Raw genomic sequence first — 196,748 nt, forward strand, 5'->3', positions numbered from 1 at the left:
CAGCCCGTGTGGCGGCCCATCACCTCCACGATCAGCACCCGCTGGTGGGACTCGGCGGTCGTCTTCAGCCGGTCCAGGGCCTCCGTGGCCACGCCCACGGCCGTGTCGAAGCCGAAGGTGACGTCGGTCGAGGCGATGTCGTTGTCGATGGTCTTGGGGACGCCGACGATCGGCAGCCCCGCGTCCGACAGGAGGCGGGCCGCCTTGAGGGTGCCCTCGCCGCCGATGGGGATGACGGCGTCCAGGCCGAGCGCGGCCACGTGCTCGCGGGCGCGCTCCACGCCACCGCGCAGATCCTCGGGCCGCACCCGGGAGGAGCCGAGGACGGTGCCGCCGGTGGCGAGGATGCCGGCCACGGACTCCAGGTCCAGCGGCCGGTGGTCGCCCTCCAGCAGACCGCGCCAGCCGTCGTGGAAACCGATGACGTCGTCGCCGTGGTCGACGACCGCGCGGTGGACGACGGAACGGATGACGGCGTTGAGCCCGGGGCAGTCGCCGCCGGAGGTGAGCACACCGATGCGCATGACAGGGGGACCTTTTGGATCGGGGCCCCGCGGGGCCGCTGAAGGACCGGACCCCGTCGTCCGGTGGGAATCCCCGCCACCCTAAACCGTCCGGGCGGCGGGGATCACGACCGTCCGCTATGCGGGCTGTGTCGCCGCGGCGATCCGCTCGGCGCGCAGCGCCTCGTACCAGCGGTCGTCGACCGGCGGCAGGGCGTTGACGTCCAGCGCCAGCTTGATCAGCATGTCCGCGATGTGCGGGTTGCGGGCCATGACCGGCCCGTGCATGTAGGTACCGAAGACGGTCTCGTTGAACGCGCCCTCGGTGCCGTCGCCGGTGCCGTTGCCGTTGCCGAACCGGACCCGGGCGAACGGGCGGGCCGTCGGGCCCAGGTGGGTGACGCCCTGGTGGTTCTCGAACCCGGTCAGCGGGGGCAGGCCCAGCTGGGGGTCGATGTCGGCGAGGACGTCGCCGACGCAGCGCTCGCCCTCGCCCCGGGTGCTGATGACGTCCAGCAGGCCCAGGCCCTGCTCGCGCCGGCCCAGGTCGTTGATGAACTCGTGGCCCAGGATCTGGTAACCGGCGCAGACCGAGAAGACGATCGCGCCGTTGGCGACGGCCCGGTTGAGACCGCCGTCGCGGCGCAGCCGCTCGGCGGCCAGCCGCTGCGGCCGGTCCTCGCCGCCGCCGATCAGGTAGATGTCACCGGAGGTGGGGATCTGCTGGTCGGAGCGGACGTCCACGCGCTGGACGTCCAGGCGGCGCTGGTGGGCGCGGCGCTCCAGGACCAGGACGTTGCCCTGGTCGCCGTAGGTGCTGAGCAGGTCGGGGTAGACCCACACCACACGCAGACTGTTCTGGCTCATGCTCACAATCCTTTGAGTGCTGCCCGTGGGTCAGTTGCCGACGACGCGGCGGATGTCCTGGAAGGCGGTGTAGTTCGCGATGACCTCGATCTTGCCGGGCGGGGCCATCTGCACCGCCTCGTCGAACGTCTCGCAGACCCGGAAGTCCACGCCCGCGACCTCCAGCCGCACGGCCAGGTCCAGCTTGCGGTCGCCGATGACCATGATCGGGTGCCCGGCGAGCCGGCTGTAGTCCACGTCCCACAGCCAGGAGGTGTCGGTGCCGTCCGCGCCGCGGGCGTTCACCGAGAGGATCACCGGCGCCGGCGGGCCGTCGATGAGCGAGAACGTCTCCAGCCAGCCGGCCGGGTTCTTCGCCAGCAGCAGCCGCACCTCACGGCCGGTGTAGTTCACCACGTCGTACCGGCCGGCCACCGCCTGCACCTGGTACATCCGCTCCAGCGCCACCTGCGGCGGCACGCCGAAGGTCGCGGCCACGGCGGCCGAGGTGGTGGCGTTGGCCTTGTTGGCCCGGCCCGGCAGCTGGAGGTGGATGGGCCACGCGGAGCCGTGGGGGTCGAGGACGTAGTCCCCCGACAGCGCCCAGCTCGGCGTCGGCCGGCGGAAGCCGCACTCGCCGCAGAACCAGTCGTCGCCCGGGCGCTGCATCACACCACCGCAGGAGGGGCACGACCAGGCGTCGTCCTTCCACTCCTGGCCGGCCGCGACCCACACCACGTTCTGCGACGAGGACGCCGCCCACACGATCAGCGGGTCGTCCGCGTTGGCGATCACCACGGCCTTGGTGCCGGCCAGGCCCTCACGCCACTTCTCCGCCAGCATGCGGGTCTCCGCGGCGCGGTCCAGCTGGTCGCGCGAGAGGTTCAGCAGCGCTATGGCCTTGGGCGAGGTGTCGCGGGCCACACCCGCCAGGTACTTCTCGTCCACCTCGATCACGCCGTAGCGCGCGTCCGAGCCGCCCGCCAGGGCGGAGGTGATGCCCGCGGGCATGTTCGCGCCCAGCGCGTTGGACACCACCGGACCGCTGGCCCGCAGCGCCTCGGCGATCAGCCGGGTCGTGGTCGTCTTGCCGTTGGTGGCCGACACCAGGACCACGTCCAGGTGCGTTGCCAGCCGGGCCAGCAGGTCGGGGTCGAGCTTGAGCGCGACCTTGCCGCCGATCACCGACCCGCTGCCGCGGCCCGCTGCGCGCGAAACCGCCGCAGCCGCCTTGCCCGCCGTCACGGCGAGCTTGGCCCGCGGCGACAGCGGCCCCGAGTTGCCTGCCATCGTCCTAGTCCTCCTTGTTCGGCGCCGGGCCGTAAATTCCTGGTCAGCCGGTGGAACGCCCCCTCAGTGCCGAGGGCCGGCCAGGAGACTCCGGTCGGGGATCAGCCTATCGAGATCCGGCCGCGGGCCCGAACCCGCGGCCCGGGGAACGTACGCTTGGGCCCATGCGACGAGGCACCATTCCCGGCAGTTCAGGACGTGTGCGGCCCATGAGGCTGCTCGGAGACCGGGGTCTCGCGGCACCCTGCGAGGAGGTCACGGCCTTTGACACGGACCTCGCCCGGCTCGTCGAGGACATGTTCGCCACCATGTACGCGGCGAGCGGCGTCGGCCTCGCCGCCAACCAGATAGGCGTGCCGCTGCGCGTCTTCGTCTACGACTGTCCCGACGACGAGGACCGCCGCCATCTGGGCCACATCGTCAACCCCCGGCTCGTCGCCACCGACGGCCCCGTGATCCGCGGCCCCGAGGGCTGTCTGTCCGTGCCGGGTATCGAGGCGGGCACCCCGCGCTTCGACGAGGCCGTCGTCGAGGGCGTGCGCCTGGACGGCTCCCCGGTCACGGTGCGGGGCACCGGCTTCTTCGCGCGGTGCCTCCAGCACGAGTGCGACCACCTGGACGGCGGCCTCTACCTCGACCACCTCACGGGGGCCCGGCGGTGGCGCGCCCTGCGGGCGGCACGGCGGGCCGGGCTGTCCCCGGCCCCGGCCGCCGCTTCGCCGGGCGAGGCCCCGACGGCCGGGGCCGCGGCCCTCGACCGCGTGGGCTGACGCCCGTCAGAACCCCGGGCCGTCCGCCCGGTCGCCCGACGTGGCCAGGCGGCCCCACAGCAGGTCCGCGAGGTGGCGGACGAGCAGGCCGCGCGGGAACGGGCGCTCCCGCAGCCACCAGTCGCCGGCGGCGTGCATCATGCCGACGATGCCGTGGCCCCAGGCCCGCGCCAGCTCCTCCCCGTCCGGGCCGAGGTCCACGCGCTCGACGATGACCTGCGCCAGCTCCTCGCCCATGCGCCGCAGCAGCGGCGCCGAGTGCCGGCCGACGTCGAAGCCCTGGTCGGAGGGGAGGCCCTCGTCGGCCGGGTGCATCAGGAAGCGGTAGACCTGGGGCCGCGCCTCTATCGCCGCCAGATAGCTGTCCAGCGTCGTCTCCACCCGCTCGCGCCGGTTGGTGGGCGCGTCGAGTGCCGCCCGCAGCCCGGCGAGCAGGGCGTCGGTGTGGCGCACGGCCAGCGCCCGGTACAGGCCCCCCTTGTCGCCGAAGTGGCGGTAGAGGATGGGCTTGGTGATCCCCGCCTCCGCCGCGATGGCGTTCATCGACGCGCCCGGTCCCTCCCGCAGCACCACCCGGTCGGCGGCCTCCAACAGCTCCTTCCGTCGCTGCTCGGCCGCCTTGTGCTGCTCTTCTCGCTGACTGGTCTCCATCAGACGTTTCTCCCCGCCCCAGTGATTCGAAATGCCTGCGCAAAGTAACACCCGATCCACACAGCGGATTCGGGTGGCGGTCCGTTGACAGGCTTTACCCGTGGGTAACATACTGCCGCTACCGCGAGTAGCGCATGCCGGGAGGGGACATGGCCGCCTTCGAGCCGGAGCTGAGCGACGAGCAGCAGACCGTCCGGGACTGGATCCACGGCTTCGCCGCCGACGTGATGCGACCCGCGGCCGCGGAGTGGGACGAACGCGAGGAATTCCCCTGGCCGGTGGTCCGGGAGGCCGCCAGGATCGGGCTGTACTCCCTCGATTTCTACGCCCGCCAGTTCTTCGACCCCACGGGCCTGGGCATCCCCATGGCCATGGAGGAGCTCTTCTGGGGCGACGCGGGCCTGGGTCTCGCGATCACCGGCACGGGGCTCGCGGCGGTCAGCGTCTTCACCAACGGCACGGACGAGCAGATCGGCACGTGGGTGCCGCAGATGTACGGCGACGCGAACGATGTGAAGATCGCCGCGTTCTGCTCCTCCGAACCCGACGCGGGCTCCGACGTCTCGGCCATGCGCACCCGCGCCCGCTACGACGAGGCCAAGGACGAGTGGGTGATCGACGGCGTCAAGGCGTGGGCCACCAACGGCGGCATCGCCGACGTCCACGTCGTCGTCGCCGTGGTCGACCCGGAGCTCGGGGCCAGGGGCCACGCCTCGTTCGTCGTCCCGCCCGGCACCCCCGGCCTCACACAGGGCCAGAAGTTCCGCAAGCACGGCATCCGCGCCTCCCACACCGCCGAGGTCGTCCTCCAAGGCGTCCGGGTCCCGGGCCACTGCCTCCTCGGCGGCAAGGACCGGCTGGACGAGCGCCTCGCCCGCGCCCACGAGCGCGCGAACGGCGGCGGGCGGAGCGGGAACGCCGCGATGGCCACCTTCGAGGCGTCCCGCCCGGCCGTCGGCGCCCAAGCCGTCGGCATCGCCCGCGCCGCCTACGAGGTGGCCCTCGACTACGCCCGCACCCGCGTCCAGTTCGGCCGCCCGATCATCGACAACCAGGGCGTCGCCTTCCAGCTCGCCGACATGCGCACCCGCGTCGACGCGGCCCGCCTGCTGGTCTGGCGCGCCTCCTGGATGGCGACGGCCGGCCGCCCCTTCACGGCGGCGGAGGGCTCGATGTCCAAACTCTTCGCCGGCGAGACCGCCAAACAGGTCACCGCCCAGGCCATGCAGATCCTCGGCGGCAACGGCTACACCCGCGACTACCCGGTGGAACGCATGCACCGGGACGCCGCGATCTACTCCGTCTTCGAGGGCACGAGCGAGATCCAGCGCCTGGTGATCGCCCGCGCCATCTCGGGCGTGCCGATCCGTTAGCCCCCATTGGTCCCCGGTCGCGGTGGATGCACCGCCACGGTTTGATCACCTGAATGTCACAGGAAGCCCACAGGCCCCCTGATTGGCGAAAACGGCTCTGACCTGCGGGTAAGAATGTGCACGTCAAAAACCGAACCACCACGGGGGATACACCAATGCGTCGTCAGCTCTCCACCGCCGCGATCGTCATCGCACTCGCCGCCACCGCCACCGCCTGCAACAGCGACGGTGTCGACGCCAAGCCCGACAACAGCGCCAGCCAGGGTGCCGTCGCTCCCGACCCGGGCAAGGGCGGCGCCGACAAGGGTGCCGACAAGGGTGGCGCCGGTCAGGACGGCGGTCAGGTCGTCGGCAACACCGTCACCATCAAGGCCAAGAACGGCGCCCAGCTCGCCGTCACGCTGAAGAACTTCGCCGACCCGGCCCAGAGCGACAACAAGTTCATGAAGCCCTCGGCGGGCAAGCGCTGGGTCGCCGCGCAGCTGGAGATCGTCAACACCGGCAAGGAGGTGTACGACGACAGCCCGGCCAACGGCGTGAAGGTCACGGACGAGGCGGGCCAGGCCTACACCCACTCCATCGGCTCCACCACCGCCGGTGCCAATATGCCCGCCACGGTCAAGCTCAGCGGCGGCCAGAAGGCCCTCGGCTACGTCGTCGTCTCGATGCCCGAGAACGCCAAGGTCAAGACCATCAGCTTCACCCCGGACTCCGGCTTCGCCAAGGAGACCGCCGAGTGGACCATCAAGAAGTAGCAGCAGGCGATCAGGAGTAGCGGCGGCGGCCCCGCCGTGTCGCGCCCGCGCGGTCAAGTCGCGGGCGCGGCACGGTAGTCGGTCGCCGACGCGCGGTTCGCGGACGTCAGGCGGCGAGGCCCTCGGGGCTGAGCCGCCTGACGTCGTAGCGGACCGTGAGTTCGCCGCGCACCGCCGCGGCCGCCGAGGACGGGCCGGCCGGTACGTCGACGATCGTCCAGCCGGTGGGCCACGGGGGCGTGTCCGGGCCGCCGTTGCCCACGTAGTCGAGGGCGGGGGAGCGGCCCAGGCCCGCACCCAGGCCCTTGAGGTAGGCGCGCTTGCGGACCCGCAGCCGGGAGTGGACCGCCGGGCGGCGCACCACCGGCGCGGCCATCACCTCGTGGTGCTCGGCGGGGTGGAGGGAGCGGGCGGCCTCGGTCACCGTGTGCACGGTCGGGAGCCGCTCGGCGGCCACGCCCACGGGGGCGGCGGCGACGCCGATCAGCACCAGCCCGTCGCCGCGCGCCAGGGAGAACGAGGGCCCGCCGGGCGCGGCCGGCCTGCCGTGCGGCCCGCCGCAGCAGGGGCACGCCTCGCGGGTGAGCTCCACCGCGCCGGGGGCGACGCCCAGATACGCCCCCAGGATCCGACGCAGCGTCAAGTGCGCCGCCACATAGCCCGCGCGGTCGAAGGGATGGGTGAACGAGTCCGCCCGTGCGCGCTCCTCGCCGTCGAGCGGCGCCTCGTCGAGCGCGGCCGCGCCGAGCCACGGTCCGGGGAGCCGGAGCAGCCAGAGGTCGAGCGCTCCGGCGGGCGGGGCGGCGAGGGCCGTCGGCCAGGAGGCGTCGGGGGCGTGGAGGGCGTCGGGGACGTGGCCCGGGCGGAGGGCGGTGGCGGGGTCCAGTGGTAACTGCACGGGGCGCTCCGGAAGGTCGGTGACGGCCGGGAGCGTACAGGAGTCATATGTCCCACACATATCGGCTTCGGGGGAGAGCAACGCTTCTGAACGTTTTCTATGAAGAAGTGCAAGTTCCTTGTCGAAGTCTGGTCATTCTTCTAGGACTTTCCTGAGCGGAACCGAGGGCAGACTGGCTGAGCACCGGATTCATCAGCGGTTTCACCAGCCTCCGAAAGGTCAGGTCCACGTGGGAGTCAACCAGCACCTGTCGCGCCGCCGTCTGCTCGGCATGGCGGCCCTCAGCGCCGCCGCCCTCAGCGGAGCCACGACGATCTCCACGGCACCCCGCGCGCAGGCCGCCGGCCGGGCCGGGGACGGCGGCGCGTACGTGCCCGCCGTGGTGATCGGCACCGGCTACGGCGCCGCCGTCGCGGCACTGCGGCTCGGCGAGGCCGGGGTGGAGACCCTGATGCTGGAGATGGGGCAGCAGTGGGACAAGCCGGGCGCGGACGGCAAGATCTTCAGCGGCATGCTCAAGCCCGACGAGCGCTCCAGCTGGTTCAAGAAGCGCACCGAGGCCCCGCTCGGCTCGTTCCTCTGGCTCGACGTCGTCAACCGTGACATCACCCCGTACGCCGGCGTGCTGGACCGGGTCAACTACGACCAGATGTCCGTCTACGTGGGCCGCGGCGTCGGCGGCGGCTCGCTGGTCAACGGCGGCATGGCCGTGACGCCCAAGCGCTCGTACTTCGAGGAGGTGCTGCCCCAGGTCGACGCCGCCGAGATGTACGACCGGTACTTCCCGCGCGCCAACTCCACCCTGCGCGTCAACCACATCGACACGAAGTGGTTCGAGGACACCGAGTGGTACAAGTTCGCGCGCGTCTCCCGCGACCAGGCCGGCAAGGCGGGCCTGGGCACCACCTTCGTGCCCAACGTCTACGACTGGGACTACATGCGCCGCGAGGCCGCCGGGGAGGTACCGAAGTCCGCGCTCGCCACCGAGGTCATCTACGGCAACAACCACGGCAAGATGAGCCTGGACAAGACCTATCTCGCCGCCGCCCTCGGCACCGGCAAGGTCACCATCCGGACCCTCCACAAGGTCAAGGCCATCCGGCGGCAGAACGACGGCTCGTACGTCCTGAGCGTCGAGGAGACGGACGCCTACGGCAAGACGCTGGCGGCCAAGGAGATCTCCTGCGGCCATCTGTTCCTCGGCGCCGGCAGCCTCGGCACCACGGAACTGCTGCTGCGCGCCCGGGAGACCGGCGCCCTGCCCGACCTCAGCTCCGAGATCGGCAAGGGCTGGGGCCCCAACGGCAACATCATGACGGCCCGCGCCAACCACATGTGGAACCCCACGGGCGCCAAGCAGTCGTCCATCCCCGCCCTGGGCATCGACGACTGGAACAACCCGGCGGCCCCCGTCTTCGCGGAGATCGCCCCGATGCCCGCCGGCCTGGAGACCTGGGTCAGCCTCTACCTGGCGATCACCAAGAACCCCGAGCGCGGCACCTTCGTCTACGACGCCGCCGCCGACCGCGCGAACCTGCGCTGGACCCGCGACCAGAACGCCCCCGCCGTAGCCGCCGCCAAGTCGCTCTTCGACCGCGTCAACAAGGCCAACGGGACGATCTACCGCTACGACCTCTTCGGCACCCGGCTCAAGGCCTTCGCCGACGACTTCTGCTACCACCCCCTCGGCGGCACCGTCCTGGGCAAGGCCACCGACCTCTACGGCCGCGTCTCCGGCTACGAGAACCTCTACGTCACGGACGGCTCGCTGATCCCGGGCTCCATCGGCGTCAACCCCTTCGTGACCATCACCGCGCTCGCGGAGCGCAACGTCGAGCGCGTCATCCAGCAGGACATCAAGAAGAAGTGACGGAGCGCCCCGCCGGACGCCGGTGGGGGCTCGTCGAGCAGTTCTCCGCGCCCCTCTCGGGGCGCGGTTCGCTCAGGACATCAGCAGGTCGTCCACGACCTTGCCGTCGTGGGTGACCCAGTCGGCGACGGCGGCGCTTCCCGTGCCGCTGACCCGGGCGCTGCCGAGCCGTCCGTCCGGGCCCAGCACGACCGCGACCACGCGCCCCCGGGAGTCCCGGGTGAGCGCGGCCATGCCCCGGTGGGGGACGCCCCCGCCGAGCCAGGGGCCCGGACGGCCGGAGCCGGCGGACAGCCGCACCAGCCCGGCGTCGTCACGGGCCGCGAGCACGGTGACCGTGCCCTCCCGCGCCAGCGCCACCCGGCCGTAGCCGCCGATGGGCGCGCACTGGGCGGTGACCCGCCAGCCCGCGCCGCCCGGCCGCAGATCCGCGACGACCACCCGGGAGGTGACGGGTTCGCGCAGGGCCAGGCGCATGCCGCCACCGGGGAGCGCGACCAGGCTCAACGGGCCGGTCGCGGCCGGGAGCAGGGTCGGCCCGGCCGGGCGCGGCGGCCCGCCCGGCTCCCCGGACCGCCAGTGGTGGACGGTCCGGAGGCCGGCCGCGACGACGTGGACGCGTCCCGCGTCGTCGACGGCGGCGTCCAGGCCGTCCTGGACGGCCACGGGCCGCCCGGGGCCCGGCGGCAGGGACCGCCACGCCGCCCACTCGCCGGAGCCGTCGGTGGAGCGGAAGCTCACCCCGCCCGACCGGTTCCGCACGAAGACGAACACCCTGCCGTCCCGGCCCGTCACCGCGACCGGATAGCCCATCTCCAGCGACCCCGAGGGGTCCTTGCCCGGCGCGCCGAGGGACAGCCACGGGCCGAAGGACGGGGCTCCGGCGGACACCGTGCCGGTCTGGGCCGCCGTCACCACCTCGCGCCGGTGGGGGACACCGGGCGCCGGCAGCACGGTGCGCACGGAGAACAGCCCCAGCGTGCCGTCCGCGCGCCGCAGCGCCTCCACCTGGCCCTCCAGCAGCGAGCCGCCGAGGGGCACCGGCCCGGACCAGACGCCGCTGCCCGCCCCGGTCTCCGTCCAGCAGTGCGCCTGGCCGCCGAGGACCGCGAAGGCCGCGAGCCGCCCGCCCGGCAGCGGCGCCACCCAGGACCGGGTGCCGGGGGCGCGATGGCGGAGGTTGCTCGTCCAGCGGGAGTCCTTCGAGCGCGCGCCGACCTTGCGGTCGCCGCACCCCGCCGGATCCCCGCAGTTCCGGCCGCCGACCCAGCCGTAGACGTCGAGAACGGTGGTCTTGCGGGCGGTGGTGGCGGCGTCGAGACTGTCCGGCAGGAGGGCCACCTCGTAGCCGAGGTAGCTGTCCACGGCCGTGAGCCGGGCGGGCCCCCGCCCCCAGTACCGGGCCAGGGCCGCCTGCGCGAAGTGGGCGGAGGCCGTGTGGTCCTGGTGGTCGTAGGTGGCGATGCCCTGGAGCACGGGAGGGACGCCGGCGTAGTGCGGCTGGCGCGGCAGGCGCGTGGGGTTGGGGTCGAGGGTCCGGACGACGGTGGGCCGGTGGCGCTCCAGCACGGCGGCGAGCGAGTCGATCACCTGCTCCCGGGTGTAACGGAAGACCCGGCCCACCGGGCTCGCGGTCGGGACGAGCGTGGGAAGGTCACGCGTCGCGCCCAGCCACAGGCCCCGCAGACTGTCCCGGCGCGGCACCCGCAGGGCCCGGGCCTCGACCAGCTCCATGAAGATCAGCTGGACCCGGGGCGCGGCGACGAGCGTCTGCGACTCGACCCGGAAGCCCGGCAGCAGCGTCAGCGGTTCGACGTGCCAGGGGCTGAGCCAGTCACCGGTGACCATGTAAGCGGTCGCCTCCCGCAGCCCGTTGATCCGCGCGCGGGCGAAGTCGGGCCGCCGTTCCGGGAGTCCGGCGTAGCCGGGGCTGAGGCTCAGCGCGTTGCGGCCGTCGGACTCGCCGCCGGTCATGCAGACCGTCACCACCGGAGCCCCGCCGCGCAGGCACTGTTCCAGCTCCGGGTTCATGAAGTACAGCGAGTCGTCGGCGTGCGCCATGATGTGGACGAACGCCTCCGCCGGGCCGTCCTTCGCGGGCTGCGCGGCGAAGCGCCCCCGCCGCGCGCCCTGTTGCGCCCCCGGCGCCGACCACTGGAGGGCCCCCGCCACGCCCGCCCCGGCGACCAGGCCGCATCCGGCGACGCGGAGGAGCCGGCGACGCGCTATTCGCCCTGACACGACGGATCCCCCCTCGACGTCGGTGTGGGGTGTGCCGCGGGAATGGCCCGCGAAAGAAGGATCCGATCGTATGATCCGCGCCCGCCGGTTTTCCCGCTGTTGTGTAACAGCCGCGCCACGGCCAGTCGCGGTCGCAATCGAAAGCTGTGGCAATGTCCGGGGATTCGATGATCCGCGGCCGTTCTCCGGATAACCGTTTGTCATCGATCTCCGCGGCCCCCCGAAACGGATTTGTATGATCGGTGGCGTCTCCTATTGGATCAGTTGTGTGAGTCATTACCAGCAGCCTCCGGCCGGGCAGAACCCGTACGGCCAGCAGGCCCCGTACGGTCAGCAGCCCCCTTACGGCTACGGCCAGCCGCAATCCCCTTACTACCCGCCGCCGATGCCCCCGATGGGCGCGGGCGGCCCGCCGCCGCAGGCCCTCGCCGGCCAGGGCGCGCGCCTGGGCGCGCGCATCCTCGACGGCATCTTCGTGGTCATTCTCATGATCGTCCCGTTGCTGATCAGTGGCGCGATCAGGGCGACCGCCGACGGCGCGGCCCCCCTCGCGTCTCTTGTGATGATCGTCGGCATGATCGCGGTGTTCCTGCTCTACGAGCCGCTGATGCTCTCGAAGTCGGGGTCCACCTTCGGCAAGCGCATCTGCGGCATCCGCGTCGCACGCCTCTCCGACGGCCAGAACCTGTCCTACGGCGGCGCTCTGTGGCGCATGTTCAGCAGCTACCTCATGGGCTTCGTGCCGCTCCTGGGCCTGCTGAACATCCTCTGGTGCCTGTGGGACAGCCCCTACCGCCAGTGCCTCCACGACAAGGCCGCCAGCAGCGTCGTCGTCCTGCGCAACGCCTGAGCGCGGGCCGCGGGCGCGGCCCGCGCCCCGTCACAGCCGCCGGTCCACCAGGAACCCGGTGAGCGCGACGAGTTCGTCCACCGTACGGGGTGCCAGCGGCACCCCGTACAGGCATTCCCGGGCCGCCGCCACCCGGCTCCGCGCCTCCGCGAGCGCGGCGTCCCGGCCCCCGGCCGCCTCGACCAGCCGGGCCGCGCGACGGGCGGAGCCCGCGTCCAGCGGGACGCCGGGGGAGAGGAGCGCGGCGAGCTCGCGGGCGGCCGGGCCGTCCGCCGCCAGCGCGGCCAGCACCGGAAAGGTCTTCTTCCCCCGGGCCAGATCGCCGTGGACCGGCTTGCCCGTGGTGCCCGGATCGCCCCAGATGCCCAGCAGATCGTCCACCGCCTGGAAGGCCGCCCCCAGCTGCCGGCCCGCCTCCCCGAGCGCCTCCACCACCGGCGGCGGGGCGTCCGCCAGCACCGGGCCCAGCGTCAGGGCGCAGGCCAGCAGGGAACCGGTCTTGCCCGCCGCCATCGCCTCGTACTCCGCCGGGCGCACCGCCCCCGCACCCGTCCAGGGCCGCTCCTCGAACAGCAGGTCGTCGGCCTGACCCCGCACGAGCTCGCGCAGCGACCCGGCCAGCCGCGCCACCGCCGCCCCGGAGTGCCCGCCCCGGTGCCGGGCGAGCGTCTCGACGGCGAGCGCGAACAGCGCGTCCCCGGCCAGCACGGCCGGCCCGGTGCCGTACGCCCGCCACGCGCTCTCCCGGTGACGCCGCCGTTCGTCACCGTCCATGACGTCGTCGTGCGTCAGCGAGAACGTGTGCACCAGCTCGACCGCCACCGCCGCCACGACGCCCTCGTCCCCGGCCGCGCCCACCGCCTCGGCGCCCAGCACCGCGAGCGCCTGACGGACGCCCTTGCCACCGCCGCCCGCGACCGGGGAGCCGTCGGCCTCGCACCAGCCGAGCGCGAAAGAGGCCATCCGGCGCGGCCACGGGTGAAGGGTGCCCACCGCCTCCCGCAGCGCCGGTTCGACGAGCTCCCGGCAGCGGCCGAGCACCCCGGCCGGCGACACCGGGGGCAGGGGGGTGTGGACGGACGCCACGTCAGCTCTCCGATCCGGCCGGGCCGGGGACGACCCCGAGCTCCGCGCACGCCTTGTCGACCATGTCCCGGGCGTGCAGCAGCCCCAGCCCGCCCAGCCTGCCCCGCAGCTCCTCCAGCTCGGCCGCCGTCTCCGCCAGGTCGCGCCCCAGCCGGGCCCGGGCCTTGACCAGGCCGAGCGCCGCCAGCGCCGCGCCGCGCGGCTCGGACATGGCCCGGAACTCCTCCAGGGCACCGGCGTAGACGTCCCGCGCCTCCTCGTACCGGCCCGCCCGGAAGAGCACGTTGCCGCGCATCTTGTGGTTGTAGGCCAGCGCGCCGGCCAGCTTCATCTCCCGGCAGGTGGTCTCCGCCCGGGACAGCAGCGCCAGCGCCCGTTCCGTACCGCCCCGCAGGGACAGCACGTCGGCCATTCCGCGCAACGCCCAGGCGTGCCCCCGCGCGTCGTCGGCGCCCTCCGCTATCCGCGCCGCCTCCTCGAACATCTCCAGGGCCTTGTCGTGGTCGCCGGTGTTGCGGTGCATCTGCGCGATGCCCTCCAGCGCCCACACCGTGTGCCGGGCCTCGCCCCGCTTCCGGGCCTCCGCCAGGAGCCGCTCGTGGAGTTCGGCGACGGCCCGGTAGTCGCCCTGTATCCGGCCGGTCTCGGCCAGTCCGGCGAGCGAGTAGCCCCGGGCCACGACGTCCCCGCCGCGCTCGGCGAGCCCGGCGGCCAGGGCCAGCAGCCGCCGGGCGAGAGGGAGCTCGCCACGCTGCCGGGCCAGGGTGCCGCCGCTCCACACCGCCCACGCCATGGCGCCCTCGTCACCGGCCCGCCGCGCCGCCCGGTAGCTCGCCTTCCATGCCTCCTCGGCCTCGGTGACCCGGCCCAGCCGCCGGGCGGACTCCGCGACGGCCAGCCCCGCGTGCGCCGACTCCAGCGCGGATCCGGCCAGTTCCGCTCGCCTGCGCTGCTCCACCGCCCTGGCCAGCACCTCCTCCAGGGAGGAGTTGACCGACAGCTCGCCGAGCGCGCCCCGGTACTCGGGCGCGAATGCCTTGCCGTACATGTCTGCCTCTCTTCGTGACACCAGTGATCACGAAGCTATGGCCGGGGGAGCACGGGGCGAATCCATCCGGGAGGCGGTCCCGTGTACCTCTGAGGACGGGTGGCCGAAGTGCGCGTCATACGTGAGATGTACGCGTCCGGAGAGCTGATAGTTTCTGCGCGTTGATCTTCCGTTGGCCATCTGTTGGCCTTCCGTTCACGGAATCATTACTTGTTGAAGGACGCACCAATGCTTCGCCACCGGCTCCGCCGTTTACACCGTCTCGCCTCCTGCGCGGCGGTCTCGGCCGTCGCCCTCGCCGCCCTGCCGGCGGCCCCCGCCTTCGCGGCCTCCTCCGCCACCCCGCACCTCGACGCCGTGGAGAAGGCGCTGCGCGAGGTCTCGCCCGGTCTCGAGGGCGACGTCTGGGAGCGCACCGAGGGCAACAGGCTCGACGCCTCCGCCGATGACCCGGCGGGCTGGCTGCTGCAGACCCCCGGCTGCTGGGGCGACGACAAGTGCGCCGACCGCCCGGGCACCAAGCGGCTGCTGGCGAAGATCACGGAGAACATCTCGCAGGCCAAGCGCACGGTGGACATCTCCACCCTCGCGCCCTTCCCCGACGGCGCGTTCCAGGACGCGATAGCCGCCGGCCTCAAGGCGGCCGTCGCCTCCGGGAACAAGCTGAAGGTCCGGGTGCTGGTCGGCGCCGCGCCGGTCTACCACATCAACGTCCTGCCGTCGAAGTACCGCGACGACCTCAAGGCCCGGCTCGGCAAGGCGGCCGACAGTGTCACGCTGAACGTCGCCTCGATGACCACCTCCAAGACCAGCTTCTCGTGGAACCACTCCAAGCTGCTCGTCGTGGACGGCGCCTCGGCCGTCGCCGGCGGCATCAACAGCTGGCAGGGCGACTACGTCGGCACGGAACACCCGGTGACCGACGTGGACATGGCCCTCACCGGCCCGGCCGCCACCTCGGCGGGCCGCTACCTGGACACGCTGTGGACGTGGACCTGCCGGAACAAGAGCAACGTCGCCAACGTCTGGTTCACCTCCTCGGGCGGCGACTGCATGCCGACGATGGAGAAGGACGCCAACCCGGCCCCCGCCGCGCGCACCGGGAACGTCCCCGTGATCGCGGTCGGCGGTCTGGGCGTCGGCATCAAGGACTCCGACCCGTCCTCGGCGTTCCGGCCCCAGCTGCCGACCGCCCCGGACACCAAGTGCGTCGTCGGCCTGCCGGACAAGACCAACGCCGACCGCGACTACGACACGGTCAACCCCGAGGAGAGCGCCCTGCGCGCCCTGGTGGCCAGCGCCGAGCGCAGCGTGGTCATCTCCCAGCAGGACCTCAACGCCACCTGCCCGCCCATCGCCCGCTACGACATCCGGCTCTACGACCAGCTCGCCGCCAAGCTCGCGGCCGGTGTGAAGGTCCGCATCGTCGTCAGCGACCCGGCCAACCGCGGCGCGGTCGGCAGCGGCGGCTACTCGCAGATCAAGTCCCTGGCCGAGATCAGCGACACCCTCCGCGGCCGCCTCGCCCTGGTGACGGGTGATCAGGGCAAGGCCCGGGCCGCCATGTGCGCCAACCTCCAGCTGGCCACCTTCCGCAGCTCGGACAGCGCCAAGTGGGCCGAGGGCCACCCCTACGCCCTCCACCACAAGCTGGTGTCCGTGGACAGCTCCGCCTTCTACATCGGCTCGAAGAACCTCTACCCGTCCTGGCTCCAGGACTTCGGCTACATCGTCGAGAATCCCGAGGCGGCGAAGCAGCTGGAGAACAAGCTGCTGGACCCCGAGTGGACCTATTCGCAGGCGACCGCGACGGTCGACCACGCGAAGGGCCTCTGCTCGATCTGATCGGGTTTTCCGTTCGACTATCGGCTGATCATCCGACCGTATTCACTGAAGAGTGAAAGGGATTTCCTCCGGCGCGGCACCGGGTGCGAGCATGCGCACGCCCCGATCCGATCGTCCGAGGAAATCTGGAGACTCTATGCAGCGATATGGGAGACGCGAGGCACGGCCGCGCCGCTGGGGAGCGGCCGTGACCGCGTCGGTCGCGGCCGTCGCGCTCGCCCTGCCGGCGGCCACCGCCGAAGCGGCGGGCGGACCGGCGGGAATCGGCGCCAAGGGCGCCTATCTGCTCGACGGCGGCACGGGCCGCCCGCTGTGGAGCAAGGAGGGCGACACCCGGCGGCAGATGGCCAGCACCACCAAGATCATGACGGCCGTGGTCGTCCTCGACGAACACGCCGGGGAACTGGGCCGCGAGGTCCCCGTCAAGCAGGCCTACCGCGACTACGTGGCCCGGACCGGCGCCAGCACCGCCGACCTGCGCACCGGCGACGAACTGACCGTACGCCAGCTGCTCTACGCCCTGATGCTGCCCTCCGGCTGCGACGCCGCCTACGCCCTCGCCGACACCTTCGGCAGCGGGGACACGGAGGAGGAGCGCACCCGCTCCTTCGTCGCCGCCATGAACGCCAAGGCTCGCGAACTGGGCATGCGCGACACCCGCTACGACTCGTTCGACGGCATCTCCGGCACCGGCGCGAACTACGGCACCCCGCACGACATCGCCCTGCTCACCCGGCACGCGCTGCGGAACGCGGCGCTCGGCTCGGTGGTCCGGTCGCTGAACACCCAGCAGAAGGCGACGAACGTCAATCGCCTCTACACCTGGTACAACACCAACAAACTCCTCGGTTCCTACCGGGGCGTCGTCGGAGTGAAGACCGGAACGACACAGGCGGCCGGGCCCTGCCTGGTATTCGCCGCCACGCAAAAGGGCCGCACCGTCGTCGGCGTCATTCTCAACGACGCCGCGGCCCGTTATCCGGACGCCGCGAAAATGCTGGACTACGCCTTCGGGGAGAAGACCAGGATGACGCTCCGGAAGCTCCCCAAGGGCGCCCACGAGGACTGATTCCGACCGGTTCCGGCCGAAGGGTTTCTCACGTCTCCTTGGGCGGGCGCGGCGCGGGCACCGAACCCCGCGCCGCGCCCCGCGCCGGACGCCGCAGATATTCGACCGGGTGGCAGTAGTCCAGCCCGTCCAGGGAGTCGCCGGAGAAGAAGCGCAGCACCAGGTCGACGAGTGCGGCCGGGCACTCGAGATGGACCAGGTGGTCCGCGTCCCGGAGCATGGTGAACCGGGCGTCGGGCAGCCGGGCCGCCGCCTCCCGGCCCAGCGCGGGGGTACTCAGGGGGTCGTGCTCACCCGTGACGACCAGCGCCGGGGCCCGTACCGCGCCGCCGCCGGGCAGCCGGGCGTGCGTCAGCAGGCGCCGGGAGTTGTCGCGGTACTTGACGAGGTCGTCGGGGGTCATATCGCGCAGGGCCCGGGTCAGGCATCTGACGACGGTGGCCCGGCGCGAGATCGTCACCCGCGGGGAGAGGCACGCCATGCCCTCCAGTACGGACTCCACGAACTCCGCGTGCCGCTCCTCCGCCAGCAGGCGCAGGGTGCGCTCGACCGTGCTCCGGGTCCCCGCCGTGAGGTGGGACATCGTGCCGACGAGCGCCAGGTGCGCGACCCGCCCGGGGTGCCGCCGGGCCCATTCACAGGCCACGGCCGTGCCGTAGGACGTCGCCAGGACGTTGACGGGCGCCGGGGCCACCTTGGACACCAACTGGTCCAGCGCCTCGGCCAGGAAGTCGAAGCCGAAGCGGGCGGGCAGCCGGTCCGCGCCGCCCCAGCCGGGGAGGTCCACCGTGATGACGCTGGCCGCCTCCAGACAACCCTGCTCCAGCCGCCCCCAGGCGTTCTGGTACTGGAACGCCCCGCCCACGAAGACGATGGGCGCGATTCTGGCGTCCGGCTGGTGGACGACCCGGCCGCTGTACGCGTAACCGTCGAGAGTGAGCGGGATGACCTCTTCCAAGAGGGCGGTACGCGTCGGCACGGCCGGTCTCCGTTCGTGGGGGGCCTTCACCAGAGGAACGACGGCCAATGGGGGGACGTTACTGCCCATATGCCGTACAGGGCTTGATAACGGAGGGTCGGCCGTACGGGTCACGATCCACCGCTCAGGGCCGCATCGCGTGGATCTCCTCGCGGATGAGCGACGGCAGCCGCGCGGCCAGCGCCTGATGGCCGTGGTCGGTGACCACGGCCACCACCGCGTGCGCGTCGTGGAGGAACATGGTCACCGCCAGCGCCCGCTCCGGCCCCAGCGGCGGCAGCCCGCCGACGCCGACGAGCCGGGACGGGCCGAGGCCCAGAGCGCCGGCGTGGGTCGCCACACTGCTGCACAGCAGCGAGGAGTACAGGGACGAGTTCGCGTAACGGCCGAGGGCGTCGCCCAGCGGCCCGTGCTTCCGGGGCCGCGACGCCACCAGGAGCGCCTGGGCCCGCGCCCGGCGCTTGAACTCCGCCCGCCGGGTGAAACCGTCGACGGCCGCCAGCCGCCGCCGGGGGTCCTCGTGCGCCGGCAGCGGCACGCGGACCGTGGCGTAGTGATTGCCGAGGACCACCGGACCGTCGCCGTCCCGCACGTCCACGGGAACCATCGCGCAGACCCCCGGCAGCCACGGCAGCCGCCCGGTGGCGCCCGCCGCGCGCAGCGCCCCGGCCGTCGCGGCGAGGAAGACCGCGTTGGCCGACGCGCGTCCCGAGGGCAGGGCGTCCCGGGCCGTGCTCACCTCGGCGAGCGGCACCCGGCTCCAGCCCACCGCCCGCCGGGAGTCCACCGGACCGTGGAACGGCAGCGGCCGGGCCCGGGGCAGCAGGTCCGCCAGCGCGCGGACCGGCCCGAAGCGGGGAGGATCCGTCCGGCCGGGCGCCGGACGGGCGCGCGGGCCGGGCACGGTCGGCTCCGGCGCCGGCGCGTCGAGCAGGGCGCGCAGCAGCGTGATGCCCGACACCCCGTCCAGCAGCGCGTGGTGGGTGCGCAGCAGCAGGGCGAAGCCCTCGTCCGTGGGCAGCAGATGGAGCTGCCACGGCGGCCGGGCCGGGCCCAGGGGCTGGGCGAGCAGCTGGGCCGCCCGGGCCTCCAGCCCGTCGGGCGCGGTGGACGCGACGACGTGGTGCCCGGGGTCGAAGTCCGGCCCCGGCGTCCACTGCGGCCACGCGTCCGGCGCGGCACCGGGCGTACAGGGCGTCAGGGACAGCCGCTCGTGGTGCCCCCACCGGCGCTGGACCCGCCCGCGCAGCTCCGGAAGGGACGGCGGCGAGCCCTGGAACCAGGCGACCAGGCACCAGGTCAGGCAGATCGTCCCGCTGTTCTGGTCCCGGTACATCCAGGCGTCCAGCGGGGGCATGGGACGGGCGGCCGGGCGCTCGGCGCCCGGGGCCGGGGCCTCGGGGGCGAGGCCGGCGGGACGGGGTTGCGGGGTCACGGGTCTCCTCGTCGCGTGGGGGCCTTCGGGGGCGTCGGTGCCGGCGGGCCCGTCACCGGCCGCGCTCCCCGACCGCGCGGGCCACGGCCCCCGCCCCGTCCTCCAGCCCCAGCCGGGCCGCCAGTTCGGTGGCGCGCCGGGCGAACCGGGGCTCGCCCGTGGCCCGGCGCAGGGCGGCGGCCAGCCGGTCGGCGGTCAGCCGGGCGAACGGCAGCGCCCCCGGGCTCACGCCCAGCCGCGTCAGCCGCTCGGCCCACCACGGCTGGTCGGTGAGGACCGGCACCGGCACCGCCGGCACCCCGGCGCGCAGCCCGGCCGCCGTCGTCCCGGCGCCCGCGTGGTGCACCACGGCCGCCGTGCGCGGCATCAGCCAGCCGTGGGGCATCGGGCCGACGGTGATGACGTCGTCGTTCAGCACGGACAGCCCGGCCCAGCCGGACTGCACCACCCCCCGCAGCCCCGCCCGGCGCAGCGCCTCGGCCGTCAGCCCGGCCAGCCGCCCCGGGTCGCCGGGCATCATGCTGCCGAAACCCACGAACACCGGCGGCGGGCCGGCTGCGAGGAAGTCCGTGACCAGCGCCGGAGGCTGCCAGTCCGCGCACTCGTGCGGCCACCAGTAGCCCGCCACGCCCAGCCCGGGCCGCCAGTCGGCCGGGCGGGGCACCACCGAGGGGCTGAAGCCGTGCCAGATCGGCCAGCCGGCGCGCTCCCGCGCCACGCGCAGCCGGTGGGTGCCGCGGTGGGCCAGGCCGAGCCGGAGGTGCAGCTCCCGGTTCGCGGCGGAGTAGACCGCGTCCAGCAGGGCGTTCGCCACGTGGCCGCGCAGCCGGTTGGCGTGCCCCGGCGGCCGCCAGGCCGTCGTGCACGGGGAGAACGCGGAGGTGGGGGTGTCGGGCTGGAGGAAGACGCCCATGCTCGGCAGCGCGTGGTAGTCCGCCACCACCCGGCCCAGCGGTGCCGTGAGGGCCGACAGCAGGACCAGGTCGGCCTTGAGGTCGATCCCGGTGAGGATGCCGTCGACGAGGGAGAGTGCCGCCCGCTCGGTGGCCCGGACGAACCGCACACCGGCCAGCGGCGACCGCGGGCCGCGCCGCATCCTGGCGTGGGCGTCCAGCAGGTCTTCGAACGGGTCCGCCGCCAGGGCGCGCATCCGCAGCCCGCAGCAGGCCACCACGTCCGCGAACTTCGCGTGGGTGACGATCTCCACGTCATGGCCCTCGGCGAACAGCCGGTGACCGAGACCGGTGTAGGGGGCGACCGAGCCCATCGTGCCCGCTGTGATGATCTGGATGCGCATCTCCCGGCCTTCCTGCCGCCGCCCTGCCGACTCAACGAGGGGGCACCCGGACCGGATACGGCACGGCGGCTATCCGGCCGCGCCGGCCGGCACGGGCAGCGGCTTGGCGGCGCAGGTGGTGTCCCGGGCGGGCAGCTTCCCGTCGAGGAGATAGGCGTCGACGGTGGCGTCCACGCAGGCGTTGCCGTTCTGGTACTGGCCGTGGTCACCGTCGCCGGTGACGGTGACCAGCCGCGAGCCGCGCAGCGCGCGGTGGGCCCGCAGCGCTCCCTCGTAGTAGGTGGCCGGGTCGTGCGTCGAATTGACCATGAGCGTGGCCGGCAGGCCGGCGCCGGTCACCTTCACCTCGGGCGCGCCCGACCTCGGCCAGAACGCGCAGACGGAAGCGTAGGCGAGCTCGCGGGCACCGAGCAGCGGCAGGTTCACGGTGTCCTTGGCGCTCCGCGCGATCCAGCGGTCGAGGTCACGGTTCCACGGGGTGTCGTTGCAGGTGACCGAGAAGTACTCGGCGAAGAAGCCCGGATCGGGGGACTGGCCGAAGAGCTGCCCGACGAGGCCCTTCTCCTGCGGCGTCGCGGTGTCCCAGTGGTCGAGGGCCGCGAGCGCACCCGCCAGCGCGGGGAAGCCCCGCGACGCCTTGTAGATCGCCGAGCTCGTCCCGGCGTCGAACATATTGGGGTCGAGGACGGCCGAGCCGACGGTCAGCGGGCGGTCGTGGAGAGCCGCGCGCCGCCGCTCCCAGTTCGCCTTCGCCTCGGCGGCCGTGCGCCCGTAGTGGTACACGCCGTCGTTCTTGGCCAGCCACGGCAGGAAGTCCTCGTCGAAGCGGCGCTGGAAGCTCTTCGGCTGGCCCGTCATCCACCGCTCCATCGAGCTGCCGAAGTCGATATTGCTGTCCAGCACGGCGCGCTCGACGCGCCGGGGGAAGAGCGTGGCGTAGTAGGCGCCGACCGTCGTGGCGTACGAGGCACCGTAGTACGAGATCTTCGGCGCGCCCAGCAGCGCGCGGTAGAGGTCCATGTCACGGGCCGTCTGCTCGGTGGTCAGATAGGGCAGCAGCCCGCCGCTGCGCTCCTGGCAGTCGTTCACGAGCTTCCGCGCGCGGTCCAGCACCCCCTGGATCGCGGCGGGGGAGCGGTCCCGGTAGTCACCGGCCATGAAGGCCGGGAACTCCTCCTTGGTCTGGCACGTGGCGTGGGTGCTGCGCCCCACGCCGCGCTGGTCGAAGCTGACCACGTCGTACACGGCGGCCACCGAGGGCGAGGACTTCGCGAAGCCCCCGGGCCTGAGCAGCCCCTGGCCGCCGGGCCCGCCCGCCGCCATCATCAGCACCCCGCGCCGCTTCGCCGGGTCGCCCGCCTTGTGCCGGGAGACGGCGATGGTGATGTCGGGGCCGGCGTCCGGGTGGTGCCAGTCGCGCGGAACGGTCATCGTCGCGCACTCCAGCGACGGGTCGCCCTCGCACGGCCGCCAGTCGAGCTTCTGGTCCGCGTAGCGGGACGGCACGGACGGCGCGGCCGCCGTCGCGGCCGGCCGCGGGTGGGCCTCGGCGGCCTGGGCGGTGACCGCCGGAAGGGCGGCGACGGCCAGGGCGGCCGCTATGGCGCCCGAGACGGCGGACGCGGTACGACGACGGGGCTTACCGGATGCGGACATCGAATCCTCCTGCGCGATGTGCGGTGACATCAGCAATGCTCGCGTTCGGCAGGTACATGATCGATCCCGCTGCCATCCGTTCTCGGGGTGGTACTGGTGCCACCCCCGGTTCCGTGCTGAAGTCGACCGGTCGGACGACCCTTCTCCCTCAGGAGGACCGCACGTCATGGACATCGCCGCACTGCGCGCCGGCACCCCCGGCTGCGCCCACCGCGCCCATCTGAACAACGCGGGCGCCGGACTGCTCTCCCGCCGGACCCTGGAGACCGTGACCGCCCACCTCGAACTCGAGGCCCGCATCGGCGGCTACGAGGCCGCGACCGAGCGGCTGGAGGCCATCGAGGCGGTCCCCGCCGCCGTCGCCGAGCTCATCGGCGGGCGCGCCGGGGAGGTGGCGCTCTTCGACAACGCGACCCACGCCTGGCAGGCCGCCTGCTACGCGATCCCCTTCCGCCCCGGCGACCGGATCCTGACCGGGCACGCCGAGTACGGCAGCAACATGCTGGCCTATCTCCACCTCGCCCGGCGCACCGGCGCCGAGGTCGTCGTGGTCCCGGACGACGAGCACGGGCGGCTGGACACCGCCGCCCTCGAGGAGCTCATCGACGAGCGGGTCCGGCTGGTCGGCGTCACCCACGTCCCTACCGGCGGCGGCCTGGTGAACCCGGTCGCCGCCATCGGCCGGATCACCCGCCGGGCCGGGGTGCCGTTCCTGCTGGACGCCACCCAGTCGGTCGGTCAGTTCCCCGTCGACGTCCACGAGATCGGCTGCGACATGCTCGCCGCCACCGGCCGGAAGTTCCTGCGCGGACCGCGCGGCACCGGATTCCTGTGGGTGCGCACCGAGGCGCTGGAGCGCCTCGAACCCCACGTCAGCGAGGTCTCCGCGGGCGTCTGGGACGACAAGGACGGCTTCGTCTGGCAGTCGGGGAGCCGGCGGTTCACCACGTTCGAGATGAACTACGCCGCCGTCCTCGGCCTGGGCAGCGCCGTCCGCCAGGCCCTGGAACTCGGCCCGGCCGTGACCGGCGAACGGACCCTGGCCCTGGGCGCCGCGCTGCGGGAGCGGCTCGACGCGCTGCCGGGCGTCACCACCCACGACCTGGGCCGCGAGCGGTGCGCCATCGTCACCGCCCGGGTGGCCGGGGTGCCCGCCGCCGAGGTCAAGGACGCCCTGGCCCGGCAGGGGATCAATGTGAGCCTGACCTCGCCCGATCAGGCGCGGACCGAGGGCCGGGACGTCCACCCGCTGGTGCGGCTCTCCCCCCACTACTACAACACCGAGGAGGAACTCGACCGGGCCGCCGACGTACTGGCCGGGCTGGCCCGGGCGGGTCAGCCCAGATAGTCGATCTGATAGATGTGTAGGGTCTTCGTCTGGTGCCCCAGATAGATGACGACGAGGACCTCGTCCAGCACCAGCATCCGCATGATCCCGTCGTCCTCGCCGTACGGGACGGTCACCGTGAACGGGTCCGTGCAGGCCGAGGCGAGGACGTCGCTGAGCCGTGCGCTCACCGACGGCGGGAGGGAGTCCCAGACGGCGGCTATCGTGGCGTCGTACTTGAGCGCGTACACCGCTCCAGGTTCTCAGCCGCAGGGGGTCCTGTGGGAGCGAACGAGGGCGGCGTCCTCCTGGACCTTCTGGGTGATGTCGATCCACTCGCCGGGGACCTCGCCGCCCGCCGCCTCGGCGGCCGCCGCCTGCCGGCCACGCTCGACGGCGGCGAGCGTACGCTCGGCGATGCCCTGCCACTTCGCGAAGACGGTCAGCATCTCGTGCGCCGGGGCCCGGCCGATCTCGCCGATGAAGCGTTGGGAGAGGTCGGGGCTGCCGAGAGCGTCGCGAATGCGCTCGATGCTCCACGGTCCGGTGGTCATGGGTCCTCCCCGCGTCGGCGGCTCGACCGCCCAGAGTAGCGAAATTGTCCTCTCCGTATGGCGGGAACCCGATGCGGCCGCGAACTGACGACCGCCTACCGCAGGAGGACCACGCCCGGCGATCCCCGCGCGTAGCCGGGGTCACCCGGTCGTGGCCGGGTGTCCGTCGGCGGTTTCCAGGCCGTACACGCGCCGGGCGTTGCCCGCGGCGATCAGGGCCGCGACCCGCTCCGCGTCCCCGGCCGGCCAGGCGCCCTCCCGCACCCACTCCGTCACCAGCCGGACCAGCCCCCGCCGGAAGAGCTCCGCCCCCACGACGTAGAGCTCCGCCAGCCCGTAGGCGTCCGTCGAGAACAGCAGCTTGCCGAACGGCGTCAGCTCCAGCATCTCCGCCAGCACGGCCCCGGCCCGCGCCCCGGTGTGGGTGAGGGCCAGCCCCACGTCGGCGTAGACGTGCGGGAAGACGGCCGCGAGATAGGCGGCGCCGCGGTGGTACGGATAGCAGTGCAGCAGGACCACCGTGCAGCCGGTGGGGCGCACCGCCCGGACGAAGTCGGTGAGCAGCAGCGGGTCGCTGCGGCGCAGCCGCAGGTCGGGGTCGCCGAAGCCGGTGTGGATCTGCAGCGGCAGCCCGGTGCCGGCGGCCGACCACAGCAGGTGCCGCAGCAGCACGGGGTCGGTCAGCCGCTCGCCGGGGGACCGGGTGACCAGCCACCGGTCGGCGGCCACGCGCACCTCGGCCGGCCGGGGCCGTTCGGGCGGGAGGTCCAGCCCGTGCCGGTAGGCGGCCAGCGACTTGAAGCCCACGGCCGTGCGGGCCGCGTCCGCCACCGCCCCGTCCAGGGCGTCCAGGAAGGCGGCCGTGCCGTCGGCGCGGTCGGCGAGCCCCTCCGTCAGCGACTCCAGGCGGACGATCTCATGGCACGGGACGCCCCCGCCGGCCGCCGCCAGCTCCTGGGGCGTCGTCAGGTCGCCCGGCAGCCCGGTGTCCACCACATAGGCGCCGATGCCGGTCGCCCCCAGCAGCCGCCGGGTGGCCTCGGCCGCGCCCAGCTCGCGGCGGCGGTCGAGATAGCGGCGGGGCGGGGCGTGCGGCTCCAGGTCCAGCAGGGGAGGGCACCAGCGGCGCACGGCGAAGCCGAGCTGGGTGTCGAAGAAACTGGTGCCGGGCGCGGCGGCCGCGTCCGACTCGGTGAGCCACGCCTCGAAGGCGGCGTCCGTGAGGTCGCCGCGCACCACGCCGTGGCAGTGCTGGTCGACCAGCGGGGGCAGCGACGGGGAGGGCATCTCAGTACCGCCCCCGGGTGGCCGCCGCGATCTCCTCGGGCGGAACGCCGTCGAACAGCCGTACCTCTCCCTTGCGGACGGCCACGAGGGCCTCGAACAGGGCGTCGCCGAGCGCGTCGCGCAGCAGCCCCGAGCGCTCGAAGTGCTCCACCGCCTCGCCGAGCGAGGCGGGCAGGCGCGGTGCGACGCCCGTGGCCGCCGGGTCGCCGCTCACCGGCGGCGGCAGGGCGAGCCCGGCGTCCAGCCCGGCCAGCCCGGCGGTGAGGACCGCGCCGACGACGAGATAGGGGTTGGCGGCCGGGTCGAAGCACTTGACCTCGGCGTTGGCCGCCCCGGGGGCGTCCGGGGCACCGGTGATGAAGCGCAGCGCGGCCTCCCGGTTCTCCAGGCCCCAGCACTGGAACGCGCCCGCCCACCGCGAGGGCGCGAGCCGCAGATAGCTCGCGGGCGTCGGCGCGCCCAGGGCCAGCAGCGCCGGGAGCTCCGCGAGGATCCCGGCGAGGAACGCCTCGCACTCCCGCGTCATGCCGTACGGGCCGTCCCCGCCTGAGAAGAGGGGACGGTCGTCCTCCCAGAGGCTGAGGTGGAGGTGGGCGCCGTTGCCCACGCCGCCGGGCACGACGACGGGCCCGAAGAACGCGTCGAGGCCGTGGTCCAGGGACACGGCCCGGATTGTCTCCCGGACGAGCACGGCGAGATCGGCCGCTCCCACCGGGTCCGTCGGGGCGACCGACACCTCGAACTGCCCCGGCGAGTACTCGGGGTGGAGCTGGAGGACGTCGACGCGCTGGGCGGCGAGGGCTTCGAGGATGTCGCCGAGATAGCCGGACAGTTCGGTCACCCGCGCCATCCCGTAGGCGGGCCCGGCGCAGGCGTAGGCCGGCTCGGGGCCCTCCGCGCCCGCCCGCGCCACGACCCACTCGGTCTCGAACCCCATGCGCGGCCGCAGCCCCCGGGCGGCCGCAGCCTCGGTCGCCCGGCGCGCGAACCGCCGCTGGCAGGCGGTGTACGGGCCGCCGTGCTGCTCGTAGCGGTCGACGGGCGCCCAGGCCCAGCCCGGCCGGGGGGCCAGCACGGTCAGCCGGTCGAGGTCGGGGAAGAGCCGGAGGTCCCCGTCGGGGCCGCCGATGTGGGGGCTGGTGACGCTGGAGTCGTCGACGAGGTAGACGTCGAAGCAGGGCGACATGCCCACGCCCCAGCGGGCGGCGTGCGCGAGTCGGCTCGTGGGGACGGTCTTGACGCGGGAGACGCCCGCGTTGTCCACCCAGGCGAGGGCGACGCCGTGGACGCCCTGCGCGGTGAGCTGCGCGGCCGCCTGACGGGCCGCCGACTCCTCCCGCTCCCGGTCCGGTCGTTCCACGGCCGCTCCTTCCGTCGAGAGAGCGGACCGGGCCCGGGAACCGGGCACGGTCCGCTCGTATTACACCTCACCGGCCCCGGCCCGCGCCGGAGATCCGGAGTACGCGTCAGCGCGGTGCGGTGAGCTTGTCCAGGGTGTCGCGCGCGGCACCGGTGGGCTTGGCGGGGCCGCAGTACTCGGCCTGTACCAGGGAGACCAGGTCGGCGTGCCAGTCGCCGTTGTAGTTGAACGCGGCGGTGTGGCCGCCCTTCTCGTCGGAGACCACCAGGGAGGTGGAGCCGTGGATGCCGCCGCTGTGGCTCCAGACGGTCACCCCGCACGACAGGGTGGCCGACATGATGCCGAGCCCGTAGCGGGCCTGCGAGTCCTTCCCCATGGGGATGGTGGTGAGCAGCTCCCGCTGCTGTTTCTCGGGCAGGAGCCTGCCGCCGAGCAGCACGTTGTAGAAGCGGTTGAGGTCGCCGGTGGTGGAGATGATGGCGCCGGCCGCCCCGCCCCAGGACGGGTTGAGCTCGGTGACGTCGTAGACCTTCGCGTCCGGTTCTGTTTTGAGGAGCTTGCTGTAGGCGCGCCCATGGGGGTTGGGCATCGCGGGCGAGGTGCCGGGGAAGGTGGTGGCGCGCAGCCCGGCGCGGCGGATGACGCGCTGGGTGATCTCGGTGGCGTAGGGGCGCCCGGTGACCTTCTCGACGATCATCCCGGCGAGGATGTAGTTGGTGTTGGAGTAGTGGAAGTCCGTGCCGGGCGCGAAGTAGGGCTCGTGCCGCAGGGCCACGTCCACGAGTTCGCGCGGGGTGCGCGTCTCGAAGCGGCGCTGCATGTACTCGGTGGAGAGGTACTTCTTGAAGCCTTCGTCCTCCGTGTAGTTGTAGATCCCGCTGCTGTGGTTGAGCAGCTGGCGGATGGTGACGTTGCGGCCGTCGTGACCGCCGTTGCCGCGCAGGACGCCCGGCAGCCGGCTCTCCACGGTGTCGTCGAGGCTCAGCCTGCCCTCGGCCTCCAGCTGGAGGAGGACGACCGAGGCGAAGACCTTGCTGATGCTGCCGACCCGGAACCGGTCCTCGGGGAGCCGGGGCCGGCCGGTGTTCAGGTCGGCGACGCCGGAGGACCCGTTCCAGGTGACGGTCCTGTCCTGAAGTCTCTCCCGGGCCTGCCCGAGGACGCCGGGCACGCCCGCCGCGACCTCGGCGTCCATCACCTCCTGGGTCGCGCGGTGGTCGCGCCCTCCGGCGGGCGCGGCGGACGCGGCGGGGGCCGTGGCGGTGAGGGTGCCGGCGGCCGTCGCGGCCATCACGAACCCGGTCAGTGCTCTGCGTAAGGACCGTGCGGTCATCTTCCTCGCCTCTCGTACGGGAACGCGGACATCTCCCAGGACTCCTGCGATGCCCTGTGAGTTGAGCGGCAGTTGAGAGGCGGTCGGGGGAGGGGAGGGTTTCCAGCCAGGCCGCGTCCGGGCATTCGGTCGTCTTATCGGTCCGGAGATATCCGGGAATTCCCTACTCAGCCGCGTAATCTCACCCGATCGACGGAATGCACCCGGGGTGGCCCGGAATCTACGCTTGGTGTATGTCGATGTGGGGTCGCACAGCGGTACCGCAGTCCGCGCTGCGGGCGGCGGTCGCCGTGCTGGCCTCCCTGCTGCTGGTGCTGACCGGGTCGGCGTCCGCCGGGATGGAGCGCGTCTCCGTCCGTGAGGAGACCCTCGCCTCCGCCTCACTGTCCGACGACTCGTCCGACGAGTGCGTCGCCTGCGCGCCCGAGCAGCGTGTGCCACGTCCGGGGAGGGTCGGGCGGCCGGCGGGCAGGATCGTCTGCCCGCCGGCCTTCGCGTCGTCCGCCGGGGGGACCGGGGGGCTCCCCGGCGGCCGGGTCACGTCGCCCGGCGACACCGTCGCCGCGGGCCACGCGCAGCATTCCGTTCTGCGCTGCTGAGCACAGCCACGCCCTGCCCACCCTCGCCGCTGACGCGCGCGCCGGGCGGGGCGTCGCTGACACCCGGGCTCGTCCCGGCAGGCCGGCAGTTCAGACACAGGAGTGACGCCATGCGCATCGATGCCGCGCGTGCTCTCGGCGCCTATGTGCGCGCCGAGGCCTATCGCGCCCACCGCCCCGCTCCCGAGCCGGAGCCCGCCCCCGTCGTCGTCGAGGAGCGCCCGGACGTGCCCCAGGGCGCGGAGGACGGGGTCCAGCCGGAATCGCGCCGGGCGGGGGTGCTCGCCCGGCTGCTGTTCCTCCGTCAGGAATAGCCTCCCGGCACCGGACGGATACCGCGGCCCGCCGTTCCCGGCGGGCCGCTTCGCTGTGCGATTGCGGCGCGGGCGGGAAGACGGGCGGTGAAGGGGGGCCGGAAGGGGGCCCGCCCCGCGAGGTGACTTTAAGGTAAGGCTAACCTAATATCCAGGTTGTCCGGCGGGAGTGATCCCGGACGGCGCCCTCTTCTCGTATCCCAACGCCCGGAGCATCTGATGACCTCGCCCAACCGCCTCCTCCAGTCCGCCCCGCGCCGCGCGGCGCAGGCTCTCGCCGCTGTGGGTGCGGCCGCGCTGCTGCTGACCGGCTGCGGCTCCGACTCGGACTCGGGTTCGGGCTCGGACAAGACGAAGAGCGAGGCGGCGTCCGGCGGCGAGACGCGCACCATCAAGGACGCGACCGGCACCGCCGTCAAGGTGCCCGCCCACCCCAAGCGCGTCGTCACCCTCACCCAGGAGGACCTGGACGCGGTGCTGGCGCTCGGCGTCAAGCCGGTGGGCATCACCAACGGCCAGGGCCTGAACAAGCCCCCGGCCTACCTGGAGGACAAGGTCAAGGGCATCAGCGTCGTCGGCAATCTGCTCCAGCCGGTGATGGACAAGGTCCTCGCCGCCAAGCCCGACCTGATCCTCGCCGGTGACCTGCAGGACGAGAACGTCCTCAAGCAGCTCCGCGAGATCACCCCGGCCACCCTGGTCACCATGGCGCCGACCGACGACTGGAAGCTGTCCTTCCGGGGCGTCGCCAACGCCGTCAACAGCCTGGACAAGGCCAACAAGGTCATCGCCGACTACGAGGCCAAGGCCAAGAAGGCCGGCGAGGAGCTCGGCGAGAACAAGGGCGCCGAGGTCTCCATCGTCCGCTGGAACCCGGACGGCCCCAGCTGGATGGAGAAGAAGCAGTTCGCCAGCGGCGTCGCCCTGGACATGGGTCTCAAGCGCCCCAAGACGCAGGACAAGGACGGCAACGCCCACACCCCGGCGCTCAGCCTCGAGAAGATCAGCGAGATCGACGGCGACTGGCTGTTCCTCTCCACGCTGACCTCGGACGGCGAGAAGGCCCTGAAGGACGTCCAGGAGAAGCCCGCGTACAAGGACCTGAACGCGGTGAAGAAGAACCACGCCGTGACCGTGAACGGTTCGGTCTGGTCCACCCGCGGCGGTCCGCTCGCCAGCGACGTCGTCATCGACGACATCACCAAGGCGCTCAAGAAGTAGCCACCACCCCGGACGGGCCGGCGAAAGCCGGCCCGTCCGGGGTTCGAGGACGCGCCGCGCTACGCGCGGCGCGCCGCCGCGAAGTCGGCGGCCGTCCACGCCATTCCGATCGCGCCGTCGAGGATCGCCCGCTCCGCCTCCGGCGAGACCGCCGCCTCGGCGAACTCCGGCTCGTGCGGGCCGCACGAGCCGCCCGTGATGTCCAGCACCGGGTGGATCGACGGCACCACGTGCGAGACGTTGCCCATGTCCGTGCAGGCGAACGCGTCCTTCGACAGCGGCTCGGGCCGTCCCAGCGCCCGGGCGTTGGCCGTCCACAGGGCGATCAGGCCGGGGTCGGTGCGGAAGTCCAGGTAGTCCGGCTCGGGACGGGTCAGCGACACCTCGCAGCCGGTGGCCAGCGCCCCGGCGCGGAAGCACGCCTCGACGCGCTCGCGCAGTGACCTCAGGTCCTCGGCGGCCGACGCGCGGATCTCGTACTCGGCGGTCGCCCGGTCGGGGATCAGATTGGGCGCCGTCCCCGCCCCCGTGGTCACCCCGTGCACCTTCCACTGCGGCGGCAACTGCTGGCGCAGCAGCCCCAGCGCGACCTGCGCCACCGTCAGGGCGTCGGCGGCGTTGCGGCCCTCGTGGGCGTTGAGGCTGGGATGGGCGGCCTTCCCCCGGTACTCGACCGAGAGCGTGCCCAGCGCGAACGAGCGGAACTCGGCCACCTCGAACGGGCAGGGGTGCACCATCATCGCGGCGTCCACCCCTTCGAAGGCCCCCGCCTCCAGCAGCAGCGCCTTGCCCGCGCCGCGCTCCTCGGCCGGGGTGCCCAGCACCCGGACGGTCAGGCCCAGTTCGTCCGCGAAGGGGGCCAGTCCCAGCGCCGCGCCGACACCCGCCGCAGCGATCAGATTGTGGCCGCAGGCGTGCCCGAGGCCGGGCAGGGCGTCGTACTCGCAGGCGATGGCCACGGTGACCGGGCCGGAGCCGACGGTCGCCGTGAACGCCGTCTCCAGGCCGTGGGCGGGGGCGGTGACGGCGAAGCCGTGCTCCCGCAGCTCCTCCGCGCACCACGCGGCCGCCCGGTGCTCGGCGAAGGCCGTCTCGGGGTGCGCGTGAATGCGCCGGCTGAGCGCCAGAAGCCCCTCGCGGCGTTCCAGAACGCGCTCGCGTATGGCTGATTTGAGGCCCTCGGCCACGGTCATGTCCGCTCCAGTGTCGTCGTCTTCGCGCGGTGTCCTCGGCAGCCGGACCCACGCTCACAAGCGATCAGAAAATAGCTTAGGCTTACCTAAGCTGACGCACCGGGGGTTACCGGTGCGACCAGGAACGTTCGCCAGAAACCGGGAGTCCCCACGCGATGCGTCACCACCAGGACGAGAACTCCGCCGAACTGCCGCTCCTCGCCGCGCAGTCAGGAATCCTCTACGCCCAGGCTCTCGACCCCGCGAACCCGGTTCTCAACACCGGCGACCGGGTGGAGATCACCGGACCCCTGGACGAGGAGCTCTTCGAGCGCGCCCTGAAGCGGACCACCGCCGAGGCCGAGACTCTCGCCCTGCTGGCCACCGCCGGGGACGGCACCACCCCCGCCCAGCGCCTCGCCGCCCCCGCGCCCGCCCTCCACCGGCTCGACCTGCGCACCGCCGCCGACCCCGAGGCCGAGGCGACGGCCTGGACCGCCGCCGACCTCGCCCGCCCCGTCGACCTCACCGAGGGCCCCCTCGTCACCCACGCCCTCATCCGCCTCGCCGACGAGCGCTACTGGTGGTACCAGCGCGTCCACCACTTCGCCGTCGACGCCTACGCCCTGAACCTCATCGGCCGCCGCCTCGCCGAGGTCTACACGGCGCTGGCCACCGGCGCGGAGCCCACTTCCAACCCCTTCGGCACGCTGCGCGAACTCCTCGACGACGAGGCCGCCTACCTGGCGGGCGAACGCCACGCCGCCGACCGCGCCCACTGGCGCGAGCGCCTCGCCGACCGGCCCGAGCCCGTCTCGCTCTCCGACCGCCCCGCCGCCCCCGCCGGTACCGTCCTGCGCCACACCGCCGAACTCCCCGCCGGCTCCCTCGCCCGGCTGACGGCCGCCGCCGGCACGGTGAAGGCCACCTGGGCCGAACTGCTCGTCGCCGCCACCGCCGGCTACCTCCACCGCGTCACCGGCGCCGAGGACATCGTGCTCGGCCTGCCGCTGAAGAGCCGCACCAACAGCACCGCCCTGCGCACCCCCGCCATGATGGTCAACGTCATGCCGCTGCGCGTCGCCGTCCGCCCCCAGGACACCGGCGCCGGATTCCTCCGCCGCGTCGTCCTGGAGATGCGGGCCGCCAACCGTCACCAGCGCTACCGCCAGGAGGACCTCCGCCGCGACCTCGGGCTCACCTCCCCCCAACAGCCGCTGTTCGGGGCGATGATCAACATCAAGCCCTTCGAGAACGAGGACCTGGACTTCGCCGGTCTGCCCGGCGTGGTGCGCAACCTCGCCGCGGGCCCCGTCGACGACCTGGCCGTCGGCGTCACCCCGGGCCCCGACGGCACCCTGCGCCTCGGCCTGGACGCCAACCCCGCGCGCTACGACGCCGACTCCCTCGTCGCGCACGAGCGCGGACTGCGCCGCTACCTCGACGCCCTCGCCGACCTGCTGCTGGAGGACGCCCAGCGGCCCGTCGGCACCATCGACCTCCTCGACGCCGACGAGATCCACCGGGCCACCGCCGGCCGCGCCGAGCCGCCCGTGGACCGCACCCTGCCCGAGCTGTTCGCCGCCCAGGCCGCCCGCACCCCCGACGCGATCGCCGTCCGCAGCGGTGCCACCGCCCTCACCTTCGCCGAACTCGACGCGGCCGCCAACCGCCTGGCCCACGAACTGGCCGACGCGGGCGTCCGCCCCGGCGTCGCCGTGGCCCTGGCCCTGCCCCGCAGCGCCGACACCGTCGTCGCCCTCTTCGCCGTCCTCAAGGCGGGCGGCGTCTGCCAGCCCCTCGACCTCGGCCACCCCGCGCAGCGCCTCACCGCCGTCCTCGACGACACCCGCCCCGCCCGGATCGTCGGCACCGCCGACGCCGTGCGCGGACTGCCCGAGCACACCGTCCCCGTCCTCCTCCTCGACGACGAGGCCACCCGCGCCCGGATCGCCGCCCGGCCCACCACGGCACCCGCCGCCCCCGCGCTCCACCAGCCCGCCTACGTCATCCACACCTCGGGCTCCACCGGCCGCCCCAAGGGCGTCCTCGTCACCCACGCCTCCCTCGCCAACCTCCACGCCGGGCACGGCACCGACCACATCGCCCCCGCCCGGATACGCACCGGACGGGACCGGCTGCGGATCGCGCACAGCGCCTCCTTCGCCTTCGACGCCTCCTGGGACCCGGTCATCTGGATGGTCCACGGCCACGAGCTCCACCTCCTGGACGACACCGCCTACCGCGACCCCGCCACCCTCACCGCCTACGTCCACCAGCACCGCGTCGACTACCTCGACGCCACCCCCTCCTACGTCGAGGCACTCATCGCCGAGGGCCTGCTGGACGAGGGCCGCCACCACCCCGCCCTCGTCGTCGTCGGCGGCGAGACCGTGCCCGACCCGCTGTGGCGCCGCCTCGCCGCCACCGAGGGCCTGAGCCCCATCAACCTCTACGGCCCCACCGAGACCACCGTCGACGCCTACTACTGGCTGGCCGACGACGACGGCACCCCCGTCGGCCGGCCCGTGCGCGGCTCGCGCGCCTACGTCCTCGACAACTCCCTGCGCCCGGCCCCCGTCGGCGTCACCGGCGAGCTGTACCTCGCCGGCGCCTGCCTCGCCGCCGGCTACCTCGGCCGCCCCGACCTCACCGCCGAACGCTTCACCGCCGACCCCTTCGGCGCCCTCCACGGCGAGCCCGGCGCCCGGATGTACCGCACCGGCGACCTGGTGCGCCGCCGCCCCGACGGCACCCTGGAATTCCTCGGCCGCGCCGACGGCCAGATCAAGATCCGCGGCTTCCGCGTCGAACTCGGCGAGATCCAGAGCGTCCTGGCCGGTCACCCCGCCGTGGACCGCGCCGCCGTGATCGCCCGCGACACCCCCACCGGCAAGCGCCTCCTCGGCTACGCCGTGCCCACCGAGGGCGCCGCGCCCGACCCCGAGGAGCTCCGCGCCCACCTCGCCGAGCGGCTGCCCGACCACATGGTGCCCCCCGCGATCCTGATCCTGGACGCCCTGCCCCGCACCGCCAACGACAAGCTCGACGTGGCGGCCCTGCCCGACCCCGAGCCCACCACCACCGGCCACCGCGCCCCCCGCACCCCCCAGGAGGAGATCGTCGCCGGTCTCTTCCAGGACGTCCTGGGCCTGCCCGAACCCCCGTCCCCCGACGCCGACTTCTTCGCCCTCGGCGGCCACTCGCTGCTCGCCGGCCGGATCGCCGCCCGTGTCCGCGACGCCCTCGGCGACGACACCATCGGCCTCGCCGACGTCTTCCGCAACCCCACCCCCGCCGCCCTTGCCGCCCTCGTCCGCGACCGCGACACCGACCCCGACCGGCCGGCGCTCGTACCCGTACCGCGCACCGACCGGATGCCGCTCTCCCCGGCCCAGAAGCGGCTGTGGTTCATGTACCGCCTCGAAGGCCCCAGCCCCACCTACAACATCCCGCTGCTGCTCGACCTCACCGGCCCCGTCGACCAGGACGCGCTGCGCCTCGCCCTCGCCGACCTCGCCGAGCGCCACGAGACGCTGCGCACGATCTACCCGGCCCTCGACAACGAGCCCCACCAACTGATCCTCACCCCCGAGCGGGCCCGCCCCGAGCTCCACGTCGCCCCGCTCGACGCCGACCTCACCGAGGCCGTGCGCCACTCCTTCGACCTGGCGGAAGAACTCCCGCTGCGCGTCACCCTCTTCACCGACGGCGGCGACCGGCACACCCTGCTGCTCCTGCTCCACCACATCGCCGGCGACGGCGCCTCCACCACCCCCCTCGCCCGCGACCTCGCCGCCGCCTACACCGCCCGCGCGGCCGGCCGGGCCCCCGGCGCGGCCCCCCTGACCGTCCAGTACACCGACCACACGGCCTGGCAGCAGCGCCTCCTCGGCACCGCCGACGCGCCCACCCCCGCCGCCGTCCGCATGCTCGACCACTGGAAGACGGCCCTCGCCGGCCTGCCCGACCAGCTCGAACTCCCCACCGACCGGCCGCGCCCCGCCATCGCCTCCACCGCGGGCGACACCGTCCCCTTCGAGCTCGGCCCCGAGGCCCACGCCGCGCTCGCCGCGCTCACCCGCGCGAGCGGCACCAGCGTCTTCATGGCCGTCCAGGCCGCCCTCGCCGCCCTGCTCACCCGCTACGGCTGCGGCACCGACATCCCGCTGGGCACCCCCGTCGCCGGACGCGACGACGACACCACCGCCGAGCTCGTCGGCTTCTTCGTCAACACCCTCGTCCTGCGCACCGACACCTCCGGCGACCCCACCTTCCGCGCCCTCCTGGAGCGCGTCCGCACCACCACCCTGGCCGCCCACGAGCACGCCGGCCTGCCCTTCGACCGGCTCGTCGAGGAGCTCAACCCGCCCCGCTCACTGGCCCGGCACCCCCTCTTCCAGGTCATGCTCGCCTGGCAGTCGATGCCCGACACCGCGTTCGCCATGGGCCCGGACCTCGCCGCGCGGATGACCGCCGTGCCCACCGGCACCGCGAAGTTCGACCTCACCCTCAACGCCGGCGAGCGGCCCGGCGGCGGGATATCCGGCTTCCTGGAGTTCCGCACCGACCTCTTCGACACCACCACGGCGGAACGTCTCTCCACCCACCTCACCAGGCTCCTCACCGCCGCCGCGACCGACCCCGACACCCCCGTCGGCCGCCTCCCGCTCCTCGACAGGGCGGAGCTCCACCGCTCCCTCGTCGAGTGGAACGCCGCCCCGGAGGCGCCCGCCGCCCGCGAGCGCCGCACCCTCGTCGAGCTGTACGAGGACGCCGCCCGCCGCCACCCCGACCGCACGGCCGTGACGTGCGACGGCGCGTCCCTCACCCACGCCGAGCTGTCCGCCCGCGCCAACCGCCTGGCCCGGCTCCTCGCCGGACGCGGCATCGGCCCCGGCGCCATCGTCGCCCTCGCCCTGCCGCGCTCGCTCGAACTCGTCACCGGCCTGCTGGCCGTCGCCAAGTGCGGCGCCGCCTACCTCCCCATGGACCCGGACTACCCGGCCGACCGGCTCGCCTACATGCTCGCCGACGCCGCCCCCGCCGCCGTCGTCACCGACACCGCGACCGTCGCCCGGATCCCGGCGCACGACCTGCCGGTCGTCCTCGTCGACGGCACCGAAGCCGACGCGTACGCGGCCGACGACCTCACCGACGCGGACCGCACCCGGGCCCAGCGCCCCGGCGACGCCGCCTACGTCATCTACACCTCGGGTTCCACCGGCCGCCCCAAGGGCGTGCCCGTCACCCACCACAACGTCACCCGGCTATTCTCCGCCACCGACCACTGGTTCGGCTTCGACGAGAACGACGTGTGGACCCTCTTCCACTCCTACGCCTTCGACTTCTCGGTGTGGGAGATGTGGGGCGCGCTGCTGTACGGCGGCCGGCTCGTCGTCGTCCCCCACCTCGTCAGCCGCGACCCGGCGGCCTTCCTCGGCCTCCTCGCCGACGAGGGCGTGACCGTCCTCAACCAGACGCCGTCCGCCTTCTACCAGCTCATGGCCGCCGACAAGGAGAACCCGGGACACGATCTCGCCCTGCGCTACGTCGTCTTCGGCGGCGAGGCCCTCGAACTCGGCCGCCTCGACGACTGGTACGACCGGACCGCCGCAGGTGAAAAGGGGGCCGACGCGCCGACGCTCGTCAACATGTACGGCATCACCGAGACCACCGTCCACGTCTCGTACATCGCCCTCGACCGGGCGAGCGCCGCCGCCGGCACCTCCAGCACCATCGGCGTCAACATCCCCGACCTGCGCGTCTACGTCCTCGACCCGTACCTGACGCCCGTGCCGCCCGGCGTCACCGGCGAGATGTACGTCGCGGGCGAGGGCCTGGCCCGCGGCTACCTCGGCCGGCACGCCCTCACGGCGGAACGATTCGTCGCCGACCCCTTCGCCCACCTCTTCGGCGAGTCCGGCAGCCGGATGTACCGCTCCGGCGACCTCGCCCGCCGCCGTCCCGACGGCACCCTCGAGTACTTCGGCCGCGCCGACCACCAGGTGAAGATCCGCGGCTTCCGCATCGAGCTCGGCGAGATCGAGGCCGTCCTCGCCGACCACCCCGACGTCGCCGACGCGGCCGTCGTCGTCCGCGAGGACACCCCCGGCGACAAGCGCCTCGTCGCCTACGCCGTCCCGGCCCACGACACCACCCCGGCCCTCCTCCGCGAGCACACCCGGGGCGAACTCCCCGGCCACATGGTCCCCTCCGCCGTCGTCCTGCTGGACCGGCTGCCGCTGACCGCCAACGGCAAGCTCGACCGCAAGGCCCTCCCGGCCCCCGACCTCGCCGCCGCCGTCACCGAGGGACGCGCCCCGCGCGGCCCCCGCGAGGAACAGCTCTGCGCGATCTTCGCCGACGTCCTGGGCCTGCCCCGCGTCGGCGTGGACGACAACTTCTTCGACCTGGGCGGCCATTCGCTGCTCGCCGTGCGCCTCGCCGGACGCGTCAAGGAGGCCCTCGGCGCGGACACCGGCATCGGCACGGTCTTCCAGGCCCCGACCCCGGCCGCGCTGGCCACCGCCCTCGACGCACAGGCGGCGACCACCGACGCCCTGGACGTACTGCTCCCCCTGCGCCCCGCCAAGGACGGCGACAAGGCGCCGCTCCACTGCGTCCACCCCGCCGGCGGCCTCAGCTGGTGCTACGCCGGACTCATCCGCCACCTCCCCGCCGACGTGCCGATCTACGGCCTCCAGGCCCAGGGCGTCGGCCCCGCCACGGCCGCCGAACCCCTGCCCGCCACCCTGGAGGAGCTCGCCGCCCACTACGTCGACCGGCTCCGCGAGGTCCAGCCCGACGGCCCGTACCGGCTGATGGGCTGGTCCACCGGCGGCATCATCGCCCAGGCCATGGCCACCCGGCTCCAGGACCTCGGCGCCGAGGTCGAGCTGCTCGCCATCCTCGACGCCTACCCCGCCGAGGGCTTCCGCGAGCTGCCCGTACCCGACCAGGCCGAGGCCCTGGAGGCGCTGCTCACCATGGGCGGCCACGGCCCGGACAGCCTGGCGGGCAGACCCCTGGAGCTGGCGAACGTCATCGAGGTGCTGCGCCGCGAGGGCTCCCCGCTGGCCAGCCTCGACGACGCCACCTTCGACGCCCTCAACCGCACCTACCTCAACACCAACCACCTGGTGCGCGCCTTCGATCACCGCGTCTTCAAGGGCGACGTGCTCTTCTTCCGGGCCACCGTCGACACCATCGACGACACCCTCACCCCCGACACCTGGACCCCCTATGTGACCGGGCGGATCGACAACACGAACGTCGCCTGCTCGCACAAGGACATGACCCTGCCCGAACCGATCGCGCACATCGCGAGCGTCATCGCCGACCGACTGCGGAAACTGGAGAACTGACCCCATGAGCGACGCACCCGCCAACCCCTTCGACGGCGACGGGGAGTTCCTGGTCCTCGTCAACGCCGAAGGGCAGCACAGCCTCTGGCCGGGCTTCGCCGCCGTGCCCGAGGGCTGGACGACCGTCCACGGGCCCTGCGCCCGGCAGTCGGCCACCGACTGGATCACCGAGAACTGGACCGACCTGACCCCGGTCTCCGCCCGGTGAGGGGCCTCTCCCCGCGCATCGCCGTCGTGGTTGTCTACACGGCGGCGATGTGCATGAACGGGCTCGACTCCACCATCGTCAACCCGGCGCTGCTCACCATCGCCCGGGACTTCGGCGAACCGGTGTCGGCCGCCAACACCGTCGAGGTGGCCTTCCTCGTCGCGCTCGCCGTCGCCCTGCCCGTCGCGGGCTGGCTCGGCGACCGCTTCGGCACCAAGAAGGTCTTCCTGAGCGCCCTCGCCGTCTTCACGGCGGCCTCCGCCGTCTGCGGCCTCGCCCAGGACCTGCCGACGCTGGTCCTCGCGCGCGTCGTCCAGGGCGTCGCGGGCGGGCTGTTGACGCCCGTCGGCATGACCCTGCTCTTCCGGGCCTTCCCGCCGCACGAGCGGATGAAGCTGTCCAAGGTGCTCATCGTGCCGACCGCGCTGATGCCGGCGCTCGGCCCGCCGCTCGGCGGCTTCCTGACCGAGCACCTGTCCTGGCACTGGCTGTTCTTCGTGAACGTGCCGATCGGCGCGGCGGCCGTGCTGCTCGGGCTGTTCGGCGTCCGGGAGCACGTGGAGGGCACCGAGGGCCCCTTCGACCTGACGGGGTTCCTGCTGGCCACCCCGGCGCTGGGCCTGCTCACCTACGCGCTGGGCTTCGGCCCCGCGCACGGCTGGACCACGCCCTCCGTCCTGGTCTCCGGCACGCTCGGGCTCGTCCTGCTGGCCTGGGGCTGTGTCCACCTGCTGAGGGCGCGCACGCCCCTGCTGGAAGTGCGGCTGCTCGCCGACAAGGTGTTCGCGTCCGCCACGGTCCTCGCGCTGGTCACCTCGGCCGGGCTGATGGGCGTGCTCTTCGCGTTCCCGCTGCTCTACCAGGCGGCGCTCGGCGCCTCGGCCCTGGACGCCGGGCTGAGTGTCTTCCCGGAGGCGCTCGGCCTGATGCTGGCCTCCCAGATCGCCGACCGGCTGCTGCCCCGGCTCGGGCCCCGGTGGCTCGCCGTGCCCGCCCTGGTCCTGGCCACGGCCGTCTTCGGCGCGCTGGCCGTGCCGGGCGTGGCCGAGAACGCGTGGGCCGTACGGGCGCTGATGTTCTGCGTGGGCCTGGTGCTGGGGACGGCCGTACTGACCGTCCAGATCGCCGGGTTCGCGGACGTACCGCCGCCGGCCATGGGTCAGGCGATGGCGCTCTTCACCATCGTGCGGACGCTGGGCGGCGCGCTCGGCATCGCCGCCGTCGCCGCAGTGATCTCCGCGTGGGGCGGCTCCGGTACGCACGAGACGGACCCGGCCCCGTACCGGGCCGCCATCGCGGTCACCGCCGGCCTCGTCGCCCTCGGCACGCTGGGCGCGCTGCGGATGCCGAGGGAGGCGCCGTCGCCGCCGCCCTTCGACGACGAGCCGGAGCCGGTGGCAGTGTGACGACGAAAGCCCCCACGCGCGACGCGTGGGGGCTTTCCCATGTTCAGCTTCCCAGCAACCCCACGAGCCCGTCGGCGAGCCCGCCGCGCCAGCAGGCGTAGTCGTGGCCGCCGTTGAACTCGCGGTAGTCCACGTCGTAGCCGCGCGCTTCGAGCACGTTGCGCAGGTGGCGGTTCTGCGGCAGGAGCATCCACTCCTGGAGGCCCACCTCCAGATGGAAACGGACGGGCAGCTTTTCGCACGTCGCGAACTGGCGGGTCAGCCACTCGCTGCCGCCGTCGAACTCGGTCCCGTCCGGCCACCAGAAGGAGCCCGACTGCGACAGCGCGTTCCCGAACCGTGCCGGCCTGCGGAAGGCGGCGAACGCTGCCGTGAGGCCGCCCGCGCTCTGCCCCGCCACGACGGTGCGGGCCGGGTCGTCCGTCACGCCGTACTCGCGCGCCGCCCAGGGCAGCAGCGTGTCCGCCAGCCAGTCGACGAACTCCTCGCTGCAGCTGAGGTCGGCCATCCGCCGGTCGCGGCCCATGGTCTCCACCATTAGGGTCACGGTCGGCGGGATCCGGCCGTCGTGGTGGAGGTTGTCCAGCGTCGCCCCGAAGTCCAGCACCGGGCCCCACATCTCGCCGTCCAGCAGCACGGCGACGGAGTACGGTCCGTCGCCCGCCGCGTGCCCGGCGGGGAGGTGCACGCCGACGCGCCGCCCGTCGATTTCCGCCGCGATGCGCGTGCCGCGCGCTGTGGCGTCGCGGGGGGCGGCCCAGGGCTGCGCCGGCGCGTCGGGGAGTTCCATGACGGAGGACGGGTTGCGGCCGTCACGGGCCGCGAGCGAGGGCCCGGCGGCGAGCGGGTCGGGCAGCGCCTCGTCCAGCACCCGCAGCCAGCTGCGCCGGTCGGTGCGCAGGGCGTCCTCGCGGGTGCCGCGGTGCACGGAGAACTGGTACGACGCCCGGTGATCGGCCCGCAGCCGGTGGCTGATGGCCCACACGTCGGTGCCGGGCACGTTGGTCATGAGGTGCGGGGTCAGGTCGTGGGCGTGGCGGTCCTTGTCCGTGACGGTGTGGAGCAGGGCGAGGACATGGGAGGCCGAGTCGTCGCGCCAGAGGAAGGTCACGAGGCGCCAGGCCGGATCCCCGGCGGGGTCCGGTTCGACGAGCGGGGTGCCGGTGGCTGTGACGCGTTTCCAGAACGCCTCGGCGGTGCCGGGGTCGTCGGCCAGCTCGCGCAGTATCGGGCTCTGCGTTTCCACGTGTCTTCCTTTCGGTGGCAGGTTGCCGGGGGGAGGAGGAGGCCCCGGTCCCGCCCTTTCACCGTTTCCTGGGGCTCCGCCCCAGACCCCGCGCCTCAAACGCCGGCGGGGCTGGATTCAGCCCGTCCGGCGTTTGAGGGCCGGGGTCCCGGGGCGGAGCCCCGGTTACGGGAAGAGGCGGGACTGGGGCAAGAACCGCCGGAGGCCTACACCCGCGCCGCCGCCGACCGCCCCAGCAGCACCCACAGCAGGAACGGTCCGCCGAGAACGGTCGTGACGATGCCCACCGGCACCTCGACCCCGTCGAAGACGATCCGCCCGATCGTGTCGGCGGCGACGATGAGCGTGGCTCCCGTCAGCATCGACCCCACCACCGGCACCCGCACCGGCCCCGCCAGCCGTCCCGCGATCACCGGTGAGGCGAGCGCCACGAAGCCGACCGGACCGCAGATGCCCACCGCCAGCCCGGCCAGGGCCACGGCCAGCAGCAGGCAGAACAGCCGCACCCGGGCCGGGGCCACGCCCAAGGACGACGCCGTGGAGTCGTCGAAGCGCAGCACGTTGAGCTGCCGGGCGACGACGAGGGCGAGCGGTACGAGGACGGCCAGGCCGATGAGGACGGGGGTGGCCACCGAGTAGCCGCGCCCGTTGAGGCTGCCGGAGGTCCAGACGTACAGGGAGCTCGCCGAGTTCAGCGAGCGGCGGGTGAGGACGACCTGGGTGACGGCGGAGGCGAGGGCGGACATGGCCAGGCCCACCACCAGGACGCGGTAGCCGCGCTGCCCGAGGCCGCCGGAGACGGTGGTGACGACGAGGACGGCCACCAGCGCGCCGAGGGGGCCGGCCCACCAGGCGCCGAAGGTGCCGGTGAGGGTGGTGGAGATGAGGACGGCCGCCGTCGCGCCGTCGTTGACGCCCAGGAGTTCGGGGGTGGCGAGGCGGTTGCGGGCGAGGGTCTGGGTGAGGCAGCCGGCCAGGCCCAGGGCGGCGCCCGCGGTGAGCCCGGCGACGATCCGGCCGAGCCGGAACTTCTGGACGAGGAGCACGTCGAAGCGGTCGCCCGAGCCGAGGACGGCGTTGAACGTCCGGGCCAGGCCCATCTCGCTCTGGCCCGCGTACGCGGACAGGACGACGGCGGCGACGAGGAGCGCCGCCAGGGCGAGCGCGGCGAGCGCGGCCCGGCGCGGCAGCAGTACGGAGAGCGCGCCGCCGCGCAGGACGAGGCTGTCCTCCCGCTCGTCGCGGCGCGTCGGCCGCAGGGCCGCGAACCGCCGCTTGGGCGGCGGCGCGGCCTCCTGTGCGGCGGGGTCGGTCATGCCCATCGCCCCCAGCCGCCGGGAGCGGACGATGCCGATGAGGACGGGGGCGCCGATGAGGGCGACGATGACGGAGACCGGCGCCTCGAAGGGCCGGGAGACCACCCGGGCCAGGACGTCGGCGCCGGTGAGGACGCCCGCGCCGATGAGCCCGGCGAAGGCGATCTGGGCGGTGAGCCGGGGCCCGGTGAGGGTGCGGGCGAGGAAGCCCGCGAGGAGGCCGAGGAAGGAGATGGGGCCGACGAGCGCCACGGCGGAGGCGGTGAGCAGGGTGACGGCCACCGCGACGATCACCCGGATGGTGGAGGGCCGGTGGCCGAGCCCCTTGGCGAGGTCGTCGCCGAGCGCCAGGGCGGACAGCGGGCGGGCGACGAGCAGGGCGATCACGAAGCCGACGGCGAGGACCGGCAGCAGACCGGTGAGCTTGCCGAAGCCCTCGACGCCCGCGAGCGAGCCGAGGACCCAGAAGCGGAAGCGGTCGTAGGTCTCGGCCGAGTTGACGACGATGACGCTGGTGAGCCCGCCGAAGGTGGCGCCCAGCGCGGAGCCGGCCAGGACCAGCCGCATCGGTGAACCGCCGCCGCGCCGCCCCGCGATGAGCAGGACCAGCGCGCTGGCGGCGATGGCGCCGCCGAACGCCCACAGCAGGTGGCCGAGGCCGCTCTGCACCCCGAGGAAGGCGATGCCGGCCACGACGCCGAGCGAGGCGCCGGCGTTCACGCCGAGCAGGCCCGTCTCGGCGAGGGGGTTGCGGGTGACGGCCTGGAGGAGGCTGCCGGAGGTGCCGAGGGCGGCGCCGACGAGGAGCGCGGTGAGGGTGCGGGGGATCCGCAGGTCGCCCACGACCAGGGAGAGGCGCGCGTTGTCGCGCGCGCCGTGCCGGCCGAGGAGGTAGTCCAGGACGCCACCCGGGCCGACCTCGCCCGCGCCGACGGACAGGGAGAGGGCGGCGAGCACGAGGACGGCGAACAACAGTCCGACGGCGATGGCCGCCAGTCGCCGACGGCCGTGGGACGGTCTGGGAACTGCCTGGTCGGCGGCGGGTTTCGCCTCGGTGTCCACGTGCGCCAAAGTCATAAGGTAAGGCTAGCCTAATGCCCTTCGTCGTCCGGAAGCTCCGGGCTCGTACCGCCGGACACCGGCATGCGAAGCGGTATGTACCGCCATAAAGTGGTCATGCTTTGTCGTCAGCCCCCGCCGAGGAGGGCCGCATGCCCAGCCGTACGCTCAAGGACAAGGTCGTCGTCATCGGGGGAGCGTCGAAGAACCTCGGCGGCCTCATCGCCAGGGAGGTCGCCGCGGACGGCGCGAAGGTCGTCGTCCACTTCAACAGCCCGTCCTCCAAGGAGGGCGCCCAGCAGACCGCCGAGGCCGTGAAGGCGGCGGGCGGCGAGGCGATCGTGCACGAGGCCGACCTGACCCGGGTCAGCGAGGTCGAGGGGCTGTTCGAGGTGGCCGTCGGCGCCTTCGACAAGGTCGACTGCGTGGTGAACACCGCCGGCATGGTCCTCAAGAAGCCGCTGACCGAGGTCACCGAGGACGAGTACGACAAGATGTTCGCGGTGAACTCCAAGGCGGCGTTCTTCATGATGCAGGAGGCCGCGAAACGGGTGGAGGACGGCGGGAAGATCGTCACCATCGTGACCTCGCTGCTCGCCGCCTACACCGGCCTGTACTCCGTCTACGCGGGCAGCAAGGCCCCCGTCGAGCACTTCACCCGCGCCCTGTCCAAGGAACTGTTCGGGCGCAACATCTCCGTCAACAACATCGCCCCCGGGCCCATGGACACCGGGTTCTTCTACCCCGCCGAGACCGAGGACTCCATCGCGTACCACAAGTCCTCCGCCATGAACGGCGAGCTGACGAAGATCGAGGACATCGTGCCGTATGTGAAGTTCCTGCTCACCGACGGCTGGTGGCTCAACGGGCAGACCCTCTTCATCAACGGCGGCTACACCACCCGCTGACCGCCCGGTCCCGCCCCGCCCCGGAACGGCTACGACCGCGCCGGCCCGCTCCGGACGAGCGGCACGGTCCCGGTGGCGGCCGCCTCCGCCCCCTCCAGCGCGAACAGCCGTATCACCGGCGGGACGACATACGACGGCTCCGCCGCCCGCCGCCCGTCGTGGGCCTCCAGCAGATGGCCGTCCAGCAGGTCGCCGAGGATCCGGTGGGTCCGCGCGGTCCCGCACCCCAGCAGCGTCGCCGCGCCCCGCAGGCCGAACCCCGGCGCCCGGGCCGCCGCCAGCCGGCGCAGGGCCCACCGCGTCTGGTCGTCCAGCACCCCGAACGCCGCCGCGACGGCGGCGCGCACCGTGAGGTCGCCCGAGCTCAGCTCCCGCAGCCGGGTGCGCGGATCGTGGAGGACCTCGTCGACGAGCGTCCGCATCGTCCAGTGCGGCCGCGCCAGCAGCCGGCAGCCCACCACGCGCAGGGCCAGCGGGATCCGGCCGCACAACTCCGCCACCAGCGCCGCCTCCGCGCGCTCCCGGCGCACCCGCTCCTCGCCCACCATCCGTGCCAGGAAGGCCAGCGACTCCTCCGTGTCGAACGCCCCCACGTCGACACGCCCGGCGCCCGGCAGCGCGGAGAGCCGGCGCCGGCACGTCGCGAGCACCGCCGAACCGCCCACCCCCGGGCAGGCGCAGCGCACCTGCCCCTCCGCGACCGCGTCGTCGAGGACGATCAGCACCCGCTTGCGGGCCAGCGCGGCGCGCAACCGCGCGCCCGCCTCCTCCGCCGGGCCCGCCCCGCCCGCCGGGTCGCCCAGGGAGCGCAGCAGGTGGCGCACCACGTCGTCCGGGCCGAGGGCGGGGTGCCCGGCGGGGGAGAGCTGGACGAAGAGCTGGCCGTCCGGGAACCGGGAGCGCAGCCGGTGCGCGGCGCGCACCGCCAGCGCCGTCTTGCCCGCGCCCGGATGCCCGGCGACGAGCGTCAGCCGCTGCCCGCACCGGACCCCCTCGGGCGCCAGCGCCCCCTCGATCCCCAGCAGTTCGCGCCGCCTGGCCGTGAAATCGGGGATGTCCGGAGGCAGTTCGCAGACGGGTGCGCCGGGGGCGCGCGTCCCAGGCCCCCGGCCTCCGTCCGTCCGCGCGGCGTGCGTCGCCGCGTCGCCGTCGGGCCGCTCCTCCGGCGCGCCGTCGGGCTCCGGCGCGAGCCGCGCGGCCCTCGCCGCCTCCACGAGCCGCCGCGCGGCCTCGTCCCCCTGGGCCAGCGCCCCCGCCAGGAGTTCCACGGACTTCCGCTGGGGGCGGCCCGTCCTGCCGCGCTCCAGATCGCCGATGGCCCGCACGCTCAGCGTGGACGCCCCGGCCAGCTCCTGCTGGGTCATGCCCGCCGAGAGCCGGTAGCGGCGCAGCAGCGGGCCGAACGCGAGCCCCTGGCCACCGTCCGTCAACGTCATTCCCCCTCGGGCCCCTTCCCCGCCGGCGCATGGCCGACCGCGACCGGCCTACGGGTCTCCTCGTCGCCGGCCCACTCCAGCGTAGGACGCTCACCCCAGCGGTCAAGATGCCCCCTTCGCTCGCCGACGTCCGCTATGGGCCGGGCCGTCGGCGCACCGCCCCCGCGCGCCCCGCACGGTCCGGCGGCGGTCCACCGGCAGTCGCCCGGCAGTCCGCCGGAGAAGACCCGCGAAGGCGTTGCGGGCCGTGCCGCGACTGCCGCACGATGCCGCAGTAGCCAGGGGCCGGAGGGCCCGGACCTCCCCCGGGAAGGTGGTCGATGACCGCGCACCGGCCCACAGTCGAGCCCGGGCCCCGCTATGTGAAGGGCCACTGCGGCGGTGACGGCTTCCTCCTCCTGCTCGACCCCGGCAATCAGGTCGCGCTGTCCGAGGACGCGGTCCGGGGACTGTGTCACCCGCGCACCGGGCTCGGCGGGGACTGCCTGCTGCGCCTGACGGCCGCCGACCCCGGCAAGGGCTCGGCCCGTTCGCGCGGCGAGTGGTTCGTGGACTGCCGGGACGCCGACGGCTCGCACTCCCTGGCCTGCGGCCCCGGCGCCGGGTTCGTCGCCCGCTATCTGACGGTCGCCGGGCTCGCCGGGCCCGGGGCGCTGTGGATCGGCACCCGCCTGGGTGATCAGCGCGTCACCGTCGACGCCAAGGGCCGGACGACCGTGGAGATGCCCACCCCGCGCGTCCTCGGCACGGCGGGCGTGACGGCGGACGGGCAGTCCTTCCCCGGCACGCTCGTGTCCCTGGGCGCCCTGCACCTGGTGTGCGTCATCGACACCCCCGTGTCGTACCTGGACTTCGGCGAGGAGCCGCGGCCGGACACCGCCGCCTTCCCGAAGGCCGTCGGCGTGCTCGTGCCGTCCGCCGACATGGTCTTCGTCAACGTGCTGCCGCGCGGCAGTCTGCGCGTGCGCGCCTACCGGCCCGGGGTCGGGGAGATCCGTCCGGGCGGCGCCGCCGCGTGCGCGGCGGCCGCGGCCGTCCAGCACGCCGCCGGCCGCCGGGAGACCACGGTCGTCGAGAACGTCACGGGGCCGCTGACGGTGGCGCTCGACGCGTCCGCCGTCACGCTCCTCACGGGCCCGGCGGGCGTCGCGGCGGAGGGCGTCCTGGACGCCCGGTGGCTGGCCGCGCTGTGAGACGGGGGTGTGACGGGACGTCAAGTGCGTCCGGCGCAACCCTCGGTTGACAACCTTGCACTGGAGTCACGACCCGTTCCGGGGTGAGGATCGAGACATGAACTCCCCTGAGCGGAACACCGCTTCTTCCGACGTCTCCTTCGCCACCCGTGACCAGCTGGCGGTCGTCAGCCAGACCGGGTCCTTCATCACCTTCTTCGACGCCGTCACCCATGAGCGGCTGGACGTCGTCGACGTGCCCGCGGAACCGCACGAGCTGTGCTTCGACCCGGACCGCCGGGTGCTGTACTGCGCGAGCAGCTACGTCCACGGCTACTACGGTATGAACGAGGGCCGGGCCCGGCAGATCACCGTCATCGACGCCGACACCCACGCCGTCGTCGACGTCCTCGACACCGCCCCCGACCACGCGCCCCACGGCCTCGCTCTCGACCGGGCGCGCGGCCTGCTCTACGTCAGCGTGGAGGCCACCGACACCGAGCCGGGCGGCGTGATCGTCTACGACACGGCGACCCGTGAGCGGCGCGACAGGATCCCGGTGATGGCCGGCGGCCCCCACTGGGTCGAGATCACCCCGGACGGCCGCCGGGGCTACACCACCAACAAGGAGGCGCCCTTCGTCTCCGTGCTCGACCTGGAGCGCGGCGAGTTCGCCGGGCGGATCGAGGTGCCCGGGAGCGAGGGCCTGGCCGTCTCGCCGGACGGCGCGCACGTCTACGTGGCCGCCCCCAAGGGCGACTTCTCGGGGGCCGGGCCCGCCGCCGACCCGGGCGTCCGGGTGATCGAGACCGCCTCGGGCCGGATCGTCCGGACCCTGCCCACCGAGGGCGTCGTCTTCCCGGTGCACACGACGGTCACCGGGGCCGTGCTCGCCGGCGAGCTGCGGATGGCCCGGGGCGAGGGGGGCAGGCTCGGCGCGCAGACCAACGGTGTGCTGACCGTCTTCGCGCCGGGGTCGCTGGAGGTCGTGGGCCAGGTGGAGGTCGGGGTCTTCCCGCTGACCGTCACCTCTTCGCCGGACGGCAGGACGGGCTATGTCTCGGGGGTCATGTCCAGCACGGTGACGGTGGTCGATCTGACCGCCCCGAAGGTGCTCGCCACCCTGGACGTGGGCAGCAAGGGCGAGGCCGGGGCCCATGGCCTGGCGTATATCACCGCCGCCCGCGGCTGACGCCCGGGCACGGCGCGGCGGCCCGGGTGCCACCACTCGGGCGGCCCAACCGTCCCGGCCGCCGCGGTTGCGAGAGTGCGCGTCCGGCCCGAGGGTTGGTGTCAAGATCATCGAACCGGTGTCGATGCCGGGGTGAGGTGACGGGTCGCGTCTGCCGGCGGACCGTCATCCGTGAGGAGTCAGCATGTCCGGATACGGTGAGGTCTTCCGGCGTGGTCGTGGGCGCCACCGGCGGCGCCGGCGGGCTCCGCTGAAGACGGCCGCCGCGGTCTCCGCGCTGGTGACGTGCTCGGCCTTCGCCGTGCACGCCGTGGACGAGGACCAGGAGGACTGCGTACCGCTGCCGGCGGGCGCCAAGGGCGGCCGCGGCGATCTGCCGGCCTGGTGTCACGACCACCGCGCGGGGGGCGCCCCGGCGGGCAAGGGCGGCCCCGGCGACACCGGCGACGGGGTGGCCCGCGACGGCGACAGCGGCCACCGGGACCGGCCCGCAGCCCCGCCCGCCCCCGAGGGCGTCTACGACCGCGAGCGCTGCGGCAACACCTCCGGGCGGGTCCTGCTGACGCTGGACGACTGGCCCTACAACGACCCCGAGCGGTCGGTGCGCATCGGCGCCCAGCTGAAGGCGCAGGGCATCCGCGCGGCGTTCTTCCTGATCGGCAAGTTCGCCGCGCAGTACCCGCAGATCACCCGGCAGCTCCGGCAACAGGGCCACTGGGTGGGCAACCACTCCTACACCCACCGCCATCTGCCGAGCCTGGACGACGACGAGCTGCACGACGAGATCCACAACGGTGTGGTCGGCAACCTCCTGCGGCCGCCGTACGGCGACGCGGGGGAGCGCGAGCGGGAGCTGGCGGCCGAGCTCGGCTTCCGGATCTGCAACTGGACCATCGACACCCACGACTGGGAGAAGACCCAGGGCCACGCGCGCAGCGTGGACGACATCCGCGCGAGCGTCCGCGACGCCACACCGGAGGAGAAGCGCAACGGCGTCGTCCTCGGCCACCTGTTCAGCAACTTCCCCGACGCCCTGCCCGACATCGTCAGCGACCTCCAGGCCCAGGGCTACCAGGTCTGCCGCAACAACGGCCCCGTCACCGAGAAGGTCCCCTACCCCCTGGACTGCTGACGGGCGCGCGGGCTAGTAGCGCACCGGCAGCGCGGCCAGACCGCGCAGGGCCAGGCTCGGCCGCCAGTCCAGCGTCTCGGGCCGGTCGGTGTCGAAGGCCAGGCGGGGGCAGCGCTCCAGGAGGCTCCGGAGGGCGACGGCCGCCTCCAGCCGGGCGAGCGGGGCGCCGAGGCAGTGGTGGAGCCCGTGGCCGAAGGCCAGGTGGCCGCGCGCGTCCCGGTGGATGTCGAAGCGGTCGGGGTCGGTGAAGCGGCCGCCGTCCCGGCCGGCCGCGGAGAGGATCACGATGACGGGCTCGCGGGCGGGCAGGGTGACGCCGCCGATCTCCACGGGCTCGGTGGTGAACCGGTAGGAGGCCCGCTCCACGGGCGCCAGGTGACGCAGGGTCTCCTCGATCGCGCCGTCCAGCAGCGACCAGTCGGCCCGCAGCTCGGCGAGCTGCGCCGGGTGGTTCAGCAGGGAGTACACGGCGCTCGATATCAGGTTGACGGTGGTCTCGTGACCCGCGACCAGCAGCACGAAGGCCATGCCCAGCAGTTCGGCGGGGGAGAGGCGGTCGCCGTCGTCGGCGGCCGCCGCCAGGGCGCTGAGCAGGTCGTCCTCGGGGGAGCGGCGCTTCGCCTCGATGAGGCCGTGGAGGTACTCCGTCATGGCCTGCGCCGCGGCGGCCGCGGCCGCCATGTCGGTGAGCTGGACCATCTCGTTCGACCAGGCGCGGAAGTCCGCCCGGTCGGCCGCGGGGACGCCGAGCAGTTCGCAGATGACGGTCAGGGGGAGGGGCAGCGCGAAGGACTCGACGAGATCGGCGCGGCCGGTGGCCGGCAGGCCGTCGAGCAGCCGGTCGGTGATCTCCTGGATCCGGGGCCGCAGGGCCTCGACGCGGCGGGCGGTGAACTCCTTGGCGACGAGCCTGCGCAGCCGGGTGTGGTCCGGCGGGTCGGTCTGGAGCATGTTCGTGCCGATGGGGACGCCGCCGTCGCCCGTCCAGTCGGGCGAATTGCGCAGGTCGTTGCTGAAGCGGGGATCGGCCAGGGCGGTGCGGGCCTCGTCGTACCCGACGATCAGCCAGGACTCCTTGCCGTCGGGGGTGCGCATCCGGTGGACGGGGCCCAGCTCGCGCAGGCGCGCGTAGGCGGCGGTGCGGTCGGCGGCGAGGTCCGCGCCGGGGTCGGAGTAATCCATGAGAACGGGTGTGGACATGGTGGAGTCCCTTCCGTTGTCCGGAGACGGCCGGAGTGAAAGTGGGGTGTGTTCCCCGTTTACCCGGCCGACTGTAGCAGTAACCGGGGAGCGCTCCCCGGATGGGCGGGAGGGCACCCCCCGGGCACCCGGTCGGACGCCCTCCCGCGCGCGGATCAGCGCGGAGCCCGCCGCGCGATGCCGTCCGGGCCTCGGGCGCCGGGCACCGCCGGACCGTCCTCGGCGAACTGCCCGCGCTGGAGCTCGTACAGATCGCGGAAGACGCCCGCCGAGGACGGGCCCATCAGCTCCTCGAAGGTGCCGCTCTCCCGGAGCCTGCCGTGCTCCAGGACGTGGATGACGTCGGCGTGCCGCACCGAGGCCAGCCGGTGGGTGATCAGCAGCACCGTCTGGCCGCCGTCCGCGAGCCGCCGGATCTGCTCGAAGACCTGGAGCTCCGCCCGGGCGTCCAGGGCCGAGGTGGGCTCGTCGACGATGAGGATCCGCCCCTCCCGGTAGCGGGCCCGGGCGATCCCCAGCCGCTGCCACTGCCCGCCGGAGAGCTGGTGCCCGCCCTCGTAGCCCCGCGCGAGCAGCGTGTCCCAGCCGCGCGGCAGCTGCTCCACCACCTCGTCGGCGCCCGCGTACCGGGCCGCCGTCTCCAGCCGCTCCTGGGACACGGCGTGGTCGGTGCGCCCGATCGCGACGTTCATCCGGCAGGTGAACGGCCACCGGTGGAAGTCCTGGCTGACCATCGCGAAGCGCGCGAACACCCCGGCCCGGTCGAGGCCCGCCATGTCCCGGCCGTCCCAGAGGATCCGCCCCGAGTCCGGGCGGTAGAGCCCGGCCAGCAGCTTCACCAGGGTGCTCTTGCCCGAGCCGTTCTCCCCGACCAGCGCCACGATCTTCCCCTGGGGGATCGTCAGGCTGACGCCGTCCAGCGCGGGCCGCCGCGCGGCGGTGCCCGGGTAGCCGAACGTGACGTCCTCGAACCGGATCTCCTTGGGATTGTCCGGCACGGGCTCCCCGCCCTCCGGGATCGCCCGCTCGGCCGCCTCCTGGCACAGCCGCTCCAGGTCCTGCACGTAACACGCCTCCTCGTAGAGGCTGTTGACCTGGAGGATCAAGGAGGCCAGGCTCGCCGAGCCGCTGCGCGTGGCCAGCACGGCGGTGCCCGCGACGGACAGCTGCATCACCCCGGTCAGCAGCAGCCCGCCCAGCGCGGCATAGGTGGCGAGGATGGCCGTCCCCGTCAGCGCCGAGGCGACCAGCCGGACGCGCGCGGCCTCGCGCGCGAGCCGGGTCTGCTCGGCCTCCGAACTCTCCGACATGCTGCGGAAGTGCCGCAGGAGGAACGGGCCGACGCCGTGCACCCGCACCTCCGGCGCGGGCTCCGTCTGGATCAGCAGCCCGCTCAGCAGCCGCCCCGCCCGCGCGTGCTGCACCCAGTGGTGGAACGAGGAGTAGCGGGCCCGGGCGATGCGCAACGAGGCCCACGCGCGGGGCACGGTCGTCAGGGCCAGCAGCGGCAGCAGCACCGGGTGGAGCACGGTCAGCACCCCGGCGGCCGCGACGAACGCGACCAGCGCCCCGACGACCCCCGAGCAGTACTTGATCATGCGGCGGGCCGCCGACGCCCCGTACTGCGCGGAGTCCAGCAGGCGGTGGAACTCCTCGTCCTCGATGGCCGCCAGCTCGACGTGGATGACCCGCTCCAGATACATCTCCGTGGCCACCCGCTCGACCTTGGGCTCCAGCCGGCCCGTGCCCGAGGTGGACGCCGACGTCGCCAGCGCGCCCACCACGCCCGTGACGGCGACGACCAGCAGGGCGGGCAGGGCCGCCGTCAGCCGCTGCCCGGTCGGGCCGGCGGCCAGCACCGCGGCCAGGACGTGGTTGATCGCGATCAGGCCGACGGCCTGGCTGACCCCCTGCCCGAGCTCCGCCGCCGCCACCGTGCGCAGCGCGCCGCGATCGGCCCGCGAGGCCAGCCGGATCGTGGTGCCGACGAGGCGCGGCAGCCGCAGCGCCATCGACCACAGGGACAACTCCAGATGGACGTTCTCGTGCTTGTTCCAGCCCTGGTCGTGCCGGAGCGGCCCGCCGAACAGCAACCGCTCGGACGACGAGGCCTCTTGGGGGCGGGGGTGGCGGGGCGGGCTATGACGCACAGAGCCTCCTCGTTGACGCCGGACCGGACGAATGCTCGGAAGACGGCGCCCGCGAGGGGGCCGTCACGGCCCCCCAAGGGCGCTTTCTCGTCCGGAAGTTCGAGCATGCGTCAAGCGGCGGTGAGGAGGCGCCGGTCCCGCCGGTGATTCACTCCGCCGTGGCGGGTCACCCGATCCGGGGGTTGCGCCGCCGCCATGGCCGGACGGGGCGCGCCGGCCGCTCCAGGAAGCGGGCCAGGGCCGGCAGGGTCAGCGCCAGCCAGCCCGTGGCCAGCAGCCAGCCGCCCACGAGGTCGGACGCCCAGTGGACGCCCAGCACGACCCGGGTGAGCGCGACCCCCACCGCCCACAGCAGCGCGCAGCCCGCCGCCGCCCGGCCGGGCCCGCCCGGGCACCGGCGCAGCAGCGCCCAGGCGAGCAGCCCGCCCGCCAGCGCGCTGGTCGTGGCGTGGCCCGAGGGGAAGGACGCCCCGTGGGCCGCGCTCAGCCAGCCGTCGGCCGGCGGGCGCGGCCGGTCCACGGCGACGCGCAGCCCGATCCGCGCCAACTGGCCCGCGCCCAGCACCGCCTCCGCCGCCACGACGCCCAGCGCCCGCCCCGACGCGAGCCAACCCGCCACACCGGCCAGCAGATACGGGACCACGCCCGTGCCCGTCGCGGTCAGGGCCTTCGCCGCCGGGCCGAGACCCGCGCGATGCTCCAAGGTCATGTCCCGCACCGCCGTGTCCACCGCGAACGGCGCGCCGCCCCCGGCCAACACCAGGCCCGTCAGGACGGCCAGCGCGATCAGGGACAGGGCCGCGACCACCGCCGCCACGGGCACGGCCCGGCGGCGGCTCACGCGGCCGTCACCAGCAGCGGCCGCAACCGGCCCTTGCGGGCCCGCGCCACCCAGGGCGCCCCCCGGGTCGCCAGTACGGTCAGGGGCGCCGCGAGCGCCACGCCCGTCAGCGCGCCGGCGGCCACGTCGTGCGGGTAGTGGGCGCCGATCCACACCTGCGAGGCGCCCATGGCCGCCGCCGCCAGCGCCGCGACCGCCCCGAGCCGGCGCTCGACCAGCCACAGCGCGGCGGCCGTCGCGAAGGCGATCACCGCGTGGCCACTGGGGAAGGACCAGTCACCGGGAGCCGGGCACGACTCCAGGGTGAAGCTCCGCGGTATCGAACGGCAGGGCCGCTCCTCCCGCACCGCCACCCTCACGACCATGTCCACTCCGTACGCCATCGCCACCACCAGGGGAGTGGCCAACGCCCGGGCCATCATCGGGGAGTCCGAGCGCCGGGCGAGCCACCAGGCGGTCAGCATCAGCGCGGCGAACAGCGCCAGTCCGAATGCCGACCACGTGGAGACCGTATCGTTGAGCAACCACGGCGCGTGCCGCGCGTCCCGGGTGATCTCCGTGTAGAGACCACCGTCGATGCCCGAACCGTCGAAGCCGGGGGAGCCGGGCAGGAGCGCCGGCGATATCACGATCACGAGTGCGGACCCTCCCATGGTCAAGGGCCGGCCGGTGGCCGGCCCTACGTGCGTCGCCGTATTCCTCGATTCCCGGATCACACCGGGCGGTTCGCTTCTCCCTACATCCGGACATACAAGAATCCCCCCGCCCCGGGGCCCGTACACCCGGAGCGGGGGGAATTCCCGCGGAATCGCGAGGCCGTCAGCCGTCGCCGTTGCCCGAGCCGTTGCCCGAGATGATCGGGATCTCGTCGACCAGGTGCGACAGCGGGTCGTCGCCGTCGTTGATCGTGGAGTTGTCCGTGCACTGCTGCTGCTGCTGCGAGGTGAGGATCGGCACGTCCTGGACGCCGATGTTGAGCAGCCCGATGACGGACTGGATGCCGACCTTCCCGATGCCCAGGCAGAGCTTGTTGAGCGAGCCCTGGACCAGGCTCATCTGCGGGCTTTCCACGCCCCCGGTCGCCGTGTCGCCGTACGCGGTCTTCGCGCCGTTGGCGTTCGCGACGTCCTGGTCGTTGCCGATGGCCATCGCGGGGGTGGCGACGGCGCCGACCGCCGAGGCGGTCAAGGCCGCCGTGGCGAGAACCTTCTTGAGCACGTCAATGCCTTTCGATCGATCGATGTTTCCCTCCGGGAAGCGAACTGAGTAACTGCAAGTGAATGGGGAAGTTCCGGAGTTTCACTCATTCGCCCCAGCGAGTCATTTACTTTCCGGGGTATCCAACTCCTTTTGGCCCGGGGCTTACCGCCGAAGCGCCGCCCGCCCGCGTCACGGCTTCCGGAGTTCGCGCCGTTCCGGCTGGTAGCGTGCCCGGCGCGGCGGAACTCCGGCCGTCGGCCCGCTCGGACAGCGCCCCCACACGCCCGCGTCCGGGCGGGCTCGCCGGACGCCGGGACGATTCCGCCGGCGCCCGGGAAGGAGGCCCGCGTTGACCGTCGAGTACGTCCGCTACCGCATCGCCGACCCCGGCCGGCGCGGCGCCTTCGAGAAGGCGTACGCCGCGGCCGCCGAGCACCTCTACGCCGCGCCCCAGTGCCTGGCGTACGAGCTGTCGCGCGGAGTCGAGGACCCGGAGCGCTACGTCCTGCGGATCGAGTGGACCTCGGTGGACGACCACGAGCACGGCTTCCGGCACGGCCCGCACTTCCCACCCTTCCACGACGCGGTCCGGCCCTACACCGGGGACATCGAGGAGACGCGCCACTACGAGCGGACCCTGGTCGTCGACAAGCGCCGCGGCCGGCCGGCCCGGTCGTGATCACCCCGGCGCCCCACCCGGCACGGCCGGCGCCGATTGTTAACGGCATGTGACGCGTGCCACGCCCGTACAACGGCGTGATCGCCTCCCGGGGCGTATACCCTTCGGAATGTGAACCCGCTCGTCAAACGCCGCCACGTGGACTTCGTCCGTGTAACGAGCATGTCCTGTCGCCGGTCCGGCTGACCTTCACGCCTTCGCGCCGCCCGCTTCCCGGGCGGCCGCCCCGCGGGTGTTTCCCCGCGCTCTTGGCTTTCTTCGCTTTTCTCTTATTCCTAGCCGTTCCCCGGTCCCGTCGCCGCCGCACACCCTGCGCCGTCGCACGGGTCGTCCGGCCATCCCCGGACGCCTCACCGGGCCCTCATGCTGTGGACATTTCATGAACAAGCTTCCGGTCATCGACCTCTCCGCCGCCTCCGCGGGCCCCGACGAGCGCGCCCGCCTCCACGAGGCCCTCCACGCCGCCGCCCGCGACGTCGGCTTCTTCCACCTGACCGGCCACGGCGTCACCGCCGACGAGACCGCCGACCTGATGCGCACAATGCGCGCCTTCTTCGCCCTCCCCGAGGCCGACCGCCTCGCCATCGGCAACCTCAACTCCCCCCACTTCCGCGGCTACACCCGCATCGGGGACGAGCGCACCGGCGGCAGCCAGGACTGGCGCGACCAGCTGGACATCGGCGCCGAGCGCCCCGCCCGCGTCCCCGGCCCGGAGGACCCCGGCTACTGGTGGCTCGAGGGCCCCAATCAGTGGCCCGCCGCCCTGCCGGAGCTGCGCACCGCCGCCCTGCGCTGGGTCGAGCGGCTGAGCTCGGTCGCCGAGCGGCTGCTGCACGAGCTGCTGGCCGCCATCGGCGCCCCCGAGGACTTCTACGACCAGGCCTTCGCCGACCGCCCCCACCTCCACCTCAAGCTCGTCCGCTACCCCGGCAGCGCCCCCGACGGCGCCGGCCAGGGCGTGGGCGCCCACAAGGACTACGGCTTCCTGACCCTGCTCCTGCAGGACGAGGTCGGCGGACTCCAGGTCGAGGGCCCCGACGGGGAGTTCATGGACGTGCCGCCGATGCCGGGCGCCTTCGTGATCAACCTCGGCGAGCTGCTCGAGGTCGCCACCGACGGCTACCTCAAGGCCACCAACCACCGCGTGGTCAGCCCGCCCGGGAACCGGGAGCGCTTCTCCGTCCCGTTCTTCTACAACCCGCGGCTGGACGCCCGCATCGAGCCCGTGCCCTTCCCGCACGCGGACCGGGCGCCCGGCGTCACCCAGGACGCGGCCAACCCGCTCTTCGCCGAGTACGGCCGCAACGAGATCAAGGGCTGGCTGCGCGCCCACCCCGGCGTGGCCCGCAAGCACCACCCCGGCCTGCTGGAGGACGCCGGGACCCCCGTCGCCTGACATCCGGAGGAACCCTCCCCCGGAGATCGCTTCAAGGATTACCCTCTCCCTGACCAAGGATTCATCAGGTCGGGACGGGGAATCTCCTTCGCACCGGGCGTGCCGCGCCCCGGGGGAGCCACGGGGGTGGGGATGAGCACGGTGCTGGGCACCGGCGTCGGCTGGCGGCCGGAGATCGCCGGGGACATCGAGCGGCTGCCGGGGATCGACTGGGTGGAGGTCGTGGCGGAGAACGTCTGCCCCGACCACCTCCCCGCCCCGCTCCGGCGGCTGCGCGCCCGGGGGACGACCGTCGTCCCGCACGGCGTCTCCCTGGGCCTGGGCGGCGCCGACCGGCCCGACCTGGCCCGGCTCGTCGCGCTCGCCGAGCTGGCCGAGGCCCTCGACGCCCCGCTCGTCAGCGAGCACATCGCCTTCGTCCGCGCCGGAGGCGCCCCGGCCACCCCGGCCGGAGCCCCCCGGATCGAGGCCGGGCACCTGCTGCCCGTGCCCCGCACCCGGGACGCCCTCGACGTGCTCTGCGAGAACGTCCGCATCGCCCAGTCGGTGCTGCCCGTACCGCTCGCGCTGGAGAACATCGCGGCCCTCCTCGCCTGGCCCGGCGAGGAGCTCGGCGAGGGACGGTTCCTCGCCGAGCTGGTCGAGCGCACCGGCGTACGGCTCCTCGTCGACGTCGCCAACCTCCACACCAACCACGTCAACCGCGGCGAGGACCCGGCCACCGCCCTCGACGAACTCCCCCTCGACGCCCTCGCCTACGTCCACGTCGCGGGCGGCGTCGAACGCGACGGACTGTGGCACGACAGCCACGCCCACCCCGTCACCCGGCCCGTACTGGACGTGCTCGCCGAGCTCTGCGACCGCGTCACCCCGCCCGGCGTCCTGCTGGAGCGCGACGACGACTTCCCCGAGGCCGGCGAGCTGGCCGCCGAGCTGGACGCGATACGGGCCGTCACCGAAGGCGTCCGCTGCCATGGCTGACCCGATCACCCATGCCGCCGCACCCGGCGAGCGACACCCCGCCCCGGACACCGACGCCGCCCGGCGACGGCTCGCCGAGGCCCAGCTCGCCCTCCTCTCCGCGCTCGTCGCGGACGCCCCGCCCCCGCCCGGCTTCGACCCGGCACGCCTGGACGTCCAGCGCCGCGCGCTCCTCGCCAAGCGCCTCGGCGTCGTCCGCAAGCTCGCCCCCGAACCGGCGGAGATCCTCGGCGACGACTTCCGCGACCTCTTCCTCGGCTACGCCCGGGGCCGTCCCATGACCGGCGGATACCGCCGGGACGCCCTGGACTTCGCCCGCCACCTGCTGCGCACGGGCGCCGTGACCGACCCGGACCGGGTCCGCCGGCTCACCGCGTGGCTGGCCGAACGGACCGGCCCCGCCGCACCGGCCCCGGGGCGCCCGCGCCGCCGGGTGGCCGCCGTCCTGCGCCGGCTGCGTCTCGCGCGCTGACCGAAAGGCAATCGATCCCATGCTGTACGCCGTTCTGGTGACGCTGTGCTGCGCGGCGCTGATCGCCGTGCCCTCCGTCCTGCTGTGGCGCGTCCGCCGGCAGGCCCGCGGCCGACGCGTCCCGCCCGGCGCCGAGGACTTCCCGGACCTCCTCGGCGTGGCCTGTCTCCTCGGCGGCGTCGAACGCGTCGCCGACACCGTCATCACCGCCATGCACGCCGACGGGCGCGTCACCGTGCGCAAGGGCAGGGTGGCCGTGAGGGACGCCACCGCGCACAACGCCGTGGAGCGCGCCCTGCTCAAGCACTGCGGCGCGGGCTGGAGCAACTCCCTGCGGACGGTGGTCCGGGAGCTGCGGCGCGACCCCGTCGTCCACGCGGTCAGCCGGTCCCTGGAGAAGCTGGACATGCTGCTGCCCCAAGGCTTGCAGGCCCACTGGTGGCGCGTGGCCCGCGCGCAGAGGGCGGGGCTGGTCGTCGGGGCCGTCGCCGGCGTCGTCCTGCTCTTCCCCGCCGCCTGTCGCTCCCTGGGCGTCGTCCTGCTGGCGCTCGCCCTGGCCGGGGTCCTGGCCCGGGTGGCGTACGGCCCCCACAAGTCGTGCGACCCCTACACCGACTTCGGCAGGAACGTCATCCGGTTGATCAACACCGATGCCTCCTGGAGCCGGAAGTCCGCCGGGGAGCACCCCGGCGGGGCGGCGGGGGTCGTCGCCGTGCACGGCCGCGTACCGGACAAGAAGCTCAGGGCACAGCTGATAGAGGCGACCACGACCCGTACGACCCACCGGGCCGGTGCCACGAGCCGGACGAGCCGCTCCCGCGGCTCCTCGGCCACGACATCGTCCGCGACCGCCACGGCGTCCGCCTCCTCCTGCGGCGGAGCCGTCCTCGACACCGGCGGCGACAGCGGCACGAGCGGTTCCGGCCACTCCGGGCACTCCGGGCACTCGGGCGGTCACAGCTGTTCGAGCGGCCACAGCTGCTCCTCCGGCTCCAGCTGCGGCGGTGGCGGCTGCTCCTGACCGGCCCGGGCCCACACCGACGGCTCTGACCTGCGTGTTGATGGCCTGTCAATCCCGCGTAGACGCATGCGGGACTACCGTCCGTTCCCATGAACGGAGACGGGGGAAACATGACCGGAACGGACGGTGGCGAACTGCGGTTCGCCGTGCTGGGCCGGATGCGCGCCTGGCGCGGCGACGAGGCGCTGGAGCTCGGCTCACCACAGCAACGCACGTTCCTCGCGGAACTGCTGCTGCGCGAGGGACGGGCGGCCTCGGCCGCCGAGATCGTCGACGCCCTGTGGGGCGGGGAACCGCCGCCGCGCGCCGTGGGCACCGTCCGCACCTACGCCTCCCGGCTCCGCAAGCTGCTGGAGCCGGAGCGGGCCCCGGGCGCGCCGTCACGCGTCCTGGTGTCCGTCTCCGGCGGCTACGCCCTGCGGGTGCCCCGGGAGGCGCTGGACGCGGCCCGCTTCCAGGACCAGGTCGCCGCGGCCGCCCGCGCCCGGGCCGCCGGGCGGCCCCGCGAGGCCCGGGAACTGCTGCGCTCCGCCCTGGCCCTGTGGAGCGACGAGCCGCTGCTCGGCCTCCCCGGGCCCCGCGTCCCCGCACGCCGGGCGCACCTCTGCGACCAGCGGCTGATGGCGTTCGAGGCGCGCCTCGAACTCGACCTCGAGCTCGGCGACCCCGACGCCGCCCTCCGCGAGCTGGCGGACCTGGCCGCCCGGCATCCGCTGCACGAGCGGCTGAGCGCGCTCCACATCCTGGCCCTCCACCAGGGCGGCAGGCGCGCCGACGCGCTCGCCGTGTACGAGGAGACGCGCCGCGTCCTCGCCGAACACATGGGCCTCGAACCCGGCCGGGAGCTCACCGAAGCCCGCCGCCGGCTGCTGACCGCCGGCACCGACGCCGGTACCGCTGCGGACAGCCCCCACGACACCGTCCGCCCCGCCCGGCTGCCCGGCGACCTCGCCGACTTCACCGGGCGGACCACCGCCGTCGCGGAGGTGTGCGCGGCGCTGATCACCGGACAGGCGACCGTCGTGGTCTCCGGCCCGAGCGGCGTGGGCAAGAGCGTCCTCGCCGTGCACGCCGCCCACCGGGTGCGCGAGTACTTCCCCGACGGCCGGCTCTACGCGGACCTGCGCGACCCCGACGGCGGGCCCGCCCCGACCGCCGCCGTGCTCGGCACGTTCCTGGGCGCCCTCGGCGTCGCCGCGGCCGCCGTGCCCGACGGCGAGGCCGAGCGCGCCGCGCTGCTGCGCCGCCTGCTGACCGGCCGGCGGGTGCTGATGGTCCTGGACAACGCGGAGGACACCGGCCGGGCCCGGCCGTTCCTGCCCGCCCCGCCGGGCTGCGCCGTCCTGCTCACCAGCCGGGCCAAGCCCGCCGGGCTGCCGCACGCCCGGCTGACCGACCTCGGCGCGCTGACGCCGCGGGAGGCCCACGCCCTGCTGGCCCGCGTCGCCGGCGAGGACCGCGTGGCCGCCGAGCCACGGGCCGCCGCCGAGCTGGTCGAGGCCTGCGGGCGGCTGCCGGTCGCGGTCCGGATCGCGGCGGCCCGGCTCGCCGCCCGCCCGTCCTGGACGCTCGGCGCCTTCGTGGAGCGCCTGGCCGACGACGGCCGGTGCCTCGCCGAGCTGAGGACCGCCGGGATGTCCGCGGAGGCGGCGCTCGCCCCGGCCTACGACCGGCTCGACGCCCACCGGCGCCGGGCGCTGGCCCTGCTGGCCCTCGCCGAGGGGCCCGGGTTCTCCTCGCACACGGCCGCGGCGCTCCTCGGCGTCCCGGAGGAGGAGGCCGAGCCGCTGTGCGAATCCCTGGTGGACGCCAGCCTCCTGGAGTCCCCGGCCCCCGGCCGCTACCGCCTGCCCTGCCTGTTCCGGCTGCTCGTCCGGGAGCGCGCCGGGACGGCGCTGCCCCCGGCGGAGCGGGCGGCCGCCCTGCGACGGCTCCTGGAGTCCGCCGCCGCGAGAGCCCGCGCGGCCACGGTCCCCGGGACCGCCGGCGACCGGCTCCTCGCCGAGGCCCCCGAACTCCTCGCGGCGGCGGAGGCGGCGGCGGACGCCGGCCCCGACGACGTCGCCCTCGCCGTCGACCTGCTGCGCGCGCTGGCCGGCCTCCTCGCGTACGGCGCGTACGAGCGGGAGCTGGCCCGGGCGGCGTCGGCGCTGGCCCGGGCCGCGCTCCGGCTGGCCGACGGCCGGTGCGCCGGACGCGCGTACGCCGTCCTGGGCCTGGTCCACGCGAGCGCCGGCCGGTTCGAGGAGCTCGCCGCCGCCTGCCGGGAGGCGCTCACCCTGAGCAGAGCGGCCGAGGACGCGCCGACCGCGGCGGACTGCCTGGTACTGCTGGCGCGCTACGCCCTCCACACGGGCTGCCCGGAGGAGGTGTACGAAGCGCTGGCCGAGGCGCGGGCGGCCTACCGGGCATGCGGCGACCGGGCCGGCGAGGCGGAGGTGGCGGGCGCGCTGGCCGAGGCCCACCTCGCCCTCGGCCGGACCGACCGTGCCCTCGCGGCGGCCGAGCTGTGCCTGGCCGTCCACCGCCGGCGGGGCGCCGGCCATCCGGTGGCGGTCGGCCTGTACCGCCTGGGCCGGGCGCTGGCGCGCGCCGGGCGGGCGGAGGAGGCCGCCGGGCGCTACGCCGAGGCCCTGGACCTCTTCCGGGTCCAGGGCAACCGGCTGTGGGAGGGCCACACCCGGCTCCGGCTGGCGGAGATCCTGCCGGACACCGGGCGCGACGCGGGAGCCGTCATCCACGCGGAACCGGCCGTGGCGGCGCTGACCGACTGAGGGGAACGGCGGTTACCGGACAGTCGCGGCCCTCACCGTCCGTTATGCGCACGGGCCGCGCACGGTGTCCCGGCACGGGCGCACGTGAGCGTGACCTCTGCCGCTCGCCCGGCGGACCGTCGGCGGAGCCGGGCCGAGTGGGCGTTCGTGAGCGGTCGTGTGCGTCCGGATGTCTTCTTGTGCGTCCGCGTGTCCGGACGGGACACTCGTCCGGCAACTCTTGGCATGCACGCGACGTGCGGTCGCTGCTGTGCCAATACGAATCCTCCGGGCCCGGACGCGCGGTGCGCGCGCCGGGCACACCCCCACTCGCAGGAGGTCGACGAGTTGAACCACTCAGCATACCCGGGCGCCGTGCCGCCCTGGCCGTCGCCGGAGCCGTGGCCCTGACCACGGCCTCGCTCACCCTCCAGAGCGCCCAGGCGGCCCCCGTCCCCCACTCCGCCGCCGAACTGGCCTCCGCCAGAGCGGAACTGAACGCCCACGCCGCCGTCCCCGGCACCGCCTGGGCGGTCGACCCCAAGCTCCACAAGCTCGTCGTGACCGTCGACAGCACCGTCAAGGGCGCCCGCCTGGACCAGGTGCGCGAGGCCGTCGCCGACCTCGGCGACAAGGCGACGATCAAACGGACCGCGGGCGTCCTGCGCCCGTTCGTCGCCGGCGGCGACGCCATCTGGGGCAGCGGAGTGCGCTGCTCGCTGGGGTTCAACGTCACCAAGGACGGCCAGCCGTACTTCCTCACCGCCGGACACTGCGGCAAGGCGTCGGGCGACTGGTCCGACTCGCAGATCGGCGGGGCGATCGGCTCCACCGAGGTCGCCGAGTTCCCCGGCCACGACTACGCCCTCGTGCGCTACACCGGCAGCGCGGAGCACCCCAGCTCCGTCGACCTCTACAACGGCGGGCAGCAGAGCATCGCCAAGGCCGGCGAGGCGCGCGTCGGCGAGAACGTCCGGCGCAGCGGCAGCACCACCCAGGTCCACGACGGCCAGGTCACCGCCCTCAACGTCACCGTCAACTACGCGGAGGGCCAGGTCGACGGCCTGATCGGCACCAACGTCTGCGCCGAGCCCGGCGACAGCGGCGGCGCGCTCTTCGACGGCGACACCGCGCTCGGCCTCACCTCCGGCGGCAGCGGCGACTGCTCGTCCGGCGGCGAGACGTTCTTCCAGCCCGTGCCCGCCGCCCTCCAGGCGACCGGCGCCCAACTGCCCTGACGACGACGCGACCCGGCGCGTCGACTACGCGCCGGGTCGCGACGCGGGAACCGAATGCTCCGCCGGAGCGGCCTCCAGGGTCCAACTGGCCAGCAGCCGCAGCGACTCGGCGGACGGCGAGCCGGGCTCGGCGTGATAGGTCACCAGCACCTGGTCCTGATCGGCGGGCAGGACGAACGTCTCGCACGCCACGGTCAGCTCGCCCACCAGGGGATGCAGCAGCCGCTTCACGCCGTGGCCCTTGTCCCGCACGTTGTGGGCCGCCCACAGACGCCGGAACTCCTCGCTCTTGACGGACAGCTCGCCCACCAGGGCCGCCAGCTTGGGGTCGTCCGGATGGCGCCCGGCCTCCAGCCGCAGACAGGCGACGAGGTCGGCCGCCTTGGCCTCCCACTCCACGTACAGCTCGCGCGCGGCGGGGTCGAGGAAGAGCTGCCGGATCATGTTGCGCTGCTGCGGCGGCACGGCGGGGAAGTCGCCGAGCAGCGCGCAGGCCAGCCGGTTCCAGGCGATGACGTCCGTACGCCGCCCCAGCACATACGCCGGGACGCCCTCCATGGTGTCGAGCAGCTGCTGCAGAGTGGGCCGGACGCGCTGCGGGCGCGCGGCGCGCGAGCGGCTCGGGGCGGGCCTGACCAGACGACCGAGGTGGTCCCGCTCCGTATCGCTGAGCCGCAGGGCACCGGCTATCGCCTCCAGCACCGAGGCGGACACGTTCTGCCCGTGCCCCTGCTCGAGCCGCGTGTAGTACGCGACGCTCACCCCGGCCAGCTGCGCCAGCTCCTCACGCCGCAGCCCCGGCACCCGCCGCCTGCCCCCGTACGGCGTCAGCCCGACGTCCTCCGGCCGCAACCGGGCGCGGCGGGAGCGGAGGAACTCGCTGAGCTCGGTGCGCTGATCCATACCCACCAGTATGCGGGGGCGCGCCGGACGGAGGGTGACCCTGCCAGTGGTAGGAACCGCAAGCGTACTTTCAGCCGAGTCCTGGTTACCGGGCGGAACGAACAGCAAGATCGAGCCCATGACCCACACCACTGTCCACGCTTACGCGGCCCCCGCTCCCAAGGCGCCGCTGGAGCGCACCACCGTCACCCGCCGCGCGCTGGGCGAGCACGACGTCCTGATCGAGATCAAGTACTCCGGCATCTGCCACTCCGACATCCACACCGTGCGCGGCGAGTGGGGGCACGAGACGTTCCCGATCGTGCCCGGCCACGAGATCGCGGGCGTCGTCGCCGACGTCGGCGCCGGGGTCACCCGCCACGCGCCCGGCGACCGGGTCGGCGTCGGCTGCTTCGTCGACTCCTGCCGCGAGTGCGACAACTGCCGGGCCGGCCTGGAGCAGTACTGCACCGGCGCGAGCGGCCCGGTCGGCACCTACGCCGCCACCGGCCGCGACGGCGAGTTCACCCAGGGCGGCTACTCCACACACATCGTCGTCGACGAGAACTACGTCCTGCGCGTACCCGACGGCATCCCCCTGGACGCCGCCGCGCCCCTGCTGTGCGCGGGCATCACCGTCTACTCGCCCCTCGCCCACTGGCAGGCCGGCCCCGGGAAGAAGGTCGCCGTCATCGGCCTGGGCGGCCTGGGCCACATGGCCGTGAAGATCGCCCACGCGATGGGCGCCGAGGTGACCGTCCTCAGCCAGTCCCTCCGCAAGAAGGACGACGGCCTGCGCCTGGGCGCCGATCACTACCACGCCACGTCCGACCCGGCCACCTTCGAGGCCCTGGCGGACGGCTTCGACCTGATCCTCAACACCGTCTCGGCCGACCTGGACCTCAACGCCTTCCTGGGCCTGCTGCGCACCGACGGCGTCATGGTCCAGCTCGGCGCCCCCGAGAACCCGCTGCCGGTCGTCTCCGGTTCCCTCTTCCGCCGGCGCCGCACCCTCGCCGGGTCGATGATCGGCGGCATCCGGGAGACCCAGGAGATGCTCGACTTCTGCGCCGGGCACGGCATCGGCGCCGACATCGAGGTGATCGGCGCGGACCGGATCAACGAGGCGTACGAAAGGGTCCTGACCAGCGACGTGAGGTACCGCTTCGTGATAGACGCACAGACGATCTGACGCGTCGAGGCAGCCGCACCCGGCGCCCACATGAAGGTGAGGCCCGGGTGGGGCCGGAGGGGGATGGGCCCCGGCAGGGGGCGTGAGGGATATTTGCGGCGGCTTTCCGGGTTCGGATGACCGATGACCCGGGGCCGTAAATATTCCAGCCCCCAGAGGGGTCCGTCCCCCTCCGGCCCCACCCGGGCCGCCCGCACCACCGGCCTCAGCGCCCCCGCTCCGACACGAGCCGCGCACGGAGCCGCCCGTGCAGCCGCGCGACCCACCCCGGCGCCCACCAGTTGAGCCGCCCGGCCACCGTCAGATAAGCCGGTACGAGAACCCCCCGCACCAGCACCGCGTCGACGAGCACCGCCGTGGCCAGCCCCGTCCCCAGCAGCTTGAGCTGCGTCACCCCGGAGGTGACCAGCGCCCCCGTGACCACGGCCACCGCCAGCGCGCCCGTCGTCACCAGCCGCCCGGTCCGCGCGACGCCCTCCACCACCGCTCCCCGGTTGTCGCCGGTCAGCAGATAGTGCTCCCTGACCCGGGAGAGCAGGAAGATCTCGTAGTCGATCGCCAGCCCGAACGCGATGGCGAACAGCAGCAGCGGCATCGTCATCTCCACCGTCCCGGTGGACGTGAAGTCCCCCACCACGGGCCGCAGATGCTCGTCCTGGAAGCCGAACACCAGCACCCCGAAGCTCGTGCCCAGGCTCAGCGCGCCGATGAGCAGCGCCTTCAGCGGGAGCACCACGCTGCCGGTGAGCACGAACAGCATCAGCCACGTCGCGGCCGCCGCGATGCCCGCCGCCAGCGGCAGCCGGGCCCGTACCGCGTCCTTGGTGTCGGCGAGCAGCGCCGCCCGCCCGGTGACCAGGTGCTCGCCCGGCGGGCCCGGCAGGGCCCGCAGCGTCCGCACCAGGTCCTGCGCGCCCCGCGTGTACGGCTCCCGCGCCCCGGCCACCAGCAGCACCGCGCCCTTGCCGGATCCGGCGCCCGCCCCGGACCGCGCCCAGCCCACCGAGCGCACCGACCGCTGGTCCGACACGTCGCGCTCGTACGCCCACAGGGCCGCGGCGTCCCGTGCGGGGTCCACGTCCGGCAGCACGATCGCGAGGGCGCGGTCGGCGGGGGCGGCGAAGCCCGCGCGGATCGCGTCGGCGGTGCGGTGCGCCTCGGAGCCGGCGGGCAGCACCCGGTCGTCGGACAGGCCGAAGCGCACGTGGGCGAAGGGCGACGCCATCAGCAGCAGGACCGCCGCGCAGGCCAGGCCGAACCACAGCGGCCGCCTGGTCACCGTGCCCGCGACCCGCCGCCAGAACGGGCTGTCCGGGCGTGGCGGCCCCGCCGCCCGGCCCCGGCGCAGGGCGCGCAGCGGGTCCCAGCGGTCGATCCGGGTGCCGAGGAGGGCGAGCACGGGCGGCACGAGCACCGTCGCCGCGGCCGCCGAGAACAGCGCGACGGCCATGCCCGCGCAGGCCATCGACCGCAGGAAGGACAGCGGCAGCACCAACAGCGCCGACATCGACAGCGCCACCGCGCAGGCGGAGACCAGGACCGTACGCCCCGCCCGGCGCGCCGTGCGCCGCACGGCGGCCTCGACGGGACGCCCGTCCCGTAGCTCCTCCCGGTAGCGGGTGACGAGGAACAGGCCGTAGTCCACGGCCAGCCCGAACCCCAGGGCGCTGGTGAGGTTCATCGCGAACACCGACACCGGCATCGCGTAGGTGAGCAGCCGCAGCACCGCGATCGTGCCGACGACCGAGACCGCGCCGATCAGCAGCGGGACCAGCGCGGCCACCAGCGACCGCAGCGCGAGCACGAGCAGCAGCAGGGTCAGGGGGGCCGCCACCAGTTCGGCCCGCACCAGGTCCGCCCCGCTGTAGCGCTTCGCCTCCACGCTCACCCACGCGGGCCCGGTCGCGGAGACGGTCAGCGCGCCGTGGCCGCCCGTGAGGCGGGGCACGAGCGTCTCGGCGGTGCGGGCCGCGTCCCGGTCGGCCCCCGCGAGATCGGCCGTGACCAGCGCGGCCGTACCGTCCTCGGCGCGCAGCTGCGCGTCCTCGCCCGTCCAGTACGAGCGGACGCTCGCCACTCCGGCGGAGTCGGCGAGCCGCCGGGTCAGTCGCAGCCCCTCCTCCCGGGCCCGCTCCGAGTCCACGCCGCCCTCGGCCCGGACGAGCAGGACGAGATCGGGGGCGCCGGCGCCGAAGCGGTCGGCCAGCAGCCGGTCGGCGCGCGCCGACTCCGTCCCCGAGGCGAAGTAGCCGCCGTTGGCCAGCCGTCCGGAGGTGCCCGCGCCCACCGCCGCCAGCAGCAGCGTGAGCAGGGCGGCCGCCGCCGGGACCAGCCACGGGCGTGCCCGCCCGAGCCGGCCGGCCGCGGGCCCACCGGTGCGCGCGGGCGCCCCGGCACCGAGGGAACCCGGTGTCAGGGCCGCCGCGTCGAGCTCCCCGGGGGGCGTCACGCGGACCGGAAGAACAGGACGGCGTTCTGGCCGCCGTGGCCGAACGCGTTGCTGATCGCGCCGTCCATGCGGTGCCGCCGGGGCACCTTCGTCACCACGTCCAGATCGATCCCGTCGTCGAGGCGGTCGAGATTGGCGGTGGGCGGCACGAGCTGCCGCTCCAGGGCCAGGACCGTACAGGCGGCGTTGATCGCCCCGGCGGCGCCGAGCGAGTGACCGATCACTCCCTTGAGCGAGGTCACCGGTGGCGGAGCGCCGAACACCGCGCACAGCAGGGTCGCCTCCACCCGGTCGCCGGCCGGCGAGGCGTTGCCGTGCGCGGTGACGTGGTGCACCTCCTCGACGCCGGCACGGGCGTCCGCGAGCGCGGCCTCGATCGCCCGCCGGGCGCCGGCGCCGTCGGGGTCGGGGTAGGTGGGGTGAAGGCCGTCGCTGGAGGCACCGTAGCCGGACAGCAGACCACGTGCGCGGGCACCCCGGGCACGGGCGTCCCGCGGCCGTTCGAGGACGAGCATCGCCGCGCCCTCGCCCAGCACGAAGCCGTCGCGCTCGGCGTCGAACGGCCGGGACGCCCCGGCCGGGTCGTGGCGGCGCCGTGACAGCGCCCGCATCCGGTGGAAGGCGGCCGCCGCCATGGGGAGCCGGGCGCACTCGGCACCCCCGGCGATCGCGATGTCGCAGGCACCGGAGCGCAGCATGTCCCGGGCGACGCCGATCGCCGTCGCCCCCGAGGCGCAGGCGGTGGACGTGGTCAGGCACGGCCCCAGCGCCCGGAGGTCCGTGGAGACCTCGCCCGCGGCCATGTTGGGCAGCGAACGCAGCAGAGCGGTGGGGGAGATGGCCTCGATGCGACCCTCGGCCAGGTTCTCGTACTCCTGGTACCAGCGGTCGGCGCTGTTGCCCCCCACGCCCATGACGACCGCCACCCGGGCGCCGTCCCAGATCGCCGGGTCCAGCGCGGCGTCGGCCACCGCCTCGCGTGCGGCGACCAGCGCCAGGTGGATGAAGCGGTCGCTGCGCCAGGCGACCTGCCGGCCCACCAGCGCCCCGGCGTCGAAGCCGGGCACCCGGCAGGAGAAGTCGACCGGCAGCCCGGCCAGTTCGTCGTCGTGCGCGCCGAGGCCCACGCCCGCGCACAGCCCGTCCCAGGTCGCCTCGCGGCCGATGCCGGCCGGGGTCACCATGCCGACCCCGGTGACCGCGACCTCCCGCTCGCTCACCGCCCCGGCCGCACCGGCGCGGCGACGGAGTCGGTACCGAGCTCCTCGGAGGTCGCGTCCGGGGCGATCCGCTCCCCGGGAACGCCGAAGTGGTCGGTGAGGGGACGGGCCATCAGGTCGTACGCGGCTTCCATCGATCGTTCTCCTCGATCGGGACCGGACATCGGGACCGGACTCCGGACACCGGGCAGCAGACATACCGCTCGTCTGATGCCATAGGACTCTTTTCCGGTTGATTGGTGCGCAGCAGCGTCCCACCGGCGACGGGCCCGGCCGCGGGCGACACGCGCGCGGCCCACGGGTGGGTCACCCGTCCTGCCGACCATCCGGCCGACCGCTCAGCCGAGCGTCCGCCGACCGGCCGGGCGACCGTTCGCCGACCGGGCGGGCGGCGCGGGGGCGGTTCCCCGGCGGCCCGGAAAACCCGGGGCGCCCCGGCCCCGCGCGATGGCATGCTGTGCTGCGTGAACGGTCCCGTGATCTTTGTCAGCGTCGCCCCTGAACTGCGGCTTTTCGTGTCCCCCGAGCGCCGGGTGGCGGCCGCGCCGGTGGTCACCGACGGCGTCTCCACCCTCGGGCACGTCGTGGAGTCCCTCGGCGTCCCGCTCACCGAGGCGGGCCCGCTGCTCGTCGACGGGCGCCCGGTGCCGGTGTCGCACGTGCCGGCCGAAGGGGAGCGCGTGGAGATCGAGGCGGTGGCCCGGCCGCAGGAGGTGCCGGGGGCGCCGCTGCGCTTCCTGCTGGACGTCCACCTGGGCACGCTCGCCCGCCGGCTGCGGCTGCTGGGCGTCGACGCGGCGTACGAGAGCGAGGACATCGGCGACCCCGCGCTGGCCGCGCTCTCCGCCGCCGAGCGCCGGGTGCTGCTCTCCCGGGACCGTGGGCTGCTGCGCCGCCGGGAGATCTGGGCCGGCGCGTACGTCTACAGCGACCGGCCGGAGGAGCAGTTGCGGGACGTCCTGGGCCGGTTCGCGCCCGAGCTCGCCCCCTGGACGCGCTGCACCGCCTGCAACGGCCCGCTCCAGGACGCCGACAAGGACTCCGTCCGCGAGCACCTGGAGCACGGCACGCGCCACACCTACGACGTCTTCGCGCAGTGCCTGGCCTGCGGCCGGGTCTACTGGCGGGGCGCGCACCACGCGCGGCTGGAGGCGATCGTCGACGGCGCGATGCGCGAGTTCGGGGCCGCGGCGGCCTGACGGGCCTCCGGGGCCCGACGGGGCTGCCGCGTCCGGTGTCGCAATCGGGCCGCCTGGTGCACGCTGGAGGGGTAGCGCAGAAGGGGCGGGCCAGAGGAGGACGCCATGACGCAGATCGCTGGCTGGCACGTCGAGGTCGAATTCGACGAGATCGAGAAGAAAACCCGGGCGGCCGCTCTGCTCAGACTCCAGGACGGCACCGAGCTGCGGGCCAAGGGCAAGGCCGTCAGGCATCCCGACGACCCCGAGCAGCAGCGGGTCGGCGAGGAGGTCGCGGCGGCGCGGGCCCTGAACAAGCTGTCGCGGGAGCTGCTCGACAAGGCCGGGCACGACATCGAGGAGGCCACTCACATCCCGGCGCACCCGGCGATGTGAAGCGGGTCCCGGGGCGGGCCTTCAGGCGCGTCCCGGGGGCCCAGGTGGGCCTCGGGGTGAATCCCGGGTGCCGTCGCCGTGCCGCACGGCGGGGAGAAGTGGGGCAAAGGGTAGCTTTTCGGCGTGCTCAAGGGATTCAAGAACTTCGTCATGCGCGGTGACATCGTCACCGTGGCCGTGGGCCTGATCATCGCGCTGGCGCTCTCCACGCTGATCAAGGCGTTCACCGACTTCGTGATCAACCCGGTCATCGCCCGGCTCCAGGGCGGGCACGGCCTGGGGCTGGGCTGGCAGCTCGGCCGCGCGGGCAACCGGGCCACCTACCTGGACGTCGGGTCCTTCCTCTCGGCCGTGATCTACTTCATCATCTTCATGGCCGTCGTCTACTTCTTCATCGTCGTGCCCTACAAGCACGTCCAGGCGCGGCGCGGGGTCGTCGTCTTCGAGGAGCCCGGCCGGCTGAAGACCTGCCTGGCGTGCCTCTCGGAGGACCTTCCGGCGGCGGCCGGGAAGTGCCGGTACTGCGGCACGGACCAGCCGTCGGGCACGGCGCGCCCGGCTTGAGGGGTGGGCCGGGCCGGCCTTGCCGGGCTGCCGGGCCGGGCCGCCGGGCCGTGCTGCGGGCTCGCCGGGCCGCCGGGTCCTTGGTCCGGGGTCGTATCGACTTTCGTCGCACGCACGAGCGACCTTCGGTGCCTGTGCCGGCGTGGGGGGGAGTGCCTAGAGTGCGGGGGTGAACGCGACATCGTGGGCCCGTGAACTGTCGGGGCGGCTGACCGATCCGGGGCTGTGGAGCCGGCGCAGGCTGGTGGGGGAGTGCCTGCTCGCCGCCGTCTTCGCGCTGCTCGCGGGGGTGGCCGAGGCCGGCCACGGCTGGCCGCGGATGGCCGCCGTCGCCGTGGTGGCCGCGGTGCTGTCGCTGACGCGCCGGGCCTTGCCGATCACCGCGTTGCTCGCGACCTCGGCCCTCTCCGGCGGCACCGAGGGCGGCGCGAGCCTGCTGCTGATGGCCGTGGGCTGGTCCGCCGGGCACCGGATCGCGGGAGTGCTGCGGGCATCGACGGCCTTCGGCGCCGCCTTCGCGCTCTATCTGACCCTGAGCCTGTGGCAGGCGGAGCTCTCGCCCGCCGGGACGGTCACGCTCGCCACGGTCTTCTTCGTGGTGACCGCGGTCTTCCCCGGCCTCGCGGGCCGCTACTGGACGCAGCGGCGCACCCTGCTGGACACCCTGCGGCTGCGCAACGCCCAGCTGCTGCGCGAGCGCGAGATGATCGCCGGGCAGGCGCGGATGCGCGAGCGGCAGCGCATCGCCCAGGACATGCACGACAGCCTGGGCCACCAGCTCGCGCTCATCGCGGTGCAGACCGGCGCGCTGGAGGTCGACCGGGAGCTGACCGGCCGTCAGCGCGAGGCGGTCGGCGTGCTGCGCGAGGCGTCGGTGGCCGCCATGCGGGAGCTGCGCGAGGTCGTGGGCATCCTCAAGGACGGCGTCCCGGAGGAGGAGCGGCCCGGCTCCCGGGTGGTGGCGGGCATAGAGGGCCTGGTCGAGTCCGCCGTCTCGGCGGGCATGAAGGTGACCCTGGAGCGCTCGGGCGACCCCCGGCCGCTGGCGCCCGCCACCGACCACGCCGGATACCGCGTCGTCCAGGAGGGCCTGACCAACGCCGCCAAGCACGCCCCGGGCGCCGCCATCACCGTCGGCGTGCGCCACGAGCCGGACGCGCTGGTGGTGGAGGTGGCCAACGGCCCGGCGGCGCCGACCGCGGCGGCGGAGCCCCGGGCGGACACGGTCAGCGGGGGAGAGGGGCTGACGGGGCTGCGGGAACGGGCCCGGCTGGTCGGCGGCATGGTCTTCACCGGCCCCGGGGCGGCCGGCGTCGGCTTCCGCCTCGCGGCCGTCCTGCCCTATGACGCGGCCGAGGCGCGGGAGTCCCGGGGGAGCGCCACCGGCGCGACCTTCGTCGACCCGGTGGACGACTTCCGGCGGCAGCCCCGGGCGGGGGCCCCGGGCGAGGGTGGAGCGGTCATCGACCGGCTCGACCCTCGCGAGGAGTTCAAGGACATCATGGGCACGAAGAAGAGCAACGGCTGCCTGCTCGGCTGCGGAATCGCGCTGCTGCTCCTGGTGGCGCTGGTGGTGGCGGGCGTCTTCACCATGGGCAAGGTCATCGACGAGGCCGACAAGGGCATGATCGACCCGAGCACCTACGCGTCCGTCAAGGTCGGCGACCCCGAGCGGGAGGTCCGGGAGAAGCTGCCGTCCGGCAAGTCCGTCCTCACCTCCGACGCCAAGGACAAGATACCGGCCGCCCCCGCCGGGGCCAGCTGTCTGACCCTGCTGTCCACCGACGACTCCCGGGGGCTGTCCGTCGACACCGTTTACCGCTTCTGCTTCAAGGACGGCAGACTGTCCGACAAGCGCGAGTTCCACGTCAAGAGCTAGCGAACAGCACACCATCCCAGGAGAAGACACCGGTGATCCGCGTCCTCATCGCCGATGACGAGCCGCTCATCCGGGCCGGCATCAGGATGATCCTCACGTCCGCCGACGACATCGAGGTCGTGGCGGAGGCGGTGAACGGGCGGGAGGCCGTCGAGCTGGCCCGGCGGCACCGGGTGGACGTCGCGCTGCTCGACATCCAGATGCCGGTCCTCGACGGGCTGACGGCCCTCGGCGAACTGGGCCGGCACGCCCCCGGCGTCCGGGTGCTGATCCTCACCACCTTCGGCGAGCCCGACAACGTCCTGCGGGCGCTGCGCCAGGGCGGGGCAGGCTTCCTGCTGAAGGACTCCGCGCCGGGGGAGCTGATCGGGGCCGTCCGGGCGGCGGCGACGGGCGCCGCCTATCTCTCCCCGGCCGCCACCCGCCACGTGGCGGACTCACTGGCCGCCGGCCCCGTCGCCACCCGGGGCGAGCAGGCGCGGCGACGGGTGGCGGAGCTCAGCGAACGGGAGCGCGAGGTGCTGGCGCTGCTCGGTGAGGGGCTGTCCAACGCCGACGCCGGGCGCAGGATCCATATGAGCGAGGCCACGGTGAAGACGTACGTCAGCCGGATCCTCGCCAAACTGGGCTGTGAGAACCGGGTGCAGGCCGCCCTGCTGGCCCGGGACGCGGGCCTGGGAGCGTAGGGCGGCCAACGCCATAAGAAGTTCGGTCAGAACGGCTTTCAACAAAAGAAACAGAGGTTTCGCGCCACCTTCACCTGACATGTGGTGAGCAGAGGGCAGATTCTGCGATATCTTCTACGACGTTCCCTCGTGACCGAGCGTCAGACCCTGACGCCGGAGCGACGCCGAGAGCGGTACCCCACGCCTCTCGCGGAACACACGGGCACCGGCACGTGGCGAGCGACCGCAGTCCTCGCCGCGCCTTCGCCGTGCCCCGAAGACACGCACCCCTGTCCGCATCACCTAGGCAAAGGCCGCATGTCCGTTCACCCGCTATCGGACCTCATACGTTTCACCCGCCGGAACTCACCGTTCTACGCGGAGCTCTACGCCGACCTCCCCCCGGACGTCCGGCACCTGACCGAGCTGCCCGTCGTGGAGCAGAGCGCCTTCTGGGCCGCCAACACCCCGGGCGACAACCGGGTGCTGACCGCCCCCCTCGGCGAAGCCGTCGTCTACAAGACCGGCGGCACGACCGGCGCCCCCAAGTTCTCCTGCTACACCCGCGAGGAGTGGCGCGACTTCGTCACCGCCTTCGGCGGGGGACTCGTCGAGGCCGGGCTGCGCCCGGGCCACCGGGTCGCCGACCTCTTCTACGCGGGCGAGCTCTACGCCAGCTTCCTGTTCGTCCTGGACTCGCTCGCCCACGCGCCCGTCGACAACGTCCGGCTGCCCATCGGCGGCGGCGCCCCCCTCGAGACCACCGTCCCCACCCTTGAGGACCTCGGCGCCCAGGTGGTGGCGGGCACCCCGACCACCCTCTGCCGGCTGGCCGAGCACCTCATCGCGACGGGCCGTCAGCTCCCCGCCGTGGAGCTGCTGTTCTTCGGCGGCGAGGCGCTCTTCTCCGACCAGCGACGCCTGCTCGCCGCGGCCTTCCCCAACGCCGAACCGCGCTCCCTCGGCTACGCCAGCGTCGACGCCGGCCTCCTCGGCTGCCCCGTCCCCGGCCCCGACCCCCGGGTGCACCGCGTCTTCACCCCGCACACGATCGTCGAGATCCTCGACGAGACCACCGGGGAGCCCATCCACGAACCCGGCCGCCCCGGCCGCGTCGTGGTGACCCAGCTCTTCCGCCGCCTCATGCCCGTCATCCGCTTCCCCGCCGGTGACCGCGCCGAATGGACCGACGCCGAGGCCGGGCACTTCCGCATCCTCGGCCGCGCCGAGGAGGGCGTCCGCGTCGGGCCCGTATCCCTCTACTCGCAGGACGCGCTCGACGCCGTCGCCGAGGCCGACACCGACGGCCGGGTGACGGGCACTCAGCTCGTGGTGCGCCGCTGGGACGGCCGCGACGGCCTCGTACTGCGCCTGGCCACCGCCCCCGGCGACGACGACCCCACGGGCCTGGAGCCCCTCGCCGAGGCCGTCACCGAACGGCTCAACACGGTCCGTCCGCTCTACCCCGACAGCGTGGCCGCCGGCTTCGTCCACCCCCTGACCGTGGAGTGGGCCCGCAACAGCGACCTCGTCGTCAACACCCGCTCGGGCAAGCTCGTCCGGGTCATCGACGAGAGGCCCACCGCATGACCGCCGTGACCACCGACGAGGGCCGCCGCCCGCCCCTCGTCCTGCGCAACCGCGCCTTCGGCACGGTCTGGCTGGCCCAGGTGCTCACCCAGGCCGCCGTGCGGATGTTCCAGGTCGGCGTCTCCTGGTGGCTGGTCGCCTACGCCGTCGCCGGCGGACGCGGGCTCGCCTCCGGGCTGTTCATGGCGGTCAGCACGCTGCCCGCCGTGGCGCTGGCACCCGTCGTCGCCCGGTCCGTCGCCCGCTTCGCGCACCGCTCCGTGCTGCGCGCGGCCGCCGGGGCGGCGGGCAGCGCGGCTGCGGCCCTCGCCGTCTGGGCGTACGCGGGCGGGCTGCCGCTCGCCGCCGCCTACGCCGCGACCCTGGCCCTGGCCGCCTGCCAGGCCTTCTTCGACCCCTGCCTGACCACCTCCGTGCCCGAACTCGTCGACGACGAGGACATCGAGGCCGCCACCGGCTTCGAACTGTCCACCCAGTCCCTGGCGAGCCTCGGCGGGGCGCTCCTGGGCGCCCTGATCGTCGACGCCGCCGGAGTGGCGGGCCTCGCCGTCGGCTGCGCGAGCGCCTACCTCGTCGCGGCCGCACTGATCACGACGGTCCGCTTCCGCACCCAGACCGCGCCGGGCGCGGAGGACGGTGCCGAGGAGGCCGACGGGCAGCGGTCGCTGCGGGGGATCCTGGCCGGGCTGCCGTTCGTCCGCCGGATCCTGCTCTGCTTCACCGCGGCGAACCTCTTCACCACCGCCGTCTTCGTCGTCATCCCGCTGTACACCAAGTCCGTCCTGGCGGACGGCGGTTCCACCGTCGCCCTGCTGGAGGCGTCGCTGGGCGTGGGCACGCTGATCGGCTCGTTCACCGGCGCCCGTGTCCCCGGCCGGCCCACCACCCTCGGCGCGTGGCTGCTGACCCTGATGGGCCTGGCCCTGGCCGCCCCCGGCCTGTTCACGGGACGGTTCGTCTTCGCGGGCTGCCTGGTCGTCGCGGGCTGGTGCGTCGGCGTCATCGGGGTGCGGTTCGTGGCGCTGTTCCAGCGGCTCGTCCCCACCGCCGACAAGCCGGGCTTCTTCGCCGTGATGCAGGCCGTGCTCGGGGCGACCTTCCCCCTGGCCTCCCTGCTCTTCGGCCTGCTGGGCGACCGGCTCTCCCCGCAGACCCTGTGCCTGATCCAGGCGGCCGGACTCCTGCCCGCTGCCTGCGCGCTGGCCCTCCTGCGGGACGACGACGCCGAGCCGGACACCGGCCTGCAGGACGACGCGGCCGCCCCGGCCGCCCCGGCCCGTACCGGCTCCGCCGACGAAGCCACGCGAGGCGCCGCGTCCCACCCGTCCGAGCCCGTGGTCACCGGAGGAGAGCGATGACCGTCACGATCGACCGGGCCACGCCCGCCGACATCGCCGAACTGCGCCAGCTCTACTACGCCGTCTACGGCCCGCACTATCCCACCGCCCTGGGCACCGACCCCGCCGAGATGTCCCGGCTCATCGCCGACCCGCACACCCTCTGGCTGGTCGCCCGCCACCCCGGCTCCGGCGGGCTCGCCGCGTCGGCGGCCGTCCACGGCGAGGCCGGCAGCCGCGTCGGCCGGCTGGAAGGGCTCGCCGTCCACCCCGAGCGCCGCTCCGGCGGCCTCGCCCACGCCCTGACGGACGAGCTGTGCCGGCGGACGCTGGAGACCGGGCGGCTGGACTCCGTCTACGCCACGGTCCGCACCGTCAGCGCCGGTCCCCAGCGCGTCGTGTCCCGCAACGGCTTCCGGCCCATGGGCGTCCTGCCCAACGCCGTCGACCTCAACAGCCGTGAAAGCCTCGCACTCTACGCGCGTCATTCGCCGGGCGTGCTGGACCGGCGGCTCCCCGTCGCCGAGGTCCCCGCGCCGCTCGGGCCCCTCCTGCGCGCCGTCGGCGCGAGCCTCGGCATCGACTACGGGCACGTCCGGCGCACCGCGCCGAAGACGGTGCCCGCCCGCCCCACGACGGCGGCCCGGCTGGAGATGATCGAGGCGCCCTCGTTCGTCCGCCGCCGCTTCCACGAGCGTTTCCCCGACAGCGAGCGCTGGTTCTACCCGCTGCACACCCCCAACGCGCTGCTGGCGGCCGACGACGACAGCTTCGAGGTCTACGCCTACCTCAACCGCACCGGACGCTACTGCTCCCTGATCGCCGCCGCACCCGACCCGGCCGCGGCCGCCGACCACCTGGAGCCCATCACCCGCACGCTCACCCGCGCGGGCGCGGGGTACGTGGAGGCGCTGGTGCCGCTCTCCGAGCACGGAGCGCTCTCGGCGTTCCTCGCCCAGGGCTTCATCCCCAGCGCCCTCTACCCGGCCATGCGCCCCGAGCCCGACGGCGACGGCTTCCACGACTACGTCGTGATGTCCCGCACCGCCGAACAGATCGACTTCCGTGAAGTGGTCGTCGACGCGCCCCTCCAGCCGTTCCTGGACGCCTACGCGGCGGCCTGGGCGTCGACCTACCTGCCCACCCTCGAGGTTGCCTCATGACACCCGTCAACCCCCATCTCGCCCCCGTCGACGTCCCCGATGCGGCGCTGCTGCCGCACGTCCAGCGCCTGTGCGACCTGACGGACCCCTACGCCTCCGGCCCCGCCGAGGAGGAGCTCTTCGCCGCCGCCATGGCCGAGAGCCACGCCTGGCACGCCGAACGCTCCCCGTTCTTCCGCTCGCTGTACGAGGGGACCGCCCCCGAGGAGCCCTACCGCGCACCCCTGGTGCACGCGAACTTCTTCAAGCGGCACGAAGTCCTGTCGATCCCGCGCGACGACGTCCATCTGCACCTCACCTCGTCCGGCACCACCGGGCAGAAGTCGCAGATGTTCTTCGACGAGTGGACCATCCGCTCCGCCCAGCGCATGGTCGCCCGGATCTTCGAGCGCAACGGCTGGATCACCCCCGACCAGCCCGTCAACTACCTGCTCTACAGCTACGAGCCCGCCCCCGACCTCAAGCTCGGCACCTCCTTCACGGACAACTACCTCTGCGACTTCGCCCCCGCGCGCAGCGTCGAGTACGCCCTCCGCCACACCGGCGGTGGCCACGAGTTCGACCCCTTCGGCTGCGTCGCCGCACTCCGCCGCTTCGCCGAGGAGGACGTCCCCGTCCGCATCCTGGGCTTCCCCGCGTTCCTCTGGTTCACCCTGGAACGGATGCGGGCCATGGGCCTCGCGCCCCTGAACCTCCCCGAGGGCTCCCTGATCGTCCTCGGCGGCGGCTGGAAGGGCCACACCGACCAGCAGATCGGCAAGCACGAGCTGTACGCCCGCGTCACCGAACAGCTCGGCGTGCCCTCCGAGCGGATCCGCGACACCTTCGGCTCCGTCGAGCACTGCATCCCGTACATCGAGTGCTCGCACCACAACCTCCACGCGCCCGTCTGGTCCCGCGTGTTCATCCGCTCCACCCGCACGCTGGAGCCGCTCGGATACGGCGAGCGCGGCTACCTCCACCTGGTGTCCCCGTACATCACGTCCGTCCCCGCGCAGAGCGTCGTCATGGGCGACCTCGCCTCCCTCCACCCCGGCGGCGAGTGCGGCTGCGAGCTGGACACCGACTGGTTCACCATCCACGGCCGCGCCGGAGTGAGCCGCAACAAGAGCTGCGCGGTGGCCGCCGCCGAACTGATGAAGGGCATGTCGTGACGACCGAGACCAACCCGCACTACTGGCAGGGCGCCTTCATCGACGACGAGGAGGCCGGCCGCCGCCTCGCCGCGCTGCCCGCCACCGTCGAGGCCGCGCTCGCCGAACCCCTGGACACCGAGACCGTCCTCGCCGCCTGCGACGCGCTGTCCACCGCCCTCCTCGACCCCGCCCACCCCACCCGCGCCCGGCTCGCCGCCCACCTGCCCGAGGGCGAGGACGGCACCCTCCTCGCCGAACTCGGCGCGTTCCTCGCCCGCGCCGGACTCACCCGCAAGCTCCGCGGCGAACTCGGCGGCACCGCCCCCCAGCGGCTGAACCGCCCCGACGCCAAGGAGACCGTCTACGAGGCATGGGCCCCCGTCGGCCTCGTCGCCCACATCGCCCCCGGCAACGCCGCCTCCGTCGCACCCCTGAGCCTCGTCGAAGGACTGCTCGCCGGCAACGTCAACATCCTCAAGACGTCCGGCGCCGACACCCTCCTCGCCCAGCACCTCCTCGCCGAACTGGCCGCGCTGGACGAGAGCGGTGCCGTCGCCCGGCGCGTCATCGTGCTGCGCTTCCCCTCCTCCCGCCAGGAGTGGCTGCGCCTGATGTGCGCGCCCGCCGACGCCGTCGCCGTCTGGGGCGGCGAGACCGCCGTCGAGGGCGTGGCCGCCCACGTGCCGCCCGGCTGCCGCCTGGTGGAGTGGGGCCACAAGATCTCCTTCGCCTACCTCGCCCGCGACGCCTGGCAGGACGAGGCGACCCTGGCCGCCCTCGCCGCCGACGTCTGCCTGCTGGAGCAGCAGGCATGCTCCAGCCCCCAGGTCGTCTACCTCGACACCGACGACGACAAGGACGTCTTCGCCTTCGCCGAACGCCTCGCCGCCGCCCTCGCCGCGGCGCCCCCCGGCCCGTCCGGCGACGAACTGGACACTGCCGAACAGGCCGAGCTCACCACCACCGAGCTCATCGCCCGCCTTGAGGAACACCTCGGCCTCACCCGCGTCCACACGGCCCCCGACGGCTCCTGGCGCGTCATGGCCGACACCCGCCCCGCGCTCACCGCCTCCCCGCTGCACCGCAGCGTCTGGGTCAAGCCCCTGCCCCGGGAACGGATGCTCGCCACGCTGCGCCCCATGCGCCGCTACCTCCAGACCGCCGGCGTCGCGGGCACCCGCGCCGACGTCGCGGAGCTCTCCCGTCTCGCCCTGGCCGCCGGCGCCACCCGCGTCACGCCCGTCGGCTCCATGCTGGGCAGCTACGCGGGCGAGCCCCACGACGGCGTCTACGCGCTCCAGCGCTACAGCCGCCGCGTCGCCGTCCAGGCCGACGAGCGCTTCGCCACCGTCGCCTGCCTCGACGACCTGGTCCGCCCGACCGCGCTCCCCACGCCCACCGGGCCGCTGCTGGACAAGGCCGCCGTGCAGGAGCTCAACGGCTCCGTCGACCGGCGCGACGCCGAGCTGTACTTCCGCAGCGGCGGCAGCACCGGCACCCCCGCCCTGTCCCTGTTCACCTACGACGACTACGACACCCAGATGCGCGCCGCCGCTCGCGGCCTGCTCGCCGCCGGGTACGACCCGAAGCACGACCGCACCGCCAACCTCTTCTACTGCGGCGGCATGTACGGCGGCTTCATCAGCTTCTTCTCCATCCTGGAGCGGCTGGGCGGCACCCAGATGCCCATCGCGGCCGGCCCCGACCACCGCGCCACCGCCGAGGCCCTGGTCGCCCACGAGGCGGACACCCTCTTCGGCATGCCCTCCTACCTCTGGCAGCTCCTCCACGACCAGAGCGACCTGCTGCGCTCCTACGGCGGCATCCGCAAGATCTTCTACGGCGGGGAGCACTTCACGGCCGAGCAGCGCCGCGTGCTCGCCGAGAGCTTCGGCATCGAGACCGTCCGCTCCATCACCTACGGCAGCACGGACCTCGGCCCGCTGGGCTACCAGTGCGTGGAAAGCGCGGGCGGAGTCCACCACCTCCACGCCGACCTCCACACGCTGGAGATCCTCGACGTCGACGCCGACCGGCCCGTGGCACCCGGCGAGACCGGCCGTCTCGTCTTCACCACCCACGCCCGGCGCGGCCAGCGCCTCGACCGCTACGTCATCGGCGACCTCGGCCGCGCCGTCCCCGGCCGCTGCCCCTGCGGCAACCACGCCCCGCGCTTCGAACTGCTGGGCAGGCTGGGCGACGTGATGCGCGTCGCGACGTACTTCCTCCACCACGGGCGCTTCGTGACCATCGCGGAGGGGGACTGCGGCTACGCCGGGGAACTCCAGGTCCTCCTCGCGACCGGCGCGGCGCGTGAGCGCCTCACGGTCCGCGTCGAGCGCTCGGCCGACCCGTCCGCCCTGCGGACGGCTTTGCTGGCCGGGTACCCGGAGCTGCGCTCGGCGGTCGAGGAGCGGCTGCTCGACCTCGACGTCGAGGCGGCGGACACGGCGGACTTCGCCCGCACGGCGACCACGGGCAAGCTCCGCTCGGTGGTGGACGGGCGCCGATAGGGGCTTGTAGCCCCTCCGGCGTTCGAGGAGCGGGGCTTCGGGGGCGGAGCCCCTGAAGGAAACGGCGAAAGGGCGGGACAGGGGCACCCCCCAGCACCCACGGCCGCGGCGGTGGCCGACACCGGCCACCGCCGCGGGGACCCGCCCGTGCCGTGCGCCCGGAGCGACGAGCGTGGCGCGGGAGACCAGGAGACCTTCCGAAGTCAGGAACGCGTCAACGTCGGCCCCCGCACCGCCGCCCACGGCCCGGATCGGCCGACGATGGCCGGGTACCCCTCCACACCGGGCGACCCGCCTCGCCCCCCGACAGAAGGAACGCTCATGGCCCAGGCCGGCGCTCCGCCTGAAACTCCGGGCATCCGCCCCGGCAGACTGAAGGTCTTTCTCGGCGCTGCCCCCGGAGTCGGCAAGACGTACCGCATGCTGGACGAAGGATGGCGCCGCGCCCTGCGCGGCACCGACGTCGTGGTGGCCTACGCCGAGTGCCACCACCGCCCGCACACCGAGGAGATGCTCGAAGGGCTGGAGGTGCTGCCGCGCCTGCGCCACGACCACGGGGGCCCGGAGTCCACCGGACTCGACCTCGCCGCCGTGCTCGCCCGGCGCCCCGCCGTGGCCCTCGTCGACGAACTCGCCCACACCAACGTGCCGGGCACCGGAAACGCCAAGCGCTGGCAGGACGTCGAGGAACTCCTCGCGGCCGGCATCGACGTGATGACCACCGTCAACATCCAGCACCTGGAATCCCTCAGCGACGTCGTCGAGAAGATCACCGGGGTGCCGCAGCGGGAGACCGTACCGGACGACGTCGTACGCCGCGCCCACCAGATCGAGCTCGTCGACATGGCCCCCGAAGCGCTGCGCCGCCGGATGGCCCACGGCAACATCTACGCCCCCGAGAAGATCGACGCGGCGCTCTCCCACTACTTCCGCGTCGGCAACCTCACCGCCCTGCGCGAACTGGCCCTGCTGTGGCTCGCCGAACGCGTCGACGAGACTCTCCAGCGCTACCGCGCCGAGCACGGCATCGGCGGCGTCTGGGAGACCCGCGAACGTGTCGTCGTCGCGCTCACCGGCGGCCCCGAGGGCGACACCCTCATCCGCCGGGCCGCCCGCATCGCCGCCCGTTCCTCCGGCGGCGACCTCCTGGCCGTGCACGTCACCCGCAGCGACGGCCTCGCCGGCGCCTCGCCGGCCGCGCTGGCCGGACAGCGCCGGCTCGTCGAGAGCCTCGGCGGCACCTATCACACGGTCGTCGGCGACCAAGTGCCCGCCGCGTTACTGGAATTCGCCCGCGCCGAGAACGCCACCCAGCTCGTCGTCGGCGTCAGCCGCCGCGGCTGGCCGGCCCGCGTCCTCGCCGCGCACGGCGTGGGCGACAGCGTCGTCGAGATGTCCGGCGACATCGACGTCCACATCGTCACCCACGAGCGCGCCGGCCGGGGACGCGGACTGCCCGTCCCCGGCAGCGGTCTCTCCCGCGTCCGCCGGATCTGCGGCCCCGCGGCCGGACTGCTCCTGCCCCTCCTGCTGACCGCGACGCTGCGCGCCGACGCGGCCACCGAGGCCGTCGCCCTCAACCTGACCAGCGAGACCCTGCTCTTCCTCGTCGCCGTCGTCGGAGTGGCCTGCATCGGCGGGGTTACCTCCGCGCTGCTGGCCTCACTGACGGCCTCCCTCCTGCTCAACTACTACTTCATCCCGCCGACCGGCCGCTTCACCATCCACGGCGCCAACAACATCCTCGCGCTGGTCGCCTTCGCCCTCGTCGCCGTCACCGTCGCGGCCGTCGTGGACCGCTCGCTGCGCCTGAGCCGCCGCGCCGCGAGCGCCACCGCCGCGGCCGAGACCCTCTCCTCGCTCGCCGGAGGCATCCTCCGGGGCGAACAGGACGTCCCCGACCTGCTGGAACGCACCCGCCGGACCTTCGGCATGGAGTCGGCCGAGCTGCGCCCCCGTGGCCGCGGGAGCGACCGCGACAGGGACCGGGACAGGGACCGGGATCAGGACCGGGACCGGGAGACCGCCCCCGCCACGGTCCGTGACGGGGCAGGGCGCGCCCCGGCCGAGGAGATCAGGACGCCGATAGGCGAGGACGCCGAACTCGTCCTGCGCGGCCGCGCGCTGCCCTCCTCCGACCGCCGGGTGCTCGCCGCCTTCGCCGCCCATCTGACGGCCGCCGTGGAACGCGCCCGGCTGGCCCGGGCGGCGGCCGAGATCGAGCCGGTGCGGGCCGCCGACCGGATGCGCACCGCCCTCCTCGCCGCCGTCAGCCACGATCTGCGCACCCCGCTCGCCAGCGGCTGGGCCGCCGTCAGCTCCCTGCGCAGCAGGGAGGTCGACTTCTCGCCCGAGGACCGCGAGGAGCTGCTGGCCACCGCCGACGAGTCGATGGCCAAGCTCAACCGGCTCGTCGACAACCTCCTCGACATGAGCCGCCTCCAGGCGGGCGCCCTGACCCTGAGCCTGCGCCCCACCGCCCTCGTCGAGGTCCTGCCCCTGGCCCTGGACAGCCTGCCGGAGGCGCCGGCGTGCGAGGTGGCCGCCCCGGACCTGGAACGGGCCCCCGACGTCCTCGCCGACCCGCCCCTGCTGGAGCGCGTCCTGGCCAACCTGGTGGCCAACGCCGCCCGGCACTCCCCGCCCGGCCGCCCGGTCACCGTCGCGGCCAGCGTCCTCGCCTCCCGGGTGGAGCTGCGGGTCGTCGACCGGGGCCCCGGCCTCCGGCCCGCCGACCGCGAGCGCGCCTTCGAGCCGTTCCAGCGGCTGGGGGACACCGACAACACCACCGGGCTCGGCCTGGGCCTCGCGCTGTCCCGGGGCCTGACCGAGGCCATGGGCGGCACGCTCACCCCCGAGGACACCCCCGGGGGCGGCCTGACGATGGTCGTCTCCCTGCCCGCCGCCCCGGTCCGGACCACGTCCGGCCGATAGCACGCATAAAGCCGGTCCTCCGGGTAGCCGTTCGGGCAAGAAACGTTCCGGGAGGGAACTGTTCCTCCAACTCGCCCGCTGTACAAGGTGTATGTATTCCCACAACCCGTGGGTCCCGCAAGGGACACCGGCAACCGAGGGGGAGCCATGCGTACGACCCGATCGACCCGATCCACCTGGCGCACCGGGGCGGCGATCGCCCTGCTGGCCGCGCTCACCGTCCCGGCCGTCGCCTTCGCGGCCTCCGCCGGGGCCTCCACCAGGTCCGCCGCCACGGCGGCGGACGACGCCCCGCAGACGATCGAGGGCGGCACGTCCTCGGTCGTCGACCGGGTGGCGTCCTTCTACGGCGCCTACGTCGACGCCCGCACGGGCACGCCCGACGCCTCCCTGTCCAACGCCCTGCGCGCGCACTACCTCACCAAGGAGTTCCGCGCCCGCCTGGATGCCTGGGAGCGGAAGAACGCCGTGGACGGCGTCCTCCGCGCGCAGAACACCCCGCGCGCCTGGCAGGTCACCTACGACAACAGCGGTGCCGGGCACACCTGGACGACGGTCCGCCTGACGTGGGGCGACGAGAAGAAGCCGACGTACACCTATCTCAGCGTGCAGTCGGACCTCGCCACCAGGCTGATCTCCGACATCAAGGAGGGGACGGCGACGGGCGGCGCCGCCGACTCCGCCGACTCGGACGACTGACGGCGAATCAGACGACTGACGGCGGGTCAGCGGCCCCGCACGGACGGGGCGGCCCGCCGGACGAAGGACATCCCGTACAGGCCGCCCGGCCCGGCGCTCGCGCCCGAGACGTACGCGGCGTCGGAGCCGTGCCAGTACAGGGAGTCGACCTGGAGGGGCTCGTCCAGGAACCGCGCGGGCGTCAGCGTCCTGCCCGCGAGCGGATCGCGCTGCCGGTCGTAGGGCCACTGGAGGACCTCGGACTCGCGCAGGGCCGTGCCCCAGGACATCCCCCGATCGAGGTCCACCAGCCGGAAGCCGATGAGGGTGCCCTCCGGGGTGTCCTCGCGCAGTACGGTCAGCTCGGCGGGACGGCCGTCGAGGTCACCGGCGTAGCGGCCCTCCCCGGCGTCACCGGCGTACCCGCCGTACCAGTCCCGGTAGTCGCGGAAGGGCCGGTTCTCGACGTGGGCGGGGCCCGTGCCGGAGCGGCGGAAGGACAGGGGGAAGCCGCGGCCGTCCCGGACGCTCGTCCCCGAGAGCCGGTCGGTGTCCCGGGTGTGCAGCACCAGGGCGCGCAGGGTGAGCGCGGCGGACCCGCGCAGCGCGATGCCGCCGGCCAGGTGGGAGGTCGCGGGGAGGTCCTCGAGGCTGCCGGTGAAGGTCTCGTCCCGGTCGAGGTCGGTGAGGGTGAGGTAGAGGGTGTGGAGGGTGCCGGGGGACTGCCGTACGACGACGATTCTCAGCCGTGCCCGACGGCCGTCGTACACCCCTTCCCACGTGCCGCCGAAGGCGCGCACGTCCCGGAAGACCCGGCCCTGCCCGGCGGCCGCCGGTGTCACGCCGAGACCGGCGCAGCCGAGGGCGAGGGCGGTGCCGAGTGTCGTACCGAGGGCGGATCTGAGGGTGGTGCGGCGGGACGGTGAGCGGTGCTGCATCGGACCTCCCGGAACTCGCGGAAATCTCCCGTGCCGAACGACGCCGCTCATGATGTGCGCTGTCACGCGGTCGGCACAGCCCCGAATGAGCCGACTGCCGACGGCCGACTGCGGATCAGAACGGTTCGTAGCAGTCGTAGTTCCGCTGGGAGACGATCCGGCCGTCGCGGAACTCCAGGAACGTCGCGATGTGCGCGCGCAGGACGTGCCCGGCGGGCAGCTTCCCCAGGGGTACGGCCAGCGTGCCCGACCAGACGGCCTCCAGAGCCACCCGGTCACCGGCCGCGACCACGCCCGTCACCTCGAAGCGCTGCTCGGAGAGCAGGTCGCGGCCCCGCTCGGCCGAGGCCAGGATGGCGGGCAGATCGCGCTCGACGCCCTCGGGGAAGAGGGCGTTGGGCAGCTGGTGGTGGACGGCGTCCTCGTGGAAGAACCGGGCGAGTTCCTCGCCCGTGACGAAGCGGGCGACGGCCTCGTGATAGCGCAGGGCCGTCTCGACATGGGGGTGACGCGGCACGTCCGGCATGCCACGACCATAGCGGTGCCCCGCGACGTCGGAACGCCGCGGGGCACGACTTCGTACAGGCCGTCAGGCGGTCTGCTCCTCGCTCCGGTCACCGCTCCAGAGCGTGTGGAAGGAGCCCTCGCGGTCGGTGCGGCGGTAGGTGTGGGCGCCGAAGAAGTCCCGCTGCCCCTGGGTCAGGGCGGCCGGCAGCCGCTCGGCGCGCAGCGCGTCGTAGTAGGCCAGGGCGGCGGCGAAGCCCGGCGTCGGCACCCCGCGGCGCACGGCGGTGGCGACGACCTCGCGCCACGCGTCCTGGGCCCGACCGACCTCCTCGGCGAACTGACGGTCGGCCAGCAGCGTGGGGAGCTGCGGGTCGGCCGCGAACGCGGCGCGGATGCGGTCGAGGAAGGCGGCCCGGATGATGCAGCCACCGCGCCAGATGGCGGCCATGGCACCCAGGTCGATGTTCCAGCCGTACTCCTCGCTCGCCTTGGCGATCATGTTCCAGCCCTGGGCGTAGGACACGACCTTCGACGCGTAGAGCGCCTCCTCCACCCGGGCGGCGAACTCCTCGGCCTCGGCGGGGGAGAGGGCCGCGGCCTCGGCCGAGGGCCCCGGCAGACCGTTCGCCGCCTCGCGCAGCTCCTTGTGCCCCGAGACGGAACGGGCGAACACGGCCTCGGCGATCCCGGACACCGGCACCCCGAGGTCCAGCGCCGTCTGCACCGTCCACCGCCCGGTGCCCTTCTGCTCGGCCTCGTCCGCCACGATGTCCACGAACGGCCGTCCGGTGGCGGCGTCCTTGTGGGCGAGCACCTCGGCGGTGATCTCGATGAGGTACGAGTCCAGTCGCCCGGTGTTCCACGTGCGGAAGATCTCCGCGATCCGCTCGGGCGCGAACCCGCCGACGGTGCGCAGCAGGTCGTACGCCTCGGCGATCAGCTGCATGTCGGCGTACTCGATGCCGTTGTGCACCATCTTGACGAAGTGGCCGGCGCCGTCGGGGCCGACGTGGACGGCACAGGGGGTGCCGTCCTTGGCCTTGGCGGCGATGTCTTCGAGCAGCGGTCCGAGGGCCTTGTAGGACTCGACCGATCCGCCGGGCATGATGGAGGGCCCGTTCAGCGCACCCTCCTCGCCGCCGGAGATGCCGGCGCCGACGAAGTGGATGCCGCGGTCGCGGAGGTTCTTCTCGCGGCGGCGGGTGTCGGCGAAGTGGGCGTTGCCGCCGTCGATGATCATGTCGCCTTCTTCGAGGAGGGGTGCGAACTCCTCGATGACGGCGTCGGTGGGGTCGCCGGCCTTGACCATGATGATCAGGCGGCGGGGCTTCTGCAGGGCGGCGACGAATTCCTCGGCGGTCTCGGCGGGGACGAAGTTCCCTTCGTGGCCGTGCTCGTCGATGAGGGCCTTGGTCTTGGCGGCGGTGCGGTTGTGGACGGCGACGGTGTGGCCGTGGCGTGCGAAGTTGCGGGCGAGGTTGCTGCCCATGACGGCGAGCCCGGTGACGCCGATCTGTGCGGTTGCCGTGGTGGCGGGGGTGCTGGGCATTGCGGTGGTCCACTCCTGTCGCTGTGCAGTCGAAGGCTGGTGCGAGCGTCAACACCACGGGTTCCGGGGATCTTCCCGGATCGTCCGTACGGGTGACCGGGCAGCAGCCCGGGCATGCTCGCACGGGGCGCTCAAGGGCGACTGGGGGCGCGCTGGAGGCGGTCCTGGGCCAGTCGCCTCGCTGTAGCCCGTTTGTGTGATCTGAACAAATGCGGAGCGAGGTGCCGTAGTCCATGTATCGGGGCCTCGGCGTCGACTGGGCCTCCCGGAGGCACGGTCTGGCGGTTGCCTGATGGTGGCGCTTGGGGGCGGCCTGCGACGGGTTCCGGCGGGTCCGATGCTGACTTACTGCTGACCCCGCCATGCGGGAAGAGCTTGCCGGACTGGGCAATGCCGAACTCTTCCGGACCTGTGCGCGGTTCGCCGATGTGAGCGGTCACGAGGAGGGCGACGAGGAGCCAGTGCTGCAGGCCGCTCGGGTCACGCTGGATCTGCTGGCCCAATCGCATCGTGTTCACCCGCCTGCGGGTCGACCCGCGCACGCAGGGCTATTACGAGCGCAGGATCAAGGAGGGCAAGTCCCGTCGCGAAACCGTCCGTTGCCTCAAGCGCTATGCGGCCCGGGAGGCCCTCCACTTGGTCAGACGGTTACGGTCAGGACCCCGCTCACAGGGGCTGTGTGCGAGCCGCGGCTCTGGGGCGGGTCACTGCGAGACGGTCCGCGGGGCTGCGGGGACGGGCGCGAGCCGGTAGGCGTTCTCGTCGGTGATCACGCGGCCGGCGGTGGGCGGCGCGAAGTGGGTGCCGAGGACCAGAGTGTCCGTGTCGGCGAGGGAGCCGAGCAGGGCGCGGCGGGAGGCTTCGGACTCCTCCGGGTCGATGTCTACGCACGCACCGATGGAGGGGTGGGCGAACTGGACCGGGTGGTGGATGCAGTCGCCGGTGATCAGCGCCGTCTCGCCCTGGCTGGTCAGCTCGACGGCGATGTGGCCGGGGGTGTGGCCGGGCGTGGGCAGCAGGCGCAGGCCCGGGGCGATCTCGACTCCCTCGGCCGGGACGTCGACGAGGTCGAGCAGCCCCGCCTCCTCGACGGGGATCACGGAGTCGCGGAACATCTGCTTGCGCGCCTCTTCCATGTCGTACGTGGCCCAGAACTCCCGCTCGATGCGGGAGGTGAGGTAGCGGGCGTTGGGGAAGGTGGGGACCCACTCGCCGTCCGCTTCCCGCGTGTTCCAGCCGACGTGGTCGGCGTGCAGGTGGGTGAGGATCACCAGGTCGACGGAGTTCGGGGGGAAACCGGCGGCGGTGAGGCGATCGAGGAACTCGGTCCGCAGGTTGTGCCAGGCGGGGTTGGCCCGCTCCTTGCCGTTGCCGATGCCGGTGTCGACGAGGATGCGCAGCCCGCCCAGGACGAACGCGAAGCTGTGGCTGTCGATGCGCAGGATGCCGTCGTGGTCGGCGAAGTCGGGGCGCAGCCAGTCCTGCTGCTTGACCACGTCCGCGGTGGCGTCCGGCAGCAGCCAGGGTCCGGTCGCGGGCGGCAGGGGGACTTCGTCGATGCGGTGGACGGTGACGTCGCCCACGGTCCAGGAGGGGATGGTGGTGGTCTCATCGGCCGGTGAGGCGTTCATGGTCCTTGGTTTCCTTTGTTCTTCAGTGGTTTTCAGCGGAGGTGGTCGTCTGTGGCGTGGAGCGCCTTGCGCCGTGACGCGGTCAGTGCTGCCACCGCCGCGACGGCGAGAAGGGCTGCGGCCACGGCGTAGGTGTGGGAGGTGGTCCGCAGTCCGAAGTGCTGGGTCGCGGCGCCCGCGGCGATGGCGGGGACGCTCATGGACAGGTAACTGAGGACGTAGTAGGCGGCCAGGGTCGCGGCGCGGTCCTGTTCGCCGAGCGAGGTGAGCATCATGCGCAGCGCGCCTTGGGAGACGGCGCCGAAGGCGACGCCCGCCAGGGCCGCGCCGGCGTAGACGGCGAGCAGGCCGACGCCGTGCAGACCGAGCAGACTCAGGGCCACGGACGGGATCACTGCCATGGCTCCGCCGGTGGCTGCGGCGAACGGCGCTGTTCGCCGCAGCGTCCACACGGTGAGCGCGGCCGCGGCGCTGACGGTGAAGAAGACCATGCCGCCGAGCGCGTACGGGGCGCCGGGGGCCACGAGGCGTACGAGCGCCGGGCCGAGGGAGGAGTAGAAGCCGCCCAGGGCCCAGACGGCGACGACTCCGGTGCCGGCCGCCAGCAGGGCGCGGCGGGCCGTGGGCGGCACGGCGAGCTGCGGCCGCAGGGAGCGCAACGCTCCGGCGCGTGGGCGGGCCGTCTCAGGGATGAACGTGACCGCGATCGTCTGGGCGGCGAACAGTGCCGCCAGGAGTACGTACACGGTGGCCGTGGGGGCGGGGGCGAAGCGGACGAGGAGGGTGGCGACCAGTACGCCGGCGGCCATGCCGGCGACCGGGGCGAGGCTGTTGGTCAGGGCGGATCGGCCCGGCCGCCGGGGGTCCGCCAGGTCGAGGAGGGCGGCGCCCGCGGCGCTGGTGGCCGCGCCCGTGGCCGCTCCTTGGAGGACGCGGGCGGCGATCAGCGGGCCGGCGCCGTCCGCCGAGGCCAGGGCCAGCATCGAGACCGTCTCCAGGATCAGGGCGCCCACCAGGACGGGGCGCCGCCCCAGGTGGTCGGAGAGCGCTCCGACGGTGAGCAGGGCCACCAGCAGTGTCAGGGAGTAGGCGCTGAAGATCACCGTGACCGTCAGGGCCGTCAGGCCCCACTGGTCCTGGTAGAGGGGGTACAGGGGCGTCGGCGCGCTGGAGGCCGCCAGAAGCGAGGCCAGGATCGACACGTTGAGGACGAAGGCTGCGGAGCGGTTCACCGTGCCGGGGCCGGCGGGTGAGCAAGGGACTTGTGCGGGTGCGCCCGGTGTGGCGCTGGACATGAGACTCCTTCCGTTAAACGCAACGGGTTTGCTTTAAGCCACCGTATGGCCTAGTGTCACTTAAAGCAAACCGTTAGCTTTTGGTGCGGGGATTGCTCCACAGCTCCAGCTCGATCAGGAGAGAACGCTCATGTCCGCTGCTGAACTCACGCCGCCGGAGGCGGCCCTCTGGGCCGACCGTGCAGGGCTCCCACTGCGGGCCGACCGGCACGCCGCGGTGGCCGCCACCGCCAACCACATCCACTCCGTCGTCGCGGTCCTGCGGGAACTGGACTTCGGGGACACCCCGCCCGCCGCCGCCTACCGCGCGGGAGAGGAGAAGAACGATGCAGCCGTATGAACTGTCCCTCGCCGCAGCCGCTGACGCGATCCAGGCACGGAAGCTGTCCCCCGTCGAGCTGGTGGACTCCGTCCTCGACCGGATCGAGAAGACGGAACCGCACCTGAACGCCTATGTCACCGTCACCGCGGAACAGGCACGCCGGGCGGCGCGCGAGGCCGAGCGGGAGGTCGCCGCCGGCCGCCCGCACGGCCCGCTGCACGGCATCCCCATGGGGCTGAAGGACCTGATCGACGTCGCCGACGCGGCCACCACGGCCAGCTCCCGGGTCCGCGCGGACCACCGTGCGGAAGCCGACAGCACGGTCGCCGCACGCCTGACCGCGGCCGGCGCGGTCCTGGTCGGCAAGACCCACACCCATGAGTTCGCCTACGGCCTGACCACCCCGCAGACCAACAACGCCTGGGACCAGGACCGGGTCGCGGGCGGCTCCAGCGGCGGATCGGCCGTCGCCGTCGCAGCGGGCAGCGCGACCTTCACGCTGGGCACCGACACCGGCGGGTCGATCCGGGTGCCCTCCGCGCTCAACGGAGTCGTCGGCCTCAAGCCGACCTACGGCCTCGTCCCCCGCCACGGCATCACGTCACTGTCCTGGTCGCTGGACCACGTCGGGCCCATCACTCGCACCGTCGAGGACGCGGCCCTGGTCCTGACCGCCCTGGCCGGCCACGACCCCCGCGACCCCGCCTCCCTGGCCACGTCCGCCGCGGACTACCGGCCGGGCGCGGGTACGGATCTGACAGGGCTGCGTGTCGGTGTGCCGCGCAACTACTACTTCGACCACGTCGACCCGGAGGTCGAGGCCGCCGTCCGGCGCGCCATCGCCGAACTCGAGACCCTCGGCGCGCGCCTCGTCGAGGTCGAGATCCCGATGACGCGCTACATCCAGGCCATCCAGTGGGGCCTGATGGTGCCGGAGGCCACCGCCTACCACGAGCGAACCCTGCGCGCCGTCCCCGAGCTGTACCAGGCGGACGTCCGCATCCTTCTCGAAGCCGGCGAGCTGATGCCGGCCGGGGACTACCTGCGCGCCCAGCGCTCCCGCACCCTCATGCGGCAGGCGTGGGCGCGCCTGCTGGAGGAGGTCGACGTGATCGCCGCCCCGACGGTCCCGGCGACCGCGGCGAAGGCGGACCAGTCCGCTCTCACCTGGCCGGACGGCACCGTCGAGGGTGTCTCCGACGCCTACGTACGCCTCTCGGCCCCCGCCAACATCACCGGGGTGCCCTCGCTGTCCGTGCCGGTCGGACACGACACGAGGGGCCTGCCCATCGGCATGCAGCTGCTCGGCCGCCCCCTCGGGGAGTCGGCGTTGCTGAGGGTCGGCCACGCCTACGAGCAGACGCAGCCCGCGCGCCGGCCGGCGGCGGTATAACGAACCGACCGCGTGGCCCCGGCCGGTCCGGCCGGGGCCACGGACGAGTGCTTGAAGCAACGTATTTGCTTTAAGGTGGTTGTATGAGCCGAAAGCCAATGGTGCGCCCCGGCGGGCGCAGCGCCAGGGTGCAGGCGTCGGTGCACGCCGCCGTGCACGAACTCGAGGCGGAGGTGGGCCGCGAAGCGCTCACGGTCCCCCTGGTGGCAACCCGCGCCGGAGTCACCCCGTCCACGATCTACCGCCGCTGGGGCGATCTGCAGGAGCTGCTGTCGGACGTGGCGGTCGAGCGCCTGCGGCCCGAGACGGCGCCGGAGGACAAGGGAAGCCTGAGGTCCGACCTCGAAGCCTGGGCCGAGCAGTTCCTCGAGGAGATGGCCGCCCCCACGGGCCGCGCCTACATCCGCGACGCCCTGCTCGGTGACCCGGACGGCAGCAACGCCGGCCAGTGCTCCGCCTACGCGGCCGAGCAGATCGCCGTCATCCTCGACCGAGCGGCCGGCCGCGAGGAGACCACACCCGACGCCGAGACGGTCCTCGACCGCGTCGTCGCCCCCATGATGTACCGCATCCTCTTCCGCCCCGACGGGCTCGACACCGCGTACGCGCGTCAGCTGGTGGCAGGGCTGGTCGGCTCGACCGACCACTGACCGAACGCCTCCGCGAGCGGACTGTCCCCTTGAGGCCGGATGCTCGGCCGGGTGCACCGTGTACTGCTCGTCGGTATGCCGTTCCGGGCACTGGCAGGCGATGCGTCGGACCAAGGAGCGGGTTGCCACTGGCGCTCGAGTCGTCCTGAAGGAGCCGTTGATTTCTCACGGGATCCGTGGAATCCATGGAAGGCGGGCGATCCGGAGGAGGTACCGATGAGTGGTCACCGGCCTGTGGCGTACGAGCTGGACGAGAGTTATTCGCTGTTCGTCATGGATGGCGGGAAGCATCCGTCCGCCATGGACACGGACGACTTGAAGATCGCCGACAGTGACGCCTTCGGCTTCATGAACCTAATGGGGTCGGCGGATCCTGTTCCGGACGACCTTCCCTGAGCCGGCGCCTCCATGGCTATGACGGCCGCGGCGGCGTGGCCGGTGCTGCTCCAACTGGCCCCGGCGATCGCGTTGGCCGTCCTGGGCCGCCTCGAACGGACCAGCCGTCTCCGGGCCGCCAGGCGGTACCGGCCGGCCCGGCGCGGCCATCGGGAGCCGGTGGCCGTGGTGTGCCCCGTCTACCGGGAGGACCCGGCCCTCTTCGGCCGGGCCCTGCGCTCATGGCTGCGCAACGACGTGGCGGAAATCGTCTGCGTGATCCACGAAAACGACACCGCGTGTGCCGAGGTGGCACGGGCGCATGGCGTACGAGTGATCACCACGGCGGACCGGGACAAGCGCCGGGCGCTGCGAACCGGCTGGCAAGCCGTCACGGCGGGCCTGGTCGCTCTCACGGACTCGGACACGGTCTGGGCCCGCGATCTCGTGCCCACGGTCAGCGCACCGTTCGCGGACCCGACGGTCGGCGGGGTGGCGACCCAGTCGTTCGTCCTGGAACCGGCCACGTTCTGGGAGGAGATCCGCCGCGGCCGAGGGCCGATCGTGGTGATGGCCGCGCAGACCGTCCGGGGACAGGCCCTGGGCTGCCTCCCCGGCCGCACGGCGGTCTACCGGCGCGCTCTGCTGGGCCAAGTCGGCCCCGACCTGGTCTCGCAGTCCTTCCTGGGCGTGCGCTGCGGTCCCGGTGACGACACGCGGCTTTCCGCCCTGGCCCTCCAAGCGGGCTACCGGACGGTCCTGCAGGCCAACGCACACGTCTGGTCCCGCTTCCCGGACACCTTCCCCGGCCTCGTCCGCCAAAGACTGCGCCACCAGCGCAACAGCTGGCGGGAACACCTGAGCGCCCTGACCGGCGGATGGATCTGGCACCACCCCTACCTCGCACGCTGCGTCACCGTCTCCGTGATCCTGCGCCTGGGATTCATCCTCGGCACGGCGTACTACCTCTGGCTGGCCACCTCCGGCCACCTCCTCGCACCGACCGCAGTGGTGACCTACTGGTGCGGCCGGCGCCTCCTGCGCACCAGCCGCCTACTGCACCGCACCGGCCGACGGAGGGCCCTCGCTTTCAAGCTCCTGGCCACCGACGTCCTCTCCCACGCCCTCGACGCCTTCGGGCTCCTCACCATCCGCCGCCAGGGCTGGCTCACCCGCGGCAGCGACCGGACAACGTGAGAACTGGTCGTCCGTTGCCTCAAGCGCTATGCGGCCGGGGTGGAGGGCATCGGTCCGGACACAGCCCGGAATTCCTCCGGACCGCGTTATCGCGATGCGCTTTTGACGGGAAGTCATGTGCTTGCGTTACGTGGGCCTGAGGGGCCGGAAGAGGGTGAGAGTCGGTGTGCTCTCTTCCGCTAAAAGGAAGGCGTTTTTGTCCGGAACGGCCGGATCTCGGCCGGAATCTCCTCGAAGGGTCATGGTTTCCTGGCGCCGGGGTCGCTGGAGGGTGCGGTCGACCGGGTCGGTCGTGATGCCGAAGAGCGCGGAGAGGATCCCGGAGCTCTTTCTTTACCGTGATCACAGGGTGTCCGGTGGGCGATTCGGACGAAACGATTGTTCCCGACCCGCCCGCTGCGGGAAATCCGCAGAAGTGCACAAGATTTCTGCGGGCCGGCCGCAGGAAATTGATTTTTTGACCGTTCGTTGCGAGAAATCCGTCGGTTGACAAGATTGGCCACTACATCGGAAAGTGACTGCATTCAGTAGGGCGGCAAAGCAGCCATGTTTTCCCCGTGCCCGAAAGGCTATGCAGAGGATGGGGGTCCCGTGCGAGTGGTCCTGGCCGAGGATCATCCGACCGTACGAGCTGGAACCCGGGCGTTCCTGGAGCCCGAGGGCTTCATCGTGGTCGGGGAGGCGGCCTGCGAACGCGAGGCGTTGAAGATGGTTTCCGAGCAGCAGCCCGATGTGCTGATGCTGGACATGAAGCTGGAGTCGGGGCTGGCGCTCAAGGCCATCCCCCAATTCCTCGCCGCCGCACCGGGAATGGGAATTCTCGTGCAGAGCTGCTACGAGGACCGTGCCATCATCTGCGAGGCACTGGCCGCAGGCGCCGCGGGCTATCTGCTGAAGAGCAGTCCCGTGTCCGAGCTGATCCTGGCGGTACGGACAGTGGCTGCCGGAGGACGGTACGTACAGCCCTCGCTCGGCGCCGGGCTGGCCCGTGCCCAGGGCCGGGAGCCGGAACTGCAACTGCGGGAGCGGCAGGTCCTGGGCCTGCTCGCCGAGGGACACACCAACCGTGAGGTGGCCGCGCGGCTGACGGTCAGCGTCCGCACGGTGGAGAGCGTCAGGGCCGCTCTGCGCGCCCGGCTGGGCCTGGTCACCAGGGCCGACCTCGTCGCGTACGCCCGGCAGAACCGCTCCGCCGATGTGTAGCGGAACCACCCGGCCGGCCACCGCACCCGCGCAACAGTCGCTCGTCCTGGGCACACTCGGCCGCCTGTGCATCGCGGTGAGCCTGGTCGGCGTCGTGGGCTACGCGGTCAACTTCCTTGCCCATGACCGGATGCCGTCCCGGTCGATCTCGACCCTGAGCGTCGCCCTGGCCACCGGTATCCTCGCGCTGCTGACCTGCGGGCTGCGGCGGGCCCGCCGGCTGCTGATCATGATCTGCTGCGGATCCACGGTCCTGAGCGTGGACCGGTTCGCGCACTCCGCACCGATGGACCACGCGGCCATGGCGTTCCTGCTGGCGGCATCCGTGTACGCCGTCCCGGCCTGGCCCGAGATCCAACAGGCACTTTACGAGACAGGCCACTCGTCGATCGCCATGGACCGCCGAGAGATGCCTTGCGCCCGGCGTCCGAAATACCGCTCTAGCGCTCGCACCTCCGATGGGGTCCACGCCCGCTTTTTGTGCCCCAGTGGCATTCCGTCGTACCGGGCGCCGCTTTCGGCGACGGGCGTCGAAGCCCGTCGAGCAGCCGGGAAGTAAGCTTATACGCTTTTTCAGATCATCCTGCGCCTTCACATGCGATGTCTTGATATGCCCTTTCTCTGGGCTGGATCTCCTGATTTATTAGGGTGTGACTACGACAGAGCGGGGAAGGAAAATGGCACCTGAATCAGGGCGAGGCGAAAAGGGGCCGAAGGGGGAGGCCGGGGCTGTGGGACCCGTCGACCCCCAGGGCATCAGGGGGGAGCAGGAGCCGCCTGGGCCGGTTCGTGCGGCCTACGGATATGTCGATGGATTCAAAAAAGTGAGCGGGTATGGCTTCACCGTGGAGCGCCACGGTGACGGTCAAGCCGTACACTACGTCCTCACTTTCGACGACAAACCCCAGGCGGTCACCGTCACCCCGGCCACGAACTGGGGGTTGAGTGCGGGCGTCGATCCCCGGACGGATAAAGAGTTCCATGCTTTTATCGTTGACTGGAACGGGAAAGCCGCTACATGCGCCTTCTTCGTCATCGCCATCATTTAGCGGTATTCGCTGAATTTTGATGGCGTATTCCGGGGGCCTTCTCCCGTTCTTGTGTCGACCCGATGCTGCGCAGAGGCGGTGTAATGGGTCCGGGTGTGCAGGTATTTCACGCGCGCTGTCGGCGAGCTTGCGCCGCACCTTGGCCATGACGTCCTCGGTCGGCCAGTCCACCGCAGCAGATCCCGCGGGGTCGAGCTGCAACAGGACGCGGTGACGGTAACGCTGGACGATCCTGCGGACAGCCGTCATGTCGTCCAAACAGTCAGGCGCTCAGGCGCCAGTTCAGGTAGCCGATCCGAGGAGCAGAAGATGAACGACCGTTCAGCAGCGCCGGTCAGTGCCCCCGAGTATGGAGACAACCACCATCACGCTTGGGCGAAGCTTCCCGAAGGCGAGTACCTGACGGAAATGCGGACCACCTGGGTCGTCCCCAGCATCCCGAAGGACGTGAGCAACCCCCACGTCTTTATCTATCTCTGGCCCGGAGCTGGTTCTGTTCTTCAGCCCGTGCTCGCCTTCCACGCTGGATACCCCAAGTGGTATCTGCACACGTACGCCATCCACGGAGGCGAGAGCGTCAAGGGTGAAGACTACGACGTCGAGGTCGGTGTCACGGTTGTTGGTGTGATCAAGCTCAAGGAGATCACGCCGGACGGAAAATACACGTACCGAGTGTTCTTCGAACGCGAAGACGGCACGGAGTACCCGCCCGAGACGGCCTGTGAGCAGACGTGGCCCGAACCAGAGTCCGGGATTTGCCAGTACATCGAGGCATTCGGCGATCCCCATGGGGACCAGTACCCAGCCGAGGAGTACCTCAAGATGTGCAACATCAAGGTCACTTCGAACAAGGGCCCTGTTCCGGCCCGGTCGATCGTCTGGGACCTCTCCAGTAGCCCACAGGCCAAGATCGTAGATGGCGATCTCTGGCTTCCGTACCGGGCCTAACCGATTCACCAGAAATCCCGTGGGTAGCCGACGCCACCCGCCGCAGATCCCCAGGCCCAGCCATACGCGGACCACGGGGAAGGCAACTCAACAGCTCCGCCTCAATATCCAGGGCGGCCCCTCGGCCGCCCTGCCCGCCTGCCATCACGAGGCAGACCGACTGGCAAGGTCCGCCGCCGGCTCCGTTCGCGCACGCCGCGTGGAAGAATGCCCAAATGACGGAGCAAAACGGCGCAATGTCAACGGAGGGTGTAGCCGCCGCACGCCAGGCGTTCGGGCCAGGGCGATGCCTGATCATGATGGGCCCGAGCGGCTCCGGCAAGTCGACCAAAGCCGCGCGGTTCGCTGCCGAGGTCTGTCTTGAGCGCCAGCAGCTACGGGCGCGCCGTGTGCCGCCTGCCGATGTGGCGCGTCAGCACGCGGCCATCGCTGCGGCGCTGCCCACCCTGCTCGACGAAGGCCACGCAGCCGTGGTCCGTTTCGGCCGGCGAAGAAGCGGAGATCTGAACCACGACCTGATCGAGGAAGTCGTCGTCCACCGGACAGCACAGGTGACCCTGACCCCACCCGGCGCAGCGGCGCATCAGCTGGCGAGGTCCACCGTTGTTGCCTCGACCAGGTCCATAAGGACCTCGACGATCCCGTCTTCGCCGTGCAGGGCAGCTTCCGGCGCCCACATGTCCATGAGCCCGGGGCGATGCCCTCGTGGGCCTTGCATCCGACGACCGTCTGCGTCGACACGATGTGGTGCGCGCCGCGGACCTTCGGCTGGCCGTAGTGCCAGGTGGCGCGTCCGTTCGGGGCCCAGGTGAGCTCGTAGACGCCGGGTTCCCGGCGTCTGCGTGACCTCACGCACGACGACCTGTCGGCGCTGGCCGCTGAGATCCGTGCGCTCCTGATCGGCACGGTGTGCGCGACGGGCGGCCATCTGGGCCCGAATCTCGGTGTGGTGGAGCTGACGATCGCCCTGCACCGGGTGTTCGCCTCTCCCCGGGACACGCTGCTGTTCGACATCGGACACCAGGGATACGTCCACAAGCTCCTGACCGGCCGCGCAAAGGGCTTCGACCGGCTGCGCCAGGCCGGCGGCCCGTCCGGGTACCTGTCCCGGGCGGAGTCACCGCATGACGTGATCGAGAACTCCCATGCCTCGACCGTTCTGTCGTATGCCGATGGCGCGGTCAAAGCCCGCCGCCTGGCGGGAGAGCACGACCGGGCGGTGGTCGCCGTCCTTGGAGATGGGGCCCTCACCGGGGGAATGTGCTGGGAAGCCCTGAACAACCTCGGCGCCGCCCCAAACCGTCCGGTCATCATCGTCCTCAACGACAACATGCGCTCCTACGCTCCCACCGTCGGCGCGCTCGCCGATCACCTCCAGTACCTGCGCGCCACTGCACCCGACGACCTCGACCAGCTGCTCAAGACGGAGAAGCGCGCTCCTCAGGGGACTGGAGTCACGCAGGGCAGGGGCGACGCGGGAGAAGCCGTGCTGTCGGGTCCGTTGCCCGTGACCCGGAACCTCTTTCGTCTCCTGGGATTCGCCTACGTCGGTCCCGTCGACGGCCATGATCTGCCGTCCCTGAAGGAAGCTTTGACGACGGCGCGGGGCCTGGGCTGTCCGGTGGTGGTGCATGCGGTCACGGTCAAGGGCCACGGCTACGCTCCCGCGGAGGCGGACGCGGTTGCATGCACACCGTTGGAACCCTCGACCCCGCGACCGGCCGCCCCGGAACGGTCAGCAGCGCCCCTCCGTGGACAAGCGTGTTCGCCGAGGAACTGTGCATGCTGGGGGAGCGGCACGAGGAGATCGTGGCTATCACGGCGGCGATGCCCGGCCCGACGGGTCTGGCCCGCTTCGGCGAACGCTTCCCCGCCCGGTTCTTCGACGTGGGGATCGCCGAGCAGCATGCGGTCACTTCCGCAGCGAGCCTGGCGCTGGGTGGTATGCATCCGGTGGTCGCGGTCTACGCGACCTTCCTGGGGCGGGCGTTCGGCCAAGTGCTGATGGATGTGGCGCTGCACCGGCTGCCGGTCACCTTCGTCCTGGACCGTGCCGGGATCACCGGTCCTGACGGGCCGTCACATCACGGGATGTGGGATCTGTCTCTCCTCGGCGCGGTGCCGGGGATGCGGGTGGCCGTCCCCCGCGATGCCGCCCGCCTGCGCGAACTCCTGGCCGAAGCCATCACCCACACCACCGGACCGACCGCGCTGCGTTTCGCCAAGGCCGCCCTCGCCGACGACATCCCCGCCTACAAGCGGCTGGGGCCGGTTGAGGTCCTGCACCAGTGCCGGGCGCGGGATGTGCTGCTGGTGGCGGTGGGGCCGTTGGCAGGACCGGCGGTGGAGGCCGCCCGCTGCCTGGAAGGCCAGGGCATCGGAATGACGGTGGCCGATCCGCGCCGGGCCCTGCCCGTACCTCCCGAGCTCGTGGAACTCGCCATTGCGCACCGGCTGGTGGTGACGGCGGAGGACAACACCCGCGCCGGCGGAGGACAACACCCGCGCCGGCGGAGTTGACACCGCCGTGGCCCGCGCAGTGGCCGACACCGGATCCCGTAGGCCGGTACAGATACTCGGCCTGCCAGGCCGGTTCCTTGCCCACGGCACCCGCGGCGACATCCTGGCCGCCGCCGGGCTCACCGCCCAGGGCATCGCCTGCTCCGTCCTCCGGGCCCGGGCCGACCGCCCCGACGGCGGGGACCGGTGATGTCCGCCCGGTTCGCCGTGCCGGCCGGTTGGGCGGTCGGGCGGCGCGGTCCCGGCTGTGTTCACGAGGCTGGGCTGCGTACCTGTGGTCGTCGGGGAAAGCCGTGGCCGCCTTCCTTGCCGGTGCCGTCCCTTCATTGCCGTCCCCTTCACCGTCATCACCAGTGCCATCGCACGGACGCTCAACCGCCACGCCCCCGTACGGACACCCGAGCCCGCCACCACACCCGCACACCACACCACCCCGAGATCCCCCACCCCTGCCCGGGGCCCGGTTCCGAGCCCCGTATCCCCAGCGAAGGGCGCCTGAGATGCCTGTCATCGGCCTCGGCCTTCCCACCCCAGCCCCCACCCCTCCGGTGCGCCGTCGCAGTCGGCGAATCCTTGTCGGTGATGTCCCAGTCGGCGGCGGCGCACCGGTCTCCGTCCAGACCATGACCACCACCCTCACCGCCGACGTGGACGCCACACTGCGGCAGATCGCCGAAATCACCGCTGCGGGATGCGACATCGTCCGCGTCGCCGTGCCTTCCCAGGACGACGCCGACGCCCTCCCCGCGATCGTGGAGAAAACCAGACTGCCCGTGATCGCGGACATCCACTTCCAGCCCCGGTATGTCTTCCAAGCCGTCGACGCAGACTGTGCAGCCGTCCGCGTCAACCCTGGCAACATCAAACGATTCGACGACAAGGTCGCCGGGATCGCCGAGGCAGCCTCCGCGGCCGGGATCCCTCTCCGGATCGGGGTCAACGCCGGCTCCCTCGATCCACGCCTGCTCGCCAAACACGGAGCAGTCACCCCCGAAGCCCTGGTCGAGTCCGTACTGTGGGAGCCTCCCTCTTCGAGGAACACGGCTTCCGGGACTTCAAGATCGCGGTCAAGCACCACGATCCGATGACGGTCGTCGCAGCCAACCGACTGCTGGCCGAACGCTGTGAATACCCCCTGCACCTGGGCGTCACCGAAGCCGGACCGGCCTTCCAGGGAACCATCAAATCCGCCGTCGCCTTCGGGATCTTCCTCACCGAGGGGATCGGCGACACCATTCGCGTCTCCCTCTCCGCCCCGCCGACCGAACAGGTCAACGCCGGTTGCCACATCCTGCAATCCCTCGGCCTGCGCCCCCGTAAACTCGAGATCGTCTCCTGCCCCGGCTGCGGCCGCCTGCAAGTCGACATCCACCGTCTCGCAGCCCAGGTGGAGACCGCCTTCGACGGCTTTCCCCACCCCCTGCGCATCGCCGTCATGGGCTGCGTCGTCAATGGCCCGGGTGAATCCCGCGAAGCCGATCTGGATGCTGACCGCGATGACCATCGACGAATGGTTCACCCGAACCGGCCTCAAGGACGACCCGGAAGCCGTCCGCCGGAATGTCACAAGCCCTCGTGCCGGCGGCTGAGGGACACCGTCCCACGCAGCGGCACTCAGGCCCGTTCATGCTCTGGGAATCCATCGAGCAGGAGAAACCCGTGATGCCCGCACGCTGGCTCCAGCGTCTACGCACCCACTGGCTCGTTGCCCTGAGCGAAACTGACGCCGTGGCCCAGCCGACCGCCACGGGGAATCTGCCCGCATGGGACGACTACCTCAGCTTTCGCCGGTCGAACCTGTACATCTTCCAAGTCACCATGCACTGCGAGATGTCCGTCGGCATCGACATGACCGGCCTGCTGATCCGCCACCCCGAACTGCAAGATCTGGAACTGCTCGTCGCCGACTACGTCGTTTTCCACAACGATCTGTACTCGCTGCCCAAAGAGGCCAGGAACGGAAACGCCGCCAACGCGTTCTGGATCCTCCGGCGGGACGGTGCCTCCGTGCAAGAGGCTGTCGACACCCTCGCTCACTTCACCCTCCGGTACTTCGGAACGCAACATGACGGAACACCCGTCCGCGCGGGAACGATGACGATCACCGAAGCCGGCGGTACGTTCACACCGGTCAGCATCTCTCATACCCCGCCTCCTTGCAGCGCCTAACTGGCCTGTCTACGTGATGCGTGCCAGGCCGGTGGTCAAGCTGTTGGAGACAGCGGGCCGGGTCAAGCGCCAAGTACTTCGTCGGCGCTTCGGGGCTCTGTGCGCGGCTGTTGGTTGAGCTTGTGACGCGCGATGGAAGACCGCCGGTAGACCTCTTTGCGGGCCCGCATGATGTTGCCCAGGGGGGCGTGTTCGGCGGTGACCCGCCAGGGTGTGAAGGAGAGTGCGTCCATCTTCTCCAGGTTCTCCGGGCCGGAGATGTCCTGCTGTGGCAGCCGCAGCTTGGCCACGGTGACGGGTGGCGAGAGCTGCTCGGGCCACTCCACGGTGGTGTCCTCCACCGGCATGCGCTCCAGGTCGGTGCAGAGCTGGACCTGGATGTCGAACGCGTAGGGCCGCTCGTGCAACTCGGCTTGCAGGGCCGGTCGGAAGACCTCCTGGGCGGAAGCCGGGTCGATGGTGCGCCGGACCACTGCGGCGGCACTGGACGGGTCGGGGGTGATGCGCACCTTGGCGATGTAGTCCCCGTGCCGGACCGCGCCCATCGTCCAGTAGCTCGACAGCAGCAGGTTCGCCGGAGGGATCTTCGACAGGCGGAGGAAGGCCAGGAACTCGTCCCATGCCCAGTCGTCCTGGTCCAGGGTTCCCTTCCCGGTCACGAAATCGGTGTAGAAGCGATGTGCGCCGGGTCGGCCCTGGGAGAAGTAGGCCGGTGCGTCCAGGAACAGTTCCTGGATGAACAGGTAGTGCTCGACTGTGTTGCAGAAGAAGACCGGTCCGTTGATGTTGGCGTAGTCGAAGGTGCCTGTGTCCGGTTCGTCTTCCAGCAGGGTTGGGCCGGGGATGTCGAAGATCTTCAGTGCCAGTCCGGTGGCGGCGCCCAGGCGTGCGTCGGCTCCGGCATGGGGCGAGCCGTTGGAGAAACGGATGAGCGCGTCGTGGGTTCCCGGGGTCGCGTAGATTCCTTGGGCGTACTCGGCGGGGAGTCCGGACAGGATCTCCACTTCCCCGCGGACCAGCCCGTAGCCCTTGGCATGAGCGTCGCGGAGGGCTCGTCCGGTGCCGCCGGCCGTGACCGACTCGGCGATGTAGCTCTCGGTCTTTTCGATCACCGTTTGAACGTTGCGGTCGAAGTCCGGGTCGTCGTCTTCGACGTCAGGCGTGTAGCGGACGAACTGTGCTGCCATGACCTTCGACCTCTCCTCGGAGAGCGTGATCGGACCTCAGGGGGGAATCGCTGTCAGTCCTCAAGTTCGGCGAGCCAGCGCAGGGCGCGCAGTCCTGGCACGAAGCAGTACTCGCCGCCGCGGGTGACCACGAAGCTGGGCAGGTTCTGAAGGCGGCGGCGGACCGGCTTCTCCGGGATGGTGACACTGCCGGTTCCGCCGTGATGCCCGGCCACCGGGTCCTTCTCGCCGGGATAGCCGATGAAGTTGCCGTCGTTGACCCACTCGGCCTTGACGAACTCGAACTGCCGCTCCAGGTGGGCTCCGATGAAGACTCCGATCAGGCCGCGCTCGGCGCCGTCGTCCTCCAGCACGCCCTCGGGCAGAGGCGGGCCGTAGGTCGTGCCACGGCGGATCAGGCGGTGCATCCGCGCGTCGCCGATGATGGTGGCATCGCGGGGGTTGGTGCGCCGGATGTGCGCACCGGCGGGGCACCGGTACCCCCGGTCGTCGTTCTCCCGGTACAGGAAGTTGTTGACGCGGTGCGGATCGGCCGCCAGCTCCGGATCATCGTGCTCCGGAGCCAGTGTCAGCGGGGCGCCGCTCGGCCAGCGCCCGACCATCTTGGCCGCCAGGAGCGCCTCCGCCTCGGCACTGGAGGAGTTCGCGCGCAGGTACCGGCGCCAGGCCGCCACGTTGGTGTGGATCTTGCGGACGGCCGCGTAGGTCCCGTTGCGTCCCAGCACATCGGGTTGGGGCATGGGCGGCAGATTGCCGGTCTCGTCGGGGTAGCCGAGGATGAACTCGCCGGCCTTGATGGGGGCTTCCTGCGGGTTGGAGCCGGGCAGCCCGACGCCCTCGATGTTCGGATGGCTGATGCCGTCACGGAAGCCGAAGGTGGTACGCCCGGTCGGGAGCTGGCGGACGTCCTGCTGCCAGATCACCTGGACACCGGGCGTGTCCTCGTAGGCGACACGGGCCCGCTCCAGCTCCTTGTCCAGCTGCGCCGTATCGGAGGAGAGGGCGCTCAACGCGATGTGGACATCGCCCGTGCCGAACGGTGCCTCCCAGCGGGCCGGCGCACTCTCGCCCACGTCGCCGATCAGCTCCGCCCGAGCGGCCATGCCCTCACGAAACGCCCGCGGAAAGCTGTCCAGCGACTCCTGGGGGACCCCCAGAGCCCTCAGCCCCTCATAGGTGAACGCCACCGCGACCCAGGCATCCTGGCTCGGGTCCACGTCGGGCAGACCACCCGCCGTCACCGGAAGCAGCCGCCGCAGCAGGGCGCGCCCGGCGTGGCGGTCGTCGACGCGCAGGAAGACGAACTTTCCCTCGTAGGGCACGGGCCGTGGACGCAGCGCCCCGCTCTGGACGTCATCGATCTCAACGCCCATGTCGGCTGCGCCGCTGCTTGCCCTTGCCACCGTGTTCATGATCGCCTGTGCCTCCATATCGGCCTTATCGGCCTCTGCCTGGGCAGACCCGCAGCGGCCGACCCGCGCCCGGCACGGTCCACCGATCTTGGGTCGTTCTGAGGGTTGGTTGTGTCCGACTGCTAGGCCGAGGCTTCCTCCAGCAGCTTCTGGAAGGCAGGTGTGGCCACCAGCTCCGCGTTGGCCGGGTTGTCCAGCATCGCCCGGAACTCGGGGGTGTCCAGCACCTCCTGGAACGCGTCGTCCACGCGTTGGTCCTTCCAGATCTGTTGAACGGTCAGATCGGGATAGGAGCTGACGAAGGCTTCTGCGGGGGCTTGGTGGGCGACAAACCAGTCCTTCACCCCTGGGTCGGCGACGCCGGGGAACCCAACGCTGTGCGAGAAGATCTTGTCGAAGTTCGCCCCGACGACCGTCTGGGCGAAGTCGTCGATGTAGGTGTCCCAGGAGCCGTCGAAGACGCTGGCGAACATGAACCGGGTGTCATTGTCGAAGATCACGTGCCGTGCGTCATGCAGGGTGCCGATCTGGCGCAGCGCCGCACGGGAGTCCTTGTCGGACGACCCGCTGGAGAGCGCGGCGAGATCCTTACGCAACGCATCAGCATGGCCCGGCTTGATCTCCGTATAGACGGTGAACTCGCTACAAACCCCATCCGACCTGCCCGGACGCTCGGGGTGGGCCGATTGGGTTGCACCTGTCGTCGCATTCATCGTGCCGTCCTCCTGCCAGGGCTCGGTCCGGGGGTCGCCAAGCGCCCAGACATGAGGCGCCATCGCCCTCACCAATCAATCCTCACCACGGTCGCACCGCCGCGCATCCCGGGCCCCGGCCGTCGCGGTCGCCCAAGGCGGATCCCCGGGGAGCTCCGACACTGCGGGGGCCGGCCCGAGTCCCCGTCCCGAGAGGCTCCCGAGGACAGATCCGGCCAAGGGCAGGAAAATGGAACGGGTGGGACGTACCGAGTATGTCGTCGTCACCGTTCCCGGGCAGCCGCTTGCCCACGGCCGTGGAGACGCCGGGGAGACAGTGGCGCGTCCGATCGCACACCGACCCGTTGCGCCGACGAGGCGATCGGGGCCCCTCTCGCGCCTTGCCCTGCTCGACCGGATCGCCACCCTGACCTCATGCGGAGGTAACCATGGGCGCAGTTCTCGGTGACGTACTGGGCTTCGCCGCCGCTGTCGCGGTCAGTCCGCTCCCCATCATCGCCGTCATCCTCATACTCGCCACGCCCCGAGGGCGTCTCAACGGGGTCCTCTTCACCGTCGGCTGGATCCTGGGACTCTCGGTGCTGGGCGCGGTGATGCTGGCGATCGCTTCCCCGGCAGGTGCCTCCACCCGCAACCACCCGGCCACCTGGGTGGGAGCCCTCAAGCTCGCCCTGGGCCTGTTCCTCGTCCTCTTCGGCACCCGGCAATGGCACCGGCGCCCAAGGGATCCCTCACAAGCCAAGCTGCCGAAGTGGATGAGCGCGATCGACCGCCTCACGCCGGTCAAGGTCTTCGCACTCGGACTGGCCCTGGCCGCGCTCAACGCCAAGAACGCCCCGCTGACCATCGCCGCAGGCACCGCGATCGGCTCGGCCGGCCTGCCGGTGGGACAGCAGATCGCATCTCTGGCGATCTTCGTCCTGGTCGCCACCCTCGGCCTGCTGGCCCCACTGGGGGTCTTCCTGCTCGGAGGAGAGCGGGCCAGGGCCACGCTCGGCAACTGGAAAGACTGGGCAGCGCAGCACAACGTCGCCGTGATGGCGGTCCTGTTCTTCGTCCTCGGGCTGAAGCTGCTCGGGGACGGTATCTCCGCCCTTACCTCCTGACAGGCTTACCAACGCGTGCCGGTGCGGTCTGATCACAACCAGCCGTCAACAGATACGACAACAGCCGAACGCGCACGGAACACCCACTCAGGATATCCGGGCGGCAACGGCTCAGGCGGCTCCGTACCGTCCTCGGCGGCCAGTTCCAGGATGGTCTCGCGTGTGATCTCCAACCGCTCCAAGGCCTGTTCGGCAGTGACGAGTTGCTGGCTGAGTTCGGTGATGCGCTCACGCAGGCGGTCGGCGGTCTCGTGCACCAGTTTCTGCCGGGTCTCGATCTTGTCCAGGAGGCGCTTCATCAGGGCTCCGGGTCGGTGGGGGCAGGTGCCAAGGGGGCGGGTCGCGCCAGGTCGGGGTGACGGCGCGGGTCAGGCGGCGGAGCATGACGTCACTCATGGACCAGTGGGCCCAGGCCACCGAGCTGGCGGGCTTCGTCTCGTAGTCACGCACGAGACGTCTGTGCAGCATGAGGGTGCCGGGTGTCTGCTCGACAACCCACCGCTTGGGCTGCGGAGTGAACCCGCGCGCTCCGGACTCGCGCTGGACGATCTCCACATCGATGCCGAGACCGGCACCGTGCGCGACGACAGATTCCTTGAACCCGGCGTCCATCCACGCCTTCTTCACAGTGCGCGCACTCGCGGAGATCTTGTCGAGCAGGGCGATGCCGATCACGTTGTCATGCACGCTCGGCGCCACCACAACCACGGCGATGACCAGGCCAGTCACATCAGTGGCTATCCCTCTCTTCCGGCCCGGGCTCCTCTTGCCCGGATCGAGCCCGGTCGTCTCCTTCGGCGCGTTCGTCGAGGCGCGCACTGTCCGGGAGTCCATCACGATCGCGGTGGGGTCCTCGCTCCGCCGACGCATCTCCCGGGCCTGGCAGCGCAGCAGCTCGTGGACGGTTTCGGCGGTTCCGTCGTCGCGCCACAGGCCGAAGTAGTAGTACACCGCGCTCGTGGGCGGCAGGTCGTGGGGCAGGTAGCGCCACTGGCAGCCGGTCCGGGCCTGGTACAGCAGCGCGTTGACGATCTCCCGCATCGCGTACTGGCCCTCGTGCCTGCTGACCGAGGGATGCCTCGCCTTCCACGCGGTAATCACCGGCCGGACCAGCTCTCATCCGTCGTCGGACAGGTCACTTGGGTATGGCTCGCGCCCGTCCACACCCATGAGGGCACACCGTATCCGCAGCCCACGTGAAGCCCAGATACTGGACAACCTGCCCACAGGCACTACGACCGCGCCGAGCACTCGCAGAACACCCACTCATATCCACGGGCACGAAGAAGGTGGACATCGTCGGTCACTCCCCAAGCGGCGGCCCCCTGCCCCGCTTCTCCATGGAGTTCATGAACGGCGCCTCCAAGGTCGACAAGCTCATCGGCCTGGCCCCGGACAACCACGGCGCGACCGCCTCCGGGCTGGGCACCCTCGCGCGCAAGGTCCCCGGCGTGAGCAAGGCGCTGTCCCTCTCCGTTCCCGGCCTGGAGGACCAGATCGTCGGCTCCGAGTTCCTGAAGAGGCTGAACTCCAAGCCCGACACCGTGCCCGGAGTGAAGTACACGGTCATCTCGACCAAGTACGACGAGATCGCCACGCCCTACAAATCGCGACAGCTCTCGGGCCCGAACGTGCGCAACGTCGTGATCCAGGACCTGTGCAGGCTCGACGTCTCCGAGCACATCGCGCTGGGCCTGGTCGACCGCATCGCCTTCCACGAGGTGGCCAACGCGCTCGACCCGGCGCACGCGACCCCCACCACCTGCGCCTCCGCGCTCAGCTGACCCGCCCCCAACCCCCTGTACCGGCCCGGCCGCTCTTCCCCTGGCGGCCGGGCCCCTTGCCCCGCTGACGGACGGGGTTGAGGCGCTGGAGGCCAGGCCGAACAGTACCTGTCCGCTGGTGACGTGGGGCGCGTCCCTACGGGTGGATGCTCAGCCGGGTCAGTGCCGTGGTGTGTCGGATGCCCTCACCGATTACGCAGTCGGTCGGAAGGCTGCCCGGCACTGTCTGGATGGTCTTCTCGGCAGCCGCCCCTTTGCCGCGGCCGCCGACGACTGTTCCCTTGAGCAGGGCGGTGTTGATACCCGCCACGCGCACAGAGGGCCCGGCCTGGTAGGCGACGACCGTAGTGGCACCGTCCGCGTAGTGCAGGATCTCCTGGGACCGGTTCCAGGAGAAGAGCAGGCAGCTTCCTCCGGTCTCCCCCTCGGTGTGGTACGCGGCCGTGATGCCGTGCCCTGAGGCGTCCGTGCAGTGGTACGTCCCATCGACGGTGACCTTGGAGGATCCGGCGGAGGACAGGCCGAGCCCCGGTCCGTAGGTGATGTTCTCCTGGCCCGTGCAGTCCATGGCGGTATGGTCGTGTGCCTGCGCCGCGGGTACCCCGGCGACGGTGGCCGCGAGCAGGACGAGGGAGGACAAGGTGACTCCTGCGCCGCGCTTGCCGATCACGATGAGTCCTTTCGTAGCCCGAACACGGTGTGGACAGCTCCACTTGGCTACCCACTGACATCTCGGATCGCACCGCCTTCCTGGACGGTCAGGAGCATCATGGCGTCCCCGCACCCCGGTGTGCGCCCTGCGCCTCACCGCACGCCCTACCCGGGGCATTGCGGCGGCGTCACCGTGAACCATCACGGGACCCACGCGCAAAAGGAGTTACCGATGAGCGACGCGCGTCCGGCAGCACCCAGGGTGGCCTCCGTGGCGATGGCCGCACCTCCGCACCGGCATCGGCAGCAGGAGATCGCAGCCGTGTTCGCCGAGGCGTTTCTCGGCGCCGACGCCGCCGCGCGCCGGAAGTTCACCGGACTCGCGGCCCGTTCCGGCATCGAGTACCGCAACCTCTCCCTGCCGTTGGCCGAATACCGTGAGCCCCGTGACTTCACCGAGTACAACCGGACGTGGGCGGCGATGGCCCGTCAAGTCGGCCAGCAGGCCCTGACCCGCGCCCTTCAGGCGGCGGAGATCTCACCCGACGAGGTCGGGGCCATCGTCACGACCACCACCACCGGGGCCTCGGTCGCGTCCTTCGACGCCGGCCTCGTTCAGCGAGTGGGCCTGGATCGGCATGTGGTCCGGATGCCACTGTTCGGCCTCGGCTGTGCGGGGGGCGCCGCCGGACTGGCGCGGGTGCATGACTATCTGCGCGGCCATCCGGACCAGGTGGCCGTCCTGGTCTCCGTCGAGCTGTGCTCGCTGAATTTCCAGTGCGCCGACACCTCGGTGGAAAATCTGGTGGCAACCGGCCTGTTCGGCGATGCCGGGGCGGCCGTCGTGGTTCTCGGCGCCCACCGGGCGCGGCGGGCTGTCGGTCCGGAGCTGATCGCGGCCCGCAGCTGCCTGCACCCGGGCACCGAACACCTGATGGGCATGCACCTGGGGACCGACGGGTTCGCAGTGTTCCTGGCCCCGGACGTCCCGGACGCCGTCGAGAAGCACCTGCCCGGCGAGGTGCACGGCTTTCTGGCCCAACACCGGCTGACCACGGCGGACATCACCTCCTGGATCTGCCACCCCGGCGGCCCGAAGGTCCTCGAGGCCCTGGACCGTTCCCTCTGCCTGCCTCCCGGTGCGCTCGCCCACAGCCGGACCTCGCTGGCCCAGCGCGGCAACATCTCGTCCGCCTCCGTACTGGACGTGCTGCACCGGACCTTGGCCGATGCCGGCGGCCCGCCCGCCCCCGGATCGCACGGCCTGCTGCTCGCCCTCGGCCCGGGACTCACCACCGAACTGGTGCTGCTCAACTGGCCGGCTGGCAGGCCTCGATAAGGACCGCACGATCCGCGTCCACCTGCACAGGCGTGGCATCCGGCGTCCGATCCGGGAGAAGTAGGGCCAGGCGGGCCACGAGTGGCCGTGCCCGGCGCCTCCCCAGTCGTGGGGGAGCGGCGTCAGCGGTGGCCCAGCACGTTGACCACGCGGCCATCGCGCCCGCTCCCGTCACCACCCCGCGCTGCTCCTTCCCCGGCCGTCCCGATGGGCGGGGCTGCTGCTCTGCCTGCTCGCGCATGCGCCAACCCCCATGAACTGGAAAAGCCTTCCGGAATACGCCGGAGACCTGCTTTCTGCCAGCGGCGGAACAGCGGCCCGACCGGGCTCGACGATCACTACAGTCGAGGCTCATGACGACAGTTACCACGCGCACGATCGAATACGCGGCTGATGGCCTGACGATGATCGGGCATCTTGCGCTCCCGGCCGGTGTCGACCGCCGGCCCGCGGTCCTGGTCGGGCCCGAGGGGATGGGGCTCAGCGACGTCGAGCGCCGACGGGCCGATGCGCTCGCCGAGCTGGGATACGTGGCGCTGGCCTTCGACCTCCACGGCGGGCGCTACTTGGACGCCCCTGAGGAGATGCTGGCTCGTTGCATGCCGCTGCTCGCCGACCCCGACCGGATGCGAGGCATCGGCCACGCGGCGCTCGACGTGCTCCGCTCCGAGCCGCGGACCGATCCGGACCGGATCGCCGCCGTCGGCTACGGCACCGGGGGCGCGATCGCGCTGGAACTCGGGCGCGACGGTGTCGACCTGCGCGCGATCGCGACAGTCAACGGACTGATTACGGGGCGACCGGGCGAGACGGCGCGCATTCACTGCCCGGTGTGGGCCGGGGTCGGGTCGGAAGACCCGATCATGCCGCCCGCGCGACGGGACGCATTCACCGCCGAGATGCAGGCCGCGGGCGTCGACTGGCGCCTCACGGTCTACGGCGGCGCCTTGCACGCCTTCCATCACCCACCGGTCGACCACACCGTGCGCCCCGGGGTCGGCTACCACCCGCGGCACGCGCAGCGAGCCTGGCGGGACGTCGTCGACCTGCTCGCCGAGTGCCTGCCCATAACGGCCACGTCCGGCCCTACGGTGAGGTGAACCTCGGCATGGACACCCGCCTCGACCTCGTCGCGGCCACCGTTCCGGGGCCCCGGGCTGCGGACCACGAGGCCGCGCCATCCACCGAGGAGGACGCATGAACTGCTCGGGCTGCTGACGTTTGACGGTGGACGCCCTCGCTCGACCGGGCATCGCAGCCGACGTGGGCCTTGTCGAGCGGCTCCTGCTCCACGCTGGGCTCCCGCCAGGGGCGGCGTCCGGGGCCTTCCTGTGCCTGCTGAGCCACGTGGCGATGGGGAGGGCTGCCGCGAGGCCGCTGAGGAGGATCGCGGCGAGTGCGCCCAGAACAGCGGGCTGGTCGGCGAAGGCGAGACCGATGGCCGCCAGGGCCGGGCCGGCGTTGCGCACCGAGGCGACGCCGCCCATGGTGGTGCGGCGCATCACCGGGCCGGTGGCCAGCAGGGTTCCCATGGCGAAGGCGAACACCGCGAGCAGGAACCCCGCGAGCAGGGCCAGTGAACCGAAGAGATCGACGACGTCGCGCCAACTGCCGAGCAGCATGCCCGCCAGCACCACCAGGAACGTGATATTGGAGACCGCGGCTGCCGTGGGGTGCCACGCCTGTGCGGTGGGTTGGGCGTAGCGGCGCAGGAGCAGGCCGATGGCGAAGGGGACGAGTTGCAGCAGTGCCACCGTCCGCACCAGCGCGCCGACGTCGAGGGAGACCTTGGCGCCGATGTCGGCGGCGGTGAGGATGGCGTTGACGGTGGGGGCGAAGGTGAGGCTGCCGAGGGAGGCGACCAGGACCTGCATCGCCGCGCCTGCGACGACGTCGCCCTGCTGCACGGTCGCCAGTTTCGCCCCGAAGGGGCCGCCCGGGGAGGAGGCGATCAGGACGAGGGCGATGAAGGCGGCCGAGGGCAGACCGAACAGTGCGCCGATGCCCCAGCCCAGCAACGGGATGACCACCATGTTGGCGATCAGCGCCAGCGACAGCAGGGGGACGTCGGCGAGGACGCCGCGCAGTGCCGGGACGGTGGCGCGCAGGCCGGCGGCGAACATGGTGGCCGCGATGAAGATGACAGTGACCGCGTTGAGGACGAGATGCAGGGTGTCCATGGCGCTTGTCCGTCCGGTCAGTCGTGGAGGTCCCCGAGCCAGCGCAACGCGCTGAGGCTCGGCAGGAAGCAGTACTCGCCTCCACGGGTCACGACGAACCGGGGCAGCGTGGCCAGACGGCGCCGCACGGGCCGTCGGGGGATGGTGTAGCCGGTCTGCCCGTCGGCGGTACCGACGACGGGGTCCTTCACGTTGCCGGCCCCGAAGAAGACGCCGTCGTTCATCCACTCCGACTGGACGAACTCGAACTGCCGGCCCAGGTGGGCGCCGATGAACGCGAACATCAGACCGCGGTCCGCTCCGTCGTCCTCCAGCACGCCTTCGGGCAGTGGCGGGCCGTGGACGGCGCCGCGCCGGATCATGCGGTGCAGCCGGACCTCCCCGGCCACCGAGGCGTCGCGCGGGTTGGCCCGGCGGATGTGGCAGCCACCGGGCGTGGTCAATCCCATCGGATCGTCCTGCTCGTACAGGAAGGTGTTGCGGCGGTGGGGGTCCGCGCCGAGCGTGGGATCGTCGTGCTGCGGGGCGAGCGCCAGAGGGGCCCCGCTGCGGCAGCGGCCCATGATCTTCGCAGCGATCAGCTCCTCGTCCTCGGCCCCGGCGGAGTTGTCCCTCAGATACCGCCTGAACGCGGCGACGTCCTGGTGGAGCTTGCGGAAGACCGCATAGCTGCCGTTGCGCCCGAGCACGGCCGGCTGAGGCAACTGGACACCGCCGATCTCATCGGGGTAGCCGAGGACGAACTCCCCGCTCTTCAGAGGCTCTTCCAGCCTGTTGGACCCTGGGATGCCGCTGCCTTCGATGGCCGGATGGCTGACGCCGTCGAGGTAGCCGAAGTGTTCCTTCTCGGTGGGCAGTGCGTAGCAGTCCTGCCGCCAGATCGCCGTCACGCCGGGCAGGCGCTCGTAGGCGGGGCGGGCGCGGTCGATGGCCTCCTCCAGACGAGGGGGGTCGGGTGCGATCGCCGTGATCACCACATGGACGTCGCGCGTACCGAGGGGTGCTTCCCAGTGCTGCGGGCTGCTGGCGCCCTCGTCGCGCAGCGCTCGGGCGCGGGCCGCCATGCCCTGCCGGAACTCCCAGGCGAACGACCCCAGCGAGGAGCGCGGCACTCCCAGGGCCTCCAGGCCCCCGTAGGTGACGGCGACACTGACCCAGGTGTCCCCCAGGGGGCTGCGGGTGTCGGCGGCCGAGGTCGCCGCCGCGCTCGCCCGCCGCATCAGCTCCCGGCCCTGGGCGCGGTCGTCGATGCGGAAGACGAGGTACGTCGCCGCGTACGGGGTGGGGCGTGGGCTGAGGACCCCGCGCTGGATGTCGTCGAGTTCGAGTGTGACGTGGATGGGTGCGCTCACGTCGGCCTCCCTGCGGCATCGCTACGTGACGAGGTTGCGCCAGAAGTTCCGCAGGCTGTCGTCGGCGCGGAAGAGCGTGCTGAAGATCGTGGAGTCGGCCAGCAGGACGTCTGCCGCGCGGTCGCCGCCGGGGGGCATCCACAGGAACATGTTGAACTCGGTGTTCCCGTCCTCGGTGAACGGATGTCGGCGGCGGACTGCTCGACGCATTGCCCCAAGTCCCGACCCCCTCGGCGGCCGACGACGATCCGCTGCGCGACGTGATCACGCTGCTCTCCCGCGAACTGGTCTGCGGCGAACTCGCCCAGCAGGTCGTCCTGGACCGGCTTCTGGACCTGCTGCTCGTCCTGGCCATCCGCGCCGGCTTCCACCGCAGCGCGACCGCACCGCGCTGGTACCGGGCGGCAGCGGACCCCCGGCTGGGCGCCGCGCTGCAAGCCATGCACGAGAACGCGGCGCACCCATGGACGGCCCCTGAACTCGCCTCGATCAGCGGCCTGTCCCGAGCCGCCTTCGCACGAGCGTTCCGGGACGGGCTCGGCCAGGCTCCCATGCGGTACTTGACCGAATGGCGCATGACCCTCGCCCGCGACCACCTGCGCGCCGACGACCTCAGCCTGGCCCGGATCGCCGACACCGTCGGCTACGGCTCGCCCTTCGCGTTCGCCGCGGCCTTCCGCCGACACTCGTGAGCGGGTTGTTCGGCCCTGCGCTGAGCACTACGGCGGCGAACGGTGTGCCGGATCTGGCGTCGTCGCAGGTAGAAGCGGTTCCGATGGGAGCTGTACGCGTTATCGCCGCGCAGATGGTCAGGGCGGGTCTGCGGGCGCCCGCCTGCCGGACATAGGACACGGATACGGTCCACGACCGGGATCAACTGCGGCGCATCACCCCACTGGCCGGGGGCGATCAGTTGCCCGGATGGGCGGCTGCCCAGCCGTGTTCGAGCAGCGCGAAGACCTCGTCGGCGGCTCGGCGCGGTTCGGGGTGCCGCAGGATGAGGCCGCGGGCCTCAAGGGCGAATCGCGCCAGGGCGGCACAGCTGACGTCGTCCTCGGGAGCGCCTGCAGCCTCGGCGATGGCCCTCGTCAGGGCCGCTTCGTGGCGCGTCCACATGCGGTGGGCGTAGTCGCGCAGCGCGGGGGTCTCCTGAACCAGGCGTGTGAAGTCGGCGAACCGCGGGTCCGCGGCATGGACGGCGAACTGGGTCTGCTTCAGCAGGAGGTGCTCGCGCAACGCCTGCGGGATCGACTGACCCGGGGCGCGCTCGCGCACGGCGGCGACGAGTGCCGCTTCCAGGTCGTCGTCCTGATCGAAGACCAGGGCTTCCTTGCTGGAGAAGTGCTTGAACAGGGTGGTCACCGAGACGTCGGCGACGTCGGCGACGTCTTTGACGCCGACCTGGTCGTAGCCACGCTCGAGGAAGAGCTCAAGTGCGGCCTCGGCCAGGGACTGGCGGGTCTGGGCCTTCTTGCGCTCGCGGCGCCCGGTCGGTTCGGTCACTCGCACACCATACCGTGAAGTGCATCCGCTACGAAAGTTTAGTCATTGCACTTATTTAGCGAGTGTGCTTTCTTGGTGATGCCGGACCTCCCGGCGGCTCACCCACCCCCGAGGGGCATTCCCATGAACCCTGCTCGTGATCCGCGCATCGCGATCGTCGGCGCCGGCCTCGGCGGCCTCACCTGTGCCCGAGTCCTGCAGCAACACGGCCGCTCCGTCACCGTCTTCGAACGCGAGGCATCCGCCGACGCCCGCCCGCAGGGCGGCACTCTCGACATGCATGCCGACACCGGCCAGGCCGCCCTGCGTTCGGCGGGGCTCCTCGACCGATTCCACGCCCTCGCCCGCCCCGAAGGAGATGAGTGGCGCGTGCTCGACTTCGCCACCGCCGCCCTCTTGGCGCAGGAGGGGCCTTCCGCCGTCGGCGGCCGACCGGAGATCGACCGAGGCCAACTGCGCGGTCTGCTCCTGGACTCGCTCACCAAGGGCACGGTGCGGTGGGACCGCGCCGTCAGTGGGGTCACCCCATTGGCCGACGGCACCTGCCGGCTGTTCTTCGGTGACGGCACCGCCGAGGACTTCGATCTGGTGGTCGGTGCCGACGGTGCCTGGTCACGCGTCCGCCCGGCCCTGTCGCACGCGGCACCCGGCTACACCGGTGTCACCTTCGTCGAGACCGGATTCGACGACTGCGACACCCGCCATCCCGACCTCGCCCGGCTGGTCGGCAACGGATCGATGCTGGCGAAGGGCGTCGGCAGGTCCTTGGTCGCCCAGCGCAACAGCAACGGCCACATCCGCGCCTACATCGCGCTCCGCGCGCCCGAGGACTGGTACGTGGCCGCCGGTATCGACCTCGGCGACCAGCGGGCCGTGCGGACGCACCTGCTGAAGGTGTTCGACGGCTGGGACGAGAGCCTGCGCTACATCCTGCGGAACGGCGACAGCGGGTTCATCAACCGGTCCCTGTCCGTCCTGCCCGCCCCGCACACCTGGGAACACGTTCCCGGCGTCACGCTGCTCGGCGATGCCGCGCACCTGATGCCCCCGGTAGGGCTGGGCGCCAATCTCGCCATGCTCGACGGCTCCGACCTCGCCCACGCCCTCGTTACCGAATCCAGTGTCGGCGAGGCGGTCCGCGCCTACGAGAGCATCATGCTGCCGCGCTCGATCGAGGCCGCGACGGGCAGTGCGCAGGGACTCGACCACCTCGTTCCCGCGACGGCCTCCTGAGCGGACTCCGCCACCCCCTGGCCCTGCGGCCGCCCCCGCGTCGAAGAGCCGGCGGCACCCGTACCGCCCCCCTCCGGCCCCGTGCACGTGCTGCTGACGGGCGCGACCGGGTTCCTCGGGGCCTTCCTGCTGAGGGAACTCCTCGACCGTACGGGGGCCACCGTCTGGTGCGTGGTGAGGGCCGCCACGCCAGAGCAGGCCGACGAGTGCGTACGCCGGTCACTCACCGCTTATCGGCTGTGGGGCCCGGCCCTCGCCCGCACGTCCGCGCCGTCCCCGGAGACCTGGACCAGCCCCGGCTCGGCCTGTCCCCGGAGACCTACGACACGCCGGCCCGCACGGTCGAGATCGTCTATCGCGACGGCGCCCGCGTGAACCACCCCGAAGTGAGCCGGTGAGGAACTCGTCCGGCTCGCCCACGAACGCGGCCCTCCGCCCGGCATCCCGGGCCGGGCCCACCTGGCCCAGGACCCGCCCCGCGCATGACCCCGCAGGGCCCGCGGGTATGTCCGCCGGGGACGAGGTGCGCCTGCGCTGGGACACCGGAGTCCTGCGCACCTCACTGGTCGACACCCGGCTCGTCACTCCCTCCGTGGTGGGGGCGAGCACCGTCTTCCATCTCCCCTGGTCCGCGCCCGGCACGATCCGGTTCGGCTAGGCCGTCGGTCGTGCCGACGGCCGGTGGAGCCTCTCCGAGCACGTGACCGTCACCGGCACGGAATGAGCCCGGGGTGGAGGTCTCGTGCCCGGAACCGAGTGTGCCGGCTGTCGCCCGGTGTGGTGGTTGCCGTGGCCTCATAGTTGGACGGGCAGGTGGCGGGGGCCGCGGAGCATGGCGTTCTGGCGGTAGGGGGGCGGGTCCTGGACCAGGCGGGCCGTGCCGAGGTGGGGGATCAGCGCGCCGAGTGCGGCCTGGGCTTCGATGCGGGCGAGGGGGGCGCCGTAGCACAGGTGGATGCCGCTGCCGAAGCCGAGGTGCTGGTTGTCCGGGCGGGTGGGGTCGAACCTGTCGGGCTCGGGGAACCGCATGGGGTCGCGGTTGCCCGAGGCCAGTACCAGTACGACGGACGCGCCCGCGGGGATCGCGGTGCCGGCGACGTCGATGTCGGCGAGGGGGATGCGCTCGCGCATGTGGACCGGGGGTTCGTAGCGCAGCAGTTCCTCCACCGCTCGTGGCAGCAGGTCGGGCTCGCGGCGCAGGCGGTCCAGCTGCTCGGGGTGGCGCAGCAGGGTGAGCACGCCGTTGGTGATCAGGTTGACCGTGGTCTCGTGCCCCGCGATGAACAGCAGGATCGCGGTCTCCGCGAGCTCCTCCCGGGTGAGCCGCAGGGCGGGATCCGGCTCGTTGACGAAGGCGGAGAGCATGTCGTCGGTCGGGTGGTCACGACGCCGCTCGGCGAGGTCCAGCAGATAGCGGCCCATCTCGATCCGCGCCTGATCGCCCGCCCGGGTCCGCTCGGTGGCGTCTTCGCCCGGCCTCACGTCGGCGGATGTGACCAGGGCATCGGACCATTCCCGGAGCAGCGGCTCGTCCTCGCGCGGTACGCCGAGGAGCCGGCAGATCACCGTGACGGGCAGGGGGTAGGCGAAGTCGTCGACGATGTCGATCTGCCGGCCCGTCTGGACGGTCTCCGCCAGCTCCTTGGTGATCCGGGCGATCTCGTCGCGCATGGCATCGACCCGGCCCGGGCTGTGCGGTGGGCCGAACGGCCGCATGGCCAGGGTGCGCAGCCTGTGGTGCTCGGGGTCGTCGAGCCGCAGGAACGGCAGGTGCGGTGCCGCATCTCCACGGCTGCGGGGATCGGCACTCATACGAGGGTCGTGGAGCAGGGCGGCGATCTCGTGGTAGGTGCCGATCAGGTGGCTGCCGTCCGTCTGCCGCACCACGGGACCGGCCTCGCGGAGTTCCGCGTACAGCGGGTAGGGGTCGGGGCGGCTGGCGTAGTCGGTGATCCGTGCCAGCAAGGTGTCGGAGGCCATGGTGGCTCCTCGTCGTCGGGCGGGACGCGGTCGGTGGGCGGGCTCTACACCACGGTCAGCCGGCGATCCGGCAGATAGCCGGTGAGCGCCACGGTGGGGCCGTGGGTGAGCCCCTTCGGGTCCGGCACGTCGGAGGGAATCGTGACGTCGGCCGCGATCGCGCGGTCCGCCGCGCCGGGTGGGGGCGGGAACGGAGCGGCGGTCTCGATCAGGTGCCGGTAGTAGCCGAGCGACTTGGCCATGTCGACGGTGACGGCGGCCGTGACCCGCCCTTGGTAGCCGTAGACCATCGCCAGGCGGCGCGCCTCCAATGAGCCCTGGGCGATCACCACCTGGTCGGAGAAGGCGGGCACGCCCACCGACTTGATGTTGAGCCCGAACTGGTTCGACCAGAACTCGGGGACGGCGAGGTGCGGGCGCCGCAGGGGCCCGGGGCTGACCATGTTGTGGGCCGCCACCTCGGCCTGCGCGACCGCGTTGCCCCAGTGCTCCAAGGAGAGCATCTGATACCCGAACAGCGGATGGGGGAAGCGGGAGACGTCGCCGGCCACGAAGACGTCGTCGGTGACGATCCCGTACATGTTGAAGGCCCGGCAGCCGGCGTCGCAGGCGATGCCGCGCGGGCCCGCCGCCAGTCCGGAATCCGCCAGCCACTCCACGTTGCGGACCGCTCCCAGCGCCACGACGCACACGTCCGCGTCGACGCGGCTGCCGTCGGACAGGTCCGCGCCGTCGAAGCGGCCGTTCCCGTCCCCGCGCAGGGCGGTGACCGTCACCCCGCAGCGCAGGTCCACCCCGTGGTTGCGCTGCATGACGGCCGCGAGTTTCGACAGGGTGCCGCCCAGCGCGCCCACCAGGGGTGCGGGGCCGCGCTCGGCGACCGTGACCTCCAGCCCCCGTTCCCGGCAGACCGAGGCGATCTCCGAGCCGGTGAAGCCGCCACCGATCACCAGCACCCGCCGCGGCCCGGCGGCCAGCCGTTCCGCCAGCCCTCCGGCGTCGTCACGGGTGCGCAGGGTGAACACCCCGTCCAGGGCGGCTTCCTTCGGGTCGGGCCAAGGCCGCGCGCGGGTCCCGGTGGCGATCAGCAGCCGGTCGAACGGCAGCGACTCGCCGGTGTCCAGCGCCACCCGTTTCGCGAGCGGGTCCAGGCCCGTGGCGCGTACGCCCAGCCGCCAGTCGGCGTCCGGGTCCCGCCGCATCGGCAGCTCGGTGGTGTCCGCCGCCGCATGGCCGAGGAGCACCTGTTTGGACAGTGGCGGCCGGTCGTAGGGTGGATGGGGCTCGTCCCCGACCACGGTCAGCGAGCCGGTGAAGCCCTCCTCGCGCAATGCCTCCGCGGCCCTCAGCCCGGCCAGCGACGCGCCGACGATGACGAAGCGGCCGTCCTTGAGGTCACCGGGCACCGGCGTTCACCTCCTCACCGAGGAGGATCGCCTGGACCGGGCACGCCGCAGCGGCCTGGCGCACGCGCTCGACCTGGTCGTCGGGGACGGCCGGGGTGTACAGCAGCCCCTCCTCCCCGTGCAGCTGGAACACCTCCGGTGCGAGGAACACGCACTGCGCGTAGCCCTGGCAGCGCGTGAGGTCCACAACGGTCCGCATCCTCACCACTTCCTCCCTCGCCTCACCCCCTCGTTTCCAGCATGGAGGGAATCGCGGCCGCCCGCACGACCACGTCGACCGCTGCATTACCCGCGACCACGCTGCTGATCGCTTCCGCACCGGGCGTGTCATCTCCTGGACACCCGTCCAAGCGTTCTGGACACCTGTCCATGAGATGTGAGGGGTGGATACGCCGATGGAGACCGCCCTGCGCGAAGACCCCCGAGCGGCGCGGACCCGGGCCAAGCTGCGCCGGGCCCTGCTGGAGGAGTGTGTCGGCCACCCGCTGGCGCAGGTCAGCGTCGCCGCGCTGGTGCGCAGGGCCGAGGTCGGCCGCGCCACGTTCTACCTCCACTACGCCCTACCTCCACTACGCCGGCCTGGAAGCACTCGCCGTCGACATCTGCGCCGACATCGTCCGCGAGGCCGTGGACGCCCTGCACGCCTGGCGCGGCACGCCCGACCCCGCGACCCCGCCGCCCGCCCTGCTCGACTTCTTCGACGATCTCGCCCTGCATGCCGGGCTCTACCGGGGCTCGCGAAGCTGCCGTGCAATCCACCGCTGTACCTGTAGGCGGTCCCGAAAGAAGCTGACCGCAGGGCGTCAGCGCAGTGCGGCCTCGCCCGCGTGGACGGCCCCCAGCGGAGCACCGGCCTGGGAGCCCCCAGTGATACGGGATCGTGCCTTGGGCTCCGAACGGTTCAGGCCAGGGCTTGCCTACAGCTTCCCGCGAGCGGCCGGGCGTCGCCGGGCCGTCGTCGTGCGGGGAACGCGGCGATGACGAGGTGAGGTGTGCGCTGGGGGTGGCCTTGGGGCTGTCACCTTCTGTGTCCATGGGGGACCAACCGCGAAAGCACGCACGGCACCGTACGTCGCCACCCCGTCCGTGTTGCCCTACGTGTTCGGAGCCATACCCGGCGTGGCACTGGTGTTCTGACGGGCAGTAATCTTAGGCGCCCGGGGAGCGGGCCGGTCGGCCCGAGAGGGGACGAGGGGTGGCGGAGGACGGGCAGGTTCCGGTGCTGGTCGGGCGGCGGCGGGAGACGGAGCTGCTGGCCGCGGCGCTGGTCCAGGCGGTGGACGGCGCGAGCGGCTCCACGGTGCTGCTGCGCGGTGACGCCGGGGTCGGCAAAAGCACGCTGCTGGCCTGGGCGGAACGCGCGGCCCGCGAGCGCGGATTCGCCGTCCTGCGCGCGGTCGGCACGGAGGCGGAGACGGATCTCGCGTTCGGAGCCCTCCACCAAGCGTTCTGGGCGCAGCTCTCGCGGTCCGGCACCCTGTCCGCGCACCAGCGGGACGCCCTGGAGAGCGCGCTCGGCGTCCGCTCCGGGACTCCCAGCGGCTTCGCCGTCGGCACCGCAGCCCTGGCGCTGCTGGAGGAGGCGGTACGCACCGCACCCGTGCTGCTGCTCCTGGACGACCTGCACTGGATCGACTCGTCGAGCGCGACCGTCTTCGCCTTCCTTCACCGGCGCTGTGCCGAACTGCCGGTGGTGATCGTCGGCGCGACCCGCCCTGACGGGCCGGCCGCTCAGACGTGGTCGGCCGAGGCCGTCGACGTGCGGGCCCTGCCCCGGACGGACGCGGCCCTGCTGCTGGGCCACCGCTACCCCGAACTCGCGGCGCCCGCCAGGGACCGGGTCCTGGCCGAGGCGGCCGGGAACCCCCTGGCGCTGGTGGAACTGCCGCGCCAACTCGCGGCCGGCCAGCAGCGGGGAACCGCTCCACTGCCGGAGCGGCTGCCCCTGGGACGGAAGCTGGAGCGGATGTTCGCCGAGCGGTTGGGAGAGGTGACACCGGAGGTCGGCCGCCTCCTCCTGCTCGGAGCGCTGGCCACCGGCCCGGACTTCAGCGACGGCGGCTGGCTGCGCGCCGTCGCGGACGACAACGCGCGGGAGGCCCTGGAACGCGTCGAGGCCGACGGACTGGCCCGACTCGACCCGGCCGGACACCTGGTGTTCCGGCACCCCCTGGTCCGCACCGCCGTCGTCTCCGCGGCCTCCGACACCGCACGCCGCGAGGCCCACCGCGCCCTGTCCGAAGCCCTCGCGCCGGACGACCCCCGGCGGCTGGTCCACGAGGCGGCCGCCGCGCTGCTGCCCGACGAGGAACTCGCACACCGCCTCCAGGAGGCCGGCCGCGACCTCACCCGCCGCGGCGGGGACGCGGAGGGCGCGCTCCTGCTCGAACGCGCCGCCGCCCTCAGCCCCAGCTCCTGCGACCGCGCCCGAAGACTCACCTGGGCGGCGGTGATGTCGGCCCACGGCGGGCAACTGCGCCACACCGCCGCCCTGGTGGAGGAGCTGAAGGCCAGCACGGTCCCGCAGGACGTCGCCCCGCTGTTCGCGTACGCGGTGGTCTACGCCGACCAGAGCCACCACGTCGACTTCGAGTCCTCCGCCGCGCTGCTGCCCACGGCCCTCGACACGCTGACCGCACCGGGCGCCGACACCTTCGGCGGGCTGGTCGAACAGGCCTACTTCAAACTGCTCCTGGCCGCGAGCTACACGGACGACCCCTGGGCCTGGCGGGCCCTGGAACGGCACCGCGAGAAGGTCTCCGAGGCGGGCCGGCTGTGTCTGCGGGCCTGGTCCGACCCGGGCCCGGACACGGCCACCGCGCTCCGGGAGGTGGCCGGGCGACTGACCGAGGAACAGGAGGCCGGCGCGGCCTGGCTCCTGCTGTGGACCGCCTCCGCGCTCGACTGCCCCGAGGGCGACCTGTGGCAGCGCTTCACCGGGCCGCACGGCTACGCCACCCAGGGCTCGGTCGCGAAGGCCAAGTGCCACCAGGACTTCCTGCTCGGACACTGGGACCAGGCGGCCGTCTGCCTGCGCGAGGCCGAGATCGCGGAAGAACTCGGCTACCACACCAACGCCTTGATGTTCCGCCAGTACTACGCCCACTTCCTGGCCGGCCGGGGTGACGAGGCCGGATTACGGGAGCTCGAACAGGAGATCAGGCCGACCGCCACCCGCGCCCGGATGCGGTACGTCCTCGACCGCCTGACCCACCTGCGCGGCCTGGCCGCGCTCGCCCACCAGCGCTACGAGGAGGCGTACGCGCACTTCTGCGAGATCACCCCGCCCGGGCGGCTGCCGGGCGGCCCGCCCTGGCACCACGCGCTGGTCTTCGACCTGGTGACGGCCGCCGTGCACACCGGCCGCCACGAGGAGGCACGGGCCCACCTCGCGGCCGGGCGCACGGCACGCTCCGCGGAGATCTCCGGCCGGCACGCCTTCCTGTACGCGGCCGCCACCGCCCTGGCCGCCACGGAAGACGAAGCCGACGACGCCTACCGTGCCGCGTACGCCGTCCCGGGCGCCGAGCGGTGGGCGTTCGACCTCGCCCGGCTGCGGCTCGCCCACGGCTCGTGGCTGCGCCGCCGCCACCGGACCGGAGCCCGGGAGCCGCTGCGCGCGGCCCACCACACCTTCCGCCGCCTCCAGGCCGTCCCCTGGGCCCGGCGCTGCGAGGAGGAACTGCGGGCCGCCGGCGAGTCCGTGACCCTGCCGCCGGACGGACCGGCCGAGGGACCGTCCGGCCTGACCGGCCAGGAACTGCGCATCGCCCGGCTGGCCGCGACCGGTCTGACCAACAAGGAGATCGGCCGGCGGCTCCAGCTGTCGCCCCGCACCGTCGGGGCCCACCTCTACAAGGTCTTCCCCAAGCTCGGCATCACCTCGCGCGCCGCCCTCGCCCACGCCCTCGACGGCACCTGAACCGCCGCGACGCCCGCCGCCCGCCGTCCGAAGGCGACAGCCAGTCAGATGACCTAACGACCCACCGCGCCCGAGCCCCAGGCTGAACGCGCGGGGCTTCGGTGGAAGGACGGTCAAATGGGCATGCGGGTGACGACCACATCGGTCGCGGACGAGTCGGTCGCGGACGACGAGAAGGCGGGCTTCCGGAGCGGGGCGGTGTCACGGACGCCGGTACCGGTCGAGGTACGCCCGCTCACCGGCCGGCCGTTCCACGGGCTGGTGGAGTCGCACCGGCTCGGGTACGTGCGGATCTCCACGCTGAAGGCGGACGCCGCCCGGTTCTCACGCACGGCCGCGCTGATCGCCCGGGAGCCGCTGGGCGAACCGCAGGTCGGCGTCGGGGTCCAGGTGTCGGGCCGGGCCGTCCTGGAGCAGGACGGGCGCCGCGCGGAGGTGCCGCCGGGCGGGCTCGCCCTGTACGACACGGCGCGCCCGTACGACGTCGACTGCCCGGAGCGATTCCGCACCCACCTGTTCCACCTGCCGCGCCGGCTGCTCGGCGTGCCGGAACGCGACGTGCGGCACGCGTCGGCGACGGCCGTCGGCCCCGAGGAGGGGTGCGGACCGGTGCTCCTGCCGTTCCTCGATGTCCTGGCCGCTTCCGCGCACTCCTACCCGGCCCCGGTCGGCGACCGGCTGGCCGGCAGCGTCGCGGACCTGTTCAGCGCGCTGATCGCCCAGCTGTGCCTCGCCCGGGCGGCGCACGAGCCGGGCACCCCGAACGAGCACCTGGTCCACAGGGTGCGGGAGTACATCGGCCGCCACCTGGGCGATCCGGAACTGTCGCCCGAGCGGATCGCACGTGCCCACCACATCTCCGTGCGCTACCTGCACCGGCTGTTCGAGGGCGAGGGGGTGACGGTGAGCCGGCTGATCCAGCGGCTCCGGCTGGACGCGTGCGCCCGCGAGCTGGCCCGGCGCGGCCGCACCGCGCCGACGGTGTCGGCCGTCGCCCAGCGGTGGGGCTTCGCCGATCCGGCGCACTTCAGCCGCGCCTTCCGCGCCGTGTACGGCGTCCCGCCGCGTGAGTGGCGCTCGCTCCGGAACGACGACGCCGGCCGGTCCGGTCGACAGCCGTTCGAGGAGCGTTGATGTCCGTCGTCCTCGACACCGCCGAGGTGCCGTCCGCCGACCGCGCCGCGTACTGGCACGAAGCCGTCTCCCACACCTTCATCCCGCTGGACGTGGCCCTGCTGGAAAGCGCGCCCGCCCCCGCGACGATCACCAGCCACCGGCTGGGCGCGTTACAGGTCTCTTTGGTGCGGGCCGGCCCGCAGCGGGTCGAGCGTGGCGCGGGCCTGATCGCCCGCGGCGGGGAGGACCATCTCACGCTGGCGCTCCAGCACCGCGGTACCGCCCGGCTGGTCCAGGACGGCCACCGGGTGGAGCTGCGGCCGGGTACCTTCGCGATCTCCGACGCCGGGCGGCCGTTCGCCAAGGAGCTGCCGGAGCCCTTCTTCTTCACGGCCTTCCACTGGCCGCGGTCGGCCGTGGGGGTCTCCGAGGAGGACCTGCGGGTGCTCACCGCGACGGCCTTCGACACGGGCGATGACACGGGTGACGCCACCGCCCGGCTGGTGGCCGCCTACCTGGGGTGCCTCTCCCGGTCGGTCGGCTCGATGGAGCCGCGACAGGCTTCCCGGCTCGCCACCACGGCGCTCGACCTGCTCGCGGCGCTCGCTCACGAGCGCCGCGGCCGGTCCGTCCCGGAGGCACCCGAGGCCGCCCTGGCGACCCTGGCCCGGGTCAAGGACCACATCCTGCGCCACCTCGGGGACCCGGACCTCTCGCCGGAGCGGATCGCCGCGGCCCACCATGTGTCGGTGCGGTACCTGCACAAGCTCTTCCGCTTCGAGGGGATGACGGTGGCCCGCTGGATCCAGCGCCAGCGGCTGGACGTGTGCCGCCGCGACCTCGCCCGCCCGGCGGCGGGCCGGGCGACCGTCGCGGCGGTCGCGGGCCGCTGGGGGTTCGTGAGCGCCAGTCACTTCAGCCGGGCGTTCCGTGCCGCGTACGGGGTCTCTCCTCGTGAGTGGCAGGCCTGTGCCGGAACGGGCCCGACGCCGGGCGCCGTACGGCTGCCGCTACCGGCCGCCGTACCGGGTTCGGGGTACGGCGTCGCGGTGTGAGCGCGGCGGCGGGCCGTCGAGCACGACGGCCCGCCATCGGGTACCCGTCACTGATGACCGGTCACCGGTCATCGGTCGGTGTGGATCTCCGCGATGTAGCCGCCCGGGAAGCGCACCATCGCGCTGTCCCGGCCACCCGCCGAAACAGGACCCCACAGCACCGACGCGCCGGCGCCCTTCGCCCGCTTCAGTGTGGCGCCGAGGTCCGGCACGCCGTAGCCGGTGAGCTCCCGGCCGAAGGGGTGCGGCAGGTGGCCGTTCGTCACGGCGATCGTCGTGGTGCCGAATCCGGAGGTGAGCCGCAGCAGCCGGTATGTCGTGCCGGGCAGCCCGATCGTGGCGCCGTCGGCCCGGCGGTCGTCGGAGACGACGCGGCCCTGGGTGAAGGCGAGGTAGCCGCGCAGGAAGGCGCCCACCGCGTCGGGTGACAGGTAGAGCCGGTTCTCGGGGACGCTCGCCAGGCCGGGGTAGGACGGCGGGGTGGTGTGCACATAGAGCTGGGCGTTGATCCCGCCGGGGAACTGTACGACGGCGTCCCGCCCGATCGGGTCGGCGAACGGCGCCACGGTCACGGCCGCGCCGTCGGCCCGGGCGGCACGGACCGCCTGGTCGAGGTCGGTCACCAGCCAGCCGGTGCGCTCGGTGCCGAACGGGTGGGGGACGGGCGTGGTGTAGTCGAACACCGACAGTGTGCCCACCGGGGAGAGGATCAGCTCGGAGAGCGTCCGGCTGGGCGTGGGCGTCACCTGGGTGGCGTTCGGCCCGATCGTGGTCCCGCCGAAGGTGGCCACCCAACTGGCCGCGAACGCCTGCTCCGTGCCCGGTTCGACGTAGACGTGGGTGGAGTCGTACTGGGGCCCGACGGCGAACTGCCGGTGCGGGCCCGGCGGTCGTGGCTGGGTGCCCTGTGCCACCGAGGCGGTGGGGAGCGCCGTCAGGGCGGCGATCGCCGTCACCAACGGGACCAGCCGTCGGACGAAGCGTCGTTTCATCGGGGGACCTTCCGGTCGTCGTGTGCGCCTCGGCGGCGTCCGCCTGTACGGGGACGCCGGGCGCCTGGTTGTCGTCGGTGCCGCTCAGGCAGTCGGCGGGGCCCAGTGGGCGTCAGGGGTCGAGACCCGGCGGGCGGTCAGCGCGGTGGCCAGGAGCAGCAGCGCGGCCAGGGCCAGGGCGGTGGCCGGCCGGCCGTGCAGGATCAGCGCCGCTCCCGCGAGGCCGCCGAGCAGCATCGCCAGCGCGGAGAGGATCCGGCGCCCCGGGCGAGGTGCCGTGCCCCCGGCCGCCGTCGAGTCGGCGGCGAGGCCGGTCAGGGTGAGGGTGAGCACGGTGGTCGTCAGGTCGGGTACGCCGAGTCGCCGGGCCACGGCGTTCTGGAGGCCCATGCCCAGGCCCAGCAGGACGATCAGGGAGTAGCGGGCGCCGCCGTCCGCGGCCGCGGCGGTGACGGCCGCCGCGGCCAGCAGGACCGTCTGGACGCCGGCGGCCAGGGCCAGCAGACGCCCGCGGTGGGCCGCCGTCCGGCTGCCGAACCGCCCGCCCACCAGCGCGCCGGCCAGGAAGGAGGCCAGCGAGACGAGCGAGGCCACGGCCGACAGCCCCGGGGCCCCGGCCAGGGCGAACCCCAGGAAGACCACGTTGCCGGTCATGTTCGCCACGAACACGTGTCCGAGGCCGAGGTAGCTCACCGCGTCCACCACGCCGGTGGCCACCGTCAGCAGCAGCATCAGCGGCGGCAGCGGGCCGTGCCGGTCCGTGCGCCGGGGGACCAGGGTCCGCAGGGCGTCAGTCAGCAGGGCGCGCACCGTCCGCCGCCTCCCCCCGCGCAGGTGGGCGGTGGAGGACCGCCCGGGTGAGCAGCCCGCCGGCCGGACCGAGCACGACGGCCGCGACCGACAGCCCGAGCGGCCGGGCGGCCAGGCCGACGGCGTGGTCGACGGACCACCGGCCCGGGCCGGTGAGGGCGAGCGCCCCCGCGACGACGACCAGCACCAGCGGGTACTCGTAGCCGTCGTCCTGCACCCAGAGCCCGTGCGGCAGCTTGACGGTGATCGCCACCGTCATCACGCCCATGGCGACCATGGCCGCCGCCGGTGTGAGCGCGCCCAGGGCCAGGAACAGCCCGGACCCGACCTGCCCGGCGCCCGCGGCGAGGGCGGTGAGCGGTCCGCCGCGGAAGCCGTCGCGCCGGAATTCCTCCGTCCCGCCGGCGAGGCCGTCGCCCCCCAGGCGGTGGCTCACCTTCTGCACCCCGTGGCCGGCGATGAGCAGGCCCACCACCACCCGGAGGATCAGCAGTCCGGTATCCATCGTGTCCTGCCTTGTCCCTGGTCCCTGTTCTGACAACGGCGTTCCGGTACGGCGCCGGTGGCGGGGCTCAGCCCGCGGCGTGCTCGCCGATGACGGCCTGGGCGTAGACGACCCCCAGGCCGTACGCGTCGGCGTGCTCCTTGACGATCTCCGTGACGGCGCCGTAGGTCTCCGTCCGCGCCCAGTCGCGCTGGAGCTCCAGCAGCACCTGGAGCCAGGTGACCGGGACCGCGCCGGCCTGCGTCATCCGCTGGATGGCGTGCTCGTGGGCCTTGGGGGAGACGCCGCCGGAGGCGTCGGCGACGACGTAGACCTCGTAGCCCTGGCTGATCATGGAGAGGACCGGCAGGACCAGGCAGACCTCGGTCCACAGGCCGGCTATGACGATCTTGCCGCGTCCGGTGGCCTTGACCGCCTCGACGACCGCCTCGTCCTCCCAGGCGTTCATCGAGGTGCGGTCGAGGATCTCGGCCTTCGGGAAGACCGCCGCCAGCTGCGGCAGCAGCGGGCCGGAAAACGACTCGGAGGCCACGGTGGTCAGCACCGTGGGCACGTCGAAGGCCCTGGCGGCCTTGGCGAGGCCGACAGTGGCGTTGATGATCGCGGTGCGGTCGCCGCTGCCGGTGCCGAAGAACATCTGCGGCTGGTGGTCCACGAACAGCATCACGGCGTTGTCGGGCGTGAGCAGGTCCGGGCTCGGGGTGGCGCTGACCTGGGTGAAGTCGACCATGACGGGTTCCTTTCGGTTCCTTTGGGTTCTCAACGGTTCTCGTTGGAAGGGGGTCAGAGGAGGAAGCAGGGGTCGAACGGTTGCTGGTGCTCCGTCGCCAGACCGCGCCCGACTCGCCACCGGCGGTGCAGCTCCGACTCGGCGACGACCTGACCGAGCAGCTCCGCCTGCCGGGCGCCCGCACCCGGGGCCGCGCCGGAGGCCTGGTAGCCGCCGAAGTGGGCGACCGGGCTCCAGGCGGGGCTGACCGCCGGGAGCTCCTCGTCCATGCCCTCGTACTCCGCCGCGGCGTGGACGATCCGGCCGCCGACGACCGTCAGCACGGATTCGATGTGCGGGATCTCCCGCTCGGGCACGGTGAAGTAGTCGTCGGACAGGACGGCCAGGTCGCCGTAGCAGCCCGGTCGCAGTACGCCCTTGACGTCCTGCTCGCCGGTGAGCGCCGCGCCCGCCGTGGTGTACATCGCGAGCGCGGTCGCCCGGTGCACCCGGTTCCCCGGTGGCCGGATCGTCAGGCCGCCGACGGTACGCCCGGAGACCAGCCAGTGGAGGGCGACCCAGGGGTTGTAGGAGGACACCCTGGTGGCGTCCGTGCCGGCGGCCACGGTCAGCCCGCGCTCCAGCATCGCGCGGACCGGCGGGGCGTCGGCGGCGACGCCGGGGCCGTACCGGCGGGTGAACACCTCGCCCTGGAAGGAGAGACGATTCTGCACGGAGAGCGAGCCGCCGAGCGAGGCGATCCGGTCGAGGCTGTCCGGGGAGACGGTCTCGGCGTGGTCGAAGAGCCACCGGTTCCCGGAGGGGAACAGGCCGTCGGCGGCGAGCTTCTCGAACACCGCGAGGTCGCGCCGGATCGTCTCGTCGTACGTCGCGTGCAGCCGGAAGCCCCAGCCGTGCTCCATGAGCAGGCGTACGGCCTTCTCGAACTCTGCTTCGTACGAGGTGAGTTCGGGGCGCGGCTCGGCGAAGTTCTCGAAGTCGGCGGCGGCCCAGGTGAGGTTCTCGCCGGCGCCGTTCAGCCGGAGCCACTCGTCGCCGTCTCCGGGGCGGACCGTCTCGATCCAGCGGGTGAGGTCGTCGAGCTCCTGACCGGGGGTCTGCGGGAACAAGTGGTAGGCGATGCGCAGCGAGAGCAGCCCCTCGCGGGCGAGTTCGGTGACCGTGGCGTAGTTCTCGGGAAAGCTCTGGAACCCGCCGGCGGCGTCGATCGCGGAGGTCAGCCCGAAGCGGTTCAGCTCGCGCAGGAAGTGCCGGGTGGAGGTCTTGCGGTCCTCGCCCTCCAGCACCGGGGCCTTGGCGAGCGTGGAGTAGAGGATCAAGGCGCTGGGGGCGGCCAGCAGCATGCCGTTGGGCTCGCCGCCGCGCCCCCGGACGATCTGCCCGCCCGCCGGGTCCGGGGTGTTCTTGGTGTAGCCGACGGCCTTCAGCGCCGCGCGGTTGAGGATCGCCGACTGGTAGAGGTGGAGGACGAACACCGGGGTGTCCGGCGCCGCCTCGTTCAGTTCGGCGGGTGTCGGGAGCCGTCGCTCGGCGAACTGCTCGGCCGACCAGCCACCGACGACCCGCACCCACTGCCCCTTGGGGGTGCGGGCGGCCTGGTCCCGCAGCATCGCCAGGGCGTGGCGCAGCGAGGTCACGCCGTCCCAGCGCAGCTCCAGGACGTAGTTGAGGCCGCCCCGGATCACGTGCAGGTGCGAGTCGTTGAGACCGGGCACCACACGCCGGCCGAGGGCGTCCACCACGGTGGTGGACGGTCCGATGAGCGGGGCGACGTCCGCTTCGTCCCCCACGGCCGTGATCAGGCCGCCGCGGATGGCGAGGGCGCCGGCCCGGGGGCGACGGGCGTCCCCGGTATGGATCTTCGCGTTGCGGACGACGACGTCAGCGGCGTTCTCGACGGCGCGGGGGACCAGCCCGCCGACCGGCATCGCAGACACCTCGACAGCCTCCAGTCATGGGATCGGGCCGCCGCCCGGTGCGGGCGGCGGGAAGTGGGACGTCCTCACGGACCGGGCCACTGCCCCGACCGCGGATTCCTGACGGGAGGTTAGGCGGGTGAGCGGTGCCGCACTTGGCCCACAGTGCACCGACTCCGGTCCGGGAGCGCACCGGCCGACCAGCTCGATGCCGTGCACACCTCCCCGCACCCGCGTTCCTGCGCCGTGAAGCCCCCAGGGTGTGCGCCGCGCGAACGATGGTGTGGCTCCCGACCGGCGTTGCTACCTCATATCGGCGGCTGCGGGCGGTCAGCGCTCGGCGGTCCGGCTGATCAAGGAGGCAACCTCATCCGGCTGCGACACGTGGACGGCGTGGCTCCCGGCGACCTCGACGACCTGGGAGCCCGCCCGTTCCGTCATTGAGTGTCGCGCCGGTGGTGGGATCGTGCGGTCGTCGGTCGCCGCCGGGTGCCGGCTCGGTTTCACCCGTCAGGCTGCGAACTTCTCGCGGTCCAGGAGCAAGAAGCCGTCCCTGGGCGGCAGGGCGTGCGTCAGAACTGCGGGTGGAGGTAGAAGGTCTCGTTGACGGCCGGGGTGCCGTTGGGGTTGGTCTGGTAGGGCCACTGGATGACCCACGTGCCGTCGCCGGTGCCGTTGCCGCGGACGTTGGCGAAGCGGTGGGTGGCGTTGTCGCGCAGCACGGTGAGGTTCGGGAAGCGGGGCTCGGGGTGTTCGAGCGTGAAGTTCTGGGTGTCACGTGTGTAGCCGCCCGGCAGTGGGGCGCCGTCCCCGTTGTGGCAGTCCCAGATGTTCAGCCAGTCGCCGTCGCCGCTGGCCTGTCCCCGGTTGACGTCGAGGCACTTGCCGCTCTGGACGCCGACCAGTTTGTAGAGCGGCCGTCCGGATCCGCCGTTGCGACCGACCGCGCGGAGCGTCCAGCGCTGGTTGGCGGCGCCGTTGGCGTGATAGGTGATCACGTGGGTGCCATTGACGGTGTTGCCGCGGTAGACGTCGAGCAGGCGGTCGCTGTTGTCGGCGTGGATGGTGAACTGCCGTGGGCCGGCACCGGCCCGCAGGGCGCTGAAGCCGACGGGCCAGTGGTCGCTGCCGTAGTTGGGGTTGACCGTCGCCTGCCAGTTCTCGGTGTCGACGTTGGAGACCAGGTAATCCAGTTCGTTGTGACTCTGCTGGGTGGCCTGGCCACTGTTGTAGATCAGTCCGTTGCCGGGCATGTAGCGGTCGCCCTGCAGGTCGCCCGGGGCGCGGTTGTAGTCGCCGAGCACCGCCCAGTTGCCGACGTTCTGCTGGAAGGCGGTGTCGGAGACGCGGCGTACCAGGTAGGCGGCGTCGTTCGGCCTGCCGCCGTTGGAGGCGGCGTGGATGGAGGCGAACATGATGTTGTCGCCCGTGTGCGTCACGGCCAGCGCGGAGCGGTAGGCGCCGCCGATCTCCTGCACGCGGTTGGGCACCCACGAGGTGACGATGCCCAGGTTCCGTGACTGCTGGCGCAGGATGTAGAGGTAACGGTAGGCGCCGCCGCCGATGGGCCACAGGTACGAGGTGACGTTGCCCGTCTGCCCGTTCTGGAGGGCTCCGGCCGGTGGTCTGTTGGGCACCTCCTGGAGGGCTACCACGTCGAAGCTACGGGCCAGGGTGCGTACCCCGTCCCAGCGGGTGGTGCCGACCTGCATGTTCCAGGTGGCCATGCGGTGGGTGTCCGGCGGAGCGGCGGACGCGGTGCCGCCGCCTGCGACCAGCAGGCCGAGGGCGAGCAGCCCGGCGGCGAACAGCGTACTCAGTCGGCGTAACGCGTTCCCTGTGGCCCCTGAGGCGGGCGTGGAAGTCCGGCTTCTTCGGGCGAATCCGAAAATCATGCCCGGCAGTATTCCATTCAACTCCCGAGTAAACACGGGTTGGTTGAGGAATAAGTCATCCCCTTCCGTTTCGCGCCGGCGCTGTGGTTCAGGGGCGGGTGCCGGCTCCGAACCCCGTCCAACGCAGCTCGGCCGGGAGGTGGCCCATGTCGTTGTACAGCAGCACCGTCGGTTCCGTGCCGTCGCGGTACTCGATCACGGTGAGCGCCGCGTTCCCGCAGTTCAGGCCGAGCCATCGCACCGGCGGCGCGTCCAGGGCGTCTCGGACCAGCCAGGCCACCTGGTAGGCGTGGGTGACCAGGACTTCATGGGTCTCGGTCTCGGCGGGGCACGCGAACCTGCCGGTCAGGGCGTCGGCACGGCGGCGCGCGTCCTCGGCCTCCTCGGTGCCGTAGCCGTCGAAGAACGCCGCCCACGACGGCGGCACGTCGACCGGTACGTGAGGGATGTGATCGACCAGCTCCGGTGCCTCCCGCACGACGGCGCCCGGGAGAGCGGCGCCCACGATCCGCGCGGAGTGCGCCGCCCTGGGCAGCGGCGAGTGCCAGACCGAGTCGATCGGAAGGCCGGCCAGGCGCTTCCCGACCAGCTCCGACTGCCTCTCCCCGACGTCGGTCAGTGTGCCGAAGGGGTCGGCCGCCCCGTGTCGTACCAGGTACACATGCCGGGTTGCCATGATGGATCTCCTGTCGGGAAGGGGTCGGTTCAGCGGTCGGTTCAGCGGTCGCGCAGGGCCCTGTGGGCCGCTTCGAGGCGTTGGGTCTCGTCACGGGCGGAGTGGTCGCCCGAGACGTCGTCGGCCCAGGCGAGCAGTCGGTGGACGTGCTCGTCGGCGGCGTCGGTGACGACGCGGGGGCTGCCGAGGGCCACGTCGCCGGTGGTGCCGTCGATGGTGATGAGGGTGCCCTCCGGGAGGGTGCGGCCGTCGGCCGTCACCGAAGCGCCGTCGCGGTCGACGACGAGGCCGGCGACGCCCACGACGGCGGGCTTCCCCATGGCGCGTGCGACGACCGCGGCGTGGCTGGCGGGCCCGCCGCGCGCGGTGACGATCCCGGTGGCGGCGGCGAGGCCGTGCATGTCGTTCGGTGAGGTCTCCGGGCGCACCAGGACGACCGGATCGGTTCGGGCCATGCGTACCGCGCCGTCCGCCGTGGTCGCGATTCTGCCGGTGGTGACACCGGGGCAGGCGCCGATTCCCCGGGCGAGGACGTCGGCTTCCCCGGCGGACGCGATGCGCGGTGTGCGCGCGTGCCGGAGATGGAGCGGTGAGACCCTGAGCAGCGCTTCCTCCCGTCCGATGAGTCGCTGGTCGACGAGCTCGGTGGCCACGCGGACCGCGGCACCTCCCACGAACCGGCCGGGCCGGATCTGCAGGAGCCACAGCTCACCGGACTGGAAGGTGAACTCCACGTAGCAGGCGTCGCGGTAGTGCTCTTCGATCCGGCGCAGGGCGTCGAGCAGCCCGGCCCACACTTCCGGCTCCCGCTCGGCGAGTTCGCGCAGGGGCCGGGTCATCGATCTCCCGGACACGACCTCTTCCCCCTGGTGCCCGAACAGGACTTCGCCGAACGGCACGTTCTCACCGGTGTTGGGGTCGCGACTGAACGCGACTCCGGTGCCGCTGTCGCCGTCGCGGTTGCCGAAGACCATCCGCTGGACGATCACGGCTGTGCCCAGGTCGTGCGGGATGCCGTTCACCTCTCGGTAGGTGCGCGCGCGGGGTGCGTCCCAGGACGAGAAGACGGCTTCGATCGCCTGTTTGAGCTGGTGGGTGGCGTCGTCCGGGACGGGTCGGCCGCTTCGCCGCCGAACGAGGTTCTCGACCGCCTCGATCGACTGGGCCAGGGACGCTTCCTCGTTCTCGGTCCGCCGCCCGGGACGTTCCGCGAGGGCGGCCGAGGCGGCGTCCGCGTTCGTGGTCGCGGAGGCGAAGCTCGTCAGGAAGCCCAGCCGTGAGCTCAGCGCGAACGGCCGGTCGTCGGTCTCGGCGGCGAGGCCCTCGGTGGCTTCGGTCGTGAGGCCGAGGTTGAGGATCGTGTTCATCATGCCGGGCATGGACACGCTGGCCCCGGAGCGGACGGACACCGCCAGCGGCCTGTGTGGTCCCCCGAAGGTACGTCCGGTGGAGCGTTCGAGGTCGGCCATGGCCGTCGCGAGCTCCTCGTCGAGTCCTTCGGGAAGGCGCCCGTCCCGCAGGAAGGCGCGACAGCATTCCGTGGTGATGACGAACCCGGCCGGCACCGGCAGGCCGAGCCGATGCAGGACGACCAGGCCGAGTGCCTTGCCGCCCAGGGTCTCCGCCGTCTCCTCGACCTGGGCGGAGATCGCGCGAATCCACCTCATCGCCGCAACCCCAGGGTGGCCAGCAGGTCTTCGTGCAGCTCCGCCCACACGATGTGGTACGACGCGGTGCTGTCGGCCACGTACTCCAACTGGCCGGCGGCGGCACGTTCGAGAGCCTCGGTGAGGCGGACGCGATAGCGGCCGAACCGGGGCAGGGCCGCGGACAGTTCGGCGCAGACTTCGGTGGCGCGTCGGTCCAGGTCGGCGAACCGGGCGAGTACCCGGGAGTCGTAGTCGGGATCGCCGTGGTCGTTGACGCTCACGACGCCGTCGACGGGGCGGAGTTGCCAGGCCGTGCAGAGGTCGAGCAGCTCGGGGTTGAGGATGAGGAACCGCTCGTACGCCGCCGTCACACGCTCGCGGGCCCGGGCCGACTCCAGTTCGTGGGTGATCCGCTCGGCGTCCGCGGCGCGGCCGGCGTCCGTGAGGCTCCACCCCGGTATGTCACCGGGCAGGCGGGTGACCAGACCGTCGGCCCCGAGATCGATCAGCTCGGACTCGGCATCGGATTCGTCGAGCCCCGTGATCGCGTGGAGCCGGGCGAGGCTGATGGTGCCGGCGCAGCGCAGGGCGTGCAGCACGAGCAGGCCGGTGTCCGTCGCGCGGGCTTCGGGCCAGGTCATGGGGGTCCTTCCGGGCGTGCGGTGTGTGACGTGGGAAGTGCGTCGGCTGTCGTCGTCATTCCTGGCGGCCGTAGGCGCGGACCGCGAGGGGGCAGAAGACGACGAACAGGATGGCCGACCACAGCAGGGTGCGGCCGATGCTTCCGTCGTCCGGCGTCCCGTTCAGCAGGGCGCGGCAGGCGTCCATGACGTGGGTGACGGGGTTGATGTCCGCCCAGGCCCCCAGCCACCCGGGGAGGGTGTCGGTCGGGGAGGCCAGGCTGCTGCCCAGTTGGAGCGGCAGGAAGGCGATGAAGCTGAACGCCAGCACGGCCTCGGCGCTCTTGACGACGACACCGATGAACACGGTGACCCAGCTGAGGCAGAACCCGAACAGGATCGCGAGCCCGGTCGCCCCCAGTGCGGCGGGGATGCTGCCGTGGACGCGGAATCCGAGGGAGAGGCCGATGACGTACAGGATCGCGACGGCGATCAGATAGCGGAGGATGTCGGCCGTCACGGAGCCGAGCAGCGGTGCCGTACGGCTGATGGGGAGGCTGCGGAACCGGTCGGTGACGCCGTTCTTCAGGTCGAGGTTGATGGCCGACCCGGTGGAGATCATTCCGGCCAGTCCGGCGCCCATGACGAGGATTCCGGGGAACAGGTACTGCAGGTATTCGCGGGTGGAGCCGGCGACCGGGCGGCCGAACAGATAGAGGAACAGGACCATGAACAGCGCGGGGGTGACCACGCCGTTCATGATCGGACCCGGATTGCGGGTGGTCTTGAGGAGACTGCGCTGGGCGAGCACCGCGCTGTGCCGGAGGGTGGCGAGACGTCGGGGCCGGGAGGTGCCGGTGAGAGCGGCGGTCATGCTGCGTCCTTGGCGTCGGCGGTGGGGGCTCCGGTCAGGGACAGGAAGACCTCGTCCAGGCTGGGCAGGCGGAAGGCGATCTCGCCGACCTCGATGCCGCGGTCCCGGAGTCGAGCGGTCATCTCGAAGAACTCGGCGTCGCCCGCGACCGGCACGACGAGTTCGTGACGGCGTGAGCGGTCGGGCTCCCGGCCCGCGACCCGGGCGATGACGTCGGCGGCGGGGTCGAGGTCGGCGGCGTCGGCCGGGCGGAGGACGACGGTGTGCCCGCCGATCCGGCGCTTGAGGTCGGTGGGCGTGCCGGACGCGATCACCCGCCCCTGGTCGATGACGGTGATGCCGTCGGCGAGGGCGTCGGCCTCTTCGAGGTACTGGGTCGTGAGCAGGACCGTGACGCCGTCCTCGCTGAGCCCTCGGATCATCTGCCACAACTCGTCCCGTTTGCCCGGGTCCAGTCCGGTCGACGGTTCGTCGAGGAACACGACCTCGGGCCGGCCGACCAGGCCGGCGGCGAGGTCGAGGCGGCGGCGCATGCCGCCCGAGTAGGTGGCGACGGGCCGGTCGGCCGCGTCGTCGAGACCGAAGCGGGACAGCAGTTCACCGGCCCGTCGGCGGGCGTCGCCGCGCCTGAGGTCGAGGAGCCGGCCGATCATGACCAGGTTGGCCCGCCCGGACAGTTCCTCGTCGACGCTGGTGTGCTGCCCCGACAGCGCGATGCGCCGACGGACCTGGGCGGGATCCCGCCGGGCGTCGATTCCGGCCACGCGCACCTCTCCCGCGTCGGGGCGCAGCAGGGTCGCCAGCACACGGACGACGGTCGTCTTGCCGGCGCCGTTGGGCCCCAGCAGTCCCAGTACGTGCCCGCGAGGAGCGGAGAGGCTCACTCCGTCGACGGCCGCCGTCCGGCCGAACGACTTGACCAGCCCGTCGACCTCGAACCCGAACCCGTTGTCACCCACGGCCCAACTCCGATGTTCGCGTCTTCCAGATACCGGCATCATCCGGATGCTGCTTGTATCATGGCACACCAGGAGCCGAAGGGGGCACACGATGGCGAGACTGACCCGCGCACAGCAGCAGGAGCGGACCCGTGCGGCGGTGCTGGTCGCGGCCCGGCAGGAGTTCGCCGAGTTCGGCTATGTCGAGGCCAAGATCGACCGGATCGCCGAGCGGGCCGAGCTGACCAGGGGGGCGGTCTACTCCAACTTCACCGGCAAGCGCGCGCTCTACCTCGCGGTACTGGTCGACGCCGCCGAACGGGCGCGGGACGCCGCCGAGCCCCCGGCCGAATCCCCCGACTCCGTCGGACAGGCGCTCGGCTCGTTCGCCCGGGTATGGCTCGAAAGGCTGCCCTTCCTCGGCGACACCCCGGGAAGCGGCCATCTGCAGTTGCGCTCGCTGTCCGGAGTGCTGGGCACCGAGCCGGCGCGGGCCGCGCTCGCGGAACTCGTCCGGTTCGAGGCGCTGCTGCTCGCGCTGGCACTCGAGCCGCGTGCCGCCGTGCGCGCCGGGACCGTGCGGCCCGCCGGGCTGGCCCTGACCCTGCTCCACGGCGCGGCCGGCCTCGCGGAGAACGCCCCCGGCGTCGGCGACCCCTTCGACCTGGCGCGCGCGGCCGAGCATCTCGCCGGTATCGCCCTCGGCGACGCCCCGGAGCCGCCGCATCTGCCCTATGTCGCTCCGGCACGCTCGACCGAGGCCCCGTGGGTGCCGCCGGGCGGTCTGCGCGACGAGATCACCGGCGGGCCGGTCGACCTCGGTGACGACGGGGTGGTCGTCGTGCTGGGTGTGGGGCGGCTGTCCGCGGCCGAGGACGCGATGCGCTCGGCGCGGCGGGACGACGAGGTGACGATCGTCGTCGTCACGAGCGACCCCGCCGAGATCGGCCGACTCGCCCGCCTCCGGATCGTGGACCTCGTCGGATGTCTGCGCCGGGTGTTCACGGCCGACCGGCTGCCCCGGGCACGCGTCGTGTTCGACGACACCGGCACGGTCCCGGCGGCCCTCGGCCACCCCTCGGTCGACGATCTCACCGAGATCGCCGTCCGGGTCCGCGACGGAGTGATCACGTCCCACGCGACCGGCCGCGGCGCGGGCCACGCCGCGGCCCGCCACCACTCCACCGACCCCGGGGCGGAGCGGGGCGATGTGACACCGGGGACGCCCACGCCGCCCGCGCGCTGAGGACCCGTCGGCCGGAGCGGGACCGGCGGTCCTAGGTGCTGAGGGACACCGAGCCCAGGGCGCCGAACGCGGCGTGCACCTCCTGGCCCGGCAGCAGGTCCACCGCGCCGGACCAGGAACCGGCCAGTACGAGGTCACCTGCCGCGATGCCGGTGCCGAAGCCCGCCAGGATGCGGACCAGACAGGCCACCGACTCCGCCGGATGGCCCATGACCGCCGAGCCGGCGCCGATGCACTCGGTGTCGCCGCCGCGCAGGACCATCCGTGCCGCCGCCAGGTCGGTGGTGTCCGGTGGGACGCCGGGGCCGACCACTGCGGCGGCGGAGGAGGCGTTGTCGGCGACGGTGTCCACCAGGCCGATCCTCCATTCCTCGATCCGGCTGTCGAGCACCTCCAGGACGGGGCAGACCTCCGTGGTGGCGTCGAGCACGTCCCGGGCCGTGACGTCGTGGCCGCTCAGGTCCCGCGCCATCCGGAAGGCGATCTCGCCCTCGACCTTCGGCGAGATGAACCTCCGCAGATCCAGGTGGACGCCGTCGGGCAGGAGCATCCGGTCGGTCAGGTAGCCGAAGTCGGGATGGTCGATGCCGAACATCCGCTGGATCGCCTCACTGGTGGCTCCGATCTTGAGCCCGGCCGGAACGGCACCGTCCGCCACATCGAGCGCACGGACCTCGTTCTGGATCGCGTACGCGTCCGCCAGGCCGAGTCGCGGGTGGCGGAGCGACACGGGCGGCACCGGCCGGCGGTTTCTGGCGGCGTTCCACAGCTCGGCGGCGAGTGTGCGGTGGAGGGTCCGCACGGCGGTCGTCATCGGCTCGCCACGAAGAGCCGGCCTCCGGGCAGACCGATCGGCACGGTCCTGGTCCGTGAGAAGCCCGCCGCGGCGAACTTGTCCGACCACTCCTGCTCGGTGGGGAGACGGACGTTCATGAAGGTGGAGTGGAGATAGGTGAAGAGCGCGCTGAACCTGCGCTCCTCGGGCTGTGGCGCGTAGGAGACGGCATCGGCCACGGCGAGGAATCCGCCGGGGGCGAGCGCGTCGCGCAGGGCGCCGAGAACGCTCCGGGCCGTGTGGTCGTCCGCGACGATGTCGTGCATGACGTAGCAGGCCAGGACGGCTTCCGCGCCGGCGACCGGCCCCGGGTCGTCGGCCAGTGACTCGATGGGCCGCTCGATCACCGTCAGGCGCTCGTGCACCCCGGAGGCGAGGGCGGCGTCCCGCGCGGCGGCGCAGGCGGCGCCGCTGATGTCGACGGCCGTGCCGGTGCGTGCCGGATTCTCCCGCAGCAGGTCGATGAGCAGGGCGCCGGACCCGGCGCCGAGGTCCGTCACCCGGAGCGCGTCGGACGCCACGACCTGTTCGACGAGTTGCGGATAGAAGGCGCGTTCGCCGATCCATCGTGAACTGACCGCGACCCGGCGTCCGTCGCGCCGATGGGCGCGGGCGGCCTCGGCCGGGTCGGTCAGGAACGCGCGGGCATGGTCGATGAAGGGGCCGTTGGCGTTCATCGCCCAGGACACGTACCCGGCCTGGTGACGCAGGTCGGGGTAGTCGGCGGCCGCCCGGAACTCGCCCGGGACGTCGGTCTCGACGACCAGGCCCGCGGCGAGCAGCGCCGTCAGGTACGCGGTGACGCCGTCGAGGGGGACGCCGGACGCCTTGGCCATGTCCGGGGCGGTGAACGTCCCACCGGAGTCCAGGACCTGGTCGGCCCCGATCTCGGCGCCGATCTGCAGCAGTGCGGCGACCGCGGCCGCGTCGGCCACGGAGTCCGGGGTGTGCCGTCGCATGGTTCCTTCTTCCTTGCCCGTCGGATGTGGCCTGTCGAAATGCGGGCCGTCAGATGTGGTCGGCGGAGGTGTGCGGCAGGTCCCCGGGCGTCCGCTCGGCGGCCAGTCGCATGGCGACCTCGATGATGGTGTCCTCCTGCCCGGCCACCACCCGCCGCTCGCCCAGTTCGAGGAGGATCTCGCGGGGATCGACGCCGAAGCGCCGGGCCGCGCGCCGCACCGGCGCCGCGAATCCGGAGAACACCCCGGCGATACCGCTGGCGATGGTGACACTGTCGTTGGTCGGTACGTGCTTCACAAACCGTTCCTCGGCCGTGTCCGCCGCGTCGAGGGCGCCGAACAGACTGATCCGGGTCTCCGTCCGCTCGACGTGGAGGTTGGCGGCGACCAGTTCGATCGGCGCGTTGCCCGCCCCCGCTCCGAAACCCCGTGCCGTGACGTCCACGATCGTCGCCCCCGCCTCCATCGCGGTCATGCTGTTGACCACCGACAGGCCGAGGTTGTTGTGGGCGTGGAAGCCGATGGCGATGTCGAGCTTGTCGACCAGTTCGCCGACCTTCTCCCGCACCTTCCGCGGGGTGTAGGCGCCGGCCGAGTCCATCAGGACGACCGCCTCCGCGCCGTAGTCCCGCATGAGCCGAGCCTGTTCGACCAGCTTCTTCGCCGAGGCCATATGGCTCATCAGCAGCATGCCCTTCACGGTCACGCCCATGGCCCGCAGCATCGTGATCTGCTGGCGGGTCACGTCGGCCTCGGTGCAGTGGGCACCCACCCGGACCTCGTCCACGCCGCAGTCGAGGGCGGGCTTGAGATCGCGTTCGATGCTGGCGAAGCCGGGGATGGAGAGCACGCCGAGCCGGGAGCGGCGCAGTTCGGCCTTGGCGGCGCGCAGCATCTCCGCGTCGCTGATGGCCGCGATGCCGACCTGGATGGAGGAGGCGCCGAGACCGTTGCCGTGCCCGACCTCGACGACGTCCACGCCCGCCGCCTCGGCGGCCCGCGCGTACGCGCCGATGTCCTGCGCTCCCAACTGGTGGCCGACGGCGTGGTTGCCGTCCCTGAGCGTCGTGTCACAGATCTGGAGTGTGCCGCTCATGACCGCCCCCGCCCGGTGCGAGCCTCCGCCGCGGCGACGGCGGCGCAGGTGATGATGTCCAGGTTTCCGGCGTAGCGCGGGAAGTGGTCGCCCCGCCCCTCGACCTCCACCGTGAGCATGTAGCGGTCTCCGGTGGCGACCGGCGGGACCACGACCCGGTAGCCGGGGACGTAGGAACGGATCTGTTTCTCCATCGTGGTGACCGCGTCCCGCAGGGCGTCGAGGTCGACGCGTTCGGTGGTGGACACGGCGATGGAGTTGCGCATGACGATGCCGGGGTCGGCCGGGTTGATGATCAACACGGTCTTGGTCCGGGCCGCGTCGCAGAACTCGCTGGTCGCCTGTTCCGTGGTGTGCACGTACTCGTCCAGGTTGGCCCGTGAGGCGGGGCCCACGCTGGCCGAGGCGCTCGCCGAGACGATCTCCAGGTAGTCGACGCGGCCCGCGATGCGCGTGATGCATTGGGCCATCGGGACGGCCGCCTGCCCGCCGCAGGTCACCATGGAGAGGTACTGCTCCTCGACGCAGTCCTCCAGGTTGAGGGCCGGGACACAGAACGTGCCCCGGTTGGCCGGTGTGAGGTCGATGAACGGCAGCCCCAGCGGCTCGACGAGGCCCCAGTGGCGGGTGGCGTCGGCGGCGGAGGTCGCGTCGAACACCAAGTCGATGTCGTCCCCGGCCTCGACGACCGCGTCGATGCCGTCGGTGCTCGTGGCGACCCCTCGGCCGCGAGCCACCTCGAGGCCGGGTGACTCGGCCCGCCGGCCGGCGAACAGCACACATGTCAGCAGCGGTGATGTCTCGATCTTCAGCAGCAGATCGGTTCCGATGTTCCCCGTCCCCACGATGGCGGTGCGCAGCGGAGCCGGATGCTCTGGCGTCCTCATTCGGTCCTTCCTCCCGCGATGGGGCGGCCGCCGAGGTGATCTCGTCGGCCCGCACCGAGCGGCGGTGGGTTCACGTCGTGCATCTCCGGTGACAGATAGACCTTCACGCGAGGGCGGGAGCGGCCCGGCTGCCAGGAGAGGTAGTTGTGGATGCCGGTCCCCTCGTCGAGTCCGCGGTGGGCGAGCCCGGCGAGCACGCTGTCGTAGCGGCGCAGCGCCCGCGGATGTGCGGCGAGGACCCGGTGGACGCGCCGGCGGACCTGGCCGTCGTGCTCCGCGTAGGTCCACAGCGGTATGTAGAGCGTGGCTGGGGGCCGTTCGGGGGTCTGCACGTCGAACAGCGACAGACAGGTGACGGGTGGCTGGTCGGTGAAGTGGCGGCGCCCGTCCGTCATGGTTCTGCACACGGCGCGCACCTCGCCCGGCTCGAATCCCGGGTAGGTCTTGAGGACGGCCGCCACCTCCTCGGCGTCGGCGGCGAAGTGCCGGAAGTAGACCTTCACCCGGGCCTCGGGCTCGTCGGCCAGATCCAGGGAGAGCAGGAAGGGCACGTCGTACCCGGGCCGGTGGACATGGCTCTGGACCAGGGGCCACAGATGCCTCGCCCCCACCCGGTCCAGTGCGGTGTACAGCAGGTCGAACACGCCGTCCGGGCCGGTGACGTCCAGGTAGAACCAGACCTTGAACCGGATCGGGGCGCCGGGGCGCACCTCGGCGCCGTACATGGAGACGTGCGGCCCGAGGGCGTCGTCGATCAGGAGCCGGTCCGCGACGGCCGACCACCGGGCCGTGCCGGCGCCGTGGCGTTCGGCGAGCAGCGGCATGAGCGCCCGCGCCGCGCCGGGGTCACGGGCCGGTACGCCCGCGGTCAGTGGCTCCATGGCGAACTGGAGGGCGGGCCTGTCGCCGTTGAGGTCGACGGCGTACTCCACCGGCGACCCGTCGGGCGAGACGTCCGACAGGGGGAGATCGCCCGTACGGGCGGCGCCCCAGTGGTCGGTCATGGCGCGGAACGTCGCGACGAATTCCGTACCGTCGACCCCCAGTCCCAGGGATCGTGCTGTCTTCTCCAATTGTGTGGCGCAGGCATCTCGGACCGTCGCCGACTCCTCGGTCACCCGGTTCTCCTTGTCGACTTCCGCGTCGGGGCGCGGGGTGGCTCACTGCCGCATCGCCGGTCCAGGGGTCACTCCTCGCCCATGGCGCGGGCCAGGCTCCGCGGCCGCATGTCGGTCCAGTGCTCCTCGACGAAGTCGAGGCACGCCTGGTGGGTGTCCTCGGGGTGGGCCACGGTCCACCCGGCCGGTACGGCCACGGCCGCGGGCCACATCGAGTACTGACCCTCGTCGTTGACCAGGACCAGGAACGTTCCCTCGGTGTCGTCGAACGGGTTGCCCATCAGTTCTCCTCCTTGGTTGTCGTGTTGCGGGCGATGACGGCCCGGAGGTGTTCCTCCAGAACCGGGCCGATCAGCTCGAGCGCTTCCGGCGTCATGATCGTGCTGTGGCCGGTGGGGATCGGGTGGTAGGTGATCTCGCCGGCGACGTAGTCCCGCCACACCTCGGGGTCGAGCACCCGTTCCCGCTCCTCTGTCGCGCCGAAGATCAGCATGTCGGCGTCGACCCGCTCCGGCCGGTGCCGGGTGGCGATGGCGATGTTGCGGTGCAGGATCTCCATCAGCAGTTGGAACTCGTCCTCGGCGACGTTGCCGAGGACCGTGTTGGTGGTGCGGGCCAGCTCCGAGAACTGCGCGAAGGTGAGCTCGCCGCTCGGCATGGCCGCCGGGTCGATGCCCAGCACTTCGAGGATGCCGGTGTAGACCTTGGCGGTGGCCTCGACGACCTGCCGCTGTTCCTCCTCGGTCAGGGGCCTGGCCGGTTCGGAGTCGAGCGCGACGATGAGCCCGACCCGTTCTCCGGCGGCTTCGAGGCGGGCGGCCATGGCGTGTGCCACGACGCCGCCGAACGACTGGCCGAGCAGGTAGTAGGGCCCGGTCTTCTGTACCTGACGCATCTCCTCGATGCAGTGGTCGGCGACCTCGATCAGGGTCTCCGGCAGCTCGTCCGGGTGGCTCAGCGCACGGGACTGCAGCCCGTACACCGGGAAGTCGGGGCTCAGGCGCAGCAGCAGATCCGAGTAGGACCAGCAGATCGCCGCCCCGGGGTGGACGCAGAACAGCGGCGGCAGGGTGCCCCCGGTGCGGAGCGGGAGGAGTACGTCGAAGGCCCTGTCGGTGCCGTCGGAGCCGAGGTGCTCGGCGAGCTGGGCGACGGTGGGCCCGGCGAAGAAGGCCCGGATCGGCACCTCCGTGCCCATCACCTCGGCGATGCGGGCGATCAGCTGGTTGGCCAGCAGGGAGTGGCCGCCCAGGTCGAAGAAGTTGTCCTCGACGCCGATCTGTCCCAGGTTCAGCACCTCGGCGAAGAGTCCGCAGAGGATCTCCTCCTGCGGGGTGCGCGGTCCGCGCCCCATGGGTGCCGCGATCCGCGGCGTCGGCAGCGCCTCCCGGTCCACCTTGCCGTTCGGTGTGAGCGGGAAGTCCTCCACCGCCGTCACCACCGCCGGCACCAGATGCTCCGGCAGTGACCGGCGCAGGTCCTCCCGGATGCCGGTGACGTCGGCGTCGGGGCGCGCGGGGACCACGTAGCCGAACAGCGCGGCGTCACCCCGGTGGTCGGCGCGTACGACCACGGCGGCCCGTGCGACGGCCGGATGCTTCACCAGCGCCGCCTCGACCTCGCCGGGCTCCACCCGCACCCCGCGGATCTTCACCTGGTCGTCGGTGCGGCCCACGTACTCCAGCTCGAACGCGTGGTTGAGGCGGCCGATGTCCCCGGTGCGGTACATCCGAGAGCCGGCCGGTCCGTAGGGGTCGGCGACGAAGCGGCCGGCGGTCAGCCCGGGCCGGTGGAGATAGCCGCGGCCCACGGCCGGGCCGGCGACGTACAGCTCGCCGTCGGTGCCGGGCGGCACCATCCGCAGGTTCTCGTCGAGGACGTAGACGCGCGTCCCCGAGTTGGGGCGGCCGACCGTGACGCGTGCGCCGTCCGCGACGTTCAGGGGGTCCGTCATCGTGCAGGCGACGGTGGTCTCGGTCTGGCCGTAGACGTTGATCATCCGCCGCCCCGGCGACCAGCGGGCGGCGAGATCGGGGGTGAGGACCTCGCCGCCGAGGAGCAGGCCGCGCAGTGCGGTGAGGCGGCCCGGCGCGTCGGCGGGCAGGCTGGCCAGCACCGACGGCAGCGTCACCAGGTGGGTGATCCGCTGCTCGGCCAGCACCCGGGCCAGCGCCTCGCCCGCGAGGAGGCCCGGCTCGGGAAGGACGAGCGTGCCGTGCGCGGCGAACGCCACGACGAGTTCCATCACCGAGGCGTCGAAGCTCGGCGAGGAGAGCTGCAGGACACGGGAGCCCGGCCCGAAGCCCCAGCGGTCCCGCCAGGCGTCGGCCGCGTCCGCCAGGCCCGCGTGGGTGATCACCGCGCCCTTGGGCCGGCCGGTCGACCCCGACGTGTAGATGACATAGGCCGGGTGGTGCGGGCCGAGCGCGGCCGAGCGGTCCCGGTCGGTGGGGTTCGTGTCCGGCATGCCCTCCCACCGCACAACGGTGGCCGGGTCGTCGATGTCGAACACCGGCTGCCGATCGCCGAGCCGGGCGGCTCCGGAGGCGTCCGTCACGACCAGCCCGGGCCGGGCGTCCGCGCACAGGTACGCCACCCGGTCGGCCGGGTAGGCCGGGTCGATCGGCAGATACGCCGCCCCGCTCTTGGCGATGGCGAGGACGGTGACGATCTGGGGGAGACCGCGCGGCAGCAGCACGGCGACGAGGTCCTCCGGACCCACGCCCCGGTCGATCAGCGCCCGTGCCATCCGGTTCGCCCGGCTGTTCAGCTCGGCGTAGGTGAGGTCCGTGGTGCCGTCGGTCACGGCGATCGCGGACGGGTCGGCCGTCGCCCAGGTCTCGAACAGCCGAGGCAGCGTTCCCGGCACGGGATCAGCGATATGGACTTCCGCCCCGCTCGTCACGTCAAGTCCTCCGATGGGTTGGTGGGGAGAGTCGGCGACTTCGCGCAGCAAGGTGCCGAACGCGTCGAGGAAGCCGTCGATGGTCGCGGCGTCGTAGAGATCGGTGGCGTACTCGGCGGCGAGGATCAGCCCGGCGGGCGCACCTGTCTCGTCGAACGTCTCGATCGCGTTGACGGTGAGGTCCACCCGGGCCACACCCGTCTCGACCCCGTCCAGCTGCGGCCGCGCGGTCAGCCCGGCCAACTCGAACTCGGCCTCCGGTGTGTTCTGCAGTGCGAGTTGGACCTGGAAGAGCGGGTGGTGCGCGGCCGAACGGTCGGGGTTGAGCTTCTCCACCAGGTGGTCGAAGGGAATGTCCTGATGGGCGTAGGCGGCCAGGCTGGTGTCGCGCACCCGCTCCAGGAGCTGGACGAAGCCGGGGCCGCCCGAGGTGTCGATGCGCAGCACCAGCGTGTTGACGAAGAAGCCGATCAGGTCGTCGAGGGCGTCGTCGACGCGCCCGGCGATCGGTGCGCCCACCGGGATGTCGGTGCCGGCCCCGCTGCGGGTCAGCTGTGCGCCGAGCGCCGCCTGGAGGGTCATGAACAGGGTGGCTCCGTTGTCGCGCGCCAGGTCCCGCAGGGCCTGGTGGAGGTCCGCGTCGAGGGTGCGGGTCAGCGTCGCACCCTGGTTGCCGGACTCCTTCGGGCGCGGCCGGTCGGTCGGCAGCGTCACCAGCCGTGGCAGGCCGGCCAGCTGTTCCCGCCAATAAGCGAGCTGGCGTCCAATCGTGCTGTCCGGGTCGGTGTCGTCGCCGAGCATCCGGCGCTGCCACAGCGCGTAGTCCGCGTACTGCACCGGCAGCGGCGCCCAGGACGGGGTGCGACCCGCCGCCCGTTCCCCGTACGCCGTCGTCAGGTCCCGGGCCAGGGGCCGCAGCGACCAGCCGTCGGCGGCGATGTGGTGGACGACCAGCAGCAGCACCCACTCGTCGGGGCCCGTGGTGAACAGCCGGGCCCGCAACGGGATCTCCCGCGCCAGGTCGAACTCGTGCCGGGAGGCCTCCCGAAGCACCCGCGTCAGATCGTCCTCGGAGACCTCACGCACCGGCAGGTCGACGTCCCCGGCGTCCAGGACGCGCTGGTGCGGCACTCCTCGGTGCTCGGCGAAGACCGTCCGCAGCGCCTCGTGCCGGGCCACCACGTCGCCCAGGGCGGACCGCATCGCGGCCACGTCGAGGGCACCGGACAGCCGGATCGCCAGAGGCGAGTTGTACGTCGCCGACGGCCCCTCCAGCTTGTGGAGGAACCACAGCCGCTGCTGCGCGTACGACAGGGGCAGCACCTCCGGGCGGGGCTCCGGCCCGAGGGCGGGCACCGTACCGTCAGGGCCCGCGCCCCGGGCCAGCGCCGCGGCGAGCCGGGCGGGTGACGACGCGGCGAACACCTGCCGCAGGGGCACCTCGATGCCGAGGACGGCCCGGATGCGGCTGGTGAGCCGGGTGGCGAGCAGCGAGTGGCCGCCGAGGTCGAAGAAGCCGTCGTCGACACCGACCCGGGGGAGGCCGAGGAGGTCGGCGAACAGCTCGCAGAGGATCTCCTCGTACGGGTCGCGCGGGCCCCGGTCCTCGCCACCGGTGGTCATGAACCCGGGTTCCGGCAGGGCCCTGCGGTCGATCTTCCCGTTCGGGGTGAGCGGGACGCGCTCGATCGGTGTGATCGTGGCCGGGACCATGTGGTCGGGCAGCAGCGCCTTGACCGTGGCGCGCAGTCCGGACACGAACTCGCCGGCGTTCCGGGCGAGGGAGGGCACGTTGGCGACCGCTTCCGGGCTGCCCGGCCGGTACACGTCCGCGAGGGGCGCGTCGTCGCTGATGTCGGCGAGCAGCACCACGTCGTAGGCGTCCTGGTCCCTCGGAGACCAGGTCGGCACCGCCCGCCAGCCCCGGCCGGCCGCCCACCGGCGGATCCGTTCGGGATGCAGCCGCGGATCGGCCGGGTCGGCCAGCCGGGGGTTGGGTATGCCGGTCACCCGTGCGGGTGCCGTCAGCTCGTCCAGGGCGGTGACGTCGCGGCCCCAGACCAGCTCCGGCAGGTCCCCGACGGGCCGTGTGGCGCCGGTGTGCAGCACCACCTCGTAGCGGTACGCGGTCAGTTCGTTGTCGGCGTCGCCCCGCTTGAGCAGCACCTCGACGCCGGTGAGCCGGGGGTGGCGGAAGGAGGTGAAGAACTCGGGGGCGAGGAGGAGCTCCTTCTCGACGGCCACAGCGTGGTCCACGGCGGACGCGCCCGACCCGGGGTACCGGAACCCCTGGACCGCCGCGTGCAAGGCTCGCAGCAGTCCGTGGTGCCGTACGTCGCCGACGACGATCCGGCCGCCGTCGGCGAGCAGGTCGACGGCCTTGCCGAGTACGTCGCGCAGGTAGCCGGCGCTGGGGAAGTACTGGACGACCGAGTTGAGCACGACGACGTCGAAGTGACCCCGGGGCAGCTCCGACATGTCGTGCGCCGGCCGGCACCGCAGGTGCACGTGCTCCCAGTGCCGATCCCGCGCGTACTCCCGCAGCCGGTCCACGGCGGCGGACGAGAAGTCCGTGGCCCAGTACTCCTCGGTCCGCTCGACCAGCGGGATCATCACCAGGCCGGAGCCGGCGCCGATCTCGAGCACCCGGCGAGGACCGAACCGGGCCACCTGTTCCACGGCGGACCGCTGCCACTCCCGCATCTGGTCGATCGGGATGGGCGCCCCCGTGAAGGAACTGTTCCAGCCCTCGAAGTCGGCGCCCGGCTCACGCGGCAGGCCACGGTAGACCTCGTGGTAGATACTGCGCCATTCGTCGAGCTGGCCGTCGAAGTCCGCCGTGGTTCCCCCGTCGGCCGGCACGACGTAGGCGGCGAGCGAGAGGGCTCCCGAGCGGTCCTCGCGCGGTACGACGACGGCACGCGCGACGGAGGGCTGTGCGGCGAGGACGCGTTCCACCTCGCCGGGTTCGACGCGGAAGCCCCGGATCTTGACCTGTTCGTCGGTGCGGCCGAGGTACTCCAGTTCACCGTGGGTGTTCCAGCGGACGAGGTCTCCTGTGCGGTACATCCGTGTCCCGGCCGGGCCGTAGGGATCGGCGACGAAGCGCGACGCCGTCAGGGCCGGACGCCGGCCGTAGCCCCGGGCCAGGCCCTCGCCCGCGATGTACAGCTCGCCCGGCACGCCCGGTGCCACCAGCCCCAGCGACTCGTCCAGCACGTACAACCGGGTGTTGAGGGCGGGCGTGCCGATGGGCACCGGGGGCTCGGTCAGGTCGCCGGTCTGGCTGGCGACGACGGTCGACTCGGTGGGGCCGTAGGCGTTGACCACGCGCCGGCCGGGCGACCAGGACCGCAGCAATTCGGGCGGGCATGCCTCGGCGCCGACGACGAGGGCCCGGAAGCCGGTCAGGTCCCCGGGTGCCCCGGGCGGCAGGGTGCTCAGCACGGACGGCGGGATCAGGGCGTGGGTGATGCGGTGGTCGGCGAGCGCCCGCGCCAGCTCCTCACCGGCGAGGCGGTCCGCCGAGGCGATCACCAGGGCGGCACCGGAGTCCAGGGCCCAGACGAGTTCCAGGACGGAGGCGTCGAAGCTCGGCGACGAGAACTGCATGATCCGGCTGTCGCCGTCGGCGGCGCAGCGCTGCCGCAGCGTGGCGGCGAGGCTCGCGAGTCCGCGATGGGTGACGACGACGCCCTTGGGCATGCCGGTCGAGCCGGAGGTGTAGATCACATATGCCGGGTGGTCCACTGTCACCGGACGCACGAGGTCTGCGTCATCGGGGTCGTGGTCGGGCAGTCCGTCGAATGATTCCGACTCGTCGATGACCAATGCGGGTTCGGCGTCCCGCAACAGGTACTCCACGCGTGCCTGCGGATAGGCCGGGTCGATCGGCAGATACGCCGCTCCCGCCTTGGCCACGCCCAGTACGGCCGCGATCTGCCGCGCACCGCGCGGCATGAGCACGCCCACGACGTCCTCGGCGCCCACGCCGCGCTCGATCAGATACCGGGTGACACGGTTCGCGTGCGCGTTCAGCTGTGCGTACGACCAGCTGAGGTCTCCCTCGACCACGGCGGTCGCGTCCGGAGTCGCCGTGACTCGGCGCTCGAACAGTTCCGCCAAGGTCACCGTGTCGGTGTCGGTCTTCGCCGTGCCCCACTGGTCCAGCAGCCGGGCCCGCTCGTCGGGACCGAGCAGATCCACCTCGCTCAGCCGGGCCCCTGGTGTGGTCACCATGGCTTGGAGGACGCGCACCCAGCGTGCTGTGAACGCCTCGATCGTGGAACGGTCGTACAGATCCGTGGAGAACTCCACCACACCGGTCAGACCGGCCGCGGAGCCGTCGGACGAGGTGGTCTCGGTGAGGCTCAGCGACAGGTCGAAGCGGGAGGTGCCGGTGCCCTGTCCCTCCTGCCGTACCCGCAGGTCAGAGAGGGTGAAGTCGGCCTCGGCGTTGTTCTGCAGGACCATGGCGATCTGGAACAGCGACTGATGCGACGCCGACCGCAGCGGGTTGATCTTCTCTACGAGGTACTCGAAGGGAATGTCCTGGTGCGCGTACGCGGCGAGGCTGGTGTCGCGTACGCGCTGGAGCAGTTCGGCGAAGGTCGGGTCGTCGGACGTGTCGGTGCGCAGTACCACCATGTTGACGAAGAATCCGACCAGGTCGTCGAGTTGTTCGTCGGTGCGGCCGGCCACGCCCGCGCCGACGACCACATCCGTCCCGGCGCCGGACCGGGTCAGCAGGGCGGACAGCGCCGCCTGAAGCACCATGAACAGCGTCGAGCCGGTCTGCCGGGCCAGCGCCATCAGCTCGTCGTGCAGTCCGTGGTCGACCTGGAAGGTGCTGACGTCGCCCTGGTAACTGGCCACCGCCGGCCGGGGGCGGTCGGTGGGCAAGGTCACCTGTTCCGGCAGGCCGGCGAGCCGTTCCCGCCAGAACGCGAGCTGGCGGCCGAACTCGCTGTCGGGGTCCGTGTCGTCCCCGAGCAGTTCCCGGTGCCAGAGGCTGTAGTCGGCGTACTGCACCGGCAGCGGGGACCACTCCGGGGCCCGGCCGGCCTCGCGCGCGGCGTACGCCGCCGCCAGGTCGCGGGCCAACGGCCGCAGTGACCAGCCGTCGGCGACGATGTGGTGGAGGACCAGCGTCAGCACCCACTCGTCGTGGCCGACCACGAACAGCGAGGCCCGCAGCGGGATCTCGGCGGCCAGATCGAACCGGTGGCGTGCCGCGTCCCGCACCTCCTCGTCCAGGGCGGCGACGTCGGCCTCGCGCACGGGGAGCTGGATCGTGACCTCGGCCATGTCCAGGATTCGCTGGTACGGCGCACCGTCGTGCTCGCCGAAGACGGTGCGCAGCGCCTCGTGCCGGGCGACCACATCGGTCAGCGCCAACCGTAGCGCGGGCACCTGGAGGGGGCCCGTCAGGCGCAGTGTGAACGGCATGTTGTAGGTCGGCGAGGGGCCTTCCAGCTTGTGCAGGAACCACAGCCGCTGCTGGGCGAACGACAGCGGCAGCACCTCGGGGCGCGGCAACGTCACGAGGGCGGCCCTGGCGGGGGAGTTCGCTTCGAGAACGGCCCGTGCCAGCGCGGCCGGGGTCGACGCCTCGAAGAGGGTGAGCAGCCGGACCTCGATGCCGAGTTCGGCACGGATTCGGCTGATCAGCCGGGTGCCCAGCAGGGAGTGGCCACCCAGGTCGAAGAAGCTGTCCTCCACACCGACCCGGTCCAGTCCGAGGATCTCGGCGAAGAGCCCGCACAGGATCTCTTCCTCCGGCGTGCGGGGTTCCCGTCCACCCGAGGTAGCGAAGTCGGGTTCCGGCAACGCCTCGTGGTCGATCTTGCCGTTCGGCGTGAGCGGGAACTCGGGCAGCGCCATGAGCGCGGCCGGTACCAGGTGGTCGGGCAGCAGCCGGCGGAGGTCCTCGCGTACGGCCGCGGAGTCGACGCCGGGGCGTGCGGGGACCAGGTAGCCGACCAGCGCGGGGTCGCCCCGTCGATCACCGCGGACCACCACGGCGGCACGGGCCACATCCGGGTGCGCCGCCAACGTGGCCTCGACCTCGCCGGGCTCGACGCGGATGCCCCGGATCTGCAGCTGATGGTCGGAGCGGCCCAGGTACTCGAGTTCGCCGTCGGCATTCCAGCGGACGATGTCGCCGGTCCGGTACATCCTCGAACCGGACGGGCCGTACGGATCAGCGACGAAGCGGGATGCCGTCAGCCCGAACCGGCCCAGATAGCCGCGGGCCACCCCGGTACCGGCGATGTACAACTCACCGCGCGAACCCCGAGGCACCAGCCCCAAACCCGCGTCCAGCACATACACCCGGGTTCCGGCGAGTGGAGCGCCGATCGGGTGCGCGCTCCCCGACAGCGGACGGCTCACCGACGCCGCCACCGTGGTCTCCGTCGGACCGTACAGGTTCGTCATCCGCCGACCGACCGACCAGCGACGGACCAACTCCGCTGAACACGCCTCGCCACCGACGATCAGGCTGCGCAGTCCCGGCAGTGCGTCTGCCGCGTCGTCCGGCAACGTGGCCAGCACCGACGGCGGCACGAACGCGTGCGACACCCCCGCACCCGCCAACAACGCCGCCAACTCCTCACCGGCGAGCCGTTTCTCGCGGGCGACGACGAGGGCTGCGCCTGCGCCGATGGCCATCATCAGTTCGAGGACGGAGGCGTCGAAGCTCGGCGACGCCAGGAGCAGCACCCGGCTGTCGCTGTCGACGTCGGTACGCTCACCCGTGCCGGCGGCGAGCGCGGCCAGGCCCCGGTGGGTCACCACTACGCCCTTGGGAAGGCCGGTGGAGCCCGAGGTGTAGATGACGTACGCCGGGTTGTCGACGTGGACCGGCCGGACGCGGTTCTCGTCACCGGGGTCGTGCTCGGGCAGGCCCTCGAACACCTCCGAATCGTCGATCACCAGCGCCGGCTCGGCGTCCCGCAACAGGTACTCCACCCGGGCCTGCGGATAGGTCGGGTCGATCGGCAGATACGCGGCGCCGGCCTTGCCGATTCCAAGCAGGGTGGCGATCTGTGTCGCGCTGCGCGGCATGAGCACGCCCACGATGTCCTCGGCGCCCACACCGCGTCCGATGAGATGCCAGGCGACACGGTTGGCGTGTGCGTTGAGCTGCGCGTACGACCAGCTGACGTCTCCCTCGACCACGGCCGTCGCGTCCGGGGTCGCCGTGACGCGACGTTCGAACAGCTGGGTAAGGGTCGTCGGACGTACCGTCGGCTCGGTGGACGCCCAGCCGGTCAGCTGGTCGCGCTCTCCATCGAGCAGCAGGTCGACGGACCCGATCCGCTGCCCCTGGTCGAGTGCGACGGCGGCCAGGAACCGCAGCCAGCGCCCGATGAAGGCATCGATGGTCGCCGCGTCGTACAGGTCGGTGGCGTATTCGACGGCGCCGATGACACCGGCGGCACCGTCGGCGTCCTGCTGCTCGGCGAGACTGATGAACAGGTCGACGCGGGACAGCCCCGTGCTGACGCCCTCCATGCGGGTGCGCAGGCCGGGCAGTTCGAAGCTGGTCTCGGGGTTGTTCTGGAAGGCGAGCAGGACCTGGAAGAGGGGGCTGTGGGCGGTGCTGCGGTGGGGGTTGAGCTTTTCCACCAGGTACTCGAAGGGCACGTCTTGGTGGGCGTAGGCGGCGAGGGAGGTGTCGCGTACGCGATGCAGCAATTCGTCGAATTCCGGGTTTCCGGAGGTGTCGGTCCTGAGGACGAGGGTGTTGACGAAGAAGCCCACCAGGTCGTCGAGTGCGTCGTCGGTGCGCCCGGCGATGGGGCTGCCGATGGGCACATCGGTGCCCGCGCCGGAGCGTGTCAGCACCGCGGCGAGGGCGGCTTGGAGCACCATGAAGAGCGTCGCACCGCTGTGCCGTGCCAGCGCGAGCAGATCGGCGTGCAGGTCGGCCTCGATACGGAACATGTGCACGTCGCCCGCGTAGGACGCGGCCTGGGGCCGTGGGCGGTCGGTCGGCAGGGTCACCTGCTCCGGCAGGCCGTCCAACTGATCCCGCCAGTAGGTCAGTTGCCGCCCAGTGACACTGTCGGGGTCGGTGTCGTCGCCGAGGAGCTGTCGCTGCCAGAGCGTGTAGTCCGCGTACTGCACCGGCAAGGGTGTCCACGACGGACCATGGCCCGCCCGGCGATCGGTGTACGCCTTGGCCAGGTCACGGGCCAGTGGCCCCAGCGACCAGCCGTCGGCGGCGATGTGGTGCACGACCAGCAGCAGCACCCACTCGTCCGGTCCCGTGGTGAACAACCGGGCCTGCAAGGGGATCTCACGCGAGAGATCGAAGGCGTAACGGGCAGCCTCCCGCAGTGCCCCCGGCAGTTCCTCCTCGGAGACCTCGTGCACGGGCAGATCGACCTCAGCGGTATCAAGAACACGCTGATACGGCACCCCGTCCGACTCGGCGAACACCGTCCGCAGCGCCTCATGACGGCCCACCACGTCACCCAGCGCCGCCCGCAACGCCATCACGTCCAGCGCGCCCGACAGCCGGATCGCCAATGGCGAGTTGTACGTCGCCGACGGGCCCTCCAGTCGATGCAGGAACCACAACCGCTGCTGGGCCGAGGACAGCGGCAACAACTCGGGCCGCGCCATCCGCTCCAAGGCAGTCTGCACCCGGCCCTGCCCCTCCCCGAGCACCACCGCCAGCTCCGCCGGCGAAGGCGCCGTGAACAGGGCGCGGGGTGCCAGCTCGCAGTGGAACGTCTTGCGGATGCGGATGATGAGCCGGGTGGCGAGCAGGGAGTGGCCGCCCAGGTCGAAGAAGCTGTCGTCGGGCCCTACCTGGGGCACGTCGAGGACCTGGGCGAAGAGGAGGCAGAGCAGTTCTTCCTGCGGTGTACGCGGTGCGCGTGTACGGCCTCCGGTCTGCTCGGGGTCCGGCAGTGCCCGCTCGTCGATCTTCCCGTGCGCGGTGCGGGGAATCTCGTCCAGCACGACGACGGCCGACGGCACCAGGTGCTCGGGCAGCTCGTGCTGCGACCAAGCACGCAGTTCGCCGCCGTCCAGGACCCGTCCGGCGGCCGGCACGGCGTATGCCAGGAGTTGCAGGTCGTCGTCGGGGCCGGGCCGGACGATCACGGCGGCCTGGGCGACAGCGGGGTGCCGGAGCAGCGCGGACGCCACCTCGCCGGGTTCGACGCGGAAGCCCCGGATCTTGACTTGTTCGTCGGTGCGGCCGAGGTAGTCCAGTTCCCCGTCGGTGTTCCAGCGGACGAGGTCGCCTGTGCGGTACATCCGTGTTCCGGCCGGGCCGTAGGGGTCGGCGAGGAAGCGCGATGCCGTCAGGGCCGGACGCCGGCCGTATCCCCGGGCCAGGCCCTCGCCCGCGATGTACAGCTCGCCCGGCACGCCCGGTGCCACCAGTCCCAGCGACTCGTCCAGCACGTACAACCGGGTGTTGGCCACCGGACCGCCGATAGGCGGGGACCCGGGTGACAGTTCCCCGCTCATGGACGCGCAGACGGTCGACTCGGTGGGGCCGTAGGCGTTGACCATGCGGCGGCCGGGCGACCATCGCGCGGTCAGCTCGGGTGTGCACGCCTCGCCCGCCACCACCAGGGTGTGGAGGTCGGGCAGGTGGGCGGCGGCCTCCGCGGGCAGGGTCGCCAGCACGGTGGGCGGCAGGGTGAGGTGGGTGACGCGCTGTTCGCGCAGGACGGCCGCCAGGTCCTCGCCGGCGAGCCGGTCGGTCTCGGGCAGCACCAGAGTGGCGCCCGAGCCGAGGGTCATCACGAGCTCCCAGACCGTGGCGTCGAAGCCGAGCGCGGCGAACTGCAGCACCCGGGAGCCCTCACCGGCCCCGAGCCGCCGCTGGGTCGCCGCCAGGCTCGCGAGTCCGCGGTGGGTCACGACGACGCCCTTGGGCATGCCGGTCGAGCCGGAGGTGTAGATCACGTATGCCGGGTGGTCGACTGTCACCGGACGCACCCGGTCCCCGTCACCGAGGTCGTGGTCGGGCAGTCCCTCGAACGAGTCCGACTCGTCGATGACCAATGCCGGTTCGGCGTCCCGCAACAGATAGTCCACCCGTGCCTGCGGATAGGCGGGGTCGATCGGCAGAAACGCCGCCCCTGCCTTGGTCACGCCCAGTACGGCCGCGATCTGCCGCGCACCGCGCGGCATGAGCACACCCACGACGTCCTCGGCGCCCACGCCCCGCTCGATCAGGTACCGGGCGACGCGGTTGGCGTGTGCGTTGAGCTGCGCGTACGACCAGCTGAGATCTCCCTCGACCACCGCCACCGCGTCCGGAGTCGCCGTGACACGACGCTCGAACAGCTCCGCCAGGGTCGCCGTGTCGGTGTCGGTTGTCGCCGTGCCCCATTGCTCCAGCAGCCGGGCCCGCTCGTCGGCAGCGAGCAGGTCCACCTCGCTCAGCCGGGCTCCCGGTGTGGTCACCATGGCTTGGAGGACGCGCACCCAGCGTGCTGTGAACGCCTCGATCGTGGAGCGGTCGTACAGATCCGTGGAGAACTCCAGCACACCGGTCAGACCGGCCGCGGAGCCGTCGGGTGCGGCGGCCTCGACGATGTTGATGGAGAGGTCGACGCGGGAGACGCCGGTGTCGATCGAGGTGCCGGAGGCGGTGACGCCCGGCAGGTCGATGTTCTGCTTCGCGGTGTTCTGGAGTCCGAACAGGATCTGCACGAGCGGGTGGTGGGCGGCGGACCGGTGCGGGTTGAGCCGCTCCACCAGGTACTCGAAGGGCATGTGCTGGTGGGCGTAGGCGGCCAGGGAGGTCTCGCGCACCCGGGTGAGCAGGTCGCGCAACGTGGGATCGCCGGCGGTGTCGGTGCGCAGCACCAGCATGTTGACGAAGAGACCGACCAGGTCCTCCAGGCGGTCGTCGGTGCGCCCGGCGATGGGGGAGCCGACCGCGATGTCGGTTCCGGCGCCGAGACGGGTCAGCACCCCGGCGAGGCCCGTCTGAAGGATCATGAACAGAGTGGTGCCGGTCTCCCGGGCCAGGTGGACGAGTTGGTCATGCTGTTCGGCGTCGAGGTCGAAGGTGACCGTCTCGCCGTGGTAGCCGGCGACGGCGGGACGCGGCCGGTCGGTGGGCAGGGTCATCTGGTCGGGCAGGTCCGCCAGTTCCTCCAGCCAGTAGGCGACCTGGCGGCTGAAGACGCTGCCGGGATCGTCGTCGGTGCCGAGGTGCTCACGCTGCCAGAGGGTGTAGTCGGCGTACTGCACGGCGAGCGGTCGCCACGACGGTGCGGTGCCGGCCCGGCGGCCGGTGTACGCGGCCGTCAGGTCGGACACCAGGACCTGCAGCGACCAGCCGTCCGCGACGATGTGGTGGAGGACCAGCGTCAGCGCCCACTCGCCGGGCCCGGTCGTGAACAGCCACGCCCGCAGCGGGATCTCGTGGGCCAGGTCGAACTCGTACCGGGCCGCCTCGCGCAGAGCCTGCGGCAGTTCCTCCTCGGTGGTCTCCCGGATCTCCAGCCCGGGCACGGCCTCGGCCACGTCCAGGATTCGCTGGCACGGGGTGGCGCCCTGCTCGGCGAAGACGGTGCGCAGCGCCTCGTGCCGGGCGACGACGTCGGCCAGCGCCTCCCGCAGCGCCGGGACGTCCAGGTCACCGGAGAGCCGGATCGCCAGCGGGGAGTTGTAGGTCGCCGAGGGGCCTTCCAGCTTGTGCAGGAACCACAGGCGCTGCTGGGCGAACGACAGCGGCAGGACCTCGGGGCGGGGCATCGGCCGCAGCCGGGCGGGGACGGGACCGCCTTCCACCAGCCGGTCGGCGAGGCGCCGGGGGGTCGGGGCGTTGAAGAAGGTCCGCATCGACACATCGACGCCGAGCGTGCCGCGTATCCGTGAGATCAGCCGGCCGGCCAGGAGGGAGTGGCCGCCGAGGTCGAAGAAGTTGTCCTCGGCGCCGACCCGGGTGATCCCGAGGACGTCGGCGAACACCGACCGCAGGATCTCCTCCTGCGGCGTGCCCGGCGATCGGTCGTCCACGCCCGTGGTGACCGGGCGTGGCAAGGGCAGCGCGTCGCGGTCCAGCTTGCCGTTCGGGGTCAGCGGAAACTCGCCGAGCACGACGACCGCGGCCGGCACCAGATAGTCGGGCAGTTCGCGGCGCAGCTCCTCGCGCAGCCGGGCGGCGTCGGCCGGCTCCTCGCCGGTCGTGACATACGCGTACAGCGTCTGGAAGCCGTGCTGATCGGGACGGGCGACCACGACGGCCCGTGAGACGCCGGGCTGCCGCAGCAGTGCGGCCTCGACCTCGCCGGGCTCGACGCGGATGCCCCGGATCTTGAGCTGATGGTCGGAGCGGCCGAGGTATTCGAGTTCCCCGTCGGCGTTCCACCGGACCACATCGCCGGTCCGGTACATCCGCGAACCGGGCGGGCCGTACGGGTCGGCGACGAAGCGGGAGGCGGTCAGCCCGAACCGGCCCAGATAGCCGCGGGCCACCCCGGCACCGGCGATGTACAACTCACCGCGCGAACCCCTGGGCACCAGCCCCAAACCGGCGTCCAGCACATACACCCGCGTCCCGGCGAGCGGGGCACCGATCGGATGGGCACTGCCCGACAGCGGACGGCTCACCGACGCCGCCACCGTGGTCTCCGTCGGACCGTAGAGATTCGTCATCCGCCGACCCACCGACCAGCGACGGACCAACTCCGCCGAACACGCCTCGCCCCCGACGACCAGGCTCCGCAGTCCCGGCAGTCCGTCTGCCGCGTCGTCGGGCAACGTGGCCAGCACCGACGGCGGCACAAACGCATGAGATACCCCCGCACCCGCCAATATCGCCGCCAACTCCTCACCCGACAGCCGACCGGGTTGGGGCATCACCAGGACGGCGCCCGCGTGGAACGTGGTGAGGAACTCGAAGACGGAGACGTCGAAGCTCGGCGAGGTGAGCTGCAGCACCCGGCTGCCCCGGTCGATGTCCGCCCGCTCGCCACCGCTGACCGCCAGTGCGGACAGACCCGAGTGGGTGACGACCGTGCCCTTGGGCCGGCCCGTGGACCCGGAGGTGTAGATGACGTACGCCGGGTGCTCGACCCGCAGGGCGGTCCGGCGGTCGGCGTCGGTCGGGTCGGTCGCCGGCAGGTCCCGGAGAGCGGAGGCCAAGGCCGGGTCGTCGACCGTGATGGTGTCGATCCTGGCGAAGGCCGTCGTGGTCGCGGCGCTCCCGGCGGCCGTGTCCGCGTGGGCGGTGTCGGTGAGCAGGAGCTTCGGCCCCGCGTCCGCGACGAGATAGCCGACCCGTTCCGCCGGGTAGGCCGGGTCGATCGGCAGGAACGCGGCGCCGGCCTTGCCGATCCCGAGGAGGGTGGCGATCTGTGTCGCGCTGCGCGGCATGAGCACGCCCACGATGTCCTCGGCGCCCACACCCCGCCCGATCAGGTACCGGGCGATGCGGTTGGCGTGTGCGTTGAGCTCCGCGTACGACCAGCTGAGGTCTCCCTCGACCACGGCCGTCGCGTCCGGGGTCGCGGAGGCCGTGGCTTCGAAGACCGACGGCCAGACCAGCTGTCCGGGGGCCTCGGTGTCGCGTCCGGACAGGGCGAGGACCGTCGCGGTCTCCTCGTCGGAGAGCAGGTCGACGCCGTTGATGCGGCGGCCCGGGTCCTCGACGGCCGTCCGCAGCATCCGTACGAGGCGAGCGGTGAACGACTCGACGGTGCTCGCGTCGTACAGATCGGTCGCGTACTCGACGGCGCCCCGGATGCCCTGCGGTGAGCCGTCGCCGCCGAACGTCTCGGTGATGTTGAGGGTGAGGTCGACCCGGGACACACCGGTGACGATCTCGTCCGGCTCGGCGCGCAGGCCGGGCAGGTCGAAGCTGGTCTCGGGGTTGTTCTGGAAGGCCAGCAGGACTTGGAAGAGGGGGCTGTGGGCGGTGCTGCGCTGGGGGTTGAGTTTCTCCACCAGGTACTCGAAGGGCACGTCCTGGTGGGCGTAGGCGGCGAGGGAGGTGTCGCGTACCCGGCGCAGCAACTCGTCGAATTCCGGGTTTCCGGAGGTGTCGGTCCTGAGGACGAGGGTGTTGACGAAGAAGCCGACCAGGTCGTCGAGTGCGTCGTCGGTGCGCCCGGCGATGGGGCTGCCGATGGGCACATCGGTGCCCGCGCCGGACCGTGTCAGCACCGCGGCGAGGGCGGCTTGGAGCACCATGAAGAGCGTGGCACCGCTGTGTCGTGCCAGCGCGAGCAGATCGGCGTGCAGGTCGGCTTCGATACGGAACATGCACACGTCGCCCGCGTAGGACGCCGTCTGCGGGCGCGCGCGGTCGGTCGGCAAGGTCACCTGCTCAGGCAGACCAGCCAACTGATCCCGCCAATAAGCGAGCTGGCGCCCAATCGTGCTGTCCGGGTCGGTGTCGTCGCCGAGGAGTTGTCGCTGCCAGAGCGTGTAGTCCGCGTACTGCACAGGCAGCGGCGCCCACGACGGGGCACGGCCCGCCGCGCGTTCCCCGTACGCCGTCGTCAGGTCACGGGCTAACGGCCCCAGCGACCAGCCATCGGCGGCGATGTGGTGCACGACCAGCAGCAGCACCCACTCGTCACGACGCGTAGTGAACAACCGGGCCTGCAAGGGGATCTCACGTGAGAGGTCGAAGGCGTAACGGGCGGCCTCCCGCAGTGCCCCCGGCAGTTCCTCCTCGGAGACCTCGTGCACGGGCAGATCGACCTCAGCGGTATCAAGGACCCGCTGATACGGCATTCCATCCGATTCGGCGAACACCGTCCGCAGTGCCTCATGGCGACCCACCACGTCACCCAGCGCCGCCCGCAACGCCACCACGTCCAACGCACCGGACAACCGGATCGCCAACGGCGAGTTGTACGTCGCCGACGAGCCCTCCAGCCGGTGCAGGAACCACAACCGCTGCTGGGCCGAGGACAACGGCAACAACTCAGGCCGCGCCATCCGCTCCAAGGCAGTCTGCACCCGGCCCTGCCCCTCCCCGAGCACCACCGCCAGCTCCGCCGGCGAAGGCGCCGCGAAGATCTGGCGCAGGAGGGCCTCGACGCCCAGGACCGAGCGGATGCGGCTGGTCAGCCGGGTGGCGAGCAGGGAGTGGCCGCCCAGGTCGAAGAAGCTGTCGTCGGGCCCGACGCGCTCCAGGCCCAGGATGTCGGCGTACAGCTCGCACAGGATCTGCTCCTGCGGGGTGCGTGGCCGTCGGCCGTCCGAGACCATGACCTCCGGGTCCGGCAGCGCTCGGCGGTCGATCTTTCCGTTCGGGGTGACCGGGATCCGCTCGATCGGGGTGATCGTCGCCGGAACCATGTAGTCCGGCAGTAGCCCCTTCAGGGTCGAGCGCAGTTCGGAAACCAGTTCGCCGACCGTACGGGCCACGGCGGGCACGTTGGCCTGCTCGACGGCCGCTGCGGGGCGGTACACCTCGGCCAGCGGCTCCGCTTCGGGGGCGTCCGTCAGCACGACGTCGTAGGTGTTCCAGCGCTGCGACGACCAGGTCGGCACCGCCCGCATGCCGTGTGCCGCCGCCCAGCGCCGTACCGCCTCGGGGTCCAGCTCGGGCTCTGACGTGGGCGGCACCGCGTCGGCGCCGTCCAGCGCCCGTACCGCGGCGACGCCGTCGGCCAGCCGGGGGTTCGGGATGTGGGTCACCCGTGCCGGGCCGGTCAGCTGGTCCGGATCGGTGAGGTCGCGGCCCCATACGAGGACGGGCAGGTCCGCGAGCCGCCGCGCCGGTGCGGTGTGCAGGACGACCTCGTAGCGGTAGCCGGAGAGTTCGGTCGACGCCCCGCCCGCCTTCAGCGACACCTCGACGCCGGAGAGGGCCGGATGCTCGAAGGAGGTGAAGAACTCCGGAGCCAGCAGCAGTTCCTTCTCCACCGCGATCGCGCGCTCGACCGCTGCCCGTGCCCCTGGAGTGCCGCGGAAGTCGTGCACGGCCGTCTGGAACACCCGGAGCAGTCCGTAGTGCCGGACGTCGCCGACGATCACCCTGCCGCCGTCGGCGAGGAGGTCCATGACCCGCGTCAGCACGTCGCGCAGATAGTCGGCGCTCGGGAAGTACTGCACCACCGAGTTGATGACGACGGTGTCGAAGTGGTGGTGGGGGAGGCCGGAGAGGTCGTGCGCGGGCCGGCACGTCAACCGCACGTGGTCCCAGCCGCGTTGGCGGGCGAAGTCGCGGAGCCTGTCGACGGAGACCTGCGAGAGGTCGGTGCCCCAGTACTCGTCGACCTCGTCCGCCAGCGGGGCCATCAGCAGACCGGAACCCGCGCCGATCTCCAGGACCCGGCCGGGGCGGAACCGCAGCACCGCGTCCACAGCGGCCCGCTGCCATGCCCGCATCTCCTCGACGGGGATCGGGCCGCCGGTGAACGAACTGTTCCAGCCCACGAAGTCATTGCCCGCGTCGCCGGAGAAGCCCGTGTAGACCTGGTCGTAGAGGTCGTTCCACTCGGAGAGCTGATCGTCGAAGCCCTCGTTCGTCGCCTCGGCCGCCAGCACGGTGTACGCGGCGAGGGAGACGGCTCCCGAACGGTCCCGGCGCGGCACCACCACCGCCCGCTCCACGGACGGTTGGCTCGCGAGGACGCGCTCGATCTCGCCGGGTTCGACGCGGAAGCCCCGGACCTTCACCTGCTCGTCGGAGCGTCCCAGGTACTCCAGTTCGCCGTCGGCGTTCCAGCGGACGACGTCGCCGGTCCGGTACATCCTCGCACCGGGGGCGCCGAACGGGTTCGCGACGAACCGTGACGCCGTCAGGCCGCCCCGGCCGAGGTAGCCCCTGGCCAGGCCCGCGCCGCCGATGTACAGCTCGCCCGGGACGCCGGGGGCGGCGGGCCGGAGGGTCGTGTCCAGGACGTGCAGTTCGGCGTCGAGCACCGGCCTGCCGATCGGTGCGCGTGCCTCGGTCAGCGGGAAGGTGTGCGAGGCGGCGACGGTGCACTCGGTCGGGCCGTAGGCGTTCACGAACTCGCGGCCCGGCAGCCACAGGCGCACGAGTTCGGGCGGGCACGCCTCCGCTCCGACGCTGAGCATCCGGAACTCGGGCAGCCGGCCGGCCGTCTCCGGTGCCAGGGTGCTCAGCGCGGACGGCGGGATGTGCGCGTGGGTGATGTGGTGCTCGGCGAGCGCCTGGGCGAGTTCGTCGCCCGCCAGACGGTGCTGGCCGGCGATGCACAGCCGGGCCCCGGAGGTGAACGCCCACACCATCTCCAGTACCGAGGCGTCCACGCTGGGCGACGACAGTTGCAACACGCGGCTGTTCCCGTCCGCCGCGCAGCGTTGCCGCAGGGTCTCGGCGAAGGCGGCGAGACCGCGGTGGGTCACCACGACGCCCTTGGGGCGGCCGGTCGAACCGGAGGTGTAGATGACGTACGCCGGGTTGTCGACGTCCATGGGCCGGACGCGGTCACCGTCGGTGGGGTTCTCCTCCCGGCCCGGCCGCCCACGCGTGAACCCGTCCTCGTCGACCACGACCAGTTCGCAGGTCAGGTCGGAGGGCAGGTCCTCGGCTCCGGCGCGGGAGGTCAGCACCAGCCGGGGGGCCGAGTCGGTGAGCACGTGCCGGTTGCGTCCTGCCGGGAAGACGAGGTCCACCGGTACGTACGCCGCACCGGCCTTGAGCACTCCGAGCAGGGCGGCGACCAGGCGGGCGGAGCGCGGCATCGCGATGCCGACCAGGTCCTCCGGGCCGATGCCCCGGTCGATGAGCCGGCCGGCGACGCGGTTGGCGTGCCGGTTCAGCTCGCCGTAGGTCCAGGTGTCGGCGCCGTCGCTCACGGCGACGGCGTGGGGGGTGGCCGCCGCCTGCCGTTCGAACAGATCGCTGAAGGTCAGCGGCTCGACGTCGCGCTCGTCCCGGCGCCATTGGGCCAGCCGGGACTCGTCGCCGGGGGTGATGACGTCCAGGGTGTCGATCCGGCGGCCGGGGTCCGCCACGACCTGGCGGATCAGCCGGGTCCAGCGCTCGACGACGGCCTCCACCGTCGGCCGGTCGTAGAGGTCGGCGGCGTACTCCACCGTGCCGCCGATGCCGGCCGGGGTGCCGTCGGGTGTCGTGCTTTCCGTGACGCTCAGGGAGAGGTCGAAGCGGGCGGTGCCGGTCGGCACCGTCTCGGCGCGTACCCGGAGTCCGGGCAGGTCGAACGGGACGGAGGTGTTGTTCTGCAGGACCAGGGCGACCTGGAACAGCGATTGGCGCCCGGCACTCCGGTGCGGGTTGAGGCTCTCGACCAGCTGCTCGAACGGGATGTCCTGATGGCTGTACGCCGCGAGGCTGGTGTCGCGCACCCGGTCGAGCAGTTCCGTGAACCTCGGCGAGCCGGACGTGTCGGTGCGCAGCACCAGCATGTTGACGAACAGTCCGACCAGGTCGTCGAGGGCGGGCTCGGACCGGCCGGCGACACCGGCGCCGATGGCGATGTCGGTGCCCGCGCCGAGCCGGGTCAGCAGGGCCGCGAGGGTCGCCTGCAGAACCATGTAGACGGTGGCGCCGTTGTCCCGGGCGAGTTCCGTGACGGCGGCGTGCAGTTCGGCGTCCAGGGTGATCGGGACGACGCCGCCCCGGTAGGTCGCCACGGCGGGGCGGGGCCGGTCGCCGGGCACGGTGATCTCGTCGGGCAGCTCGGCGAGTTGCTCGCGCCAGTACCGCGACTGCTCGCTCAGGGGGCCGGCCGGGTCGTTCTCGTCGCCGAGCAGCGCTCGCTGCCAGAGCGTGTAGTCGGCGTACTGGACCGGGAGCGGCAGCCACTGCGGTGCCGTGTCGTCGCGCCGCGCGGAGTAGGCGGTGACCAGGTCGCGGGCCAGCGGCGCCCCGGACCAGCCGTCACCGGCGATGTGGTGGATGACGAGCGTCAGCACGGACTCGTCGGGGCCGAGGACGAGCAGTTCGGCCCGGATGGGAAGCTGCCGGGCCAGGTCGAATGCGTACCGCGCGGATCGGCGCAGTTCTTCGTCCAGGTCCGCCGCGTCGATCCGGCGGACGGGCAGGTCGGGGCGTATCTCGTCGGGGTCGGTGATCAGCTGGTACGGCTGTCCGTCGATCTCGGGGAAGAGGGTGCGCAGCGGTTCGTGGCGCCGGACGACGTCGGCCAGGGCCTCCGCGAGCGCGGCGGTGTCGACCACGCCGGTCAGGTGGAGGACGAGCGGCATGTTGTAGGTCGCCGACGGGCCTTCGAGCCGGTGGAGGAACCACAGGCGTGCCTGTGCGTAGGACAGCGGGATCCGCTCGGGCCGTGGCAGCGGGGTCAGCTCCGGGCGGGCCGGGCCGGCCTCCTGCCGCTGGAGGTGTGCGGCGAGGGCCGCCGGGGTCGGCCTCTCGAAGAAGTCCCGCATGTCGACGTGGAGGCCGAGGGCGCCCCGGATCCGGCCGATGAGCCGGCCGGCCAGCAGGGAGTGTCCGCCCAGGTCGAAGAAGTCGTCGTCGAAGCCGATCCCCGGCAGTTCGAGGATCTCGGCGAACAGCGTCCGCAGCATGTCCTCCAGCGGACCGCGCGCGGTCCGCTGGAGCCCGGCGGGGGTGTGGCGGGGGTCGGGGAGGGCGTCGCGGTCGACCTTGCCGTTCGGGGTCAGCGGCAGGCTGTCGAGGGGCACGACGCTCGCCGGGACGAGGGAGGGCGGCAGTGCGGCGCGCAGTTCGTCGCGCAGCTCCGCCGCGCTCGGCGTGCCGGACGGGGACGGCACCACGTAGGCGACGAGGCGCTGTTCGCCGCGGGTGTCGGCGCGTACGGCGACGGCCGCGTCCACGATGTCGGCCCGCCGCCGCAGCACCGCTTCGAGCTCGCCGGGCTCGACCCGGGCGCCTCGGATCTTGACCTGGTCGTCGGCGCGGCGCAGGAACTCCAGCCGTCCGTCCGGGTGGCGCACTCCGACATCGCCGGTACGGTACATCCGTGCGCCGGGCGGCCCGTAGGGGTCGGCGAGGAAGCGGGTGGCGGTCAGGCCGGGGCGGCGCAGATATCCGCGTGCCACGTTGGCGCCCGCGACGTACAGCTCGCCCGGCTTTCCCGGGGGGAGGTGCGCGAGCGCGTCGTCCAGGACGTGGACGCGGGTGTGCTCGATGGGGGTGCCGATCGGGGCGCGGGTGCCGGTCAGCGGCGCGGTGAGGGTGGCGGCGACGGTGGTCTCGGTGGCGCCGTAGCCGTTGATCAGCCGGCGTCCCGTCGACCAGCGGCGTACCAGCTCGGGCGGGCAGGTCTCGCCACCGATGTGCACGGTGGTCAGGTCGGGCAGCTGGTTCTCGGCGTCCGCCGGCAGCGAGGCCAGCACCGGTACCGGGAGCGTGACACAGGTGATCCGCTCCTCGCGGAGCACCCGGAGCAGGTCGTCGCCCACGAGTCGCTCGGCGCGGGGGACGACCAGGGTGCCGCCGGTGGCCACGGCGGTGAGCAGCTCCCAGATCGCCACGTCGAAGCCGAGCGACGCCAGTTGCAGCACGCGCGGGGTGTCGCCGGGGGCGTACTGGCCGGTGACGGTGCGGGCGAGGTTGACGGCGCTGCCGTGACTGACGCCCACGCCCTTCGGCGTGCCGGTGGAGCCGGAGGTGTAGATGACGTACGCGAGGTGGTCCGCGGTGAGCGCGTGGATTCGGTCGTCGTCCCCGGGGTCGTCGGCGGGGTGCGCGGCCCACGCGGCGACGACGGACGGGTCGCCGATGTCGACGGCCCCGGGGAAGCCGGTGCCCGCGCCGTCGGTCAGGACCAGGCCGGGCGCGGCGTCGCCCAGCAGGTATCCGATGCGCTCCGCCGGCAGGACCGGGTCGAGCGGCAGGTAGACGGCGCCCGCCTTGAGCGTGCCGAGCAGCGCGGCGACCTGGTCGAGGCCGCGCGGGAGGGCGACGCCCACCGCCCGCTCGGGCCCGACGCCCCGCCCGATCAGCCACCACGCGACGCGGTTGGCCGCCGCGTTCAGCTCCCGGTACGACCACGAGCGGCTGCCGTCGGTGATCGCCGGCGCGTCGGGGTGCGCCTCGACCACCGACTCGTACAGCCGGGCGATTGTGTGCCGCGCGCCGGGCAGTCGAGTCGCGGCCGCTACATCAGCAGAGCTCATGCTCACTTCCATCGGGTCGTCGGGGCGGCGGATCGTGCTCGGGAACCGTCGTGCCAGGGACGGTCGCGTTCAGGGACGATCGCGGTCAGGGACGGTCGAACCGGCCGCGGTCGATCCGGAGCGGCGTGTGGTCGCGGCCGACGAGGTGCTCGGGGCGCGGAGCGCCGACCGGGGACGGCGCGGCCGACACCGGGTTGTAGGTGAGGATCAGCAGGCGGCGGGCGAAGGGGGAGACATTGGTCCCGGAGCCGTGGACGATCTGCGGGCTGAACAGCAGCACGCTGCCCCGCGCTCCCTTCGGGCTGACCATCTCGTGCCGCTTGACCAGATCGGCGAGTTCGACGGGGGTCAGGGAGTACGCGTCGGGATCGATGTGGCCGGCGCCGTGGTCCCGCGCGGACGCGCCGCGGTCCAGCGTGCCCAGCCGGTGCGAGCCGCGCAGGAAGATCACCGGGCCGTTGAACTCGGTGCCGTCGTCGAGGAAGAGCGCGACATTGACCTGTGAGGCGTCCGGCATGTTGTCGGCGTCGCGCCAGACGATGTAGTCCTGGTGCCACGCCCACTCCCCGCCGCCGAAGGCCCGCTTGAAGTTGACCTTCATCTGATGGACGTAGAGGTCGGCGTCGGCGATCTGCCGGGCCGGGCCGAGCAGCCGCTCGGTGCGCACCAGCCGTTCGAAGACCGGGTGGCGGGTGTGCGAGGCGTAGATCGACCGGGAGGTGACGCCGTCGTTCTCGGTGATCAGCCACGGGCCGGGTACGTGCTCGTCCTCTGCCAGCGCGAGGCACAGGTTCTCGACCTCATCGCCGGAGAACGCGTTCTCCAGCAGGACGAATCCGTCGTTGTGGTAGCTCGCGAGTTGTTCCTCGGTGAGTTTCATGGCTTTCTCCGCGTGGACCTGGTCGGCAGGAGGGGGTGACCGACGATCGCGTCAGGTGCGGCGACCCGTGGTGTGGGATCAGTGGTGGCGGAAGGCGACGTGCAGGGAACGCGGACCGGCGACTCCGGGTGTGTCGTAGTAGTCGACGGGCGTGCCCGTCACCTCGAACCGGCTGAACCGGTCGAGCATCGCCTCCAGCGCGATGCCCAGTTCGAGGCGGGCCAGCGGGGCGCCCAGGCAGTAGTGGATGCCGTGGCCGAACCCCAGATGTCGGCGGGTGTCACGGTGGATGTCGAACCGGTCGGCGTCGGTGAACCGCTGTTCGTCGCGGTTGCCGGAGATGAACGACAGCGACACGAACTGGCCCGCCGACAGCCGCTCGGTGCCGACCGTGACCGGGCGGGTGGTGACCCGCATGTTGCTGACGATCACCGGCCGGTACCTGAGCGTCTCCTCGACGGCTGAGGGGATCAGTGCGCGGTCGGCGCGTATCGCGGCCTCCGCGGCGGGGTGCTCGGCGAGTGTGAGGACGACGTTCGCCAGCAGCAGCGTGGTCGTCACATGGCCGGCGAGCAGGAGGAGGTTGGCGAAGTTCACCACCTCTTCCTCGGTGAGCCGCTCCCCGTCGACCTCGGCCCGGGTGAGACGGCTGATCAGATCGTCCTGGGGGTCGGCCCGGCGTCGCCGGCAATGGACCCTCAGATGGTCCAGCAGTTCCTTCTGGGTGTCCGTGACGCGTCTGCGGACCGCCTCGTCCGACAGGTCGCCCTTGTCGAAGGAGAGCAGGCGCTGTGCCCAGTCGCGGAACAGTTCGCCCTCCTCCTCCGGCAGACCGAGCAGCTCGGCGATCACCAGGACGGGCAGCGGATCGGAGAGATCGGCGACGACGTCCATCTCGCCGCGGTCGGCGACGGCGTCGAGCAGTCGATCCGTGACGGCCTCGATCCTGGGCCGCAGTCCCGCGACCGCGCGAGCCGTGAACGAGCGGCTCACCAGATCACGCACCAGGCGGTGCCGGGGCGGGTCCATCGCCGTCAGATTGCCCGCGGTGAGATCGCCGGTGCCCATCTCCCCGGGCAGGTACCGCCACAGCTCCGACGAGAAGGTGGCCGGGTCGGCGGTGGCCCGTGTGATGTCGGCGTGCCGGTAGAGCGTCCACACCCGGGTGAGGGGATCGCGGTGCACCGGGTGGTGCGTCCGCATGTCCCGCAGCCACCGGTGCAGCGAGCGTCCCCCGTCGAGCGAGTACGCCGGGGCCGTCATGACGCCGATTCAGCGCGTACGCGTATGCCTGCCGAAGATCCGTCCACGCTCACATCGCCCCCGTCGTGCTTTCGGAAGATCTTCCGCAATCCTTCGCGACGACGGTCGCTCACCGCACCAGGGGAACCACCCCAGAAGAACCCCAGGATGAGCCGATGCGGACACCGCGTAGTCCAGGGTTGTGGCGGCGGGCCCGGGCAACGGAGGGTTGGGGGCAGCGAGCGCGTTCGGTGCATACGGAGGGCATCCGTGAGTGGTCAGCCTGTCGACGATCAGCAGCAGCCGCCCGGCGTACCGGCACCGCCGCCCAACGTCCTCACCGACCCGCACGCCGTGTACACGCATCTGCGGGAGCAGGCGGCCGCCTGTCCCATGCGCTCGCTCGACGGGTCGTTGATGTGGGTGGTCGGACGCCACGAGGGCGTACGGTCGGTGCTCGCCGACCCCCGGTTCGCCAACGATCCGGCCTCGGCCGGTGCGCCGCTCATGCAGGTCAACGCGATGCGGAAGCTCGGTCTCGCCGAGGAGCTCATCCCGTACCTCGCGGACACCCTCCTCGACAACGACGGCGCGGTCCACAGCCGGTTGCGGCGACTGGTGGCACCCGCGTTCGCCGCGCGGCGGATCCTCGCCCTCCGTCCGCGCATCGAGCGGCTCACGGACGATCTCCTGGACGAGATGGCGGAACACGCCGAGGGCGGTGTCGCCGACTTCCTCAGCCTGTTCGCCTATCCGCTGCCCATCACGGTGATCTGCGAACTCGTCGGCGTGCCGATGGACGACCGGCCCGCCTGGCTGCACTGGACCCACGCCCTGTCGTTCGAGCAGGAGAAGCTGGGCGAGACGCTCGGACCGCTCGTGGACCACACCCAGGCGCTGGTCGAACATCGCCGGGCCCGGCCGGCAGACGACCTGATCAGCGAGCTGATCCGGGCGCGGGACGGTGACCGTCTCACCGACCGGGAACTGGTCACGATGGTGCTCAGCCTGATCATCGCGGGACACGACACCACGGCCAACTTCCTCGCCAACAGCGTCTGGGCCCTGCTGACCCACCCCGACCAACTGGCGCTGCTCCGCGCCGACCCGGAGCTGATGCCGCAGGCGGTGCACGAGCTGCTGCGCTGGTGCGGGCCCGTCCTGGTGTCGCGACTGCGCTACGTCACCGAGGACGCCGACCTCGGCTGGGCGTCGTTCCAGGCGGGGGACGCGGTGATGGCCGCGCTGAGCGGCGCCAACCACGACCCTCGGGAGTTCCCGGACCCGGAGCGTCTGGACATCACCCGCGGGCACCGCACCCGCGGGGAGACGCACATGTCCTTCGGCGCCGGCCCGCACTACTGCCTCGGCGCCGGCCTGGCCCGCCATCAGGCCGAGATCGCCCTGGGCCGCTTGCTGATCCGCTGGCCCTCCCTGTCACTGGCCGTGAGCCCCGAGGAGCTGAACTGGCAGCCGGTGTCCGGCATGCGCAAGCTGGAGCGCCTGCCGCTGCGGCTGGACGGAGCCCGGCCGGCCTGACCGTCCGGGACGGATGCCCCGTGCCCTCACGGTTCGTCGGTGTCGGCCTCGTCCGGGTTCCGCGTCAGGCCTCCGGACACGGGGCGGGTCGCGTCGAGCCCTCGGTCGCGCCATCGTTCGCTCTCGACGGGATCGAGGTGGCGGCCGGCCCAGTCGTCGAGGTCGTGGGCGTACGCCTCCGGCGCGTAGGCGGCCTGGGGGATGGCCAGTTCCGGGAGGTCGTCTCCGGGCTCGTGCCGCATCGGCTGGGCCAAACCGGCCTGCCAGCGCTGCTCCCGCGGCAGCCACCGCTCGGCGACGGACTCGGTGCGGATGCCCATCGCGACCGCGATGCCGGTCCAGTCGGTGCCGTTCTCCCGTGCGTGCAGGACGGCGGCCTCCACCAGCCTGTCGACGCACGAGCGCACCCGGAGCGCCTGGAGCAGCAGTTCCTGCGCGGTGCGCCGGTCGTCGTCCAGGGTGGGAACCAGGCGGAGCGCCTCGTCGACGGCGTCGCGGGCCCGGTCGGCGAGGACGAGACGGGCCAACGCGGCGGTCGTATAGGGGTTCGGTGGCCTATCGGACACGGACGGCTCCGCGTACGACGGCTCCGAATACGGCGTGCGGGGAACGCGGGCCCGAGCGGTGTGGCGCCATCGGGCGAGTCTAGCCCCGGGCCCGGTCGCGGTCGTCCCGCGCGCAGTCCGCCGTCACCGCCCGGCAGACCGCGGCCGGGTCCTCGTGCGGGAAGAAGTGGGTGCCGTCGAAGACGCGTATCCGGGCTTCCGGGGCCAGCTCCCGCCACCCCTCCAGCGACTCGACCGGGACGTCGTGATCCGCCGCGGCCCCGTACACCGAGACCGGCGACGTCAACGGGCGCGTGAAATCCGGTGTGTACCGCTCGATCAGATCCAGGTCGGCACGGAGCCCGGCCAGGAGCCGCGGGCCGAACTCGGGGTCGGTCAGGAGGCTTTCGTCCGTGCCGCCGAGCCGTCGGACGTAGGCGGCCATGTGCTCGTCGGACGCCCTGAGCACATCGGGCGGAAAGGTCCGCCGGGAGCCCGGAGGCGCGGCGGCGCACAGCACCGTACGCTCCGGGAGCGGCCCGGCCGAGTCCTCCAGCAGGCGCAGCGTCTCCGCGGCGATCAGCGCGCCGAGGCTGTGGCCCAGCAGGATCCACGGCTCCGGCAGTTCGCGCACCGCGCTCGCGAGGGCGGCGGCCCGGCACCCGATACCGGAGCGGCCTTCCGATCCGTCGGGCCGGTCCCAGTGCACGGCCCGGACCGTGAAACCGCGCGGGCCGAACACCCGGTGCCAGGAGTGGAAGGCCACGGCGCTGCCCCCGGCGTGCGGCACGCAGACCAGTGTCCGGCCGGCCTTCGGCCGCTCGGTGCCCAGCGTGACGAGCGCCGCCTGCTCGGCACTCATCGGCCGGCCTCCTCATGGGCGTCGTACGGCACGACCGGTTGCCGGGTGCGCTCCGCCCGGTAGGCGTAGACCTCGTACATCTCGGTGCCCCGTAGTGCGGGGTCCTGCCGCACCCGCAGGGAGAAGCCCATGTCCCGCAGCAGCTCGCTCAGCTGTGCGAGCCTGTCGCCCTCGTCGTGGACCTCGGCCACGACGGCGCCGACGCGCGGCCAGTCGGCGGTGTCGACCCCGCGCAGGACGTCGAGTTCCGCGCGTTCGACATCGACCTTGAGCAGTGCCACGGACCGGAGGTCGTGCTCGCGCATGAGGTCGGAGACGGTGGTGACCGGGACCTGGATGGTCCGGCCCTCGTGCAGTCCGTCGATCATCATGTCGACGGACTCCTCGTCGAGACCGCCGTGGCGGAGGAAGGTCCTGGTGAGGGCGTCGTCGGCCGCACGGTCGGCGTACAGGCCGGAGTTGCCGGGGGCCGCCGGGTAGTAGGTGAAGTCCTGGGTACCGGGCACGGCTCCCACGGCGGTGCGCACCGCGGTCGCTCCCGGGACGTGGCGGGTGAGGTTGTCCCGCAGACAGGCGAAGACGTCGGGTACGGGTTCGGCGGAGAGGATCCGCAGCCCGCGCCGCGTGTCGGCGAACGCGATCGACACCAGCCCGATGTTGGCGCCGATGTCGAGAACCGTGTCGTGGGGGCGCAACTGGCGTGCGGCGAACCCGTACAGACCGTCGCCCGTGGCCTCCCGCCAGATGAGCAGCGCCTCCGCGGGGCTGGTGCACGACACCCGTCGGCCGTCCGGGAGGCTCACCTCCCGCCGCGTCGCGCCGGGTACGTCGTGCGCGGCTCGTTCCTCGCTCATCGTCGCCTCCTTCGGCTCGCGCGGTGGGTCAGGCGGCGACGAGCCGTACGGGCAGCGCGTCGTAGCCCCAGATCAGGATCGACCGCGTCCGCTGGGGAGGGCCGGTCGACTCGGCGTCGCGGACCCGGCGCAGCAGTTCCCCGAACAGGACGGTGAGTTCCCGGGTCGCGAGTGCCGCGCCGAGGCAGTAGTGGGGCCCGGCCGTGAAGGCGAGATGGGGGTTGGGGCGCCGGGTCACGTCGAACCGGTCGGGATCCTCGAACACCGTGTCGTCGCGGTTGCCGGCCGCCAGCCACAGCGCGACCTGGTCTCCGGGGGCCAGGGCGTGGCCGGCGATCTCGACCGGGGCGGTGGCGGTGCGCAGCACGTGCAGCGCGGGGCTGGTGAACCGCAGGATCTCCTGCACGGCGGTCGGCAGCAGCTCCGGGTCCTCGCGCAGCGACGCCCACTGTGCCGGATGGCGCATCAGCGCCAGCAGGCCGCCGACGCTCGCGTGCCGGGTGGTCTCGTTGCCTCCCGAGACGAGCCCGTCGCAGTTGAGGAAGATCTCCTCGTCGGTGAGGGGAACGCCGTCGACCGTGCCGTGCGCCAGCGCGGTGACCATGTCCTCCTGGGGTTCGCGTCGGCGGCGGGCCAGCAACTCCTCATAGTACGACAGGATGTCCGCGTGTGCCTCGGCCGACGCGAGCGGGTCGGCAGCCGTTTCCGCTCCCTCACCGAAGGCCACCATGGTGCGCTCCAGCATGAAGTCCCGGTCGCCGGGCGGGACTCCGAGCATGTCGCAGATCACCGCGAGCGGCAGCCGGGCCGCGACCCGGGTGAAGTCGCACTCGCCGGCCTCCAGGGCCTCGTCCAGTACGGTGGTGACCGTCTCACGCATGCTCTGTTCCAGCCGGGACACCATGCGCGGGGTGAAGGCGCCGCTGACGATCCGCCGGATACCGCTGTGTCGCGGCGGGTCGGTGATGATCAGCATCTTGCCGGAGGCCGCCGCCGTCGCCGCGGGGTTCTGGTCCAGCCGCATGCCCTGCTCGGAGGTGAAGTGCCGGGTGTCCTTGACGACCCGGGAGATCTCCGGGTGCGACAGCACGGCGTGGAACCGGCGGCCGTCGTACTCGCCCTCGTGCACGGGGGCGACGCGCCGCATCCGCTGCCAGAGCTCCTCGGGGTTTCCCTGCGCGTAGAGGTCCGGGTCGCAGAGCTCCAGCGAGGAAAGCGCGGTGACCGGCCGACCACGTGGCATACCGAAGGCTCCTGGGGTGAGGGGGAGCCCCGATTGTGTCCGACACCGGTCCCGGGCAGAACCCCAGAGTTCTTCATGCGTCATCCGTCCCGATTCCAGGGGGCGTCACAAGAACTCTGGGGTACGGTCACGGCCGACGGCGACGCGGCCTCGGCGGTCATACCGCGCGGGATTCTTATTTCGGGACGAAGGCCGTTTTGGCGAGCGAGTCGCCCGTCCAAAATCATCCTGGACGCTCGCACAGAGGTCGTGTAATCTCGAATTCATTCATGCGTTCAAGTGAAATAGCAGTGAAATGTTCTCGGCCAGGCTATACGGGGAAACGCTGACCGTGGTAACTAATGTATTTGACAGAACGCGCACCGAACTTCTCGAACGGCAAGCCGAAATATCCGCCATCGAGCGAAAACTCGACGATTTGCGCAGTGGCTTCGGTGGAGTCATAGCGGTCGAAGGCGCACCGGGTACGGGCAAGTCGAGCCTCCTTCACGACCTGCACCGCAAGGCCGTCGACAGTAAGTTCCTGGTACTCCATGCAAGAGGCAACGAATTCGAGGCGCCATTCGCCCTGGGAGTGGTCGCCCAACTGATTGAATCCCTGGTCGAGGACCCTCCGGGCGGGGAACTGTCCGCCCGGCTGCACGCATCGCGCATCGCGCACCTGCTGCACGGCGAACTGCCCGAGGAGGCACACCCGGCGGAATGGCGCGCACTGCTCCACGAATTGCACCGGGTCTTTCTGGACCTCGCCGGCGACCGACGCCTCGTCCTCGTGGTCGACGACGCGCAGCTGGCCGACCTGCCCTCGTTACGCTTTCTCAGTTACCTCGCCGTCCGGGTCGGGCGGAGCCCCATCGTGCTGACCGTCGCCATGGAACCCCGGGGGCCCGGGCCGGCCGCCGATCTGCTGAGCGCCGTGGTCACCTCCTTCGAGTCGACCGTGCTCCGTCCGGCGCCGCTGAGCCTGCGGGCCCTGGAGCAGGTCGTCGCGGAGACCATCGGCGGACCCGACCCCTCGGCGATCGCCGAGTCGCTCTTCGAGGCGACCGACGGCAACCCGATGCTGGTGCGGGCCGTGCTCGACGAGGCGGCCACCGGTCCCGGACGGGCGGCCGGGACCGGCCCGGACCGGCTGACCGAACGTGCCCCCCGCGGCCTCACCCGCTGGATCGTCCGCAAGCTGCGCGGCCTTCCCGAGCTGTCCCTCGAACTGGCCCAGGCGGTGGCGGTGTTGGGTCCCGCGACGGAGCCATGGGTGGTGGAGCGGACCACCGGCCGCGCCGGCGCCGGGGTCGACAAGGCGTTCGCCGCGCTGATCGACGCGGAGATCCTGGTCGACGGACCGGTACTGCGGTTCGCCCATCCGCTGGTGTGCACGGCGGTCCAGGACAGCACCCCGCTGGCCACCCGCAGCCGGTTGCACGCCCGTGCGGCACGTGCGCTGGCCACCACCGGGGCCTCGCCGGAGCAGGTCGCCGGCCATCTGCTGGAAGCGCCGGCCCAGGCCGACCAGCGGACCGTCAGAAGCCTCCTCGACGCCGCCGCAGCCGCGACCGCGCGGGGCGAGCCGGACGCCGTGTCCTATCTGCGCCGAGCCTTGCGCGAGCCCCCGGCCGACCGCGATCTGCCGATGGTCCTGAGCCGCCTCGGCACGGCGGAGCTGTCCGTCGACCACGAGGCGGCCGCCGCGCACCTCGGGGAAGCACTGGAGCACACCTCCGCACCGGACGCGCGCGCCGCCGTCGCACACGACCTGGCCTGGGCGCTCGCCGCCGGCTTCCGATTCGAGGAGGCCGTCGCCGTACTGGCCGACACCATCGTCGAACTCCCGGCGTCGGCCGCCGTCGCGGACCTGTACGACGCCCTGTCCTGGATCGGCAGGTTGTCCCCCGGCGCCCGTGATCTCAGGCGGCAACGCCTGGCCCGGATCCAGGAGCGGACGGCTGGAGCAGGCTTTCCCGGGAACGTCCAGGACGTCCAGGACCTCCTCGAACACCTGTGGAACGGCACGGACGCCCGACGGATGGCGGACTCGGCCGACCACGTACTGCGCCGAGCGGGCACGCCCGCCGAGAAGGGCGTCGGCTGGGGCGCGGCCCTCGCCGCGTCCTGGTCCCTGGCGATCTGCGACCGGCTCCCGGAAGCGCGCCGCGCCCTGCGGACGGTGACGGACGAGGCCCGGCGCCGGGGAGGCCATCTCTTCCACCTCGACCACTGCCTGCGGGCGTACGTCGAGCTACAGCTCGGTCAGGTGCCCGCCGCCGCCGAACTCGCCGTGACGGCGCTGGAGGCGAGCGAGTCGGCGGGGCGCCCCACGATCGCGCAACCGATCGCGGCGGCCGCCCTGGTCGAGTCGCTGATCGAGCTGGGCGAGCTGGAGCGGGCCACCGCCGAACTGTCGGACCGTGAGTTGCTCCACGTCGAGAGCGACACCTCCGTCCACCTCCCCCTGTTGCGCGCCCGTGGACGGCTACGGCTCGCGCTCGGCCAGACCGACGCCGGGGTGGCCGATCTGCTGAGGGGGCGAGGACTCGACGCGGAACTCGGCCCGGTGGCCGCGTCGGTGGGTATGTGGACCCCGATCGTCACGGTCCTCCACCGCGGTGGACGGGTGCGGGACGCACAGGAGCTGGGCAAGGAGGAGCTCGCCCGTGCGCACAGCTTCGGAGCGGCCCGCCCCTTGGCCGTGGTGCTGCGGACCCTGGCCGCGACCGCGACCCCGGACCGCGCCCTGCGGCTGCTGGAAGAGGCCGTCGACCTGCTGGACGGCTCCCCGGCCCTCCTCGAACGGGCCCGCACCCTCTACGTCCACGGCAGACTGCTGGCCAGGGTCGGCAAGACCTCGACGGCGCGCGAGCGACTCCTGCTCGCCGTCGAACTCGCCGGGGAGTGCGGGGCGTATCCGCTGCACGGCCGGGCCCGGGAGGAGTTGCTGTCACTCGGGGCCCCGGCCCGTGGCGCGGGACGCCGCAAGCGGTCCCCGTCCACGTTGACGCCCTCCGAGGAACGAGTGGCGGCCCTCGCGGTCGAGGGCCTGAGCAACCGGGACATCGCCCGGACGCTCTTCGTGACGGTCAAGACGGTGGAGTGGCACCTCACCCAGGCGTACCGGAAACTCGGCATCGTCTCGCGGGAGGATCTCTCCCGGGCGCTTGAGACGTCGGCCGCGGAGCACCGCTGAGGTTCTCGCGAGGCGTGCCCTGGACGACATGGGCTGATGCCCCGCCGGAGAAGTCCGGCGGGGCATCAGCGGCTCTCGGGCCGCGGGGAAGGCGGTGGGGACGGGTCAGCGGTCGAAGCTGATCGAGCTGGCCTGGTCGTTCATGGCGTCGCCGACGTAGGGGACGGCGCCGCGGTAGGTCTGGCTGAAGCCGAGGAAGTTGGCGTGCTGGAAGAGGGTGATGTCGCACTGGCCGGAGGAGACGGAGCTGATCGAGTCGTTCCAGCCGTCGTACAGGTTGGCGAACTCGGGGTAGCGCCGGCAGCCGAGACTGCCGACGAGGTTGAGCGAGTTGCCGCCGAAGTCCTTGTCGCTGTAGATCGTGCCGAGGACGCGGGTCTCGGCGGCCGCGGCGGACCGGGCGTTCTGGGCGAACTTCGCGCCGTGCTCGCCGCGCGGTCCGCTGAGGCGCTCCTGGAGCTTCTTGTCGTGCGCGGCGGCCCGGGAGTCGTCCGGGGCGTCGGTGACGCGGCCCTTGGTGGCGGCCGAGATGGCCGCTCTGTAGCTGGAGAAGCAGGACTTGCTGTTGGTGTCGGTGTCGATCACACAGTGCTGGGTGGTCGTGGCGCGGGTGGGCTTGGTGTCCTGGGCGACGGCGGGCGAGACGACGGCGGCCATGGTGGCCAGGGTGCCGAGGCCGAGGGTGGCAAGAGCGCGAGCGGTCTTCACGGGTTCCTCCTGGGGACGGTCGGTGCGGCGGTTCTCGCCGTGCGGCAGAGACTGCCGCCCCGCGTTCACCGCGTGATAAACGGCGCTGTTGCGTGCTCGTCCGGCAGCCGGTTCTCGTCCAGCAGCCGGCGGAGCTCCGCGACGTCCTGCTCGGCGCCCAGCCCCTCGAAGAGTTCCAGCGCGGCCCGCAGACAGGCGCCGGCGCGGGCCTGCTGCCCCAGGTGGACGAGGCTGCGGCCGAGCGTCCGGAGCAGACCGCCCTCCAGCATCGCGCTGACCTTGCGGGCGAGCGGCAGGAACGTCTCGGCGGTCTGCGCCGCGAGCGCGTACCGCTCCTCCTCGGCGTGGAGTTCCGCGATCAGGTTGCCCGACGCGGCCTCGAAGGAGGACACGTTCAGGGTGCGGAAGAGCGGCAGGGCGGCGCCGGCCCGGCGCAGCGCCTCGTCCCGGTCCCCGCACAGCCGCAGCACCCGGGCCAGGTAGTACAGGCCGATGGCCTTGGACACCGACTCCCGCCCGCCGAGCAGCTCCGCGCCCCGCTCGGCCGCCGCCCGCGCCTCGGGGAGGCGGCCCTGGCGGGCGTAGTTGAAGGCCAGCTCGCCCAGAGCGGTGCCCTCGGCGGTCGCCGCGTCCAGTGACCGGAAGAACCGTACCGACGCCTCCCCGTGCGCGACCGCGTCGTCGAAGCGGCCGCGGACCCGGGCGTGGGCGCACAGCGTGAGATGGGCCGAGGCGCACAACCGAAGGTCGGCTTCGTGGCCGCAGAGCTCCAGGCAGCGGTGGAGTTCGGCCTCGGCCTCGGGGAAGGCGTTGGCGTGCCACAGCGCGTTCCCGCGCACGTAACGGGCCAGGGCCTCGGACGGCCGGTCGCCCCGCCGGGCGGCGACCTCGGCGACCTGCCGGGCCTGTTCCGACACCGCCGTGAGGTGGGTGATGCCGGAGAGCACCGTGTTGAGCCGGTCGAGGAGATCGGCGGCCTGGGAGAGCGGCAGGCCGTCGTCGGCGGCGCAGGCGCGGGCGATCAGCGCCCGTTGCAGGGCGGTCTCCTCGCGCATCCAGTCGGTGGCCTCCCGGGCGGTGGCGAAGGCGAGCCCGGGGGAGGCCGGTACGACGTCGATGAGCGTGCGTTCGTCCGGCTCGGCCGAGTGCGCGACCGCGTCGGCGTTGCGGGCCGTGGCCAGGCAGAAGTCCAGCAGACCGGCGAGGGCGCGGGTGGTCGTGCCGGGGGAGTCCTCGCGGGCTCCCCGGGACCGGGCGAAGGCGCGGACGAGGTCGTGGAACTGGTAGCGGTCCAGGCGGTGCGACTCCAGCAGGTTGAGTTCGACGAGGGATTCGAGGAGCTCCTCCGCCTCGTCGGTGCCCAGTCCCAGCAGGGCGGCCGCGCTCGGCAGGGCGAGGTCGGGGACGTCGAGGACCGCCAGCAGCCGGAAGGCGCGGGCCTGTTCCGGGGTGAGGGTGGTGTAGGAGAGCTCGAAGGCGGCGTCCACGGCGGCGTCGCCGGTGCGCAGTTCGTCCAGGCGCCGACGTTCGTCCGCCAGCCGCCGGACCATGTCCGCCAGCGGCCTGCCGGGTTCGGCCGCCAGGCGGGAGGCGACGATCCGCAGGGCGAGCGGGAGGTGTCCGCAGGCGGCCACGAGCGCGACGGCCGCCTCCGGTTCCGCGTCCACGGCGCGGTCGCCGATGGCGCGCCGCAGCAGGTGGAGGGCGTCCCCGGGCGGCATGACGTCCAGCCGCAGGTGGTGCGCCCCGGCGAGCCCGGTGAGCCAGGCGCGGCTGGTCACCAGGACGGCACAGTCGGCGGCGCCGGGGATCAGCGGTCTGAGCTGTTCGCAGGAGGCCGCGTTGTCCAGCAGCAGGAGCATCCGGCGGTCGGCCAGCAGGGTGCGGTAGAGCGCGACGCGTTCGTCGGCGTCGTCGGGGACGTCCTCGTCGGCGACGCCCAGCCCCCGCAGGAATCCCTCCAGCACGTGGTGCGGATGGAGGGGTTCGGCGTCGGCGCCGCGCAGGTCGACGTACAGGCGGCCGTCCGGGAACGCGTCGTCGCCGAGCTCGTGCGCGGTGTGCACGGCGAGCGTGGTCTTGCCGACGCCTGCCATGCCGTTGACCGCCGAGACGACGACGGCCGAGGCGTCCGTCCCGGTCAGCAACCCGGTCAGCTCCCGGAGCTGCTCGTCACGCCCGGTGAAGCCGGGAACGGGGGAGGGGAAGGCGCCGCCCGGACCGGGTGTGCGGGGCCGGGGTCCGCTGTCCTCGGGCAGCCGCAGTGCGGGGTCGCAGCGCAGTATCCGCTGGTGCAACGCGGCCAGTTCGGGGCCGGGCGCGGTGCCGAGGTGGCGCCGGGTGTCCTCGTGGACGCCCAGCGCCTCGGCCTGGCGGCCCGCGCGGTACAGCGCCAGCATCTGTACCGCGCGCAGCCGCTCGCTGGCGGGGAACTCCATGACCAGGGCGCCCGCTTCGGCGGCCAGGTGGGGCCGGTCGCCGAGCTCGGCGTCGAGGGCGAGCCGGGCCTCCAGCAGGGATTGCCGCGTCCGCTGGAGACGGGCGCGCAGGGCCCGGGCGTGCGGTCCGTGGAGCCCGGCCAGCGGCTCGCCCGTCCACAGCTCCAGCGCGCCGGTGAGGACCTCGCGGGCCTGCCCGGCGGTGCCGCCGGAGGCCCGGATCTCCTCGGCCCGGGCCGCGGCGCGCTCGAAGGCCCAGGTGTCCACGGCACGGGCGGGGACGCGCAGCGCGTACCCCCCGCTCCCTCCGTCGCCGACGGTGACGAGCAACGGCTCGGCGGTGTGCCGGGCCAACGCCCGGCGCAGCCGCCACACATGGGTACGGACCGAGTGCTCCGGACGGGACGGCCGGTCGCCCTCGTCCCACACGGCGTCCACGAGCAGCGGCATCGACACCGTCCGGCCGGCGGCGGCCAGCAGCACCGCCAACACCTCGTGCGAACGGGGCTGCCCGAGGTCGACCGGCAGCCCGTCGCACCAGGCCCGCATCGGGCCGAGCAGAGCGAATGCCGGCTCCGGGGCGGGGGTGTTCACCGGGCGGGGGAACCGCAGGGGAACTGGAGCCCGTAGGAGGCCGACCAGAGCCGGACGAAGTAGGGGGCCTCGCTGTCGGTCGTCGCCAGGATCGACATGTCCCCGCCGGGGTGGACGGTGAGTTTGGTCCACGGCATGTGCCGGCAGTCGTCGTTGCCGGTCCGGCTCTGCCAGAGAGTGCCGCCGTCCGGGGCGGTGACGACGAGGTTGCCGTCGGCGCGCAGTTCGGCCTTGTTGCCCTCCCCGGTGGTCCCGGAGTGCCAGCGCGGCTGCCGGTCCCCGGCGCCGCCGGCACCGGTGGTGTAGAGGGCGAGGTCGCCGTTCTGCTGCATGACGAGGCGGGTGTCACCGGACGTCAGACTCGCGCCGGGGGCCAGCGTGCCGCCGTTGGCGAGGGTGTCGGAGGCGGCGGGCGCGGCGGTGGGCACGGCGGCGTGGGCCGCGCCGCCGGTGGCCAGGAGCCCGGTGGCGGCGAGGAGGACGGCGGCCGCGGCGGAGGCGGTGCGCGTGACAGTCGGGCGGTTCGTTCTCAGCGACATTGCGAGACCTTTCCGGCTGGGTGGTACGTCTTTTGCGTACTGGTCCCGACCATCCCGGGTGCCGCTCTACAAACGATCGACAACTCGTTAACGGACAATGGGGGATGGGGCGCTGAGGAGGCAGGGGCCACCCGGAACACGGCAGAAGGAAGCGTTTGACCATGGGAGCGGACATCACCGTCCTCATAGTGGACTGGCGTCACTTGGAGAACATCCCCGAGCTCGAACGCGAGAGCGCGCTCATGGAGGCGGCGGATCCGGACGACGATGACGGACCGGTCGAGGACGGCTGGGCCTGGCTGCCACCGGCCCCCGAGGGGTTCCCGGCCTGGTGCGGACGGTACGAGTTCGGCGGCACGCTGGGCTCGTACAAGCCGCACTTCTGGGCGGGCGAACGGTGGAACGCCATGCGCGAGCACGTCCCGGACGACCTGCGCACCGCGCTGGACGACTTCCTCGCCGGGCTGATCTGGGATCTGCCCGGCACCGACCCCGGTGAGGACGGCGCCGAACCGTGGCACGGCGCCCTGTGGACCTACTGCCCACCCCCCGACGTCCCCGCCCTGGCGCAGGCATGGGACACGGTCGTCCCCAGGCTCGAAGAACTACGCGGACCGTTCACCACCCACGTCACCGCCGACCCCGGGGAATGGGTCGAGCGGTTCGAGGAACTCACCAAGCTGCTCCACGGCTGGGGCGAAGCCGTCACTCAGGCCCACCATCGCGGATGGGGGCTGGTCGGACTGCCCATCTGATCCCGTTCCGCTTCGCGCCGTCGGCTTCGCTGCGCCGGAAACTCCCCGGCGCACGGGTGGGCCGGTGGTCCGGGACGGATCACGAAGATCTCGGGCCCCGTCCGCCGGATCGAGGGGCTTCTCGGCGGCCGTCCAGTGCCGCGACACGCGCGCTCAGCTCTGCGAGCAGCGGTGGGTTGACGATGCGGACGATCGCCTCGATGTCCTCCTGGCGCGCGGCCGGCCACAGCTGGGCTCTCGCGGACCGGTACTTCACATCGAGGCGCTCCCGCTTGTCCGGCGGTAGCTGAGCGGCCCGGTCCGGGCGCGAGTTGTGAGCGTTGTCGGAGATTTTCACGAGGGTCGCCTGTGGGCTGGCGGTGATGTGTGCGATCTTCTCCTCGTACGGCATGCCGGGCACGTTGGTCACCGCCTCGACGATCTCGACGACCCGGGCGGGGACCCCGCTCTCACGCAGCCTCTCAGCGGTCCAGTCGGTGTCTTCCAGGATGTCGTGGAGCAGACCTGCCTTGACCAGGTCGTCGCCGAACGGGGCGAGCCCGGCGGCCACCGCGCGGACGTGCTCGATGTACGGCACGCCGTTCTTGTCGACCTGCCCGGCATGTGCCCGGGCCGCAAGCAGATCGACCTCGCTGACAGACTTCATCCCCGTTGTTCCCTCCCGGCGGCTCCACGGTGTGTGCCGCTTCTTCGTGCTGAACTGTTGTGCGAAGGATTACCGGGGAGCATCTTGCCCAGGGTCGGCGGTGCGGGGCCAGTCGGCACGGTCCGCATGGGTACAGCACACAGTGGTCACCCCGCAGACATACCGCGCCCGGATCATGTGCTCTCGCCACACGGGCTCCCGAGGTGCCGCTTTCTGACGCGCCGGAGGGGACCACGGCGGCGGACGTGACCGGCGCGACGGACGCGACCCCGGCGGCGGTCGCCGGGCGCGCACCCGTCCCCGCGGTCGCCCGCCCCTGGTGGGAGACCGACCCGGGGATCGTGGGGGAGCGCTTCCGGTGGGAGCGCGGCACCCGGTGACGCCGGACCGCCGCCCGCGCGGAGGCGACCGCTACACCCCGACCGGCGCCGGGGCCGGCACCGGGGCCGGGGACGGTTGTCCGAACGGGCGGCCGTCCAGGGTCCAGTGCGGGTCGATCGGCCGGCCGAGCGAGGCGTAGACCTGGGCGGCGACGTCCGGGTGGCGGACGGTGCCGACGGGCGCGCCCGGCGGGAAGTGCGGTCCGCAGCCCGCGAGCCAGGCCGTGCGCTCCTCGGGGGTGTCGCCCCCGTGCCCGCCCGCGTCCACGTGGCCGTGGTCGGTGACCACCAGGACCGTCCACGCCTCCTCGGCGTAGGACGCGCGGCCCCGGACCGCCGCGAGCAGCCGGCCGAGGCGCTCGTCGGCCCGGACCGCCGCCTCGCGGTACGTCTCCCCGCAGCCCTCCAGGTGGCCGGTCTCGTCCACCGCGCCGAGGTAGACGAACGAGACCTCCGGGTCGGAGACGGTCAGGACGTGCACGGCCTCGGCCGTGATCTGCTCGTCGCACTCGTCCCAGGCGGCGGTGGTGTGCGCGGTGGGCGCCACGAAGGACAGCCGGGCCGGGGCCCGGAACAGCGGCCCGCCGTCCCGCTGGACCACCAGCGGGTCCCAGCCCGCCGCCACGAAGGTGCGCCGCCCGTCCTGGCGGGCCAGCCGGGTGGCGAAGTCCGGGAAGACGTCCAGCCGGTTGCCCGTGAGGTTGTTGCCCCACACGCCGTGCTTGGCCGGGCCGACGCCGGTGACGATGGTGGCCCAGCAGGGCCCGGACATCGTGGGCGTGCCGGGGTCGATCTCGACGGGCGTGAGGAAGCCGGCCGCCGCGACGGTGTCCAGGTTCGGGGTGGGGAGCTCCCGCAGGTGGTCGTACCGGACCCCGTCGATGCCGACGACGAGGACACGGGGCGCGGGGCCGGTGGGGCGGACGGGCATGGAGCGGTGGTTCCCTTCGGGGGTGGTGCCGGTGCGGGCACCACCCTGCGCGGGCCAGGTACCGGACGGCGACGCGCGGGGAAACACGAGGTGTCGTCGCCGTGGCACTTCGGGGCTTCGCCCGCGCCCCCGGCGGCGTCGCGCCGGTTCCCGCGCGTCAGTTCACCGCGCGTCAGTTCACCGCGATGCCCGGGCCGGCCTGGCGGGCCAGCGGGTTGGACCCCACGGAGTTGTGCACGCTGAAGTTGACCGCGTCGGAGCGGTAGCGGTCGTCGGACCACTCCACCGGGCGCCCCGAGGGCGTGGTGGTCACCCGACGGACCCGCAACAGCGGGCTGCCGCGCCGCACGCCGAGGTGCTCGGCGTCCGCGGTGCCGGCGGCCACGGCGTCGATGAGGTGCTCGCCGTAGCTGAAGACGAGCCCCGTCGTCTCGTAGAGCCGCTGGGTGACCGACTCGCAGTCCGGCTCGACGCGTTCGACGTCCGCGGCGACCCACCCGGCGTAGACGGTGCGCTCCAGCAGGACCCGCTCGCCGTTGAGCCCCCGCACGCGCAGCACCTCCAGGACCTCGGCGCCCTCCGCAAGGTGCAGCCGGACGGCGTCCTCCGCCGTGGCCGGGCGGCGGCCGGTGGCGAGCACCAGGCCGGTCGCGGTGTGCCCCATGGACCGCGCCCACTGGGCGAAGCTGCGCAGCTCGGCGAAGCTCTGGCTGCGCCGACCGGCCAGGACGACGCGGCGCGCCCCCTGCCGGGAGCCGATCATCCCCTCGGAGGTGAGGGTCGCGACCGCCTGCCGGACGGTGCCACGCGAGACCCCGTAGCGGGCGGCGAGCTCGGACTCCGACGGCAGCAGCGCCCCCACCGGATACTCCTCGGCGTCGATCGCGTGCCGCAGCTCGTCGGCGATCTCCTCGTACCGTGCCCCCACGATGTTTCCTCCGGTGTGCGCAATCTCTTGTCTTGTGCATCTAGCGTACGCGCTCCGCACGGTATGTCCGCGACTGATCGGATGGTTCCCCGATTTTTGGAAAGTGCCTGGTCCGAGTGGTTGGAATCGTCGATTCCGAGGCTGCCGGGGTTCCCTTCCCGTTCACCTCCCGGTCATCGAGGCCGTGCCTACTGTGGCCAACTTGTCCAGACAAGTTGGCGGCGGGTCGCTCGGCCCGCCCCCGTGACGACTCGTGTCGAGGAGACACCGTGATCACCATCCGCAACCGGTGGGCCGCCCAGGCCCTGCCCAAGGCCGCCGCCGTCACCTGCGGCCTCGCCGCCACCGCGCTCGTCCTCACCGCGTGCGGCTCGGCTCCCGCGACCACCGCCGGCGGCAGGACCGCGGCCACCGCGACCTCCGCCAAGGACCTGGGCGGAATGGACGCCCTGGTCGCCGCGGCCAAGAAGGAAGGCACGCTCAACGCGATCGCCCTGCCGCGCGACTGGGCCGACTACGGCGCCCTGATCGACGGCTTCACCGCCAAGTACGGCGTCAAGGTGAGCGTCGACAACCCCAACGGCTCCAGCCAGGACGAGATCAGCGCCGTCACCTCCCGCAAGGGCCAGGACCGCGCCCCCGACGTCGTCGACCTCGGCAGCTCCTTCGCCCTCAGCGCCGCCCAGCAGGGCCTCCTCGCCCCCTACCGGGTCGCCTCCTTCGACGGCATACCCCAGGCCCAGAAGGACGCCCAGGCCCGCTGGTACAACGACTACGGCGGCTACGTCTCCATCGGCTGCGACGCCAAGCGCGTCAAGGAGTGCCCGAAGACCTTCGCCGACCTGCGCAAGCCCGAGTACCAGGGTCAGGTCGCCCTCAACGGCAACCCCACCAAGGCCGGCGCCGCCTTCGCCGCCGTCTACGCGGCCTCCCTCGCGAGCGGCGGCTCCTTCGACGACATCAAGCCGGGCGTCGACTTCTTCGGCGAACTGAAGAAGAACGGCAACTACACGCCCGTCGAGGCCACCCCGGCCACCATCGAGAAGGGCGAGACGCCCATCAGCGTCGACTGGGACTACCTCAACGCCGGCTATGCCGAGGAGTTCAAGTCCAAGGGCGTGGACTGGCAGGTCTCCGTCCCCGAGGACGGCAAGTTCTCCCAGTACTACTCGCAGGCGGTCAACAAGGACGCCCCGCACCCCGCCGCCGCCCGCCTGTGGCAGGAGTACGTCTACAGCGCCGAGGGCCAGAACCTCTACCTCAAGGGCCACGCCCGGCCCGCGCTGATGGCCGCCATGGCCAAGGACGGCACGCTCGACAAGGACGCCGCCGGCAAGCTCCCGACGGTCTCCGGCACCCCCTCCTTCCCGAGCGAGGCCCAGCAGGCCAAGGCCAAGCAGACCCTGGCCCAGGGCTGGGGCCAGGCCGTCTCCGTGTGACACCGACAGTGACCGCGAACTCCGCCCTCCTCGCCTCCGGGGCCCGCGACCGGGCCCCGGCGGCCCCCGCCGCCCCCGCCCGCCGCAAGCGCTCCCGCGCCTGGCTCGCCGCCCTGCCCCTGCTCGCCTTCGCGGCCGTCGGCTTCGGGACCCCGGCCCTGGCCATGCTCACCGGAGCGTTCACCGTCAAGGACCCCGCCACCGGCGCCGAGTCCTTCTCCACCGCGAACCTCACCACCTCCCTCCACGGCCCCTACCTGACCGCACTGCTCGGCAGCGTCAAGCTCTCCGCCGTCTCGGCCGGCATCGCCGCCGTCCTCGGCCTGCTGCTCGCCCAGGCCGTCGTCTCCTTCGGCTCCCGCACCCTGCGCGAAGCGGTCCTCACCGGCTCCGGGGTCCTCGCCAACTTCGGCGGCGTCCCCCTCGCGTTCGCCTTCGTCGCCACCCTCGGCAACGCGGGCGTCCTCACCCGGCACCTCGGCCTGGCCGACGCCGGCTGGAGCCTCTACAGCTTCTGGGGCCTGACCCTCACCTATCTGTACTTCCTCATCCCCCTCATGGTCCTCACCATCACCCCCGCCCTGGAGGGCCTGCGCGTCCAGTGGCGCGAGGCCGCCCAGAACAACGGCGCGACCAAGGCCCAGTACTGGCGCCACGTCGCCCTCCCGGTCCTCGCCCCCTCCCTCCTCGGCGGCCTGGTCCTCCTCTTCGGCAGCGCGTTCGCCGCCTACGCCACCGCCGCCGCCATGGTGGGCAGCTCCGTCCCGCTCATCACCCTCCAGATCGCCGACGCCATCTCCGGCAACGTCCTGGTCGGCCAGGAGAACGTGGCCCTCGCCCTCAGCCTCGACATGGTCCTCGTCGCCGGCCTCGTGATGGCCGTACACCTGCCCCTGCAACGACGGAGCGCCCGATGGTTCGTCTGACGGCCCGCCGCGGCACGGCGACCCTCGCCCTCGCCGGCCTGTACTTCCTGCTCCCCCTGGCCGCCTCCCTGGTCTTCACCCTCGACGTCCCCGGCCAGGGATTCACCACCGACGCCTACCAACGGCTCCTCGGCGCCGACGGCTTCCTGCCCAGCCTGCTGCTCTCCCTCTCCCTCGCCGCCGCGACCATGGCACTCGTCCTCCTGCTGGTCCTGCCCGCCGCGCTCGCCGTACGGCTCGGCGCGCCCCGGCTGCGCCCGGTACTGGAGATCGTCTGCTCACTGCCGCTCGTCGTCCCGCCCATCGCGCTCGTGGCCGGCATCAGCACGGTGCTGCGCTGGGGACCGGAACACCTCGCCGACACCCCCCTGTTCCAGACGTTCACCGCGCTGCAGGACCCCTCCTTCCCGTTCGTGCTCGTCATCGCCTACGCGGTCATGGCCCTGCCGTTCGTCCACCGCGCCCTGGACGCGGGCCTGCGCGCCGTCGACGTGCGCACCCTCGTCGAAGCGGCCCGCAGCTGCGGAGCGGGCTGGCCGCGCGCGGTCGCCAGTGCCGTCCTGCCCAATCTGCGCGGGGCCCTGCTCAACGCCTCGTTCCTCACCCTCGCCCTGGTCCTGGGCGAGTTCACCGTGGCCCGGGTGCTCGGCTTCCAGCCGTTCGCCGTCTGGATCGTCGCGGCCGGCGGCTCCCAGGCCCAGCTGACTGTCGCGGTCTCCGTGCTCAGCCTCCTGATCACCTGGGCGCTGCTGCTGGCCCTGGCCTTCCTCGGCGGACGCCGCGCCGCCACGCCCACCACCGACCGTAAGGCTTCCGCCCGATGACCACGATGACGACGATGACGACGACGATGACCAAGATGAAGACGACCGACTCCGCCGACGCCGCTGCCGCCTCCGCCGCATCCGTCGAACTCCGCGGCCTGCGCCGCACGTTCGGCGCCACCCTCGCCCTCGACGGCCTCGACCTGACCGCCCGCCCCGGCGAACTCCTCGCCCTGCTCGGCCCGTCCGGCTGCGGCAAGACCACCGCCCTGCGCATGCTGGCCGGCTTCGAACACCCCGACTCCGGACAGATCCTCGTCGACGGACAGGACATCACCGCCGTCCCCGCGCACCGCCGCGACGCCGGGATGGTCTTCCAGTCCTACAGCCTCTTCCCCCACCTCAACGCCCTGGACAACGTCGCGTTCGGCATGCGCATGCGCAAGGTGCCCACCGACCGGCGGCGCGCCCGTGCCGCCGAGCTCCTGGACCTGGTGGGCTTGCCCGACAAGGGCGACCGCTACCCCCACCAGCTCTCCGGCGGCCAGCAGCAACGCATCGCCCTCGCCCGGGCCCTCGCCCTGCGCCCCCGCGTGCTGCTGCTCGACGAGCCGCTGTCCGCGCTCGACGCCAAGGTGCGCCTCACCCTCCGCGAGGAGATCCGGCGCGTCCAGCAGGAACTGGGCATCACCACCGTGTTCGTCACCCACGACCAGGAGGAGGCGCTGTCCATGGCGGACCGGGTCGCGGTCATGCGCGGCGGCCGCATGGAGCAGTGCGCCACCCCCGCCGAGCTGTACGGGCGCCCGGCCACCGCCTTCGTCGCCGAGTTCGTCGGCACGATGAGCCGCATCCCCGCCCGTACCGCGGGCGACGGGACCGTCGAGGTGCTGGGCCGCCGGCTGCCGGTGGACGGCGAGGTGCCCGAAGGCCCCGAGGCCGACGTCCTGGTCCGCCCCGAGGCGGTCCGTGTGACCGCCGAGGAGACGGGCGAGGCCCGCGTCACCGCCACGTCCTTCCTCGGCGCCGTCACCCGGCTGACCGTGACCCTGCCCGACGGCACCGCGGTCAAGGCCGACCTGCCGACCCACGACGCCGCCGCCCTCACCCCGGGCGCCGCGGTCACCCTGAGCCTGCCCGACCGCCCGGTGCTCGCCGCCGCCCGCCCCTGACCCCGACGTCCCCCACGGACCCCCACGGACCCCTACGGAAGAGAACCCGTGTCCCACGACAGCACCGACGCCCCGGCCCTGCGAGCCGTCCTCTTCGACATGGACGGAACCCTCGTGGACACCGAGGAGTTGTGGTGGCAGGCCGTCCAGCACGTCGCGACCGAGCTGGCCTACGAACTCACCGACGCCGACCTGCCCGACATCCTGGGCCGTCCCGTCGAGCACACCGCCGCCCACCTGCTGAGGTCCACCGGCACCGGCACCCCGCCGGCCAAGCTCACCGAGGATCTCCACCGGGAGTTCGCCACGCGCGTCGCGGACCGGATCGTGCCGCGCCCCGGCGCGCTCGAACTGCTCGACGGGCTCCACGAGCGGGGCATCGCCACCGCCCTGGTCACCGCCTCCCCGCGCGCGGTGGCCGACACCGTCCTGGCCGCCCTCGGACCCGGCCGGTTCACGGTCACCGTCACCGCCGACGACACCCCCCGCACCAAGCCCGACCCCGACCCGTACCTCGCCGCCGCCCAGGCCCTGGGCGTGCCGCCCTCCGCCTGCGTCGCCGTCGAGGACACCCCGACCGGCGTCGCCTCCGCCGAGGCCGCGGGATGCCGCGTCCTCGCCGTCCCCTCCCTCACCCCGATACCGGAGGCACCCGGACGCACCGTGCTCGGCAGCCTGGAACAGGCGGACGTCCCCCTGCTCCGCGCGATCGCCGCCGGCGACCGCTTCGTGGTTCCCGCCTTCACCACCCGCAACGGCCGCGTCGGCGAGCCGTTCCGCGCCACGGTCCGCGGCCTGCTGCGCGGCGGCGGGGGAGCGTTCACCAAGACCTCCGGCCCCGACTGGGCGCACGTCACCGCCGACGGGACGCTCACCGGAACGCCCACGGGGACGGGCGTCCACGAGGTGGTCGTGGCGGCCGGCGACGGCTCCCGGGTGACCGCGCGCGTCCCCGTGGTGGGAGCGGACGAACCGCTGGTGCGCGAACTGAAGGTGATGAGCTGGAACCTCTGGCTCGGCGGCGGCCCCGTGGACGACCACCGCGCCAAACAGCTCAAGGTCCTGCTGGACGCCGACGTCGACGTCGTGGGCCTGCAGGAGACAGCCGGCACGGCCACCCGGGAACTCGCCGAGGCCCTCGGCTGGCACCACCACCAGGCGGGCCACAACCTCGGCGTCATCAGCCGCTACCCCATCACCGACCGCTTCGGCGAGCCCGCGCCCTCCGGCTACGGCGCCACCGGCGTCACCGTCCGCCTGGACGACACGAAAGGCGTCACCCAGGACGTCACCAAGGAAGTCACTGTCTGGAACGCGCACCTGAACTACACGCCCTACGGGCCGTACGACGCCTGCCTCGACCGGCGGCCGGTCCCGGTGCTCGTCGAGCACGAGAGGGCCTCCGGGCGGGTCGCCGAGATCGAGGACATCCTGCGGGCGATGGCACCCGGCCTCGCGACGCGCGATGCCACCCCCGTCCTCCTCCTGGGCGACTTCAACGCCCCCTCGCACCTCGACTGGACCGAGCCCGCCGCCCCGCTGCACGGCGGGTACGGGCCCGTTGCCTGGCCCGTCAGCAAGGCCGCCGAGGAAGCCGGACTGCGCGACTCCTACCGGACGGCCCACCCCGACCCGGTCAGCGAGCCGGGCGCCACCTGGTCCCCGCTCCACCCCCTGCACGAGGACGGCAGCGGCCGGGCCGAACCACAGGACCGCATCGACTACGTCCTCTTCGCGGGCGACGGCCTGACGGTCCTGGACTCCACCACCCTCGTCACCGGCAATCCGAGCCCGTACCCCGCCGTCGCCGCCAACACCTGGCCCTCGGACCACGCCGCCGTCATCACCACCTTCGCCGTCCGGTGACGGTGTGGCTGCTCCTCGCCGGAGCCATCGGCGCCGAGGTCACCGCCACCGTCGCCCTGCGCGCCTCGGACGGCTTCAGCCGCCCCGCCGCCTCGATGGTGGTGGTCACCGGATACATCACCGCGTTCTACCTGCTCTCACGGGTGCTCGCCCGGGGCCTGGCGCTGGGCGTGGCCTACGGCATCTGGTCGGCGATCGGCGTGACGCTCGTGTCGGTCATCGGCGCGGTGTGGTTCGGCGACCGGCTCACCTGGACCCAGATCGGCGGCATCGCGCTCGTGGCGGCGGGGGTGCTGGCCCTGGAACTGGGCCGGGCGCACTAGCGCTCGCGCGGGCGGCGGGGGCGCCCTCGTCGTCGGTGCCGACGCCCCGCGCGCAGCCGCTGGCCCTGCGTCTTCAGCGGAGGCGTCGAGTCCAGAGCGGATGGACGCTGGTGCCGAGCTGACGAGCCAGGCAGGTGGCGGGCCAGCCGCGTTGGGCGAGTTGCTGGATAGTGGCCGCCCGCGCGGAGCCGGCATGGAACGGGCGGCCTGCCGCTCGAAGCGGAAGGCGTCGTTGACGCGTACACACGACCCGCTGGAGACTGTGTGCCTCATCGCTCACGGGAGGCAACATGCGAGCACGCGTCCTTGCCGTCACCCTCGTCACGGCCGCTGTGGCGGCGGCCGCCACCCAGGCCACCGCGCAGCCGTCGAAGCCGCCGCGCACCCCGGCCGCCTGGTGCGCGTCCCAGGGCGGCGTCGCCGGCACGTACCGGCCCTTCTACGACGCCGGCGGCAGGCTCAGCCCGCTCGGCGGGCAGCGGGAGCTGTGCGAATTCACCGCCGCCGACACGTCCCGCATCACCGTGGCCGCCGACACCCTCGCCGCCGACCTGCCCACCCTCGCCGCGCTCGCCTACGTCCGCAAGCCGGCGCTGCCGCAGCACCCGCAGGGCAACCCGTCCGCCGCCTACTGCGCGGACCTTGGCGGGACGACCCAGTTCGGCAACCGCAAGAGCGACGTCGGCGGCTGGATCAAGGACGGCGAGCCCCGGGACAGCGACCACCTGCGCGACATGTGCCTGTTCGCCGACGGATCCGCGATCAGCGCCTGGGGCCTGACCTACCACACGGGCGGCGTCATCCGCGGCGCCGACCTCGCCGGCAAGTTCCGCGCCACCATCCCCACCGCCTGACCACGCTGCCCTGCCGCCCTGGTCTACTGTCCCCCGACCGGCAGCAGACCGCGCTCGCCGAACACCTTCTTCGCCACGAACGTCGCGTTGAGCGCCTTGGGGAAACCGCAGTAGACGGCGGAGTGCAGCATCGCCTCGACGATCTCCTCGGGCGTCAGCCCCACGTTCAGCGAGGCGTTGACGTGCACCTCCAGCTGCGGCTCGCACCCGCCGAGCGCGGTCAGCATGCCGATGGTCACCAGCTGCCGGTCCCGGGGCGCCAGGCCCGGGCGGCTGTAGATGTCGCCGAAGCCCCAGGCCGCGACCTGGTGGCCCAGCTCCGGCGAGATGTCCGCGAGCGAGGAGACGACCCGCTCACCGGCTTCGCCGTCGATGGCGGCGAGCACCCGCATACCCCGCTCGAAACGGTCCTGGCGGGTCTCGGCGGTCGTGTTCTCGGCAGTCATGTCGTGCTCCATCCAGCTCACAGTGTCGTTCCGGCCGCCCGGCGCGCCCCGCTTCCGCGAGACGCGGCCGACGGCCACGGACAGAAAACTAAGAGTTGGAGCACACTCCAACGCAAGTCGGCCACTCCCGCATGTCGCCGCCGGCACCCCCGCCTGCGCCTTCCTTCAGCAGCCGGAGGACCGGCACTGGCTCAGGAGCAGCCAGCACCACCGGGCGGACCGCGGTCGCTCCACCAGACGGACAGGTCGAGCAGATCCGGCCAGGGGCGCTTCCGTAAAAACCCGTTGGCGGACCACGATGGCCACTGCTACGTTTCCGGAGGCCGTGCGAGAGAACGAGGAGGTGGTACCCGTGAACGCAGTATCGACATGGGTGCTCCCCTCCGGGGTCACGGTCGGGCGATAGGTCGTCCGGGAGCGCCGTTCAGTGGCACTCCTGAAAGGCACGACCATGCACTTCACTTCTGAGCAACGCCTCGACGACGGCATCCTCGAGCGCGCATTCACCCTCGGCGAGATCCCCGGCATCCTGTGGACCCCCGCATTCGCGTCCGCACCGGCGCCGCTGATCCTGCTCAGCCCCCCTCCCCTCGGGCTGCGCAAGGCATACCCCCGGCTGGTGGCCCGGGCCCGGCACGCTGCGGCGGACGGCTTCGCCACGGCCACCATCGAGCTCCCCGGAAGCGGTGACCGGCCCCGCTTGCCCGCCGCCGAGCAGGCCCTCGCCGACATGCGCCGGGCGCTCGAGGCCGGCGAGCGGGTCAGCGACGAGATCATCGACGCCCTCATCCTCCCGCTGGTCGACAAGTCGGTCCCGGAATGGCAGGCCGCCCTGGACGCCCTCCTCGCGCTGCCCGAGCTCGGCGGCCCAGTCGGCTACTCGGGTGGAGTGATCTCCATCGGTGTCCGCCTTGCGGTGGTCGAGCCGCGCATCTCGGCCGCCGTTCTGTTCGCCGGGAGTTTCGTCCCTCGCGCCATGTTCGAGGAGGCCCGCCAGGTCACCATTCCGCTGCACGTCCTGCTGCAGTGGGACGACGAGGGGAACGACCGGCAGGCGGCCCTGGACCTGTTCGACGCCTTCGGGTCCAGGGAGAAGACCCTGCACGCCAACATGGGCGGGCACACCGGCGTCCCGCAGCACGCGGGGGACACGGCGGCCAAGTTCTTCACCCGGCACCTGAAGTGAGACCATCGAGCCGACAGGCCCCGCCTCAGGGCGGGGCCTGTTTCATGCGGGGACACCCAGTGAGCCCCCTGGCGGGCCGCCCTGTCCGTCCCGCCCTGGCCGACCCGCTCAATCTTCGATGAGAACCGCTCAACCTTCGCTGAGACAGGACAACGCCGACCGCCGTGCTACGACGGCGCCGCGACAACATGCCGGGAGTGTTAGCTGCAGTTCGAGTACGGGTGATTGTTGGTGTTGCTCACACCGCCGTAGGAGAAGTTCCACGTCGAGGTCTGGCCGGAGCACGAGTGCCCATTGGCGGTGAAGTTCCAGTTGCCGGTGTACTCGCGGGTGTTCGTTACGTTGGTCACT

The 196,748-nt window shown here is 72.6% G+C and carries 149 protein-coding genes and 7 pseudogenes; 76 read left to right on the forward strand and 80 right to left on the reverse strand.

The window, feature by feature from the left end; all coding sequences use genetic code 11:
• From ACX9I7_RS12390 to ACX9I7_RS12400, 3 genes are all read right to left on the reverse strand, one after another.
• On the reverse strand, positions 1-524 hold a 524-nt coding region (locus ACX9I7_RS12390), incomplete at its 3' end, for a 6-phosphofructokinase (protein WP_459387340.1).
• A 117-nt stretch (positions 525-641) separates the two neighbouring features.
• A complete protein-coding gene (locus ACX9I7_RS12395; protein ID WP_358621352.1) occupies positions 642-1,370 on the reverse strand; it encodes a type 1 glutamine amidotransferase in 729 nt (242 codons plus the stop codon).
• A gap of 30 nt (positions 1,371-1,400) precedes the next feature.
• Entirely contained in the window at positions 1,401-2,639 is a 1,239-nt protein-coding gene (locus tag ACX9I7_RS12400; RefSeq protein WP_126917178.1) for a Mur ligase family protein, read from the reverse strand.
• 164 nt (positions 2,640-2,803) lie between these two features.
• On the opposite strand from ACX9I7_RS12400, the gene def reads away from it, so the two are divergent.
• A complete protein-coding gene (def, locus tag ACX9I7_RS12405) occupies positions 2,804-3,409 on the forward strand; it encodes a peptide deformylase (RefSeq protein ID WP_387568208.1) in 606 nt (201 codons plus the stop codon).
• 6 nt (positions 3,410-3,415) lie between these two features.
• On the opposite strand, the gene ACX9I7_RS12410 is transcribed toward def, so the two are convergent.
• Complete coding sequence (locus tag ACX9I7_RS12410) at positions 3,416-4,060, reverse strand: TetR family transcriptional regulator (protein ID WP_387568211.1); 645 nt, start codon at positions 4,058-4,060, stop codon at positions 3,416-3,418.
• Between the two features lie 149 nt (positions 4,061-4,209).
• Between ACX9I7_RS12410 and ACX9I7_RS12415 the strand changes: the two genes are divergently transcribed.
• Together ACX9I7_RS12415 and ACX9I7_RS12420 are read left to right on the forward strand one after the other, a co-directional pair.
• Positions 4,210-5,433, forward strand: coding sequence for an acyl-CoA dehydrogenase family protein (locus tag ACX9I7_RS12415; protein ID WP_387568214.1), 1,224 nt, complete (start codon positions 4,210-4,212; stop codon positions 5,431-5,433).
• 155 nt (positions 5,434-5,588) lie between these two features.
• Positions 5,589-6,188: a DUF4352 domain-containing protein gene (locus ACX9I7_RS12420; protein WP_459387341.1), complete on the forward strand. Its 600-nt coding sequence runs from the start codon at positions 5,589-5,591 to the stop codon at positions 6,186-6,188.
• A gap of 106 nt (positions 6,189-6,294) precedes the next feature.
• Here the strand turns inward: ACX9I7_RS12420 and ACX9I7_RS12425 are convergent, their stop codons facing one another.
• On the reverse strand, positions 6,295-7,086 hold the full coding sequence (locus tag ACX9I7_RS12425; protein WP_459387342.1) for a 4'-phosphopantetheinyl transferase family protein: 792 nt from the start codon (positions 7,084-7,086) through the stop codon (positions 6,295-6,297).
• A 271-nt stretch (positions 7,087-7,357) separates the two neighbouring features.
• On the opposite strand from ACX9I7_RS12425, the gene ACX9I7_RS12430 reads away from it, so the two are divergent.
• Entirely contained in the window at positions 7,358-8,956 is a 1,599-nt protein-coding gene (locus ACX9I7_RS12430; RefSeq protein WP_459387430.1) for a GMC oxidoreductase, read from the forward strand.
• Positions 8,957-9,028: 72 nt separating this feature from the next.
• Here ACX9I7_RS12430 and ACX9I7_RS12435 read toward each other — a convergent pair whose 3' ends face one another.
• Complete coding sequence (locus tag ACX9I7_RS12435; RefSeq protein ID WP_459387343.1) at positions 9,029-11,197, reverse strand: PIG-L family deacetylase; 2,169 nt, start codon at positions 11,195-11,197, stop codon at positions 9,029-9,031.
• A gap of 268 nt (positions 11,198-11,465) precedes the next feature.
• Between ACX9I7_RS12435 and ACX9I7_RS12440 the strand changes: the two genes are divergently transcribed.
• Positions 11,466-12,047, forward strand: a complete 582-nt coding sequence (locus ACX9I7_RS12440; RefSeq protein WP_387568226.1) for an RDD family protein — start codon at positions 11,466-11,468, stop codon at positions 12,045-12,047.
• A gap of 30 nt (positions 12,048-12,077) precedes the next feature.
• Here the strand turns inward: ACX9I7_RS12440 and ACX9I7_RS12445 are convergent, their stop codons facing one another.
• Positions 12,078-13,133 carry a polyprenyl synthetase family protein gene (locus ACX9I7_RS12445; RefSeq protein ID WP_459387344.1) on the reverse strand — a complete coding sequence of 352 codons (1,056 nt, stop codon included), beginning with the start codon at positions 13,131-13,133 and terminating at the stop codon, positions 12,078-12,080.
• 1 nt (position 13,134) lies between these two features.
• Entirely contained in the window at positions 13,135-14,181 is a 1,047-nt protein-coding gene (locus ACX9I7_RS12450) for a tetratricopeptide repeat protein (protein ID WP_387568232.1), read from the reverse strand.
• A gap of 228 nt (positions 14,182-14,409) precedes the next feature.
• On the opposite strand from ACX9I7_RS12450, the gene ACX9I7_RS12455 reads away from it, so the two are divergent.
• Entirely contained in the window at positions 14,410-16,026 is a 1,617-nt protein-coding gene (locus ACX9I7_RS12455) for a phospholipase D-like domain-containing protein (RefSeq protein ID WP_387568235.1), read from the forward strand.
• A 136-nt stretch (positions 16,027-16,162) separates the two neighbouring features.
• Positions 16,163-17,095: a D-alanyl-D-alanine carboxypeptidase family protein gene (locus tag ACX9I7_RS12460; RefSeq protein WP_459387345.1), complete on the forward strand. Its 933-nt coding sequence runs from the start codon at positions 16,163-16,165 to the stop codon at positions 17,093-17,095.
• A 28-nt stretch (positions 17,096-17,123) separates the two neighbouring features.
• On the opposite strand, the gene ACX9I7_RS12465 is transcribed toward ACX9I7_RS12460, so the two are convergent.
• The 4 genes from ACX9I7_RS12465 to ACX9I7_RS12480 all read right to left on the reverse strand — a co-directional run bounded on the left by ACX9I7_RS12465 (position 17,124) and on the right by ACX9I7_RS12480 (position 22,462).
• Positions 17,124-18,074 carry an alpha/beta fold hydrolase gene (locus ACX9I7_RS12465; protein ID WP_387568240.1) on the reverse strand — a complete coding sequence of 317 codons (951 nt, stop codon included), beginning with the start codon at positions 18,072-18,074 and terminating at the stop codon, positions 17,124-17,126.
• Between the two features lie 124 nt (positions 18,075-18,198).
• Entirely contained in the window at positions 18,199-19,509 is a 1,311-nt protein-coding gene (locus ACX9I7_RS12470; protein ID WP_459387346.1) for a wax ester/triacylglycerol synthase domain-containing protein, read from the reverse strand.
• Positions 19,510-19,561: 52 nt separating this feature from the next.
• Entirely contained in the window at positions 19,562-20,806 is a 1,245-nt protein-coding gene (locus ACX9I7_RS12475) for a glycosyltransferase (RefSeq protein ID WP_387568246.1), read from the reverse strand.
• Positions 20,807-20,875: 69 nt separating this feature from the next.
• On the reverse strand, positions 20,876-22,462 hold the full coding sequence (locus ACX9I7_RS12480) for an alpha/beta hydrolase (protein WP_459387347.1): 1,587 nt from the start codon (positions 22,460-22,462) through the stop codon (positions 20,876-20,878).
• Positions 22,463-22,628: 166 nt separating this feature from the next.
• Here ACX9I7_RS12480 and ACX9I7_RS12485 point away from each other — a divergent pair, with 166 nt between their 5' ends.
• Positions 22,629-23,810 (forward strand): aminotransferase class V-fold PLP-dependent enzyme, encoded by a 1,182-nt coding sequence (locus ACX9I7_RS12485; RefSeq protein WP_387568251.1) that lies wholly within the window; start codon positions 22,629-22,631, stop codon positions 23,808-23,810.
• Here ACX9I7_RS12485 and ACX9I7_RS12490 read toward each other — a convergent pair.
• From ACX9I7_RS12490 to ACX9I7_RS12510, 5 genes are all read right to left on the reverse strand, one after another.
• Positions 23,798-24,040: a hypothetical protein gene (locus tag ACX9I7_RS12490; RefSeq protein ID WP_126917194.1), complete on the reverse strand. Its 243-nt coding sequence runs from the start codon at positions 24,038-24,040 to the stop codon at positions 23,798-23,800. The genes ACX9I7_RS12485 and ACX9I7_RS12490 overlap by 13 nt on opposite strands.
• A 12-nt stretch (positions 24,041-24,052) precedes the next feature.
• Positions 24,053-24,343, reverse strand: coding sequence for a hypothetical protein (locus ACX9I7_RS12495; RefSeq protein WP_126917195.1), 291 nt, complete (start codon positions 24,341-24,343; stop codon positions 24,053-24,055).
• 141 nt (positions 24,344-24,484) lie between these two features.
• Complete coding sequence (locus tag ACX9I7_RS12500) at positions 24,485-25,630, reverse strand: amidohydrolase family protein (protein ID WP_459387348.1); 1,146 nt, start codon at positions 25,628-25,630, stop codon at positions 24,485-24,487.
• A gap of 1 nt (position 25,631) precedes the next feature.
• The gene (locus ACX9I7_RS12505) at positions 25,632-26,990 is read right to left on the reverse strand and encodes a type I glutamate--ammonia ligase (protein WP_459387349.1); all 1,359 of its coding nucleotides are present in this window, start codon (positions 26,988-26,990) and stop codon (positions 25,632-25,634) included.
• Between the two features lie 106 nt (positions 26,991-27,096).
• Positions 27,097-28,323: a serine hydrolase domain-containing protein gene (locus ACX9I7_RS12510; RefSeq protein WP_387568261.1), complete on the reverse strand. Its 1,227-nt coding sequence runs from the start codon at positions 28,321-28,323 to the stop codon at positions 27,097-27,099.
• 233 nt (positions 28,324-28,556) lie between these two features.
• Here ACX9I7_RS12510 and ACX9I7_RS12515 point away from each other — a divergent pair, with 233 nt between their 5' ends.
• From ACX9I7_RS12515 to ACX9I7_RS12525, 3 genes are all read left to right on the forward strand, one after another.
• A complete protein-coding gene (locus tag ACX9I7_RS12515) occupies positions 28,557-28,922 on the forward strand; it encodes a hypothetical protein (protein ID WP_387568264.1) in 366 nt (121 codons plus the stop codon).
• A 110-nt stretch (positions 28,923-29,032) separates the two neighbouring features.
• Positions 29,033-29,236 carry a hypothetical protein gene (locus ACX9I7_RS12520; protein ID WP_387568267.1) on the forward strand — a complete coding sequence of 68 codons (204 nt, stop codon included), beginning with the start codon at positions 29,033-29,035 and terminating at the stop codon, positions 29,234-29,236.
• A 219-nt stretch (positions 29,237-29,455) separates the two neighbouring features.
• Complete coding sequence (locus ACX9I7_RS12525) at positions 29,456-30,457, forward strand: ABC transporter substrate-binding protein (RefSeq protein WP_387568270.1); 1,002 nt, start codon at positions 29,456-29,458, stop codon at positions 30,455-30,457.
• A gap of 59 nt (positions 30,458-30,516) precedes the next feature.
• Here the strand turns inward: ACX9I7_RS12525 and ACX9I7_RS12530 are convergent, their stop codons facing one another.
• Positions 30,517-31,650 carry a M20 family metallopeptidase gene (locus ACX9I7_RS12530; RefSeq protein ID WP_387568273.1) on the reverse strand — a complete coding sequence of 378 codons (1,134 nt, stop codon included), beginning with the start codon at positions 31,648-31,650 and terminating at the stop codon, positions 30,517-30,519.
• A gap of 155 nt (positions 31,651-31,805) precedes the next feature.
• On the opposite strand from ACX9I7_RS12530, the gene ACX9I7_RS12535 reads away from it, so the two are divergent.
• The 3 genes from ACX9I7_RS12535 to ACX9I7_RS12545 are packed head-to-tail and all read left to right on the forward strand — an operon-like array spanning position 31,806 to position 40,610.
• Positions 31,806-38,996 (forward strand): amino acid adenylation domain-containing protein, encoded by a 7,191-nt coding sequence (locus ACX9I7_RS12535; protein ID WP_459387350.1) that lies wholly within the window; start codon positions 31,806-31,808, stop codon positions 38,994-38,996.
• Between the two features lie 4 nt (positions 38,997-39,000).
• Positions 39,001-39,204: an MbtH family protein gene (locus ACX9I7_RS12540; RefSeq protein WP_311612435.1), complete on the forward strand. Its 204-nt coding sequence runs from the start codon at positions 39,001-39,003 to the stop codon at positions 39,202-39,204.
• 26 nt (positions 39,205-39,230) lie between these two features.
• A complete protein-coding gene (locus ACX9I7_RS12545) occupies positions 39,231-40,610 on the forward strand; it encodes a DHA2 family efflux MFS transporter permease subunit (RefSeq protein ID WP_459387351.1) in 1,380 nt (459 codons plus the stop codon).
• Between the two features lie 43 nt (positions 40,611-40,653).
• On the opposite strand, the gene fes is transcribed toward ACX9I7_RS12545, so the two are convergent.
• Both fes and fhuB read right to left on the reverse strand, forming a co-directional pair.
• Positions 40,654-41,856: an enterochelin esterase gene (fes, locus tag ACX9I7_RS12550; RefSeq protein ID WP_459387352.1), complete on the reverse strand. Its 1,203-nt coding sequence runs from the start codon at positions 41,854-41,856 to the stop codon at positions 40,654-40,656.
• 206 nt (positions 41,857-42,062) lie between these two features.
• Positions 42,063-44,243: a Fe(3+)-hydroxamate ABC transporter permease FhuB gene (gene fhuB / locus ACX9I7_RS12555; RefSeq protein WP_387568410.1), complete on the reverse strand. Its 2,181-nt coding sequence runs from the start codon at positions 44,241-44,243 to the stop codon at positions 42,063-42,065.
• 140 nt (positions 44,244-44,383) lie between these two features.
• On the opposite strand from fhuB, the gene ACX9I7_RS12560 reads away from it, so the two are divergent.
• The gene (locus ACX9I7_RS12560) at positions 44,384-45,139 is read left to right on the forward strand and encodes an SDR family oxidoreductase (protein WP_387568286.1); all 756 of its coding nucleotides are present in this window, start codon (positions 44,384-44,386) and stop codon (positions 45,137-45,139) included.
• Positions 45,140-45,168: 29 nt separating this feature from the next.
• Here the strand turns inward: ACX9I7_RS12560 and ACX9I7_RS12565 are convergent, their stop codons facing one another.
• Complete coding sequence (locus ACX9I7_RS12565) at positions 45,169-46,575, reverse strand: NB-ARC domain-containing protein (protein ID WP_459387353.1); 1,407 nt, start codon at positions 46,573-46,575, stop codon at positions 45,169-45,171.
• 320 nt (positions 46,576-46,895) lie between these two features.
• Between ACX9I7_RS12565 and ACX9I7_RS12570 the strand changes: the two genes are divergently transcribed.
• The 3 genes from ACX9I7_RS12570 (at position 46,896) to ACX9I7_RS12580 (ending at position 50,071) form a co-directional block, all read left to right on the forward strand.
• On the forward strand, positions 46,896-47,768 hold the full coding sequence (locus tag ACX9I7_RS12570) for a diaminopimelate epimerase (protein WP_459387354.1): 873 nt from the start codon (positions 46,896-46,898) through the stop codon (positions 47,766-47,768).
• A 97-nt stretch (positions 47,769-47,865) separates the two neighbouring features.
• A complete protein-coding gene (locus tag ACX9I7_RS12575) occupies positions 47,866-48,939 on the forward strand; it encodes a YncE family protein (RefSeq protein ID WP_387568294.1) in 1,074 nt (357 codons plus the stop codon).
• A gap of 184 nt (positions 48,940-49,123) precedes the next feature.
• Positions 49,124-50,071, forward strand: coding sequence for a polysaccharide deacetylase family protein (locus ACX9I7_RS12580; protein WP_387568296.1), 948 nt, complete (start codon positions 49,124-49,126; stop codon positions 50,069-50,071).
• 12 nt (positions 50,072-50,083) lie between these two features.
• Here the strand turns inward: ACX9I7_RS12580 and ACX9I7_RS12585 are convergent, their stop codons facing one another.
• From ACX9I7_RS12585 to ACX9I7_RS12605, 5 genes are all read right to left on the reverse strand, one after another.
• Positions 50,084-51,271, reverse strand: coding sequence for a cytochrome P450 family protein (locus ACX9I7_RS12585; RefSeq protein ID WP_459387355.1), 1,188 nt, complete (start codon positions 51,269-51,271; stop codon positions 50,084-50,086).
• A 155-nt stretch (positions 51,272-51,426) separates the two neighbouring features.
• A complete protein-coding gene (locus ACX9I7_RS12590) occupies positions 51,427-53,421 on the reverse strand; it encodes an ABC transporter ATP-binding protein (RefSeq protein ID WP_459387356.1) in 1,995 nt (664 codons plus the stop codon).
• Positions 53,422-53,587: 166 nt separating this feature from the next.
• Complete coding sequence (locus ACX9I7_RS12595) at positions 53,588-54,262, reverse strand: phosphatase PAP2 family protein (protein WP_459387357.1); 675 nt, start codon at positions 54,260-54,262, stop codon at positions 53,588-53,590.
• Complete coding sequence (locus ACX9I7_RS12600) at positions 54,259-54,897, reverse strand: phosphatase PAP2 family protein (protein WP_387568307.1); 639 nt, start codon at positions 54,895-54,897, stop codon at positions 54,259-54,261. The genes ACX9I7_RS12595 and ACX9I7_RS12600 overlap by 4 nt, the downstream gene beginning before the upstream one ends.
• Positions 54,898-55,081: 184 nt before the next feature.
• Positions 55,082-55,480, reverse strand: a complete 399-nt coding sequence (locus ACX9I7_RS12605; RefSeq protein WP_387568310.1) for a rodlin — start codon at positions 55,478-55,480, stop codon at positions 55,082-55,084.
• A gap of 331 nt (positions 55,481-55,811) precedes the next feature.
• Here ACX9I7_RS12605 and ACX9I7_RS12610 point away from each other — a divergent pair, with 331 nt between their 5' ends.
• The 6 genes and pseudogenes from ACX9I7_RS12610 to ACX9I7_RS12635 all read left to right on the forward strand — a co-directional run bounded on the left by ACX9I7_RS12610 (position 55,812) and on the right by ACX9I7_RS12635 (position 64,002).
• Entirely contained in the window at positions 55,812-56,141 is a 330-nt protein-coding gene (locus ACX9I7_RS12610) for a putative quinol monooxygenase (RefSeq protein ID WP_387568312.1), read from the forward strand.
• Positions 56,142-56,520: 379 nt separating this feature from the next.
• Positions 56,521-57,537, forward strand: a complete 1,017-nt coding sequence (locus ACX9I7_RS12615; protein WP_387568314.1) for an isopenicillin N synthase family dioxygenase — start codon at positions 56,521-56,523, stop codon at positions 57,535-57,537.
• A gap of 132 nt (positions 57,538-57,669) precedes the next feature.
• A pseudogene (locus ACX9I7_RS12620) lies at positions 57,670-58,990 on the forward strand (MbnB/TglH/ChrH family RiPP precursor modification enzyme).
• Between the two features lie 19 nt (positions 58,991-59,009).
• Positions 59,010-60,011 (forward strand): TIGR04222 domain-containing membrane protein, encoded by a 1,002-nt coding sequence (locus ACX9I7_RS12625; RefSeq protein WP_387568317.1) that lies wholly within the window; start codon positions 59,010-59,012, stop codon positions 60,009-60,011.
• A 110-nt stretch (positions 60,012-60,121) separates the two neighbouring features.
• Entirely contained in the window at positions 60,122-62,785 is a 2,664-nt protein-coding gene (locus tag ACX9I7_RS12630; protein WP_459387358.1) for an AfsR/SARP family transcriptional regulator, read from the forward strand.
• Between the two features lie 380 nt (positions 62,786-63,165).
• The gene (locus ACX9I7_RS12635; RefSeq protein WP_459387359.1) at positions 63,166-64,002 is read left to right on the forward strand and encodes a S1 family peptidase; all 837 of its coding nucleotides are present in this window, start codon (positions 63,166-63,168) and stop codon (positions 64,000-64,002) included.
• Positions 64,003-64,026: 24 nt separating this feature from the next.
• Here ACX9I7_RS12635 and ACX9I7_RS12640 read toward each other — a convergent pair whose 3' ends face one another.
• Complete coding sequence (locus ACX9I7_RS12640) at positions 64,027-64,905, reverse strand: helix-turn-helix domain-containing protein (RefSeq protein ID WP_459387360.1); 879 nt, start codon at positions 64,903-64,905, stop codon at positions 64,027-64,029.
• 118 nt (positions 64,906-65,023) lie between these two features.
• Between ACX9I7_RS12640 and ACX9I7_RS12645 the strand changes: the two genes are divergently transcribed.
• Positions 65,024-66,076 (forward strand): NAD(P)-dependent alcohol dehydrogenase, encoded by a 1,053-nt coding sequence (locus ACX9I7_RS12645; protein ID WP_387568328.1) that lies wholly within the window; start codon positions 65,024-65,026, stop codon positions 66,074-66,076.
• Positions 66,077-66,281: 205 nt separating this feature from the next.
• Here ACX9I7_RS12645 and ACX9I7_RS12650 read toward each other — a convergent pair whose 3' ends face one another.
• The 3 genes from ACX9I7_RS12650 to ACX9I7_RS12660 are packed head-to-tail and all read right to left on the reverse strand — an operon-like array spanning position 66,282 to position 69,879.
• On the reverse strand, positions 66,282-68,525 hold the full coding sequence (locus ACX9I7_RS12650) for an MMPL family transporter (protein WP_459387361.1): 2,244 nt from the start codon (positions 68,523-68,525) through the stop codon (positions 66,282-66,284).
• Positions 68,522-69,745: a beta-ketoacyl-[acyl-carrier-protein] synthase family protein gene (locus ACX9I7_RS12655; protein ID WP_459387362.1), complete on the reverse strand. Its 1,224-nt coding sequence runs from the start codon at positions 69,743-69,745 to the stop codon at positions 68,522-68,524. The genes ACX9I7_RS12650 and ACX9I7_RS12655 overlap by 4 nt, the downstream gene beginning before the upstream one ends.
• On the reverse strand, positions 69,742-69,879 hold the full coding sequence (locus ACX9I7_RS12660; RefSeq protein ID WP_387568335.1) for a hypothetical protein: 138 nt from the start codon (positions 69,877-69,879) through the stop codon (positions 69,742-69,744). The genes ACX9I7_RS12655 and ACX9I7_RS12660 overlap by 4 nt, the downstream gene beginning before the upstream one ends.
• Positions 69,880-70,209: 330 nt before the next feature.
• Here ACX9I7_RS12660 and ACX9I7_RS12665 point away from each other — a divergent pair, with 330 nt between their 5' ends.
• The 12 genes from ACX9I7_RS12665 to ACX9I7_RS12720 all read left to right on the forward strand — a co-directional run bounded on the left by ACX9I7_RS12665 (position 70,210) and on the right by ACX9I7_RS12720 (position 85,799).
• Positions 70,210-70,944 carry a Mut7-C RNAse domain-containing protein gene (locus ACX9I7_RS12665; RefSeq protein WP_126917218.1) on the forward strand — a complete coding sequence of 245 codons (735 nt, stop codon included), beginning with the start codon at positions 70,210-70,212 and terminating at the stop codon, positions 70,942-70,944.
• 105 nt (positions 70,945-71,049) lie between these two features.
• Positions 71,050-71,319, forward strand: a complete 270-nt coding sequence (locus ACX9I7_RS12670; RefSeq protein WP_126917219.1) for a DUF1876 domain-containing protein — start codon at positions 71,050-71,052, stop codon at positions 71,317-71,319.
• 123 nt (positions 71,320-71,442) lie between these two features.
• Positions 71,443-71,883 carry a large conductance mechanosensitive channel protein MscL gene (locus ACX9I7_RS12675; protein WP_459387363.1) on the forward strand — a complete coding sequence of 147 codons (441 nt, stop codon included), beginning with the start codon at positions 71,443-71,445 and terminating at the stop codon, positions 71,881-71,883.
• A 169-nt stretch (positions 71,884-72,052) separates the two neighbouring features.
• Positions 72,053-73,762 carry a sensor histidine kinase gene (locus tag ACX9I7_RS12680; RefSeq protein WP_459387364.1) on the forward strand — a complete coding sequence of 570 codons (1,710 nt, stop codon included), beginning with the start codon at positions 72,053-72,055 and terminating at the stop codon, positions 73,760-73,762.
• 32 nt (positions 73,763-73,794) lie between these two features.
• Entirely contained in the window at positions 73,795-74,448 is a 654-nt protein-coding gene (locus ACX9I7_RS12685; protein WP_387568344.1) for a response regulator transcription factor, read from the forward strand.
• Between the two features lie 297 nt (positions 74,449-74,745).
• On the forward strand, positions 74,746-76,017 hold the full coding sequence (locus ACX9I7_RS12690) for a phenylacetate--CoA ligase family protein (protein ID WP_387568347.1): 1,272 nt from the start codon (positions 74,746-74,748) through the stop codon (positions 76,015-76,017).
• Positions 76,014-77,375 (forward strand): MFS transporter, encoded by a 1,362-nt coding sequence (locus tag ACX9I7_RS12695; RefSeq protein WP_459387365.1) that lies wholly within the window; start codon positions 76,014-76,016, stop codon positions 77,373-77,375. Before ACX9I7_RS12690 ends, ACX9I7_RS12695 begins: the two co-directional genes overlap by 4 nt.
• A complete protein-coding gene (locus tag ACX9I7_RS12700; protein ID WP_387568351.1) occupies positions 77,372-78,517 on the forward strand; it encodes a GNAT family N-acetyltransferase in 1,146 nt (381 codons plus the stop codon). Before ACX9I7_RS12695 ends, ACX9I7_RS12700 begins: the two co-directional genes overlap by 4 nt.
• Positions 78,514-79,671: a LuxE/PaaK family acyltransferase gene (locus ACX9I7_RS12705; RefSeq protein ID WP_459387366.1), complete on the forward strand. Its 1,158-nt coding sequence runs from the start codon at positions 78,514-78,516 to the stop codon at positions 79,669-79,671. The genes ACX9I7_RS12700 and ACX9I7_RS12705 overlap by 4 nt, the downstream gene beginning before the upstream one ends.
• Positions 79,668-82,166 (forward strand): acyl-CoA reductase, encoded by a 2,499-nt coding sequence (locus ACX9I7_RS12710; protein WP_459387367.1) that lies wholly within the window; start codon positions 79,668-79,670, stop codon positions 82,164-82,166. Before ACX9I7_RS12705 ends, ACX9I7_RS12710 begins: the two co-directional genes overlap by 4 nt.
• A 321-nt stretch (positions 82,167-82,487) precedes the next feature.
• Positions 82,488-85,100, forward strand: a complete 2,613-nt coding sequence (locus ACX9I7_RS12715) for a sensor histidine kinase (RefSeq protein WP_459387368.1) — start codon at positions 82,488-82,490, stop codon at positions 85,098-85,100.
• A gap of 147 nt (positions 85,101-85,247) precedes the next feature.
• On the forward strand, positions 85,248-85,799 hold the full coding sequence (locus ACX9I7_RS12720) for a hypothetical protein (protein WP_387574182.1): 552 nt from the start codon (positions 85,248-85,250) through the stop codon (positions 85,797-85,799).
• Positions 85,800-85,825: 26 nt separating this feature from the next.
• On the opposite strand, the gene ACX9I7_RS12725 is transcribed toward ACX9I7_RS12720, so the two are convergent.
• The 5 genes from ACX9I7_RS12725 to ACX9I7_RS12745 form a co-directional block, all read right to left on the reverse strand.
• Positions 85,826-86,716: a hypothetical protein gene (locus ACX9I7_RS12725; RefSeq protein WP_459387369.1), complete on the reverse strand. Its 891-nt coding sequence runs from the start codon at positions 86,714-86,716 to the stop codon at positions 85,826-85,828.
• A gap of 115 nt (positions 86,717-86,831) precedes the next feature.
• On the reverse strand, positions 86,832-87,242 hold the full coding sequence (locus ACX9I7_RS12730; RefSeq protein ID WP_387574178.1) for a nuclear transport factor 2 family protein: 411 nt from the start codon (positions 87,240-87,242) through the stop codon (positions 86,832-86,834).
• Positions 87,243-87,305: 63 nt separating this feature from the next.
• Positions 87,306-88,772, reverse strand: a complete 1,467-nt coding sequence (gndA, locus tag ACX9I7_RS12735) for an NADP-dependent phosphogluconate dehydrogenase (protein ID WP_459387370.1) — start codon at positions 88,770-88,772, stop codon at positions 87,306-87,308.
• 704 nt (positions 88,773-89,476) lie between these two features.
• Complete coding sequence (locus tag ACX9I7_RS12740) at positions 89,477-90,403, reverse strand: MBL fold metallo-hydrolase (RefSeq protein ID WP_387574174.1); 927 nt, start codon at positions 90,401-90,403, stop codon at positions 89,477-89,479.
• 32 nt (positions 90,404-90,435) lie between these two features.
• Complete coding sequence (locus tag ACX9I7_RS12745; protein WP_459387371.1) at positions 90,436-91,698, reverse strand: MFS transporter; 1,263 nt, start codon at positions 91,696-91,698, stop codon at positions 90,436-90,438.
• A 130-nt stretch (positions 91,699-91,828) separates the two neighbouring features.
• On the opposite strand from ACX9I7_RS12745, the gene ACX9I7_RS12750 reads away from it, so the two are divergent.
• The 9 genes from ACX9I7_RS12750 (at position 91,829) to ACX9I7_RS12790 (ending at position 98,835) form a co-directional block, all read left to right on the forward strand.
• Entirely contained in the window at positions 91,829-92,038 is a 210-nt protein-coding gene (locus ACX9I7_RS12750) for a hypothetical protein (protein ID WP_358621186.1), read from the forward strand.
• Positions 92,025-93,413, forward strand: coding sequence for an amidase (locus ACX9I7_RS12755; protein WP_459387372.1), 1,389 nt, complete (start codon positions 92,025-92,027; stop codon positions 93,411-93,413). Before ACX9I7_RS12750 ends, ACX9I7_RS12755 begins: the two co-directional genes overlap by 14 nt.
• 83 nt (positions 93,414-93,496) lie before the next feature.
• Positions 93,497-94,063, forward strand: coding sequence for a TetR/AcrR family transcriptional regulator (locus ACX9I7_RS12760; RefSeq protein WP_459387373.1), 567 nt, complete (start codon positions 93,497-93,499; stop codon positions 94,061-94,063).
• 51 nt (positions 94,064-94,114) lie between these two features.
• Entirely contained in the window at positions 94,115-94,459 is a 345-nt protein-coding gene (locus ACX9I7_RS12765; protein WP_459387374.1) for a hypothetical protein, read from the forward strand.
• A gap of 12 nt (positions 94,460-94,471) precedes the next feature.
• The gene (locus tag ACX9I7_RS12770; RefSeq protein WP_459387375.1) at positions 94,472-95,635 is read left to right on the forward strand and encodes a glycosyltransferase; all 1,164 of its coding nucleotides are present in this window, start codon (positions 94,472-94,474) and stop codon (positions 95,633-95,635) included.
• Positions 95,636-96,226: 591 nt separating this feature from the next.
• A complete protein-coding gene (locus ACX9I7_RS12775; protein ID WP_459387376.1) occupies positions 96,227-96,838 on the forward strand; it encodes a response regulator in 612 nt (203 codons plus the stop codon).
• A complete protein-coding gene (locus ACX9I7_RS12780; protein WP_459387377.1) occupies positions 96,831-97,397 on the forward strand; it encodes a hypothetical protein in 567 nt (188 codons plus the stop codon). Before ACX9I7_RS12775 ends, ACX9I7_RS12780 begins: the two co-directional genes overlap by 8 nt.
• 172 nt (positions 97,398-97,569) lie before the next feature.
• Positions 97,570-97,887 carry a hypothetical protein gene (locus ACX9I7_RS12785; protein ID WP_459387378.1) on the forward strand — a complete coding sequence of 106 codons (318 nt, stop codon included), beginning with the start codon at positions 97,570-97,572 and terminating at the stop codon, positions 97,885-97,887.
• Positions 97,888-98,196: 309 nt separating this feature from the next.
• Positions 98,197-98,835, forward strand: a complete 639-nt coding sequence (locus tag ACX9I7_RS12790; protein ID WP_459387379.1) for a hypothetical protein — start codon at positions 98,197-98,199, stop codon at positions 98,833-98,835.
• Between the two features lie 374 nt (positions 98,836-99,209).
• Here the strand turns inward: ACX9I7_RS12790 and ACX9I7_RS12795 are convergent, their stop codons facing one another.
• On the reverse strand, positions 99,210-99,374 hold the full coding sequence (locus tag ACX9I7_RS12795) for a hypothetical protein (protein ID WP_459387380.1): 165 nt from the start codon (positions 99,372-99,374) through the stop codon (positions 99,210-99,212).
• A gap of 344 nt (positions 99,375-99,718) precedes the next feature.
• On the opposite strand from ACX9I7_RS12795, the pseudogene ACX9I7_RS12800 reads away from it, so the two are divergent.
• The 5 genes and pseudogenes from ACX9I7_RS12800 to ACX9I7_RS12820 form a co-directional block, all read left to right on the forward strand.
• Positions 99,719-100,417, forward strand: a pseudogene (locus tag ACX9I7_RS12800) (1-deoxy-D-xylulose-5-phosphate synthase N-terminal domain-containing protein); the annotation flags it as partial.
• 179 nt (positions 100,418-100,596) lie between these two features.
• Positions 100,597-101,355: a transketolase C-terminal domain-containing protein gene (locus ACX9I7_RS12805; RefSeq protein WP_459387381.1), complete on the forward strand. Its 759-nt coding sequence runs from the start codon at positions 100,597-100,599 to the stop codon at positions 101,353-101,355.
• A 7-nt stretch (positions 101,356-101,362) separates the two neighbouring features.
• The gene (locus ACX9I7_RS12810; RefSeq protein ID WP_459387382.1) at positions 101,363-101,545 is read left to right on the forward strand and encodes a hypothetical protein; all 183 of its coding nucleotides are present in this window, start codon (positions 101,363-101,365) and stop codon (positions 101,543-101,545) included.
• 310 nt (positions 101,546-101,855) lie between these two features.
• Positions 101,856-103,018, forward strand: a pseudogene (ispG, locus tag ACX9I7_RS12815) (flavodoxin-dependent (E)-4-hydroxy-3-methylbut-2-enyl-diphosphate synthase).
• Positions 103,018-103,524, forward strand: a complete 507-nt coding sequence (locus ACX9I7_RS12820; RefSeq protein WP_459387431.1) for a terpene synthase family protein — start codon at positions 103,018-103,020, stop codon at positions 103,522-103,524. The pseudogene ispG and the gene ACX9I7_RS12820 overlap by 1 nt, the downstream one beginning before the upstream one ends.
• A 62-nt stretch (positions 103,525-103,586) precedes the next feature.
• On the opposite strand, the gene ACX9I7_RS12825 is transcribed toward ACX9I7_RS12820, so the two are convergent.
• The 3 genes from ACX9I7_RS12825 to ACX9I7_RS12835 form a co-directional block, all read right to left on the reverse strand.
• Entirely contained in the window at positions 103,587-104,711 is a 1,125-nt protein-coding gene (locus ACX9I7_RS12825; RefSeq protein WP_387574153.1) for a catalase family protein, read from the reverse strand.
• 53 nt (positions 104,712-104,764) lie between these two features.
• The gene (locus tag ACX9I7_RS12830; protein ID WP_459387383.1) at positions 104,765-106,084 is read right to left on the reverse strand and encodes a Dyp-type peroxidase; all 1,320 of its coding nucleotides are present in this window, start codon (positions 106,082-106,084) and stop codon (positions 104,765-104,767) included.
• A 161-nt stretch (positions 106,085-106,245) separates the two neighbouring features.
• Positions 106,246-106,836 carry a hypothetical protein gene (locus tag ACX9I7_RS12835; protein WP_392750864.1) on the reverse strand — a complete coding sequence of 197 codons (591 nt, stop codon included), beginning with the start codon at positions 106,834-106,836 and terminating at the stop codon, positions 106,246-106,248.
• A 428-nt stretch (positions 106,837-107,264) separates the two neighbouring features.
• Between ACX9I7_RS12835 and ACX9I7_RS12840 the strand changes: the two genes are divergently transcribed.
• Entirely contained in the window at positions 107,265-107,942 is a 678-nt protein-coding gene (locus tag ACX9I7_RS12840) for a GAP family protein (protein ID WP_459387384.1), read from the forward strand.
• 32 nt (positions 107,943-107,974) lie between these two features.
• Here the strand turns inward: ACX9I7_RS12840 and ACX9I7_RS12845 are convergent, their stop codons facing one another.
• The gene (locus ACX9I7_RS12845) at positions 107,975-108,241 is read right to left on the reverse strand and encodes a hypothetical protein (protein WP_459387385.1); all 267 of its coding nucleotides are present in this window, start codon (positions 108,239-108,241) and stop codon (positions 107,975-107,977) included.
• Between the two features lie 40 nt (positions 108,242-108,281).
• Positions 108,282-109,055: pseudogene (locus ACX9I7_RS12850) on the reverse strand (IS5 family transposase); the annotation flags it as partial.
• Between the two features lie 83 nt (positions 109,056-109,138).
• Between ACX9I7_RS12850 and ACX9I7_RS12855 the strand changes: the two are divergent.
• Positions 109,139-109,726 (forward strand): alpha/beta hydrolase family protein, encoded by a 588-nt coding sequence (locus ACX9I7_RS12855; protein ID WP_459387386.1) that lies wholly within the window; start codon positions 109,139-109,141, stop codon positions 109,724-109,726.
• Positions 109,727-109,862: 136 nt separating this feature from the next.
• Here the strand turns inward: ACX9I7_RS12855 and ACX9I7_RS12860 are convergent, their stop codons facing one another.
• Positions 109,863-110,396, reverse strand: coding sequence for a hypothetical protein (locus ACX9I7_RS12860; RefSeq protein ID WP_459387387.1), 534 nt, complete (start codon positions 110,394-110,396; stop codon positions 109,863-109,865).
• 213 nt (positions 110,397-110,609) lie between these two features.
• On the opposite strand from ACX9I7_RS12860, the gene ACX9I7_RS12865 reads away from it, so the two are divergent.
• Positions 110,610-111,716 (forward strand): type III polyketide synthase, encoded by a 1,107-nt coding sequence (locus ACX9I7_RS12865; protein WP_459387388.1) that lies wholly within the window; start codon positions 110,610-110,612, stop codon positions 111,714-111,716.
• A 353-nt stretch (positions 111,717-112,069) separates the two neighbouring features.
• A complete protein-coding gene (locus ACX9I7_RS12870; RefSeq protein ID WP_387574135.1) occupies positions 112,070-112,816 on the forward strand; it encodes a dienelactone hydrolase family protein in 747 nt (248 codons plus the stop codon).
• Positions 112,817-113,347: 531 nt separating this feature from the next.
• On the opposite strand, the pseudogene ACX9I7_RS12875 reads toward ACX9I7_RS12870, so the two are convergent.
• The 3 genes and pseudogenes from ACX9I7_RS12875 to ACX9I7_RS12885 all read right to left on the reverse strand — a co-directional run.
• Positions 113,348-113,896, reverse strand: a pseudogene (locus ACX9I7_RS12875) (hypothetical protein); the annotation flags it as partial.
• Between the two features lie 17 nt (positions 113,897-113,913).
• A complete protein-coding gene (locus ACX9I7_RS12880; protein ID WP_459387389.1) occupies positions 113,914-115,248 on the reverse strand; it encodes a Dyp-type peroxidase in 1,335 nt (444 codons plus the stop codon).
• A 21-nt stretch (positions 115,249-115,269) separates the two neighbouring features.
• Positions 115,270-115,458 carry a hypothetical protein gene (locus ACX9I7_RS12885; protein ID WP_459387390.1) on the reverse strand — a complete coding sequence of 63 codons (189 nt, stop codon included), beginning with the start codon at positions 115,456-115,458 and terminating at the stop codon, positions 115,270-115,272.
• Between ACX9I7_RS12885 and ACX9I7_RS12890 the strand changes: the two genes are divergently transcribed.
• Entirely contained in the window at positions 115,458-115,940 is a 483-nt protein-coding gene (locus ACX9I7_RS12890) for a helix-turn-helix transcriptional regulator (protein ID WP_459387391.1), read from the forward strand. The genes ACX9I7_RS12885 and ACX9I7_RS12890 overlap by 1 nt on opposite strands.
• A 217-nt stretch (positions 115,941-116,157) precedes the next feature.
• Here the strand turns inward: ACX9I7_RS12890 and ACX9I7_RS12895 are convergent, their stop codons facing one another.
• On the reverse strand, positions 116,158-116,751 hold the full coding sequence (locus tag ACX9I7_RS12895) for a TetR/AcrR family transcriptional regulator (protein WP_459387392.1): 594 nt from the start codon (positions 116,749-116,751) through the stop codon (positions 116,158-116,160).
• A 123-nt stretch (positions 116,752-116,874) separates the two neighbouring features.
• Here ACX9I7_RS12895 and ACX9I7_RS12900 point away from each other — a divergent pair, with 123 nt between their 5' ends.
• The 3 genes and pseudogenes from ACX9I7_RS12900 to ACX9I7_RS12910 all read left to right on the forward strand — a co-directional run bounded on the left by ACX9I7_RS12900 (position 116,875) and on the right by ACX9I7_RS12910 (position 118,642).
• Positions 116,875-117,984 (forward strand): FAD-dependent oxidoreductase, encoded by a 1,110-nt coding sequence (locus tag ACX9I7_RS12900; protein WP_459387393.1) that lies wholly within the window; start codon positions 116,875-116,877, stop codon positions 117,982-117,984.
• 87 nt (positions 117,985-118,071) lie between these two features.
• A pseudogene (locus tag ACX9I7_RS12905) lies at positions 118,072-118,382 on the forward strand (SDR family oxidoreductase).
• 107 nt (positions 118,383-118,489) lie between these two features.
• Complete coding sequence (locus ACX9I7_RS12910) at positions 118,490-118,642, forward strand: hypothetical protein (RefSeq protein WP_459387394.1); 153 nt, start codon at positions 118,490-118,492, stop codon at positions 118,640-118,642.
• Between the two features lie 137 nt (positions 118,643-118,779).
• On the opposite strand, the gene ACX9I7_RS12915 is transcribed toward ACX9I7_RS12910, so the two are convergent.
• Genes ACX9I7_RS12915 through ACX9I7_RS12925 form a run of 3 tightly spaced genes read right to left on the reverse strand, consistent with a single transcriptional unit; the run spans position 118,780 to position 121,569 of the window.
• Entirely contained in the window at positions 118,780-119,964 is a 1,185-nt protein-coding gene (locus ACX9I7_RS12915) for a cytochrome P450 (RefSeq protein WP_459387395.1), read from the reverse strand.
• A gap of 44 nt (positions 119,965-120,008) precedes the next feature.
• The gene (locus ACX9I7_RS12920) at positions 120,009-121,370 is read right to left on the reverse strand and encodes an NAD(P)/FAD-dependent oxidoreductase (protein ID WP_459387396.1); all 1,362 of its coding nucleotides are present in this window, start codon (positions 121,368-121,370) and stop codon (positions 120,009-120,011) included.
• On the reverse strand, positions 121,360-121,569 hold the full coding sequence (locus tag ACX9I7_RS12925; protein WP_302867690.1) for a ferredoxin: 210 nt from the start codon (positions 121,567-121,569) through the stop codon (positions 121,360-121,362). The genes ACX9I7_RS12920 and ACX9I7_RS12925 overlap by 11 nt, the downstream gene beginning before the upstream one ends.
• Before the next feature lie 196 nt (positions 121,570-121,765).
• Here ACX9I7_RS12925 and ACX9I7_RS12930 point away from each other — a divergent pair.
• The 4 genes and pseudogenes from ACX9I7_RS12930 to ACX9I7_RS12945 form a co-directional block, all read left to right on the forward strand.
• Positions 121,766-122,102: pseudogene (locus ACX9I7_RS12930) on the forward strand (TetR/AcrR family transcriptional regulator); the annotation flags it as partial.
• A gap of 463 nt (positions 122,103-122,565) precedes the next feature.
• A complete protein-coding gene (locus ACX9I7_RS12935) occupies positions 122,566-125,292 on the forward strand; it encodes a BREX system ATP-binding domain-containing protein (protein ID WP_459387397.1) in 2,727 nt (908 codons plus the stop codon).
• A 123-nt stretch (positions 125,293-125,415) separates the two neighbouring features.
• Entirely contained in the window at positions 125,416-126,426 is a 1,011-nt protein-coding gene (locus ACX9I7_RS12940; protein WP_459387432.1) for an AraC-like ligand-binding domain-containing protein, read from the forward strand.
• Positions 126,426-127,463, forward strand: coding sequence for a helix-turn-helix domain-containing protein (locus tag ACX9I7_RS12945; RefSeq protein ID WP_459387398.1), 1,038 nt, complete (start codon positions 126,426-126,428; stop codon positions 127,461-127,463). Before ACX9I7_RS12940 ends, ACX9I7_RS12945 begins: the two co-directional genes overlap by 1 nt.
• A 68-nt stretch (positions 127,464-127,531) precedes the next feature.
• Here ACX9I7_RS12945 and ACX9I7_RS12950 read toward each other — a convergent pair whose 3' ends face one another.
• From ACX9I7_RS12950 to ACX9I7_RS13000, 11 genes are all read right to left on the reverse strand, one after another.
• Positions 127,532-128,455, reverse strand: a complete 924-nt coding sequence (locus ACX9I7_RS12950) for a VOC family protein (protein WP_459387399.1) — start codon at positions 128,453-128,455, stop codon at positions 127,532-127,534.
• A gap of 84 nt (positions 128,456-128,539) precedes the next feature.
• Entirely contained in the window at positions 128,540-129,265 is a 726-nt protein-coding gene (locus tag ACX9I7_RS12955; RefSeq protein ID WP_387574109.1) for a YoaK family protein, read from the reverse strand.
• Positions 129,246-129,770, reverse strand: a complete 525-nt coding sequence (locus ACX9I7_RS12960; RefSeq protein WP_387574107.1) for a DoxX family protein — start codon at positions 129,768-129,770, stop codon at positions 129,246-129,248. Before ACX9I7_RS12960 ends, ACX9I7_RS12955 begins: the two co-directional genes overlap by 20 nt.
• A 67-nt stretch (positions 129,771-129,837) precedes the next feature.
• Positions 129,838-130,500 (reverse strand): hydrolase, encoded by a 663-nt coding sequence (locus ACX9I7_RS12965; RefSeq protein WP_189447419.1) that lies wholly within the window; start codon positions 130,498-130,500, stop codon positions 129,838-129,840.
• Between the two features lie 53 nt (positions 130,501-130,553).
• Complete coding sequence (locus ACX9I7_RS12970; RefSeq protein WP_459387433.1) at positions 130,554-132,428, reverse strand: amidohydrolase; 1,875 nt, start codon at positions 132,426-132,428, stop codon at positions 130,554-130,556.
• Between the two features lie 560 nt (positions 132,429-132,988).
• Positions 132,989-134,311 (reverse strand): RICIN domain-containing protein, encoded by a 1,323-nt coding sequence (locus ACX9I7_RS12975; protein ID WP_459387400.1) that lies wholly within the window; start codon positions 134,309-134,311, stop codon positions 132,989-132,991.
• An 88-nt stretch (positions 134,312-134,399) separates the two neighbouring features.
• Positions 134,400-134,987 carry a histidine phosphatase family protein gene (locus ACX9I7_RS12980; protein ID WP_387574102.1) on the reverse strand — a complete coding sequence of 196 codons (588 nt, stop codon included), beginning with the start codon at positions 134,985-134,987 and terminating at the stop codon, positions 134,400-134,402.
• A gap of 41 nt (positions 134,988-135,028) precedes the next feature.
• The gene (locus ACX9I7_RS12985) at positions 135,029-136,654 is read right to left on the reverse strand and encodes a pyruvate, phosphate dikinase (protein WP_459387401.1); all 1,626 of its coding nucleotides are present in this window, start codon (positions 136,652-136,654) and stop codon (positions 135,029-135,031) included.
• The gene (locus ACX9I7_RS12990) at positions 136,651-137,277 is read right to left on the reverse strand and encodes a transcriptional regulator (protein ID WP_459387402.1); all 627 of its coding nucleotides are present in this window, start codon (positions 137,275-137,277) and stop codon (positions 136,651-136,653) included. Before ACX9I7_RS12990 ends, ACX9I7_RS12985 begins: the two co-directional genes overlap by 4 nt.
• Positions 137,278-137,332: 55 nt before the next feature.
• Positions 137,333-138,130, reverse strand: coding sequence for an ABC transporter permease (locus tag ACX9I7_RS12995; protein ID WP_459387403.1), 798 nt, complete (start codon positions 138,128-138,130; stop codon positions 137,333-137,335).
• Positions 138,127-139,089 carry an ATP-binding cassette domain-containing protein gene (locus ACX9I7_RS13000; protein WP_459387404.1) on the reverse strand — a complete coding sequence of 321 codons (963 nt, stop codon included), beginning with the start codon at positions 139,087-139,089 and terminating at the stop codon, positions 138,127-138,129. Before ACX9I7_RS13000 ends, ACX9I7_RS12995 begins: the two co-directional genes overlap by 4 nt.
• A gap of 91 nt (positions 139,090-139,180) precedes the next feature.
• Here ACX9I7_RS13000 and ACX9I7_RS13005 point away from each other — a divergent pair, with 91 nt between their 5' ends.
• Positions 139,181-140,314 carry a TetR family transcriptional regulator gene (locus tag ACX9I7_RS13005; protein WP_459387405.1) on the forward strand — a complete coding sequence of 378 codons (1,134 nt, stop codon included), beginning with the start codon at positions 139,181-139,183 and terminating at the stop codon, positions 140,312-140,314.
• Between the two features lie 31 nt (positions 140,315-140,345).
• Here ACX9I7_RS13005 and ACX9I7_RS13010 read toward each other — a convergent pair whose 3' ends face one another.
• The 9 genes from ACX9I7_RS13010 to ACX9I7_RS13050 all read right to left on the reverse strand — a co-directional run bounded on the left by ACX9I7_RS13010 (position 140,346) and on the right by ACX9I7_RS13050 (position 171,299).
• On the reverse strand, positions 140,346-141,128 hold the full coding sequence (locus tag ACX9I7_RS13010) for a 2-keto-4-pentenoate hydratase (protein ID WP_387574090.1): 783 nt from the start codon (positions 141,126-141,128) through the stop codon (positions 140,346-140,348).
• Positions 141,125-142,108 (reverse strand): methyltransferase, encoded by a 984-nt coding sequence (locus ACX9I7_RS13015; RefSeq protein ID WP_459387406.1) that lies wholly within the window; start codon positions 142,106-142,108, stop codon positions 141,125-141,127. Before ACX9I7_RS13015 ends, ACX9I7_RS13010 begins: the two co-directional genes overlap by 4 nt.
• Before the next feature lie 49 nt (positions 142,109-142,157).
• Positions 142,158-143,204 carry a 4-hydroxy-2-oxovalerate aldolase gene (dmpG, locus tag ACX9I7_RS13020; RefSeq protein WP_459387407.1) on the reverse strand — a complete coding sequence of 349 codons (1,047 nt, stop codon included), beginning with the start codon at positions 143,202-143,204 and terminating at the stop codon, positions 142,158-142,160.
• On the reverse strand, positions 143,201-144,091 hold the full coding sequence (locus ACX9I7_RS13025; protein WP_459387408.1) for an acetaldehyde dehydrogenase (acetylating): 891 nt from the start codon (positions 144,089-144,091) through the stop codon (positions 143,201-143,203). Before ACX9I7_RS13025 ends, dmpG begins: the two co-directional genes overlap by 4 nt.
• A complete protein-coding gene (locus tag ACX9I7_RS13030) occupies positions 144,088-145,209 on the reverse strand; it encodes a tryptophan dimethylallyltransferase family protein (RefSeq protein WP_459387409.1) in 1,122 nt (373 codons plus the stop codon). The genes ACX9I7_RS13025 and ACX9I7_RS13030 overlap by 4 nt, the downstream gene beginning before the upstream one ends.
• Positions 145,210-145,277: 68 nt before the next feature.
• On the reverse strand, positions 145,278-145,490 hold the full coding sequence (locus tag ACX9I7_RS13035) for an MbtH family protein (protein ID WP_308430310.1): 213 nt from the start codon (positions 145,488-145,490) through the stop codon (positions 145,278-145,280).
• Positions 145,490-169,156 carry a non-ribosomal peptide synthase/polyketide synthase gene (locus ACX9I7_RS13040; RefSeq protein ID WP_459387410.1) on the reverse strand — a complete coding sequence of 7,889 codons (23,667 nt, stop codon included), beginning with the start codon at positions 169,154-169,156 and terminating at the stop codon, positions 145,490-145,492. Before ACX9I7_RS13040 ends, ACX9I7_RS13035 begins: the two co-directional genes overlap by 1 nt.
• Before the next feature lie 85 nt (positions 169,157-169,241).
• Positions 169,242-170,036: a phytanoyl-CoA dioxygenase family protein gene (locus ACX9I7_RS13045; protein ID WP_459387411.1), complete on the reverse strand. Its 795-nt coding sequence runs from the start codon at positions 170,034-170,036 to the stop codon at positions 169,242-169,244.
• A gap of 78 nt (positions 170,037-170,114) precedes the next feature.
• A complete protein-coding gene (locus ACX9I7_RS13050; RefSeq protein ID WP_459387412.1) occupies positions 170,115-171,299 on the reverse strand; it encodes a cytochrome P450 in 1,185 nt (394 codons plus the stop codon).
• 249 nt (positions 171,300-171,548) lie between these two features.
• Between ACX9I7_RS13050 and ACX9I7_RS13055 the strand changes: the two genes are divergently transcribed.
• Positions 171,549-172,817: a cytochrome P450 family protein gene (locus ACX9I7_RS13055; RefSeq protein ID WP_459387413.1), complete on the forward strand. Its 1,269-nt coding sequence runs from the start codon at positions 171,549-171,551 to the stop codon at positions 172,815-172,817.
• A gap of 26 nt (positions 172,818-172,843) precedes the next feature.
• Here ACX9I7_RS13055 and ACX9I7_RS13060 read toward each other — a convergent pair whose 3' ends face one another.
• The 4 genes from ACX9I7_RS13060 to ACX9I7_RS13075 form a co-directional block, all read right to left on the reverse strand.
• The gene (locus tag ACX9I7_RS13060; protein ID WP_459387414.1) at positions 172,844-173,383 is read right to left on the reverse strand and encodes a hypothetical protein; all 540 of its coding nucleotides are present in this window, start codon (positions 173,381-173,383) and stop codon (positions 172,844-172,846) included.
• Positions 173,384-173,462: 79 nt separating this feature from the next.
• Positions 173,463-174,224: a thioesterase II family protein gene (locus ACX9I7_RS13065; protein WP_459387415.1), complete on the reverse strand. Its 762-nt coding sequence runs from the start codon at positions 174,222-174,224 to the stop codon at positions 173,463-173,465.
• The gene (locus ACX9I7_RS13070) at positions 174,221-175,078 is read right to left on the reverse strand and encodes an FkbM family methyltransferase (protein ID WP_459387416.1); all 858 of its coding nucleotides are present in this window, start codon (positions 175,076-175,078) and stop codon (positions 174,221-174,223) included. The genes ACX9I7_RS13065 and ACX9I7_RS13070 overlap by 4 nt, the downstream gene beginning before the upstream one ends.
• A gap of 28 nt (positions 175,079-175,106) precedes the next feature.
• Positions 175,107-176,321, reverse strand: a complete 1,215-nt coding sequence (locus ACX9I7_RS13075; protein ID WP_459387417.1) for a cytochrome P450 — start codon at positions 176,319-176,321, stop codon at positions 175,107-175,109.
• A gap of 295 nt (positions 176,322-176,616) precedes the next feature.
• Between ACX9I7_RS13075 and ACX9I7_RS13080 the strand changes: the two genes are divergently transcribed.
• The gene (locus ACX9I7_RS13080; RefSeq protein ID WP_459387418.1) at positions 176,617-179,502 is read left to right on the forward strand and encodes a helix-turn-helix transcriptional regulator; all 2,886 of its coding nucleotides are present in this window, start codon (positions 176,617-176,619) and stop codon (positions 179,500-179,502) included.
• A 105-nt stretch (positions 179,503-179,607) separates the two neighbouring features.
• Here the strand turns inward: ACX9I7_RS13080 and ACX9I7_RS13085 are convergent, their stop codons facing one another.
• The 3 genes from ACX9I7_RS13085 to ACX9I7_RS13095 all read right to left on the reverse strand — a co-directional run bounded on the left by ACX9I7_RS13085 (position 179,608) and on the right by ACX9I7_RS13095 (position 183,781).
• The gene (locus ACX9I7_RS13085) at positions 179,608-180,210 is read right to left on the reverse strand and encodes a hypothetical protein (RefSeq protein ID WP_387574063.1); all 603 of its coding nucleotides are present in this window, start codon (positions 180,208-180,210) and stop codon (positions 179,608-179,610) included.
• Between the two features lie 65 nt (positions 180,211-180,275).
• Complete coding sequence (locus ACX9I7_RS13090) at positions 180,276-183,242, reverse strand: AfsR/SARP family transcriptional regulator (RefSeq protein ID WP_459387419.1); 2,967 nt, start codon at positions 183,240-183,242, stop codon at positions 180,276-180,278.
• Positions 183,239-183,781, reverse strand: a complete 543-nt coding sequence (locus ACX9I7_RS13095; RefSeq protein ID WP_459387420.1) for a hypothetical protein — start codon at positions 183,779-183,781, stop codon at positions 183,239-183,241. The genes ACX9I7_RS13090 and ACX9I7_RS13095 overlap by 4 nt, the downstream gene beginning before the upstream one ends.
• 161 nt (positions 183,782-183,942) lie before the next feature.
• Between ACX9I7_RS13095 and ACX9I7_RS13100 the strand changes: the two genes are divergently transcribed.
• Positions 183,943-184,536: a hypothetical protein gene (locus ACX9I7_RS13100; protein ID WP_459387421.1), complete on the forward strand. Its 594-nt coding sequence runs from the start codon at positions 183,943-183,945 to the stop codon at positions 184,534-184,536.
• 79 nt (positions 184,537-184,615) lie between these two features.
• Here the strand turns inward: ACX9I7_RS13100 and ACX9I7_RS13105 are convergent, their stop codons facing one another.
• Positions 184,616-185,182, reverse strand: coding sequence for an HD domain-containing protein (locus ACX9I7_RS13105; RefSeq protein WP_459387422.1), 567 nt, complete (start codon positions 185,180-185,182; stop codon positions 184,616-184,618).
• A 203-nt stretch (positions 185,183-185,385) separates the two neighbouring features.
• Between ACX9I7_RS13105 and ACX9I7_RS13110 the strand changes: the two genes are divergently transcribed.
• Positions 185,386-185,562: a hypothetical protein gene (locus ACX9I7_RS13110; protein ID WP_459387423.1), complete on the forward strand. Its 177-nt coding sequence runs from the start codon at positions 185,386-185,388 to the stop codon at positions 185,560-185,562.
• Between the two features lie 31 nt (positions 185,563-185,593).
• Here the strand turns inward: ACX9I7_RS13110 and ACX9I7_RS13115 are convergent, their stop codons facing one another.
• Both ACX9I7_RS13115 and ACX9I7_RS13120 read right to left on the reverse strand, forming a co-directional pair.
• Positions 185,594-186,493, reverse strand: a complete 900-nt coding sequence (locus tag ACX9I7_RS13115; RefSeq protein ID WP_459387424.1) for an alkaline phosphatase family protein — start codon at positions 186,491-186,493, stop codon at positions 185,594-185,596.
• Positions 186,494-186,665: 172 nt separating this feature from the next.
• Positions 186,666-187,421 (reverse strand): GntR family transcriptional regulator, encoded by a 756-nt coding sequence (locus ACX9I7_RS13120; RefSeq protein WP_387574049.1) that lies wholly within the window; start codon positions 187,419-187,421, stop codon positions 186,666-186,668.
• A gap of 305 nt (positions 187,422-187,726) precedes the next feature.
• Between ACX9I7_RS13120 and ACX9I7_RS13125 the strand changes: the two genes are divergently transcribed.
• From ACX9I7_RS13125 to ACX9I7_RS13155, 7 genes are all read left to right on the forward strand, one after another.
• A complete protein-coding gene (locus ACX9I7_RS13125) occupies positions 187,727-188,860 on the forward strand; it encodes an ABC transporter substrate-binding protein (protein ID WP_459387434.1) in 1,134 nt (377 codons plus the stop codon).
• An 8-nt stretch (positions 188,861-188,868) separates the two neighbouring features.
• Positions 188,869-189,786, forward strand: coding sequence for an ABC transporter permease (locus ACX9I7_RS13130; RefSeq protein WP_387574047.1), 918 nt, complete (start codon positions 188,869-188,871; stop codon positions 189,784-189,786).
• Positions 189,774-190,610: an ABC transporter permease gene (locus ACX9I7_RS13135; RefSeq protein ID WP_459387425.1), complete on the forward strand. Its 837-nt coding sequence runs from the start codon at positions 189,774-189,776 to the stop codon at positions 190,608-190,610. Before ACX9I7_RS13130 ends, ACX9I7_RS13135 begins: the two co-directional genes overlap by 13 nt.
• A 14-nt stretch (positions 190,611-190,624) precedes the next feature.
• The gene (locus ACX9I7_RS13140) at positions 190,625-191,722 is read left to right on the forward strand and encodes an ABC transporter ATP-binding protein (RefSeq protein WP_459387426.1); all 1,098 of its coding nucleotides are present in this window, start codon (positions 190,625-190,627) and stop codon (positions 191,720-191,722) included.
• Positions 191,723-191,770: 48 nt separating this feature from the next.
• On the forward strand, positions 191,771-193,588 hold the full coding sequence (locus tag ACX9I7_RS13145) for an HAD-IA family hydrolase (RefSeq protein WP_459387427.1): 1,818 nt from the start codon (positions 191,771-191,773) through the stop codon (positions 193,586-193,588).
• Complete coding sequence (locus ACX9I7_RS13150; protein WP_387574041.1) at positions 193,585-193,911, forward strand: DMT family transporter; 327 nt, start codon at positions 193,585-193,587, stop codon at positions 193,909-193,911. The genes ACX9I7_RS13145 and ACX9I7_RS13150 overlap by 4 nt, the downstream gene beginning before the upstream one ends.
• A gap of 290 nt (positions 193,912-194,201) precedes the next feature.
• The gene (locus ACX9I7_RS13155) at positions 194,202-194,765 is read left to right on the forward strand and encodes a hypothetical protein (RefSeq protein WP_459387428.1); all 564 of its coding nucleotides are present in this window, start codon (positions 194,202-194,204) and stop codon (positions 194,763-194,765) included.
• Positions 194,766-194,788: 23 nt separating this feature from the next.
• Here the strand turns inward: ACX9I7_RS13155 and ACX9I7_RS13160 are convergent, their stop codons facing one another.
• Positions 194,789-195,211, reverse strand: coding sequence for a carboxymuconolactone decarboxylase family protein (locus ACX9I7_RS13160; RefSeq protein ID WP_189447446.1), 423 nt, complete (start codon positions 195,209-195,211; stop codon positions 194,789-194,791).
• Positions 195,212-195,662: 451 nt separating this feature from the next.
• Between ACX9I7_RS13160 and ACX9I7_RS13165 the strand changes: the two genes are divergently transcribed.
• Positions 195,663-196,397, forward strand: a complete 735-nt coding sequence (locus ACX9I7_RS13165) for a dienelactone hydrolase family protein (protein WP_459387429.1) — start codon at positions 195,663-195,665, stop codon at positions 196,395-196,397.
• The last annotated feature ends 351 nt before the right edge of the window (positions 196,398-196,748 follow it).

This window comes from Streptomyces sp. L500, assembly GCF_054551825.1.

Coding starts and splice junctions, on each gene's coding strand:
- ACX9I7_RS13140 (WP_459387426.1), top strand. CDS start 190,625: ATGACGACGACGATGACCAAGATGAAGACGACCGACTCCGCCGACGCC.
- ACX9I7_RS12630 (WP_459387358.1), top strand. CDS start 60,122: ATGACCGGAACGGACGGTGGCGAACTGCGGTTCGCCGTGCTGGGCCGG.
- ACX9I7_RS12430 (WP_459387430.1), top strand. CDS start 7,358: ATGGCGGCCCTCAGCGCCGCCGCCCTCAGCGGAGCCACGACGATCTCC.
- ACX9I7_RS12720 (WP_387574182.1), top strand. CDS start 85,248: ATGCGTACGACCCGATCGACCCGATCCACCTGGCGCACCGGGGCGGCG.
- ACX9I7_RS12695 (WP_459387365.1), top strand. CDS start 76,014: ATGACCGCCGTGACCACCGACGAGGGCCGCCGCCCGCCCCTCGTCCTG.
- ACX9I7_RS12535 (WP_459387350.1), top strand. CDS start 31,806: ATGCGTCACCACCAGGACGAGAACTCCGCCGAACTGCCGCTCCTCGCC.
- ACX9I7_RS12705 (WP_459387366.1), top strand. CDS start 78,514: ATGACACCCGTCAACCCCCATCTCGCCCCCGTCGACGTCCCCGATGCG.
- ACX9I7_RS12845 (WP_459387385.1), bottom strand. CDS start 108,241: ATGAAGCGCCTCCTGGACAAGATCGAGACCCGGCAGAAACTGGTGCAC.
- ACX9I7_RS12395 (WP_358621352.1), bottom strand. CDS start 1,370: ATGAGCCAGAACAGTCTGCGTGTGGTGTGGGTCTACCCCGACCTGCTC.
- ACX9I7_RS12865 (WP_459387388.1), top strand. CDS start 110,610: ATGAGCGACGCGCGTCCGGCAGCACCCAGGGTGGCCTCCGTGGCGATG.
- ACX9I7_RS12970 (WP_459387433.1), bottom strand. CDS start 132,428: ATGCCGGTCGGCGGGCTGGTCCCCCGCGCCGTCGAGAACGCCGCTGAC.
- def (WP_387568208.1), top strand. CDS start 2,804: ATGCGACGAGGCACCATTCCCGGCAGTTCAGGACGTGTGCGGCCCATG.
- ACX9I7_RS12480 (WP_459387347.1), bottom strand. CDS start 22,462: ATGTCCGCATCCGGTAAGCCCCGTCGTCGTACCGCGTCCGCCGTCTCG.
- ACX9I7_RS12415 (WP_387568214.1), top strand. CDS start 4,210: ATGGCCGCCTTCGAGCCGGAGCTGAGCGACGAGCAGCAGACCGTCCGG.
- ACX9I7_RS12755 (WP_459387372.1), top strand. CDS start 92,025: ATGCAGCCGTATGAACTGTCCCTCGCCGCAGCCGCTGACGCGATCCAG.
- ACX9I7_RS12495 (WP_126917195.1), bottom strand. CDS start 24,343: ATGACCACCGGACCGTGGAGCATCGAGCGCATTCGCGACGCTCTCGGC.
- ACX9I7_RS12455 (WP_387568235.1), top strand. CDS start 14,410: ATGCTTCGCCACCGGCTCCGCCGTTTACACCGTCTCGCCTCCTGCGCG.
- ACX9I7_RS12830 (WP_459387383.1), bottom strand. CDS start 106,084: ATGGGCGTTGAGATCGATGACGTCCAGAGCGGGGCGCTGCGTCCACGG.
- ACX9I7_RS12725 (WP_459387369.1), bottom strand. CDS start 86,716: ATGCAGCACCGCTCACCGTCCCGCCGCACCACCCTCAGATCCGCCCTC.
- ACX9I7_RS13155 (WP_459387428.1), top strand. CDS start 194,202: ATGCGAGCACGCGTCCTTGCCGTCACCCTCGTCACGGCCGCTGTGGCG.
- ACX9I7_RS12410 (WP_387568211.1), bottom strand. CDS start 4,060: ATGGAGACCAGTCAGCGAGAAGAGCAGCACAAGGCGGCCGAGCAGCGA.
- ACX9I7_RS12560 (WP_387568286.1), top strand. CDS start 44,384: ATGCCCAGCCGTACGCTCAAGGACAAGGTCGTCGTCATCGGGGGAGCG.
- ACX9I7_RS12740 (WP_387574174.1), bottom strand. CDS start 90,403: ATGAACGCCTCACCGGCCGATGAGACCACCACCATCCCCTCCTGGACC.
- ACX9I7_RS12820 (WP_459387431.1), top strand. CDS start 103,018: ATGCCCGCACGCTGGCTCCAGCGTCTACGCACCCACTGGCTCGTTGCC.
- gndA (WP_459387370.1), bottom strand. CDS start 88,772: ATGCCCAGCACCCCCGCCACCACGGCAACCGCACAGATCGGCGTCACC.
- ACX9I7_RS12510 (WP_387568261.1), bottom strand. CDS start 28,323: ATGACCGCACGGTCCTTACGCAGAGCACTGACCGGGTTCGTGATGGCC.
- ACX9I7_RS12660 (WP_387568335.1), bottom strand. CDS start 69,879: ATGGAAGCCGCGTACGACCTGATGGCCCGTCCCCTCACCGACCACTTC.
- ACX9I7_RS12980 (WP_387574102.1), bottom strand. CDS start 134,987: ATGGCAACCCGGCATGTGTACCTGGTACGACACGGGGCGGCCGACCCC.
- ACX9I7_RS12525 (WP_387568270.1), top strand. CDS start 29,456: ATGACCTCGCCCAACCGCCTCCTCCAGTCCGCCCCGCGCCGCGCGGCG.
- ACX9I7_RS12960 (WP_387574107.1), bottom strand. CDS start 129,770: ATGGATACCGGACTGCTGATCCTCCGGGTGGTGGTGGGCCTGCTCATC.
- ACX9I7_RS13160 (WP_189447446.1), bottom strand. CDS start 195,211: ATGACTGCCGAGAACACGACCGCCGAGACCCGCCAGGACCGTTTCGAG.
- ACX9I7_RS12575 (WP_387568294.1), top strand. CDS start 47,866: ATGAACTCCCCTGAGCGGAACACCGCTTCTTCCGACGTCTCCTTCGCC.
- ACX9I7_RS13050 (WP_459387412.1), bottom strand. CDS start 171,299: ATGACGGCCCCGGCGTACTCGCTCGACGGGGGACGCTCGCTGCACCGG.
- ACX9I7_RS13080 (WP_459387418.1), top strand. CDS start 176,617: ATGTTCTCGGCCAGGCTATACGGGGAAACGCTGACCGTGGTAACTAAT.
- ACX9I7_RS12700 (WP_387568351.1), top strand. CDS start 77,372: ATGACCGTCACGATCGACCGGGCCACGCCCGCCGACATCGCCGAACTG.
- ACX9I7_RS12645 (WP_387568328.1), top strand. CDS start 65,024: ATGACCCACACCACTGTCCACGCTTACGCGGCCCCCGCTCCCAAGGCG.
- ACX9I7_RS12910 (WP_459387394.1), top strand. CDS start 118,490: ATGTCCGCCGGGGACGAGGTGCGCCTGCGCTGGGACACCGGAGTCCTG.
- ACX9I7_RS12950 (WP_459387399.1), bottom strand. CDS start 128,455: ATGAAACGACGCTTCGTCCGACGGCTGGTCCCGTTGGTGACGGCGATC.
- ACX9I7_RS12580 (WP_387568296.1), top strand. CDS start 49,124: ATGTCCGGATACGGTGAGGTCTTCCGGCGTGGTCGTGGGCGCCACCGG.
- ACX9I7_RS12530 (WP_387568273.1), bottom strand. CDS start 31,650: ATGACCGTGGCCGAGGGCCTCAAATCAGCCATACGCGAGCGCGTTCTG.
- ACX9I7_RS12760 (WP_459387373.1), top strand. CDS start 93,497: ATGAGCCGAAAGCCAATGGTGCGCCCCGGCGGGCGCAGCGCCAGGGTG.
- ACX9I7_RS12500 (WP_459387348.1), bottom strand. CDS start 25,630: ATGCCCTCCCCGTCGCTGCCCCCGCTGGTCGACCAGCACTGCCACGGC.
- ACX9I7_RS13070 (WP_459387416.1), bottom strand. CDS start 175,078: ATGAGCGAGGAACGAGCCGCGCACGACGTACCCGGCGCGACGCGGCGG.
- ACX9I7_RS12420 (WP_459387341.1), top strand. CDS start 5,589: ATGCGTCGTCAGCTCTCCACCGCCGCGATCGTCATCGCACTCGCCGCC.
- ACX9I7_RS12985 (WP_459387401.1), bottom strand. CDS start 136,654: ATGAGGTGGATTCGCGCGATCTCCGCCCAGGTCGAGGAGACGGCGGAG.
- ACX9I7_RS12540 (WP_311612435.1), top strand. CDS start 39,001: ATGAGCGACGCACCCGCCAACCCCTTCGACGGCGACGGGGAGTTCCTG.
- ACX9I7_RS12885 (WP_459387390.1), bottom strand. CDS start 115,458: ATGCGTCGAGCAGTCCGCCGCCGACATCCGTTCACCGAGGACGGGAAC.
- ACX9I7_RS12625 (WP_387568317.1), top strand. CDS start 59,010: ATGCTGTACGCCGTTCTGGTGACGCTGTGCTGCGCGGCGCTGATCGCC.
- ACX9I7_RS13100 (WP_459387421.1), top strand. CDS start 183,943: ATGGGAGCGGACATCACCGTCCTCATAGTGGACTGGCGTCACTTGGAG.
- ACX9I7_RS12475 (WP_387568246.1), bottom strand. CDS start 20,806: ATGCGCATCCAGATCATCACAGCGGGCACGATGGGCTCGGTCGCCCCC.
- ACX9I7_RS12990 (WP_459387402.1), bottom strand. CDS start 137,277: ATGACCTGGCCCGAAGCCCGCGCGACGGACACCGGCCTGCTCGTGCTG.
- ACX9I7_RS13045 (WP_459387411.1), bottom strand. CDS start 170,036: ATGAAACTCACCGAGGAACAACTCGCGAGCTACCACAACGACGGATTC.
- ACX9I7_RS13165 (WP_459387429.1), top strand. CDS start 195,663: ATGCACTTCACTTCTGAGCAACGCCTCGACGACGGCATCCTCGAGCGC.
- ACX9I7_RS12835 (WP_392750864.1), bottom strand. CDS start 106,836: ATGAATGCGACGACAGGTGCAACCCAATCGGCCCACCCCGAGCGTCCG.
- ACX9I7_RS13075 (WP_459387417.1), bottom strand. CDS start 176,321: ATGCCACGTGGTCGGCCGGTCACCGCGCTTTCCTCGCTGGAGCTCTGC.
- ACX9I7_RS13065 (WP_459387415.1), bottom strand. CDS start 174,224: ATGAGTGCCGAGCAGGCGGCGCTCGTCACGCTGGGCACCGAGCGGCCG.
- ACX9I7_RS12450 (WP_387568232.1), bottom strand. CDS start 14,181: ATGTACGGCAAGGCATTCGCGCCCGAGTACCGGGGCGCGCTCGGCGAG.
- ACX9I7_RS12730 (WP_387574178.1), bottom strand. CDS start 87,242: ATGCCGGACGTGCCGCGTCACCCCCATGTCGAGACGGCCCTGCGCTAT.
- ACX9I7_RS12745 (WP_459387371.1), bottom strand. CDS start 91,698: ATGTCCAGCGCCACACCGGGCGCACCCGCACAAGTCCCTTGCTCACCC.
- ACX9I7_RS12790 (WP_459387379.1), top strand. CDS start 98,197: ATGAACGACCGTTCAGCAGCGCCGGTCAGTGCCCCCGAGTATGGAGAC.
- ACX9I7_RS12670 (WP_126917219.1), top strand. CDS start 71,050: ATGACGCAGATCGCTGGCTGGCACGTCGAGGTCGAATTCGACGAGATC.
- ACX9I7_RS12520 (WP_387568267.1), top strand. CDS start 29,033: ATGCGCATCGATGCCGCGCGTGCTCTCGGCGCCTATGTGCGCGCCGAG.
- ACX9I7_RS12925 (WP_302867690.1), bottom strand. CDS start 121,569: ATGCGGACCGTTGTGGACCTCACGCGCTGCCAGGGCTACGCGCAGTGC.
- ACX9I7_RS13095 (WP_459387420.1), bottom strand. CDS start 183,781: ATGTCGCTGAGAACGAACCGCCCGACTGTCACGCGCACCGCCTCCGCC.
- ACX9I7_RS13115 (WP_459387424.1), bottom strand. CDS start 186,493: ATGCCCGTCCGCCCCACCGGCCCCGCGCCCCGTGTCCTCGTCGTCGGC.
- ACX9I7_RS13035 (WP_308430310.1), bottom strand. CDS start 145,490: ATGGGCAACCCGTTCGACGACACCGAGGGAACGTTCCTGGTCCTGGTC.
- dmpG (WP_459387407.1), bottom strand. CDS start 143,204: ATGAGCGGCACACTCCAGATCTGTGACACGACGCTCAGGGACGGCAAC.
- ACX9I7_RS12870 (WP_387574135.1), top strand. CDS start 112,070: ATGACGACAGTTACCACGCGCACGATCGAATACGCGGCTGATGGCCTG.
- ACX9I7_RS12780 (WP_459387377.1), top strand. CDS start 96,831: ATGTGTAGCGGAACCACCCGGCCGGCCACCGCACCCGCGCAACAGTCG.
- ACX9I7_RS12690 (WP_387568347.1), top strand. CDS start 74,746: ATGTCCGTTCACCCGCTATCGGACCTCATACGTTTCACCCGCCGGAAC.
- ACX9I7_RS12460 (WP_459387345.1), top strand. CDS start 16,163: ATGCAGCGATATGGGAGACGCGAGGCACGGCCGCGCCGCTGGGGAGCG.
- ACX9I7_RS12570 (WP_459387354.1), top strand. CDS start 46,896: ATGACCGCGCACCGGCCCACAGTCGAGCCCGGGCCCCGCTATGTGAAG.
- ACX9I7_RS12940 (WP_459387432.1), top strand. CDS start 125,416: ATGCGGGTGACGACCACATCGGTCGCGGACGAGTCGGTCGCGGACGAC.
- ACX9I7_RS12840 (WP_459387384.1), top strand. CDS start 107,265: ATGGGCGCAGTTCTCGGTGACGTACTGGGCTTCGCCGCCGCTGTCGCG.
- ACX9I7_RS12900 (WP_459387393.1), top strand. CDS start 116,875: ATGAACCCTGCTCGTGATCCGCGCATCGCGATCGTCGGCGCCGGCCTC.
- ACX9I7_RS12640 (WP_459387360.1), bottom strand. CDS start 64,905: ATGGATCAGCGCACCGAGCTCAGCGAGTTCCTCCGCTCCCGCCGCGCC.
- ACX9I7_RS12485 (WP_387568251.1), top strand. CDS start 22,629: ATGGACATCGCCGCACTGCGCGCCGGCACCCCCGGCTGCGCCCACCGC.
- ACX9I7_RS12515 (WP_387568264.1), top strand. CDS start 28,557: ATGTCGATGTGGGGTCGCACAGCGGTACCGCAGTCCGCGCTGCGGGCG.
- ACX9I7_RS12915 (WP_459387395.1), bottom strand. CDS start 119,964: ATGGCCTCCGACACCTTGCTGGCACGGATCACCGACTACGCCAGCCGC.
- ACX9I7_RS13005 (WP_459387405.1), top strand. CDS start 139,181: ATGGCGAGACTGACCCGCGCACAGCAGCAGGAGCGGACCCGTGCGGCG.
- ACX9I7_RS12715 (WP_459387368.1), top strand. CDS start 82,488: ATGGCCCAGGCCGGCGCTCCGCCTGAAACTCCGGGCATCCGCCCCGGC.
- ACX9I7_RS12400 (WP_126917178.1), bottom strand. CDS start 2,639: ATGGCAGGCAACTCGGGGCCGCTGTCGCCGCGGGCCAAGCTCGCCGTG.
- ACX9I7_RS12750 (WP_358621186.1), top strand. CDS start 91,829: ATGTCCGCTGCTGAACTCACGCCGCCGGAGGCGGCCCTCTGGGCCGAC.
- ACX9I7_RS12965 (WP_189447419.1), bottom strand. CDS start 130,500: ATGGTCGACTTCACCCAGGTCAGCGCCACCCCGAGCCCGGACCTGCTC.
- ACX9I7_RS12565 (WP_459387353.1), bottom strand. CDS start 46,575: ATGACGTTGACGGACGGTGGCCAGGGGCTCGCGTTCGGCCCGCTGCTG.
- ACX9I7_RS13040 (WP_459387410.1), bottom strand. CDS start 169,156: ATGAGCTCTGCTGATGTAGCGGCCGCGACTCGACTGCCCGGCGCGCGG.
- ACX9I7_RS13015 (WP_459387406.1), bottom strand. CDS start 142,108: ATGCGACGGCACACCCCGGACTCCGTGGCCGACGCGGCCGCGGTCGCC.
- ACX9I7_RS12945 (WP_459387398.1), top strand. CDS start 126,426: ATGTCCGTCGTCCTCGACACCGCCGAGGTGCCGTCCGCCGACCGCGCC.
- ACX9I7_RS12825 (WP_387574153.1), bottom strand. CDS start 104,711: ATGGCAGCACAGTTCGTCCGCTACACGCCTGACGTCGAAGACGACGAC.
- ACX9I7_RS13135 (WP_459387425.1), top strand. CDS start 189,774: ATGGTTCGTCTGACGGCCCGCCGCGGCACGGCGACCCTCGCCCTCGCC.
- ACX9I7_RS12995 (WP_459387403.1), bottom strand. CDS start 138,130: ATGACCGCCGCTCTCACCGGCACCTCCCGGCCCCGACGTCTCGCCACC.
- ACX9I7_RS13025 (WP_459387408.1), bottom strand. CDS start 144,091: ATGAGGACGCCAGAGCATCCGGCTCCGCTGCGCACCGCCATCGTGGGG.
- ACX9I7_RS12585 (WP_459387355.1), bottom strand. CDS start 51,271: ATGTCCACACCCGTTCTCATGGATTACTCCGACCCCGGCGCGGACCTC.
- ACX9I7_RS12615 (WP_387568314.1), top strand. CDS start 56,521: ATGAACAAGCTTCCGGTCATCGACCTCTCCGCCGCCTCCGCGGGCCCC.
- ACX9I7_RS13010 (WP_387574090.1), bottom strand. CDS start 141,128: ATGACGACCGCCGTGCGGACCCTCCACCGCACACTCGCCGCCGAGCTG.
- ACX9I7_RS12975 (WP_459387400.1), bottom strand. CDS start 134,311: ATGATTTTCGGATTCGCCCGAAGAAGCCGGACTTCCACGCCCGCCTCA.
- ACX9I7_RS12770 (WP_459387375.1), top strand. CDS start 94,472: ATGGCTATGACGGCCGCGGCGGCGTGGCCGGTGCTGCTCCAACTGGCC.
- ACX9I7_RS13105 (WP_459387422.1), bottom strand. CDS start 185,182: ATGAAGTCTGTCAGCGAGGTCGATCTGCTTGCGGCCCGGGCACATGCC.